This window comes from Pigmentiphaga sp. GD03639, assembly GCF_029845405.1.
Lineage (GTDB): Bacteria > Pseudomonadota > Gammaproteobacteria > Burkholderiales > Burkholderiaceae_B > Pigmentiphaga > Pigmentiphaga daeguensis.
On the sequence record NZ_JAOCLR010000003.1, the window covers coordinates 168,698 to 345,215 of the forward strand.

Consider the following 176,518-nt stretch of genomic DNA (forward strand, 5'->3'; position numbering starts at 1 on the left):
TCCAGGCCCAGACGATGTTGCCCGCCAGCCCCCAGCGCACGGCGTTGAACTTGCGGCTGGAGCCGACGCCGACGATGGCGCCGGTGATGGTGTGGGTGGTCGAGACGGGAATACCCAGGATGGCCGCCAGGAACAGCGTCATCGCGCCGCCGGTCTCGGCGCAGAAGCCCCCCACGGGCTTGAGCTTGGTGATGCGCTGCCCCATGGTCTTGACGATGCGCCAGCCGCCAAACATGGTGCCCAGCGCGATCGCCACGTAGCAGCTGACCACCACCCAGATCGGGACGTGATCCTTGGCCCCCGGGACATTGGCCGCGATCAGCAGCAGCCAGATGATGCCGATGGTCTTCTGCGCGTCGTTGCCGCCGTGTCCCAGGCTGTAGAGCCCGGCCGAAAGCAGTTGCAGGCGGCGAAACCAGCCGTCCACCCGCAGCGGCCGCGTCCGGCGGAACAGCCAGGACACCAGCAGCATCAGGAAGCCGCCCAGCACGAAGCCCAACACCGGGGAAACCACGATGAAGGCGACGATGTAGAGGATTTCCCGGACCATCAGGACGCTGGGGCCGGAGCTGGCCAGGCCCGCGCCCACGATGCCGCCGATGAGCGCGTGCGACGACGAGGACGGAATGCCGAAGAACCAGGTGATCACGTTCCAGGCGATGGCGCCGACCAGCGCCCCGAAGACGACGTAGTGGTCCACCACGCTCGGGTCGATGATGCCTTTGCCGACGGTGGCCGCCACCTTCAGGTGGAAGACGAAAATCGCGACGAAATTAAAAAACGCGGCGAAAACGACCGCGTGATGAGGCTTGAGCACCCCCGTGGAAACCACGGTGGCGATGGAGTTGGCGGCGTCGTGGAACCCATTCATGAAATCGAAAATGAGTGCCAGGACGACCAGGAAGGCAAGCGTGGCGAAGCTGATCTGAAGCGTATCCATGAAATCCTTCCGACTAGGCGTTTTCCAGGACGATGCCTTCGATCAGGTTCGCGACGTCCTCGCACTTGTCGGTGATTTCTTCCAGCAGTTCGTAGATGGCTTTCATCTTGATGAGTTGACGGGTGTCGGCTTCGTCGCGGAACAGGCGGCCCATGCCGCGGCGCATCACCCGGTCGGCATCCGATTCCAGCCGGTCGATCTCTTCGCAGATCTTCATGATGCTGGCCGTATCGTTCAGGTTGTGCAGCAGGCTCACGACCATGTGCAGCCGGTCGCAGCACTGGACCCCGATGTCGGCCAGCGCCCGGGCATCCGGCGTGACGGCGCGGATGTCATAGAGGTTGATGCACTGGGCCGCGTCTTCCATCAGGTCTAGGATGTCGTCCATGGTCGTGATGAGGTTGTGGATCTGGTCCCGGTCCAGCGGCGTGATGAAGGTCTTGTGCAGCAGATCGATCGTATCGTGGGTGACCTTGTCGGCCTTCTTCTCCAGCGTCTCGATGTTCTTGACCCGCTCCTCGGCCTGGCCCAGATCGGCCATCAGGGCGGCCAGCTCCCGGCTGCCCTGGCGCGACAGATCGGCATGCGCCGTGAACAGATCGAAAAAGCGGCCCTCTTTGGGCATCAAGCGTCCAAACATCACGTCCTCGCAGTACGCCACGTGACAGTTACATGACGTGTTTAAAAAACCGCGCGAAGTTTAGCACCCCCCTACGCCCTTCGGGCGCCCCCCAGGGGGCGATGCGGGTGGACCGGCGGAGCCGGATCCACCGCATCCCGGAGTAACAGCGGGCTGGCGGGGGGCGCCGATACGGTAAGGCGGTTTCTTGAAAACGTAGAGCTGGCGCGGCTTGGCGAGGAATGGATCCATTGCCGGGGACCCGGTAAGGTCAAAGCAGAAGGCGAAAAAAACGCCAGGCGGCGCCAAGAAAAAAAATCGTCCCACAAAAAACCACCCCCTAACAGCCGTTGAGTTTCCCGGGCACCGTGGATCCGGCTCCGCCGGTCCACCAGTGCCGCCCCTGGGGGCGCGCGCAAGCGCGTGGGGGGGCCGATACGGGGGGACCTAATAATCAGAATCGACGAACGCGTTGCCCGAGAAGTTGGCGAACTTCGTGTACATCCCTTGCCAGGTCAGCCGGACAGTGCCGATCGGGCCGTTACGTTGCTTGCCGATGATGATCTCGGCCGTGCCCTTGTCGGGCGTGTCAGGGTTGTAGACCTCGTCGCGGTACAGGAAGATGATCACGTCCGCGTCCTGCTCGATGGCGCCGGATTCCCGCAGGTCGCTCATCACCGGGCGTTTGTTGGGGCGCTGTTCCAGGCCCCGGTTCAGCTGGGAAAGCGCGATCAGGGGGCAGTTCAGTTCCTTGGCCAGGCCCTTCATCGAGCGGCTGATTTCCGACAGCTCCGACGCCCGGTTCTCGCTGCCGCCACCGCCGTTGCCCGACATCAGCTGCAGGTAGTCGATGATGATCAGGCCCAGCTGGCCGCACTGCCGGGCCAGGCGGCGGGCGCGCGAGCGCAGTTCCATGGGGCTGAGCGCGGGAGTTTCGTCGATGTAGAGCTGGGTATCCTGCATCTTCTGGATGGCGTGCGTCAGCTTGGGCCAGTCCTCGTCCAGCAGCTTGCCCGTGCGCAGGCGCTGCTGGTCCAGGCGGCCGATCGAGCCCAGCACACGCATGGCCAGCTGCGAGGCGCCCATTTCCATGGAGAAGACCGCCACCGGCAAGCCCTCTTCCACCGCCACGTGCTCGCCGATGTTGACCGAGAACGCGGTCTTGCCCATGGAGGGGCGGCCGGCCACGACGATCATGTCGCCCGGCTGCAGCCCCGAGGTCATCTTGTCCAGGTCGGTGAACCCCGTGGGCACGCCGGTGACGTCCGAGGTGCTGTCACGGTGGTAGAGTTCGTCGATGCGCTCGACCACCTGGGTCAACAGCGGCTGCAGCGACAGGAAGCCCGCGCTTCCGCGCGCGCCCTCTTCCGCGATCTTGAAGATCTTGGACTCGGCCTCGTCCAGCAGTTGCCGCGTGTCCTTGCCCTGGGGGTTGAAGGCCGCGGCCGAGATCTCGTCGGCCACGGTGACCAGCCGCCGCAGCACCGCGCGGTCGCGCACGATTTCCGCATAGCGGCGGATGTTGGCCGCGGACGGCGTATTCTGCGCCAGCGAATTCAGGTAGGCCAGGCCGCCCGCCTCTTCCGCCTTGCCGGCCGTCTGGAGCGACTCGTGGGTCGTCACCACGTCGGCGGGACGCGCCAGCCCGATCAGCTTGGCCATCTGCTGCCAGATCAGCCTATGGTCGTAGCGATAGAAGTCGTCTTCCTTGAGGATGTCCGCGATGCGGTCCCAGGCGGCGTTGTCCAGCAGCAGGCCGCCCAGCACCGATTGCTCCGCCTCGACCGAGTGAGGCGGGACGCGCAGGGACTCGAGCTGGGGATCGACGGGCGAATTCATAGAGCGGAAAACCTGGTGTTCGAGCATGGGCGGCGGGAATGCCGGCCCACGACAGTTTAGCCCGGCTGGACGGAAGAGGAATCCATCCGCCTGCCCCGGGGGCGACCCCGAAAAAAGAACCCCCCATTCTGTGAAGAAATGGAGGGTTCCTGTGCCGGCGCCATCCAGGAAGGATGCGCTGGCGGTGGACGTCCGGCCGGCTCGGAGAAGCGCGGCCGGAGAAGCGTCAGGCGGTTTCGCCGACCACGACCACCGTGATGTTGGCCACGACATCGGTATGCAGGCCGACTTCCAGCGGGAATTCGCCGATGGTCTTGAGCGGGCCGTTGGGCAGGCGGACCATGCCCTTTTCGACCGACTCGAAGCCCGCCTGCTTCAGCGCGGAAGCGACGTCGAAGTTGGTGACCGAGCCGAACAGGCGGCCGTCCACACCCGCCTTCTGGGTGATGGACACCGAGTAGCCTTCCAGCCGCTGGGCCACGGCCTGCGCGGCGGCCAGCTTGTCGGCCTGGATCTTTTCGAGTTCGGCGCGGCGCGCCTCGAACTCTTTCAGCGCGGCGTCGGTGGCGCGCTTGGCCATCTTCTGGGGAATCAGGAAGTTACGGGCATAGCCGTTCTTCACGCGGACGACGTCACCCAGGTTGCCGAGGTTGACGACTTTTTCGAGCAAGATGATTTGCATGATGGTCTCTCCCGGCAATCAATTGTGGTTGTCGGTGTAGGCCAAGAGCGCCAGGAAGCGGGCGCGCTTGATAGCCGTGTCGAGCTGGCGCTGGTAGTGCGCCTTGGTGCCGGTCAGGCGGGCAGGAATGATCTTGCCGTTTTCCTGGATGAAGTCACGGAGGACTTCGATGTCCTTGTAATCGATCTGGTCAACGCCGGCTGCCGTGAAGCGGCAGAACTTGCGGCGCTTGAACAGCGGATTCTGTTGACCGAACTTCTTCTTTTCCTTGCGTTTGCCGAATGCGGCCATGATGTACCTCTTGGGTATTCAATCCGTTTCACACCTGGGGCTGTCCTGCCGGCCCGCCCTCCTCGCCCTGCCGGACGATGGCGGCCTGCTGGATGTGCAGCCTCAGTCTGCTTGAACCTTTCCGGGTCGGTGCCAGGAACCCTTCGATCCGGATCGACCGGCCCAGCGCCTCGCGCTCGAGCCTGCCGGCCAGATCGCCGACGACGACTGCGTTGACGAGCATCTCGACCCGGCGGGGTCTCCCGCCTTCGATCAGCTCGGATTCGTGGGCAAGCGCCAGTTCCAGCACCGGGATTCCGGCGGGGGTATACCTGAGCGGCTTGCACTCGACCACCTGGGCAGTCAGATGAACCTTGTTCAACGCCGTGTCGTCCGTGGCATCGACGGGCTCCCGCTACGGCGGGCCTGCGATGCGGGCGGTCGGCAACGACCTGTCATGCCAGTCCAGCCGGGGCTCAGGCCTCGGCGGGGGCGGCTTCGGTGGACACCTTGCGGGCCTCCTCGCGCTCGACGATCTTCATCATCGGCGACGGGGCGGTCTCGGCCTTCTTCATCTTGACGACGAGATGGCGCAGCACGGCATCGTTGTAGCGGAAAGCGTGCTCGAGTTCGTCCAGCGTGGGTTGGCCGCACTCGATGTTCATGCACACGTAGTGAGCCTTGACGAGCTTCTGGATCGGGTACGCCAGCTGGCGGCGGCCCCAGTCTTCCAGACGGTGGATCGTGCCGCCCTGGCTGGTGATCAGCGACTTGTAACGGTCGACCATGGCCGGAACCTGCTCGCTCTGGTCCGGGTGAACGATGAAAACTACTTCATAGTGACGCATCGAAGCTCCTTATGGATGGTCCCGCGGGCGTCCGGATGGGCCCGCCGTAGGCGCAAGTCCGCTCAAGCGTCTAGAGTCGGACAAGGGATCAATCTGGCGAAAAAATGGCTTCCGCCAAAAATCAAGCCCTTTATTATCGCCCGCGGAAGGGCAAAAAGCAAGCCAAAGGCCCGAGAACCGCCGTGCGGCGTGGTTTCGGGGCCCATTTCCGGGCATGGATGCACCGCCGCGGTTGCGGGCTGGCCGGCCTCGCACGGGCGGATCAATACGTGTCGAAGGCGCCCTGGATGTCGTCCATGCCCGCGCCCAGCGCCAGCATCAGCAGCACGCGCGCCTTCCACGGCGACAGCGTACCGGCGCCGGGCAGCCCGCCCGAGGCCGCGACGCAGCCGCTGCCCGTGCGGGTCGCGCGGACCACGGCCACGCCGCCGCGCTCCAGTCCGTCCAGCGCCTCTTGCGCGTCGGCGCTGGCCGAACCGTTGCCGGTCCCGGCCCAGACCAGGCCGCGCGCCCCGGTGGATCCCACCGCCCGGATCAGGGCGGCCGAGCCGCCGGCATAGCCGGCCAGCACCTCGACCGGAGGCAGCGGCGTGGCGGCCGTGAAAGGCGTGGCGCTGGTGTGCGGACGTTCCGGCCGCCCCATCCAGGCGACCCGGCCGTCCTGGACCCAGCCCAGGGCGCCCGCGTTGGGCGAAGCAAAGGCATCGGGCCGGTTGGCATTGGTCTTGGACGCGTCGCGCGCGCCCAGGATCTGGTGGTTGAGCACGACCAGCACGCCGCGCCCGGCGGCCTGCGGATGGGCGGCCACCGTGGCCGCGTCCAGCAGGTTCAGCGGGCCGTCGGAAGACAGCGCGGTCGCCGGGCGCATCGCGCCCACCAGAACCACCGGCCTGTCGGTCTTGAGCACCAGGTGGAGGTAATACGCGCTTTCCTCGAGCGTGTCCGTACCGTGGGTGACGATCACGCCGTCGGCGCCTGCGTCGAGCAGTGACTGCACCCGCCCGGCCAGCGACTGCCAGAAGGCGGGCGTGGCGTTCTTGCTGTCGATGGCCGCGAACTGCTCGGCCCGGATGTCGGCCACTTCGTCCAGGCCTGGCACGCTGGCGCACAGCTCGGCCACGTCCAGCGCGCCGGCGGCATAGGCCATCGTGGCCTGGGGGCGGGCGCCGGCCCCGGCGATGGTGCCACCGGTGGCGACGATGCAAAGACGTGGCAGGGACATGGCGGACGCAGGCACGGAAGGACGAGAGCCCGATGATACCCGCGGCCGGATTGGCGTTCCCGCGACACTTGCGTTTTCCGCTTGCGTCGCGCATCGATACTGTATAAAAATACAGTTACTGGATAAAACCACAGAAGCTCGACACGCGCCGTCGCCACCCGGTGGCGGGCGCCCCGCCACGGAGCCCGAGATGTCCAAGCTGACCGCACGCCAACAAGAAATCCTGGATCTCATTCGCCAGGCCATCGTCAAGACCGGCTTTCCGCCCACCCGGGCCGAAATCGCCCAGGCGCTGGGCTTTCGCTCGCCCAACGCGGCCGAGGAACACCTGAAGGCGCTGGCGCGCAAGGGCGTACTGGAATTGTCCGCGGGCACCTCCCGCGGGATACGGCTGAAAGACCCGGTCGCAGCCGAACCGCCGCTCCAGCTCACGCACCCCGTGCTGGCGCAACTGGTGCTGCCGCTGGTGGGCCGGGTCGCCGCCGGCAGCCCCATCCTGGCCACCGAGCACATCGACAAGGAAATCGGCGTGGACGAGGCCCTGTTCTCGCAGCGGCCCGACTACCTGCTCAAGGTACGCGGCAACAGCATGCGCGACGCCGGCATCCTCGACGGCGACCTGCTGGCGGTCAAGAAGGCCGCCCAGGCCCGCGACGGGCAGATCATCGTGGCCCGCCTGGGCGACGACGTCACCGTCAAGGAACTGCGCTACACCGAAACCGGCCTGAGCCTGCTGCCGGCCAATCCCGACTTCCAACCCATCGAAGTCGATCGCGAGCGCGACGATTTCGCGCTCGAGGGCATCGCCGTCGGCCTGATCCGGGCCGGCCTGGTGCATTGAAGACCCAGACGGACGACCATCATGAAACACTGCACGCCCAGCTCCAGTCTTTCCAGCGGCTTTCCCGCGCTCGACGCCGCCCTGCCCCAGGCCGGATGGCCCGTCGGCGCACTTACCGAAATCCTGGTCCCGCGCGTCGGGCATGGCGAATTGAACCTGCTCGGCCCGCTGCTGAGCCGGCTCACCAAGGCCGGCCGCACGGTGGCCTTGCTGGTGCCGCCGTACTTGTCCTACGCCCCCGCGCTGATCCAGCACGGCGTTTCGCTGGAATGCGTCAAGCTCGTGCGCACCGACCACCCCCTGGATGGCCTGGACCAGCTGGAATCCGGCGTGCGGGCGGGCGAGTTCGCGGCGCTGGTCGCCATCCTGCCCCCTGACCAGGCGGCCGCGCAATCCGAAAGCACGGTGCGCCGCCTGTACATGGCCGCGCGGCTGGCCGCCTGCCCCGCCTTCCTGTTCCATACCTGCAGCACGCCCGCCACGACCTCGGCATCCCAATTGCGGCTGCTGGCGGACATGAGCCAGGCCGGCCAGATCCGGCTCCAGCGCATCGCACCGGCTGCCCAGGGCGGCGAAGGCGCGGTCACGCTGGACATCGGCCAGCAAACGGTGCGTGCGGGGTTCAAGCCGGGGTTCAAACGTGCGGCCGGGCTCGCCGCGGCGGGAACGCACACGCGCACCGCCGAGGAAACGGACACGCATGGCACGGATGCGGATACGCTGCCGGCGCAACGGCCCATCATCCCGCGAACCGGGCAACATGGGCCGCATGCCAAACCGACTCCCGCGAATCGCAGCCCGTGGCCCTTCAAGCAACGTCGCGGCGCAAGCAGCAGCCGAAGCTATCCTTCCGCACTGGCGCTGCTGTTTTCTCGAGGCTGGAACGCCTGAGTCTCCCTACGGCACTCGCAGCAGGATAAGACTGCTGCGGAGCCTGTGCTCCGATGCTCCATTGCCCACGAATTTTTGAAATTCGTGGGCTTTTTTACGTCTCACCGGCGGATCTACGCACTTGCGGAAGTTGTTGTAAGCCAGCAATCCCCCCCCATTTGGAGTATGTATTTTTTCGTACTCATTGCTAGGCTGGTTGCTCCACTCCCCTCGCTGCGCCAATCCCGGAAGAGGCCATCATGCAAGCGAAATCCCACGTCCTCCACGCCCTTGCGGTACTTGCCACGGCTGCGGCCGCATCCGTCTGGTGTGCCAGCGCGGCTGCCCAAGGCGTCTCGATCGGAGGCTCGGGTTCAAGCTCGGGTTCGGACGGCCCCCGTGCCGTCGAGGAACAGTCCGCAGCCATCAGCTACAGCTCTCGCGCGGCGGCCTGCGCACGGGCCAAGTCCCGCGCCTCGGAGTTCGCCCAGCGCAAGAGCAACTTCAAGGACATCAGTCTGGGCGCCTGCGACTGCTCCTCCACCAAGACCAAGCCGTGGCAGCCAGCATTGCAGGCTCAATACGCGATGGAAACAGGCATGCCCCCTCCCACAGGTCCTGTCGACACCCACGAATGCACGGTCACCGCCCGTATTTCGCTCAAATAGCCGCCAGAGACGAGCCATGAAGAAACGCGGGAAAACCAGGGGCCGATCAATGGCGGCAATGGCCGGTCTGATCGCATGGGCGGCATGCTGGCCGGCTTATGCCTTTAGCGAGTCAGATCCACTAGACAATGGCTATGGAACCCCCGGCGACTACTCCCAAGACTACGAAGTCCTGTCCGAGAGAATCGTTTTCCACAGCAGGCTGATCAGCAACAAAAGAATGTACACCGGAGGGGAAATCAATAGAAAAACCGGCCGAATAAGCATTGAAACCACGGAGATGGCTAACAACTTCAGCGGCGTATGCAGCGTGGGAAGCTATGTCCCGGACACCAAGTTTTGAGCGCCGCCCTGACAGGATCAGCGGCAGATTGAACACTCCGCTTGCCAGCGGCCAGTGCAGGAAAATCGAGGCGTCCGAGAAACTGTTCTGACGCCTCCCGGCCGTTCTACTTCGCCGCCCGCTGCCTGAGCGTCTCGTACATGCAGACCGCCGACGCCACGCTGACGTTCAGGCTTTCCACGGACCCTTGCATGGGGATCCGGACCAGTTGATCGCAGGTGTCGCGGGTCAGGCGGCGCATGCCCTCGCCTTCGGCGCCCATGACCCAGGCGATGGGCTGGCGAGCGTCCACGTCGTACATGGTCTCGGTGGCTTCGTCGTCGGTCCCGACCACCCAGACGCCGCGCTCCTTCAGGCTGCGCATGGTCCGAGCCAGATTGGTCACGGTCAGGTAGGGAACGCTGTCTGCGGCCCCGCAGGCCACGCGCTGGACGGTCGTGTTCAGGCCCACGGCCCGGTCGCGGGGCGCGATCACCGCATGGACGCCGGCCCCGTCCGCGGTTCTCAGGCAGGCACCCAGGTTGTGCGGATCGGTGACGCCGTCCAGCACCAGCAGGAAGGCCGGGCCCTCGGCATCGTCCAGCACTTCATCCACGTCCATCGCCAATTCCAGCGACTCCGCCAGCGCGACCACGCCCTGGTGGCGCTGCCCCTTGGCCAGCCCGTCCAGGCGCGTCTGCGCCACGGGATGCACCTTGCATCCGGCGGCCTGGGCTTGTTCGACCAGCGTCAGCATGCGCCGGTCGCGGCGTGCCTCCTCGACGTAGATATCCTTGATCGACGCCGGCGCATGGCGCAGCCGTGCGGCCACCGCGTGGAATCCGACCAAAACCTGGCTTGCTGCCATCTTTCACCCCGACATGAATACCTGCCGCGACGCGGCGGCAAAAACGACGCGGCGCTGCCCCAGGCAGCGCCGCAATGCCGTTATTAGACCAGAGATTCAGTGCCGCTTGCCGCGGCCATGCTTGGCCGCCGCGCGCTTGCCGCTGCGCGCGCTGGCGGGTTTCTCCGGAGCGGCGTGCTTCTTTGCCGCGGCCTTCTTGCCCTTGGGCATCTTCGACATGTCGGTCAGCAGCACGGCCTTGGGCTTGGCCGGCTTGCGCTCGGGCGCGGGCGCGCTGTCGCGCTTGATGGCCTTGCGCAGTCCCTCGTAGGTCACGCCCTTGACCAGCTTGAATTCGATGCGGCGTGCCTCGAGGTCGACGCGGGCCACCTGCACCTGCATCTTGTCGGTCAGGCGATAGCGCATGCCCGTACGTTCGCCGCGCAGCTCGTGCAGGCCGTCGTTGAACTGGAAGTACTCTGCGCCCAGTTCGGACACGTGGACCAACCCTTCGACGTGGAGTTCGTCCAGCGTGACGAACACGCCGAAAGGCGCGACGCCGGTGACCGTACCGCTGAAGACGTCGCCCACGCGTTCGCGCATGTACCAGCACTTGAGCCAGGCCTCGACGTCGCGCGAGGCATCGTCGGCGCGCCGTTCATTGGCCGAGCAGAACAGGCCCAGTTTTTCCCACAGGGCGTGCTCCTGCTCCTTGGCGGTGCCAGGCATGACCGGCATGTCTTCCAGCGCGTTGGGGACATAGCGCTTGCCGTGCAGCAGCGCCTTGATCACGCGATGGGTAAGCAGGTCGGGATAGCGCCGGATCGGCGAGGTGAAGTGGGCATAGGCCGGATAGGCCAGGCCGAAGTGGCCGACGTTGTCCGGGCTGTACATCGCCTGCTGCATGGACCGCAGTGCCATGGTCTGCAGCAGCGGCGCGTCGGGCCGGTTCTTGGCGCTGGCCAGCAGCGCCGAGTAATCGGCCGCGGCCGGTTTGTCGCCGCCGCCCAGCGACAGGCCGAGCGTTTTCAGGAAGTCGCGCAGGGCCTGCAGTTTTTCCGGGGTGGGCCCTTCATGGATGCGGTAGAGCCCCGGATGCTTGCTGCGCTCCATGAAGTCCGCCGCGCAGGTGTTGGCGGCCAGCATGCATTCCTCGATCAGTTTGTGGGCATCGTTGCGCACATAGGGAACGATGCTGTGGATGCGGCCCAGTTCATTGCAGACGATCTTGGTCTCGACCGTGTCGAAGTCGATCGCGCCCCGCTTCTCGCGGGCCTGCGCCAGCAACTGGTACAACGCATAGAGGTCCTGGATCTGCGGCAGGACGTCCGCATGCTTGCGCGCGGCCGGCCCGTCGGGCTGCTGCAGCGCCGCCCAGACCTCGGTATAGGTGGTGCGCGCATGCGAATGCATGACGGCGTTGTAGAACTGGTAGGCCTGGACCGTCCCGCCCTTGGCGCCGGTGGCGGGAATCACCATGTCGCACACCAGCACCAGCCGGTCGACGTTGGGATTCAGCGAGCACAGGCCGTTGGAGAGTTTTTCCGGCAGCATGGGAATGACCTTGCGCGGAAAATACACGCTGGTGCTGCGCTCGAGCGCATCGGCGTCCAGCGCGTCGCCGGGCGTGACGTAGTGCGCCACGTCGGCGATGGCGACGATCAGCCGCCACCCTGCCCGCTTGCGGGCCCCCGTGCCCAGTTCCACGCGTTCGCAGTAGACGGCGTCGTCGAAGTCGCGGGCATCCTCGCCGTCTATGGTGATCAGCGGAACGTCGCGCAGGTCGTAGCGTCCGGCCAGGTCGCCCTTGACCACCTCGGCGGGCAGGCGCTCGGCGCGCGCCAGCGCCTTGGCCGAGAACTCATGCGGCACGTCGAACTTGCGGACGGCGATCTCGATCTCCATCCCGGGATCGTCGATCTCGCCCAGGATCTCGACCACGCGGCCCAGCGGCTGCGTATGCCGCGTGGGCTGCTCGATGATCTCGACCGTGACGACCTGGCCGTGCTGCGCCTGGGCGGTTTCGCCGGGCGGCACGAGGATGTCGTGCTTGATCCGCTGGTCCTCGGGCACCACGATCGAGAGGCCCCGCTCGTTCAGGAAACGCCCCACCAGCTTGTTGGTGCGCCGCTCCAGCACCTCGACGATGGTGCCTTCGGGCTTGCCGCGGTAGTCGCTGCCGGCCGGCCGCACCAGCACGCGGTCGCCGTGCAGGACCTTCAGCATTTCCTTGGGCGGCAGGAAAAGGTCGGTCTGGCCGTCGTCGCGGATCAGGAAGCCGAAACCGTCGCGGTGCCCCTGTACGCGGCCGGCGATGAAGTCGAGCTTGGTCGACAGCAGCAGCGCGCCCTTGCGGTTCTGCATCAACTGGCCGTCGCGCTCCATGGCGGCGAGCCGGCGCTCGAAGCCCACGCTGCCCGGGTCCACACCCAGTCGACGCGCCAGTTCCGCCGGAGCGATGGGGGCATTCGCCTCCCGCAGCAATCCTAGGATTTGCTCGCGAGTGGGCACGTCGGGATCGAAGTCCGCGGGCGTAGAGGGAAGATTGTTATGGGATCGAGTTGTCAAAGTTTCAGGTTCTCTTTATAATGCGCAGCTTCTGTTGCTACTGCCCCGCATGCAACGGTACACGCAAGGAATAACTTGAGTTTACCGCAGCAAATGTTAGGCCGTTGCGACAATGCCCAGATGGCGGAATTGGTAGACGCACTAGTTTCAGGTACTAGCGCTTAGCGGCGTGGAGGTTCGAGTCCTCTTCTGGGCACCAATTCTTTGGCAGGCGCAAGCCTTCCAGGTAGTTGGAAATCCGAGTTGGAATACCCGCTCGAAGGGTGGTTTTGGTTGTACGGCAGTGCCCAGGTGGCGGAATTGGTAGACGCACTAGTTTCAGGTACTAGCGCTTAACGGCGTGGAGGTTCGAGTCCTCTCCTGGGCACCAACTGATGGCAGTTCCGGATCCGGCAGGATCCGCAGGCAAGACCCCGCAGCTTCGGTTGGCGGGGTTTTTTGTTGCCTGCGCGCATCAGGACATCAATCGATGCGGATGTTGGCCGCCTTCACCACGTCGGCGTACTTGCGCAGATCGGCCTCGATCTGGCCGCGGAACTCCGCCGGCGTATTGCCCGATGCGACGATGCCCAGCCCCGCCAGACGCTCCTTTACCTCGGGCTGGAACACCACGGCCCGGATCTCCCGCTGCAGGCGGTCGACGATCGCGGACGGCGTGCCCGCTGGCGCCAGGATACCTATCCACGACGTCACTTCGAACCCCGGCACCGTCTCGGCCACGGTAGGCACGTCCGGCAACGACGCCAGGCGCTGCGCGCTGGACACCGCCACGGCGCGCATCTGGCCGCGCTGGATGAAGGGGTACGCCCCCGCCACGGCCGTATACAGCATGGGCAGCGTCCCGCCGACCACGTCGGCCATGGCCTGGCCGCCGCCCTTGTAGGGAATGTGGACGAAATTGGCGCCCGTGCGCACCCGCAGCAACTCACCCGCCAGGTGCGGCGTGCTGCCGGTGCCGGCGCTGCCATACGAGACGCCGGCCGGGTTGCGCTTGGAGTAGGCGACCAGTGACGCGAAATCGGTCACCGGCAGCGCGGGGTTGGTCACGATGACCAGCGCGGCATCGCCGATCTTGCTGACGGGGGCAAGGTCGCGCAAGGTGTCGAACGGTACCTTGGCATAGACGTGGGGATTGATGACCAGGGTGCCATCGAAACCCACCACCAGCGTGTAGCCATCCGGCGCGGCCGTGGCCGCGAGCTGCGTGCCGATGTTGCCTGAAGCGCCGGGTTTGTTCTCCACCACCACCTGCTGGCCCAGCCGGTGGCCGAGGTGCTCGGCCACGATGCGGGCGCCGGTGTCGGTCACACCGCCGGGTGCAAACGGCACGATCAGCCGGATCGGCTTGGCCGGGTACGTCTCGGCGCGGACGCTTCCGGCCGCCAGGCAAAGCGCGGCCAGCAAGGGCGCGGAAAATGCGGATAGCCATCGTATCGCCATGTTGTCTCCTCCTCGTGTTGGTCTTGTCGTCAGCCGATTACGCCTTGCCCGCGCAGGCTGGCCAGCCGGTCCGGGGCATAGCCCAGCCAGTCGCCCAGCACGGCGTCGGTCTGGGCACCCAGCCGCGGCGGCGCGCCGAAGGTCGCCGCCGCCGAGCCCGAGAGCTTGACCGGATTGCCCGGCATGCGCAGGGACGTTCCATCCGGCAGCGGCACCTCGGCCACCATGCCGCGCGCCACCACCTGCGGGTCGGCCAGCGCCTGCGCGAAGTCGTTGACCGGGCCGCAGGGAATGCGGGCGGCCTCCAGCCGCGCGAGCCAATGCGCGGTGGGCTGCTTGCGCAGCTCGGCCGAGATGATCTCGTCGATGCGAGCCTTGTCGGCGAAGCGCACCGGCTGCTGGCGATACTCCGGTCGCCGCAGCTCGGGCACGTCGATGAACTCCACGAAGCGCTCGAAGAAGGCGTCGCCGATGCAGGCGATGATGATGTGGCCGTCCGCGGTCGGATAGCAGTTGTAGGGCACGTGTACGAAATGGCCGTTGCCGATGCCCTCGGGAATCTGGCCGGACATGAAGTACATCGTGGCCATGTAGTTCAGCAGCGAAATCTGCACGTCCAGCATGGCGATGTCGACGTGCTGCCCTCTGCCCGTCCGCTCGCGCTCGACCAGGGCCGCCAGCACGCCTATCGCGCCGAAGGTGCCCCCGCCCAGGTCGCCGATGGGGATGCCGCTGCGCATCGGCCCGGTGGCCGGCGTGCCGGTGATCGACATGCCGCCGCCCATGGCCTGCACCACCTGGTCGAACGCCGGACGCTGCGTGGCCGGCCCGGTCTGCCCGAATCCCGTCACCGAGCAGGTGACGATGCGTGGATTGACCTTGGCCAGCGACGCATGATCGATACCCAGCCTTTCGGTCACTCCCACGCTGAAATTGTCGAACACCACGTCGGCGCGCCGCACCAGGTCCAGGAAGATCTCGCGGCCCGCCGGCTGCTTCAGGTCGACGCAGACGCTTTCCTTGTTCCGGTTCAGCGTGACGTAGTAGGCGCCCATGCCGTCGCGCGAATGCTGCGGGTCGTTCTCGAGCAGCCGGCGCGTGCCTTCGCCTCGCCCGGGAGGTTCGACCTTGATCGTGCGGGCGCCCAGGTCCGCCAGCAGCATGGTGCCGTAGGGCCCGGAAAGCATGTGGGTCAGATCCAGCACGGTAATGTGTTCGAGGGCCAATCCGGTATCTCCTTGAAGACGATGCCGGGACACTGCAATCCCCGTGCCATCCGAGGTTTGCGCGCCAAGCCCTTGATCCATCGGCGTTTTCCCGGAATGGCAACTTTGTCCGGACGTTTCATGGAACAATCATGAGACGAACCGTACGTCTTACCAAGACATGACCATGCCTCCCCTTTCCTCGCCTCCGTCCGGCCTGCCGCGCCTGTGCTTCGTCAGCTACCGGCACATCCGCGAACTGGCCATGCCCGTGGTCGCCGAATATGCGCAGCGGGCGCGCATCGAGGTGGTCGACGCCACGTTCGGCGATGCCCTTGCCGTGGCGCAGGACCGGGTCGAGCGCGGCATGGCCGATGCCTTCGTCAGCGCGGGTTCGAACGCCGCCACCCTGCGGGCCGGCCTGCAGGCGCCGGTGGCCACCATCCACCTGGGCGGTTTCGACCTGCTGCAGGCGCTGATCCGGGCGCGCCGGGTCGCCGATCGCGTCGGCGTGGTGATGTACGGCCAGACCATCCCCGAGTTCGACGACGTCAAGGACCTGCTGAACATCGGCATCAGCCAGCACGCCTACCGGACACCGGACGACGCCCGGCGTCGCTTCGAGACGCTGCGCAAGGAGGGATACGAGGTCATCGTCGGTTCCAGCCTGGTGGTGGAACTGGCCGAGCAGGCCGGGCTGCGGGGACTGCTGGCCTATTCCCTGGCCAGCATCCGCAAGGGATTCGACGACGCCCTGGAACTGGCCAGGGTGGCGCGCCTGGAGGCAGGCCGCTACGAGCAGTTGCACAGCGTCCTGCACAACCTGCAGGAAGCCGTGGTGGCGGTCGACCGCGAAGACCGCATCATCGCCATCAACCCGCCCATGCGCCAATTGCTGGGCAAGCCGGACGCGCTCCTGCGGAGGCAGACGCTGGGCGATCTCGAACCAGCGCTTTCCCTGCGCGCCACGCTGGCCAGCGGACGCCAGGAACGGGCCATCGCGCTGCGCTTCGGGCAGCGCGACTGGGTGGTCGACCGCACCCTGATACGGGAACATGGGGACATCGTCGGCGCGGCGCTGACGCTGCATGACGCAAGCGCCATCCAGGCGGCCGACGCCAGCCTGCGCATATTGCAGCGGCGCCAGCAACATACGGCCCGCCATACCTTCGCCAGCCTGGCCGGCCGCAGCCAGGCCATGCGCACCGCCGTCGCCACCGCCCATCGCTACGCGCGCACGGACCTGGGCGTGCTGATCACCGGCGAAAGCGGCGTCGGCAAGGAACTGTTCGCCCAGGCCATCCACAACGAAAGCCGGCGGGCGGGACGCCCCTTCGTGGCCGTGAATTGCGCGTCTTTTCCGGAGTCGCTGCTGGAAAGCGAACTGTTCGGCTACGAGGAAGGCGCCTTCACCGGATCGCGGCGCGGGGGCAAATGCGGCCTGTTCGAGGCGGCCCATACCGGGACGCTGTTCCTGGACGAGATCGGCGACATGCCCATGCCCCTGCAGACCCGGCTGTTGCGGGTGCTGCAGGAACGGGAAATCATGCGCCTGGGCGCGACCGCGCCGCTGCCCATCGACGTGCGGGTAATCGCCGCCACGCACCAGCCGTTGGAGTCATTGATCGAACAGGGCCGGTTCCGGCGCGACCTGTACTACCGCCTCAACATCCTGCGGCTGGCCCTGCCCGCGCTGCGCGAACGCCGGGACGACATCCCGGCGCTCATTCTTCCCATGGCCGACCGTTGCCTGAAACGCCTGGGGTCATCCCTGGACGCGGCCACTGCGCTGGGCCCGTGGATGGATGCGCTGCGCAGCTACCACTGGCCGGGCAACGTGCGCGAGTTGGAGAATCTGGCCGAGCGGATCGCCGTGACGCTGGCGCAGTATGCCGATGCGCGTGACATCCCCCTCGACGCGCTGGTCCATGACTGCCCTGAACTGTTCAATGCAGGCGGGGCCGGTCCGGCCGCCGGGCGCCCGCTGGAGCAGCGCGTGCGCGCGGCATTGGCGCAAGCGGGAGGCCGGCGCGCCGAAGCCGCGCGCCTGCTGGGCGTCAGCCGCTCGACGTTGTGGCGATGGCTGGCCGAGCTCGATCCTGGCGCCGCTCAGGCGCACCCGCATCACGGCTTCCTCCAGGGCCAGGCCGGGCGCGGCGCCGCCATCAACGGGAACGAGTAGCTTCCGGCACACGCGGGCATGGCTGGCGTTGGCTTCGCCATCCCACCAGCCGTTCCGGATCACTGGCAGCAAAAAAGCCCGGCAGGGATGGCTCCCACCGGGCTTTCGCGCACGACGCAGGCGACGATCAGTCGCTCTTGCCCTTGCGCACCCAGGCTTCGAGCTGATAGGGCCGGATGCTGTCGTAGTCCTCGAACGGCTGGTGGATCCAAGGATTGGTGGGCAGCTTCTGCACGTAATAGTCGGGCACCACCTTCGAGTGCCCCTTGAACCACAGCACGGCCGTGCGCATTTCCGTGATCGCCGTGAACTGCTGCAGCAGATGCTGGTGCACACGATCGAAGGTCACGCCCGTGTCGACCATGTCGTCGACCAGCAGCACCTTGCCTTCCAGCGTGCCGCGCGTGATCGTGATGAACTGCGCGATGTCCAGGCGGCCCTGCTCCGTGCCGGCCGCCTCGCGGTAGCTGCTGGTGGCCAGGATGCCCAGGGGCACGTCGTAGATGCGCGAGAGCACGTCGCCCACGCGCATGCCGCCGCGGGCCAGGCAGACGATCTGGTCGAACTTCCAGCCCGACTGGTGGACTTGCAGGGCCAGTTGTTCGATGAGCTGGTTGTAGCGGTCCCAGCTGATCCAGAGATCTTTGTCGGTATCTTGCTGCATGGTGTGCGGATGTTGCAAAAAAGCCCCGGATCAACCGGGGCGCCAGGATGGATTCGGGTCCGATCAGGCCTTGAAGGGATGCCTCAGCACGATGGTCTCGGTGCGGTCCGGACCGGTCGACACCAGGTCGATCGGCACGCCGCAGACTTCGGCCATCCGCTCCAGGTAGCGTCGGGCATTGACCGGGAGTTTATCGTATTCGGTCACGCCGACGGTGGATTCGGTCCAGCCGGGCATTTCCTCCAGGACCGGCTCGCTGCTGGCCACGGCCGCCGCCCCATAGGGCAGCACGTCGCGGAACTCGCCGTTGACGCGATAGCCCACGCCCAGCTTGATGGTTTCCAGGCCGTCCAGCACGTCCAGCTTGGTGATGCACAGGCCGGAGATGCCGTTCAGGCGGATCGAGCGCTTGAGCGCGGCGCCGTCGAACCAGCCGCAGCGGCGCGGCCGGCCGGTGACCGAACCGAATTCCTTGCCCACCGACGCCAGGCGCGCGCCGATGTCGTCTTCCAGCTCGGTCGGGAACGGGCCCGAGCCCACGCGCGTGGCATAGGCCTTGGTGATGCCCAGCACGTACTCGAGCTTCTGCGGTCCGACGCCCGATCCCGCCGAGGCGGCCCCGGCCACGCAGTTGCTGCTGGTGACGTAGGGATAGGTACCATGGTCCACGTCCAGCAGCGCGCCCTGCGCGCCTTCGAACAGCAGCTTCTGGCCGCCGGCCGAGGCTTCGTACAGCGCGTTGGCGACGTCGGCCACCATGGGCTTGAGCACCGGAGCCAGCGCCATGGCCTGGTCGCGCACCTGCGCGGCATCCACGGCCTGGGCGCCCAGGTACTGGGTCAGCACGAAGTTGTGGTAGTCCAGCGCCTCTTCCAGCTTGGCATCGAAGGAAGCCGGATCGTACAGGTCCTGGACGCGGATGGCGCGGCGCGCGACCTTGTCCTCGTAGGCGGGGCCGATGCCGCGGCCGGTCGTGCCGATCTTGCCGGCGCCCTTGCGGGCTTCGCGCGCCTGGTCGACGGCGACGTGATACGGCAGGATCAGCGGGCAGGCCTCGGACACGCGCAGGCGCGCCCGCACCTCGACGCCGGCGGCTTCGAGCTCTTCGATTTCGCGCAGCAGCGCCTCGGGCGACAGCACCACGCCGTTGCCGATGTAGCAGGTCATGCCGGGATGCATGATGCCCGAGGGGATCAGGCGCAGGATGGTCTTCTTGCCAGCGATCCACAGGGTGTGGCCGGCATTGTGGCCGCCCTGGAAGCGGACCACCCCTTGGGCGGACTCCGCCAGCCAATCGACGATCTTGCCTTTGCCTTCGTCACCCCACTGGGTGCCGATAACCACGACGTTATTAGCCATGTTGCTTCTGCTTCTCTAAAATCCGCCCGCGACGGGCGTCAGATTGCGGTGGATGGGGATGGCCGGGCGGCGGTCTCGGCGCTGGCCAGGGGTTCGACCCGCCAGGCGCCGTCGCGCAGCACCAGCTCGCGATCGCAGACGAATTCCTGCTGATCGTGTTCATGTCCGGGCAGGATCTGGACCACGATCTGGCCGGCGGCGCGCAGCGCGCGCACGGCTTCCACCAGACCGGGCTCGAGGCCCCACGGGGCGCGCACCGCCGGACTGGCGGTGGCGGGCGCCAGCAGCCCGGCCAATTCGCGCAGATCCAGGCTGAAGCCCGTGGCCGGACGCGCACGCCCGAATACCCTGCCGACGTCGTCGTAGCGGCCGCCGCGCACGACCGCATTGGGCCAGCCGCCGCAATAGACCGCGAAGACCACGCCGGTGTGATAGTTGAAGCTGCGCACGTCGGCCAGGTCGATGCCGATGTCCACGCCCGGCAGCGCCTTGGCCAGCGAGGCCAGCATGTCCAGCGCCTGGCTGATGCGGGGCAGCGCGGGCAGCGCCGCGCGGGCCTTCTCCAGCACGTCCAGTTCGCCGTACAGCGTCGGCAGCACCTGGAGCGCCTGGGCGGTGGCCGGCGCCAGCCCGGGGCTCAGCGCCGCCAGGCCGGGGATGTCCTTTTCGCGCAGCAGGCCGAAGATCTCGTCGGCGCGGGCCGCCGCGGCCGGATCGGTTTCCAGCAGCGCCCGCACCACGTCCAGGTGGCTGAGGTCGATCCGGTAATCGGCCACGCCGGCGCGGCGGACACTTTCCAGCGCCAGTTGCAGGATTTCGATGTCGGCCTCGGGGCCGGCATGGCCATACAGCTCGGCGCCGATCTGCAGCGGCTCGCGCGTGGCCCAGAGACCGCGCGGCAAGGTGTGCAGCACGCTTCCGCAATAGCACAGGCGGGTGGTGCCGGCCCGGTTGAGCAGGTGCGCGTCGATGCGCGTCACCTGGGGCGTCATGTCGGCCCGGATGCCGAGCGAGCGGCCCGACATCTGGTCCACCAGTTTGAAGGTGTGCAGGTCCATGTCGCCTCCGCTGGCCGACAGCAGCGAGTCGAGGTACTCCACCAGCGGCGGCATGACGAGCTCATAGCCATAGGTGCGGTACAGGTCCAGCAACAAGCGGCGCAATTCTTCTATGCGCCGGGCCTCGGCCGGCAGGATGTCTGCCAGGCTTTCGGGCAACAGCCATTTGCCCATGCGGGGATCTCGCAAACGATTCAATGAAAACGATGGACGAAAAAAAAGCGGCTGCGGGTATGCACACGTGCAAGCCCATCAACCGCTTCTTCCAAGCTTGGGTCGCCCGAATCGCACCAAGTTGGTGCAATGATGAATTCGGACATACCTCTTGGCTTACACGCTATTGTCCGCTCGAATCACGACAAAATCAAGCTTGCGTGGTGCGGGGCCGACGCATTGTTCACGTTCTTCTATCACGTCATTCAAATGTTTTGCTTACGCCCCACGGTGGGGTGCATTTAAATAACGCGGCAGCCCGGACCGATGGGCGGCGCCGCGACGGCGGCGGCCCGGAGGTCCTCTTTCCCGAACCAGCCCCCGGAGACCGCCGTGCCTTCGCCTTCCCCCGCCCTGCCCGACCTGGACGCCTTCCGTCTCAGGCGCTTCCTGGAATCCCTGGACGAGGGTGCCCTGGTGCGCGAGCCCGAAGCGGCCTTGCGCGACGTCGCCGCCATCCTGGAGCGCAGTCCCAAGGCGGTCCTCATCGAACGCCCGGGCGGCGCCGACACGCCGCTGTGCGGCAACGCCGCGGGCAGCCGCGAACGGCTCGCCCTGGCATTCGGCACGACGCCGGCCGAACTGCCCGCCGAAGTGACCCGGCGGCTGCGCAACCGGCCCGAGTTCGTGGAGATCCCGGCGTCCCGGGCCCCCGTCCAGCAGATCGTCCTGCAAGGCGATGACTGCGACCTTACCCGGTTGCCCGTCCACCTGCAGCACGGACTGGACGGAGCGCCCTATATTTCCGCCTCCATCGATTTCACGCGGGACCCCGACACCGGCTGGACCAACGTGGGCGTGCGCCGCCTCATGCTGCGCGGCCGCCGCACGGCCGGGATAGACCTGGTCGCGCCGTCGGACCTGCGCGCCCTGTACCTGAAGCAGGCGGGCCGCGGCCAGCGGGTACCCATCGCCTTCGCGGTGGGCTCGAACCCCATCGACCACATCGCCGCCACCATGCGCATTCCCGGCGACGAGCTGGGCCTGCTTTCCAGCCTGCGGGCCGCCCCGCTGCCCGTGGTCAAGTGCGTGACCAACGACCTGCTGGTGCCGGCCGACGCGGAATTCATCATCGAAGGCTATCTGGACGAGGCCGGCCACGTCGAGCCCGAGGGCCCCTACGGCGAGTTCCTGGGCTACTACGGCGTGGTCAAGAAGAATCCGCTGTTCCACGTGACGGCCATCACGCGCCGGCGCGACGCCGTGTTCCAGACCGCCACCATCAGCGGCCCCAACATGGCCTGGACCGATACCGCGCAGCTGAACGCGCTGCGCACCGAAGTGATGATCTGGCGCGCGCTCGAGACCGCGGTGCGGGAAGTGCGCGGCGTCTTCGCCGCGCCGGCCAACGGCGGCATGTTCAACGTGCGCATCGCCTTGCAGCAGCGCGTGCCGGGCGAGGCCCGCAACGCCATCGCCGCGGTGTTCGGCTCGCTCTCGAACGTCAAGCACGTATTCGTGGTCGATCCCGACATCGACATCTTCTCGGATGCGCAGATGGACTGGGCCCTGGGCACCCGATTCCAGGCCGATCGCGACCTGGTGATCCAGACCGGCATGCGCGCCATGCCGCTGGACCCCTCGCTGAACGGCGCCCGCACCGGGGCCAAGGCGGGTTTCGACCTGACCCTGCCCCTGCTCGCCCCGGGCACGCAACGTCCCCTGGAATACCGGGTTCCCGCCGCCCCGCGCTACGAGGGCGCCCGCTTCGCCTCCCTCGAGGAAGCGCTGGAGGACGGCCCCAAGTACTTCGAGGAGCTGATGGCCGCGACCGGCAGCGACGACGGCCGCGAGATCGTGCGCTGGCTGGAGGATACCGCCGGCAAGCGTCCCCTGGCCCGGGATGAAGAAGGCCGCTACCACTTCCGTTGATTTTCCACGGCAAACGACGGGGCGGCGGCACGGCCGACCAGCCCCGCACAGGAGACACGCCATGACCCAACCGCTGAGCCGGCGCCCCGCCGGCCTGGATACCCATCGCCGTACCCTGCTCGCGGCGCTTGCCGCCACGGGGCTGTTCGCCTGCCAGCCGGCGTCCGCCCAGGATGCCGCGACCGATTTCCCGACCAAGCCGATCCGGATCATCTCCCCCCACTCGGCCGGCGGGCTGGGCGATACCTTCGCCCGCTACATCGCTCAGCAACTGTCGGCGACCTTCAACCAGCCCGTGATCGTGGAAAACCGCCCCGGCGCCAGCCAGACCATCGCCGCCGAGACCGTGGCCAAGGCACCGCCCGACGGCTATACGCTGCTGATCGCCACGCAAAGCGCCATGGTGTTCAATCCCCTGCTGCGCAAGCAGCTGCCCTACGATTCGCAGCGGGACTTCACCCCCATCTCCATGCTGTTCGACACGCCCACCTACCTGGTGGTCAACAAGGCCCTGCCCATGCGCACCGTGGCCGACCTCATCGCCGCCGCCAAAGCCTCGCCCGGCAAGTACACCTATGCCTCGCTGGGCTCCGGCAGCTCGCACCATCTGCTGGCGGAAATGTTCAAGAAACAGGCCGGCGTGGACATCCTGCACGTGCCCTACAAGGGCAGCTCCAATGCCAGCACGGACCTGATCGCCGGCCAGGTCGACATGATGTTCGAAGGCGGCGCCTCGTCCCTGCCCCACGTCCGCGCCGGCAAGCTCACGGCGCTGGCCACTTCGGGTGAAAAGCGCACCGAGATCATGCCCGACCTGCCCACGATCAACGAAACGCTGCCAGGCTTCAGCGCCAACGTCTGGTTCGCCCTGTCCGGCCCCGCCGGCATGCCGGCCCCCGTCGTCGCCAAACTGAACCGCGAAGTCGTCCGTATCCTGAAGCAACCCGCCACGCACGACAAATTCGTCGACCTGGGCGTGGAACTGCTGCCCAGCACCCCCCAGGAAATGGCCGACCGCATCCGCACGGAAATCCCCGAATGGCGCGCCGTCGTCAAAGCCGCTGGCATTACTCCTGAGTAGAAACCCCCCCCTACGCGCTGACGCGCGCCCCCCAGGGGGCGGCACTGGCGGACCGGCGGAGCCGGATCCGCTGTGCCCTGGGTCTGGAGACGCTCAGGAAAGAAAAACGGCCTTGCTTGCGTGCAAGGCCGTTTTTATTTTCAACCGAACCGGATGCTAGGCAATATCGCCAGTCCCCGCCAGCCCTTTGGTACCCCAGGATGCGGTGGATCCGGCTTTGCCGGTCCACCCGCATCGCCCCCTGGGGGGCGCCCGGAGGGCGTAGGGGGGGGTCAATTCGCAGCTGGTGATTTCATGAAGCGGAAGAACTCCGAACTCGGGTCCACCACCAGCATGTCGGACTTGGAGCCGAACGAGCTGCGGTAGGCTTCCAGGCTCTTGTAGAAGCGATAGAAGTCGCGGTCCTGGCCGAAGGCCTGCGCGTAGACGGCGGAGGCCTTGGCGTCGCCCTCGCCCTTGATTTCCTGGGCCTTGCGGTAGGCTTCGGCCAGGATGACCTCGCGCTGGCGGTCGGCATCGGCACGGATCTTCTCGCCCTCGGCGGCGCCGATGGAACGCTGCTCGTTGGCCACGCGCTTGCGCTCGGCTTCCATCCGGCGATAGACCGACTCGGAGATCTCGGGCACGAAATCCACGCGCTTGAGACGCACGTCGACGATCTCGACCCCCAGGAGCTTGGCCGCCGCTTCGGTGTTGGTGCGGATCTCCTGCATGATCTTGTCACGCTCCTTGGAGGTGACGTCGTTCACGGTGCGGCGGTTGATCGAGGCATTCAGCGCATCGCGGATCAGCGCCAGCAGGCGCTCCTGCGCCGCACGCTCGTTACCGCCGAAGGTGACGTAGTAGGTGCGCGGATTGGAGATGCGCCACTTCACGAAAGCGTCGATCAGCAGGTTCTTCTTTTCCGAGGTCTGCACCCGCTCGCTGTCGGCGGAGTCGATGGTCAGGATGCGCTTGTCGAACTGCTGCACGTTCTGGAACGGCGGCGGCAGCTTGAAATACAGGCCAGGTTCGTCGATGACTTCCTTGATTTCACCCAGGGCGAAGACGACGGCATAGTTGCGTTCGTTGACGACGAACACGCACGACGACAATACGGCCACCCCCACGAGTAGACCGATTACCGCAGGAATCAAACGGTCCATGCTATTCCTTCTCGATTATCTGTTGCGGTCCCGCGAGCGCAGCGCGTCGCGTCCAGCTTCCGGCAGCACGCTGCCGGCCAGCGGCGGCGGCACGTTCACGGACGAGGAGCCGCTCGCGGCGGACGACGAGCGCGCCCCGGCCGCGGACTCGTGCGACACCTGCTGCATCAGCTTGTCCAGCGGCAGGTACAGCAGGTTGCTGCCGTTGCGCGTGTCCACCAGCACCTTCGAGGTGTTGGTGAAGACCTGCTGCATGGTCTCGAGATAGAGGCGGTCCCGCGTGACCTGCGGCGCCTTCTTGTACTCGGTCAGCACCTGGGAGAAGCGCGCGGCGTCGCCCTCGGCGCTCTCGACGATGCGCTGGCGGTAGGCCTCGGCTTCCTGGATCAGGCGCGACGCGGCGCCCGAGGCGCGGGGAACCACGTCGTTGGCATAGGCCTGGCCTTCGTTGATCTGGCGCTCGCGGTCCTGCCCGGCCTTGACCGCGTCGTCGAACGCGGCCTGCACCTGCTCGGGCGGCTGGGCGTTCTGGATCGCCACGGTGCTGACCAGGACGCCGGTACGGTACAGATCCATGATCTGCTGCATCAGCGCCGCGACTTCCGTGGCCACTTCGGTACGCCCCTCGTACAGCACGAAGTCCATCTTCTTCTTGCCGACGATCTCGCGCATGGCGGTCTCGGCGGCCTGCTTGACCGCTTCGTCGGGACCACGGTTGTTGAAGAGGTAATCGCGCGCGCCCGTTTCCTTCAACCGGTACTGGACCACGAACTGCATGTCGACGATGTTCTCGTCGTCGGTCAGCATCAGGGACTCCTGCAACACCTTGCTGCGCGAGGTATTGCGGAAGCCCACCTCGATGGTGCGCAATTGCGAGAGATTGACGGTCTCGTGGCTCTGGATGGGATACGGCAGGCGCCATTGGAAACCCGCCCGCGTGGTTTCCTTGTACTTGCCGAACTGCGTGATGACGGCGACCTGCCCTTCCTGGACGATGAAGAAGCCCGAGGCGAGCCACAGCAGGGCCACCACGACCACGACGACCAGCAGGCCGACGCCGGTACCCCGCGAGGACGGCGAAAAACGGCCACCGCCGTTGTTGCCGCCGCCGGGAGGCCCCGAGGGCTTGCGGCCGAACAGGCCGCTGAGCCTGCGGTTGAAATCGCGCCACAACTCGTCGAGATCCGGCGGTCCGCCGTTATTGTTGTCCCGTCCGTCGTTCTGTGGACGCCGGGGAGGCTCGTTGCCGGAGCCACCGCCGCTTCCGCGGCCCCAGTTCGAGTCGTTCAGATTGAATATTCGAATTATCGCAGGCAGACGCATCTTTGTAGTAAGCGAAGCGGACGGGCCGAACCCGTCGCCTAGGATCGGGCGTCGGCCGTGGGGCCGACGGACGAAGACAGCGTACGAAAGCGTGGGTCGCTACTATTATTACCTGTGACCACGGGATCTGCCTGTCCGGCCTCGACGATGGCACCCCGCAGTGCATCCAGGCCGGTACGTTCGATCGCGCTGACGAACACTCGCGAGATCGTACCATGCTCGTCGCGCTCGACTCCCGCCTCGTGGCTGCTGCGGTCGATCTTGTTGTAGACCAGGATGCGGGGAATGTCCGCCGCCCCGATCTCCTCCAGGACCTTGTCGACCTCGGCGATCTGTTCGTCGCGCTGGGGGCTGGACGCGTCCACGACATGCAGCAGCAGGTCGGCATGGACGGTTTCCTCGAGCGTGGCCTTGAACGCCGCGATGAGCGTATGCGGCAACTCGCGGATGAAGCCGACGGTGTCGGACACGACCACCGAACCGGCACCCTCGATCCAGATGCGCCGGGTGGTGGTGTCCAGGGTGGCGAAGAGCTGGTCGGCCGCATAGACGTCGGCCCGGGTCAGCGCGTTGAACAGCGTGGACTTGCCGGCGTTGGTATAGCCCACCAGCGAGACCGAGAGCGCCCCGCCCCGCGCGCGCGAACGGCGCTGGGTCTGCCGCTGTCGTTCGAGCTTGTCCAGGCGCTCGCGCAGGTACCGGACCTTGTCGCCGATCATGCGGCGGTCCATTTCCAGCTGGGATTCACCCGGGCCCCGCATGCCTATGCCGCCGCGCTGGCGTTCCAGGTGGGACCACATCCGGGTCAGGCGCGTGGCCAGGTGCTGCAACTGGGCCAGCTCGACCTGGAGCTTGCCTTCGTGGCTATGGGCGCGCAACGCGAAGATGTCCAGGATGAGTGCGACCCGGTCCACCACCCGTATCTTCAGGGCGCGTTCCAGGTTGCGCTGCTGGGCAGGCGTCAGGTTGTGGTTGAACAGGATGATCTCGGCCTGGCCGGCCGCAGCCGCCAGGGCGATTTCTTCCGCCTTGCCCGACCCCACGAAGAGCGCTGCATCAGGACGCGCCCGTCGGGCAATGATGGTGTCGACGATCTGCGCGCCGGCCCCCTTGGCCAGCATGATGAATTCGTCGGTCTGGGCCTGGAACTCGGGCTCGCCGAAGTCCACGCTGACGATCAGCGCGCGCATCAGCGGCCCGTGGTTCTGCCCGGTAGGAGTTGGATTAGTCTGCAGCGGCTTCAACCTGGAAATTGACCGGGCGCGAGGGCACGACGGTCGAAATGGCGTGTTTGTAGACCATTTGTGTCACGGTATTGCGCAGCAGGACCACGTACTGATCGAAGGATTCGATCTGGCCTTGCAGCTTGATGCCGTTGACGAGGTAAATGGAGACGGGTACGTGCTCTTTACGCAGCACGTTAAGGAAGGGGTCTTGTAGCAATTGCCCTTTATTGCTCATTAGTGGGCTCCTGGATGTGTTTTTCTTGGCGGATGCCAACTCTGTTACTGTACCGGGTTTTCCCCAGGGAAACTAGCGAATCTCAAAACTGAGAAGAAGACCGCTTTTTTCCCCAATCCCATGTGGGGACGCGGTTGCGTTCCCACAAGAGCACGTCCCGGAAGATACTCGGCTACCCCGCCTTGTCGAGATAAGGATTCCTCGAGTTTCTGAACTCGATTCTCAATGGAGTGCCTTCGAGCCGGAAAGTTTCCCGGAACCGGGTTTCGAGGAACCTGCGATACGAATCGGGGATTTCGTCCAGGGCGCTGCCATGGACCACGATCAGCGGCGGATTCTGGCCACCCTGGTGGGCGTAGCGCAGCTTGGGCCGGAAGATTCCCTTGCGCGGCGGTTGCTGCTGCTCGACCGCGGCCTGCAGCGTGCGGGTCAGCTTGGGCGTGGAAAGCTTGGCGAAGGCCGCCGCATGGGCCGACTCGATGGACTTGAGCAGCGGCCCGATGCCGGCGCCGCGCAGCGCCGATACCGTATGCATCTTGGCGAACGACAGGAAGCGCAGCTTGCGTTCGAACTCGCGCTTGATCTCGTCGCGGCGCTCGCTGTCGGCGCGGTCCCACTTGTTGATCGCCACCACCAGCGCGCGCCCGGTCTCCAGCACGAAACCGGCGATGTGGGCGTCCTGCTCGGAGATTTCCGCGCTGGCGTCCAGCATCAGCAGCACGACGTTGCTGGCCTCGATCGCCTGCAGCGTCTTGATGACGGAGAATTTCTCGATCGCCTCGAACACCTTGCCGCGCTTGCGCAGTCCGGCGGTGTCGATCAGGGTGTAGCGGCGCCCGCCCCGCTCGAACTCGATCTCGATGGCGTCGCGGGTGGTGCCCGGCTGGTCGAAGGCGATGACCCGCTCCTCGCCCAGCAGCGTATTCACGAGCGTGGACTTGCCGACGTTCGGACGCCCGACGATGGCGAGCTTGATGCGGTGGTCGATGGCGTCGACCGGCGAGAAGGCTTCCTCGTCCGTTTGCCGGGCCATTTCGGCGGCTTCGTCGTCGTCCACCTCGGGCGCCGTCTCGACCAGGCCTTGCAGCGCCTCCTCGATCATGTCCACCACGCCGTCGCCATGGGCGGACGAAATCGCGTGCGGCTCGCCCAGCCCCAGTTCGTAGAACTCGGCCGCGGCGGCGGCGCGCGACATGCCTTCCACCTTGTTGACCGCCAGCAGCACCTTGCGCCCGGAACGGCGCAGGCGCTCGGCGATCTCGCGGTCATGGCCGGTCAGGCCCACGCGTCCGTCGGTCAGGAACACGATGGCGTCGGCCTCGTCCACCGCCTGCACGGTCTGCTTGGCCATCTCGGCCATGATGCCGTTCTTGGCCACCGGCTCGAAACCACCGGTGTCCACGACGATGAAGGGATGATCCCCCACCCTGCCCTCGCCATAGTGGCGATCGCGCGTGAGCCCGGGGAAATCGGCCACGAGCGCGTCGCGCGAGCGGGTCAGCCGGTTGAACAACGTGGATTTGCCCACGTTGGGCCGTCCCACCAGGACGACCACCGGTTTGAAGACAGCGGGTTTCATCGTCGAAAAGCCTTGCTCATTGACCGACATTGATCAGGGTCAGATTACCCTTGGAAGTCTGCACCAGCACCCCGCGGTCGGTCGCCACGGGCTGGGAAAGAATGGCGCTGCCGTCGGTGGCGATGCGCGCCAGCAGGGTGCCGTCCTCGCGTTGCAGGAAATGCACGTAGCCCTGGTAGTCGCCCAGGGCGATGGCGCGGCCCACCGAGGCCGGCGCGGTCAGGCCGCGGTTCTGCAGCACGTCCTGTTTCCAAATGTTCGCGCCGCTGTCCAGGGCGAAGCCGAAGACCACGCTGCGGTCGTTCGCCGCATAGGCGAAGCGCACGTCGGCGGTCAGGCCGGTCACGCTGGAGAACTCGCGGGACCAGGTCGAATTGCCCGACCCCACGTCGAAGCAGTTGATGCGGCCCTGGTAGGTGACGGCGCACAGTTGGCGGCCCGAGATGACGGGCGCGCCGACCACGTCGGCCACGCGCTCGAGTTCGCTCGCGCCGCTGGGGTTGGCGACCGTGCCTTCCCAGCGCACCGCGCCGCTGTTCGTGGCGATGGCGATCAGCTTGCCGCCCGGCAGGCCGGTAAAGATATAGCCGCCGGAGAGCAGCATTTCGCCCGGCGCGCGCAGGGCCAGGGCCGGGCCCGGACGCTGGACGCTCCAGCGGCGCTTGCCGCTCTCGGCGTCGTATGCCTGGATGCGGTAGTCGCCGCTGCGCACCACCACCAGGCCCTCGCCCACCAGGGGCGGAATGGTGATCTCGCTGGATGCCTGGGCGCGCCATTTGATCGCGCCGGTATCGTCGAAGGCGATCACTTCGCCGCGCGGCGTCGCGACCGCCGTCACCCGGCCGTCGCTGCCCACGCCCGCGGACAAATCGGTCTTGGCCGAGGAGCGCCAGATCTCGGCACCGGTGGCCAGCGCGTATTTGCCGACCGAACCGTTGCCCGTGGCGGCGTAGACCGCGTCGCCGACGACCACGGGCACGAAGCCCACGCCGCCCTTGCTGCCCACCGACACCGACCAGCCGCTGCTGACCGGCAGCGTTGCGTTGAAGTTGGTGAGCGGAGCCGGCGGATAACGCGGCTTCTCGCTCGAGAACAGGGAACATCCGGCCAGGGCCAGCACTGCCGCCAGCGCGGCGGCGCGGCGCAGGTGGCGCCAGCCCAGGCGCTCGCCGGTAAAGCCGTTATGCAACGTCATCAAGCGCCTCCCAGGGCATCGAGTTTCAGTTGGATGGACGAGCGCAGGTCGGTCGACGCGTCGAGCTTGGCCAGCGCCTCTTCATAGGCCTTGCGCGCCTCGTCCCGCTTGCCCTGCCCGGCCAGCACGTCGCCCCGGCGGTCGGCGTACAGCGCGGCAAAGGATGCGGGCGGCTGCGGCGCCAGCACACCCAGCGCCTCGTCGTAGCTCTTCTCGTCCAGCAGCAGGCCCGCCAGCCGCAGGCGGGCCACGGCGGCCAGGGCCTCGTCGCCGCTGCGATCGGCCACCCATTGCAACTGGGCGCGGGCCGAGCGGGCGTCGCCGGCTTTTTCATAGGCATGGGCGGCCAGCAGCGCGGCGCGCGGGGCGTAGCCCGTGCCGGAATACTGTTCCAGGATGGTGCCGGCGGCATCCTTGACGCGAGTCAGGTCGCCCGCCTCGGCTGCTTTCTCCAGGGCCTCGAACTGCGCCAGGGCGTTCGCGGCCTGGTTGCGCTGGTACCACTGCCAGCCGTTCCAGGCGGCCGCGGCCAGCAGCACGATGGTCGCCACGGCAAGGATGAAGTTACCGTACTTCGCCCACCATGCCTTGAGGGATTCCAGTTGTTCCTGTTCTTCGATGTCGTAGGCCATTTATGCCCCGGTTGATGTGGTGATCGCAAGAGTAGTGGCGGGCCGGCCGGCGGCCCGTGCGGACTCCGAGAGCCGCAAGATTAACGGATTCGGCGCCGATTCGTATCCGGGCCCGCGCGCACGGCTATTCAGGGCCGCCCGCCCGGACCAGTTCCTCTACCAGGAAAGCCGGCAGCTCGGCCATGGCGACGCGGCGCTGGGCCACGCCCTCGGCCCGCAGCGCCTTGACGCTGGCCGCGCCTTCGGCCATTTCGTCCTCGCCCAGGATGACGGCGTATTCCGCCCCGCTGCCGTCGGCGCGCTTCATCTGCGACTTGAAGCTGCCGCCGCCGCAGTGCAGGACGACGTCCAGGCCCGCATCGCGCAGGTCCTCGGCCAGCCGCATCGCCGCGCGCGCCGCGGGCTCGCCCTGGTGCAACACATAGACGTCGCACTCGGGCTGCGGTTCCGCGGGCTGCGCCTGGGACCACAGGTCCAGCAGGCGCTCGACGCCGATGGCGAAGCCCACGGCCGGCGTCGGCTTGCCGCCCAGCAGCGAAACCAGGCCGTCGTAGCGGCCACCGCCGCACACCGTGCCCTGGGCGCCCAGGCGATCGGTCACCCACTCGAACACGGTCAGGTTGTAGTAGTCCAGGCCCCGCACCAGCCGGGGGTTCACCCGGTAGGCGATGCCCGCATCCTCGAGCCGCTGGCGCACGCCGTCGAAATGGGCCCGCGAGGCCTCGCCCAGGTAGTCCAGCAGGCGCGGCGCGTTGTCGGCCATCTCCTGCAAGGCCGGATTCTTGGTATCCAGGACGCGCAGCGGATTCGTGTACAGCCGGCGCTGGCCGTCCTCGTCCAGCTGGTCCTTGAACCCTTCCAGGTAGGTGATCAAGGCCTGCCGGTGCGCCAGGCGCTCCTCGGCCGAGCCCAGCGAATTGATCTCCAGCCGGATGTCCGTCAGGCCCAGGATCTTCCAGAGCCGCGCCAGCATCAGGATCAGCTCGACGTCGACGTCCGGCCCGGCAAAACCCAGGGCTTCCACGTCGATCTGGTGGAACTGGCGGTAGCGGCCGCGCTGCGGGCGTTCATGGCGGAATACCGGCCCGATCGCGAACACCCGCTGGGGCCGGTCGTAGGTCAGGTTGTGCTCGATGGTGGCGCGCACCATGCCCGCGGTGAACTCGGGACGCATCGTCAGCGACTCGCCGTTCAGCGAATCGGTGAAGCTGTACATCTCTTTCTCGACGATGTCGGTGACTTCGCCGATCCCGCGCGTGAAAAGCCGCGTCTGTTCGAGCACGGGGGTGCGCAGGTTGCGGTAGCCGTAGCTGCGCAGCCACTCGCGCACCAGCGACTCCAGCCGCTCCCACTGGCCCGAATCGGCCGGCAGGATGTCGTTCATGCCGCGGATCGCGGTCACTTTCTTGAAACTATTCATGTAGGTCCCCCCCCTACGCGCTTCGCGCGCCCCCCCGGGGGGCGGCACTGGCGGACCGGCGGAGCCGGATCCGCTGTGCCCTGGATTGCCGTCCAGGGGCTGCTAGGGGTGTAAAGGTTATCTCTTGCTGTAGCGATTCTCGACGTAGCTTTCCACCAATGCCTGGAACTCCCGGGCGATGTGTTCGCCCTTGAGCGTGACCGAGCGCTGGCCGTCGATGAAGACCGGCGCGACCGGCTGCTCGCCCGTGCCCGGCAGGCTGATGCCGATGTCCGCGAACTTGCTCTCGCCCGGGCCGTTGACCACGCAACCCATGACCGCGACGTGCAGGTTCTCGGCACCCGGGTATTTCAGGCGCCACACGGGCATCTGCGCGCGCAGGTAGCTCTGGATGTCGGCGGCCAGTTCCTGGAACACCGTGCTGCTGGTCCGGCCGCAGCCCGGACAGGCGACGACCACCGGCGCGAAGGCGCGCAGGCCCAGGCTTTGCAGGATCTCCTGGGCCACCACGACCTCGCGGGCACGGTCGCCGTTGGGCTCCGGCGTCAGCGATACGCGGATCGTATCGCCTATACCCTCCTGCAGCAGGATGCCCATCGCCGCGGTCGAGGCCACGATGCCCTTGCTGCCCATGCCCGCCTCGGTCAATCCCAGGTGCAGCGGGTAGTCGCAGCGGCGCGAGATGTCGCGGTAGACCGCGATCAGGTCCTGGGCGTTGCTGACCTTGCACGACAGGATGATGCGGTCGCCCGGCAGGCCCAGTTCCTCGGCGCGCCGGGCATTGTCGATCGCGGATACCACCAGCGCGTCGCGCATCACGGACTGGGCATCCCAGGGCCGCGCCCGGCGGCCGTTCTCGTCCATCATGCGGGCCAGCAGGTCCTGGTCCAGGCTGCCCCAGTTCACGCCTATGCGCACCGGTTTCTCGTGGCGGCAGGCCACCTCGATCATCTGCGCGAAATTGTCGTCGCGCTTCTTCCCCGCGCCCATGTTCCCGGGGTTGATGCGGTACTTGGACAGCGCCTGCGCGCACTCCGGATACTGGGTCAGCAGCTTGTGGCCGTTGTAGTGGAAATCGCCCACCAGCGGCACATCCACGCCCATGCGGTCGAGCTGCTCGCGTATCGCGGGCACCTCGCGGGCCGCCTCGGCGGTATTCACGGTGATACGCACCACCTCGGAGCCGGCCAGGGCCAGCTCCTTGACCTGGATCGCGGTGGCGATGGCGTCGGCCGTGTCCGTGTTGGTCATGGACTGCACCATGACCGGCGCATCGCCGCCGACGGCGACCGACTTGCCTTCCCAGGAGATGCGGACCTGGCGCGTGGGCCGGCGGGCCGCCGGGCCGGCGGGGAACGGCTCGGCCTCGGCGTTGGCGGTCGTGGACGGACTAGGATTCATGATGCGGCTACTGGAGGGTGAGCCGGGCGACGTTGTCCCGGCGATACGGCGCGAGGTCGACGGGCGCGCCGCGCCAGGTCAAGTCTACCCCGTTGACATTGCCGATCACGACACGATACGGGGCGCCCGCCACGTCCAGCTCATACGGTTCGCCGGCGGGAATGATCCGCGACACCGCCACGGTGCCGTCGGCGCGCCGGACTTCCACCCAGCTTGCCTGCTTCAGGGTCAGGGAAAGGCCGGGCGCCGGAGCTGGCGCCGCTGCGGCGGGGGCCGGTTCGGGCGCAGGCGTGGGTAGGGGCGCGGGTGCGACCGGAGCGGTGGACGCCGGCGCGGCCTCCGCCGGCGTGGCCGGCGCCGGTTCAGCCGTCGTGGCCAGCGGCGTTTCAGTCTGGACCGAGGTCATGCCTGCCGCGGGCGTCTCCAGGCCGGCCGTGGAAGCCTGCCCGAACGAAAGCTTGCCTTGCTGGCTGAGCGCGTAGCCCAGCAGGACCAGCGCCAGCACCGCCATCACGCCGCCCACCAGCCAAGGGGCCAGCCTCCTGCGGCTGGCGGCCACCGGCCAGGCGCGGCCCGACGAATGCGCCAGCGGGCTGGACAACGACGACGCCTGCTCGAGCGACACCGGATCGGCCACCTGCAGCTGCGGCGACAGCGCCTGCAGCAAAGGCGCCGGATCCTGGTCCAGCAGCCGTGCGTAATTGCGCACGAAGCCCCGCAGCGGCATGCCTTGCGGCAGCTCGCTCCACTGTTCGTTCTCGAGCGCGCGGATCTGGCGCACGGCGAACTTCAGGCGATCGGACACATACTCCTGCGACCAGCCACGCGCCTCGCGCAGGCGTGCCAGCTCCCGCCCTACCGACGACGAAGACGGCGAGCCGGCGGCGGGCGCCTGGCCCTCCTGCCTTCCGGCGGCACCGGTTTCGTGGGGTTCAGACATCGACGACTCCTTGTCCGGCCCTGCCGCAACGGCCGGACCGGCACCGCGGTTGCATCATTCGCGCACCTCCACGATGCGGCCGAAGCGGGTCTCGCCCGCCAGGCGTTCCTTGAGGCGGGTGCGATCCTTGACCTCGCCGGCCAACTGCCCGCAGGCCGCGTCGATGTCGTCGCCGCGCGTCTTGCGCACGGTGGTGACGATGCCGGCGTCCATCAGGCGCTGCGCGAACAGCCTGACACGGGCCGTGGGCGAGCGCTTGAGCCCGGACTGCGGGAAGGGATTGAACGGAATGAGGTTGAACTTGCACGACACCTGCCGCGCAATGTCTATCAATTGCTTGGCATGCTCGTCGCCATCGTTGATGCCGTCGAGCATGACGTATTCGAAAGTGATGAAGTCGCGCGGGGCGAACTCGAGGTAGCGCTGGCACGCCGCGATCAGCTCCCGCAGCGGATACTTGCGGTTCAGCGGCACGAGGTCGTCGCGCAACGCGTCGTTGGGCGCGTGCAGCGACACCGCCAGCGCGACCGGGCAGTCGCGCGAGAGACGGTCCATCATCGGCACCACGCCCGACGTCGACACCGTGACCCGGCGGCGCGACAACCCATAGGCATTGTCGTCCAGCATCAGGCGCAGCGCCGATACCGTGTTGTCGTAGTTGAGCAGGGGTTCGCCCATGCCCATCATGACGACGTTGCTGATGACCCGGTCGTCCTGCGTGGCCAGCGGCGCGGGCATGCCGCCCGACAGGCGCGCGCCGTCGCGGTCGGCCTCGACCGTGCGGCGCGCCAGCCACAGCTGGCCGATGATCTCGTCGACCCCCAGGTTGCGGTTGAAGCCCTGGTGGCCGGTGGAACAGAAACGGCAGGCGACGGTGCAGCCGGCCTGCGTCGATATGCACAGCGTGCCGCGGTCGTCCTCGGGAATGAAGACGGTTTCGATGGCATTGCCGTTGCCGACGTCCAGCAGCCACTTGCGCGTGCCGTCGGCCGACTTGTGGGCGGTGACGACCTCGGGCAGCCGTACCTCGCAATGCCGCGCGAGCTTTTCGCGGAAGGACTTGGCCAGATCCGACATCTGCTCGAAATCGTCCACGCCGCGCTGGTGCAGCCAGCGCTGCAACTGCTTGGCGCGGAACGGCTTGTCCCCCCATTTTTCCACCAGCGAGGCGAGCTCGGCCCCGTCCAGCCCCAGCAGGTTGATGCGCGGGGATTCGGAACGTGGAACCTCGGCCTGCGCGGCCTCGGCGAGCGGCGAGATAGTATTCATCCCGGCCTCCTGGGAAAAACGGACATCCGGGCTCAGCGGCTGTGGATGTTCAGTTCGGGGAAGAAGAAGGCGACTTCGACCTTGGCGGTCTCGACGGCGTCCGAGCCATGCACGGCGTTGGCGTCGATGCTGTCGGCGAAATCGGCGCGGATCGTGCCCTTCTCGGCCTTCTTCGGATCGGTCGCGCCCATCAGGTCGCGGTTCTTCTGGATGGCGTTCTCGCCTTCCAGCACTTGCACGAACACGGGACCGGAGACCATGAAGTCGACCAGGTCCTTGAAGAAGGGGCGCGCGGCATGCACGGCATAGAAGCGCTCGGCGTCGCTGCGCGAGAGTTGCATCATGCGCGCGGCGACGACCTTGAGGCCGGCAGCCTCGAAACGGGAAACGATCTGGCCGATGACGTTCTTGGAAACGGCGTCCGGCTTGATGATCGACAGGGTGCGCTCGATAGCCATCAAAAACTCCAATAAAAACAAATACTTTGAGGGGAACTTAAACGTTAAATTGTATCACGGCTCCTTGACAGGACCGCTACCCCCGCCCCCCTCGGACGGACCGTGCCGGTCCTACTGGAACCGGGCGGAACCCTGCGGCATACTTGGGGTCAGACACATCATGCCCTCGCGGGGCGAAACAGAGCAAAAAGACCACAAGGAGTCGCTCGACCATGAACGATCTACGCACTTCTCCCTTCAACAGGACCGGGACTGCGCCCGGCGAAGTCGCGCGCAATCGCGTATTGCGCAACACCTACTGGCTGCTCGCGCTGTCGCTGATCCCCACCGTGCTGGGCGCGGCGATCGGCGTGGGCACCGGTCTCGCCCAGGTCATGGGCGGCAGCCCCGGCCTGACCACCATGGTGTTCCTGATCGGCGCCTTCGGCCTCATGTTCGCCATCCAGAAGAACAAGGACAACGGACTGGGCGTCGCCCTGCTGCTGGCCTTCACCTTCTTCATGGGACTGATGCTGTCCCGCATGATCGGCTTCGTCATGGGCATGGCCAACGGGTCCACGCTCATCATGACCGCCTTCGGCGGCACCGCCGTGGTGTTCGGCACCATGGCCCTGCTGTCCACCACGATCAAGCGCGACCTGTCCGGCCTGGGCAAATGGCTGTTCGTCGGCGCCATCCTGATCCTCGTGGCGGCTCTGGCCAATATCTTCCTGCAACTGCCGGCGCTGATGCTGACCATCTCGGTCCTGGCCATCGGCATCTTCTCGGCCTTCATGCTGGTCGACCTGCAGCGCGTCGTCAACGGCGGCGAGACCAACTATGTCTCGGCCACCCTGGCGATCTACCTCGACATCTACAACGTCTTCGTCAACCTGCTGATGCTCCTTGGCATCTTCGGCGGAGAACGAGAGTAGAAGATCCCCCCTACGCGCTGACGCGCGCCCCCCAGGGGGCGGCACTGGCGGACCGGCGGAGCCGGATCCGCTGTGCCCTGGGTCTGGGGGCACTCAGGAAATAAAAACGGCCTTGCTTGCACACAAGGCCGTTTTCTTTTTCAACCGAACCGGATGCCAGGCAGCATCGCCAGTCCCCACCAGCCCGGTGGTACCCCAGGATGCGGTGGATCCGGCTTTGCCGGTCCACCCGCATCGCCCCCTTGAGGGGGCGCCCGAAGGGCGTGGGGGTGGGCTTCCCTTCCGGTCCGCTAGTGCCGCCCCCTGGGGGGCGCGCGTCAGCGCGTAGGGGGGGGCCTCATTCCAGCACAGCGATGGATTCCACGTGGGCGGTATGGGGGAACATGTTGACCACGCCTGCCGCCTTCAAGGTATAGCCGCCCTCGTGCACCAGGATGGCGGCGTCACGGGCCAGGGTGGCGGGGTTACAGGAGACGTAGACGATGCGCCGGGGGCGGTCGGCGCCCAGTGTCGTCAGGGCTTTGGCGACGGCCAGGGCGCCTTCGCGCGGGGGGTCGATCAGCATGCGGTCGAAGTGGCCCAGGCTGCGCAGCCACGCCTCGTCCACCTCGAACAGGTTCAGGGTCGAGAATGCCGTATGCGCGTCCACGCCATGCCGGCGGGCGGCTTCCAGCGCCCGGTCGGTCAGGGCCTGGCTGCCTTCCACGCCCACCACCTCGCGGCAGCGGGTCGCCAGCGCCAGCGTGAAATTGCCCAGGCCGCAGAACAGGTCGGCCACCCGATCCCCGGGCTGGGGGTCGAGCAGCGCGATTGCGCGCGACACCAGCACCCGGTTGATCGCGTGGTTGACCTGGGTGAAGTCGGTCGGCTTGAAGGGCATGCGCAGCCCGAACTCCGGCAGCGTGTAGGCCAGTCCGTCGATGTCCTCGGGCTCCAGCGGATGGACCGTGTCGGGGCCCTTGGGCTGTAGCCACCAATGGATGCCATGGCGCGCCGCGAATGCGCGCAGCACGGCCAGGTCCTCGTCCACCAGCGGGACCAGGTGGCGCAGCACTAGCACGACCTGGCTATCGCCCACGGCGACCTCGATCTGCGGCACGCGGTCCCGCGCGGGCATGGCCGCGACCATCTCGCGCAAGGGCACCAGCAGCGAAGCCACATGCGGATGCAGGACATGGCATTCGCGCATGTCGGCCACGTAGCTGCTCTTGCGCTCGCGAAAGCCCACCAGCACCCCGCCCTTCTTCACGACCACCCGCACCGACAGCCGCGCGCGGTAGCGGTATCCCCAGGCCGGGCCGTGGATGGGCGGCAGGACACGTTGCGGCACCAGCTTGCCGATGTGCCAGAGGGTGTCTTCCAGCACGCGTTGCTTGATCGCCACCTGCGCCGCCGGATCCACGTGCTGCATAGCACAGCCGCCGCACACGCCGAAATGCGCGCAGCGCGGCGCCACGCGCTGCGACGACGCCCGCACCACGCTCTCGACCTCGGCCAGTTCGTAGGAGGGCTTGCGCTTGGTCACCTTCAGCATCACGCGTTCGCCGGGCAGCGCGCCATCGACGAACACCACCTTGCCCTGGCGGCGCGCGATACCGCGCCCTTCCAGGTCCACCGATTCGATGGCCACGGAACCATCGTCGGATTCGACGGCAACAGCCGCCCCTTCCAGGCCGTCCGCGGCCGCGATTTCTGCTTCTTGACTCATGTTCGGAATATCAGTTTTCCCGCGCGGCGTGCTAGCGCGAGGCGGGCCAGTTCGCCAGGTATTCACGCCAGTGAGGCAGGTCCAGCGTTTCCAGCGTGCTGCGCACGAGGTCCACTTCGGCGTCGTACTGGCTGCGCGACAGCATGCCGCGCATCAGCCGGAAGCGGCAGTAGACCAGCCAGGTGTTGACGACGTCGGTCTCGCAATAGGCGCGCACCTCTTCCTGGCGCCCGGAACTCCACGCGGGCCAGACCTGGCTACCGTCCATGCCCATCTTGCCCGGGAAGCCGCACAGCTTGGCCAATTCGTCCAGGGGCGCGTTGGCGCGTCCATTGTATTTCGCCAGCAGGTCCATCAGGTCGCAATGCCGGTTGTGGTAGCGGCTGATGTAGTTGCTGTAGCGGAAATCGCGGTCGTCCTCGCCCATGTCCCAGTAGCGCGAGGCCTGGATGCCATGGATCAGCCCGCGATAGTGCAGGACCGGCAGGTCGAAGCCCGAGCCGTTCCAGCTGATGAGCTGCGGCGTGTAGCGATCGATGGTCTTGAAGAAACCGGAGATCAGCGTGGCCTCGGGATCGTCGGCCTTGCCTATGCACTTGACGCGAAACCCGTCGTCATCGCGGAACACGCACCCCACCACCGCGATCTTCTGCAGGTGCAGCGGCAGGAAGTCGTGCCCCACGGCTTCGCGGCGGGCCGCCGTGGCACGCTCGACCACCTCGGCATCGGGGACGTCCTCGCCCCACCCGTTCAGCGCGCGCAGGCCTTCCACGTCGGGAATGGTTTCCAGGTCGAAGACCAGCATCGGTGTCATGGCGGGCCTCAGCGCGGCGGCAGGTAGCCGGCCGGATCGACGGGACGGCCCTGGCGCCTGATCTCGAAATGCACGCGCGGCGACTCGGCGTCGGTGCTGCCCAGTTCGGCGATCTTCTGCCCACGCCGCACGGCCTGCCCTTCCTTGACCAGCATGGCGCGGTTGTGTGCGTAGGCGGACAGGAAGGTGTTGTTGTGCTTGATGATGATCAGTTGCCCGTAGCCGCGCAGGCCGCTGCCGCTATAGACCACCTTGCCGTCGCCCGCGGCCAGCACGGGATCGCCCGGGGTGCCGGCGATGTCCAGGCCCTTGTTGCGGGTCTCGTGGAAGTTCTCGATGATCTTGCCGTTGGCGGGCCAGCCCCACTCCACCCGCTCGCTGGCCGGATCGTTGCGCGCGGCGGGCGGCGTGGCCGGGGTCGCCGGCGGCGCCACGGGTTCGGCCGGCGCCGGGGACGGCGTCGCGGGGGCAGGCGCCGGCGTGCCCAGCGGCCGCGAGGCCGACTGCGACGGCGCGGGTACCGGCGTGACCTGCGCCACGCTGGAATCGGCGGGCTTGGCGGTGGTCGAACCTGGACGCGTCACGCGCAGGACCTGGCCCGGCCGGATCTGGTTGGGGTCCTCGAGGCTGTTCCACTGCGCGATGTCGCGCCAGTCCTCGCCGTGGTCCAGGGCGATACGGATCAGCGTGTCGCCGCGCTTGACGATGTAGGTATCGGCATCGATCAGGCGCGAGGATTCGCGGCCCGCGGTGGCCGCGGGGCCGCTCGGCTGCTTGGCCGGCGTGGTCCGGTCGACGACCGGTACCGTCCTGGGTGCCGTGCCGCAGGCCGCGAGCACCAATGCGCAGCCCGTCCAGAGCAGCACCTGTCGTGCGGTCCTTTCGAGCGTCCCCGCGCCCAGGCGGGGTCGATTGGTTTCGTCGCGGCCCGGCTTGCGCCAATTCTGCATCCCAGATCTCCTATTCATTACAACAACACGCCGGACTGCAGGGGCACGAAGCGCACCGCCTCCAGTTCGGTTCGCACCCAGCTCTGGGCTCCGGTGCGCTCGATCATGACCAGTCGCTGCCTGGCCCCCCCTTCCGGGGCCACCAGACGGCCCCCGACCGCCAGTTGCGCCAGCAGCGCATCGGGTATCTTCAGCCCCGCGGCCGCGACGACGATGGCGTCGAACGGCGCGGCGCTCGGCACGCCCAGCATGCCGTCGCCGAACACCAGGCGCACATGGGGAAGCCGGAAAGGCCGCAGTTGATTGCGGGCCAGTTCGTGCAAGGCCTTGATGCGCTCGATGGAATACACCTCGCGCGCCACGCCCGCCAGCACGGCGGCCTGGTAGCCGCACCCTGTTCCGACCTCCAGCACCTTGCCGAGTTCGCGCCCGTTGCGGGCCGCGGCGATCATGCGCGCCACGATCCAGGGCTGCGAAATGGTCTGCCCATGGCCGATGGGCAGCGCCGCGTCCTCGTAGGCGCGGCTGGCCAGGGCCTCGTCGACAAATCGATGGCGCGGGATCGCGTGGACCGCCTCGAGCACGCGCTCGTCCGCGATGCCCTGCGCGCGCAGCCGCGCCACCAGCGCGGCGCGCATGCGCTCGGAATTGAGTCCGTGATTGGCCTCGCGCGCCGACGTGCGGACCTGGATAGGCGCCGGCACGATCAGCCTGGCGGGCGCCACCCGGGTGTTGCTGTTCGTGGCCCGCGCCTCGTCGGGGCGCAGCGGCCGCGCGGGCGTGCCGCGGGCGACCGGCGGACGCCCGGTGGTGACGCGCGTATTGCTGTTCGCCGCCGTGACCGGCGGCAACGGCGCGGCGGGCCGCCGGGCGGCCGCGGCGCGGGCTTCCGCCCCCTCCCGCCGCGGCGCCGGCGCCGGGGTCAACGGTTTGCGCCTATCCATTCCGTGGGGATCCATTCGCGCATGGGTTCGAGCTGTGCGTTGTGCGTGAGATCGAACCGCAGCGGCGTGACCGACACCGCGCCGTCGGCGCAGGCGTGGAAGTCAGTGCCGGGCGTGGCGTCGGCGGCCTTGCCCGCCGGGCCGATCCAATAGACCGGTTCGCCGTACGGGGTGGACGAACGCACCACCGGCTCCGAAGGGTGGCGCCGGCCGAGTCGGGTCACGCGGGGAGGCTTGAGTTCGGACAGGGGCAGGTTCGGGATATTGACGTTCAGCAGGCTGGGCGCGGCCAGCGGATTGGCGATGAAACGCTCGACGAAGCTGCGGGCGGCCGCCGCCGCCGCGTCCAGGTGCGTCCAGCCCTTGGATACCTGCGAAAAGGCGATCGACGGCAGGCCGAACAGATAGCCTTCGGTAGCCGCGGCGACCGTGCCGGAGTACAGCGTATCCTCGCCCATGTTCTGTCCGTCGTTGATGCCGGACACCACCAGGTCGGGGCGCCGGTCCAGGAGCCCGGTCAGCGCCACGTGCACACAATCGGACGGCGTCCCGTTGACGTACAGGAAGCCGTTGGCCGCGGTGCGTACCGACAGCGGCCGATCGAGCGTGAGCGAATTCGACGATCCGCTGCGATTGGTCTCGGGCGCGACGACGATCAGTTCGGCCAGCGGCCGCAGCGCCTCGACCAGCGCGGCCAGCCCGGGCGCGAAATAACCGTCGTCGTTGGAAATCAATATCAACATCTATCGCCCCGACCTCTTACGCAATGCGATCTCCAGTTGGCGTCACCATGGGATAAAAAAAGCCCGCACGGCGTCCCTGCGAGCTAGTGTCGTCCGGAAAACCGGCAGCCTCCCGGTCGCTTGACGGTTCCGGTCCCGCGTCCGTTTCCGGCCCGCCGAGTGCCCCCGGATTGTACATGAGCCCCCCGGCTGCCGTGGCGCTTTCCCCGGGGAAAGCCGCCTCGGGCCCTAGCCCGGGGCGGGCGACTGCCGCTCGTACGCCGCCACCAGCGCATCCAGGAAACCCCGCACCGCCGGCACCAGGCCCCGCCGCGACGGAAACACCGCCTGCACGATGCCTTCCGGCGGAGAATACCGGGCCAGCGTGACACGCAGCAGGCCAGCCTCGACGTCGGCCGCCACCATCGGCCAGGGCAGGCAGGCGATGCCCAGTCCCTGCAGCGCCGTGCTGCGCAGCGTGTTCAGGTCGTCGACCGACAGGCGCGGCACGTGCCCTACGGACACTTCCGCGCCGTCCGGGCCGACGAACCGCCAGACATGCCGCTCGGCCGCCTGCATCATGCTGAGCGTGGGCAGGCGTTCGAGGTCGCGGATATCCTGCGGTTCGCCGTGGCGCGCGAAGAAGTCCGGCGTGGCCACCAGCACCAGCCTGCTGGTGGCCAGGGGACGCACGACCAGTTCGGAGTCCTCCAGCGGCGGCGTACGCACTCGCAATGCGAGATCGAAGCCCTCCTCCACCACGTCCACCCGGCGCGAGGTGGCGTCTATCTGCACGCGCACCTGCGGATAGCGCTCCAGGTACTGCGCGACGATGGCACCGATGTCGCTATGCAACAACGTGACCGGGCAGCTGAAGCGGATCAGCCCTTGCGGCTGCGACGTCGTCCTGTCCACCGCTTCGCGGGCGGCGGCGGCCTCGGCGGCCAGCGCCGCGCAGTGCTGGTAGTAGGTCTGCCCGATCTCGGTCACCGATATCTTGCGCGTGGTGCGATGTAGCAGCCGCACGCCCAGTTCGTCCTCCAGGGCGGCGATGCGCCGGCTGATGCGCGAGACCGGGATGCCCAATGCCTGGGCGGTCGCGGTATAGCCGCCGTGTTCGACCACCTTGGCAAACAGATACATGTCGTTGAGGTCCTGCATGGTCCCCCCGGACGCTGAATTATTCCAAATATAGAAAAGTAATTCCCAGTGGCGGCAGTTTAAAAAGAATTATTGTCGCTATATCTTGTCAATGTGGCGGAAGTCATCCGCATTAACCCTAAGAATTCGACGAACTAGGAATCTTCATGAATATCCTGCACATCGACTCGAGCTCCACCGGCGCCGCCTCGGTATCCCGCGAACTGACCGCCGCGGTCGTGGAGGCCCTGCGCCACAGCGAACCGCGATCGACGGTCAAGCACCGCGATCTGGTTGCCCAGCCGCCGGCGCACCTGGACGGGGCCCTGCTGCAATCGCTGCGCCCCCAGCCCGGTGCCGTGTTCCCCGATGACGAGGGGTTCCGCAAGGAAGTCGCCTATACCGACGAGCTGCTGGCCGAATTCCTGGCCGCCGACGTGGTGGTGATCGGCGCCCCGATGTACAACTTCTCGATTCCTTCCCAGTTGAAGGCCTGGATCGACCGTGTCGCCCAGGCCGGCAAGACCTTCCGCTACACCGCCAACGGTCCCGAGGGCCTGGCCGGCGACAAGAAAGTCGTGATCGTTTCTTCGCGCGGCGGCAAGTATGCCGGCACGCCGGTCGAGACCCTGCTGGATCACCAGGAGTCCTACCTGCGGGCGGTGCTCGGCTTTTTCGGCGTGACCGACGTGAGCGTCCTGCGCGCCGAGGGTGTCGCGCTGGGCGGCGAGGCACGCGAAGCGGCCGTCAACCAGGCGCTGGAACAGGCCGGCCTGCTGGCCGAGGAGCTGGCCGCCGCGGCCTGAGGCCAGGATGCGGAACGGGTCCCGCCGCCCGGGGCTGTTCCCGCTAGGAGGAGCCTCGCGTACCGTAAAGCAGCAACAGCAGCCCCAGCACGACCAGTACCATGCCGCCGCGTTCGCGGCGGCTGGCGTGCTGGGCGAAGATCCGCCGCGAAGCGAACTGCGCGAACAGCACCTCCACCAGGCCCAGCGTGCGGACGTTGGCCGCCGAGGTCAGCGCGAAGCCGATATACCAGCACTGGGACGCGAACGCGCCCATGAAACCCGCCGGCAGCGAAGAGCGCCATTGCGCCAGCACGCCGCGCAGCACGTCGCGGCGGAACGCAGCCTGCCAGAGCACCAGCGCGCCCGTCTGCATGATCAGGCCCGCGACCAGCGTCACGCTGGCGCGCGTGGCGAACGAACCGCTGTCCAGCGCCACGATGGCGCCGCGAAAGGCCACCGCCGACAAGGCGAAGAAAGCCCCGGAAGCGATGCCCAGCAGCGCCGGCCGCCAGTTGCTGCCCGCCCCCGCGCCAGGCTTCCACGACATGGCCACCACGCCCGCCGTCGCCACCAGGACCGCGCAGGCGCCCATGAGCGAAAGCGGGTCGCCCAGCACCACCACGGCGAAGATGGCGACCAGCACCGGCTCGGTCTTCACATAGACCGTGCTGAGCGCGAAGTTGCGCAGTTGCATGGTGGCCAGCATCAGCACGGTCGCCAGGATCTGCGCCGCGGCGGCGGCCGCAGAATACAGCAGGAAACGGCTGTCCAGGTGCGGCAGGGAGTCGCCTCCCACCGCCAGCACCCCGGCCAGGAACACCAGGGCGAACGGCAGGCCGTACAGGAAGCGGACTTGCGCCGCCCCGAGCGTGCCCAGCGTTTCAGTCAGCCGGTGCTGCATGGTGTTGCGCGCCGTTTGCGCGGCGGCGGCGATGAGCGTGGCGGGAATCCAGAGCAGCGAGATGTCCAAGGGCGTGGCCTGCGATCGATCAGCCGGCGATGATACCGCGCCGCCCTACCCTTCGCCCCGGTTGCGTTCGGCCAGGTAACGGCCGGGCGGCTTGCCCATCGCCTTCCTGAACATCGTGATGAAGGCGCTGACCGACTCGTAGCCCAGGTCCATCGCCACGCGCTGCACGGTCATGCCGGCGGACAGGCGCTGCAGCGCGACGATGACGTGCAGTTGCTGGCGCCAGCGGCCGAAACTCATGCCCGTCTCCGCCTTGATCAACCGGGCCAGGCTGCGCTCGCTCATCGCCACCTGCTGCGCCCACTCGGCCACGGTGTTGCGGTTCGCAGGGTCGGACGCCAGCGCGTCGGCGATGCGGCGCAGGCGGCTGTGCGCGGGCACGGGCAGGTGCAGTTGCTCGGTGGGCATGCGCCCCAGTTGTTCCAGCAGCACGCCCACCAGGCGGTGGGTCGGCCCGTCGGGCGGATAGTCGGTGGAGTCGGCCGCCAGGTACAGGATCAGTTCGCGCAACAGCGGCGAAATCGACAGCGTGCAGCACACTTCGGGCAACGGGGCCGTGTCCGGCTCGACGAACAGCAGGCAGACCTGGCCATGCTGCGACACCCTGTTGCTGTGCGCCATGCCGGGAGGAATCCAGACCGCGCATTGCGGCGGCACCATCCACAGGCCGGTGGGCACATGGCAGGTGACCGAACCCCGCAGCGCCAGGATCAACTGGCCCTTGCGATGCCGGTGCACCGGCTGTTCGCTGCGGCGCTGCTGCGCCGTCAGGTGCACCGCCACCACGGGCGCGACCGTGGCGTCCGGATCGAACTCGGCGAAGGCGGCTTCGAATGCTGGCATGGCGAGCGTTTGGCAGATTTTGGCAATTTAATGTCATCTTATCCAAAGACAGACAGGCGCAAAATGCCTACAGTCCATGGGTATCGTTTCCGATTGCCGCCCCATGCCTCCGCTTTCCGCTTCGCATTCCGTGTCTCGCCAAGCCTGGCTCATCGCCGGCATCCTGCTGATCGCCTCCAACCTGCGCGCGCCGGTCACCGGCGTGGCGCCCGTGCTGGACATGATACGGACCAGCCTGGACCTGACCGCCGCCCAGGCGGGCCTGCTCACCACCCTGCCCCTGCTGGCCTTCGCCGCCGGATCGCCCATCGCGGCCCTGGCTGCCCGCCGGTACGGCCTGGAACGCACGCTGATGGCGGCGCTGCTGACCCTGGTGGCGGGCCTGTGCCTGCGGTCCTCCGGCGCGGTCTGGGCCCTGTTCGCCGGGACCCTGCTGATCGGCGGTGCCATCGCCTTCGGCAACGTGCTGCTGCCCAGCCTGCTCAAGCGCGATTTCCCCGGACGCATCGCCAGCCTGACCTCCGCCTATGCGCTGACGATGGGCGTGGCCTCGGGCCTCGCCTCGATGATCGCGGTGCCGCTGGCGCTCTGGTCCGCCGGCCCGGGGTGGCCGCTGGCCCTGCTCGCCCCCATCGTGATCGCCATCGCCAGCGCCCTCGTCTGGCTGCCTCAACTGCGCACCCCGGCTCCGGTCGCGGCGCCCGCCGGTCCCACCCAGGCCCGCCCCCGGCCGGTGTGGAAATCGGCGCTGGCGTGGCAGATCACGCTGTTCCTCGGCCTGAACTCGCTGGTGTATTACATCGTTTCCAGCTGGCTGCCCTCCATGCTGCACGACGCCGGCTACCCGCCGGGCTCGACCGGATCGGTCCATGGCATGTTGCAGATCGCCTCGGCCGTCGTCGGCCTGCCGCTGCTCGCGCTGGTGCGCCGCGTGCGCGACCAGCGCTGGCTGGCGGTCGGCTGCACGGGACTGTCCATCGCGGCCCTGCTGGGCCTGCTGGTCGCTCCATCGTGGGCCGCGGCATGGGCCATCCTGTATGGCTGCGGCGGCGGCGCGTCCATCATCCTGGGGCTGGCATTCGTCAGCCTGCGTGTCGGCAACGCACAGCAGGCGGCCGCGCTGTCCGGCATGGCCCAGGCCGTGGGCTATTTGCTGGCCGCGGGCGGTCCCACCGCCATCGGCGCGGTACACGACCTCACGGGCGGATGGACGGTCGCGCTGCTGATCTGCCTGGTCTTTGCCTGCGTACAGGCCGTGTTCGGCCTGTACGCCGGACGGCACCGCCAACTGGCCTAGGGCCTGTGCCCGAGACACATAACAGCTTTGATGGCCCGGCGATAGGCGGGCCCGGCTCCTCCTTCTAAAGTGTGGCGTGAAAAGAACCACAACAGAGGAGATGTCCATGGGTTTTCATCGACGACGCGCCTGCCTGGCGCTGACGCAGGCGGCGCTCCTGCTGGCCGTGGCCGGCGGCGCGGGGGCGGCCGGGTTTCCAGATCGCGCGCTGCGGCTCGTCGTTCCGTTTCCCGCCGGAGGCGCCGCCGACATCATGGCACGCGGCCTGGCCCAGCAACTGACGGAGCAACTGGGCCAGCAGGTGGTGATCGAAAACCGCGGCGGCGCGGGCGGCACGACCGCTGCCGAGGCCGTCGCCCACGCGGCCCCGGACGGCTACACGCTGTTCTTCGCCACCATGGGCACGCAGGCCATCAACCCCTCGCTGTACCCCAAGCTGCGCTACGACCCCATCAAGGATTTCGAATACGTCAGCCTGACCCACACCACGCCGCGCGTGCTGGTCGTCCATCCCTCGGTGCCGGCGAAGACCGTGGAAGAACTGATCGCGCTGGCGAAGGCGCAGCCTGGCGCGCTGACCTACGGCTCGGCCGGCAACGGCAGCTCCAGCCACCTGTCGGGCGCGTTGTTCGCATCGATGGCGGATGTGCGGCTGCTGCACGTTCCCTACAAGGGCAGCGCTCCGCTGCTGAACGACGTGCTGGCGGGACGGGTGTCCATGACCTTCGATTCGTACGCGGTGTATGCCGAGCACATACGCAGCGGCAAGGTACGCGCGCTGGGCGTCACCAGCCTCAAGCGCATGAGCGCGCTGCCCGACGTGCCGGCGATCGCCGAAGCCGGCCTGCCCGGCTACGACGTCTCGAACTGGCTCGGGCTGCTGGCCCCCCGGGGCACGCCGGCAGCGGTAGTGGACCGGTTGCATGGCGCCGTGGTCCGCGGCATGGCGGACGAGTCCGCGCGGCGCCGGCTGGCGGGCATGGGAATAGAAGCGACCTCCAGTACGCCGGCCGAATTCGTCGACATGGTCAGGGCCGAGATCCCCAAGTGGGAAGCCGTGGTGAAGAAATCCGGCGCGACGGTCGACTAGGGGCTGCCCAGCGGCTCAGGCGCCCCAGCCCACCGCGCGCATCGTCACGCCCATGTCCGCGGTGGCGCCCGGCGCGATTTCCAGCACGTCGTCCCAGACCCGGGCCGTCTCGATGCACAACATGTCGCGCCAGGCATCGGGACGGAACTGCGACAGGCGCAGCGATTTGTCCACCCAGGGGTTCCAGACCACGGCCGAACGCGAGCCCGCCGCGTGGATCTGGATGCTGCGCCGCCAGCCCGGATCGCGGATCTGTATCGGTCCGGACAGGCCGCTATAGATGCGGTCGGTTTCCCCCCGGATGGCCAGCGGCCCCTCCTGCACCTGCGAGCTCCAGCCCCTCAAGGTATCGACGTAGGCCGCGCCGTCCAACCCTTCGATCGCCACGTCGCGTGCGTCGCTCACGGCGAAATAGGTATGCAGCGCCTGGCTCAGGGCCAAGGTGTCCGGACCCAGGTTGCGGGTGGACAGGGTCAGCGTGAGCGCATCGCCCAGGCGGATATCCAGCGCCACGGCGGCCGGGTGGTTCCAGCCGCCGTGGCCGGCCGGCAGGTCCAGCCGCAGCCGCAGGCACGCGGCGTCGCCATCGACCCGCGCCCCGTCTTCCTGCCAGTCCAGCGCGCGTACGAAACCATGCGCCGGCGCGTCGGCGCCGGGCGCCAGCATCGCGCGGACCGCCTCGGGATTGCGGTCGAACTGGCCGAACCACGGCCAGCAGACGGGAATCCCGCCACGCAGCGACGAGCCGGTCCGGAATTCGGCCTGGTCGCTCAGCCATACCACCGGCGGCTGTCCGGTGGGCGCGTAGTACAGGACCTGCGCGCCCTGGCGCGCCACCAGCGCCTCGCCATGGGGAGAAACCAGGCGCCAGCACGGCAGGCTCTTGACGGTCGTGGCGACGACGGCCGCCGGACGGTGTGCGCTCATGCCTTCAATCCTCGTGCTTGTCGTGGGTGGCCGCGGCGCCCAGCTTCCAGTAGCCGGCCGCCTTGATCCATTCCTTGGGTAGCTGCCAGTTCTCGACCAAGACCTGGCGCACCCGCTTGGCCACGCCGGACTCGGCCGCGACCCAGGCGTACCAGTCGCCCTGCGGCTTGCCCAGCCCCGCCACGGCCTGCGCCAGCAGCTCGGGGCTGCCGGGCGCCACGCCGTCGCGATGGACCCAGCGGACGTCCACGTCGGCCCGCGTGTCGAACGACTGTTCCTCGGCTGCGTCGGCCACTTCGGCCACGACCACGGCGCGCGCGCCCGCGGGCAGTTCTTCCAGCCGGCGGGCGATGGCCGGCAGCGCGGTTTCGTCGCCCACCAGCAGATAGCCGTCGAACTCCCCTTCCATCACGAAGGAGCCGCGCGGACCGCCCACGCCCAGGTACTGCCCGGCTTCGGCGCGTGCCGCCCATTCGGCGGCGGGGCCGTCGCCATGCAGCGCGAACTCGATGTCGAGCTCGCCCGCCTGGGCGTCGTAGCGGCGCGGCGTGTAGTCGCGCGCCGCCGGACGGGGCTGGCCCTCGGGAAACACCATGCCGTTGGGCCCCGGCGTGGGCACCACCGGCCGCTGCTGGCCGGGCGCGGGAAAGAACAGCTTGACGTGATCGTCGTGCGCGGCGCTGGAGAAGCCGGCCAGGTCGTCGCCCTCCAGCGTCACCCGCAACAGGCGCGGCGTGACCTTGCGCACCGCGCGCACGCGCAGCAGGCGGAACTTCAGTTCGTGACGGACGCGGCGCACCGCGCGTTCGGTTTTTTCCATGATGGATCTTTCCAGAATGAGGTTGGAGGAGCGCCTACTTGCCCAGGATCTCGGCGGTGGCGCGTCTCAGGATGGCGGCGATGCGGATGGCCTCGCCGCCCTCACAGGCGCCTGCCTGGAGCAGCGCCTGCTTCAGGCCGTAGCGCGCCAGCATGAGGTCCTCGGGCGTGCCCGGCGCGATGGTGTCCAGGCCGTCCTCGCCTTCGAACACGCGGCGCACCTGCGCCATGCGGGCGCCCACCTTGGCGAGCTCGGCCAGGATGCGCTCGGCCTGCCCGCGATGGCGCGCCAGATGGGCGCTGCCTTCCTCGGTCAGGCGATAGCGCTTCTTCGTGCCTTCCACGGAGACCACCGCGTGGCCCACGTCCTCGAGGTAGGCCAACGCCGGATACACCATGCCCGAACTGGGGTTGTAGAAACCCGACGAGCGCTCGGCCAGTTGCTTGATCAGTTCGTAGCCGTGGCTGGGCTGCTCTTCCAGCAGCGCCAGCAGGATGAGCTGCAGGTCTTCGGCGGCGAGCTTGCGCCCCATGCGCATGCCCATGCCGCGTCCGCCAGGAGAAATCTCATTGCGTTGCATGACCGCCTCCAGCCCATTGCGGGCGGAATAGAATATCTAAAAACATATCTTTCGACATATCTTAAGACATAAAAAACAGGATGCCAAGACGGGAAACGCAGCTTGTGGGCTTAGCCACCACTTCTGTGGACAAGCTTGGGGATAGCATGACGGGAGCGCGGCCGGAACCGCGTGGCGACAGGCTTGGAAACACTTGGCACAAAAGGCGGGCACCGGGCGCCCGCCTGGCCCAAAGGACATCATGCAGATAGACATCGTCAACGCGGAGGCCACCGTCTTCTCGGGCGAAGGCAACTACGTGCAGCTTCCCGGCAAGGACGGATCGCTGGGGATCCTGCCCGGCCACATCCCCCTGCTGACACTGCTCAAGGAAGGAATGATCACCATCCGGCGCGCCGAAGGCGATGAATACGTCTACGTGTCGGGCGGCCTGGCCGAAGTCATGCCTCGCGGCATCACGGTCCTGGCCGACACCGCCGTGCGCACCACGGGGCTGGACGATGCGCGGGCCGAGCAGGCGCGCGCCGCGGCGCGCGAGCGCATGCACGACCGCCTGGACGCCATGCGCTATGCCGCCGCGCGCGCCGAGCTCGTGACCAGCCTGGAATTGAAACGCGGCCGCTGAGCCGCCTCAGTCGGAAATGCTGGGCGCCCAGAAAACCTGGGCGATGGCGGGATTGCGGCCCAGCTTCTCGGTGACGCGGTCCAGGTCGCTGCCGTGGATGGAGGTGGCCATCAGCGTGGCCTTGATCTCGATCTCCTCGTCGCCGAAGGGCACGACCTCCAGGTCGGCCAGCGGATAGTTCGCCTCTTCCAGTTCGGCCTCCAGCGCCGTCAACGCGGCGCTGCGATGGGCCGTGCCGGTGATCACGTGGATGATGCTCGTCACCTCGGAGGACAGCACGTCCACCGGCTGACGATTGAAGGTATTGACCACCGGCCGCAGCAGCGTGTTGGCGGCCAGCACGAAGATCGTGGCCAGCACGGCCTCGGCGATGAGATCCGCACCCGCGCAGGCGCCGATCGCGGCCGATCCCCAGAGCGTGGCGGCGGTGTTCAGGCCGCGCACGTTGCCCTCTTCCCGCATGATGACCCCGGCCCCCAGGAACCCGACGCCCGAGACCACGTACGAGGCCACCCGCGCCGCGCCGTCCGAGCCCGCGATGCGCATGGCCATGTCGACGAAGATGGCGGCGCCCAGAGCCACCAGCACGTTGGTCCGCAATCCGGCGGTACGCTGCCGGTACTGTCGCTCCAGCCCGACCAGGGCCCCCAGGATGAACGCGCTCGTCAGGCTGACGAGCGTGTCGAGCAGATCCAGCGTCTGGATGTTGGCGATTGCCTTCATGGGACCTCGTGGGTTGTTCTTGTCGTCGACCGGAACGGGCCGGTGCCGCGCGTCCGGCCTTCGCAGGATAGCGCGGCCCCGCCGGCGTTTTTATTGCAGTTGTTCGTAATGCACACGCTGGATGTCGGGATGGCGTCCCAGGCCCAGGGCCACCGAGTTCAACGCGCCGCGCAGGTGCGGCGCGCATTGCAGCGTGACCGACATCCGGTGGATGTCGTCGCCGGACGCGGCGCTGGCCACGCGCATCTGCGAGATGCGCAGGTCGCGGGCCGACAATTCGGCGTGCAGGTGCTGGCGCAGCCTGTCCAGCCGCGGGCTGGCGCTGAACACCGTCAGGCGATAGGACTGGAGCTGCTTGCGCGGGGCGCGCGCGGCCTTGCCGCCCCATGCGCTCAGGATATGGGCGAAACGCATGTTGACCTCCTGGCAGACAGGAAGACGGACCATGCCGCTCGGCATACGCGGGGAAGCTGCCCGGAGGCAGGAAAAAAGATGGGAACCCTGGCAAAGGGACGACCGCATCCTGGCTTGGCAGGACGCGGCAGACAAATCTGCGGACCTGCTAAGCGGCGTTTGCCGGAACGGCGGAACTACTGCCGTCGTTATCCACGACTTGCCTCAAGAAAGATTGGAATCCTTCGATTTTAGCCCAGTCGCGGCCTAGGGACAACCCTAGGCGTCAAACGCTTCGCCTGCTTCAACCGCCTTCGGCATGCCGCGGAAACTGTTGGTAGACCATGCGTACCCAGTCCTGGATGTAGCGTTCGTAGTGCGCCGCGTCGTGTTGCCAGAGATTGTTCAGGGCCATGCCGCGCACCAGATTCAAGGACAGGTTCAGCGCCAGTTGCGCCTGCTCGCCGGAAAAACCCGCCTTCCGGAACACCTCCAGCCAAAGCGTGTTGGTCGAGGAGCGGTAGCGCTCCATCACGGGCAGGATCTTGCTCATCAGGTCCGGGTCGGTCCGCGCCACCATGATGACCTCGATCGCGGCGATGAACGGCCAGTCGAAGTAGACGCTCCAGCAGTCCTTGATGAAGCCCTCGATGGGGCGCTCGATCGCCTCGGGCGTATGGGCCTCGCGCTGGCCGCGGCGTATGGATTCCTCGTAGATCTCGGCCGTCGCGGCCACCACCAGTTCGGCCTTGGTCGCGTAGTGGTGCATCAGGGCGCCGTTGGACATGCCGGCGCAACGCGCCACTTCCTTGGTGGTCAGGCCGTTGTAGCCCGAGCGCATCAACACCTCTATCGTCGCCGCCAGCAGGCGCTCGCGCGCGTCGCGGCTGCGGTTTGCCTGCGTGCGCCGCGGGCGCGCGCGCGCCGGTTCGGTCTCGGGCGTGGGGGACATCGTCTGTGGGCGGTTGGGTGGCATCGCTCCCGGGCATCCTCGATACGGCCAAGGCCGCATCTTAGCCTCCCCTGCCGGCCGCGAGGCAGGCCTAGGGTTTTCCGCCACTTACAAACCGATCACTCTGTTTGTATAAATCTCCCCACGAAGCCATTCAAGACGAACGCAAAAGGAGACACCCATGTCCTTCGTGAAGAACGCCTGGTACGTGGCCTGTTGGAGCGACGAGGTCAAGGCCGGTGAACTGTTCACCCGCACCCTGCTGGACGAGCGGGTCGTGTTCTACCGCCGGCCGGACGGCACGCCGGTGGCGCTGCGCGACCGCTGCCCCCATCGCTTCATCCCGCTCAGCATGGGTAGGCTCCGTGACGACGTGGTCGAGTGCGCCTACCACGGCCTGCAATTCGACAGCAGCGGCGCCTGCGTCAGGAATCCTCACGGCGACGGCAGGATCCCCGCCGCGGCCCGCGTGCAGGCCTACACGGTGCACGACCGCCACGGCATGCTGTGGATCTGGATGGGCGAGGCCGCCGCCGACCCCGCGCTGATCCCCGACTACGGCATGCTGGACGAAGGCTCGGGCTATCGCACCAGCCGCGGCCGGCTGCACATCAACGCCAACTACGAACTGATGGGCGAGAACCTGCTCGACCTGAGCCACATCAGCTTCCTGCACGAAGGCCTGCTGGGCAGCCCCGAGCAGGTCCATGCCAAGCAGGAAGTCGTCCAGGACGGCGACCGCCTGCAATGCAACCGCTGGATGCCCAACGTATCGGTGCCCGGCGTCTTCGACATGCTGTTCCGCCGCGACGGCCAGCCGGTGGACATGTGGACCAACATGCGCTGGGATCCGCCCGGCTGCTTCCTGCTGGACACCGGCGTGCACGCGCCGGGGGAGTCGCGCGAACGCGGCGCCTGGTACTACGGCATCCACATCCTGACCCCGGAGACCGCCCGCACCACGCACTATCACTTCGCCGCCGCTCGCCCGCCCGGCCCCGAGCTGGATCCCGAGACCAACGCCCGGCTGGCGGAAATGCGCCGCATCGCGTTCGAGGACCAGGACAAGCCCATCATCGACGCGCAGCAGGATGCCCTGGGCGAGAACGATTTCTGGGACATGAAGCCCGTGCTGCTGAACGTGGACCTCGGGCCGGTGCGCATGCGCCATACGCTCGAACGCCTGCGCAAGGCCGAAGCCGCGGCCGCCCAGGCGCGCTGACCCGTTTTTTGCCGGCCGCGGCGACGTATCGCGGCCGCCTTCCCCGGCAGGCCCGCCCTGCCCCACCACCAGGAGACAGACATCATGCACCACCGCTTGCGCAGCGTGGCGGCCGCGGCCGCCCTGATCACGGCCTGTGGCGCCGCCCACGCCCAGGCGCCGATCAAGATCGGCTTCATGGGGGAACTGACCGGCCCGCAGGCCGCCGTGGGGCAGGACCAGCTCGACGGCTTCATGCTGCTGGTCGAACGCAACGGCGGCAAGCTGGGCGGCCATCCGGTCGAGATCCTGCGCGAGGACACCCAGCTCAAGCCCGACGTGGCCAACCAGGCCGCGCGGCGCCTGGTGGAGCGCGAGAAGGTGTCCATCGTCACCGGCATCTCGTTCTCGAACGTCATGCTGGCCGTGCACAAGTACCTGACCGACCGCGAGGTCTTCGTGATCGGCTCGAACGCGGGCCCCTCGCAGATCGCCGGGCCGCGGTGCTCGCCCTACCAGTTCATCACCTCCTGGCAAGGCGACCAGGCGTCCGAAGCGGTGGGCCAGTACGCTGCCGACAAGGGCTACAAACGCGTCGTCGTCCTGGCCCCCAACTACCAGGCCGGGAAGGACACGGTGGCCGGCTTCAAGCGCTACTACAAGGCGCCGCTGGCCGACGAGGTCTATACCTCCTTGCAGCAGCTCGACTTCTCCACCGAACTGGCTCAGGCCGCCGCCCGCCAGCCCGATGCGGTATTCGCGTTCTTCCCCGGCGGCCTGGGCGTCAGCTTCGCCAAGCAGTATGCGCAGTCCGGCCTGCAGAAGACGCCGCTGCTGTCGACCTTCACCATCGACGCCATCTCGCTGCCGGTGCTGGGCGAATCCGCGCAGGGCATGATCAGCGGCGGCTTCTGGGCGCCCGATTTCGACAATGTCTCGAGCCGCCGTTTCGTCCAGGCGTTCGAGCAGCGCTACAAGCGCATCCCCTCGAACTACGCGGCCCAGAGCTATGATGCGGCGCTGCTGCTGGACGCTGCCATCGCCCGGGTCCAGGGCCGGGTAAGCGACAAGCCCGCCTTCATGGCGGCCTTGAAGCAAGCCGATTTTCCTTCGGTGCGAGGCGAGTTCCGCTTCAACAACAACCACTTCCCCTTGCAGGACATGCACGTGCTGCAGGCGGTCAAGGACGAACAGGGACGCATGACCCTCAAGACGCTGGCCACTCCCTTCCACAAGCAGCCCGACGCCTACCACCGGCAGTGCCCGTTGTCCTGACGCCCGGCGGCCGGCGTCCCGGGGATGTCGCGGCAAACCAACATTCACCCAAAAACGACAGCAACGGCAAGCCCGGCCGCCTAGACTATGCGAACTCTGGCGGCCGTCCCCCGGCCGCGGGCTGCCCGCGGGCCCGCATCGGCGCCCAGCGGCGTTGTAGAACCTGCGGGATCCGACATTGAAATCTCAGCTTTTTGCCCGCCTGGCCGGCGCCCTCGGCCTGTGCGCGGTGTTTGCCGCCTCCGCGGCACCTCCCCCCGTGATCGTCCTGAACTCGCTGGATGCCTCGGTCAGCATCCTCGATCCCTCGACCTACGCGGAGTTGCGGCGCGTTCCCACCGGCAAGGAACCCCACCACCTGTACCTGACGCCTGACGAGAAATCGCTGCTGGTGGCCAATGCCGGCAGCGACTCGCTCACTTTCTTCGATCCCGCCACCGGCAACGTGCAGCGCACGCTGACCGGCATCGTCGACCCCTACCAGCTCCGTTTCTCGCCCGACATGAAGTGGTTCGTGACCGCGGCGAACCGGCTCGACCACATCGACATCTACCAGTGGAACGGACAGGCCGGATCGGCCGACCCCAAGCTGGTCAAGCGCATCCCCGCCGGCCGTACGCCCAGCCACCTGACGATAGACAGCAAGAGCCGCAACCTGTACGTGTCGCTGCAGGACAGCGACCAGTTGATCGCCATCGACCTGGCCACGCAGACGCCGCTGTGGACCATTCCTGTGGGCAAGACGCCCGCCGACGTCTACATCACCAGCGACGACCGCTACCTGCTGGTCGCCCTGACGGGCGACAGCTACGTCGAGGTCTATGACCTGGCGGCCTCGCCCGCCAAGCTCGTCAAGCGCATCCCCACGGCGGCCGGCGCGCACGCCTTCCGGGCCCAGGGCGACGGACGGCACCTGTTCGTCAGCAACCGCGTGGCCAATACCATCAGCCGCATCGACCTGCAGACCCTGGCGGTGGTCGACGCCTATCCCGCCCCCGGCGGCCCGGACTGCATGGAAGTGCTTGCCGACGGCAAGACCCTGCTGGTCACCTCGCGTTGGGCCAAGAAGCTCACCGTCATCGACACGGCCACCCGCAAGGTCGTGCACCAGACCAAGGTGGGCCGCTCGCCCCATGGCGTCTGGACCCTGTCCCATGCGCCGCGCCAGTAGCCTGGCGCGCGCGGGCGCGGCCGCCCTGCTGCTGGCTGCCGCTGGCGCCCAGGCCGCGGAATGCGCCCGCCCGGTCTACCTGACCTTCGACACCGGACACATGGGCGTCGCCCCGCTGGTGGCCGAGGTGCTCGACCGCCAGCAGGTCAAGGCCAGCTTCTTCCTGGCCAACGAAAAGACCCGCGACGGCGGCACCAGCCTGGACGACCGCTGGGCGCCCTGGTGGAAGGCCATGGCGGCGCGCGGACACGTCTTCGGCTCGCACACCTACGACCATGTGTACTGGCTCGCCAACCTGCCGGGCGGCGGCTTTCGCGTCAAGCCGACCTTCGGCCCGCAGGCCGGACGGGTCCAGGCCATGAGCGTCGAGGCCTATTGCGCCGAACTGGACCGCAGCGCCGCGCGGTTCAAGGAAATGACCGGACAGTCCATGCTGCCGCTGTTCCGCGCCCCCGGCGGCAAGACCTCGGCCGCCCTGCTCCGGGCCGCCGAAGACCGCTGCGGCTATCGCCACGTGGGCTGGGCCGACGCCGGCTTCCTGGGCGACGAGCTGCCCAGCGACAAATACCCCAACGCCGCGCTGCTGGCGCGCGCCTTGCGCAACATCCGTCCCGGCGATATCTTGATGGCGCACCTGGGCATCTGGTCCCGTCAGGAGCCCTGGGCGCCGGCCGTGCTGGAACCGCTCATCACCGGGCTCAGGCAGCAGGGTTACTGCTTCGCCACGCTGGCCGACCATCCGCAATACCGGGCCTGGCTGGCCACGCATCACGTCCATGGAACTCCTTAGCGATCTTTTTTCCGGCATGCAGCAGTGGCTGTTCGAGACGCTCGTCCAGCCCCTGCTCTTTCACCTCGGTCTCGGCAGCATCCTCGAGGACGCCTACGACGGCACCATGTGGCTGCTGCTCGGCGTCGTGCAACTGATCATCATGCTGGCCGTGTTCGGTCCCCTGCAACGCTGGCGTCCCGTCGAAAAAATCGTCGACCGGACCTCGGTGCGGCTGGACATCCTGTACACCGCCATCCACTCGCTGGGCCTGTTCCGGCTGGTGCTGTTCTTCACGACCCAGCCGCTGGCCGACCACGTGTTCGGCCAGCTGCACGTGCTGGGATTCTCGCCCTTCCATCTCGACGAGATCTGGCCCGGGGTGACCGACCGCGCCTGGGTCAGCCTGATCCTGTACCTGCTGATCTTCGATTTCGTCGACTACGCCTTCCACCGCGCCGAGCATCGCTTCCAGTGGTTGTGGGCGCTGCACGCCGTCCACCACAGCCAGCGCCAGATGACCATGTGGTCCGACAATCGCAACCACCTGCTCAGCGACCTGCTGCGCGACGCGGTGGTCGTGCTGGTCTCGCACCTGGTGGGCGTGCCGCCCGGACAATTCGTCATGGTCGTGATCATCACCCGGCTGGTCGAGAGCCTCTCGCACGCCAACCTGCGGACCGGCTTCGGCCGCATCGGCCAATATCTGGTAGTGGGGCCGAAATTCCACCGGCACCACCACGCCATCGAACCTCCGTCCCTGCCCGGCCGGCCCGAGGCCAACTACAACTTCGGCGTCCTGTTCCCGATCTGGGACATCCTGCTGCGCACCGCGCGCTTCGACGGCAACTACGGGCCGACCGGCATCAGCGACCAGCTTCCCGAACACGGCGGCCGCGACTACGGCCGCGGCTTCCTGGCCCAGCAATGGCTGGGGCTCAAGCGGCTGCTGGGCGGCGCGCCCGGCCGGAGCTGAACGGGCCGACGATATAATCCCGGTTTCCAACGAGGACTTCCTAATGCTTGAACAGAACGCCTTCTCCCGTGAAGACCTGCTGCGCTGCGCGCGCGGCGAATTGTTCGGGAAAGGCAATGCGCAACTGCCGGCCCCCAACATGCTGATGATGGACCGCATCACGCACATCTCGGACCAGGGCGGCAAGTACGGCAAGGGCCAGGTGATCGCCGAACTGGACATCCATCCCGACCTCTGGTTCTTCGCCTGCCATTTCGAGGGCGACCCGGTCATGCCGGGATGCCTGGGCCTGGACGCCATGTGGCAACTGGTGGGCTTCTTCCTGGGCTGGCAGGGCAACCCCGGCCGGGGCCGCGCACTGGGCTCGGGCGAAGTGAAGTTCGTCGGGCAGGTGCTGCCGACCGCCAAGAAGGTGACCTACACCATCGACATCAAGCGCACCATCAATCGCACGCTGGTGCTGGGCATCGCCGACGGCACCATGAGCGTGGACGGCCGCGAAATCTACACCGCCGAGGGACTGCGCGTAGGCCTGTTCACTTCCACCGATTCGTTCTGACCGCACGGCCCGGAGCGCACCTGCGCTCGCGCCGGCATTCCCCGGGGAGACTTTCCATGCTGTACGACGTTCGCACCTACACGTGCCGGCCCGGCACGATCAAGAAACAGCTCGAGCTCTACCAGGAACTGGGCTTCGAGGCGCAGCGCAAGCACCTGGGCGACCCGGTGCTGTACCTGCAGACCGAGACCGGCAACGTCAACAGCTTCACCCACATCTGGGCCTACCGCGACGCCGCCGACCGCATGGCGCGCCGCGCCGCGCTGCAACAGGATCCGGACTGGCAGGTCTACCTGAAGAAAAGCGTGGAGATGGGCAACCTGGTCTCGCAAGAGAACCACTTGATGGTGCCCACCCCTTTCTTCAAACCGTAGAGCTAGAGCCCCCCCCTACGCCCTTCGGGCGCCCCCCAGGGGGCGGCACTGGCGGACCGGCAAAGCCGGATCCGCTGTGCCCTGGGTCTGGGACGACAGCGAATACAAAACGGCCTTGCATCAGATGCGAGGCCGTTCTCGTTTGCGCTGACAAGAGGCAAGAACGCCAGTCCCCGCCAGCCCGTTGGTACCCCAGGATGCGGTGGATCCGGCTCCGCCGGTCCACCCGCATCGCCCCCTGGGGGGCGCCCGAAGGGCGTAGGGGGGGACCTCTACCCCGATCGCTCGCGGAAGGTTTTTACGCTGCCTTCCGCGTCGACCTCTTCCAGGCGGACCTTGAATCCCCATAGCCGGGCCAGGTGCTTCATCACCTGGTCGGCATCCTCGGCCTGCAAGGGCCTCCCCCGCATCGTCACGTGGCGCAGGACCAGGGACCGGTCGGAATCCCGGTTGTAGCGCACCACCTGGATGTCCGGCACCTGCATGTCGCGGTTGTGCTGGTCCGCCAGCAGCCGGCGCACCCGCCGGTAGCCGTCGTCATCGTGGATGGCCTCGACTTCCAGCTTGGGGTTGGACTCGTGGTCAGCGATGGCGAAGAAGCGGAACTCGCGGATCAGGCGCGGCGACAGGAACTGCGCGATGAAAGACTCGTCCTTGAAGTTGCGCATCGCGAAGTCCAGCGTCTTCAGCCAATCGCTCCCGGCGATGTCGGGGAACCACTTCCTGTCCTCGGGCGTGGGATTCTCGCAAATGCGGCGGATGTCCTGCATCATCGCGAAGCCCAGGGCATACGGGTTGATGCCGCCGTAGCCGCGCTGGTCGAAGCCGCGCTGCGCCACCACGTTGGTGTGGCTTTGCAGGAACTCGATCATGAAGCCGTCGTTGACCAGCCCCTTCTCGTGCATGCGGTTCAGCAGCGTGTAGTGCCAGAAGGTCGCCCATCCCTCGTTCATGACCTTGGTCTGGGTCTGCGGATAGAAGTACTGGGACAGCTTGCGGACGATGCGCACCAGTTCCTTCTGCCAGGGCTCCAGCGAAGGCGAGTATTTCTCGATGAAATACAGGATGTTCTCTTCCGGCTCCGGCGGGAACACCGCCGGCTTGCCCTCGCGCTCGACGTGGTCGCGCGTGGGCACGGTGCGCCACAGGTCGTTGTACTGCTGGCGCGCATACTCCTCGCGCTCGGCCTGGCGCTGCATCTCTTCCCGGTAGGAAATGGGATGCGGCCGCCGGTAGCGGTCCACGCCGTGGGCCATCAGCGCGTGGCAGGAGTCCAGCGTGGCCTCGACGGCGCTGATGCCGTATTTTTCCTCGCAGTCCATGACGTACTTGCGGGCGAACACCAGGTAGTCCAGCACGCCGTCGGCCTCGGTCCACTGCCGGAACAGGTAGTTGCCCTTGAAGAAGGAATTGTGGCCGTAGCAGGCGTGCGCGATCACCAGCGCCTGCATGGCCATGGAATTCTCTTCCATCAGGTAGGCGATGCAAGGGTTCGAGTTGATGACGATCTCGTAGGCCAGCCCCTGCACGCCACGCCGGTAGGCCTGCTCGTTGCGGATGAACTCCTTGCCGTAGGACCAGTGGGGATATCCGATAGGCAGGCCGACCGAGGCGTACGCGTCCAGCATCTGCTCGGAAGTGATGACCTCGATCTGGCTCGGATAGGTGTCCAGCCCGAACTCCCGCGCCACCTCGCCGATGGCTTCGTCATAGCGCTGGATCAGCTCGAAGGTCCATTCCGAGGTGGTCGAGATGGGCTGGACCGCCCGGGCGGGCGGCGCTTCGCGCGGCGGATGGACGGCGCTCATGCGGTCTCCTTCCTGAACAGGTCGTGCAGCACGCCGAATATCTCGCGCCGCTCGCGTATGCGCCGCATCGCGAAGTGCGGCGCCGTCTCGCGCTCGTACTCGGCCCACAGGCTGCTCTTGCGCATCTCGTCCACGTCGGGAATCTCGATATAGGCGTAGTAGCGCGTGAGCGGCAGCAGGTGTTCGGACAGGAAGCGGGCGCTCTTGGCCGCGTCCGCGCCGAAGGAATCGCCGTCGGTGGCCTGCGCCGCGTAGACGTTCCAGGTGGCGGGCGAGTAGCGCTCGGTCACGATCTCGTGCATCAGCTCCAGGGCCGAGAGCACCACCGTGCCCCCGCTCTTGGGATCGTGGAAGAAGGTCTGCTCGTCCACCTCTTCCGCGTTGTCCGTGTGGCGCACGAACACCAGGTCGACGCGTTCGTACTTGCGCGACAGGAACAGGTACAGCAGCGTGAAGAAGCGCTTGGCGAGGTCCTTCTTGTTCTCGTCCATGGACCCCGAGACGTCCATCAGGCAGAACATCACCGCGCGCGCCACCGGCGATGGTTCGACCACGCGATGCCGGTAGCGCAGGTCCAGCGAATCGAGGAACGGCACGCGCGCCAGCCGGGACCGGTGCACGTCGATCTCGGCGCGCAGGGCATCGAGCTCGTCTTCCGGGGCCCCCGCCTCTTCCGACTCCTCCAGCTTCTGCTGCGCCTCCTGCAGCCCCAGCCGCGACCCGCCGCTGAGCGCGATGCGCCGCGACAGCGAGGTCTTGAGCGTGCGGCCCACGCTCAGCGTGCTGGGCGACCCCGTGGTGGTGTAGCCCGCGCGCCGCCACTTCTGCTGGTTGATCTCGCCTAGCTGGGTACGGACCAGGTGGGGAAGCTCCATGTCCTCGAAGAAGAGGTTCAGGAACTCCTCCCGCGACAGGCTGAACGTGAACGGATCCACCGAGTCGCCCTCGCCCGGCTCGGAAGGATCGCCATCGTCGCCGCCCCGGGGCCGGTCGATCTTGTCGCCCTTGGCGAACTCCCGGTTGCCGGGATGGACGATCTCGCGATCCCCGCCCCTGCCGTAGCGGAAGCTGGGTTCGGAGATGTCCTTGGCCGGGAGGTTGATTTCGCCGCCCTGGTCCATCTCTTCGATGGACCGTTCCTGGACCAGTTCGCGTACTGCCTTGCGTATCTGGTCCTTGTACCGCCTGATGAAGCGCTCCCGGTTGACAGCGCTCTTGTTACGGCCGTTGAGCCGCCGATCGATGAGTGAATTCATATTCACCTAGCTCACGAAGACTTCCTCACCCGCAAGTACCACTCGCACAGCAAGCGTACTTGCTTTTCGGTATAGCCTTTCTCGACCATCCGTTCGACAAAGCTCTCGTGCTTGCGCTTGTCCTCGACCGAGGCCTTGGCGTTGAACGAAATGACCGGGAGCAGATCCTCGGTGTTGGAGAACATCTTCTTCTCGATCACCTCGCGCAGCTTCTCGTAGCTGGTCCACGCGGGATTGCGGCCGCCGTTGTTGGCGCGGGCGCGCAGCACGAAGTTCACGATCTCGTTGCGGAAATCCTTGGGATTCGCGATGCCCGCCGGTTTCTCGATCTTCTCGAGTTCGGCGTTGAGCGCCGCGCGGTCGAAGCTCTCGCCCGTTTCCGGGTCGCGGAACTCCTCGTCCTGGATCCAGCAGTCGGCGAACGTGACGTAGCGGTCGAAGATGTTCTGTCCGTACTCCGAATACGACTCCAGGTACGCCGTCTGGATTTCCTTGCCGATGAATTCCGCGTAGCGCGGCGCCAGGTAGCCCTTGATGTGCTCCAGGTAGCGCCGGCGGATCTCGTCGGGATAGTCCTCGCGGCCGATGCGCTGCTCCAGCACGTACATCAGGTGCACCGGATTGGCGGCGATCTCGGTCTGGTCGTAGTTGAAGACGCTGGACAGTATCTTGTAGGCGAAGCGCGTCGAGACGCCCGTCATGCCCTCGTCGGTGCCGGCGTAGTCCTTGTATTCCTGCAGGACCTTGGCCTTGGGATCGACGTCCTTCAGGCTCTCGCCGTCATAGACCCGCAGCTTCGAATAGATGCTGGAGTTCTCGGGTTCCTTCAGCCGGGTCAGCACCGAGAACTGCGCCATCATGTCCAGCGTGCCCGGCGCGCATGGCGCCTCGGCCAGCGAACTGTTCTGCAGCAGCTTGCGGTAGATCTTGACCTCTTCCGACACCTGCAGGCAGTACGGCACCTTGACGATGTAGATACGGTCCAGGAACGCCTCGTTGTGCTTGTTGTTGCGGAAGGTCTGCCATTCGGACTCGTTGGAATGCGCAAGGATGATCCCGTTGAACGGGATGGCCGAAAACCCTTCGGTGCCCTTGAAGTTGCCTTCCTGGGTCGCCGTCAGCAAGGGATGCAGCATCTTGATGGGTGCCTTGAACATTTCAACGAATTCGAGCATGCCCTGGTTGGCCAGGCACAGCCCTCCCGAATAGCTGTAGGCATCGGGATCGTCTTGCGAGTAGCGGTCCAGCTTGCGGATATCCACCTTGCCGACCAGCGAGGAGATGTCCTGGTTGTTCTCGTCGCCCGGCTCGGTCTTGGCGATGGCGAGTTGCCGCAGCACCGAAGGCTGGAGCCGGACCACGCGGAACTGCGAGATGTCGCCGTCGAATTCGCGCAGCCGCTTGATGGCCCAAGGCGACATGATGCCGGTCAGGTAGCGGCGGGGTATGCCGTATTCCTTCTCGAGCTGGTCGCCGAAGCGGTCGGGGTGGAACAGGCCCAGCGGCGACTCGTTGACGGGCGAGCCCTTGAGCGCGTAGATGGGGTGCGCTTCCATCAGCGCCTTCAGGCGCTCGGCGATAGACGACTTGCCGCCGCCGACCGGTCCCAGCAGATAGAGGATTTGCTTGCGTTCTTCCAGCCCCTGGGCCGCGTGCTTGAAGAACGCCACGATCTGGTCGATCACGTCCTCCATCCCGAAGAATTCCTTGAAGGCGGGATAGCGCCGGATCATGCGATTGGAAAACAGGCGCGACAACCGCGGATCGTTGCGCGTATCGACCAGCTCGGGCTCGCCTATCGCGGCAAGCATGCGCTCGGCCGCACTGGCGTAGACCATGGGATCCCGGCGGGCGAGGTCCAGGTACTCCTCGAGAGAAAGTTCGGTTTCCTGCGTCTTGGCGTATTGAGACTTGAACCCTTCGACGATGTTCAGCACGGACAACCTCCAACAGCGAGTGAATGAGAACTGCCTACACGACTCTGTTGTTGTTAGTGCCGGTCGAGCCGGCTTCCGGTTCTTTCCTGCCGGATGAACTTCCTGCCATGCCCGGGGCCGATCGAAACCAGCAACTCCCGATCCTGCCTCGACATGTCCGATCTATTGCGAAACGCTCCTTGGGCGACCTCCTTGCAAACATCATACGGCGCATCCACACGGACGACTCGCTTTCTGTTGCGCACGCACGATATTTTTTTGACGCATCTCCTAGGGGTATACACTCCTAAGGCTGTGAACCAATGGGCAGAGTTCCGCAAACTGCGCGCCACGTTTCATCCCTTTCGATCGTCGCAACCCTATGCAAAATAAAATGCGGCGCACCTTTCCTACACCCTCGAAAATTTGCTATACTTTTTTTCTTTCGGGGCGTAGCGCAGCCTGGTAGCGCACTTGCATGGGGTGCAAGGGGTCGCGAGTTCGAATCCCGCCGCCCCGACCATATACAAGTTCTTGACCTGTATTTGTCGGAACCGAAGAAAAAAAGCCCGGTGGCCACAAGCTGCCGGGCTTTTTGTTTTGCTGATTTGTTTCCAGTCAATGCGAACGGAATCGCCCAGGAAAACGTGAAACTGCCGTGATCCTGCATGGCATCCGACATTGCATTATCTTTTACAAAAACAATCAATAATTCCCGGGCGATTCGTCCGACCAATAACCCTCCTTTTGTCAGGGCCACGTCCGCCAGGCCGTCGCCCACGGCGTTGTAGTGCCCACTAGGGACATCCGCGCCCGGAGGCGGCGCTAGCGCGCGCCCGCCGCCCGCAGCGGCAACGCGGTCTTGTAGCGCACCTGCTTGAGCGCGAAGCTGGAGCGGATCTTCTCGACCTGGGCGATGGGCGACAACTGCTCCAGGATGAAGCTCTCGAGCGCCTGGATGTCCGGCACGGCCACCCGCAGCAGGTAGTCGGCATCCCCCGTCATCAGGTAGCACTCCATGACTTCCTCGCGGGCGCAGATGGCATCCTCGAATACCTGCAGCGCCTTGCGGTTCTGCTGCTTCAGGCTGATCGAGATGAACACGTTCAGGTGCAGCCCCAGTTGCTGCGGGTCGAGCAAGGCGACGTACTGGCGGATCAGGCCGGCGGCCTCCAGCGCCTTGACCCGGGTCAGGCACGGGGATGGCGACAGATGCACCCGGCGCGCCAGTTCCACGTTGGAGATGCTGGCATCGGCCTGGAGCTCGGCCAGGATGCGCCGGTCGATGTCATCGAGATCAATCATGCTTGATTTCTTCCCCTTGAAAGAATTTTCTGCCGCTTATCCCGCTTATTCAAAGAATTTTCGGGGAAAAATTCCGGACCTTCAAGCGTAGAATTTTTCATGAAAAGACGAGGAGAGGCAGGCATGTACGACGAATCCCGGCACCTGGCGCGGCTGGACGGCCCGCGAGCCGACCCCGACCCCATGGAGACCGCCGAATGGCGGGACGCCCTGCTGTCGCTGCTGGAGACGAACGGACCTGAACGCGTACGGCAGATCCTCGACATGCTGGCGCAGGCGGCTGGCGATTCGGCGGTCGGGTGGCGACCGCCGCGCCATACCCCTTACGTCAACACCATCCCCGTCGAGGCACAGCCCCCCTTCCCCGGCGATCTCGCCACCGAAGAGCGGCTGGCCGCGCTGATGCGCTGGAACGCGCTGGCCATGGTGGTCCGCGCCAACCTCGCCCATGGCGAACTGGGCGGGCATATCGCCAGCTATGCCAGTGCCGCCGATCTGTTCGAGGTCGGCTTCAACCACTTCTTCCGCGGCGGCCCGGCCGGCCAGGCGGACCTGGTGTTCTGCCAGCCCCATTCGGCGCCGGGCATCTATGCCCGGGCCTTCCTGGAAGGCCGGCTGCAGGAAGCCGACCTGGCGCACTACCGGCAGGAGATCACCGCGCGGGCGCACGGGGCGCTCGGCCTGTCCAGCTACCCGCACCCCTGGCTCATGCCCGATTTCTGGCAGTTTCCCACCGGCTCCATGGGCATCGGCCCCATCAACGCCATCTACCAGGCGCGTTTCATGCGCTACCTTGCTCACCGCGGCCTGCTGGACACCGCCGGCCGGAAGGTCTGGGGCATCTTCGGCGACGGCGAGATGGACGAGCCCGAGAGCATGTCGGCGCTGACGCTGGCGGCGCGCGAGGGGCTCGACAATCTCGTCTGGGTGGTGAACTGCAATCTCCAGCGGCTGGACGGTCCGGTGCGCGGCAACGGCCGCATCGTCGACGAGCTGGAATCCCTGTTCGCGGGCGCCGGCTGGAACGTGATCAAGCTGCTATGGGGGTCGGACTGGGATGGCCTGTTCGCGCGCGACACCGGCGGCGCCCTGCGGCGGGTCTTCTCGCAGACGGTGGACGGGCAATTGCAGACTTTCGCCGCCAAGGACGGCCGCTTCAACCGCGACCATTTCTTCGGCCAGGACCCGCAACTGGCCCGGCTGGCGCAGGGCCTGACGGACGAGGAGATCGACCGCCTGCGGCGCGGTGGCCACGATCTGGTGAAGATCCATGCCGCCTATCACGCGGCCGCGCGCAGCACGGGGCGCCCCACCGTCATCCTGGCGCAGACCAAGAAAGGCTACGGCATGGGCGAGGCAGGCCAGGGCAAGATGACCACTCACCAGCAAAAAAAGCTGGACCGCGACGCCCTGATCGCCTTCCGCGACCGATTCTCGCTGCCACTGAGCGACGATCAGGCCGCATCGCTGGACTTCCTGCACCCCGGCGAAGACAGCGCCGAGATCCGCTATCTGCATGCCCGGCGCGGCGAACTCGGCGGCCCCGTGCCGGCCCGATCGCCGCAGGCCGATCCGGTGCCGGTGCCCCCGCTGGAACGCTACGCCGGTTTTGCCCTTCAGGCGGACGGCAAGGAAATGTCCACCACAATGGCATTCGTGCGCCTGTTGTCCAGCCTGCTCAAGGACAGCCGGCTGGGCCCGCGCGTCGTGCCCATCGTCGCCGACGAAGCGCGCACCTTCGGCATGGCGGCGCTGTTCCGGCAGATCGGCATCTACTCCAGCGTCGGCCAGCGCTACGAACCCGAGGACATCGGTTCGGTACTGAGCTATCGCGAGGCGCTGGACGGCCAGATCCTGGAGGAAGGCATCAGCGAGGCCGGCGCGATCAGTTCCTGGACGGCGGCCGCCACCAGCTATGCCGTGCACGGCACGGCGATGCTGCCCTTCTACATCTACTACTCGATGTTCGGCTTCCAGCGCGTGGGCGACCTGATCTGGGCCGCCGCCGACCAGCGTGCCCGCGGCTTCCTGCTGGGCGCCACGGCCGGCCGCACCACGCTGGGCGGCGAAGGGCTGCAGCACCAGGACGGCTCCAGCCTGGTCGCGGCGGCCGCCGTCCCCAACTGCCGCGCCTACGATCCCGCGTCCGCCGCCGAAGTCGCTGTCATCATCGACCACGGCATGCGGGCCATGCTCGAAACACAGGAAGACGTCTTCTACTACCTGACGCTGGGCAACGAGAACGCTCCCCAGCCCAGCCTGCCGGCCGAGGCCCGCGAGGGCGTGATCAAGGGGCTTTATCGGTACGGCGTGCACGGCCGGGGCGAGCCCGCCGTGCGTCTCTTGGGGTCGGGCGCCATCCTGCGCGAAGCCATCGCCGCCGGCGAGCTGTTGGCCGGCGACTGGGGCATCGCCAGCGAGACCTGGAGCGCGACCAGCTACGCGGAACTGGCACGGGACGCGCGCGCGGCCGAGCGCTGGAACCGCCTGCATCCCGAGCAGCCCGCGCGCCGCAGCCACGTCGAACACTGCCTGGCGGGGAGCGCCCCCGTGGTGGCAGCGAGCGACTACGTGCGCGCCTGGCCGTCGCTGATCGCGCCCCATTGCCCCGCGCGCATGACGGTGCTCGGAACGGACGGCTTCGGCCGCAGCGATACCCGCGGCGCCCTGCGCCAGTTCTTCGAGGTCGATCGTTTCCACATCGTCCTGGCCGCGCTGCATGCGCTGGCCGACGCCGGCTCATGCCCTCGCGAACGGTGCGCGCAGGCCATCGCACGCTACCCGATACGGACCGATCCGCGTCCGGCGTGGGAGGCCTGACGCGCCGGAGACACACCGGCCCAAGCCGGACCGCGCCATTGTTTGCCTCGCCGTTCGCCGCCGTAATATTCTTTGCGGACGATGGAGCGGTCGCAAGAACGAGAATGGAAAAACTGGCCCTTAGCATTGCCCACGACCTGTACGGCGGCGTCCTTGGGCAAGAGGGATGGCATGCGGCGCTCAAGCGTATCCGGGACCTGACGGGAGCCGAATCGGCCTGCACGGTCATCCTGGACCGGCGCGCCCCGGCCGCCGCGGTCGGCGACCACAGCGGCGGGGACGAGCGGGCGTTCGACGAGTACACCAATCGCTACAGCCGCTACGACCCGGCGGAAAACGTGCGCCATCGGCTGCAACTGGGCAACTGGTACATCGACTGGCAGTGGTTCACCCGCCACGCCCTCGACCGTGATCCCTTCTATCAGGAATTCATGCGGCCGTATGGGCTGCGCTCCGTGCATGCCCTTCCCATCCTGAAGAACGGCGTGGCCGAATGCTGCCTTTCACTGCAATTCCCTTTGTCGCAGCCCGACACCGATGAGCCGTCCAAATCCCCGCTGCTGCGCCTGCTCGCTCCACACCTGCAACAGGCCGCGACGTTGCGCCATGAATTCCTGAACTTGCAGCAACGGGCCGAGCTGGCGCAGCAACTGCTCGACGATTTCAGCTTCCCGCTGCTGGCCACCGACGCGCAGGGCCGCGTGTATCTTTCCAACCGGGCCGGCGCGACCTGGCTTTCCCTGCCCGGCAATCCTTTCGGCGCCTCGGGCCTGAAGCCATCGCGGGCCGGGGCGGGTTCCCGGCTTGCCGAGGCGCTCGTGGCTGCCTGTACCCGGCGGACCCGGCTGGCCACCGGCGCCCATGTCGAGTTCGGCACGCCACCGATCCGCTACGCGGTAGTGGCCATGCCGCTGCCAGAACCGATGTCGTTCCCGCTGTCCACGTACGAGCCCCTGGCACTGGTAAAGGTCCATACCCACGATGCCACCCCCATCAGCGCGCATCGCCTGCTGCATGCGCTGTTCGGCATCCCGCCCGCGGAATACCGGCTGTTGCTGTTGTTGATGCAGGGACACCACGTCAAGGAGTGCGCGCAGCAGTTGGGCGTCTCCCAGGAGACGACCAGGACCCAGCTCAAGTCGCTGTTCCGCCGGACCCAGACCTCGCGCCAGAGCCAGCTCATCGACCTGGTGCGCAAGCTGACCTACGGCCACATGGACTGAAACGCGTTATCGCGCCAGGCTGGTCTCGCGGGCGGACTGCAACAGGCTGGCGATGTCGGCCAGCTCGGCCCGGATGGCCTGCAGCTCGGGCTCCTCGATGGACACCAGCGCCACCTGGGGCGCCTCGTCCACGTGTCCGCGCGACTCGTCCAGGCGGTTGCGGGCGCCGCTGATGGTGAAGCCCTGCTCGTACAACAGTTCGCGGATGCGGCGGATCAGCAGCACTTCGTGGTGCTGGTAGTAACGGCGGTTGCCCCGTCGCTTGATGGGCTTGAGCTGGGTGAATTCCTGTTCCCAGTAGCGCAGCACGTGAGGCTTGACGCCACAGAGTTCGCTGACCTCGCCTATCGTGAAATAGCGCTTGGCGGGAATGGGCGGAAGAACGACGGGTGGCTCGATGCGCGCCATAGGACCTCTCAGGACGGATTCTGTTCGCGCAGCGCGACCTGTTCGACCATGCTCTTGAGCTTCTGGCTCGCATGGAAGGTGACGACGCGACGGGCGGCGATGGGGATTTCCTCGCCCGTCTTGGGATTGCGTCCGGGCCGCTGCGGCTTGTTGCGCACCTGGAAGTTGCCGAAACCCGATAGCTTGACCATGTCGCCGCGTTCGAGCGCGTCGCGGATTTCCTCGAAGAAGGTCTCGACCATGTCCTTGGCTTCACGCTTGTTCAGGCCGACCCGCTCGAACAGCAGGTCGGCCAGTTCGGCCTTGGTCAGGGTACGCGTATCGAGCCCGCCCTGCGGCAGGTCGGACTCGGGATCGGCGTCGAGGGAGTCCGGGGAAGCGTAGCTATCGGAAACGAGAGAATGCATAGACACGGATGGGAAGCGGTATCAAACCCTCAGCCGCGCACCGTGCTCGGACTCGAGCGCGGCGCGGATACGGGCCAGGCACGCCTCGACTCGGGCGTCGTCCAGGGTTACCGAAGTATCCTGTAGCCAGAACCGGAAGGCAAGGCTTTTTTCCTTTTCTAACAAGGACTTATCCCGCCAAACGTCGAAAATCCGTGCATCCTGGACGACCGCCAGTTCGGGCTCCCTGGCCACCAGATGGCGCACCGTATCCAGCATCTGCTGTGCCGTCACCGCCTCGGCCACCCACAGCGCCAGATCGCGGGTCACCACCGGCTGGCGCGAGATCTCTCGCAGCGACGGCAGCGGACGGACGGCGATGCGGTCGGCGTCCAGTTCGAACACCACCGGGGCGTGCGGCAGTTCCGCGCGTTGCAGCCAGCGCGGGTGCAGCTCGCCTATCCAGCCCACCGTCTCGCCGTCGATGACGATACGGGCGCTGCGGCCGGGATGCAGGGCCGGATGCGCATCGGGCACGAAGCGCGGCGCCTGGGTGGAACCGCCGGCCAGCAGGGCCTCCACGTCGGCCTTCACGTCGTAGAAATCGACCTGCCTGGTCTGCGTCCCCCACTGCTCTTCCACCGCCGGCCCGTAGGCCAGGCCGGCAAGGCGCATGGGCTGGTTCACGCCAGCCACCGCCAGCGGACCGTCGGCCACGGCCGCGTCGCGCCAGAAGACCCGGCCCAGTTCGAACACCCGCACACGGCTGGTCTTGCGGTTCACGTTGTATTGGGCGTTGGCCACCAGGCCGCCGATCAGGCTGCTGCGCATGACCGACAACTGGCTCGCGATCGGATTGAGCAGGCGGACGGGGTCCGTGTTGCCCGCGTAGTCGCGCTCCCAATCGGCCTCCACGAAGCTGAAGTTGATCACCTCCTGGTAGTCCAGGTCGGCCATCGTGTGGCGCAGCGCGTGGAAGGTGTGGCGCTCTTCCGGCACGGCGCGTACCGCGGCCCGCGCCAGCGGCGGCAGGTCGGGAATGCGCTCGAAGCCGTGGACGCGCGCGACTTCCTCGATCAGGTCTTCCTCGATCTCGATGTCGAAGCGGAACGACGGCGGCGTCACGACGAAGGCGCCGGGCTCGCGCACGAAGGGCAGCCCCAGGCGGGTGAAGATGCCGGCGATCTCGTCTTCCGGCACGTCCACGCCCAGGACCTTGTGGCAACGCGCCACGCGCAGGCGCACGGGCTTGCGCTCGGGCAGGTTGACCACCTGGTCGTCGACCGGGCCGGCCTGGCCGCCGCACACCTGCACGATCAGGCTGGTCAGGTATTCCAGGTCGGCGGGAATGTTGGCGTAGTCCACGCCGCGCTCGAAGCGATGGCTGGCGTCGGTGCTGAAGTTGTAGCGGCGCGCGCGGCCGGCGATGCTGGCGGGCCACCAGAAGGCGGCCTCGAGATAGATGTCGCGGGTCTGGGTGGACACCGAGGTGGCCTCGCCGCCCATGATCCCGGCCAGGCACTCGGGGCCGTTGTCGTCGGCGATCACGCCGACCTGCCCGTCCACCTCGACGGTCTGGCCATTCAGCAGCAGCACCTGCTCGCCCGGCTGCCCCCACCGCACGTGCAGGCCGCCGCGCACCTTGGCCAGGTCGAACACGTGGCTGGGACGGCCCAGTTCCAGCATGACATAGTTGGAAATGTCGACCAGCGCGGAAATCGAGCGCTGGCCGGCGCGCTCGAGGCGCCGCTTGATCCACTCCGGCGTGGGAACGGACGCATCCACGCCGCGGATGACCCGCCCTACGTAGCGCCCGCACAGATCCGGGGCATGCACGGTCACCGGCACGCGGTCGTCGATGGCGACCGCCACCGGATCCAGCTTCGGCGCGGCCAGCGGCGCGCCGGTCAGGGCCGAGACCTCGCGCGCCACGCCCAGCACCGACAGGCAATCGGCCTTGTTGGGAGTGAGCTTGAGCGTGAAGACCGTGTCGTCCAATTGCAGCCATTCGCGCACGGACATGCCGACCGTGGCATCCGCGCCCAGGTCCAGCAGGCCCGCGTGGTCCTGCGACAGGCCCAGTTCGCGCGCCGAGCACAGCATGCCCGAGGACTCCACGCCACGCATCTTGGCCACGCCTATCTTGATGTCGCCGGGCAGACGGGCGCCCACGGTGGCCAGCGGCACCTTCATGCCGACCGCCACATTGGGTGCGCCGCACACGATCTGCAAGGGCTCGCCCTGCCCCGCGTCGACCTTGCACACGCGCAGCTTGTCGGCGTTCGGATGCGGCTCGAGCGCCAGCACCTGCGCCACCACCACGCCGCTGAAGGCGGGCGCCACCGGCTCGGCTTCCTCGACCTCGAGACCGGCCATGGTCAATTGATGAGCCAGCTCGTCGGTCGAAATGGCGGGATTCGTCAGGGCCCGCAACCAGGATTCGGGAAATTGCATGTCTGTAAGTTCCCCCCTGCGCGCTTCGCGCGCCTCCCAGGGGCGCGCGCCAGCGCGCAGGGGGGCACCTCCCTTAATTGAATTGTCTGAGGAAACGCAGGTCGCCTTCGAAGAACTGGCGCAGGTCGTTCACGCCGTAGCGCAGCATCGTCAGCCGTTCCAGCCCGGAGCCGAAGGCAAAGCCGATGTAGCGTTCCGGATCCAGGCCGAAGTTGCGCACCACGGCAGGATGCACCTGGCCCGATCCGGAGATCTCCAGCCAGCGGCCCTTGTTGGGGCCGGAAGTGAACATCATGTCGATCTCGGCCGACGGTTCCGTGAACGGGAAGAACGACGGGCGGAAGCGCAGCACCAGGTCATCGGTCTCGAAGAAGGCGCGCAGGAAATCGGTGTAGACGCCCTTCAGGTCGGCGAACGAGATGTTCTCGTCTATCCACAGGCCCTCCACCTGGTGGAACATGGGCGAATGCGTGGCGTCGCTGTCCACGCGGTAGGTCCGCCCGGGGGCGATCACCTTGATGGGCGGCTGGTGGGCGCGCGCGTAGCGCACCTGCATCGGGCTGGTGTGCGTGCGCAGCAGCAGCGGCAGGCCCTTGTCGTCCTTCATGTCGACGTAGAACGTATCCTGCATCGACCGGGCCGGGTGGTTCTCGGGATTGTTCAGCGCCGTGAAGTTGGTCCAATCGTTCTCGATTTCCGGGCCGTCGGCCACGTCGAAGCCGATGGAGCGGAAGATCTGCTCGATCCGTTCCCAGGTGCGGATCACCGGGTGGATGCCGCCCCGGCCCCGGCCGCGGCCGGGCAGCGTGACATCGATGGTTTCCTCCGCCAGGCGCGCATTCAGCCTGGCATCGGCCAAGGCCTGCCGGCGCTCGTTCAGCAGCCCCTCGATCCGGCCCTTGGCTTCGTTGATGCGCGCCCCCTCGGTGCGCTTCTGTTCCGGCGTCAGGCTGGCCAATCCCTTGAGCAGCGCCGTCAAGGCGCCCTGCTTACCCAGGAACCGGGCCTTTTCGTTCTCCAGCGCGTTGGGGTCGGACGCGGCCGCGAAGGCCTCCCCGGCTTGGCGTATCAGATCGTCCAGATTCTGGGACATGGCGGATTCGTATCAATAAGGGAAAAAATGGGTCGCCACAAACACGAACGGGGCTTCAAGAGAAGCCCCGTTCGGGTGTTGCACTCGTGGCTCGCGACGCGCGCCCGGACATGGCCGGCGTTCCGGCCACGCCCCGCGTACGTCGCTAGCGAGCTCAGGCGGCCAGGGCGTTCTTGACTTGCTGCACGATCGCGGCAAAGCCAGCCTTGTCGCGCACAGCCAGGTCGGCCAGCACCTTGCGGTCGAGGTCGATCGCGGCCTTCTTCAGGCCGGCGATGAACACGCTGTACGACACGCCATGCTCGCGCACGGCGGCATTGATACGCGTGATCCACAGCGCGCGGAAGGTGCGCTTCTTGGCGCGGCGGTCGCGATAGGCGTACTGGCCGGCGCGCATGACCGCCTGCTTGGCGACGCGGAAGACGTTGCCGCGGCGGCCACGGTATCCCTTGGCGGCGCTGATGACTTTCTTGTGACGGGCCCGGGCGGTTACCCCACGTTTGACTCTAGGCATTTGAAAACTCCAATATCAGCGGGTTGGGATCAGGCAAACGGCATCATTGCCCGCACGGATTTCACATCGGCCTCGTGGACCGCGGTGGAACCGCGCAACTGACGCTTGTTCTTGGTGGTTTTCTTCGTGAGGATGTGGCGCTTGAACGCCTGGCCCCGCTTGATGGAACCGCTACCGCGGACCTTAAAGCGCTTGGCGGCGCTTTTCTTGGTCTTCATCTTAGGCATGACTGCTTCCTGTACGTTTACATGCTCACGGGTGCCGGCGATATCCTGCCGGACTTGACGACCCGCATTCACTTGTTTTACCTGCTCCGGGTCCCTGCGGCGCACCGCCGGCGCGGGTTCTACCCCGCCTGGCGGATTTGAAGGCGTCGCTAGGAGGCCGGATTGCCCGGTGCCAGGAATTTCGCACCGGGATTCGCCGGGATGCCTCCACGAAGGGTACGGCCATCCCGGAAAACCAATGATTATACCGCGTTATTCGCCGGCTGCGCCCTTGCCCGCCGGCAGGGCCTTTTTCTTGGGGGCCAGCACCATCACCATCTGGCGGCCTTCCAGCTTGGGCATCGCCTCGACGGCGCTGATCTCCACCAGGTCGTCGCGCACGCGCTCCAGCACGCGCATCCCCAATTCCTGGTGAGCCATCTCGCGGCCACGGAAGCGCAGCGTGACCTTGGCCTTGTCGCCCTCTTCCAGGAACCGGCGCAGATTACGCAGCTTGACCTGGTAATCGCCTTCGTCGGTGCCGGGACGGAACTTGACTTCCTTGACCTGGATGATCTTCTGCTTGAGCTTGGCTTCGTGCTGCCGCTTTTGCTCCTGGTACTTGAACTTGCCGTAGTCCATCAGGCGGCAGACCGGGGGCTGCGCGTTCGGGGCAATTTCTACCAGGTCAACATCATTCTGTTCGGAAAGCCTAACTGCTTCGGCCAGCTTGACGATGCCAAGCTGTTCGCCGTCGACCCCAATCAGGCGCACCTCAGGTGCGGTAATTTCACCATTGATGCGATTCGGCTTGTCGGTAGCGATGTCTAAAACTCCTGAATTTGATTGAAACGGCCGCGTGCGGCGGGTTGCCCCGCCGCCAGCACGAGCCGTGCCCGGCCCCCGGAACGGCCAACCACGCGATCAGGACGGATTGGCCGGGGCTTCCGGGTTGCGGCGCTCGGCCACGTCGGCAGCGAGCCGCGACGAGAACACATCGATCGGGAGAACCCCCAGGTCGATGCCGCCGCGGGCGCGTACGGCCACCGATGCAGCTTGCCGTTCTTTTTCCCCCACCACGAGGATATAGGGAATTTTTTGCAAGCTGTGCTCACGGATTTTATAGGTGATCTTTTCACCACGCAAATCCGATTCCACTCTAAACCCTTGTTTTTTCAGGGTTTGCGCGACACTTTGGGCGTATTCGGCCGTGGATTCCGAAATATTGCAGACGACGGCCTGGACCGGCGCCAGCCAGGGCGGCATGGCGCCGCCGAAATTCTCGATCAGCATGCCGATGAAGCGCTCCATCGAGCCCAGGATGGCCCGGTGCAGCATGACGGGCGTCACGCGCTGGTCGTGCTGGTCCACGTACTCGGCGCCCAGGCGGCCGGGCATGGAGAAGTCCACCTGGATCGTGCCGCACTGCCAGTGGCGGCCGATGGCGTCCTTCAGCGTGTATTCGATCTTCGGGCCGTAGAAGGCGCCGTCGCCCGGGCTGATCTCGTACTCGCAGCCGGAGCGGCGCAGGCTTTCGATCAGCGCCTGCTCGGCCTTGTCCCACACCTCGTCCGACCCGATCCGGCTTTCCGGCCGCGTGGCGATCTTGTACAGGATGTCGGTGAAGCCGAAGTCGCGGTAGACGCGCTGCAGCTGCGCCGTGAAGGCCACGCACTCGTCCAGGATCTGGTCCTCGGTACAGAAGATGTGGCCGTCATCCTGCGTGAAGCCGCGCACGCGCATCATCCCGTGCAGCGCTCCCGAAGGTTCGTTGCGGTGGCACTGGCCGAATTCGCCGTAGCGCAGCGGCAGGTCGCGATAGGAATGCAGGTTGGCGCGGAAGATCTGCACGTGGCCCGGGCAGTTCATGGGCTTGAGCGCGTAGTAGCGGTTCTCGGACTCCGTCGTGAACATGTTGTCGCGATAATTGTCCCAGTGTCCCGTCTTTTCCCACAGCGAACGGTCCAGGATCTGCGGCGCCTTGACCTCCTGGTAGCCGCTGTCGCGGTAGACGCCGCGCACGTATTGCTCGACCTGCTGCCAGATCGTCCAGCCCTTGGGGTGCCAGAACACCAGGCCCGGCGCCTCGTCCTGGAAGTGGAACAGGTCCAGCTCGCGGCCCAGCTTGCGGTGGTCGCGCTTCTCGGCCTCTTCCAGCATCGTCAGGTAGGCGTCCTGGTCTTCCTTCTTCGCCCAGGCCGTGCCGTAGATGCGCTGGAGCATCTCGTTCTTGCTGTCGCCGCGCCAATAGGCGCCGGCCACCTTCATCAGCTTGAACACCTTGAGCTTGCCGGTGGACGGCACGTGCGGGCCGCGGCACAGGTCGATGAAATCGCCCTCGCGGTACAGCGAGATCGTCTGGTTGTCCGGGATGGAGGCGATGATCTCGGCCTTGTACTTCTCGCCTATCGAATTGAAGAACGCCACCGCGTCGTCGCGTTTCCATTCCTCGCGGGTGACGACCTCGTCCTTCTTGGCCAGCTCCAGCATCTTGTTCTCGATGGCGGCCAGGTCCTCGGGCGTGAACGGCCGCGAGTACGAGAAATCGTAGTAGAAGCCGTTGTCGATGACCGGGCCGATCGTGACCTGGGCCTCGGGGAACAGCGACTTGACCGCGTAGGCCAGCAGGTGCGCCGTCGAATGGCGGATCAGGTCCAGCCCGTCGGCGTCCTTGCCCGTGACGATGGCCAGGCGGGCATCGCGGTCTATCGTGTGGCTGGTGTCGACCAGGGTGGGCTCGCTGCCTTCGTAGGTGATCCGGCCGGCCAGGGCGGCCTTGGCCAGCCCGGCACCGATGGACGCGGCGACGTCCGCCACCGTGACGGGGGCCGGGAACTCACGCTGGGAACCATCGGGCAGCGTTACCTTGATCATTGAAGCGACCTCGTAAGAGATGAAGAAAAACCCTTGGGCGAACCTGAAACAAAAAAAACGCGGCACCGGGCCGCGTTTCTTGCTTTCTGCAGGATCCCGGGCCCAGGGGGCCCGGCGGAACGGACGATGCGATCCAGGAAACCAACGCGGCTAGCCGGCGATGTTCCCCGAGGTAGTTCGATCGAGCATGGAAGCGATGCGCATGCCGTTGTCCGTTCGTGTTGCAGCAAGGGTCTACGTTGCCTGGGATTTTAGCACAGCGCCCCCTTGCGGCCCAGCGTGGAACTGCCCGCGCGGACGCAGGAAGAAGCCGTTGAGGCGCTGTTCCAGCACATGGGCGATCCAGCCCGAGGTCCGGCCCATGGCCCACAGCGCGCTGGCGGCGCCGGGCGGCAAGTCCCAGGCCGCGCAGGCCGCCACCAGGCCGAGCTCGATCCGAGGCGGCACGCCCACCCTGGCGTGGACCTCGTCCAGGAAGCGCAGCAGCGTCGCGGCGCGGCGGCCGGGGCGCGGGTGTTCGCGCGCCATGCGGATCAGCAGTGCCGCGCGCGGATCCCCCTGGGGATAGGATTCGATGCCGAAGGCCGACGAGCGCGCGCGGTCGCGCACCACTCGCGCCACCCAGGCATCGAGCTGGCCGCGCGTCCGCACGCCCGCCAGCGTGTCCTCGATGCGGTCGCAGCCGCCGGCCAGGCCCGTGCCGGACAGGGCCGCCAGCGCCGCCCCCACGCAGGCGTGGAGCTCCGCGCCGACCGAGGCCGCGATGCGCGCGCTGAACGTAGGCGGCGATAGCTCGTGATCCGCGCTCAGGATCAGCATCGCGTTCAGCGCCCGCAGCAGATCCGCAGCAGGCTCCTTCCCCATCGCCTCGGCCAGGTGCTGGGCCAGCGGCTTGGCCCCGGCCGGCGTCCGGCAGCGGCGCGGGTCCGAGAGCAGGCCGCAGCAGCCGGCGAACGCCAGCACGAGCTGCCGCGCCGCCGGGACCACCCCGCCGCCGCGCACCTCCTCGTCCACCGAGCCGCCACCCAGGGCCAGCGCCGCCGCCTGGAACACCCGGACCATGCGCGGCGTCTCGCCGGCCTGCGGCGCCAATGCCTCCAGCGCGCGGCGGGCTCCATCCGGCAGCGGCTGGGCCGGCCAGATACTGGCCCCCTCGGGCAGCACCCCCGTCCAAAGCAGCTCGGCCACGTTCTCGAACGCCCCGGGATATTCGACCAGCTCGGCCGCCAGGCGCCCCCTGTAGCGCGGCCCGGCCGGCGTGATTTCGGTGATGCCGGTATCGATCACCGGCTGCCCCCAGCGCAGCGCCGTCGCCGCCACCGCGCCGTGGCCCATCCTTGCCTGGCTGCGCGTGCGCAGCCCCTCGACCTCGTCGCGCAGGTAAAGGCGGGTCTTGCGGCCGGGCTGCGCGACCGGATGCAGCAGGCCGCGGCTGACATAGGTGTACAGCGTGGCGGCCTTGACCTGCAGCAGGCGGCACGCTTCCTTGGAATCGACGAAACCGCCGACCTGCCAGGGCTGTCCGGCCGCGCCGTTCTCTGATGGATCCATGGTGGTGAGGGGAGCTTCGGACACCCGTCGAATCGGTAATACATCGATTATGCAATCGAGATTGATTCGACGTAAATCGATCCATACACTCCGCTGCACATACCATTGCCGGCGGCACGCCAGCGCCGGCGCAGACAGGAGACTCACCATGACCCCGCGCATGCCCCGCCCCCGCCGGGCCTTCCTGGCCTTCGCCCTGGCAGCGGCCCTGGCCGCGTCGGCCCACGCCCAGCCCGGCGCCTATCCGTCCCGTCCCATCACCATCGTCGTGCCGTTCCAGGCCGGAGGCGGCGCCGACACCGTGGCCCGCCTGCTGGCCACGCACATCGCCGGCCAGTTCAACGGACAAAGCGTCATCGTCGACAACCGCGCCGGCGCCTCGGGCAACATCGGCGCCAACTACGTCGCGCGCGCCGCCGCCGACGGCTACACGCTGCTGCTGACCAACAGCACCATCACGATCAACGCCGCGCTGAACTTCACCCAGGGCTACGACGTCAGGAAGGACCTGCGGCCCATCGCCCAGCTCGTGTCCTCACCGGTCGCGGTCGGGGTCAATAGCAGCTATCCCGCCCGCACCGTGGCGGAACTCGTCAGCCACCTGCGCGCGAACCCCGGCAAGGCCAACTACTCGTCCTGCGGCAACGGCTCACCCCAGCACTTCGCCGGCGAGGCCTTCAACCAGGGCGCCAAGGTCGACATGGTGCACGTGCCCTACAACGGCTGCGCCCCGGCCGTCAGCGACGCGCTGGGCAACCAGGTACCCATCCTGTTCAGCACCATCCCCAACATGGCGCCCCATGCCAAGACCGGCAAGCTGCGCATGCTGGGCGTCGCCTCGGCCAAGCGCCTGTCGTTCATGCCCGACGTGCCGGCCATCGCGGAAACCCCGGAGTTCAAGGACCTGGACATCAGCGTCTGGTTCGGACTGTTCGCGCCCGCGGCCACGCCGGCCGACGTGCGCGGCCGCATCGAGCAGGCGGTGATGGCCACGCTCAAGGACCCCAAGCTGCGCCAGGACTTCCAGTCGCGCTACTACGAAGTCGACGCCCTGGGCGCCGACGGCATGGCCCGGCAGGTGGACAAGGACCTGTCCATGTACGGGCAACTGGCCAGGCGGGCCAACATCAAGCTGGAATAGCCGCGCCGCCGCCCCTCTTCTCTTTTACGTCTCTCGTCAGGTATCGCCATGTCCACCCCTACCCCGACCGCCGGCTCGCTGCAGCAAGTGATCGACGATCTCGTCGTCGCCAACCGCGTACTGGCCAAGTACAACGTGCTGGACGGCTTCGGCCACGTCAGCGTCCGCCATCCCGAACGGCCTGGCCATTTCCTGCTGTCGCGCTCGCTCGCGCCGGAACTGGTCACCGCCGCCGACATCATGGAATTCAACGCCGAATCCGAGCCCGTGGCCGGCGAAACACGCACGCCCTATCTCGAACGCTACATCCATGGCGAGATCTATCGCGCCCGGCCCGACGTGAACGCGGTGGTCCACAGCCATTCGCCTTCGGTCATCCCCTTCGCCAGTTCGTCGGTGCGGCTGCGGCCCATCTATCACATGGCCGGCTTCCTGTCGGGCGGCGCGCCGGTGTTCGACATCCGCTGCTGTTTCGGCGCGACCGACCTGCTGGTGCGTAACCGCGAACACGGCAAGGAGCTGGCCAAGACCCTGGGCCGGCAGAACATCTCGCTGATGCGCGGCCACGGCTTCGTCACCGTCGGCAGCGACGTGCGCATCGCGGTCTATCGCGCGATGTACACCGAAAGCAACGCGGCCCTGCAACAGAAGGCCATCGGGCTGGGCGGCGAGATCACCTACCTGGACGAAGAGGAAGCCTTGAAGGCCGACACCATGATGGCCGGCGTGATGTTCCGCCCCTGGGAGCTGTGGAAGAAAAAGGCGATGGAAGGCTGAGTCCCGGCCGGGCGGCGCATACCGCCCGACCGGAATCCCTTCGCCTAGGCCAGCGTCGGGAACGGCAGGCTGCGCAGCCGCTTGCCGCTCAGCCTGGCCACCGCGTTGGCCACCGCCGGAGCCACCGGCGGCAAGCCCACCTCGCCCATGCCGCCCGGCGCATTGTCGGTCGGCATCACCTTCACCTGCACCGCAGGCGCCTGGTTGGCCCGCAGGAGCGTGTAGGTATCGAGGTTGTGCTGCTGCACCTGTCCGCCCTTGTAGACCAGACGCTCGCCCAGCGCCGCCGACAGGCCGAACAGCGCCGCGCCTTCGACCTGGGCCCGGATGTTGGCCGGACTGATCGCATGGCCGCAATCGACCGCGGCCCAGATGCGATGCACCACCGGGCGGCCTTCTTGCAGCGACACCTCGGCCACCATCGCGATGAAGGTGTTCCAGGCATCCGAGAAAGCCAGGCCCAGCGCGCGGCCGGCCTCCCGATCGCGGCCCCAGCCGGCCATCGTGGCGGCCTCGCGCAGCACCGCCTGCGAGCGCGGCTGGCCGGCGGTCAGGTCCAGCCTGTACTGCAGCGGATCCTTGCCCGAGGCCGTGGCGATCTCGTCGATCAGGGACTCCATGGAGAACTTCGTGTAGCCGGCTCCCACCGCCCGCCAGAAGCTGACGTCCACGCCGCGCTGTTCGCGGCCGTGCTCGATCAACTGATCGGCGATACCGTAGACGCCGTCGGCGCCTTCCATGACGGGCGAATCCCGCCCACCCGACTTTTCGTAGGCGGCGGCCGCCGTCCGCGCCATGATGCTCTCGGACACCAGGCGATGGCGCCAGCCGATGATGCGCCCCTGCGCGTCGACGCCCGCCACCAGGTGCTGGGCCGTCATCGGGCGCGGCCGGGCCCGCAGGAAATCGTCCTCGCGGGTCCAGATGACCTGGATGGGCACGCCGGGCATGGCCTTGGCCAGCAGCGCCGCATGCAGGCTGTAGTCGGCCTCGGCGCGCCGGCCGTAGCCGCCGCCCAGCAGCGTGATGTGGACCGTGATGTTCTCGGGTTTGTAGCCCGCGCCCGCGGCCACGATGCCGATTACACCCGACGGCGACTGCGACGGCACCCAGATCTCGATGGCGTCGCCTTGCGCGCGCGCCGTGCAGTTCATGGGTTCCAAGGTCACGTGGGCGACATGGTCGGTCGTATAGGTGGCGCGGAAGACACGCGCCGCCCCGGCGATCTTCGCCGCCGCGTCGCCGTGCTTGTGCCAGACCGCGCCCGCTTCGTCCAGGCGTTCGGCGCGCGCGACGAATTCCGCCAGCGCGGCCTCGCTATCGTAGGACCGGCCCTTGGCCTGCTCGCTCCACTTCACCTCCAGCAGCTCGCGCGCCTTCCGGGCCGTGGCGAACGAGTCCGCCACCACCGCCACCCCGCCCGGCAGGCGGACCACTTTCCGGACCCCGGGCACCGCCAGCGCAGCCGCATCCTTGACCTCCAGCGGCTGCTCGCCCTGCACCGGCGTATGCAGCACCGCGGCCCACAGCATGCCGGGCAGGCGCACGTCGATGCCGAAGCGGGCACCGCCGCCGGACTTGTCCGGCACGTCCACCCGCGGCAGCTCCTTGCCTATCAGGGTGAAGGCGGACATGGGCTTGAGCATGCTCTTGTCCACCTTGGGCAGCGTCTGCGGCGCGCGCGCCCCCTCGACCAGTTGGCCGTAGGTCATGCGGCGGCCGCTGGGGCCGTGGACCAGGGTGCTGCGCTCGGCGCGGATCTCGGCGGCGGGCACGCCCCATTTGTCGGCGGCCGCCTGCGCCAGCACCAGCCGGGCCTGCAGGCCGGCCAGGCGCAGCGCCTCGTAATAGCCCTTCACCGTGCGCGAGGAGCCCGTCACCATCGCACCGCCGAAACCGGGATTGCCGAACCGCCGGGGATCGGCGGGCGCCTGCTCGACCCGGACGGTGCTCCAGTCCAGCTCCATTTCCTCGGCCAGGATCAGCGGAATCGCCGTCATCGTGCCCTGCCCCATTTCCGAGGCGGGCGAATAGACCACGGCGCTATTGTCCGGCGACAGCGCGACCCATGCCACCGGGCTGAAACGGGCGGTGGCGGCTGCCGCCTCGGGCAGCAGGCCAGCCAGGCCGCCGCGCGCGGCGCCCCAGCCTCCCAGCACGATACCGACCGCGGCGGCGCCCGAGCCGGCGATGAAGGCGCGGCGCGTGAGCTTGTTCGTTTCCATGGCGCCTCCTATGCCGCGGGTTTCTGGGCGACGCTGACCACCGCGTCGGCGATCTGGTTGTAGGTGCCGCAGCGGCACAGATTGCCCGCCATGCCTTCCAGCACCTGTTCGCGCGACATCGGCCCGTCCGCGCCCGCCAGCATGCCGGCGGCGGTCATCATCTGTCCCGACTGGCAGTAGCCGCACTGGGGCACCTGGTGCGCGATCCACGCCTGGCGCAGCGCCTGGCCGGCACGGGTCTCCATCACCCCCTCGATCGTGGTGACCGACGCGCCCTTCACGGCCGCCGCCGGCAGCACGCAGGAACGCGTGGCCTGGCCGTTGAAATGCACGGTACAGGCGCCGCATTGCGCCATGCCGCAGCCAAACTTGGTACCGGTCAGCTGGAAATCTTCCCGCAGCACCCACAGCAGGGGCTTGTCGTCGGCGACGTCGGCCGACACCTGCTTGCCATTGAGCATGAATTCGATCACGGACTCCTCCTTGGATGTTCCTGGCTACGCTGGGCCAGGCGGCGCGGCCGGGTTTCTGCGAGCGGCCGCTTCGGTCCCATGCTAGCGGATAGGTGGCGTAAATTCCACGATTTTTGAACGTGCTCATCTTCATCAATAGCGCGGCCGCTATGACCCGTCGCTCGATCATCGACGTGAATCTCCGACGTCAATGCCTCTATTCAAAAATACAAAATTTTGTATAATTCATGCATGGTAAATCCCAAATCCGTCGAGTTCCGAGGCAGTGCCCTTGACGACCTCCGCGCGTTTCCGCTTGGACCTAGACGCGAGGCCGGCCATCAACTTGATCAGGTACAGAATGGCCAGGAGCCGGACGACTGGAAACCCATGCCCACCGTGGGCCAAGGTGTAAGGGAGATCCGGATTCGTGACGCAGCAGGAGCGTTCCGGATCATATACATTGCCAAGTTCGCTGATGCCGTTTATGTCCTTCACTGCTTCCAGAAGAAGACAGAAAAAACCAGCAAGGCGGACTTGGAATTGGCGTCCAAGCGTTACCGCGATTTGTTGAAGGAACTAAGGCTATGAGCAATCAACGCTTTACCAGCGTCTGGGATGCGATCGAGGACACCCCGGAAGAAGCGGAGAACATGAAGTTGCGCTCGGTCCTCATGACAGCGCTGAAGAACCACATCGCCCGCACCGAGATGAGCCAGCAGCAGGCCGCGAAGCTCTTCGGTGTAACCCAGCCGCGGGTCTCTGATCTGATGCGTGGCAAGATCAACCTGTTTGGCCTCGATGCTCTGGTGAACATGGCGACGGCCGCCGGGCTGCACATCGAGATGCGGATCCTGGAATCCACCTGACCCCAAAACAGAAAGGCCCGGCACGAAAATTCGTACCGGGCCCCTGGAATCTGGTAGGCGCGATTGGATTCGAACCAACGACCCCCACCATGTCAAGGTGGTGCTCTAACCAACTGAGCTACGCGCCTGCTGTTTGTGCAGCGAAGAATTAAATTCTACATGGTTTTTTTCACGAGTGTCAAACAGTGTTCGCCTCACGCGCTGCCGCACAACAGCCGGGTCAACGTACGCGACTCTTGCGACACCAGCGCAGCGATTTCATCGACCTGTTCTTTCCCCAGGCGGGCGCTGGGACCGAAAACCACGATCGCCCCAGCGACCTTGCCCGGTTTATCGAAAAAGGGAGCGGCGATCGACACCGCGCCGCGTAGCAGTTCTTCCTTGCTGACGGCATAACCATGGCTGCGAACGAACTCCAGCTCCGCGCGATAGGCATCGAAGTCCACGTCCACCCCTGCCAGATAGTCCTTCAGCTCCTGCGGCGTCATCTCCATATGCGCCAGGATCGCATGGCCGCTCGCGCCGAAAACCAGGCGTTCCCGGTGTCCGATCCCGCGCTTGAAACTCAGCGCGTGTGCACTCGGAAACTCGGCGATGCACAGGCGGTAGTCGCCCTGCCGCACGAATAACGCCACCGTCTCGCCCGTCAGCTTCCAGACGTTGCGCAGTACCGGCTCGGCCAACTCGGCCAGATTCAGCGACGCCGTCCAGACATGGGACAAGTGCGCAACGGCGGGGCCCAGGTTGAACTTCTGCGGATCGCCCGAGGAGACCAGAAAACCGCTGTCTTCGAGCGTGTAGAGCAGGCGGTAAAGCGTTGGCCGGCTCAGGTCGACCCGGTCGAGCAATTCGGTTGCCGTCAGCTCCGGATCCTGCACGGTGAAGGCCTTCAGGATGTCCAGCGCTCGGCTGACCGCGCGGACACTTTCGTTCTGGCTCGTGGATGCCGGTTTTCTTTTTATTCCCATTATTCGATGTTCCCCCGCTCGTTCGCGGATACTTGTTTTGTCCTCTGTACGGACAATTATCTCAGAAATTGACAGTTCCAATAATTGTCCATAAGATAAATATTGAGTCCGTTATATGGACAAAAAGGAGACGAAATGAGTAGATTGGAAGGACGGGTAGCCATCGTCACCGGCGGCGGACACGGCATCGGCAAGGCCTATGCCCACCGCCTGGCGCAGGAGGGCGCGGCGATCGTCGTTGCCGAACTGGATGGCGAGGCAGGTTCGGCCGTCGCTCAGGAATTGGTCGCCGGCGGCCACCGAGCCCTGGCGATCCAGACCGACGTTTCCAACCCGGACAGCGTGAAGCGCATGGCCGCCTCGGCGGTCGAGCATTTCGGCAAGATCGACATCCTGGTCAACAACGCGGCCATCTTCGCCACGGTGCCGATGTCGCGCGCGGCCTTCGACCAGATCAGCATCGAAGAATGGGACCGCATGATGAGCGTCAACCTGAAAGGCGCCTGGCTCGCCAGTCTCGCGGTCATCCCCCACATGCGGGAACGGAGCTACGGCAAGATCATCAACATCAGCTCCAGCACCGCCATCAAGGGTTCGCCCGGCCGCATCCACTACGTGGCATCGAAAGCCGGCGTCCTGGGTTTCACCAAGACGCTCGCCAACGAAGTCGGCGCCCACAACATCTGCGTCAACTGCGTGGCTCCGGGCAGCACGCTCTCGGAAGAAAGTCCCGACGCGGGCACGCTCAAGATGCGCAACGACGCCGCCTCCGTACGCGCCCTGAAACGGGTCCAGGCCCCCCAGGACCTGACCGGCGCCGTCGTGTTCTTCGCCTCACCGGACAGCGACTTCATCACCGGCCAGACCCTGGTCGTCGATGGCGGCAACTGCCTGCACTGAACCCGCGCAGACGGGGCCCCGGCGGGCCGGTCTTCGCGCAGCACCCGCCGACTCGACCACGGAAAGGAGACAAACGTGAAGAAATTGCTTGGTTTCATCCTGCATGCCGCGCTGCTATCGGCGCTGGTTCCCTCGCACGCCCAGGAACCCCCCTCGAAAATCCTTACCATCGTCGTGCCCACCACACCGGGCACGGGCAGCGACATCGCCGCACGGCTGATGGCGCCCAAGCTGTCGCAAGCCCTCGGCCAGGCGGTCGTCGTCGAGAACCGCACCGGCGCCAGCGGCACGATAGGCATCGGCGCGGTCGCCAAGGCGGCACCAGACGGCAACACCATCCTGTTCGTGCCGAACACGATGGCCATGATCAGCTCGCTCTACACCAACCTGACCTGGGATCCGGTCCACGATTTCGCGCCGGTGGTCCGCATCGGCAAGATGCTGGTCGCGGCCGTGGTCAACCCGGCCCTGCCGGTGGAAACGATCGGCGATTTCGTCGCGCTCGCCAAGAAGAAACCCGGCCAGCTCAACTACGGCACTCCCGGGACCGGCACTCCCCATCACTTGCGCACCGAACAGCTCCGGCAGATCACCGACATGGACGTCGTGCACATTCCTTACAAAGGCTCCGCGGGCGCTGTCACCGACCTGATCGGCGGCCAGGTCCAGTTCTCCCTGTTCCCCCTGCATTCCGTCCTGTCGATGACCGCCTCGGGCAAGCTCAAGATGCTCGCAACGACGGGAGACACACGTTCGCAGTGGACTCCCAACGTCCCCACCTTCCGCGAAAGCGGCATCGCCGGCCTCAACAATTACGACTGGCTCGGCGTATTCGTCCCCCGCGCGACGCCCCAGAAAACCGTGGACCGGCTCAGCCGGAAACTGCTCGCACTGCTCGACGATCCCGACATCAGGAAGGAACTGCTCGCGCGGGGCATCATCCCGACGCCTGGCGGGCCGAGCGAGCTTGCAACGCTGCTCTCGTCGGAGCTCGACGAATGGCGGCACGTCATCAAGACGGCCCACATCTCCGCCGAGTAACGGCAATGCACAGCGATCATCCGCGGCCCCGCCGCGATTCCAAAGGAGCTTAGACATGAGCGCCACACAGCGTCTCCCATCATCATCGTCCGCCGGTCCCGAGATACACCCGCTCTCGCCGGCGCTGGGCGCCCGGGTCCAAGGCGTCGACGCCTCCCGCCCCCTGCCGGCCGCAACGCTGAAGCGGCTGCTCGAGGCCTGGCACGCCCACGGGGTGCTCTACCTGCCCAACCAATCGCTCGACGAACTCGAGCAGGTCCGGTTCGGCGAAAACTTCGGCGAACTGGCCACGACGCAGGGGGAATACGCGATCAGCAAGGGCCATCCCGCCATCATGTACATCACCAACGAGAAACAGGACGGCCAGTACATCGGCGCCCTGCCCGACGGCGAAATGTTCTTCCACTCCGACATGTGCTACGTCGAGAAGCCGTCGATGGCGACCATGCTGTATGCCATGTCCATCCCGAAAACAGGCGGCAACACGCTGTTCGCCAACATGTACAAGGCGTTCGATGCGCTTCCCGCCGCCACCCGCCAGCACCTGGCCGGGCTCAAGGCCGTCAACAGCTACGAGCCGGGGACCAGCGCGCCGACGGCAGCAATGCGCCTGAGCAGTTCGCGGGCGTCGGACCAGGTCCGCTCCTATGCCCAGCCCGTCGTGTGCACGCACCCCGTCACGGGCCGGAAGGCGCTTTACGTCAACCGCCTCATGACCGAATACATCGTCGGCATGCCCCGGGAGGAAAGCGACGCGCTGCTCGAGTCGCTGTTCGACCACCAGGAACAACCCGAATTCATCTACGAACATACCTGGACGCCGGGCGACCTGCTGATCTGGGACAACCGCTGCATGCTGCACGCCCGCGGCGACTTCGACGCCAGCGAACTGCGCAAGCTGCGCCGCATCACAGTCAAGGGCGAGAGGATTTCCTGATGACCCAAGCACTTACCGCCCCTCCCCTGCCCAAGCGGCTCGCGCTCTACTATGGGGGCAAGTGGCACGAACCGGCCGGCGGTTATCGTCCCACGTTCAATCCCGCGACCGGAGAAATCCTGGCCCAGGCGCCGGAAGCCAACGCCGAGGACATCGCCGCCGCCGCCGAGGCCGCCCACCAGGGTTTCCTCGCCTGGTCCCGGCTGCCGGCGGCCGAGCGCGGCGCGCGGCTGCGCGAAATCGCGCGGCGGGTCCGCGACCACGCGGACGAACTCGCCCATCTCGATGCCGCCAATTGCGGTAACCCGATCCAGCGCATGCGGCCGGACGCCCTGAACGCCGCGGCGCAGATCGACTATTACGCCGGCCTGGTCCACGAGCTCAAGGGCGAGACCATACCGACCGCGGATCGGGGACTGAACTACAGCATGCGCGAACCGCTGGGCGTGGTGGCGCGCATCGTCGCCTACAACCACCCCCTGATGTTTCTTGCCGGCAAGATGGCGCCCGTCCTGGCGGCGGGAAACAGCGTGATCATGAAAGCGCCGGATCAAGCGCCGCTATCGGCCCTGCGCTTTGCCGAGATCATCGACGGCATCCTGCCGCCGGGGACCTTGAACATCGTCACCGGCGGCAGCGACTGCGGCGAAGCCCTGGTGCTTCATCCGACGGTCAGGAAGGTTGCGCTGATCGGCTCGGCCGGCACCGGTGCCGCCATCCTGCGCAATGCCGCCGACAAGATCATGCCGGTCACGCTCGAGCTCGGCGGCAAGAACCCCCTGGTCGTCTGCCCCGACGCCGATCTGGAAACCGCCGTGCAGGGCGCGATCAACGGCATGAATTTCACCTGGGCGGGCCAGTCGTGCGGCTCCACCTCGCGGCTGTTCGTCCACGACTCCCTGTACGACGCCGTCCTCGAGCGCCTCTGCGCGCAGCTTCCCAAGCTGCATCGCTGCGGCCTGCCGACCGACCCCGCCACCACCATGGGCTGCCTGATTTCCGAGGCCCAGTTCGACAAAGTCATGTCCTACATACAGCTGGGCATTTCCGAAGATGCCCGCCTCGTCGCCGGCGGCAAGCGGCCGGACGACCCGGCGCTGGCCAAGGGCTGGTTCATCGAACCAACCGTTTTCGCCGACGTCACGCCGGCCATGCGGATCTTCCGCGAAGAAATCTTCGGGCCGGTGTTGTCGGTCATCAGATGGAGCGACGAAGACCAGCTCATCGCCGACGTCAACAGCGTCGACTACGGCTTGAGCGCATCGATCTACACCCGGGACCTGGCTCGCGCGCACCGCCTGGCGCAGCGCATCGAAGCGGGCTACATCTGGATCAACACCAGCAGCGCCCACTATCTGGGCGCCAACTTCGGCGGCTACAAGAAATCGGGGCTGGGGCGCGAAGAAGGCCTGGAGGAACTATTGTCCTACACCCAGGTCAAGAACGTGCACGTTGCCCTGTAGCACGCCGGGGCGCGCGCCCCGGCACCGCGTCACTCTTTGATGTTCGCATCCTTGACGATGCGCTGGTAGCGCGCCTGCTCTTTCTTGACGAAGTCGCCGAACTGCGCCGCGCTGCCGGTTCCCGGCGCCACGGACTGTTCGGCGAACTTGGTCTTGACCTCGGGCAATTGCAGCACCTGGTTCAATTCCGAATTCAACCTGGCCACCACGCTCGCCGGCGTGCGCGCAGGCGCGAACAGGCCGATCCAGGCCGTCATCGCCATGCCCTTCAGGGCCGGCAGCTCGCCGATGGCAGGCACGTCGGGCAGCGTGGGCAGGCGCTGAGCGGTGGTCACGGCCAGGCCCTTCACCTTCTTCGCAGCCACCAGCGGCACCGCCGAGCCCGAGGCCAGGATGGCCAGGTCGACCTGGTTGCCCAGCAGGTCGGTGGTGGCCTGGGCCCCGCCGCGGTACGGCACGTGGCGCAGGCGCACCTGGGCCTGCTGCTGGATGATCTCCATGGCAAGGTGCAGCACCGTGCCTATGCCCGATGTGGCGTAGGTCAGCGTGTCGGGCTGGGCCCTGGCCATCTCCAGCACCTTGGCGAAGGAATCCGCCGGCAGGCCCGGACGGCCCATGACGACCATGGGCTGGGTCGCGATCAGCCCGATGGCGACCAGGTCGCGCGCGGTGTCGTACTTGACCGACTGGGGATTGACGTACTGCGCGATGGCCGCCGGGCTGTCCACGCCCAGCAGCAGGGTGTAGCCGTCCGGTTCGGCCTGGGCGGCCCGATAGGTGCCTATGGTCCCTCCCCCGCCGCCGACGTTGTCGACGATGACCGACTGCCCCAGGCGCTCGCCCAGCTTCTGCGCCACCAGGCGCGCGATGCCGTCGGTGCTGCCTCCGGCCGTGAATGGCACGATCAGGCGGATGGGCTTGGCATGGGGCCAGACGGACTGGGCCTGCGCGGTGGCGGCGCATCCGAGCGCCAGGGCCGAAACGAGAAATGCGCGTCGAAGCGTGGCGGTCATGGTCGTCAGCAAGCAGAGTGGGAGGGGTTGGCCGGAGTGCCGAAAAGCTGCCGGTGCAAGTGGTCGAAGCGGCGGTTCCAGTCGGCGCTCCAGGCCTTGCGCTGGCCCGCGTCCACCCAGGCGCCGGCCAGGCCGTTCAGCATGAAGTCGCGCAGGTCGGCGACGGGGAACTCGAAGTCCTCGACCATCATGGTCCAGGCCTTGGTCTGGGTGATGTTGTGCAGGGTGGGATCGTCGCTGTTGGGGTGGATGCGCAGGCCCATCGCGCGCATCTTGCGAATGGGATGGTCCAGCGCCCACCGGTCCGGCGGCAGCGTGCGCAGGTAGTACGAATTGGCGGGCACGACCGCGAACACGATGCCCGATTCGACGCAGCGTCGCGCCAGTTCCGGCTGGTCGACGACCGTGTAGCCGTGGTCGATGCGATCGACCTTGAGCACGTCCAGCGCGGTCTGCACGTTGGTCCACGGCAGGCCGTACTCGCCGGCGTGGGCGGTGGTCTTGAGGCCCGCGCGGCGAGCGTCGGCGTAAGCCTGTTCGAACCACTCCGGCGGGCCGAGCGCCTCGCGGTAGTCGATGCCTATGCCCGGCACCTCGTCGCGCCGGGCCGCCACCATCCATTCGACCATTTCCACCGCGGCGGCGGGCGGTGCCTCGCGGTCGATGGCCGGCACCAGGCGCCCGACGATGCCCAGGTCGCGCTCGGCGTCGTGGATGGCGCGCACCATCGCGTCCTGGATGGCGGCATAGGAAAGGCCCGAGCCGCGCACCGAGCCCGTGGGATTCCAGAAGAACTCCGCGTACAGCACGTTGTGCGCGCGGGCATCCTCCAGGTATTCGCGGGTCACGCGGTAGAAATCGTCCAGCGTGCGCAGGCCGTAGTCCTCCAGCGCGCGCAGGCCGGGGATCGCGCCCTGGCGCTTCTCGCCGTGGGCATACAGGCCGTCGATCTGCTCGCTGGACAGCCCGCCCTTGCCGCCCGCCAGTTCGTGGAAGGTGGAACGGCGCAGCGCGCCCAGCAGGTGGCAGTGCAGCTCGGCCTTGGGCAGCTCGTGACAGAAGGCGCGCACGGCCTCGGTGGAAACTCGGGGTTCGGTCATGTCCGGCAACTCCATCCAGGCAGGGTCAGTCCCCCGCGTACAGATCCTTGTACAGGAAGGGATCGGGCTTGCGCGCCAGCATCGCGACCACGGTCGCGGCGATGCCCTCCTTGCGCCCCAGGAAGCCCAGGGCCTCGTTGGTCTTGGCCTTGATGTTGACGCAGGCAGCGGGCACGCCCAGGTCCTGGGCGATGTTGGCGGCCATGGCGGGCGCGTGGGGGCCGATCTTGGGCGCCTGGGCGTGGACCGTCGCGTCGACGTTGATGACCTGCCAGCCCGCCTCGCGCACCCGCTGCATCGCGGTGCGCAGCAGCAGCCGGCTGTCGGCGCCGGCATAGGCGGGATCGGTATCGGGAAAGTGGCGGCCGATGTCGCCCAGCCCAGCCGCGCCCAGGATGGCGTCGGTGACCGCGTGCAGCAGCACGTCGGCGTCGGAATGGCCCAGGAGGCCATGCGTATGCTCGATCCGGACCCCGCCTATGATCAGCGGCCGCCCTTCGACCAGGGCGTGCACGTCGTAGCCCTGTCCGATGCGGTAGGGATAGGTGGTGGGATCGATGTCCTTGTCTTTGTTCATGATGCGTCCAGCAGTTTTTCCATCAAGGCGAAATCCTGGGGCCAGGTCACCTTGAAATTCGACAGCGTGCCCGCCACCAGGCGGGGTGCCAGCCCCAGCGCCTCGACCGCGCTTGCCTCGTCCGTCACGGCCAGCCCGCGCACCGCGGCATGGGCCAGCGCGCGGCGCAACAGGCCGGCTCGGAACATCTGGGGCGTCTGGGCCTGCCACAGCCCTTCGCGCGGCACGGTGCCCGCCACGCGGGGCACGGCGCCGCCGCCCTGGGTCTTGATGGTATCGGCCACCGGCATGGCCACCAGCCCGCCGACCTCGTCGTCCAGGCAGGCGTCGATCAGCGCCCGCAACACCTCCGCCGGCAGGCCCGGACGCGCGGCATCGTGCACCAGGACCCAGTCGTCGGCCTCGGCCCCGCAGCGCGCCAGCGCATTGGTGACGGTCTCGGCGCGGGTGGCGCCGCCACACGGCAGGCAGGCCACGCGTGGCAATCCCTCCAGCGCGGCGCCCGCCAGGGTGTCGTCCGGGCCGACGGCCACCACCACCTGCCCGATGCGGTCGTCGCGCAACAGTGCCTGGACGGCATGGCGCAGCATGGGCCGGCCGCCCAGGAGCCGGTATTGCTTGGGCCGCACCGGCGCGGCGGCCGCCGGATCCGGCGCGGGATCGGCGGCGCGCGCCCCCACGCCGCCGGCCGGCACGATGGCGATCAAACGGGAAATCGGTCTCATGGCTTCTATAATACGGAATTGCCGCCACGCCCGCGCCGGCCCCTGGGCGACGCTCTTTCCGCGAAACCGATGTCCCTCCCAGCCAGTACAGCCTCCACGTCTTCCCCTTCCGCCAGCACGCCCGCCGCCTGCCTGCCCTCGGCGTTGACGCAAGCCGTGGTGGCCGCGCTCAGGCCCGGCGAACGCTATGCCCAGCCCCGCCCGCCGGGAGCCGGCGATGCCTGGCTGCTGGCCGACCTGGCACGCCGCGCCGGCAAGCCGCTGGCGGTGCTGACGGCCGACCCGCTCGACGCCCAGCGCCTGGCCGAGGAAATCCGCCTGTTCTCGCCCGGCCTGCGGGTGCACCAGTTTCCCGACTGGGAAACCCTGCCCTACGACGCGTTTTCGCCCCACGAAGACCTGATCTCCGAGCGCCTGAAGGCCTTGCACGCCCTGCTGCGCCAGGACGTGGACGTCCTGACGATACCGGTCACGACCGCGCTGTACCGGGTGGCCCCGCCCGCGTTCCTGGCGGCCTACACGTTCTCGTTCAAGCAGGGCGACCGGCTGGACGAAGCCGCGCTGCGGGCGCAGCTGACGCTGGCCAACTACACGCACGTCACCCAGGTGACCGCGCCCGGCGAATTCTGCATCCGCGGCAGCCTGATCGATCTCTTCCCCATGGGCTCGGCCCTGCCCTACCGGCTGGACCTGTTCGACGACACCATCGAGTCCATCCGCAGCTTCGACATCGACACCCAGCGCAGCCTGTATCCCGTCAAGGAGATCCAGATGCTGCCGGGGCGCGAGTTCCCGATGGACGAGGCCGCGCGCAACGAATTCCGCGCGCGCTTCCGCGAGGAATTCGAGGGCGACCCGTCGCGCGCCACGCCCTACAAGGACATCGGCAACGGCATCGCCTTCCCGGGCGTCGAATACTACCTGCCGCTGTTCTTCGACGAGACCGCGACGCTGTTCGACTACCTGGGCGAGCAGACCATCGCGGTCACGCTGGGCGACGCCGAGGACACCATCCGGCGCTTCCTGCAGGACACCTCCAGCCGCTATGAATTCCTCAAGAGCGACCGCGAGCGTCCCATCCTGCCCCCGTCCCGGATCTTCCTGGATACCGATGGCCTGTTCGGCCACCTGAAACGCTTCGCCCGCCTGGCCCTGGCGGGCGACCGCCCGCACCCCGCCTTCACCGCGCCGCCCGAGGTCGCCGTGCAACGCAAGGCCGAGGACCCGGTGGCGCGCCTGCGCGCGCTGGTGGCCCGGCAGGACCAGCGGGTGCTGCTGTGCGCCGAGTCCGCGGGCCGCCGCGAGACCATCGCCCAGATGCTGGCCGAGTTCGGGCTGGATCCCGAGCCGGTCGAATCCGTGCAGGACTTCCTGGGCCGCGCATCGTCCTTCGCCATCGGCATCGCGCCGCTGTCCTCGGGCTTCGGCCTGGCCGACCCCAAGCTGCTGTTCCTGACCGAGAGCGACCTGTTCCCGGGCCACGCCGTCCGCCGCGGCAAGCGCGGGCAGGAGCGCGCCAGCAACGTCGAATCGATGGTGCGCGACCTGTCCGAGCTGCGGGTGGGCGACCCTGTCGTCCACGTCCAGCACGGCATCGGCCGCTACCAGGGCCTGGTCAGCATGGACATCGGCGAAGGGGAAATGGAATTCCTGCACCTGGAGTACGCCGGCGGCAGCACGCTGTACGTGCCGGTGTCGCAGCTGCACGTCATCGCCCGCTACAGCGGCGCCGATCCCGAGACCGCGCCGCTGCACCAGCTGGGCTCCGGCCAATGGGAAAAAGCCCGCCGCAAGGCCGCCGGCCAGGCCCGCGACGCCGCCGCCGAGCTGCTGAACCTCTATGCCCGCCGCGCGCTGCGCCAGGGCCATATGTTCAAGCTGCCCATGTCGGACTACGAGGCCTTCGCCGAATCCTTCGGCTTCGAGGAAACGCCGGACCAGGCCGCCGCCATCCAGGCCGTGATCCAGGACATGACCTCGGGCAAGCCCATGGACCGGCTGGTGTGCGGCGACGTGGGCTTCGGCAAGACCGAGGTGGCGCTGCGCGCCGCCTTCATCGCCGTGGCCAACAGCAAGCAGGTCGCGCTGCTGTGCCCGACCACCCTGCTGGCCGAGCAGCACGCCCAGAACTTCGCCGACCGCTTCGCCGACTGGCCGGTCCGGGTGGTCGAGCTGTCCCGCTTCAAGTCGGCCAAGGACATCAGCGCCTCCATCGAGCAGATCAACGACGGCCGGGTCGACATCGTCATCGGCACGCACAAGCTGCTCTCGGACAAGGTCAGGTTCAAGAACCTCGGCCTGGTCATCATCGACGAGGAGCATCGCTTCGGCGTGCGCCAGAAGGAAGCGCTCAAGGCGCTGCGCGCCGAGGTCGACGTGCTGACGCTGACCGCCACGCCCATTCCCCGTACGCTGGGCATGTCGCTGGAAGGCATACGCGACTTCTCGGTCATCGCCACCGCGCCGCAGAAGCGGCTGGCGATCAAGACCTTCGTGCGGCGCGAGGACGGCAGCACCATACGCGAAGCCCTGCTGCGCGAACTCAAGCGCGGCGGACAGGTGTACTTCCTGCACAACGAGGTCGAGACCATCCACAACCGCCGCGCCAAGCTCGAGGAACTGGTGCCCGAGGCGCGCATCGCGGTCGCGCACGGGCAGATGCCCGAGCGCGAGCTGGAGCAGGTCATGAAGGCCTTCTACCAGCAGAAATACAACGTGCTGCTTTGCACCACCATCATCGAGACCGGCATCGACGTGCCCACGGCCAACACCATCGTGCTGCATCGCGCCGACCGCTTCGGCCTGGCCCAGCTGCACCAGTTGCGCGGCCGCGTGGGGCGTTCCCATCACCAGGCCTACGCCTACCTGCTGACGCCCGGCGAGGACGCCATCACCAGCAACGCCAGGAAGCGCCTGGAGGCCATCCAGGCCATGGAGGAACTGGGCTCGGGCTTCTACCTGGCCATGCACGACCTGGAGATACGGGGCGTGGGCGAGGTGCTGGGCGAATCGCAATCGGGCAACATCCAGGAAGTCGGCTTCCAGATGTACACCGACATGCTGAACGAGGCGGTACGCGCCCTGAAGAACGGCCGCGAACCCGACCTGAACGCCCCCCTGTCGGCCACTACCGAGATCAACCTGCACGTGCCCGCCCTGCTGCCGCAGGACTATTGCGGCGACGTGCACGCGCGCCTGGCGATCTACAAGCGCCTGGCCAACTGCGAGGACGCCGCCGACATCGACACGATCCAGGAAGAGCTGATCGACCGTTTCGGCAAGCTGCCCGAGGCGGCGCGCGCCCTGATCGAGATCCACCGGCTGCGCCTGGCGGCCAAGTCGGTGGGCGTGATCAAGATCGACGCCAGCGAATCGGCCGCCGTGCTGCAATTCGAGCCCAATCCTCCCATCGATCCGATGCGCGTCATCGGCCTGGTCCAGAAGAACCGCCACATGCGGCTGTCGGGCCAGGACAAGCTGCGCATCGAGATCAAGGGCGCCGACCTGAAGGCACGCGTGGACGCCGTGCGCACGGTACTGCGCTCGCTGGTCTGAACCCGTTTCCCCTTCCCATCCCCTGCCCATGACCCATCTCGTTATCCAGGCCCCCGACCTTGCCCAGACGGCCATCGAACACGTCTCGGCCCTGGCCCGCGCCCGGCGGATCGTCGAGCTCGCTCCCGGCGCCGTCCGCCTGACCGAGGCCGACGACACGCCCGCGGCGCGCGCCCAGGTCGCCGCCTACTGCCAGGAAGCCCGCGTGGACTGGGCCTACGTCGAGCCCGGCGCCCGGCTGGCCGACTGGAAGGTGCTGGCCATGGACATGGACTCGACCCTGATCAACATCGAGTGCATCGACGAGATCGCCGACATGGCCGGCCTCAAGCCGCAGGTGGCGGCCATCACCGAGGCTGCCATGCGGGGCGAGATCGCCGACTTCAGCGAAAGCCTGACCCGCCGCGTGGCGCTGCTCCAGGGACTGCCGCTGGAGGCGCTGGAACAGGTCTATGTGGAACGGCTGCGGCTGAACCCGGGCGCCGAGCGCCTGCTGCTGGCGGCGCAGCGGGTGGGCATCAAGACCCTGCTCGTGTCGGGAGGCTTCACCTGGTTCACCAGCCGGCTGCAGCAGCGGCTGCAGTTGAACGAGGCGCACGCCAACACGCTGGAAGTGGAGAACGGCCGGCTCACCGGCAAGGTGCAGGGCGCCATCCTGGACGCCGACGGCAAGGCCCGCCACCTGCGCGAATTCGCCCAGCGCCACGGCGCCCCGCTGTCGCGCGCGATCGCCGTGGGCGACGGCGCCAACGACCTGAAGATGCTGGGACTGGCCGGCCTGAGCGTGGCCTACCACGCCAAGCCGGTGGTGCGCGAGCAGACCAGCCGCGCGCTGAACGTCTGCGGACTGGACGGCATCCTGAACTGGTTCGAGGATACCCTGGGCTGATCCGCGGCCGCTTCTGTTGTAGTGTTACGGTCCAGCCCCATTTTCAGGATTTGCCCGCCATGTCACCACGCCCAGCCAAGGCCTCGGCGGATGCGCCCCGCACCCGCGATGCCGAGCGCACGCGCCAGATCATCCTGGAGGCCGCGACCGCCGAGTTCGCGTCGCTGGGCCTGGGCGGGGCCCGCATGGACCGCATCGCCGAACGCGCCAAGGTCGACAAGCGGCTGATCTACTACTACTTCAACAACAAGGACGACCTGTTCCTGGCCGTGATGGAACGCGCCTATGCCGCGATCCGCCAGGCCGAACGGGAATTGCACCTGGAGGCGCTCAACCCTCCCGACGCGGTGCGCAGGCTGGTCGAATTCACTTGGCACTACTACCTGGAAAACCCGGAGTTCCTGTGCCTGCTCAACAACGAGAACCTGCACCAGGCCACGCACCTGAAGCGTTCGTCCCAGGTGCGGGACATGCACTCGCCCTTCGTGCAGTGGCTGGCCGACATCCTGGAACGCGGCCAGGCGCAAGGCCTGTTCCGCGCCGGCGTCGATCCGGTGCAGCTCTATATCTCCATCGCCAGCGTGGCCTATTTCTATCTGTCCAACCAGTACACGCTGTCGGAGATCTTCGGCCGCGACCTGATGGCGCCCGCCGCGCTGGACGAGCGGCTGGCCCACATGGTCGATGTCATCCTGGGCTACCTGCGCCCCTGATTCCCCTGCCCTTCACCAGCGGCGTCCCGGTGGCCGCATAGACGTGCCGTACCACGTCCTGGGCGCCGTCGTCGAAGCGGCGCCGCGCGGGACGGTCGAAGAAGGCCGCCAGGGCCGGCTCCGCCGCCTGCTCCGGCGCGGCGAAATCGAAAATCTCCAGGTAGCGCCCGGGGTCGCGGACCTGGCGAAACAGCCGGTATCCGGTGCAGCCCGGAATCTCCGCGCTGGCCCGCCCCTGCTCCAGCCCGTCGGCCTCGGCCAGGGGACGCGGCGCACGGAAGGCACGCAGCAGCACGGCGCCAGGATCCGGATGCCCGCCATGCGCCACCGACGCCAGGCGGGCCAGGTTCTGCCGGATGCGGTCCTTGCCGAAGAAAGTCCATATCCGGCCCGACCACGGCGTCGGATGCGTCACCACGTGCTGGAAACCGGGACTGTCCTCCACGCTTTCATCCCGCGTCTCATAAAGCGCCAGGAACTTGGGGAACGCGTCGTCGCAATAGTAGCGGCGCCCGCTGACGAACCCGTCCAGCCCGACCACCTGGGGTATGTGCTCCAGTTCGTACCACGCATGGAACTCTTCCTCGCGATGCGGCGGCACGTGTAGCCAGACCGCGATCAAGCCGGTTGCCTGCATGATCATTCCATCCTGATGTTGGCATGGGTGATGACGCGCTGCCATCTCTGCAATTCGGTATCGACCAGCCTGGAGAAGGCCTCGGGACCGTCATTGGAGGGGTCGGCGCCCGCCGACGCCAGCTGGGCCCGGACCTCGGGCAGCGCCAGCGCCTTGCGCAGTTCCGCGTTCAGCCGCTCGATTACCGGGCGCGGCGTGCCCGCCGGCGCGATCAGGCCGTACCAGGCCACGACCTCGGCCCCCGGCAGTCCGGCCTGCGCCACGGTGGGTACTCCCGGCAGCGCCGGCGAGGGTTCGGGCCCCGCCACCGCCAGCGCGCGCAACTGGCCCGACTTGATGAACGACAGCACCGGCGGCACGCCGCTGAACAGGATCTGCACGCGCTGGGCCAGCAGGTCGGTCAGCGCGTCCTGGTTCCCCTTGTAGGGCACGTGCACGATCTCGACCTGCGCCAGCGATTTGAACAGCTCTCCGGCCATGTGGTTGGTGCTCCCCACGCCCGACGACGCGAAATTCAGGCCGCCCGGGTGCGCGCGGGCATAGGCGACCAGTTCCTGCAGGCTGCGCGCCGGCACCGAGGGATGCACCAGCAGCACGTTGGGACTGCTGGCGATCACGCCCACCATGGCCAGGTCCTTGCGGGTGTCGAACGGCATCTTCGACCCGTACAGCGCCGGGTTCACCGTCATCGGCCCCGTCGTCCCTATCCCTATCGTATAGCCGTCCTTGGGCGCCTTGGCGACCATGTCCACGCCTATGTTGCCACCCGCGCCGCCCTTGTTCTCGACCACCACCGGTTGGCCCAGCTGCCGCGACAAGGGCTGCGCCAGCGCACGTGCCAGGATGTCCACCGAGCTGCCCGCCGCGAACGGCGCGATCAGGCGTATCGGGCGGGTCGGGTAGTCCTGTGCGTGCGCGGCGCCCAGCGCGCCGGTCATGATGGTCAGCGCAAGCGCGGTGTGTTTCATCGGGTCTCCTCGTTGTCTTTCTTCATGTGTGTGCGTATGGCGGCAGGCCGGGTTCGGGCAGCCGGGCGGCCAGGATCACGCCCTGCTCCGCTTCGGTCACGTATAGCGTGCGCCGGTCGGGCCCGCCATAGGCGACGTTCGTGGTGCGGCGGCCCGCGCACGAACGGATGCGCAGCAGCGGCTCGCCCATGGCGCTGAACAGCCACACCGATCCGAGCCCCGCGTGGACCACGGCCAGATTGCCTTGGGCGTCCGTCGCCAGGCCGTCCGGGCCGGTGGGACTGCCGGACAGCTGGATGAAACGCCCCACCTTGCCGACCCGCCCCGCCTCGTCCAGCGGCACGCTGTAGATGGCGTTGTCGCGGGTCACGGCCAGGTAAAGCAGGCGTTCGCCCGGCGCGAAGGCTAGCCCGTTCGGGCCTGCCAGGCCATCCACCAGGGTCTCGACGTGGCCGGCGTCGCGCCGCAGCCGGCACAGCCGGCCCGTGGGCCGGTTCAGCGCGCTGTCGCCCTGGTCGGTGAAATACAGGTCGCCGTTGGCGGCGAACAGCAGGTCGTTGACGCCCTGGAGCCCACAGGCCTCGTCCGGCGCGAGCAGGGCCCGCGGACGGCTGTCCCGGGGAAACATGGTCATGATGCCGTGGCGCCGGTCGGCGATGTAGAGACGACCATCGCGATGCAGCTTGAGCCCGTTGGGCTCGCCGTCGTAGCGGCATGCCAGCGCGAACCGTCCCGCCGGATCGACGCGGAAGATCCTGCCATGGGCCAGGTCGGTGCAATACAGCGTACCGTCGCGGTCGAAGGCCGGCCCTTCCAGGAAGGAATGCAGGGGTCCGGCTCCCCGCGCCTTCACCCAGGGCGACATGGATCTCACCAGGTGCAGGGATGGCGGCAACGCGGCGTGGATCTCGGTGGCCAGGTCGGGAGGAGCGGCGTACATGGGACCGGAACGGATGGAACAGCCACCTATAATGGCAGTCGTTCCCCCAGCCCGGGTAACGGTTTTTTCAGATGCCCCCATCTGGATCCGCGATGGCCCCGGGCCACGCCCGACATGGACCTGCGACGCCTGCGTTATTTCGTCACGATATTGGAAACCGGCAGCTTCTCGCAGGCGGCCGAACGCCTTCACGTCGTGCAAAGCGCGCTCAGCGCGCAGATCCAGAAGCTGGAGGACTCCCTGGGCACGCGCCTGTTCGTGCGCGATGCCCATGGCGTGCAGCCCACGCCGTCCGGCCGCAAGCTGCTCGGCCATGCGCGGCGCATCCTGGACATGGTGGCGGCCGCCGAACACGACTTGCGGCAGGACGCGGAATCGCCGCGCGGCATCGTGCGCATCGGCATTCCCAGCAGCATCAGCCGCATGATGACGGTGCCCCTGCTGCAGGCGGTCGAAGAGGCCCATCCCGAGGTCACGCTGCACGTGGTCGAGGCGATGACCGACGAACTCGAGGCGCTGTTGAAGCAGAACCGGCTCGAGATGGCCATCCTGTTCACCGTGGGGGAAACCGGCAGTCCCCACCTCATCGACACCCTGCGCGACGAACCCTTGTACCTGGTGTCGCCCGCGGACGGCTCCCCGCCCTCCCATGCGGTCCCCTTCGCCGAACTGGCCCGCATGGACCTCGTGCTGCCCACGCTGCGCCACCGCGTGCGCCAGATGCTGTCGCGCGAGGCCGAGCAGCGCGGCCTGGCGCTCAGGATCAAGCACGAGCTGGACTCCATGGCACAGACCGTGCAGTTGATCGCCGCCGGCAACGGCAGCTCGGTCATGATCGTCTCGTCCTTCATCGAGGAATGGCAGGCCGGGCGCGTACAGGCCACGCCGGTTTCCGACCTGCGCACCACCGCGCAGGTGGTGCTGGCCACCTCGCACGGCGCATCGCACAGCGCCGTGGCCGGCATCCGGGACCTGGTCGTCGCCACCGCGGCCCGCCTGGCGCGCGACGGCACCTGGCCCGACCGTCCGCCACGGGAAGCCGCCCGCCTCCGCTAGGGCCCGCGCGATTTATCCCCAGGCGATGTGGAAAACCCTGGGGAAAGCACGGGCACAACTTCACCCGGCCTAGATTCCATGCGGGTCTGCGGGCGGTGACGCGAAAATGGGCAGGCTCCTCATCCGCTGCGCAACTTTTGCGCTGCCACCGCAATTTCCTGCGCTTGGCCCGCGGCCGGCGGCGCTATGTTCGGCCTTCCACCCACCCCACGGAGGCCTCTCGCATGCCCTCTTCCCTTTCCCTTGATCCCGCCAAGGCCGTCCTGCTGGTCGTCGACATGCAGAACGACTTCGTCCTGCCGGACGCGCCCATGGAGGTCGCCGCCGCCCGCCAGCGCGTCCCCGCCATGGCCGCGCTGGTCGCCCGCGCGCGCGAGGCCGGTGTCCCGGTCATCTACACCCAGCACGTGCTGTACGACGGATTCGACGTCTCGCCGCTGGAGACGACCCAGTTGCCGCACTTGAAGACGGCCGGCATGCGCGCGGGCACGCCCGGGGTCGAGATCATCGCCGAGCTGGCCCCCCTGCCCGGCGAAGTCGTCATACCCAAGCATCGCTACGACGCGTTCTACAACACCCGCCTCGAGACCGTCATCCGCAACATCCGGGGCCGCAACGTCGCCGACAGCGTGATCATCACGGGTACGGTCACCAGCGTCTGCTGCGAGTCGACCGCGCGCAGCGCCTTCATGCGCGACCTGCGGGTCTTTTTCGTGGACGACGCCACCGGCGGATTCGACGACGCATCGCATCGCGCCACGCTCGCCACCATCGACCGGGTGTTCGGCAAGGTCGTCTCCACGCGCCAGGTGCTGGACGCGCTGGGCGGAGCATGACCATGACCCCGCCGCTCGTGCACGATACCGCCTACGAATGGAAGGCCGTCACCATCCTCGCCCTGGGCTTCGGCCTGATGGGCCTGGACCGCTGGCTGCTCGCCCCCATGTTCCCTTTCATGATGAAGGACCTGGATCTGTCCTACCAGGACCTCGGCCTGCTCATCGGGGTGCTGGGCCTGGCCTGGGGCGTGTTCTCCATCACCATGGGCCGGGTCTCGGACCGCGTCGGCCGACGCAAGGTCCTGATCCCCGCCGCCATCGCGTTCTCCTGCCTGTCCGGATTGTCGGGGCTGGCCACGGGCCTGATCAGCCTGATGCTGATCCGCACGGTCATGGGCGTCGCCGAGGGCTCCTTCTGCCCCACCAGCGTGGCCGCGGCCGGCGAGGCCTCGCATCCGCGGCGCCGCGGCCTGAACCAGGGACTGCAGCAGAGCGCCTTTCCGCTGTTCGGACTGGGGCTCGCACCCATCATCGCCACCCAGCTGATGGACGTACTGCCCTCCTGGCACTATGTGTTCTTCCTGTCGGCGGTGCCTGGCCTGATCCTCGCCTGGTTCATGTACAAGGTCATCCGCGAACCCGGCACCGGTGTCCAGGGCGGGCTGCCCGCCGCGCCGGCTGCCGGGGCCACGCTGTCCTGGAAGGAACTGCTGCGCCGGCGCAACCTGCTGCTCGCGGTCGCCTCCATCCTGTGCGCGATGACCGGCATCTTCGTGGTCGGCGCCATGGTGCCCAACTACCTGACCGACTACCTCAAGCTGACACCGCAGCAAATGGGACTGGTGGTCTCGGCCATCGGCATCGGCGGGTTCTTCGGTGAATTCGGCGTGCCCGGCATCTCGGACTTCATCGGCCGCCGCGCCGCCGCCTTCCTGGCCTTCGTCGGCGCCGCGCTGGCCCTGTATGCCTTCATCCGCACCGATGCCTCGCCCTGGGCGCTGTTCGGGGTGCTGCTGGTGGTGTCGTTCTTCTGCTTCGGACTGCTGGCCCTGATGACCGGGCCCATCGCCACCGAGGCGGCGCCTCCCGGCATGGTGGCCTCAGCCATCGGCACGGTCAGCGGCCTGGGCGAGATCTTCGGCGGCGGGGTCGCGCCCGTGGTGGCCGGCTACATCGCCCAGCACCATGGCATCCAGTACACGCTGTACCTGGCGCTGGGCGGCATCGCGATCGGCCTCGCCGTGTCGCTGTTCCTGAAGGAGACGGCCCCGCGCAAGGTCGAGGCCGGCGTTCGGGCTCAGGCGTCGTAGTGGCCGGCCGTGGCGCGGTAGGCCGAGGCCGAACTGCCCAGGGCCTTCTTCAAGGCCCGGCCCATCGCGCCCGCCGACGCGAAGCCGCAGACGCTGGCGACGTACGAGACGGGCTGGCCCGTCGTCGCCAGCAGGTGGCGGGCCCGCTCCACCCGCATCGCGGTCAGGTGGCGGTATGGGGACACGCCCTGCGCGGCCTTGAAGCAGCGCAGGAAATGGTATCGGCTCAAGCCACACAAGGCGGCCAGCTCGGCCAGGGAAATGTCCTCGGCCAGGTGTTCGTCCATGTAGCGGGTGACCTTGCGCAACGCCTGGGGACTCAGGCGCGGCGCCGTCGCGGCCGCCGGCTCCGCCCGCCACTTCTTGCCCAGTTCGTTCAACACCAGCGCGCCGAAGCTGTCGGACAGCAGGCGCGAGACCTGGCCGGCCCCCAGGTCCCGGACGAATGCTCCCAGGGCCGTGTAGACCAGCGGACTCACGAAGCCGCGCTGGGCCAGCGACCACATGCCATCCACCGGCCGCTCGCACCCCAGTTCCTCGAACATCTCCAGCGCAGCCTGCTGGTCGAACGTCAGCAGCGACACCCGGGCGGGCCCGTCCTTGACCCAGCGGAAAGCGGTGCCGGGCGGAATCAGGTGCAGCGGATTGGCGAAATTGACGAAATGGTCGCGGTAGCCCCAGCCCAGGTCGAATCTGGCCGACCTCAGCCGGTACTCGTGCGAGACGAGCAGGAGCATGTGGGGCAGCGCCGGGCAGGACAACTCATGGGCATCGAAGCTGCAATGCACCACGCTGCCGGCCAGCCGGCCTCCGTAGTCGAACGACTGGTGCAGGCTGTAGGCGCCGGTATCCATCAATACCTGGCGCAACCGGGCGGCGGTCGGGGAAGGGTCGGTGTTCACGGGATCTCCCGGAAGGCGGGAACGGCTCACCCCATATACTACCCGGCAGCCGGACTTATCCCCACCCGCTGTGAACAACCCTGGGGAAAGGCTGCGGACAAATCATCCGGCGCCAGCAACCATGCGGGTTTGCGGACCATGGCGCGAAAACGGGCAGCCACCGGCTAATCCGGGGTCGGTCCCTCGATCAGGCGCTTCTTGATGATCTTGCCGGCCGAATTGCGCTCGAACTCGTCGACGAAGCGGAAATGGCGCGGCACCTTGTAGGGCGCCAGCCGTTCCCTGCACCAGGCGGACAGGGCCGCCGCGTCGCGATCGCCACGCATCATCACGAAGGCGGCCACGTCTTCGTCGAACTCCTTCGAGGGCAGGCCCACCACCGCCGCTTCCTGCACGTCGGGGTGCGTCATGAGGATGGACTCGATCTCCAGCGGATAGATGTTCACGCCGCCGCGGATGATCATGTCCTTGGCCCGGCCGCACAGGAACAGGTAGCCTTCTTCGTTCAGGTAGCCCAGATCGCCCGGGTAGAAGAAGCCGTCGCGGAAGGCCTCCCTGCTCGCCTCCTCGTCGCGGTGGAAGCCCTGCGCCACCGTGGCGCCCTCGTAACGGATACGCCCGACTTCGCCGGGCGGCAATGGGTGGTCCTGTTCGTCGACGACCTGCAAGCGCACGCCGAACACCGGCCGGCCGACGGAGGCGGGCTGCGCCTCCAGTTCCTGGTTGGACAGCACGGTCACGCCGCCGCCCTCGGTGGAACTGTAGTACTCGATGAAATTTGGACAGACCTCGTTGCGGATGCGGCGCCGCTCCTCGGCCGTCAGCGGCGAGCCCGACGAGATCAGCGTGCGCAGGCCGCGCAGCGGCGCCACGTCGCGCGGCTCGGCCTGCAACACGCGCCGCAGCAGCGTGGGTACCAGGAAGGTGATCGTGGCGCCCGTGCGCGCCACATCGGCGGCCAGTTCCTCGACCTTGTAGGGCGGCGGGCACAGCACCGTCGTGGCCCCCACGTACAGCGACGAGACCGAGAACGCGCGCCCGCCGCCGAAGTACAGCGGCGTGGCGTTGATGTAGGTCTCGCGGCTGCCGAACCCCAGGTCGGCGTAGTGCGTGAAGAAGCGGCTCATGAACTGCGCATGCGACAGCAGCGGCCCCTTGGGGCGTCCCGTGGTCCCCGACGACAGCGACAGGCAGAAGCCGCGGTCCTCCTCGGCGTAACGGTCGCGCACCACGACCTGCTCCGCGCGGGCCAGCCAGGCCTCGTCGGCCGCCACGCACAGGCCTGGCGCGAAGTCGTCTCCAGGCTCGACCAGCACGCAGCGCGCGCCGAAATGCCGCGCCACCCTGAGTTTCTCGCCGGCTTGCCAGCGGCAGTCCACCGGCAGGATCACCGCCCCGGCGCGCGCCACGGCGTAGAGCATGACCAGGTGCTCGGGCGTGTCCTTCAGCGCCACGCCCACCACGTCACCCGGCTGCACGCCCATCTCCAGCAACAGCGAAGCCCGTTGTCGCACCAGCAGGTCGAGCCGGCGATAGTCGATGACCCGGTCGCGATGGATGATGGCGGGCTTGGTGGGCCGCTGGCTCGCGTGCAGGGTCAGCTGGTCCGCGATGTTCGGGCCGCGCATCGGCATTCCCGTGCTCATCGGTCCAGTCCGTAGACACGCAGCACGTTGCCGCGCAACAGCTTTTCCCGGGGGCCGGGCCGCAGGCCCAGGGCCTCGATCTCGTCTCGCGCGCGCTTGAAATCCAGGATGGGAAAATCGGTGCCGAACATCACCTTGTCCTGGCCGTAGCTGTCGATGTACTTCACGAAGGCCTCGGGCCAGTACCTGGGGCTGTGGGCGTCCGTGCCGATGTAGACGTTGGGATGCTTCCACGCCATGGCGATCATCTCCTCGGTCCAGGGTATGCCCACATGTATCCCGATGATCTTGAGCTCCGGAAAATCGCAGGCCACCGCGTCCAGGCAGATGGGGCGGCCCACGCTGCGCAGCCGGTGCGAAGGGTCGTAGATCATGGACTGCCCCACCTGGAGCTGCACCGGCACGTCCAGTTCCGCGCACTTGGCGTAGAAGGGATACCACTTCGCGTGATCGGGCGCGAGCTCGAACCAATGGGGATAGAAATGCGCGCCGATGAAGCCGTATTCCCGCACGGCCTTCTCCAGCTCCCGCACGCCTCGCATGCCTTCCGTGGGGTCGAGTCCGGCCAGGCCGTGGAAGCGGTCGGGATGGCGATTGACCGCCTCGGCCACCGCCTCGTAGGGCACGTGGTAGCTGGCGCGATGCTGCCAGGGCCCTACCTTGGCGGCGATCAGGAAGGCCTGTTCGATGCCGGCGGCGTCCATGCGGCGCAGCATGTCCTCGTGCGACAACCCTTGCATGATGGCCGTATCGACGTTCATCTTGCCGCTGTAGAAGGCATCGCGCTTGGGCCGTTGCGCCAGCAGCTCGGGCGTCCAGATATTGACCACGGCGTCGATCGCCGGGATGTCGTAGCTGTGGGAGGTCATCTCGCTTCCTCGATTACGGCGTCAGGTTGGCGTTGGCGACCGCCTGCTTCCAGGCCGCCAGGTCCTGCTCGATCTTCCTGGCGAACTCGGCCGGGCCGGTCGGATGCGGGTCCAGGCCGCTGGCCAGCAGCCGGTTCCTGATGTCGGGCATCGCCATCGCTTCCTTCAGCGCATCGGCCAGGGCCTGCACCACGTCCCTGGGCGTGCCTGCGGGCGCCATCAGCCCGTACCAGACATTGAAGTCGAAGCCCGGCACGGTCTCGGACACGGCCGGCACGTCGGGCAGCACCGACGAGCGCGACTGGGTGCTGACCGCGATCGCCTTGAGCTTGCCCGCGCGGATCAGTTCCAGCGCGCCACCCAGGCTCACGAAGGCGGACTGGATCTGGCCGGACATGATGTCGACCTGGATCTGCGAAGACCCCCGGTAAGGCGCGTGGACCATCTGGATGCCGGCCATCTTGGCCAGCGTGGCGCCCGCCACGTGCGTGCTGCTTCCTATGCCCACCGACCCGTAGGTGATCTTGCCGGGATGCTTCTTCGCGTAGTCGATGAATTCGCGCATGTTCGAGGCCGGGAACGATGGCGCCACCACCAGCACCGTGGAGCCCGACACGATCTGGTCGATGGGCTGGAAGTCCTTGATCGAATCGTAGCTGGGCTTGTCGGGCAGCCAGGGACTGATGGCGATCGGCCCGACGTTGGCGAACAGCAGCGTATAGCCGTCGTTCCTGGACCGCGCCACGTAGCTGGTGCCTATGCTGCCGTTGGCGCCGCTGCGGTTCTCCAGCACGAAGGGCTGGCCGAACTTCTGCGAGAACTTTTCCAGCAGCGGCCGGATGATGGCGTCGGACGGGCCGCCGGGCGCCCAGGTGTTGACCATCATGACCGGGCGCGACGGATAGTCCTGCGCACGGACCGCGGCCGGCACGCCGGCCGCCAGCGCGGCGCACAGGATGGCCAGGTACTCACGAAGCTTGATGCGGGATCTCATTTCGCCTACCTCATCGTCTACGGGACTGCATCGCATGCCGGGCGGGCCATCCCGCCCGGATCAAACCGGTTTCAGGATCAGATTGCCGTGGTCGTCCGTCGTGGCCGAGAAGCCCGGCTCCAGCCATACGGTGGTATCGGGCTGCTCCAGGATGGCCGGCCCCTCGACTCGCGTGCCCACGGGCAGCTCCAGGCGCGCATGGCGCGGCACGTCCATCCACGCGCCGTTCACGTGCACGCGTTGCGTGTCGGCCGGCCTGGGCCGCGCATCGGCCGGAGGTGCCAGCAGGCGCAGGTCGAATTTGGGCCGCACGCCGATCCGCGCGTAGCGCAGGTTCATGATGCGCACGGCAATGCCCGGCAACAGCCGCCCGAACTCGGTGCGATACGCGGCCTCGAACGCGGCGGCCACGGCCCCGGCGTGCAGGTGGTCGGCCTGGACCGGCACCATCACGGTATGGGTCTGGCCCTGGTAGAGCATGTCCAGGAAGAGTTCCTCGCGCACCGAGGCGATGGCCACGCCGGCCGAGGCCAGGTGCACGTCGCAGCGCTCGCGGAACTCCCCGACCAGCGCGCGCAGGGTCTCGAAATCCACCTCGTGCAGGCCGCGGTTGATGGTCCGCACCGCATCGTGGCGCAGGTCGGCCATCACGCAGCCCAGCGCCGAGGTCACGCCGGGATAGCGCGGCACGATGCCCGTCTCCACGCCCGTCTCGCGCATCATCGCGCACACGTGCAGCCCGCCTCCTCCGCCGAAGGGCATGTAGGCGAACCGGCGCGGGTCGTGTCCCTTCTCGATGGACACCAGGCGCAAGGCGCCCGCCATCTTGGCATTGGCCACGGTCAGGATGGCCTCGGCCGCCTCCAGCACGTCCAGGCCCAGCGGCTCGGCGACGTGGGCGCGGATGGCGGCGCGCGCCAGTTCCGCGTCCAGCGTGCCCAGGAGGCCTCCGCCCAGCGGCCGCGCGGCGTCGATGCGGCCCAGCAGCAGGTTGGCGTCGGTGACCGTGGGATAGGGATTGCCGTGCCCGTAGCAGGCCGGCCCGGGCCGGCTGCCCGCCGACTCGGGTCCCACCTGCAGCATGCCGCCGGCATCCACCTTGGCGATCGACCCGCCGCCGGCGCCTATGGTCTCGATCTGTATCATGGGCGAGCGCACGACCATGCCGAAGGCGATGCTGGTCTGCTCGGCCAGCGCCACCCGCCCGTCCACCACCAGCGAGACGTCGAACGAGGTTCCGCCCATGTCCCCGGTCATCACGTCAGGATGGCCGGCCGCGCGCGCGATCGCGGCGCAGGCGATGACCCCCGCCGCGGGGCCCGACAGCGTCGTGCGCACGGGCAGCTCGCAGGCGGTCTGCCGCGACATCACTCCGCCGTTGCTTTGCACGATCATCAGTTGCCCGCCGAAGCCGCGTTCGCGCAGGTCGCCTTCCAGCCGCCGCAGGTAGCCGCCCACGACGGGTTGCAATGCCGCGTTGAGGCTGGCCGTGGAGACACGCTCGAACTCGCGGATCTCGGGCAGGACCTCGGCCGACGAGGTCACGCAGTCGTTGGGCCACAGTTCGCGCACGCGCGCCACCGCCGCCGCCTCGTTGGCCGGGTTGGCATAGGTGTTGATGAAGAAGACGCAGACCGCCTCGCAACCCTGCGCCAGCAGTTCGCGCACGCAGGCCTCGACCTGGCCCAGGTCCACTGCGGTGTGGATGGAACCGTCGGCCAGCACGCGCTCGTCCACTTCCTTGCGCAGGTCGCGCGAGATGGGAGGCAGGTATTCTCCGCGCAGCCCCCAGGTATGCGGCCGGTCGCGCCGCCGCATCTCGAGCACGTCGGCGAAGCCGCGCGTGGTGATCAAACCCGTGCGCGCGGCCTTGCGCTCGAGCAGCGCATTGGTGCCCACGGTGGTGCCATGGATGATGGTGGCGATGCCGGCCGCGCCGCCGGCGGCATCGTCCAGCCGCGCGATGCCGTTCATGAAGCCGACCGCTTCCTCGCCTCGCGTGGAGGGGACCTTGACCACCGCCACCGACTGGTCCGCCTCGTCCAGCACGAACAGGTCGGTGAATGTTCCGCCCACGTCGACGCCGACGACCCGCTGCTGCCCGCTCACTGCCCACCCTCCGTCACATAGCCCATGGCCCGGTCGCGCTCCACGGCGGCGCCGCTGCGCCGCGCGGGATCGCCATAGCCGCCCCCGCCCGGGGTCTCCAGCCTGACCCTGTCCCCGCGCGAGAGCGGTATCCCCATCATCTTCGACACCATGGGCGGGGTCCGCCACTGGCCGTCCACGCAATAGCTGAACCGGTTCAACGCGCCGTCGCCGCCGCCCGCGATGCCCTTGGGCGCGGACTTGCCGCGCTCGCCGAAGATGAAAGCCTGCGCCGACTGCTCCAGCAGTTCGATCTCGTAGACCGCGCCCAGGCCGCCCCGGTGCGTGCCGGCCCCGCCCGAATCGGGCCGCAGCGACCACTGCGTGAAGCGCACCGGATACGCGGCCTCGATGATCTCCAGCGGCGGTATCGTGGCCGTGGAAATGGGCGCGTTGCCGTGGCTCAGGCCATCGCCGCCGGCATGGCCGCCGTGGCCGCCGCCGAAGAAGCTGAACATCACCCAGCGCTGGCCCCGGCGCCCTTCGTCGCTGCGCAGCCCCGCTATGGACAGCGCGTTGATCGTGCCGTAGGCCTGCGCCACGGCGCGCGCCGGATCGGCCTGCGCCGCCGCGCTGAAGACCACGTCTATCATGCGCAGGATGGTCTCGGTGTAGCCGCCGACCGGCCGCGGCCGCTGCGCCGTGATCAACAGGCCCTCGGGCATCACGAACTCGACCGCATCCAGCACGCCGGCATTGGCCGGCACGTCGGGAAAGAGGTGCTTGAGCGCGACATAGCAGGCCGCTACCGCGGTGGCGCGCGAAATGTTGACCGCCCCCGCGCAGGGGCCCGAGGTGCGCGAGAAATCCAGCACCAGCCGCTCGCCTTCCACCGTCATGTCCAGCGCGACGCGCAGCATGTCGTCGCGGATGCCGTCGTTGTCCAGATAATCCTCGAATGCATAGCGGCCATCGGGCAGCGACGCGATGTGCGCCCGCATCAGCCTGCGCGCCCGTTCGCGCAGCGCGCCCATGGCGCCCGTCACCCGCGCCTCGCCATAGGCCGCGAACAGCTCGGCCAGGCGCCGCTCGCCCAGTTCCAGCGCCGCGAGCTGCCCGTTCAGGTCGCCCCACAGGCTGTCGGGCATGCGCGTATTGGCGCGCAGGATGGCCAGCACGTCGGGATTCACTTCCCCTTGCTGCACGATGCGCACCGGCGGGATCTGGACCGCCTCTTGCCAGCACTCGGTAGCCGCCGGGTTGTAGTTGCCGGGAACGTTGCCGCCCACGTCGTGCCAATGCGCGGCCGAGGCCAGGAAACAGACCAGCCGGCCTTCCAGGAAGAAGGGCTTGACCAGCTTGAAATCATTGGCGTGCGTGCCGCCTTCGTAGGGATCGTTGAACAGCCAGACCTCGCCTTCGCGCATGCCGCCCAGCGGCTGCGCCGCCTGGACCGCCGCCCGCACCGCGAACGCCATCGCCCCGACGAACACCGGCAGCCCCGATTTGCCCTGTACCAGGGTATCGCCGGTCGCACCGTCGTAGATCCCGTGGCAGGCATCGTGGGCCTCGGCAATGATGGGATTGAACGCACTGCGGTAGAGCGTGGCGTCCATCTCATCGGCGATCTGCTCCAGCCGGCCTTTCAGGACGGCCAGGGTGACCGGGTCCAGCTTGACTTCCGACATGCTGCCCTCTTGCATTCAGGATACTCCGGGGGACTTTATTTATGATCTATTGTTCTGTCAATAGGACAATTAGGAAAACGGCATCCCGCACCCCAGCCCTCGCCTACCCGCTCAAGTCCGCCACCGCCCTCGCCTCCAGCCACAACGCGCGGGCCTGGCCATCGTCCAGCACGGTGCCCGCCAACTGGAGGAACTTGCGTTCCACTCCCGTCCTGTCCAACGGCGGCATGTGCGTGCCGCCGGGCGAATAAGGACCGTGCTCGGACGGCGTGCCGTACTCCATCATGCAGGTGCCCGCGCGGCGGCCGCCTCCGCGCAGCGCGATCTCGACCCGCGCCGGCAGGTAGCGCGGATACAGCGCCGCGTACGATTCGTCGACATGCAGGTGGATGCGCGGATACAGGCCGAGCACGCCCGGTTCGACGGCGGGCCGGCGCACGTTCGACAAGTCGTACCGGCCATGGCACAGCGCGCTGGCCACGGTCCACACCACGCTCATCAGCCGATCGTAGAGCTCGTGCGCCGCGCCCGGGGCCTGCCCGAAGCGCAGCGCCACCGGATAGGTATGCACGTCCACGCGTTCGATCTCGTGAGCAGCCACCGGCCCGTCGCTCCAGATGGACTGGATGGCGTCGATGGCCGGCTGGGCGTGGCGGCAGGCGGGCATGGGCTTGAAGTACACGCCGTCCAGCGTCTCGCCCCGCCAGGTTGCCGGATCCTGCGCGAGCCCCCGGCTGCGCAGAACGTCCAGGACGCCCGGATCGGCGCCGCCCTCGAAGATGCGGCCGCCCGACCCCAGGCCGGCGCGCGCCAGCTTCACCGACTCGATGGCGCAGCGCGCCGCCAGGCCGCCATGCAGCGGCACCGCCGAGCCGTGTTCGGTCAGGCCGCGCAGCGCCGCCGCGGGAAACGAGAAGGCGGCGTTGCCGAGCGCGCGCGCCAGGGTGTCTTCGTCCAGCTCCAGCAGGCGTCCCAGGGCGGCGGTCGCGCCGATCGCGCCCGTACACGAGGTCGGCGCCAGCCCGGCCAGCGTCAGGGCCGGATGCGCGCTGGCCGCCAGCCGGTTCGCGACTTCGTAGCCGACCGCGATGGCCATGTGGACCGCTTCCATGGTCCGGCCCTCGCGCATGGACCAGACGGCCGGGATGATGGTGTTGCACGGATGGTTGCCGCCATTGCCGTAGCCGTCGTGCCATTGCAGCAGCGAACCCATGGCGCTCATCGCGATGGCCGCCGATTCCGGGCTCAGGCCCGCCGGCGCGCCGGGAATCCGCACCGCGCCGGGCTGCGCCAGCACGAAAGCCGAACCGGCCTCGGGCAAACTGGATCCGGCCAGCACGCACCCCAGGAAATCCGCCAGGATCAACGCGACCTTCTCGCGCCGCGCCGGCGACAGGTCCGCGCGCCGCAATCCCAGCGCGAATGCCGCCAGGCGCCGCGCCAACGGCCGGCTGCCCTGATCGGTGTCCGGCGGGCGGGCCCTCATTTCAGCAGGGCCCGGGCGATCAGCATGCGCTGGATCTCGGACGCGCCTTCGCCGATGCGGTAGTGCCGCACGTCGCGATAGAAGCGCTCGACCGGCACGCCGCGGATCAGCCCCGAGCCGCCCAGTATCTGCACCGTGCGGTCGGCAACGCGTCCCACCATCTCGGAACAGAACAGCTTGACCATGCTGGTGGCCGTGCCCGCGTCCTGGCCGGCATCGATACGCCGCATGGTGTCGTAGGCCAGCGATCGCGCCAGCGCCAGCTCGGTGGCCGAATCCGCCAGCATCCACTGGATGGCCTGCCGGTCGGCCAGCGGCTGGCCGAAAGTGACGCGGCCCTTGGCGTAGGCCACCGCTTCCTCCAGCAGCCGATCGGCCGTGCCTATGCACGCGGCCGATACGCCCATGCGGCCGCTGGCCAGCGACCCCATGGCGATGCGGAATCCGCCGCCCACCTCGCCCAGCACCGCCTCGTCCGGCACGAAGCAATCGTCGAAGCGGATCTCGGCCAGCTCGATGGGGTCGGAGCCGATGGTCTTGTCCACCCGCGCGATGCACATGCCCGGCGTGCCCCGGTCCACCAGGAAGGCCGTGATGCCGCCCCGCGCGCGCCGCGCCGTATCGGTCACGGCCAGGACCATGACCACCTGTGCGCGGTGCGCGGCGCTGATGAACTGCTTCAGCCCGTTGATCACCCAGCCCCCCGCCCTTTTTTCCGCCGTGGTGCGCAAGGCGGCCGCGTCCGACCCCGCTTCGGGCTCGGTCAGCGCGAAGCTGCCCAGCCATTCGCCGCTGGCCAGCCGCGCGACATACTTGTCGCGCTGCTGGGGCGTCCCATGGCGCGCGATGGCGATCGGGGTCAGGCCGCTGGTGCAATCGAGCATGACCGTGAAAACGCGGTGTGAACGCGCCACTTCCTCCATGACCAGGCAATAGGTGGCCAAGTCGAATCCGCCCCCGCCGTATTCGACCGGCAAGCGCATGCCCAGATAGCCTTGCTGGCGCATTTCGGCCAATGCCGACGGCGCCAATTGGCCGTCCTGGTCCATCTGGCGGGCCAGGGGCTCGAGCCGCTCGCCGACGAAGCGGCGGATGGCCGGCCGCATTTCGGCCAGTTCCGGCGTGCAATCTTGCTGCATGGCACTTGAATAATTCATTATATGAATTGATAATTCGTTTTATGAATTTATTCTGGGCTTCACCTCGAAGGGTGTCAAGGCCCGCTCGCGCCATGAAAGCAACCGATCCGCTGTTCGTCACCGCCCTGGCCCGGGGCCTGGAAGTCCTGCGCTGCTTCACGCCCGCGCGCGGCGAACTGGGCACCACGGAAATCGCCCGGCTGACCGGACTGCCGCAGCCCACCGTCTGGCGGCTGTGCAAGACGCTCGCGGCTCTGGGCTACCTGGTGCCCACGGCCAACGACAAGCTGCGCGTGGGCGCGGCCGCCCTGCTGCTGGGTTACGCCGTGGTCGCGCAGACCGGGATCAATGACTATGCCGTGCCGCTGATGAAGGCCGCCGCCGATGCCCTGGGCACCACGGTGCTGCTGGCCGAGCGGCACGAGGCCAGCATGGTGGTCATCCAGCGCTGCGAACCCGCCCAGGTGCGGCGCGTGATGCTGCACATAGGCTCGACCGTGGGCCTGACCGATTCATCGCTGGGACTGGCCTACCTGGCGGCCCAGCCGCCGGCCGAACGCGAACGCATCATCGCCGGGCTGCAGGCGGAAGGACGATGGGATGCCGGCGGAGGTCCCGGCCGGCTGCGGGCGGCGCTGGACGACTACCAGCGGCATGGCGCCGTGTTCATGCGCTATCCGCAGGAGAACTTCACCGCCATCGGCGTCCCGGTCCAGCCCGCCGACCGTCACCGTACGCTGGTGCTGACCTGCGGCGCGTCGGACGCCCTGTTCACCGACGCCCACGTCGCCGCCACCGTCGCTCCCACCCTGAAGCGCCTGGCCGCCGAATTAGCGCCACTGCTGATAAGGAGATGAACCGGGGCTACCCTATGTTTCCCCAGAGATCGTGATCGTCGGAACGGGCGATGCGCACGGAAATGATGTCCCCGACCTTGTAGCGTTTCCAGGGCTTGTCGACCGGCGCCACGTAGACCTTGCCGTCGATGTCGGGCGCATCGCCCATGGAACGGGCGACGCCGCCCTCGGGGCCCACCTCGTCGACGATGCACTTGATGACCTTGCCGACCCGGCGCGCCAGGCGCTTGCGGGAAACGGCCTCCTGGACCTGCATGAAGCGGGCCTGGCGTTCCTGCCGGACTTCGTCGGGCACGGGATCGGGCAGCTCGTTGGCGGCCGCGCCCTCGACCGGTGAATAGGCGAAACAGCCCACGCGGTCCAGCTCGGCCTCGCGCAGGAAGTCCAGCATTTCCTCGAACTCGGCCTCGGTCTCGCCGGGGAAGCCGGCGATGAAGGTGCTGCGTATCGTCAGGTCCGGACAGACCGCGCGCCAGGCCCGGATGCGGTCGAGGTTGCGTTCGGACGAAGCCGGACGCTTCATCAGCTTCAGGATGCGCTGGCTGGCATGCTGGAACGGCACGTCCAGGTACGGCAGCACGCGACCGCCGTTCTCGTGGACTTCGTTCATCAGCGGCAGGACCTCGTCCACGTGCGGATAGGGATACACGTAGTGCAGGCGGATCCAGGCGCCCAGCCTGGACAGCTCGCGCACCAGTTCGGTCATGCGGGTGCGCACCGCCCGGCCGTCGACGAAGCCCGTGCGGTACTTCACGTCCACGCCGTAGGCGCTGGTGTCCTGCGAAATGACCAGGATTTCCTTGACGCCGGCCTTGACCAGGTTCTCGGCCTCGCGCATGACCTCGTGGATGGGCCGCGACACCAGGTCGCCGCGCATGGACGGGATGATGCAGAAGCTGCACCGGTGGTTGCAGCCCTCGGATATCTTCAGGTAGGCGTAGTGCTTGGGCGTCAGGCGCACGCCCTGCGGCGGCACCAGGTCGCTGAAGGGATCGTGGGGCTTGGGCAGGTGCAGGTGCACCGCCTGCATGACCTCGTGGGTGGCGTGCGGCCCGGTCACGGCCAGGACCTTGGGATGCATCTTCTGCACCACGCCTTCGCCATCGGCCTCCTTCTTGGCGCCCAGGCAGCCGGTCACAATGACCTTGCCGTTGGCCTGCAGGGCCTCGCCTATGGTGTCCAGGCTTTCCTTGACCGCGTCGTCGATGAAGCCACAGGTGTTGACGATGACCAGGTCCGCGTCCTCGTAGGTCTTGGACGTCTCGTAGCCTTCGGCACGCAGCTGGGTCAGGATCTGCTCGGAATCCGAGGCTGCCTTCGGACAGCCCAGGCTGGCGAAGGCCACGCGGGGAATGGCGGTGTTGGTCGGGGAATCGGACGAATGGATGGACATCGGGCGCACCGCGAGCGCGACTCGCGGCCGGAATTAGCGGAATGGGGGCATTTTACCGGGTTACGGCGCGCCCGCCCCCGCGCTACTTGCGCTCGTCGTCCTTGGACGCGGGGGTAAAGGGAAACGTGGTGAACATGGACCGGGTCTGGTTCTGCATCTGGTCCTGCATCTGCACGAACAGGTTCTTGCTCTGCTCGATGTAGTTGCTCATCATGCTCTGGATCATCGGCGTCTGGACGTTCATGAACTGCGCCCACGCCTCGGGGCCGAACTGGCCGCCGTACAGGCCCTTGGACTGCTCGCCCAGCTTGTTCTGGATCTCCATGAAGGCCTGGATGTTCTTCTCCAGGTACGAACCCATGATGCCCTGCATCGCATGGCCGTAGAAACGGATGATCTGGGCCAGCATGGTGGACGTGAACATGGGCGCGCCGGCGGTTTCCTCTTCCAGGATGATCTGCAGCAGGATGCTGCGGGTCAGGTCCTCGCCGGACTTGGCATCGACGACCTCGAACGTCTCGTTGTCCAGCACGAGCTGCTTGACGTCGGCCAAGGTGATGTAGGTGCTGGTCTGCGTATCGTATAACCGGCGATTGGGATATTTTTTTATCAACCGCAACGCGTTGCCGGCTCCGGCTTGCTGCGCCATGCTTGCCCCCAACTTAGATTTGTATGAAACCGGTGCGGTCCGCCGACCGCACCAGCCATCAAGTTTAGTCCAACCCGGCGTGGAACGCGTCGGGCCGGATCGGGGCTTACCCCATGTGCAGGCCGCCGTTCAGCGAGAAATCCGCGCCGGTGGCGAATCCCGCGTCGTCCGAAGCCAGCCAAGCCACGATGGAGCCGATCTCGTCCGGCGTGCCCAGGCGCTTCACCGGGATGGTGTCGACGATGCTCTGGAGCACGTCGGGGCGGATGGCACGCACCATGTCGGTACCGATGTAGCCGGGCGAAACCGTGTTGACCGTCACGCCCTTCGATGCGACTTCCTGCGCCAGCGCCATCGTGAAGCCGTGGATGCCGGCCTTGGCGGTCGAGTAGTTGGTCTGGCCGAACTGCCCTTTCTGGCCGTTGACCGAACTGATGTTGATGATGCGCCCCCACTTGCGCTCGGTCATGTCGCCGATGACCTGCTTGGTGACGTTGAACAGGCTGTTGAGGTTGGTGTCGATGACGGCGCGCCAGTCTTCCAGCGTCATCTTGCGGAAGAGGCCGTCGCGGGTGATGCCCGCGTTGTTGACCAGCACGTCGACCGGCCCGAACTCCTCTCGCACCTTGGCGAACGCGGCCACGGTCGAATCCCAGTCCGCCACGTTGCCCACGGAGGCGTGGAACGTATAACCGAGCGCCGATTGTTCGTTCAGCCACTGCTGAGAGTCGCGATTGGGCCCGCAGCCGGCGATGACGGTGAACCCGTCCTTGGCCAGCCGCTGGCAGATGACGGTGCCTATGCCGCCCATGCCGCCCGTCACGTACGCTATCTTTCCGCTCATGATGCCTCCTTATGAAACGGCGGAACCCACCGCCGCTTGACCCGCAGAATACGCATGTCTCTTGTCATGCCGCCCTGACCCGCACGTACTTGCCCGGCGCGGGTTCGATGACGGGATGGTCGGCGCTGCCCAGCGCGCCCGGCGCCTTGCCCTGGCGCCCTCCGTGCTCCTTGATCCAGGTTGCCCAGTCGTTCCACCAGCTGCCCGGCACTTCGCGCGCCTCGCCCATCCAGGCGGCGGCGTCGGCCGGCAGCTTGTCGTCCTCGCGCACCCAGTAGCTGCGCCGGTTGCGCGAAGCCGGATTGATGACCCCGGCGATATGGCCCGAGGCCCCCAGCACGAAACGCATCGGCCCGCGCAGGAGCGCGGTCGAGGCGTACGCCGAGGTCCAGGGCACGATGTGGTCCTCGCGAGAACCGTACACATAGGCCGGCATGTCGAGGGAACTCAGGTCGAGCCCCACGCCGCACGCGCGCACCTTGCCGGGCACCCGCAGGTTGTTCTCGAGATAGGTATTGCGCAGGTACCAGGCATAGAACGGTCCCGGCAGGTTGGTGCTGTCGGCGTTCCAGTACAGAAGGTCGAAGGCCGACGGCGCCTGCCCCTTCAGGTAGTTGTTGACGACGTAGTTCCAGACCAGGTCGTTCGGACGCAGGAAGGCGAAGGTGGTCGCCAGTTCGCGCGCCGCCAGCACGCCGCCCGCGGCGAACTGCTGTTCGCGCAGCAGCACCTGGGCTTCGTCGATGAAGACGTCCAGCACGCCGGTGTCGGCGAAATCCAGCAGCGTCGTGAGCAGCGTGAGCGAGGCCACCGGATCCTGGCCGCGTACCTTCGCCACCGCCAGCGCCGACGACAGCAGCGTGCCGCCCACGCAGAATCCCAGCGCGTTGACCTGCGGCTGCCGCGAGATGGACGAGACGACGCCGATCGCCTCGAGCACGCCTTCCTGCAGGTAGGCATCCCAGTCCGCATGCTGCACGCCATCCGCGTCGACGGCCAGCGGGTTGCGCCACGACACCATGAAGACCTGCATGCCCTGTTCGAGCGCGAAACGCACGAAGGAATTGTGCGGCTGCAGGTCCAGGATGTAGAACTTGTTGATGCAGGGCGGCACGATCAGCAGCGGACGCGCGTAGGCCCGGGGCCCGAGAGGCTTGTACTGGATCAGTTGGAACAGCCGGTTCTCGAACACCACCGACCCCTCGGTGGTGGCAAGATTGCGCCCGACCTCGAACGACGATTCGTCCGTATGGGAAATGCGCCCCTTCTGCAGGTCCGACACCAGGTTGGCGATGCCCTGCTGCAGGCTTTCGCCGCCGGACTCGAGCAGGCGGCGCTGCGCGTCGGGGTTGAGCGCGAGGAAGTTCGAGGGCGATATGGCCTCGACCCATTGCATGGTGGCGAAGCGCAGCCGGTTCAGGACATGTTCGGGCGCCTGGACGCTGTCGGCCATCTTGAGCATGGTGCGCGCGGACAGCAGGTAGGCATGCGCCAGGAATGCATGCCCGGGGCTGGCGCTCCAGGCTTCACCGGCGAAGCGCTGATCGGTCAGTGGTTCGAGTTCGCCCGCGCCGGCGGCTCGCCAGAGATCGGCCCATTCCTGCGCGAACTCCTGCTGGATCTCCAGCAGCTTCTCGGGGGCCATGGCGTGCCCGCCCGACAGGATGCGACTCGAAGGCGCCGACGACCCAGGCATGTCGGCCTTCTGATTCAACATCTGCTGCCATGCTTCCAGCCACGCCAAGGGGTTCGTAGAATCCTGCCTGGACTGACTCACTAGAACACCTTGCTGATTCGATTACGCTAGATGCCATAGTGCATAGCGCGCCTGCGGCTGTCAAATCGCGCAAGACCCGCGCCAATGCCTGCGCGGCGCGCCGGTCGGACCGGCGTTTCACTCATATTTCATCTTCGCCGACCCATGCATTTTTCCTTCCTCGTCGCCATCGGCTGGCTTTACGTGACACTGCTGATGTCCCTGGCACAGCCCACGGTTCTGGCGGGTATCGCGACCCTGCTTTTCTACGGATTGCTGCCGGTCGCGATCCTGCTGTACATCTTCACCGCGCCCATGCGCAAGCGGCTGCGCCGTGCGCGCGAAGCGGCGTGCGACACCCCGGAAAACCCTGATCAAGAGAAACCCTGATGGCGCCGGCGACCAAGCGTCGCCCCGAGCGCCTGGCGGTCACGGAACGAGCCAGGCCAGCGTCGCGAAGCGTCCGGTGACGCCCTCCTTGCGGTAGGAGTAGAAGCGGTCGTTGCCGGCCACCGTGCAGAGATTGCTGCGCACGACCGTGGCCACGCCCGCGGCACGCAGCCGCTGCTCGGCCAGGGCCGGCAGGTCGGCCAGCCACTTGGGGGCGCCCGCCGCGTCGTGGCCGCCGGTCGGGACGAAGGCGCCCGCAGGCGGTTCGGCCGCGCGCGCGAAAGCCCCCCGCACCTCGTCTCCGACCTCGAAGGCCAGGGGACCGATGGCCGGCCCTATCCACGCCCTCAGGCCTGCGTCCGGCGGCACGCCCATCGCCGCGACGGCATTCTCGAGCACGCCGCCCGCCAGTCCGCGCCAGCCGGCATGGGCCACGGCCAGGACGCGGGCCTCGGGCGCCGCGATCACGACAGGCAGGCAGTCGGCCGTCATGATGGCCAGCACCCGGCCCTGGACGCGCGTGACGGCGGCATCGGCCGGCGCGGGATCCGCTTCGTGGTCGGCGTCGGCCACCCGCGTGCCATGGACCTGGTCCAGCCACAGCGGATCGGACGGCAACAACGCGCGCAGGCGCGCGCGGTTTGCGGCCACCGCCCCGGGGGCGTCGCCCACGTGCGCGCCCAGGTTGAACGAAGCATACGGCGCCGCGCTGACGCCGCCGGCACGGGTGGTGGCGAAGATGCGCAGCCCGGGCCAGTCCGGGCCTTCCTGCACGAACGGCTGGGCGGCGGTCATGCGTCATCCTCCTCGTCCAGGTAGCCGTCCGCGTCCTCCTCGCCATCCTCCCAGGCGATGATGCGCACGACGGCCTGCATGTCGTCCGGCACCGGCGCATGGAAAACGCGGGGCCCGCCATGGACCGGATCGTCGAACTGCAGCCTGGCCGCGTGCAGCATCTGCCGCGCGGCGGGCGCCACCGCCTTGCCGCCGTACAGCGTGTCGGCCAGGAGCGGATGGCCGATGCTGGCCATGTGCACCCGTATCTGGTGCGTGCGGCCGGTCTCGAGGCGGCATTCGACCTCGGTCACCGGCATGCCGCCGGGCGCCCTGCCCAGGCGCAGGGGTTCGAAATGAGTGATGGCCGGCTTGGCGGCGATGGGCCGCTCCACGCTCATGCGCACCGGCACGCGCGGGTCCCGGCCGATGGGCCGATCGATGGTGCCGCCGCGCCGCACGTGGCCCGACACCAGCGCGAGATAGCGCCGCCCCACCGTGCGGGCCTGCAACTGCCGCACCAGCGAGGTTTGCGCCGTAATGGTGCGTGCCACGACCATCAGCCCCGAGGTATCCTTGTCCAGCCGGTGCACGATGCCGGCGCGCGGCACCTGGGCCAGTTCGGGATAGCGGTGCAGCAGGCCGTTGAGCAGCGTCCCGTGCCAGTTGCCCGCCCCCGGGTGCACGACCAGGCCGACGGGCTTGTCGACCACGATCCAGTCGGCGCTGTCGGCCACCACCGGAAAATCGATGGCTTCCGGCGTGAAGGCCAGCGACTCGGGCGCCGCTTCCTCCCAGACCGTGAGCTGGTCACCCGGCCCGACGACCTGCCGCACGGAGGCCGCCTTGCCGTTGACCAGCACGCCGCCGCGCTCGATCCAGCCCTGCAGGCGGCTGCGGGAATGCTCGGGCAGCAGCTGCGCCAGGACCTTGTCCAGGCGATCGGCCCGGGTGCCCGAAGGCAGGTCCAGCAAGCGCGGCTCGGCTTCCTGGCTTTCGATATCTTGGGACGGCAGCGAAGATGACATGTTTCTGGAGGGCCTGGCCGCGAAGCCCGAATATAATCACGGATAGTCTATTGGTGAGGGACACCACCATGCAGTTGAATTCCCTGGCAATGCAAGCGGCCTGCGGGCATCCGGCCCCGGCCCGGCGGCAGCGCCTCGTCGCGCGGCTGAGCCTGGCCCTGGCCTGCCTGCTGGCCTTTTTCATCCTGGCGGGCTGCGCCAATACCGGCAAGGAACCCGACCCCACGGTGGGCTGGACTGCCGAGAGATTGTACAAGGAGGCCAAGGACGAGATGGATACCGGCAACTGGACCCAGGCTGCCAAGTTGCTGGAGAAACTCGAATCGCGCTATCCCTTCGGCGTCTTCGCCCAGCAGGCGCAGATCGACATCGCCTACGTCTACTGGAAGGATGGCTCCAACGCCCAGGCGCTGGCCGCGATCGACCGCTTCGAGCGCCTGCACCCCAACCACCCCAGCCTGGACTACATGCTCTACCTGAAGGGCTTGATCAACTTCTACCAGGACAGCGCCTTCCTGGCCAGCCTGACGCGCCAGGACCCCAGCGAGCGCGACCCCAAGGGCGCGCGCGAATCGTTCGACGCCTTCAAGGCCCTGGTCGCGCGCTTCCCCGACAGCAAGTACGCGCCCGACGCCCGCCTGCGCCTGAACTATCTCGTCAACTCCATCGCGATGAACGAGGTCCACGTCGCCCGCCTGTATCTCGAGCGCGGCGCCTACGTGGCCGCCGTCAACCGCGCGCAGACCGCGGTGCGCGACTTCCAGGGTGCTCCCGCGGTCGAGGAAGCGCTCTACATCATGGTGCTGGCCTACGACAAGATGGGCATGACCGACCTGCGCGACGACGCCTCGCGCGTGCTGAGCATGAACTATCCCGACAGCAGCTTCGTCAAGAGCGGCTTCCAGAAAGACAGCGGTCCCTGGTGGAAGATCTGGTAGCGGCATCGCTTCCGTGGCCAGCGCCCTGCTGATCGACGATCACGCCATGTTCCGGGAGGGGCTGGCGCTTGCCCTGCGGCAAGCGGCCGGCCCCTCGCTGCATCTGCGCACCGCCGTCGGCGGCGCCGAGGCCCTGGCCTTGCTCAAGGACACCACGGCCGACATCGCGCTGATGGACTACTACCTGCCCGACATCGGCGGCACGGCGCTGGTGCGCCAGCTCCGGCGCGCGGGCGCCGGCCTGCGGGTCATGGTGCTGTCGGCCTCCGAGGACCACGAGGATGCCGAGGCGGCCCTGGCCGCGGGGGCCCACGGCTTCCTGCACAAGTCCGCCGACGTCGGGCAGTTGCTGGATGCCATGCAGCGCGTGCTGGCCGGTCAGGTCGTCCGGCCGCCGGAAAACCTTCCGGCATCGCTGGCCGTCCTGTCCGAGCAGCCCCCCGGCCGCCTGACGCCTCGCCAGACCGAGGTCCTGTGCCTGCTGTGCGAGGGGCTGCGCAACAGTGAAATCGCCAAACGCCTGGCCACGACCGAGAAGACCGTCAAGGCCCACATCTCGGCCATCTTCGCCGCGCTGGGCGTGGTCAACCGCACCCAGGCGGTGCTGGCTGCGCGCCGCGCCGGCCTGTTCGGCAAGCCCAGGTAGACCGGGAATGGGCCCTAGCCCAGCATCCGTACCAGGACCTCCCGCAACTCGGCGGGCTCGACCGGCTTGTGCATCAGCGGCCAGGTGCGCGCCGCCGCTTCCGCCAGCCGCTGCGGATCGGTATCTCCGCTGATCAGCATGGCCGGGATGTTCTCGTCGTTGAACTCTTCGTGCAGCGCGTCGATCACCTCGATTCCCGTCTCGTGGTTGCGCAGCCGGTAGTCGCTGATGATCAGGTCCGGCCGCTCGTTGCGCCGGGCGGCGGCCTGGACGATCTCTTCGCCGCTGCCGCCGGCCACGACCCGGCACCCCCAGGCCTCCAGCAGCAGTTGCAGTCCCTGCCGGTTCTCGATGTCGTCGTCGACCACGAATACCAGCCGGCCCTTCAACGCTCCGGCGGAATGACCGGGCGGCGGCGCCTCCGGCTGGCCGGCATGCTGTTCGGCCATGCGGGGCACGGTAATGGCGAAGACGCTGCCGCGCCCCGGCCGCGAGCGCAGGCCCACGGCATGCCCCAGCAGCTTGGCCGTGCGCCGCACGATGGCCAGCCCCAGGCCCAGCCCCTTGCCCCGGTCGCGCTCGGGATTGTTCAACTGGTGGAACTCCCAGAACACTTTGTCCTGCTCGGCGGCCGGAATGCCCGCCCCGGTGTCCCAGACCTCGATGCGCCAGGCGCCCCGCCTGGGCCGGCACGCCAGCAGCACTCCGCCCCGCTGCGTGTTGCGGATGGCGTTGTCCACCAGGTTGCGCAGGATCCGGTCGAGCAGCGCCAGATCGGTATAGACCACCGCCCGCGTGGGCCGCACGCGCAGGACCAGCGACTTGGCATCGGCCTGGGGCGTGAATTCCAGCAGCAATTGGTCGAACAGCGCCGTCAGCGCGAAAGTCCGCCGGTTGACGCGCACCACGCCCGCATCCAGGCGCGAGATGTTCAGCAGCGCCTCGAACAGCGTTCCCAGCGCGGATGCGGCCCGCCCCACGCTGTCGACCAGGCGCCGGCTCTCGTCGGGCAAGGGCTGCTCCTTCAGCACGCCAATGAACAGGCTGAGCGCGTGAACCGGTTGGCGCAGGTCGTGGCTGGCGGCGGCCAGGAAGCGCGACTTGGCCAGGTCGCTGCGCTCGGCCGCCTCTTTCTCGCGTTGCAGGCTCTCGACCAGGGACAGGTTCTCGAAGCGCAGGCGCAGCGAGTCGATCTGCGTGCGCGACATGCGCTGCGCGAACACCAGGGTGACGGCCAGGTACAGCGCCGCCGCCAGCGCCAGCACCGTATGCATGGTGCCCGGAATGGTCAGGATGGCAATGAAAGGTAGCGAAAAATACGGCACCTGGAAGGCGTAGAGCAGCGGCAGGTCGATGCAATAGGCGTAGATCGCACCCGTGCCCAGCGTCAGCAGCGCGACGATCAGGAACATCTGGTGCGGCAGGTCCACGTGCAGCATCCAGTAGGCGAAGGGAATTCCCCACAGCAATCCGGCCACCCCGGTCGTGGCGATGGCGGTCCGGCGCCAGCGCGCCACGCCGCCCGCGTCGCCCGCGCCCCGCCGGTACCTCGACACGCCCCAGGCGCGGACCAGGGTCCAGGCTGCTTGCGCCAGGAACCAGGCCAGCATCTGCCAGGCGGGCACCGCCTCGCGCATCGCCGCCCACACCAGGCCGACCGTCAGCAGCGCCCCGCACAGCGAGAACGGCAGGTTGCGGCGCAGAATCGCCGCCTGTTCGGCCTGGAGCTGCTCGGCAAGGGGCGTGCTGGGTGCGGACATCGGGCTCGTGTTCCAGGAATTGGCACAACGCTATCACGGAGTGGATCGCCAGGCATTGGACCTTGGACCAATGCGCGCGGCAAGACCTTCCGCTACGCTGGCGGCCACGTTTCCCACCCGACAGGTATCGCCCATGCCCCCACGACTCCGCGCCCGGCTCCTGCGCGTGCTGTCGCTGCTATCCATCCTGGCCGTGGCCGCCTGCGGCGGAGGGGAAGAAGCCGCCGGGCCGGCGCCACCTGCGCCCGAGACCGGCCCGCGACTGGCCGTCGATTGCGGCGGGCCGCACTGCGGCGCCATCGACGCCCATCGCTATGCCGGCTCCGGCGTGGGCGTCTGGCAGTACACCAACGATACCGACGACCGCGTGGAAGTGTCCGTCCGGATCGACGGCATACCGGGCAAGGACGTCCATCTTTCCTACGTGAACCACTCGGACACGCGGCAGAAGCTGCCGCCGCTGGAGCTGTTCCTGCGCTCGCCCTACACCGGCACGGCCGCCCTGCTGCGCGCGGCGGCACCCGCTCCGGCCCGGGCGGGTCTTCCGCGGCCCCATGCGCCCTACGACCTGCGCGCCTTGCCCCGCCCGCGTGCGAAGACCGCCTCCGGCCCGGCCCTGGCCCGGATGGCGGCCTCCGCATCCCACCGGGTGGGCGACACCCGGGAATGGTGGGTGAACGATTTTTCCGGCGGTGACAACGCCAGGGCCCCGCGCCCGACCACGCTGCGCCGGCGCTCCAGCCTCGACGGCGCCGATCCCCGGGCGCTGAACATCTGGGTGGAGGACGCGGTCACGGCTGCTGGCGTCATTACCGACGAAGCGCTGGATCAATTGCAGGAGCGTATCCGGTCCACCTACGACCGGATAACGAGGATCGCGGGACCGATCTGGGCGGAAATCCCCTACGAGAACATCATCGGCGCCCATGAAGACCTGAACGTGGTGATCGTGGAACCGCTCGAGGTCCTGGGCTATGTCAACTTCACGGACGCCTACGTGCGGCACTACTACCCGGACTTCCCGAACATCCAGCAGTCCAACGAGGCGCTGGCGGTCTACATGCACGCCCGGAGCATTTACGCCCCCGACGACGTCTACACCGATGCCATCCAGACTTTCTCGCACGAACTCACCCATCTCATATTCTGGTTCTATCGAGGCATCCTCGCAGGCGATGACGACCAGCTCGACTCCTGGCTGAACGAAACCGTCGCGGAAGCAATGAAGGAGCTGGCCTACCATCCCGACGACGCGGCGCCCTCCGATACCGAGGCGCGGTTCCAGAGCTGGTTGTCCTGGGGACAACGCGGTGGCTTCAATTGCGACCTGCGAGACATGTATCCGATCCCGTTGCCGAACCGGGCCTGCTATGGCTACAGCACGGTCAATGCACTGGCCGCCTTCCTGATGCGCCACTACGGTGCCGATCTACTGGTTTCGCTGCTGCACGACTTCAGTTCGAGCGACTCGTTCGAAATCCTCGACCATTCCCTCCGGCAGGCCGGCGGCGACGGTTTCCCGGCCCTCCTGCGGCGCTTCGGGACCAGCGCGGCGCTGTTTCCCGCGGCGGCATCGCCCCCAGGCTTCGGCTATCCCGCGCGGCACGGGCAGGACGTCTTCCTTATCCCGCTCGATGGCGCGCGCTATGCCGACATCAACACCTTACCCGGCCGCGTGCCGCTCTACCTGGAACCCTACGGCTTCTTTCCGTTCGTACGTCCCCTTGTCCAGGGCAGCTACCGCGAAACGCTGCTGGTTCCCCCACGCTCCAGCCTGAGCCTCGTCATCCGATAGCAAGGAATCGCCATGATCACAGTCTCTTCACGTCCATGCCTTCCCATCAGACGCCTGGCCATCCATGGCGTATGGCTGCTGCTGGCCGCCTGCGGCGGAGACGGCGCCGTGGCGCCGGATACGCCCGAACCGCCTGCTCCGGCCGAGGCGCAACTGACGGTCGATTGCAGCGGACCTCATTGCGGCGCGGTCGATGCCCATCGCTACCTGGGTTCGGGCGTCGGCATCTGGCAATACACCAATACGACCGACGATCGGCAGACAGTGGCGATCGACATCTCGGGCCTGGCAGGCAAGGACGTGCAGCTGATCATCACCAACCACGGCGGCACCCCGCAGAAGATGCCCGGCATCGAATTGTTCGAGCGCTCGCCGTATCCGCCGGGCGCGCCCGCCGCCGCGCGGCGCGCTCCCGCCCTTTCCCCCGCCGTGCCGCCCGTCGCGCAACGAGTCGACGCCAGGCAGACCGTCAGCCGACGAGCCCCCGCTGCCACCGCCGCCGTGGGTTCCACACGCACCTGGTGGGTCGATACGTGGACAGAGGGGCGGGTAGAACGCTCATTCAACCTGCTTCGCCAGGGGCAGGCCCAGGGCCCCGATGGCCCGCGCCGGGTCAACATCTGGCTGGAGGACGATCAATACGGCGACGAACTGGTCAACGACGCGATGCTGGATACCCTGTTGCGACGAGTCATCTCGGGTCCGGACTCCATCTACACGCGGGCCACGGACCTCGCCGGCGAACCCTGGGGACAGCACGAGACGGCCGGGGCGATCCCGCCGGCGCAAGACCTGAACATCGTACTGGGCAAGGAGCTGGCCTATGTGGCCTATCCCGGCGCCCGCGACCTTCGCATCCGCCGACAGACGGGCAATCCCGACTTCGACGAATACGTCCGCACCAGCAACGAAGCGCTGGCGGTATATCTGACCTCGGAGCGCTTCTATCAGCCGGACGACTACTACGCGTACGGCGAACCGGCCGCGGCCATGGCGTTGCTGCTGACCCAGATGTCCAACATCTATCATCGCTCGGCACTGCCCGAGACCGACCAGTCCTTCGAACCATGGCTCGACATCATGACGAGCTTCATGATGCAGGACATCCTCTACCTGCCTGGCGTCGATACCTATCAGCTTGCAGGCGACATCTACCGCTGGTATTGGCTGTCGCTGGGCGCCACGGGCAACTTCAACTGCGACCTGACAACGTCACTGGACGCCGACGGATCGGCCTGCTATTCCGACGCGGTGCGGGCAACGTTCGGCGCCTACCTGTTGCGGCAATACGGTATCGGCTTCTATCGCCAATTGCTGCGCAATACCAGTTCGCCGGATTCCTGGGCCATCCTGGACGACGCCATCAAGCAGGCGGGCGGAGAAGGCGCAGATACCGCGTTGCGCCGCTTCGCCACGAACATCGCCCTGCTGCCCGCAGCCGCGTCGCCCAGGGGCTACGGACTGCCTGAACGGACGGACGGCGCCTACACGCTGGCCGCCATCGATGGCGGCACCTACGCCAGCGAATTCACGCTGCCGACCGACACGATCATGACCCTGATGCCGCGCGCGTTCTTCCCCTTCGCCCGGCCGGCCGTGCGGGACAACTACCGGGAGAACATCGTCGTCCCCCCGCATGCCAGCCTGTCGGTCGTCGTACGCTAGGAGCCGACATGAGACCCGCCTCCCCCACGCTTGCCCTGCTTGCCGCCGCCACCCTGATGCTGCTGTCGGGATGCGGGGGCGACGCCGAACCCATCGCCCCGACGGAACCGCCGCCTTCCACCGCGCAGCTCGAGGTCGATTGCAGCGGCCCCCGCTGCGGCGCCATCGATGCCCACCGCTACGCGGGCTCGGGTATCGGCGTTTGGCAGTACACCAATACCGGCGACGAACGGACCGCCCTGCCCATCCGGCTGGCTGGCGTGGCCGGCAAGGATGTGCAGTTGATCTACACCAACCACGGGGATACGCCGCAGCGCCTGCCCGCGCTGGAGCTGTATCTGCGTTCGCCCTATCCGCTCGCTGCGCCCGCCGCCAGGCTGGCGTTCCCGGCCGGCGCGGACGCGGCGGATGTCGCAAGTCCGCGCCGCCCGCGGCACCCCGACCTGCCGCCGATGCAGGCCGATCCGATGCAGAGGCTGAAGAGCCGCAAACCCTCGCCCGCGCACAGAATCGTGGGGCCGAGCCGCACCGCCCACGCGCCCCGGCTCGGGGACGTGCGCACCTGGCGGGTATCCGGCTACGGGATGGGCACGGAAGAAGACGCGTTCCGCCGGTCGACCCTGGTCCGCCAGACCGTGGCCCGCGACGGGCGCGGCATCCATGTATGGATCGACGCGGAGACCCAGGCAGCCGGCAGTGTCACGGATGCAATGCTCGACGGCTTCATCCGCGACGTCGCCCAAAGAGAGGACGCGGTCTACGACAGGACCGTGGCACTCGTCGGTCCGCCCTGGGGCCCGTATCCGGAAGGCGAATTGCCGGCCATCCCTCCCGACGCGGACCTGCACGTCGCCTTCATCCGCGACATGATGGCGGCCGGAATGGTGCATTGGAACGACGTCGGGCTGAACGATCCAGCCGGCCCTCCCGAGGACAATCTCAGCAACGAAGCGCTGGTCCTCTTCATGTCAGACGACAACTTCTACAACCCCGTCCTGGACGAACTGGCCTCCTTCGCCCATGAGCTGACTCACCTTTCCACACGCTACCTGCAGGTCATCTCCAAGGAGCCAGGCCAGGAGTACTTCCATCAATCCTGGTTCATCGAACTGATCGCGCTGATGGCCGAGGATGCCCTTTACCTTCCCGGCCTGAATCGCCACCATGAAAACCGTGATTTCTTCGTCCGCTACTGGCTGCGCGACCAGAACTTCAACTGCGACATCCTGTCGATCGCCATCCTGGACTGGGGCGCCTGCGACAGCTACAACATCAACTCGACCATAGGCGCCTACCTGCTGCGTCATTACGGCATGGACTTCTATCGAAGGTTGCTGAACGAGACCGGCGCGCCGGACTCCTGGCGCATCCTGGACAAGGTCATCCGCGACGTGGGCGGCCCGGGCATCCAGACGACGATGCGCCGCATCGGCACGACCAGCGCACTGTTGCCGGCGGCATCGCCGCCGAACTTCGGCCTGGGGGCGAGAAGCGACTCCGGCTACGACCTCGTGCCGATGGACGGTGCGCTGTACGCGGACTACGGGCTGCCAACGAGCGTACCGATGTATCTGCAGCCGCGGGGATTCTTCCCGTTCGTGCGGCCGGCTGTGCGGGACGTCTACGAGGAGGTCATCACCGTGCCGCCCCGGACCAGCGTGTCGGTGGTGATTCGCTAGGGCCTGCTGGCCCTGGCCGGTGCGGGGTTCCGGCAGCGCACCGCTCAGGCCGCTGGCGACAGCGTCTCGGCGCGCTCGGCGTAGAACGCCTCGACGTCCGCCACGTTGCGGGTACGCGTGAACGGCGGCAGGCCGCGCCACAACAGCTTGCCGTAGGGCTTCTCGACCAGCCGGCGGTCGGCCACCATCAGCACGCCCCAGTCGGTCTCGGTGCGGATCAGCCGTCCCGCGCCCTGCTTGAGCGCGATAGCGGCCTCGGGCAACTGGTATTCGAAGAAGGGATTGCCGCCCCTTTCGCGGCAGGCGCGGATGCGGGCATCCAGCACCGGATCGTCCGGCGGCGCGAACGGCAGCTTGTCGATGGCCACCAGCGTCAGCGCGTCGCCCGGCACGTCTATGCCTTCCCAGAAACTCGCGCTGCCCACCAGGACCGCGTGCGCGCTGGTCCGGAAGCGCTCCAGCAGTTCCCGGCGGGAACGGTCGCCCTGCCTGAACAGAGGCCATTCCCAGCCACGTTCGCGGAAGGCTTCCTGCAGCAGCTCGGCCACCTTGTCCACCGCCCGCAGCGTCGTGCACAGCACCAGCGCCGAACCGCGGCTGGCCGCCAGCACGGGCAGCAAGGCCTCGACGAAGCCTTCGGTGAAGCGCGGATCCTGCGGCGCGGGAATGCCATGCGGCACGAACAGTCGGCCATTGGTCCCGTAGTCGAACGGCGACTCCCAACGGCCGGTCGTGGCTTCGTACAGGCCGAGCTGGCGCGTGAAATGCGAGAAATCCTCGCGCACCGACAAGGTGGCCGAGGTAAGGATCCAGGCCTGCCCCGCCGGCCGGTACTGCGAAAACGCCTGTGCGACGGACAAGGGCGCGGTATGCAGGCGGATGTGGCTGGTGCCGGTTTCCACCCAGCGCACCCAGCCGTCGTCTGCCCGTTGCGGGGGCTGCTCGGTTGGTTGGTCGGCAACGGATTCCGGCCAGGCGGATTCGGCCGGTTTGCCGGTCTGCCCGGCATGGGCCGGCGGCACGCCGTGGGCCTCGGTCCAGCGCGCCAGCCGCGCGATCAGGTCGGGACCGCGCTTGGCCACCATGTCCAGATCGGGGTGGCGCTCACCCACGGCCATCAGGATGCGGCCCAGGGTGTGGACCGCATCGATCACCTGTTGCACCGCCTTGCCGAAGTCCTGGGGATTGGGCAGCGTGTCGAAGGTGCTGCGCTGGCCCGGCATTTTCTCGACCGCCGCGCACGACAGCCGCAGCTCGCGGGTGGCTTGCTCGACGGCCTGTCCCAGCACCGGCCAGTCCGCGCTTTCGCGCGCATGGGACAGGCCGGCGACCGTGGCGTCGCGCGCGAAGTCCAGCAGCTGGTGCGACGACACCGACTCGCCCAGGAAGCGCGTGGCGGCGGCCGGCAACTGGTGGGCCTCGTCGAACACCACCGTATCGGCGGCCGGCAGCAGATCGGTGATGCCTTCGTCCTTGAGCGCGAGGTCGGCCAGGAACAACGCATGGTTCACCACCACCACGTCGGCCTCGATGGCGCGCTTGCGGGCCTGCATGACGAAGCACTCGCGAAAGGCCGGACAGTCCGATCCCAGGCAATTGTCGCGGGTGGACGTCACCTTGTGCCAGATGTCCGCGTTCTCGGGCACCTCGGCCAGTTCGGCCTTGTCGCCGCTGCGGGTGTGCTTGGCGAACACCTCGATCTTGCGCAGCTGGGCGACCTCCGCCCGCGAAGCCAGGCGGCCGTCGCCCACGGTGCGCTCGAGATGGTAGTGGCACAGGTAGTTGGACCGCCCCTTCAGCAGCGCGATGACGACGGGCAGCCCCAGCGCGTCCCGCACGGCCGGCAGGTCGCGGGCGAACAACTGGTCCTGCAGCGTCTTGGTGCCGGTCGAGACCAGCACCTTGCCGCCGTGCATCAGCACCGGCACGAGATAGGCGAAGGTCTTGCCGGTCCCGGTGCCGGCCTCGGCCACGAGCGTGCCGCGATCGCCGATGGCCCGCGCGATGGCCTGGGCCAGCTCGATCTGCTGGATCCGCGGCCGGTAGCCCTTGAGCTTGCGCGCCAGGGGGCCGTCGGCCGCGAACACGGCGGCCACGTCGGCGCCGATGTCCATGATCGAAGCGGTCATGCAGGAATGTCCGGTATGAGCTGCATCTGCAGGGCCACGATGTGGTCCTTGAGCTGGAGCTTGCGCTTCTTCATGCGCTTCAGGCGCAGTTCGTCCACTGCGGCGTCGAGGGCCAGCCTCTCGATCGCGGCGTCGAGGTCGCGGTGCTCGAGCTGCAGCTCGACGATGCGCGCGGTCAGCGCCTGGATCCTGTCGTCCATCACGGCTTCCCGGCAGGCGCCGGCGCGCCCTCTTCCTGCTGCTGCGCCTTCAGGCGCCCGGCCTCTTCCTCGCGCTCGGCCCGGCGCCGGGCACGCTTGGCCTCGGCTTCCTGCCGATCGCGGGCCTGCTTCTCGGCGTACTCGCGCGCCTCGGCCTGCTTGCGTTCGAATTCGGCCCGGTTGCGGGCGCGAACGGCAGGATCGTCCACGGCGCGCGGCGGCCGCGGCGCCGGCGCGGCGGCGGGGGCCGACGGGCGCGGCGGGGGGGCCGGCTCGGCCTTGGGCGGCGGGCGGCTGGCCGCTTCCTCGGCCTTGCGGGCGGCGCGGTCGGCGGCCTTGGCGTCGCGCTCGGCATTGTCGCGGTCGCGCTTCTCGTGCCGCTCGCGGGCTTCTTCGCGCCGGATATAGAGCTCGGCTGCGCGCCGTTCCCCGTCGGCGCGCGTCACGCCCGCATTGCGCTCGAGCCTGGCCTTCTCGGCACAGCTGTTGGCGAAGAACTTGTGCATGCACTCGGCCGCGTCGATGTCGTATTGCCGCTTGATGCGGTCGGACTCGGCCTTGGCGGCGTCGGCGGCCGCCTGGGCCGCCTCCTTCGAGGCGTAGGTCTGCGCGGGGGCGGGCTGCCCGTCCCCCTCGGCCGCCCATGCGGGCGACGCGCAGACGGCCACGGCCACGACCGTGGGCAGCAGCCAGCGCGCCAGCCGGGCGGCCCAGCCGCCCGTGGCGGGCAGGCGGTCGACACATTGCGTAACGCCCGGGCAGAAAGCAATTAAGGACATATTCTCAGACTGTGGCAAAATCCGCGGCTTCATTTTCCAAGGTAGGACGGACTCGATGGCTATGGTCACCGACCGGGGCGAGGCACTCGACACCCAGGCCCAATCCCGCATTATCGCCCAGCTTGCCGAAGAACTCGGCGCACGCCCGGCACAGGTCTCGGCCGCGGTGGAACTCCTGGATGACGGCGCGACCGTGCCGTTCATCGCCCGCTACCGGAAGGAAGTGACCGGCGGCCTGGACGATACCGTCCTGCGCAACCTGGAAATACGGCTGGAATACCTGCGCGACATGGAAAGCCGCCGCGCGGCCATCCTGGCCTCGATCGAGCAGCAGGGCAAGCTGACGCCCGAGCTCAAGGACGCGCTGACCACCGCCGACACCAAGCAGCGCCTGGAAGACCTTTACGCACCGTACAAGCCCAAGCGCCGGACCCGTGCCCAGATCGCCCGTGAAGCCGGCCTCGAGCCCCTGGCCGACGCCATTCTCGCCGATCCGGCCATCGATCCGCAAACCGCCGCCGCGGACTACGTCAACGCCGAGGCCGGCGTGGCCGACGTCAAGGCCGCCCTGGACGGCGCCCGCGACATCCTGACCGAGCGCTTCTCCGAAAACGCCGAGGTGCTGGAGAACCTGCGCGGCTACCTGTGGAATACCGGCCTGGTCTATTCCAAGGTGGCCGAGGGCAAGGAAGCCGAAGGCGCCAATTTCCGCGACTGGTTCGATTTCAGCGAGCCGCTGCGCACCCTGCCCTCGCACCGCGTGCTGGCCATGCTGCGCGGACGCCAGCAGGGCGTGCTGGAACTGCGCCTGGGCCTGGAGCCCGAACTGGAAGAACAGCTTCCCCACCCCTGCGTGGCGCGCGTCGCCAAGCTGGTCGGCCTGGACGGCGTCTTCGGGCTGGACGTCAGCCCGCGCCAGAAATGGCTGGGCGAGGTTTGCCGCTGGACCTGGCGCGTGAAGCTGCTGCCCTCGTTCGAGACCGAGAACCTGGCCCGCCTGCGCGAAGAAGCGGAAACCGAGGCCATTCGCGTCTTCGCCCTGAACCTGAAAGACCTGCTGCTGGCGGCGCCCGCCGGCCCGAAAGCCGTGCTCGGCCTGGACCCCGGCATCCGCACCGGCGTCAAGGTCGCGGCCATCGACCGCACCGGCAAGCTGCTGGAAACCGCGACGGTCTACCCGCACGAACCCCGCCGCGACTGGGACGGCTCGATCGAGGCCCTGGCCCGCATCGCCCGCCGCCACCAGATCGAGCTCATCGCCATCGGCAACGGCACCGCCTCGCGCGAGACCGAGAAGCTGGCCGCCGACCTGATGAAGCGCTACCCGGACCTGAACCTGACCCGCATCGTCGTCTCCGAGGCCGGGGCTTCCGTCTATTCGGCCTCGGAACTGGCCGCCGCCGAGTTCCCCGAGCTCGACGTCAGCCTGCGCGGCGCCGTCTCCATCGCCCGCCGCCTGCAGGATCCGCTGGCCGAACTGGTCAAGATCGACCCCAAATCCATCGGCGTCGGCCAGTACCAGCACGACGTCAACCAGCGCGAACTGGCGCGCATGCTCGACAGCGTGGTGGAAGACTGCGTGAACGCCGTGGGCGTGGACGTGAACACCGCCTCGGTGCCGTTGCTGACCCGCGTCTCGGGCCTGAACGCCGCACTGGCCAAGAACATCGTTTCCTGGCGCGACCAGAACGGCGCCTTTCCCTCGCGCGCCAAGCTCATGGACGTGCCGCGCTTCGGCGACAAGGCCTTCGAACAGGCCGCCGGCTTCCTGCGCGTGGCCAACGGCGACAATCCGCTGGACTGCTCGTCCGTCCACCCGGAAGCCTATCCCGTGGTCGAACGCATCCTGGCCAAGCTCCAGACCGACATCCGCCAGGTCATCGGCAACCGCGCCGCGCTCAAGGGCGTCTCGCCCGCCCAGTTCACCGATGAACGCTTCGGCCTGCCCACCGTCCAGGACATCTTCAGCGAACTCGAGAAGCCCGGCCGCGATCCCCGCCCCGAGTTCAAGACCGCCACCTTCCAGGACGGCGTCGAGACGCTGAACGACCTGCGCCAGGGCATGATCCTGGAAGGCGTGGTCACCAACGTCGCCAACTTCGGCGCCTTCGTCGACATCGGCGTCCACCAGGACGGCCTGGTCCACATCTCGGCGCTGTCCGAGAAATTCGTCAAGGACCCGCGCGACGTGGTGCGCGTGGGCCAGACGGTGAAGGTCAAGGTGCAGGAAGTCGACCTGCAGCGCCAGCGCATCGCGCTGACCATGCGCCTGAACGACGACTCGGTCCCCGCGCGCCGCGGCGACGGCGGCAGCGCCGGCACGGGCCGCCCGGGGGGCGGCGGTCGCGGGCGCGATCGCGGCATGAGCTCGCCGCCGCCGGGAGAAAGCGCGATGGCCGCGGCCTTCGCGAAGCTGAAGCGGTAGGCGGCAACGCCGGACGGCCCGGCGGCAAAAAGCACCCCCTCGGGGGGCAGCGCCGCCGCGTAGCGGCATTTTTCGTCATGATCACGAATAAGTGCGGCCGTCTCCCACCGGCCAGATCGCCGCAAGCCGGGCCACCGTCTCCTTGACCCGCGGGGCGATGTCCTCCAGCGCCTGACGGTTCATCCGGGCGCACGGCGCCGCCAGCGTCACCACGCCCACGCATTCCTTGTGGTCGCCGAACCGGCGCACCATCACGGGCACGCCGATCGCGCCCACGCCCAGGGAATGTTCCTCGTAGGAAATCGAATAGCCCCGCTGGGCGGACAGCTTCAGGTCGTCCAGGATCGCCTCGACCGTGGCGAGCGAATGTTCCGTGGCGGGCTCCAGGCCCCGCTGCAGCACGAGGCCCAGCGCGCGCTCGCTGCTCATCGTGGACAGCCAGGCCTTGCCGGCGGCATGCAGGTGCAGCCGCACCTCGAAGCCATAGCTGGGATTGAGCTGCAGCAGCCGGCTTTGCGCCAGGATGGAGGAGACCCAGGTGATGCTGTCGCCTTCGGCCACGGCCAGCCGGATCAGCTCCCCCGTGGCATCCGCCAGCTCGCGCAGGATGGAATTGCTCTGGTCCAGTAACAGCGATCGGGACATCTTGCGCAGCCCCAGGTTGCTGAGCTTGAACGTCAGGCAATACCGCCCGGACGCCGGGTCGCGGAAGACGTAGCGGCAGGCGACGAGCGTGTTGAGCAGCTTGAAGGCAATGGCCTTGTTCACCGCCAGCAGGCTGACGATGTCCGTGAATGACAATCCGTCCTTGGCGTCCGCCAGGGCCTCCACGACCTCGAACGCGCGCTGCACGGCGGCGATCTGCTCGACCTTGGCCGACTCGCCGGCGTCCGCCGCGTCGCTCAGGGCCGGCGCTTTATGGGGGTCATCCATGGTTCGCAACCATCCGAATTTTCATGAAAACCATAGTTACTCTCCATTAAGTTTTTGATTTTAATGGAATTAATTTTTTATATCCATCCCTTTGACGATTAAAGGTAACCTAGGTTACCTTATAAAAAAAGACGACGGATTTATCACGAGGGTTGGATTTCATGAGAACAGGCAGCAGGCTGGCCGCGGACATCGGAGGCACCTTCACCGACGTGGCCTATTTCGACGCGGGGACCGGCAATTTGTCGCTGGGCAAGTCCCTGAGCACACCCGACCATCTGGTCGAAGGCATCGCCAGCGGCGTCGCCCAGGCGGACACCCGCTTCGAGGATGCCGAGATATTCCTCCATGGCTCGACGGTCGCCATCAACGCCCTGCTCGAGCGCAAGGGCGCGCGCACGGCGCTGCTGATCACCGAAGGCTTCCGCGACATCTACGAGATCGGCCGCATCAACCGGCCCGACGCCTATAACCTTTTCTTCTCCAAGCACGTCCCGCTGGTCGAACGCGCGCTGCGCTTCGAGGTGGCCGAGCGGATGACGGCCGACGGCACCGTCCACGCCGCGCTGGACGAAGCCCAGGTGCATCGCATCTGCGACGAACTCATCGCCCGGGGCGTCGAGGCCGTTGCCATCCTGCTGCTGCATTGCTACGCCAATCCGGACCACGAGGCCCGGGTCAAGGCCATCGTGCAGTCCCGCCTGCCCCACGCCTTCGTCACCGCCTCGCACGAACTGTCGCAGGAATACCGCGAGTTCGAACGCTGCTCGACGGCCGTGGCCAACGCCTACGTCGGCCCCACCGTCAGCCGCTACATCGGCGAAATCGAAGGCCACCTGCAAGAGCAGGGATTCGCCGGCTCGTTCCTGCTGGTCCAGTCGACCGGCGGCTTGTATGTGCCGGACCAGGCCAGGCAGCAATGCGTGCGCATGCTGGAATCGGGCCCTGCCGCCGGCGTCGTCGGCACCCACGCGCTGTGCGCCCGCCTGGGCATCGCCAATGCCGTGGCCTTCGACATGGGCGGCACCACCGCCAAGGCCGGCGTCATCCTGGACGGCCGCATCCTGACCGGCAACCTCGCACTGGTGGGCGGCTACAACGAAGGCCTGCCCGTGCAAATCCCGCTGGTGGACGTCTTCGAGGTCGGCACGGGCGGCGGCAGCATCGCCGAACTCGACCACGGCGGCGCCCTGCGCGTCGGCCCCCGCAGCGCCGGCGCCGCACCGGGGCCGGCCTGCTACGGCCGCGGCGGCGAAGCCCCCACCGTCACCGACGCCAACCTGGTCCTAGGCCGCCTGGGCGCCGACCGCTTCCTGGGCGGGCAGATGCCGCTGGACATCGAAGCGGCCCGCCGGGCAATCGACACCCACGTCGCGTTCCCCCTGGGCCTGGACGTGCAGCAGGCGGCCGAAGGCATCCTGCGCATCGCGGCGACGAAAATGTCCTACGCGGTCAAGGGCGTATCGACGGAACGCGGCCTGGACGCCGCCTCGTTCACGCTGGTCGCCTACGGTGGCGCCGGCCCCCTGCACGCCGCCGCGGTGGCGCGCGAGATTGGCATGCGCCATGTGATCATCCCCCGCGCGCCGGGCCATTTCTGCGCCTTCGGCATGCTGCACTCCGACCTGCGCTACGACTACGTCCGCACCAGCTTCGCGAAGCTGGCCGACGTCGGCCTGGACGACGTCATGGACCAGCTCGACCAGCTCGCCGGCCAGGGCCGCGCGGCCCTGGAAAGCAGCACCGTCCGGCCCCGATCGACCACCGTCGCCTATTCCGCCGACATGCGCTATGTCGGGCAGGAGCATTCCGTGACGGTCGATCTGGACGAAACCGCGCTGCGATCCGGCGACAAGCCCGCCATCAAGGCCCAGTTCGATCTCGTCCACCAGCAGCGGTACGGCACCTGCGCGCCTGGCGAGCCGGTCGAGATCGTGACGCTGCGCGCCGCCACCACCGGCGTCATGCCCAAGCCGCCCATGGAGGAGCTTTCCCCCTCTGCGGAACGATCGGTCGAGGCCGCCCGCGCGGGACACCGCCGCGTCTATTTCTCGGCCCGGGACCGCGACGTCGAGACCCCCGTGTTCCGGCGCGACGCCCTGCCCGCCGGCACCGCCATCGACGGCCCCGCCCTGATCGAAGAACACGCCTCGACCACGGTCGTGTTTCCCGGCGACCGCCTTGCCGTGGACGCCTACGGCAACCTGCACATCGAACTTGGAGCCTGCTGACCATGCCCGCCCCTTCCGCGCTGCCCGACCTGGATACCCCGCGCCCGGACGCCGTCCTGACCGAGATCGTCCGCAACGGCGTCCTGGCCGTGACCGAGGAAATGAAGACCAACCTCATGCGCACGGCCTACAACATGATCATCTACGAGGCGCTGGACTTCACCGTGGGCCTGTTCACCGCCGACGGGCAGACCGTCTCCATCGGCATCGGCCTGCCCAGCTTCATCCGCGGCATGGCCAACACCATCAAGGCCAACCTGGACCGGTACGGCAGCGACGGCATCGAGCCCGGCGACATCCTGGTGACCAACGACGCCTACATCACCGGCAGCCATCTCAACCACTTCACCTTCAGCCAGCCCATCTTCTTCGACGGCCGGCTCACGGCCTGGGCCTGCTGCATGGCGCACTGGCCCGACGTCGGCGGCGCGCTGGGCGGCGTGACCTCGGACATCTATGCCGAAGGGATACAGATCCCGGTGCTCAAATACCAGCGGGCCGGCGTGGTCAACGAGGATCTGGTCGAGATCATCCGCAGCAACGTCCGCCTGCCCGAACGGGCGATGGGCGACCTGCGCGCGCAGATCGTCGCGGTCACCACCGGCGCGCGGCGGTTCTCCGAACTGCTGGAGCGATACGGCCGCGGGCCCGTGCTCGGCGCCATCATGAACATCATGGACCAGTCCGAGGCCGCGGCCCGCCAGCGGACGCTGTCGATTCCCGACGGCGTGTACGAGGCGGAATCCTTCATGGACGACGACGGCCTGGACATCGGCAAGCGCGTGCCCATCAAGGTGCGCGTGATCAAGCAAGGCGACGAATTGACCGTCGATCTGTCCGACATCAGCCCCCAGGTGCGCGGCTTTTTCAATTCGGGTCCCAGCACCGGTTATTCCTGCGCGCAGGTCGCCTACAAGTGCCTGACCTCGCCCACGGACTACCCCATCAACGAGGGCAGCTTCCGGCCGCTGAAAGTGATCGTGCCGCAGGGAACGGTGGTCAGCGCCATCAAGCCCGCGGCCATGCGCAAATGGATGACCTTCCCCATGACCGTGGTCGACACCATCTTCAAGGCGCTGGCAAGCGCGATTCCCGACCGCACCATCGCCGCGCACCACGCCGATCTCGTGATCGCCATGTTCCATGGCATCGCGCCGGCGGACGGCCAGTTCTTCATCGGCTTCATCGGCCCGACCGGCGGCGGCTGGGGCGCCAAGCAGTCGGCCGACGGCATGAGCGGCGTGGTCTGTTCCAACGACGGCGACACCCACAACAGTCCTTGCGAACAGCTCGAATCCAAGTACCCCATCCTGATCGAACGCCACGCCCTGCGCCCCGATTCCGGCGGCGCCGGCAAGTACCGGGGCGGGCTGGGCACCGAGGTCGTCGTCCAGGCGCGCTCGACCCTGTCGGTCGACGTCCAGGCCGACCGCATGCAATGCGCGCCCTGGGGACTGCACGGCGGCCACGCCGGCCTGCCCAACGAGGTCATCGTGACCCGCCACGGCTCGGGCCGGCCCGAGACGGTGGCCGGCAAGATACGCAACGAACGCCTCAAGACCGGCGACACGCTGCACCTGCGCGCGGGCGGCGGGGGCGGCTTCGGCCCGCCCGCCGAAAGGGATCCCGAGTCCGTGCTCGACGACGTGCGGCAGGGCTACGTCAGCGCCGGCAACGCGCGCGACATCTATCAGGTCGTGATCGACGACGACAGAATCGACGTCACGGCAACACGGCGGCTCAGGCAAGACGCCCGCCGCTGATCGTTCCACCCCAGAGGAGACACCATGACGTCCGAAAGACTCGATTCGTTGCAAGCGGTCCGCATGGCCGCGATAGGCGCCGCGGCCTGCGCCGCCCTGGCTGCCGGCCCGGCCGTGGCCGCCGACCCATTCCCCTCGCGGCCGGTCATCCTGGTCGTTCCCTACGCCCCGGGCGGCGGCGCCGACATCCTCGCCCGCACCGTCGCCAAATACCTGGGCCGCGAATGGAACCAGCCCGTCGTGGTCGAATCGCGCGCGGGCGGCGGCACCACGATAGGCGCGAGCTACGTCGCGCGGGCCAGGGCCGACGGCTACACGCTCCTGGTCAGCGTGACCCAGCACGCCATCGCGCCGTCGCTGTTCAAGCAACTACCCTACGACTATCTCAAGGACCTGGCGCCGGTGGCACTGCTGTCCGACAGTCCTTTCATCCTGACCGTGCCCGAACGCTCGCCCTACGCGAACCTGTCCGACCTGCTGACGGCGCTCCAGCACAAGGGCAGTTCCATGAATTTCGGCTCGTCGGGCCCAGCCAGCGTGCCCCACCTGGCCGGCGAGATGCTGAACCAGGCCACGGGCGCCAAGGCCACGCACATCCCCTTCCCCGGTACGGCGCCGGCGTTCACCGCGCTGCTGGGGGAACAGATCGACTACCTGTTCGGCGACACCTCGGTGCTGCCTAGCGTGCTGGCCGGCAAGGTCAAGGCCCTGGCCGTCACGACCCGCGATCGCAGCCCGGCGCTGCCCAACGTGCCCGCCATGTCCGAGACCATTCCGGGTTTCGCGCTGTCGTCATGGGTGGGACTGGAAGCGCCGGCGGGTACGCCCCCGGCCATCGTCACGGCGATCAACGCCACGGTGCAGAAGATCCTGAAGGATCCGGACCTGCTCAAGTCCTTCGCGGAAACCGCAAAGGTGCCGCTGCCCTCGACCCCGGCCGAATACGGCGACTTCCGCAAAGCCGAGGTCGAGAAATTCCGCGCCCTGACGCAGAAGATCGGAGTCAAGCTCGAGTGAGCACGCCGCGCGCCACTTCCTCACGGCTCAAGGCCGTTGCGCTGGCCGGCCGCTGGCAGGGCCTGGTGCAGCGCCACCTGCCGCTGCGCGGCGGGCCGTGCTCATGCGTCATGGGCATCGGCAACATCACCGTTGCCGATTTCGAGATCGACCTGCTCGATTTCCTGCGCAGGAAATATGCGGGCGATGGATCGCTCGATCCGAATTTCGCGCACGCCGGCCATGAAGAAGCCAACGCGGGCAGCCTGCTCCTGCTGTTGCAGTCGCTGGCCCGCGACCCGGCGCTTCCCGAAAGCGCCGCCGACCTGCTCGACGGGCTCGAAGCCTCGCTGGGATCGCTGGAAGCCGGCCACTGATCGAACCGCCCCCCGGGGCGGCTACAAGACCACCGTTTCCCGCCGCTCGGCATCCAGGTATTCCCTGGACTGCATCTCCAGTATCCGCGACACCGTCCGGTGGAATTCGTTGGCCAGCGCCCCTTCGGTATAAAGCTCCTCGGGTTCGCAGGCGGCCGACATGATCAGCTTGATCTTGTGGTCGTAGAACACATCCACCAGCCAGGTGAAGCGCCGGGCCTCGGACGCCTGCCGCGGCCCCATGGCGGGCACGTCCGACAGGATCACCGCGTGGAAGCGGCTGGCCAGTTCCAGGTAATCGTTCTGCGAGCGCGGCCCGCCGCACAGCGTCGCGAAGTCGAACCACACCACCGTCCCGCTCAGCCTGCGGGCCTTGACCTGGCGATTCTCGATCGACAGCACCGGCGGCTCGATGGGCGGGGTGTCGGCCAGCGCGGCAAAGGCCTTCTCCAGCGCTTCGTCCGCCTCCGGGCCCAGCGGGCTGTGGTAGATCTCGACCTGTTCCAGCGCCCGCCGGCGATAGTCCACGCCGGAATCGACGTTCATCACGTCCATCTTTTCCTGGATCAGCGCGATGGCCGGCAGGATGCGGTCGCGGTGCAGGCCTTCCGGATACAGGGTCGAGGGCTCGTAGTTGGACGTCATCACGAACGAGGTCCCGTTGGCGAACAGCGCCAGCAGCAGCCGGTACAGGATCATGGCATCGGCCACGTCCGAGACGTGGAACTCGTCGAAGCAGATCAGCCGGTAGCGACGCGAGATGCGGCGCGCCACCTCGTCCAGCGGGTCGGCCATGCCCTTGACCTCGTCCAGCTCCCGGTGCACGCCACGCATGAATTCGTGGAAATGCAGCCGCGTCTTGCGCTGTACCGGCACCGTGGCGTAGAAGGCGTCCATCAGGAAGCTCTTGCCCCGGCCCACGCCGCCCCACATGTAGACGCCGCGCGGCACGCCCGGGCGGTTCAACAGGCGCTTCAGGGCATTGGAACGCAGCGACTTGAACTCGACCCAGTCATCGTAGTAGCGCTGCAGGCGCTCGATGGCGGCACGCTGGGCCGCATCCGGGGTGAACCCGCGCTCGGCCAGGGCTTGCTCGTAGTATTCGCGGACGTTCATTACGGTCGGGCAAAAGACGAAAGTATACGTCCAGCAAGCGGCCGCCCCTCCCGCGTGCCCTGGCCCGCGATAACACTCTGCTACCAGTTCGCCAGGATTTTCACCGCCTCTGGCCCCAGCCTCGGATATGCTGGACGTGACGATTCCGCTACACAAGGGGGAACGGCCATGGCCACCACGGCACGCACACTCTGGAAAGGCGCCATCAGCTTCGGTCTGGTCCACATTCCGGTGGCGCTGTACACCGCCACCCAGGAAAGCGAACTGGATTTCGACTGGCTGGACAAGCGCAGCATGGACCCGGTGGGCTACAAGCGCATCAACAAGCGCACTGGCCGCGAAATCACGCGCGAGAACATCGTCAAGGGCATCGCCTACGAAGATGGCCGCTACGTCGTGCTGTCCGACGACGAGATCCGCGCCGCCTATCCCGAATCCACGCAGACGATAGAGATCGAGACCTTCGTGGCGGCCGACTCCATCCCCTTCATCTATCTCGAACGGCCTTACTACCTGGCCCCCCTGGGCAAGGGCGCCAAGGTCTACGCCCTGCTGCGCGAGGCCCTGTTCAAGACCGGGCGGATAGGCGTGGCACGCGTGGTGATCCAGACCAAGCAGCACCTGGCGGCGCTGATTCCCGCCGGGCCCGGCCTGGTCCTGAACCTGCTGCGCTGGGGCGACGAGATCCGCTCGTGGGAGAACCTGGACCTGCCCGAGGAAGGCAGCCATGCCGAGGGCATCTCGGCGCGCGAGATGAAGATGGCCGTCCAGCTGATCGAGGACATGGCGGGCGAATGGGATCCGCAGCAGTTCCACGACGAGTTCAAGGAGAAGATCCTGCAACTGGTGCAGACCAAGATCGAAGCGGAGGAAACCCAGGCCGTCCATCCCATCGAATCCCTGGAGGAAGCCCGGCCCACGGCCGACATCGTGGACCTGACGGAACTGCTCAAGCGCAGCCTGGAAAAACACAAGGGCAGCGGTGGCTCCAGCGGCAAGGGGCATGCCCGAGGCGGCAAGACCCGGCGCAGCGCCTGACCGCGGCCACCGGAGCCTCGCATGGCCAGGAACGACGCCCTCCGCACCTATCGCGCCAAGCGCGATTTCGCCCACACGCCCGAACCCGCCGCGGGCGGCAAGCCCGGCACGCACGCCCTGTCCTTCGTCGTCCAGCGCCATGCGGCGCGGCGCCTGCACTACGACTTCCGGCTGGAGCTGGACGGCACGCTCAAGAGCTGGGCCGTGCCCAAGGGCCCGAGCCTGGATCCGGGCGTCAAGCGCATGGCGGTCCAGGTCGAGGACCATCCGCTGTCCTACGGCAGCTTCGAGGGCCGCATTCCCGAGGGCCACTATGGCGCCGGCGACGTCGCCATCTGGGACGCCGGGACCTGGATTCCGCTGGAGGATCCGCGCAAGGGCTACCGCGCGGGCAAGCTCAAGTTCGAGCTGCGCGGCGCCAAGCTGCACGGCCAGTGGGCGCTGGTGCGGATGCGCAAGGCCGAGAAGCAGCCAGCCTGGCTGTTGATCAAGGAAAAAGACGACTACGCGGTCACCGGTCCCGAGGCCGATGCCGAGGAAGCCTCCGCTCCCGCGCCGGCCTACGCGAAGCTGCCCGCCACGCTCGAACCGCAACTGGCGACGCTGGTGAACGCGCCGCCGCCGGATCCCGAGCATTGGCAATACGAACTGAAGTTCGACGGCTACCGGATCCTGGCCCGCATCGAAGGCGGCCAGGTTCGCCTCTACACCCGCACCGGCAAGGACTGGACGCACAAGCTGGAAGAACTGCGCGCCGCGATCGAAGCAATGAAGTTGGCCGATGCCTGGCTGGACGGCGAGATCATCGTGCCCGACGAACACGGCATCCCCGACTTCCAGTCGCTGCAGAATGCGTTCGAGACCGGCTCCGCGCGCGGCGCCGTCTACTACCTGTTCGACCTCCCCTTCTACGCCGGCCGCGACCTGCGCCGCCTGCCGCTTGCCGAGCGGCGCACGACGCTGCGCAGCCTGCTGGAGGACGCCGATCCGGCGCGCCTGCGCTTCAGCGACGCGTTCGAGGCCGCGCCGCGCGACCTGGTCGCCTCGGCATGCCGCCTGGGCTTCGAGGGGGTCATCGGCAAGCGCAAGGACGGCGGCTATCGCTCGGGCCGCTCCGCCGACTGGATCAAGCTCAAGTGCCAGAACCGCCAGGAATTCGTCATCGGCGGCTATACCGACCCCCAGGGGACGCGCTCGGGACTGGGTTCGCTGCTGCTGGGCGTGCACGACGAAGAGGGACGGCTGCGCTACGCGGGCAACGTCGGCTCGGGATTCGACCAGCGTACCTTGCTATCCCTGAAGAAGCGCCTGGACGAGCTGGCCGCGCCGCGCTCCCCGTTCGAAACCAACACGAAGGGCCTGGGCCGGGCCCACTGGGTCCGGCCGGAGCTTCTGGCCGAGGTCTCGTTCGCCGAATGGACCGGCGGCGGCCACATCCGCCAGGGCGTCTTCCGCGGCTTGCGCGCCGACAAGCCCGCCAGCGCCGTCACCCGCGAACAGGCGGCCGCGCCGCCCAAGGAATCCGAGACCATGCAAAGCAACGGCCTGCCCGCCTCCTTCCGCGTGACGCACCCGGGACGGGTGATCGACAAGCAGAGCGGCATCACCAAGCTGCAACTGGTCCAGTGCTACGCGGCCATGGCCCCGCTGCTGCTGCCGCACCTGAAGAACCGGCCCGTGGCCCTGGTGCGAGCGCCGGACGGCGTGGGCGGCGAACTCTTCTTCCAGAAGCACGCCGACCGCGCGGCGCTGCCCGGCGTGGTCAGGCTGCCCCAGGAGATCGACCCGGGCCATCCACCGCTGATGAAGATCGACGACCTGCAGGGCCTTTTGTCCGCGGCGCAGATGAACACCATCGAACTGCACACCTGGAACGGCACGGACGACGCGATCGGCACGCCCGACCGCATGACCTTCGACCTGGACCCCGGCGAAGGCGTGGGCTGGCCGCGCATCCGCGAAGGCACCCAGCTCGTGCACGCCTTCCTGCGCGAACTGGGCCTGCCCGCCTTCCTGAAGACCAGCGGCGGCAAGGGCATGCACGTCATCGTGCCGCTGCGGCCGCAATACGACTGGGATACCGTCAAGGCCTTCTCGCGCGCCATCGTCCAGCACCTGGCGCAGACCCTGCCCAGCCATTTCGTGGCCAAGAGCGGGCCCCGGAACCGGGTGGGCAAGATCTTCATCGACTACCTGCGCAACGGCTTCGGCGCCACCACGGTGGCGGCCTGGTCGGTACGCGCGCGGCCGGGGCTGGCCGTGTCGGTGCCCGTGGCCTGGGAGGAACTGGACGGCCTGTCGAGCTCCGCCCACTGGACGCTGCACACGCTGGGCGACCGGCTGGCCACCGGCAACACGCCCTGGGCCGACTACGAGCGGTCGCGGATCTCGCTGGCGGACGCGATGCGGCGCATGGACTTCGATCCGGGCGAGGACGGCTGAAGCATGTCCCGGCCTCCTGGCATCAGGGCGGCCGCGGCGGCGCAATCCTGGAAAGACCAGCGCATCATCCAGCCCATGGATACCGACTATCCAGCAAACCGGCTGGCCGGGCCGTCTCATCCGCTCGTAGAGTGCCGGGATGACTTCCCCGCTGGAAGGCCCTGCCCGTGCTTAACTCCAAGCTGCTTACCTGCTTCCTGGCCGTAGTGACGCATCGCACGCTCACGGCGGCCGCCGACGAGTTGTGCATCACCCAGCCGGCGCTGTCCAAGAGCCTGCGCAAGCTCGAGGAACAACTGGGCGTACCTTTGTTCAAGCGCACCGCCGCCGGCATGGTGCCAACCGCGTACGGAGCGACGCTGGCGCACCGCGCCCGCCTCATCCAGCTGGAATCGCAGCGTGCCCATGACGAAATCCTTTCGATGAAGGACGGCGGCGTGGGCATGCTGAATGTCGGCGCCGGCCCGCTCTGGTCCGTCCATCTACTGCCAGACGTCGTGGCGGAACTGGCGCAAACCCATCCCAGCCTGCGCGTACGCGTGGTGCCCGGCGTGCTGAGCACCTTGCTGCCGCAATTGCTGCGCGGCGAACTCGACATCATCTGCGCCGCGCTGGATTTTCCCGACCACGACGACATCGAGAAGGAATACCTGATCGACAGCAGCCATGTTTTCCTCGCGCATCGCAGCCATCCCCTGCACCAGGCGGGCGAGGTCTCCGACGTAGAACTCAGTCGATGCCGATTCGTCGGCCCGCACAATGACTATGCCGTGCTGGAACGCATGAAGCGATACTTCGCGCTGCGCGGGCTGGACACGCCAGGCTTCGCCGCCGAGGCCGATTCGCTCGAGATACTGCTTTCGCTTGTCGCGACCGGCCAGTTCGTGGCGACGCAATCGCACCAGGTGCTGCCGCACGCGCGCAAGCTCGGCATCGACGTCCTGCCGACAGCACAAGGCATCTGGCGCTTCCGCGGCGGCCTGGCACGGCGCAGGCACCCGGTTGCCCTGCCGCTGATCGATCTGTTCGGCGATTGCATGCGCAGGCACGTGGCGGCGCGGGAGTCTTCCGGCGGCCTATAACCCCAGGGAATGAGGCATGAAAACATGCCATTGGCCCCCGCGCCGTCCCACCGATAAGCTGACCGGACTCAACGAGACACGACAAGCCCATGCCCCACTCCAATGCACCTATCCGATTGCTGGTCCCGTACGTGAAAGACGGAGGCAGCGATCAGCGCGCCCGACTCATCGCCAGGCACCTGGGACGAAAACTCGGGCGCACCATCGATGTGGTGAATCGACCCGGCGCCGTCTCCGGCCACCAGGCCATCGCCGATGCCAGCGCGGACGGCACGGTGCTGGGCCTGATCACCGGCGAAATCGGCATGATGCACTGGCACCCCGGCCTCACCTCGCTGACTCCCTCCGACTACACGCCGCTGGCGGTGCCGTTCGTCGAGTCCTCGGCCGTCATCGTGCCGGCCGGCTCGCCGTTTCATGATCTGCGCGCTTTCCTCGAACATTGCCGCCGTCATCCGATCATCGGCTCGGGCGGGCCCAATTTCAGCGTCTGGAAATTCTCCTTGGCCGGTTTGATGCACGTCAACGGCATTCCGCTGGAGCACCTCCAATGGATAGAGACGCATAGCGGCGAACAGGGGCTGGAGCACGCGCTGGCGGGGCGCGCGCATGTCGCGCCCATCACCATGACCGACGCCCGCGGGCCGCTCCAGGCCGGCAGCGCCCGTGCGCTGGCGACCATGGAAGACCAGCGCCACCGCTCGTTTCCCGACGTTCCCACGGTGCAAGAGGCGGCGGGCGTGCCGTGGTCGGTCGCGCACTGGCGGGGCATCGTCGCTCCGCGCGGCCTCCCCGGGACGATCACCCGCGAATACGTGGAGGCGCTGGGCGCCGTGGCCGATGACCCCGATTTCCAGGCCGAAGCCCGAGCCAGTTTCTTCACGACCCGCTGGCGCCTGGGCGACGAGTTCGCGCAGTACATGCAGGAAGACGACAAACAGTTCGGAGACGTGATCAAGGCATTGGGCTTGTCGGCTGCCGGCCAGACGTCGCTGCACTGAAAACCGAGCGGCCAGGCGCCGCCATCGAGGAGACCACCATGCATTCCACCATCCGCCGCGCGGGGTTCGTCCTCGCGCTGACCGCTTGCGTCCTGTCGCCTGCCGTCCAGGCCCAGGACGACTACCCCACGCGTCCTGTCAAGCTGATCGTACCGATCGCTCCGGGCAGCGTCACCGACGTCGTGCTCCGGGCCGCCACGCCGGCGCTCGGCCAGCAATTGGGACAGCCGATCGTCGTCGAGAACCGCCCGGGCGCCAGCGGCATCGTCGGCGCCGAGGCCTGCGCGAAGGCCCCCGCCGACGGCTACACCCTTTGCGCGGTGTATCACGCCACCATGTCATTCAACCCGTTCATGTTCGAGAAGCTGCCCTACGACCCAGCCCGGGACTTCACGCCGATCAACCGCCTGTTCTACGTCACCGAAGGGCTGGTGGTGCCGGCAGCGCTTCCCGTGCGCTCGGTGGCTGAATTGCGCGCCTATGCGAAGGCGCACCCGGATGCCGTCAATTTCGGCACCCTGGGCTCCGGTTCGCTGCAGGAATTGCTCGTCGCCTGGCTCAACCGGGAATGGGGAACGCGCATGGTGGGCGTCCCGTACAAGGGCGGCGGCCCCATCGCCAACGCCGTCACGGCCGGCGAGATCCAGCTTGCGCAGATGGGCCTGGGCAACTTCATCGGCCTGATCCAGAGCGGCCAATTGCGCGCCATCGCCGTGGCGGGCGCCCAACGGTCGCCACAATTGCCAGATGTGCCGACCATGGCCGAAAGCGGCCTGGGCGGTTTCCCCAGCCGGCCGTGGTGGGGCATCGCCGCCCCCGCCGGTACGCCGTCCGGCATCGTGGCGCGCATTCATCGCGCATTCACCGCCGTGTTCCAGGATCCGAAAATGGTCGAGGTCATGCAAACCCGCTACGTGGAAAGCGCTCTTGACACGCCCGAGCAATTCGTCCGCTTTCTCGCCCAGGACCGCCAGGCCGCGGGCATGCTGGTCGAATTGGCCCGTGTTCCCAAGCAACCCTGACGCACGATCATGGCCCGCCTGGACCGCACCTTTGCCCTCGATGATTTCGAAGCGCTGGCCAAGCGGCGCCTACCCGGGCCGATCTTCGATTTCTACGCCGGCGGGGCGGACGACGAACACACCCTGGCGCTCAACCGCAATGCCTTTCGGCAGGTGGGATGGTCTCCCCGTGCGCTGGCCGGCGGCGCCTCGCCCGACGCGTCCACGCTTCTGCTGGGGCGTGCCGTCGCCATGCCGGTGGCCGTGGCGCCCATGGGAGCGGTCGGGTACGGTTGCCTGGACGGCGACCGGGCCATCGCGCGCGCGGCGGCCCAGGCGGGCATCCCCTACATCTTGTCGACCACCGCCACGACCACGATCGAAGCCATCGGCGAGGCATCGGCCGGCGCCAAGTGGTTCCAGCTCTACCCGCTTCGCCAGCGGGACCATATGTGGCGCCTGCTCGCACGCGCGCTTGCCGCCGGCTTCGAAGCCCTGGTCGTGACCGTGGACGTGCCGGTAGGCGGCAAGCGGGAACGGGACCTGCGCAATGACTGCGCCATGCCTTTCCGGTTTACCGCTCGCAATGTCGCCGCGTTCGCGGCCCGGCCGCGATGGGCTCTGGGCATGCTGCGCCATGGCGTACCCGCCATGGCCAATCTCGCTGGCCTCGACCCGGCCGGCGCGCGCGGCTCCACGCTTGCACCGTCGGTAGGCGCCGAATTCGATCCCGCGTTCGATTGGAGCGGCCTGGCCGAGATCCGCCGGCGCTGGCCCGGCCCCCTGCTGGTGAAGGGCGTGCTGCGCCCAGACGACGCGCTGCGGGCACTAAGGGCGGGATGCGACGGCCTGGTGGTCTCCAACCATGGCGGAAGGCAACTCGAGACCGGCGTCCCCGCCCTGGCCGCGCTGGCCGCAGTCCTGAGGGCGGTCGGTGACAAGGCGCAGGTATTCCTGGATGGCGGCGTGCGCCGCGGCGCCGACGTGGCCAAGGCGCGATGCCTGGGCGCTGCCGGAGTCCTGGTCGGACGCCCGTTGCTGTTCGGCGCCTGCGTGGCCGGCCAGGCGGGCGCAGCGCGCGTGCTGGACATCCTGCACGACGAGCTCATACGGACGATGCGCCTGTGCGGTGCCGCCAACGCAGCCGCCTTGACCTCCGAATTGCTCTGGCACGCTGGCATCCCGGCCGCCCCGCCCAACGGCCAATCGCCGCCGACTTGACGATTCGCGACCAACTGGTAGCATGCGGCTGCCGCGCCCTGTCTTCCCGGGGCGCGCCGCAATCCGCCCACAGGGTTGCAACTGCCCGGAAACAACCATGCCTGCTTGCCCCGCCGTGTCCTGCCAGCGGTGGCCCGCCCTGACGGGGCCCCGCCTGTGGCGTCTTGCGCCAGGCCCGGCGGTGCACGGCGATTTCGCGCCCTACAGTTTCCCCCATGCCCTGCGGAAGCGTTTCCTGGACGCCCAGGAAGCAGCGGCCCGTTCGGCCTACGCCCGGTCCAAGCCCGGCTAACGAGCATCCAGTCCCGCATCCGTTCCGGCGTCCGCCTCCGGCCGCCCGGAACGACTGTTTTCGCCCGCGTGCAGCCTTGCTCCACGCGGGTGCTCTTGCTCATCGCCAGCGCCAGGCACCATGGAACTCACCAAGCAATTCGTCAAAGCCAAGAACCCCTGCACCGGCGGCTACCGCTGGTTCATCCGAGACCACAACGGACACGGAGACTATCAAGCCATCCTCGATGCCCTGGTGGCCGATGGCCGGGTCGACGACGCCTGCTGGCTGCTGGACCAGTTCGGACCGGTGGACACCGTCTTGCGACTGGACACGGTCGACGCCCACGCCATCGTGTTCGCGGGCACGCTCGAAGTCCGCAGCGGCATCAATGTCGACACGCTGGTGCGCGCCGGCCGCCATCTGTGCACGGGCGGCGGCATACGCGCCGGCACCGCCATCGTGGCCGGCAGCGACATCGAGGCCGCGGGCAACCTGGCCAGCGGCGGCCATATCCGCGCCGGCGGCGACATCTCGGCCGGATGGGGCATCGAGGCAGCCACCCTGCTCGACGCGGGCGGGCATTGCCGCGCCAAGTGGGACATCCAGGCCGGCGGCGACATCGTGGCCGGGCTGATGCTCCAGGCCGACGGCAGCATCCAGGCCGGCCACGCGCTGCGCAGCGGCCGCGGCATCAAGGCAGGCGCCGACATCGGCGCCGGGCACGACCTGGTGGCCGTCCAGGGCATCCTGGCCGGCGGCAACGTCACGGCCGGCAATCACATCGAATCGGCATGGGGCATCAAGGCCCTGGGCGACATCCTGGCCCAGGGCTCGATCCGGGCCGGCGAAGGGGTCGAGGCGGGCGGCGAGATCGGCTGCGGCGCGGGCTACGGCATCTATGCCGGCCTGCAGGTCCGGCGCGACGCCTGGGCGGACAGCGCCCGCGTCCAGGCCCGGCAACGGCCGGACGGCCTGGTCAGCGGCCATTGGGCCGGCAGCGCGTGCTGAAAGCCGCTGGCGGGAGCGTCAGGGCCGCCAGGCGCTGGCCACGTGGGACAAACCATGGTCCGGCCCGCCGGACAGGCCCTCGGACAACTCCCGGGCGGCCAGGAGCACGCGCTCGGAGAACTCGCGCAAGCGGCGCGGCTTGAATCTCGCATCGGGTCCGGAGACGCCGATGGCCGCGATGACGTGGCCCATGCCGTCTCGTATCGGCGCCGCCACGCCGCTGACCGCCTCGCGCCACTCGCAGCGATTGACGGCGTAGCCCCGCTTGCGGATCTGCGCCATCTCGGCCGCGAAGGCGGCCGGATCGACGATGGTGTGAGGGGTATATGCCACCAGCTCCTGCGACATCGCCTGCAGCCACTGCGCAGTGCGAAAGGCGATCATCGCCTTGCCGGTGGCCACGCAATGGGCGGCCGCGCGTCCGCCTATCTGCGAATAGGCCCGGACCGGATTCAGGCTTTCGACCTTATGGACGTAGACGACCTCCTTCTGGTCGAGGACCGACAGGTGCACGGACTCGCCCGTGGCGTCCATGAGGGCATCCATGACGCCTTCCGCGTGGCGGCGCAGGTCGAACCCCGACAAGGCGGCCGAGCCCAGCTCCCAGAGCTTGATCGAAATGCTGTACGAACCGCCGTCGTGGCGGATCACGTAGCGCTGCCCGGCCAGCGCCTGCAACAGCCGGTGCGCGTTGCTCTTCGGCAGGCCCAGCGCCCGGGCGATGTCCGTGACGCCCATGGCGCCCTGGCTGCGCGCCAGCAACTCGATGACGGCCAGCCCCTTGAGCAAGGTGTTGTTCATGGTGATGCCTCGCTAGATCGTTCCATATTCTAGAACAGTTGTACCTCTTCTGAGAACGCTCATAAGCTCTCTCCAATTCGACAAGGAGACATAGCCCCCATGAGCGACATCGAACCCCGCGAACTGCCGTTGGCCGGCATCACCGTCATCGAGTTCTGCTCGATCGCGGCCGGCCCGTTCTGCGGCATGCTGCTGGCCGACCTGGGTGCCGAGGTCGTCAAGGTGGAGGCGCCCGGGGGCGACGCCATGCGCGCCTGGCCGCCGCTCAGCGAGGGATACAGCGAGAACTTCGCCTCGTTGAACCGCAACAAGCGCTCGGTGGTGCTGGACCTGAAGAACCCCGCGGACGCCGCTACCGCGCGCGCGCTGGTGGACAAGGCCGACGTCCTCATCGAGAACAACCGCCCCGGCGTCATGGACCGCCTGGGACTGGGCTACGCGGCGCTGTCGGCGCGCAATCCCGCCCTGGTCTATTGCTCGATCTCCGCCTACGGGCAGAGCGGCCCGCGCGCCCAGGAAGGCGGCTTCGACCTGACCATGCAGGCAGCCGCCGGCGTGATGAGCGTGACCGGCGATTCGGACGCGCCGGTCAAATGCGGCGTCCCGATCTCCGATTTCTCGTCGGGCCTGTACGCGGCCTTCACCGTGGCTTCATCGCTGCTGAAAGCGGTACGGACCGGCCGTGGCGCGCACCTCGACATTCCCATGTTCGGTTGCACGCTCGCCATCGGCGCGCTGCAGACCAGCGAATACTTCGGCACGGGCGTGAACCCGCGCAAGCTGGGCTCGGCCCACCCCCGCAACGCCCCCTACCAGGCCTATCGCGCCGCGGACGGCCATTTCGCGATCGCCGCCGGCAACGACAACCTGTGGCGCGCGGTCGTGCGCGCCGTCGAACTTCCCGAGCTGGCGCACGACCCGCGCTTCGGCAGCATCCTGGACCGGGCGCGCAACCAGGAGGCGCTGAAGGACATCCTGGAGACCCGCTTCGCGCTGCACGGGGTGGACTATTGGATCGATGTCTTCCGGCAGGCCGGCGTGCCCCATGCCCGCATCAACGACTACGCGTCGGCGCTGGCCGACCCCCAGGTCGAGCACATGGACTGGGTACGGGGACTGCGCCTGCCCGGCGGACGCGAAACGCGCACCTTCGCTTCGCCGGTCCGCCTGGACGGACGATCGCCGCCGATACGGCGTACCCCGCCCGCGCTGGGCGAACACGACGACGAAATCCGCAACGCCTTGAACCGGGAGCCCCAGGCATGACCGCCACGATCCCCCTACCCGGCCGGTTGGCCGCCTTCGTCCGCGGCATGGACGCCGCCCTCGGCACCGCGCCGGACGAGCCTCATGCCGTCGAGGCCTGCGCGGCGTTGCTACGCGAGCTCGTGGCTCACGACGACTGGCTGCCCGGGGACTGCTCGCGTCCGCACCCGGTCCATTATCAGCAATACCTGCTGCACCGGGATCCCGCCGGCCGCTATTCGGTGGTCAGCTTCGTCTGGGGCCCGGGACAGCGCACGCCCATACACGACCATTGCACCTGGGGCGTGATCGGCATGCTGCGCGGCGCCGAATACTCGCGCGCCTATGCCCGCGAAAACGGACGCCTGGTTCCCGCTGCCATCGAAGAGCGCATCGAGCCCGGGCAAACCACTTGCGTGTCCCCGTCCATCGGCGACATCCACCTCGTGCGCAATGCCTACGACGATCGGGTCTCGATCAGCATCCACGTCTACGGTACGGACATCGGCAAGCAGTCCCGCCATGTCTACGACGCCGAGACCGGCGCCGCCAAGTCCTTCGTCTCCGGATACGCCAATGCCTGAAGCCTTGCTCCAGATCGAGACCGATGCCGGCTCGGGCGTGCGCCGCCTCGTGCTCGACCGGCCGGCCTGCGGCAACGCCCTGTCGGCCGCCCTCGTCGCCGCGCTGTCCGAGGCCGTAAACGCCTGCGTCCGGGACGATGTGCGCTGCCTCGTGATCGAGGGCGCGGGCCGTCACTTCTGCACCGGCGTGGACCTGTCGGCCCTGGACCGGGAAACCGACGACTCCCTGCTTGCACGTTTCATCCGCATCGAACTGCTGCTGCAGGCCGTGCACCGGGCTCCCTTCGAAACGGTCGCCGTCGCCCACGGCCGGGTCGCCGGCGCCGGTGCCGACCTCTTCGCCGCCTGCCGGCGCCGGATCATACGCGACGACGCTTCGTTCGCCTTCCCGGGCGCCGCCGGCTTCGGCCTGGTGCTCGGCACGCGCCGCCTGGCTGCGCTGGTGGGCGGCGACACGGCCCAGGACTGGATACGCTCCGGTCGCTGGATCGACGCCGACGAGGCCTTGGCGGCCGGCCTTGCCCAGGCACGCATCGATGCGGCGCGGAACCTGGATGCGCCTGCCGCGCACGCCCCGGACGCCGGCACCCAGGCCCTGCTGGACCAGGCGATGCGGACGGCGCGGGCCGACGATCCCGACCTTGCGCTGCTGGCCCGCTCGGCCGCCCGGCCAGGGCTCAAGCAACGCATCCAGGAGTACGCCGCGCGCGTGCGCGCGGCCAGGCAGCAGTAATCCCTTCCACCACAAGCGCCCTCGCAGAGGCGCCCGACAGGAGACATCCATGCTTCATCGTCTTGCCGCAGGCGCGGCACTGGTATTGCTGAGCCCGTTGTCCCAGGCGGCTTCCGATACCGCGTCCTTCCCGACCCGCGCGGTCAAGATCGTGGTCGGCTATACGCCCGGCGGCGGCACCGACATGACGGCCCGCCTGCTCGCGCAGCAGCTCGGGGAAAAACTCGGTCAATCCGTGATCGTCGAGAACCGGCCCGGCGCGGGCCAGAACATCGGCGCCACCTACGTTTCCCGGGCCGACCCCGACGGCTACACCCTGTTCTTGAGCTCGTCGGCGCTGGCGATCAACGTCAGCCTGTTCCCCAAGCTCGACTACGACCCCGTCAAGAGCTTCGCGCCCATCGCCGTATTCGGCCAGAGCCCCAACCTGCTCGTGGTCTCCAGCAAGCTGCCGGTCAAGGACGTCAAGCAGCTCGTCGCCTATGGCAAGCAGCATCCGGGGGCGTTGAACTTCTCCTCGTCCGGACACGGCAGCACCCAGCACCTGTCCGCCGAGCTCTTCAAGCTGCGGACAGGCATCTCGGCCACGCACGTTCCCTACAAGGGGTCGGGGCCGTCCATCAACGGCGTGCAGACCGGCGAGGTCCAGTTCACCTTCATCAACATCCCGTCCATGTCCGCGCTGATGGGTAGCGACAAGGTCAAAGTGCTCGGGCTGACCAGCTCGAAGCGGTCCGCCGCCGTGCCCGACATTCCCACGCTGGCGGAGGCCGGCGTGGACGGCATGGACGTGGCCGCCTGGTACGGCCTGCTGGCGCCGGCCGGCACCCCGCCGGCCATCGTCAGGCGCCTGAACCAGGCGGTGAACGACGCGCTGGCGGACGAGAAATTCCGCAACCAGCTGATGCAGGCCGGGGTCGAGCCCATGAACAGCACACCGGAATTCTTCGCCTCTTTCCTTGCCGACGACATCGCCCTCTGGAAGAAGGTGATCAGTGCCGCCGGCACCAAGGTCGATTGACACGTCCCCATCCCCATAGACAGGAGCAACACATGTTCGAGAACTGGAAGGAACTGCTGGGCACCCTGCGCCAGTCGTCCAACAAGCTGGGCAACACCAACCCCAAGGTACTGGAGGCCTACCGGGGCCTGAATGCCGCGCTGGGCACCAACGGCGCGCTGGATGCCAAGACGCGCGAGCTGATCGCACTGGCCGTGGCCGTCACCACCCGCTGCGACGGCTGCATTTCCTCGCATGCTGCGGCGGCGGTCAAGGCCGGCGCCACCGAAGCCGAAGTCAGCGACGCGCTGGGAACGGCCATCGCGCTGAATGCCGGCGCGGCCTACGTCTATTCGCTGCATGCCATGGAAGCCTTCCAGCAGAACGCCTCCGCGTGAAAGCGGATTGCGCCCGGCATCGCCCATTCACGCCCATCGACAGGAGACAAACCCCATGAGCGCCTACGTCATCGACAGCGCGCTGTTCCGAGACCAGTTCAGCACCGCCGCCACCCGGGCCATTTTCAGCGACGAACAGACCGTCCAGAAATGGCTGGACGTGGAAGCCGCCCTTGCTCGCGTGCAAGCCCGCATGGACATCATTCCCCGGCACGCCGCCGACGAGATCCAGGCCAAGGCCAGGGTGGAGCTCATCGACCTGGCGGAACTGAAGCAGGAAATGGATCGCACCAGCCACCCCATCGTTCCGCTGCTGCGGGCCATGAAGAAAGTGTGCGACGGCGACACCGGGGAATTCATCCACTGGGGCGCGACGACGCAGGACATCGTCGACACCGGCACCATCCTGCAGGTCAAGGAAGCGCTGGAACAGATCGAGGGCAACTACCGCCGGGCGCATGCCCATGTCATCGCGCTGGCCGAGCGGCATCGCGACCAGACCATGGCGGGACGCAGCCACGGCCAGCAGGCCTTGCCCATCACCTTCGGCTTCAAGGCCGCGGTATGGGCGGCCGAGATCGGCCGCAACCTGGAGCGCCTGCGGCAGATGAAGGAACGGGTGCTGGTCGGCCAGTTCTCGGGCGCGGTCGGGACGCTGGCCGCCCTGGGCGACCGCGGCATCGAGGTCCAGGAGGCCCTGTTCAAGGAACTGGGCCTGGCCTGCCCCGAGATCTGCTGGCACGTGGCGCGCGACGGCATCGCCGAACTGGCCTGCGTGCTGGCGATCTGCACCAGCACCGCCGGCAAGATCGCCCACGAGATCTACAGCCTGCAGAAGACCGAGACCGCCGAACTCGAAGAGCCCTTCACCCTGGGCAAGGTGGGCAGCAGCACCATGCCCCACAAGCGCAACCCGCCCGCCTGCGAGGGCATCGTGGCGATCTCGCGCGTCGTCCGCAGCACCGTGGCGCTGGGGCTGGAAGGCATGATGGCCGAGCACGAGCGCGACAAGATCGTGCTCCAGACCGAACGCGAGTTCGTCACCCGCCTGTGCTGCATGGCCGACGCGGCCTTCGCCAAGCTGGCCTACGTCACCGCCGGCCTGACCGTCCGGGGCAACAACATGGAACGCAATCTGTTCGTGCAGAAAGGCCTGCTGCTGTCCGAAGCCGTCATGATGAAGCTGGGCGACCACCTGGGCCGGCAGGAAGCCCACGAGCTGGTCTACGAGATCTGCATGGACGTATTCGAGCGCGGCGGCACGTTCAAGGACGGCCTGCTGGCCAACCCGACCATCGCCCGCCACCTCAAGCCCGAGGACATCGACCGCATGCTGGATCCCCAAGCCTACACCGGCGCCGCCGGCGCCTTCGTCGACCGCGTCGTGGCCGCCCACCGCGGCGCCACGGCCTGACCACCCTTCAAGGCAAAAAAAACGGCCTCACGGCCGTTTTTTCTCAGCATCCCGACTCCAGGGCACAGCGGATCCGGCTCCGCCGGTCCGCCAGTACCGCCCCCTTGAGGGGGCGCCCGAAGGGCGTAGGGGGTGGGCTTCCCTTGTCAGAAATTCAAAGAGCGCTTGTCCACCGCCAGCGCGGCTTCCTTGACCGCCTCGGACAGCGACGGGTGCGCATGGCAGATGCGGGCGATGTCTTCCGACGCCGCGCGGAACTCCATGGCCACCACGCATTCCGAGATCAGTTCGGAGGCCTGCGGGCCGATGATGTGCACGCCCAGGATCTCGTCCGTCTTGGCGTCGGCGATGACCTTGACCATGCCGGTCGTGTCGCCCAGCGCGCGGGCGCGGCCGTTGGCCAGGAACGGGAAGGTTCCGGCCTTGTAGGCGCGGCCTTCGGTCTTGAGCGCCTGCTCGGTCTGGCCCACCCACGAGATCTCGGGCGAGGTGTAGATGACCGACGGGATCGTGTTGAAGTTGACGTGCCCATGCTGGCCGGCGATGCGCTCGGCCACGGCAACGCCCTCTTCCTCGGCCTTGTGCGCCAGCATGGGTCCGCGCACGACGTCGCCGATGGCCCAGACGTTGGGCAGGCCGGTGCGGCAGTCCTCGTCGACCACGACGAAGCCCCGCTCGTCCAGCTTCAGTCCCACGCCTTCGGCGTTCAGGCCCTGGGTATTGGGCACCCGGCCGATGGACACGATCAGCTTGTCGACGACCAGCGACTGCTCGGCGCCGGCGGCGTCGGTGTACTTGACCGTGACGTTCTTGGCGGACGACTTCACGTCGGAGATCTTCACGCCCAGGTTGATCTTCAGGCCCTGCTTGGTCAGGACCTTCAGCGCTTCCTTGGCGATCTGCTCGTCGGCGGCGGGCAGGAAGGTCGGCATGGCTTCCAGGATGGTCACCTCCGAACCCAGGCGGCGCCACACGCTTCCCAGCTCCAGGCCGATCACGCCGGCGCCGATCACGCCCAGGCGCTTGGGCACGGCACCGATGGCCAGCGCGCCGTCGTTGGACAGCACCTGCTTTTCATCGAACGGCAGGTCGGGCAGCGCGCGCGGGCTGGAACCGGTCGCCACGATCACGTGCTTGGCGACGAGCTCTTCCTCGGCCGGGCCGGAAACCTTGATGGACCAGCCGCCGTCGACCTGGCCCGAGAACGCGCCCGTGCCGTGGAAGAAAGTGACCTTGTTCTTCTTGAACAGGAACAGGATGCCGTCGTTGTTCTGCTTGACGACGGTGTCCTTGCGGCTGATCAGCTTGTCCAGGTCCAGGCCCAGGCCCTTGACCTCGATGCCGTGATCGGCAAAGTGATGGCCGGCATGCTCGTAGTACTCGGACGATTGCAGCAGCGCCTTCGAGGGAATGCAGCCCACGTTGGTGCAGGTGCCCCCCGGGGCCGGACCGCCCTTGGCGTTGCTCCAGGCGTCGATGCAGGCCACCGACATGCCCAGTTGTGCGGCGCGGATCGCGGCGATGTACCCGCCAGGACCGGCACCGATGACGACGACGTCGAATTGCTTACTCATTTCATTTTTCCAGTTAGAAGGACCCAACTACCCCAAGTGCCAACGCGGGTCTCAACCCAGGGCACCGCCGATCCGGCTCCGCCGGTCGGCCAGTGCCGCCCCCCTGGGGGGCGCGCGTAAGCGCGTAGGGGGGATTAAATGTCTAGCAGCAGGCGCTGCGGGTCTTCCAGGGCTTCCTTCATCGCGACCAGGCCCAGCACGGCCTCGCGGCCGTCGATGATGCGGTGGTCGTAGGACATCGCCAGGTAGTTCATCGGGCGGATGACGATCTGGCCGTTCTCCACCACGGCGCGGTCCTTGGTGGCGTGCACGCCCAGGATGGCCGATTGCGGCGGGTTGATGATGGGGGTCGACAGCATCGAGCCGAAGGTGCCGCCATTCGAGATCGAGAACGTGCCGCCGGTCAGGTCGTCCAGGCTGAGCTTGCCTTCCTTGGCCTTCTGGCCGAATTCGGCGATCTTCTTCTCGATGTCGGCCAGGCTGAGCTGGTCGGCGTTGCGCAGGATGGGCACCACCAGGCCGCGCGGGCTGCCGACGGCGATGCCGATGTCGAAGTAGCCGTGGTAGACGATGTCCTTGCCGTCGACCGAGGCGTTGATGATGGGATAGCGCTTGAGCGCGGCCACGGCGGCCTTCACGAAGAAGGACATGAAGCCCAGCTTGACGCCGTGTTCCTTCTCGAACTTGTCCTTGTACTTGGCGCGCAGGTCCATCACGGCCTGCATGTTGACCTCGTTGAACGTGGTCAGGATGGCGTTTTCCGCTTGCGATTGCAGCAGGCGCTCGGCCACGCGGGCGCGCAGCCGGCTCATCGGCACGCGCTGCTCGGGACGGCCGTTGACCAGGGTCGCGGCTTCGTTGACGATGGGCGCGGCGGCGGGCTTGGCGGCCGGGGCGGAGGCGGCACCCAGGGCGTCGCCCTTGGTGATGCGGCCACCGCGGCCCGTGCCTTGCACGGACTCGGGGGCGATGCCCTGCTCGGCCAGCAGCTTGGCGGCGGCGGGCGACGGGATCGAGGTGGCAGGCGCGGCAGCCGGGGCAGCGGCAGGAGCCGCTGCGGGAGCCGGCGCGGCGGCGGCCGGAGCGGGCGCAGCGGCGGCGGGCGCGGCCGCGGCACCGGCCTTGCCTTCCGTGTCGATCTTGGCGATCACTTCTTCCGAGGTGACGGTGCTGCCGTCGGCCTTGACGATCTCGGCCAGCACGCCGTCGGCGGGGGCCGGCACTTCCAGCACGACCTTGTCGGTCTCGATCTCGATCACGATTTCATCGCGCGAGATGGCTTCGCCCGGCTTCTTCTTCCAGGTCAGCAGCGTGCCTTCCGACACCGATTCAGAAAATTGGGGGACTTTTACGTCGACTATAGCCATGTCAGTTATTCCGCAAGTATGGGGAGTTCTTTCTTGGTCCGGCGCCACGCGGCCGGGAGCCGGGGCCGCCTGCAAGCGGCGGTCCCGGACGTAAGGATCACTTGGTCAGCACGATGCCCTTGAGACGGCCGAAGGCCTGGTCGAGCAGCGCCTTGAGCTGTTCCATGTGCTTGGAGTAGTAGCCGACGGCCGGCGAGGCCGAGGCCGGGCGGCCGGCGTAGGCGAGCTTCTGGCCTTCGCCCATGTTCTCGTACAGGTGATGCTGCACGTAGAACCACGGGCCCTGGTTCTGCGGCTCGTCCTGCACCCAGATCACCTCGGTGGCGTTCGGGTACTTCTTGAGCTCGGCGGCCAGGCTCTTGTGCGGGAACGGATACAGCTGTTCGACACGGGCGATGGCCACGTCGTTGGCGCCGCGCTCCTTGCGGGAGTTGACCAGGTCGTAGTAGACCTTGCCCGAGCAGACCAGCAGGCGCTTGACCTTGGAAGCGTCGATCGTCTCGTCGACTTCGCCGATCAGCGTCTGGAACGATCCCTTGCTCAGGTCGGACAGCGGCGAGGTGGCATCCTTGTTTCGCAGCAGCGACTTGGGCGTGAAGATGACCAGCGGCTTGCGGAACTGGCGGATCATCTGGCGGCGCAGCAGATGGAAGATCTGCGCGGCGGTGGTCGGCTGCACCACTTGCATGTTGGTATCGGCGCACAGTTGCAGGAAGCGCTCGATGCGGCCCGACGAGTGTTCGGGGCCCTGCCCTTCGTAGCCGTGCGGCAGCATCAGCACCAGGCCCGACTGGCGGCCCCACTTGGCTTCGCCCGAGCTGATGAACTGGTCGATCACGACCTGGGCGCCGTTGGCGAAGTCGCCGAACTGGCCTTCCCAGATCACCAGCGAGTTGGGCTCGGCGGTCGAGTAGCCGTACTCGAAGCCCATGACGGCCTCTTCCGACAGCAGCGAATCGATGACGCGGAACGGCGCCTGCGCCTCGGACACGTTCTGCAGCGGCACGTACACGCCCGAATCCCAGCGCTCGCGCTTCTGGTCGTGCAGCACGGCATGGCGGTGGGTGAAGGTGCCCCGGCCCGAATCCTGGCCGGTCAGGCGCACCGGGTAGCCGGCGGCCACCAGGCTGGCGAAGGCCAGGTGCTCGCCCATGCCCCAGTCCAGGTTCATTTCACCGCGCGCCATGGCGCGGCGGTCGGCCAGGACCTTCTCGACGATGGGGTGGACCTTGAAGCCTTCCGGCACCGTCGTGATGCGCTCGCCCAGGCGCTTGAGCTCGGCCTGCGGCATGGCGGTGTCGGCGGCGTCCGTCCACTTGCGGCCCAGGAAGGGCGACCAGTCGACGGCGTACTTGTTCTTGTAGTCGGTCAGGACGGGATCGACCGTGTGGCGGCCTTCGTCCATGGCGGCGCGGAAGCGCTTGACGTATTCATCGCCCTCGTCCGGGCCGATCACGCCCTGCACCGCCAGCTTGTCGGCGTACAGCTTGCGGGTGCCGGGGTGCTGGCCGATGCGCTTGTACATCAGCGGCTGGGTCAGCGCGGGCGTGTCCTGCTCGTTGTGGCCCAGCTTGCGGAAGCAGACGATGTCGACCACGATGTCCTTCTGGAACTCGACGCGGAAGTCCAGGGCCAGGCGGGTGGCGAACACGACGGCTTCGGGATCGTCGCCGTTCACGTGCAGCACCGGCGCCTCGATCATCTTGACCACGTCGGTGCAATACAGCGTGGAGCGGGTGTCGCGCGGATCGGAGGTGGTGAAGCCGATCTGGTTGTTGATGACCAGGTGCACCGTGCCGCCCGTGCCGTAGCCGCGGGTCTGCGCGAGGTTCAGGGTTTCCATGACGACACCCTGGCCGATGAAGGCCGCGTCGCCGTGGACCAGCACGGGCAGCACCTGCTTGCCGCCTTCCATGCCGCGGCGCTCCTGGCGCGCACGGGCGCTGCCCTCGACCACGGGGTTGACGATTTCCAGGTGCGACGGGTTGAACGCCAGCGACACGTGGACGGGACCGCCGCGGGTCGAGATGTCGCTCGAGAAACCCTTGTGGTACTTCACGTCGCCGGCAGCCAGGCCGCCGTCGTCGTACTTGCCTTCGAATTCGGCGAACAGGTCCTTGGGCATCTTGCCCAGCGTGTTCACCAGCACGTTCAGGCGGCCGCGGTGGGCCATGCCCAGCACCACTTCCTGGATGCCGCATTCGCCGGCATGCTGGATCAGCTCGTCGATGGCCGCGATGAAGCTTTCGCCGCCTTCCAGCGAGAAGCGCTTCTGGCCGACGTACTTGGTGTGCAGGTAGCGTTCCAGGCCTTCGGCGGCGGTCAGGCGGTCCAGCACGTGCTTCTTCTGCTCGGCCGTCAGGCTGGGCGTGGCTTGCGTGCTTTCCAGGCGCTGCTGGATCCAGCGCTTGATGACCGGGTCGGACACGTGCATGAACTCGACGCCGATGCTGCGGCAGTACGTGTCGCGCAGCGCCTTCACGATCTCGCGCAGCGTCATGTGCTCGGCGGTCGTGAAGTAGGTGTTGGTGGCGGAGTAGACCTTGTCCATGTCCGCTTCGGTCAGGCCGTAGAAGCTCGGCTCCAGCTCGGGGATGGCCGGGCGCTCCTGGCGCTGCAGCGGGTCGAGATCGGCCCAGCGCGCGCCGAGATAGCGGTAGGCGGCGATGATGGACTGGACGTGGACCTGCTTGCCCGCGACCGACAGGTCGCTTTCGGCGGTACGCGGCAGGAAGGCATTGGCGCGCGCGCGCTGGGCAAAGGATTCGATGACCGGCGCATGGGCCTGGTCGCGGGTGGATTCCTGGCCGTCAACCGCCGGCGTGTGCTGCAACTGGTCGAAATAATTGCGCCAGTTGTCGGGAACGGAACCCGGATTGTCGAGGTAGGCCTCGTAGAGCTCTTCCACGTACGGCGCATTACCCCCGAACAGATACGAGGTGCTGGATTCTTGGATGCTGGACATGATTTGCGCTTCACCTTGCCGGGTGTTTCACCCGTTCGATGCAGGACGGACCTTCCGCGACACGGCTCGGCCGATTAGCGGATAGCTAGTGCAGAAGGCGGTTGATGGAACCTTTCGGTTGGAAGGAATTAAATCAATAAACCTGTAAAGCATAGCACTTAGGGACTTCCCTCGCTCGGAAAAGCCAGGCGAGTGTGGCGGTTTGAACGACAGCCACTGTACTGGATGACCCCGCGCATGTCCTTAAGTTCCGGTGCTGCAACGCAGCGCCTGTCCGCTCCCGATGCGGTGCATGCACCACACCGGGAGCCATCACGCCCTCTTCACGCTCACGCCACTTTCTGCTCGGCATGCTCCTCGAATTGCTCGGCCTCGGTCGAGCCGTGCAGCGCGGTGGTGGACGACCGCCCGCCCTCCACCGCCTGCGTCACCGCGTCGAAATAGCCGGTGCCGACCTCGCGCTGGTGCTTGACCGCAGTGAAGCCGCGCTCGGCTGCCGCGAACTCCTTCTGCTGCAGGGCAACGAACGCCGTCATCTGCTCGCGGGCATAACCGTAGGCCAGGTCGAACATGCCGTAGTTCAGCGCATGGAAACCGGCCAGCGTGATGAACTGGAACTTGTAGCCCATGGCGCCCAGTTCGCGCTGGAACCTGGCGATCGTGGCGTCGTCCAGGTTCTTCTTCCAGTTGAACGACGGCGAGCAGTTGTAGGCCAGCAGCTTGCCCGGATACCGGCTGTGAATGGCCTCGGCGAAGCGGCGCGCGTAGTCCAGGTTGGGGGTCGAGGTCTCGCACCAGATCAGGTCGGCATACGCCGCATAGGCCAATCCGCGGGAGATGGCCTGGTCGATGCCCGCCCGCGTGCGGAAGAAGCCTTCGACCGTGCGCTCGCCGGTAATGAACGGCCGGTCGTTCTCATCGACGTCGCTGGTGATCAGGTCGGCCGCGTCGGCGTCCGTGCGGGCCAGCAGCAGCGTCGGCACGCCCAGCGTGTCGGCGGCCAGGCGCGCGGCGATCAGCTTGGAGACGGCTTCGCGCGTGGGCACCAGGACCTTGCCGCCCATGTGGCCGCACTTCTTGACCGAAGCCAGCTGGTCCTCGAAATGCACGCCGGAGGCGCCCGCGTCGATCATGGCCTTCATCAGCTCGAAGGCGTTCAGGACACCCCCGAAGCCGGCCTCGGCATCGGCCACGATGGGTGCGAAATAATCGATGTAATCCGGGGTGCCCGGCCGGCCGCCCTCCATCCACTGGACCTGGTCGCAGCGCTGCAAGGCATTGTTGATACGGCGCACGACCGACGGGACGGAGTTGGCCGGATACAGGGACTGGTCGGGATACATCTCGCCCGCCAGATTGGCGTCGCCCGCGACCTGCCAGCCGGACAGGTAGATGGCGCGCAGCCCGGCCTTGACCTGCTGCATGGCCTGGTTGCCCGTCATCGCGCCCAGCGAGTTGACGAAGGGTTCCTCGTTCAGCATCTTCCAGAGCTTCTCGGCGCCACGGCGGGCCAGGGTGTGCTCGGGCTGCACCGAGCCCCGCAGCGCCACGACGCGTTCGGCGTCGTAGCCCCGGCGCAGGCCCTTCCAGCGCGGGTTCTCGCGCCACTCCTGCTCCAGCTTCTCGATTTCGGCGTTGCGTTGTGACATGAATGTCTCCTTCAAGGGTAGGGAACGACGGTTGGAAATCCTGGCGGCCGCGGTGCCGGGTAAGAAACAATCTATAGATATGCTGCAATGCAATCAATCTTTCTTCTCTTGTATAAGAATTATTTTTTATTTAAAAAAATCAATAACTTAAAATTTAAATTCCATGATGAGAAACAAAAAACCGGCCTATGAAAGCCGGTTTTTTTGCGAAGCAACGATCGGCTTCGCGCGATTTTGCGATGTGCGGGATCGAACCAAGATACGAGAATTGGCCATCTTGATGGACAATTTCCGCCCATTTATTTAGAATTATCTAAATTAGATTTTACTAATCAATCAAGACCATGCCCTTATCCCCGGAAGACAGGCGCTTCATGCAAGAAGGAGCCGCCCAGGCCGCGGCGCTGCTGCGCTCGGTAGGCAACGAATCCCGGCTGCTGGTGCTGTGCCTGCTGATCGAACACGGCGAGCTCACCGTGGGCGAACTGCTGGCCCAGGTGCCGCTCAGCCAGTCCGCGCTGTCCCAGCACCTGGCCAGGATGCGCGACGAAGGCCTGGTCTCGTTCCGCAGGACGTCCCAGACCCTGCACTACCGCATCGCCAACCCCGACGTGGCGCGGCTGATCGCCACGCTCAAGGCGATCTTCTGCCCCCCTTCCAAGGACAGCACATCATGACGCCCCGCCTGCTTCCCCCCCACGCCGCCTCCGCCCTGCTCGACCAGGGCGCCCTGCTGGTCGACATCCGCGATGCCGACGAACACGCGCGGGAACGCATCCCGGGCGCGCGCCACATACCGCTTGCCCGGCTGGCCGACGCCGGGCCGCTGGCCGTCCCCGGCACGTCCATCGTCTTTCACTGCCGATCCGGCAACCGCACGCGCATGCATGCGCAGGCGCTGGCCGCCCAAGCCCCTGGCGACGCCTGCATCCTGGAAGGCGGACTCGATGCCTGGAAACGCGCCGGCCTGCCCGTGGTGCGGGATCGCTCCCAGCCGCTGGAGCTCCAGCGGCAGGTCCAGATCGTTGCCGGCACGCTGGTCGTGCTGGGCGTGGTCCTGGGCGTGACGATCAGTCCCTGGTTCCACCTGTTGTCCGGGCTGGTCGGTGGCGGGCTGGTATTCGCCGGGCTGTCCGGCTTCTGCGGCCTGGCCCGTGTGCTGGCCAGGCTGCCGTGGAACCGGCGCGGCCTGGCCGCCCGAAGCCTCTGACCCGCGGCGATGCTCCCTCAAGGGGGCACTTTTTCTTCTTGGGACGGCCCGGCGATGAAAAAAACCCGCCTGCAAGCAGGCGGGTTTCGGGGAAGGACCTCGCTCGCCGGCGGCAAGCCGCCGGCCAAGGGATCAGCGCTTGCCCAGGTCCGGCACGTCGCGCGCGGGCGAACCGGTGAACAGCTGGCGGGGACGGCCGATCTTGTAGTCGGGATCGGAGATCATTTCGTCCCACTGCGCGATCCAGCCCACGGTGCGGGCCAGCGCGAAGATGGCCGTGAACAGCTGGGTCGGGATGCCGATGGCGCGCTGGACGATACCCGAGTAGAAATCGACGTTCGGGTACAGCTTGCGCTGGACGAAGTAATCGTCTTCCAGGGCGATCTTTTCCAGGGCCATGGCCAGCTTGAACAGCGGATCGTCCTGCAGGCCCAGGGCTTCGAGCACTTCGCGGCAGGTTTCCTGCATCAGCTTGGCGCGCGGATCGTAGTTCTTGTAGACGCGGTGGCCGAAGCCCATCAGGCGCACGCCCGAGTTCTTGTCCTTGACCTTGGCGACGAACTCGCCCAGCTTGTCGACGCCGCCGGCGGCCAGGAGGTCTTCCAGCATCTGCAGCGCCGCTTCGTTGGCGCCGCCGTGGGCCGGACCCCACAGGCAAGCCACGCCCGCCGCGATGGCCGCGAACGGATTGGTGCCCGACGAGCCGCACAGGCGCACGGTCGAGGTCGAGGCGTTCTGCTCGTGGTCGGCGTGCAGGATGAAGATGCGGTCGAGCGCGCGCTCGATGACCGGATTCACCTGGTATTCCTCGCACGGCGTGGCGAACATCATGCGCAGGAAGTTGCCGGTGTAGGACAGGTCGTTCTTCGGATAGACGTAGGGCTGGCCGACCGAGTACTTGTAGGCCATGGCCACCAGCGTAGGCATCTTGGCGATCAGGCGGATGGCCGAGATCTCGCGGTGCTTGGGCTGGGTGATGTCGATCGAATCGTGGTAGAACGCCGACAGCGCGCCGACAAGGCCGGTCAGCACGGCCATCGGGTGGGCGTCGCGGCGGAATCCGCGCAGGAAGAACTGCAGCTGCTCGTTGACCATGGTGTGATGGGTCACCAGATGGTCGAAGTCGGCCTTCTGCTTGGCGTTGGGCAGCTCGCCGTTCAGGATCAGGTAGCTGGTTTCCAGGAAGTCGCACTTGACCGCCAGCTGTTCGATCGGATAGCCGCGGTACAGCAGTTCACCCTTGTCGCCGTCGATGTAGGTGATGCTGGACGAGCAAGCCGCCGTCGACATGAAACCAGGGTCGAGAGTGAACATCCCGGTTTGCGCGTACAGCTTGCGGATATCCACGACCGACGGGCCGATCGTGCCTTCATAAACCGGAAACTCGGCACCCTGGCTCCCATCGGAGAAGGTCAGGATCGCTTTCTTGTCGGACAGTTTCATCGGATGTTCCTCTTCCATCAAAATCAGTTCACATGGACTCGGCCGCTCACACCGAGCGCAGCCGCTTCAGCAAGTCCTGCATGGCCGGCGTGGCAAGGTCTCCCTCGGGTTCCTTGCGAGCCAGCAGACAGTCCATCAGCTCGTTGTCGGACAGCTCGAGCAACCGGGTCAACTCCGCCACGTCGGCGTCGGTGAGCCGGGATTCGTACGCGTCCAGGAAACGCGTCAGTATCAGGTCGTTCTCGAGCAGCCCGCGCCGGGCGCGCCAGCGCAGGCGCGTCCGGTCATGCAGGGAAAACTCCGGCACCACGGCGTCAGATCGCCCGCCGGGCCATCATTTCCTTGATCTTGCCTATTGCCCGGGTGGGGTTCAGCCCCTTGGGACAGACGTCGACGCAGTTCATGATGGTGTGGCAACGGAACAAACGGTATGGATCCTCGAGGTTGTCCAAACGTTCCCCGGTCGCCTCGTCGCGGCTGTCCGCGAGGAAGCGGTAGGCCTGCAGCAGTCCGGCCGGCCCCACGAACTTGTCGGGGTTCCACCAGAACGACGGGCACGACGTCGAGCAGCAAGCACACAGAATACACTCATACAGGCCGTCCAGCTCTTCGCGGGCCTCGGGCGACTGCAGGCGCTCCTTCTCGGGCGGCGGCGTGTCGTTGATCAGGAACGGCTTGACCGAGTGGTACTGGTTGAAGAAGTGGGTCATGTCCACGATCAGGTCGCGGATGACCGGCAGGCCGGGCAGCGGCTTGAGCACGATGGGCTGCTTCAGGTCGAGCAGGTTGGTCGTGCACGACAGGCCGTTCTTGCCGTTGATGTTCATGGCGTCGGACCCGCACACGCCCTCGCGGCACGAGCGGCGGAAGGACAGGCTGTCGTCGACGTCGTTCTTGATGCGCACCAGCGCGTCAAGCAGCATCTTGTCGTTCGGGCCCAGCTCGACCTCGAGCTTCTGCATGTAGGGACGCTCGTCCTTGTCGGGGTCGTAGCGGTAGATTTCGAACTTCACAACACGTTTAGCACTCATCAGAGCACTCCAAAAAAGTTGGGGTCCTCACCCTGGGCGCCGCGGATCCGGCTTTGCCGGTCCGCCAGCGCCGCCCCCTGGGGGGCGCGCGTCAGCGCGTAGGGGGGTTAAAAAGTCCTAGCTTTGGGCGGGAAGCTGTCGACGGTCAGCGGCTTCATCGTCACGGGCTTGTAGTCCAGGCGGTTGCCTTCGGAGTACCACAGCGAGTGGCGCAGCCAGTTCTGGTCGTCGCGCTCGGGGAAGTCGCTGTGCGCATGGGCGCCGCGGCTCTCGTTGCGGGCCGCGGCCGACACGATGGTCGCCTTCGCCACTTCGATCAGGTTCTCCAGCTCCAGCGCTTCCACGCGTGCCATGTTGAAGACCTTGGAATGGTCCTGGAAGGCCACGCTCTTGGCACGCTCGGCCAGTTCCAGGATCTGCCCCACGCCCTCGTCCAGCAGCGCCTGGGTGCGGAACACGCCGCAGTGGCGCTGCATGGAGTTGCGGATGTCGTTGGCGACGTCCTGCACGCGCTCGCCCTGCTTGCGGCTTTCCATCGCGTCGACGCGGCCCAGCGTGAAGTCGGCGGCGTCGCCCGGCAGGGCCTTGTGGCTGCGGCGCTTCAGATCGGCGCCGACGATGTGGTTGCCGGCCGCGCGGCCGAACACCACCAGGTCGAGCAGCGAGTTCGTGCCCAGGCGGTTGGCACCGTGCACCGACACGCACGCGCACTCGCCGATGGCGTACAGGCCGTTGACCACGGCATTGGGATTGCCGTCCTTGGGCACGACCACCTGGCCGTGGTAGTTGGTCGGGATGCCGCCCATCTGGTAGTGGATGGTCGGAACGACCGGGATCGGTTCCTTGATGGGATCGACGTTCGCGAACTTGATCGCGATCTCGCGGATCGACGGCAGGCGCTTGTTGATGGTCTCGGCGCCCAGGTGGTCGAGCTTGAGCAGCACGTAGTCGCCGTTGGGGCCGGCACCGCGGCCTTCCTTGATTTCCTGGTCCATCGAGCGCGAGACGAAGTCGCGCGGCGCCAGGTCCTTCAGCGTGGGCGCGTAGCGCTCCATGAAGCGTTCGCCATCCTTGTTCAGCAGGATGCCGCCCTCGCCGCGCACGCCTTCGGTGATCAGCACGCCGGCACCGGCCACGCCGGTGGGATGGAATTGCCAGAACTCCATGTCTTCCAGCGGCAGGCCCGCGCGCGCCGCCATGCCCAGGCCGTCGCCGGTGTTGATGAAGGCGTTGGTCGAGGCGGCCCAGATCCGGCCCGCGCCGCCCGTGGCCAGCACGGTGGTCTTGGCTTCGAAGATGTAGATCTCGCCGGTTTCCATTTCCAGCGCGGTCACGCCCACCACGTCGCCCTCGGCGTCACGGATGAGGTCCAGCGCCATCCATTCGACGAAGAACTGGGTACGGGCGGCGACGTTGCGCTGGTAGAGGGTGTGCAGCAGCGCGTGGCCGGTCCGGTCGGCGGCGGCACAGGCGCGCTGCACCGGCTTTTCGCCGAAGTTGGCGGTATGGCCGCCGAACGGACGCTGGTAGATCGTGCCGTTGGGGTTACGGTCGAACGGCATGCCGAAGTGCTCGAGCTCGTAGACCGCGTTGGTGGCCTCGCGGCACATGAATTCGATGGCGTCCTGGTCGCCCAGCCAGTCCGACCCCTTGACGGTGTCGTACATGTGCCAGAACCAGTTGTCCTCGCTCATGTTGCCCAGCGAGGCGCCGATGCCGCCCTGCGCCGCGACGGTGTGCGAACGGGTCGGGAACACCTTGGAGAAGACGGCGACGCTCAGGCCGGCCTGGGCCAGCTGCAGCGAGCAACGCATGCCGGATCCACCGGCGCCGACGACCACCACATCGAACTGGCGGCGCGGAAGAGAAGATTTAACGGCGGCCACGACTTAGATTCTCCACAGAATTTGAGCGGCATAGACGACGGAGCCGACCAGCCACAGAACGGTCAGGACTTGCAGCGCCAGGCGGATGCCCGTCGGCTTGACGTAGTCCATCCAGATGTCACGCACGCCGATCCAGGCGTGATAGGCAAGCGACAGGAAGGCCAGCATGGCCAGCAGCTTGCCCAGGGGAAAGCTGAGCACTTCGAAATTGAACAGGCGCACCCAGTTTTCGTAGGTGAATTCCGGAGTGACCAGCGCGCCGATGCCCAGCACCAGCGTGTAGACGACCAGGATGACGGCGGTGATGCGCTGGAGGATCCAGTCCTTCACGCCGTAGTGCGCGCCGACGACCAGGCGCTTGGGACCGATATTTTGCGGGGCCGACATCAGAATACTCCGAACAGTTTCAAACCGAAGACGACGGTCAGCGCCAGGCTGACGACCAGCACGATGCCCGCGGTGCGCTGGGCGGTGTGCTTTTCCAGTCCCTTGTGCAGATCCAGCGCCAGGAACCGGATGCCCGCACAGAAATGATGCAGGTACGCCCAGATCAGGCCCAGCAGGACGATCTTGACCAGGGGATGGGAAACGAAATCGTGGAACTGCGCGAAGCCGATCTCAGAAATCAGGCTGCGCTCGAACAGCGGCAGCAGCACCAGCGGCAGCGCCAGGAACAGCGCGAAGCCGGAAACGCGGTGCAGGATCGACACCTTGCCGGCCAGCGGCAGCCGGTAGCGCGCGATCTGCGTGATATTGATGTTTCTGAACTGTGGGCGGGGTTTTGCGGCAGAGTCGGACATCACGACCTCGGGTAAAGTAAGCGAACCATGAAAAAAACCATTGTTGCGAGACTGGGCGTCAGGAGTCGTCTAGGAAAACCGGGCCGGCAGGCCAGGCTCTCGTCGGGGTTCCAGGAGCCGGCGTCGCAAAGCCGCCCGAAAGCCGCCGAGTAAGGCAAACCCTGCTATTTTCGCCCATTCAGCGCCACCGTATCAAATCGTGTCCCAAAACGGCATCAATTGAGGCTGTTCCGGTAGTGGTAGCGCGAAGTCAGATACAGCCCACGGCGCATCTCGACCGGGCGATCGCCGTAGGTGAACGAGATCCGCTCCACCTGCAGCAGAGGCGTTCCCGCCTCGATATCCAACAGCTCGGCCTCCGGCTCTCCGGCCGGGACCGCGCGGATCTTCTCGTCGGCGCGGATCATCCGCACGCCGAACTCGCTTTCGAACAGGCCGTACATCGGGCCCTTGTATTCGGCCAGGCGTTCGGCCGTCAGCCCCCTGAACAGGGAACCCGGCAGCCAGATCTCGTCGATGACGGTGGGGACCTCGCCGAATGAGAGCACACGGCGTACCAGCACCACGCTGTCGCCCGCGCGCAGCTCGAGCGCCTTGGCCACCTCGGCTGGCGCGCGCAGGCGGCGGCACTCCAGGAAGCGGCTGCGCGAGCGGGCGTGCTGCCCGTCGTCGGGCGCCAGGCGCAGGAAGCGGAACCGGACGCGGTCCTCGTGATGGGTGGCGACGAAGGTGCCCTTGCCCTGCCGGCGCAGCAGGATGTTGTCGGCGGCCAGTTCGTCGATGGCCTTGCGCACCGTGCCCTGGCTGACCTTGAAGCGGGCAGCCAGGTCCAGCTCGCTGGGGATGGCCTCGCCCGGCTTCCATTCGCCGCGATCCAGGCTTTGCAGGATCAGGCCCTTGATTTGCCTGTATAAAGGACTGAATGCCGCGCCCGGGGCACCCGGCTCCGGGGCCATGGCCGGGCCAGCCGTCGCGGGCGCGTCGGTCGAGGCGGACAGGCAGGGCGGATGGGGCTTGAACGGCATGGCCGGGATTGTGTCACAGCGTAACCCGCGATGTCCAACCAAACCCGTAAAAAATCTTATATCTTATATAAAACATAAGATATGTTTATTGACGCTCAACGGCGATTTTCCTACACTCCCACGATCATGCCGACCCACGCTTGCCGCGCCGCCCGCAGCACCCTGGCGCCCAGCCGCCCTGGCCTGGCCGTGGCCGTCGATCTCCCGTCCCCGGTTCTCCATCGTGTATCGCGCCGTGCCCTTCCCTCGCGGAGTTACACTGCGCGTCGCGTCATTCTCACTCACCCCCATCCTCTTCGGAGACTCATATGACCAAGCCCGCAATGCGCGTCGCCGTCACCGGCGCCGCCGGCCAGATCGGCTACGCCCTGTTGTTCCGCATCGCTTCCGGCGAAATGCTCGGCAAGGACCAGCCGGTCATCCTGCAACTGCTGGAAATCCCCGATGAAAAGGCGCAGAAAGCGCTCAAGGGCGTCATCATGGAGCTCGAGGACTGCGCCTTCCCGCTGCTGCAGGAAGTCACCGCCCACAGCGACCCCATGACCGCCTTCAAGGACGCCGACGTGGCCCTGCTGGTGGGCGCGCGCCCCCGCGGCCCCGGCATGGAGCGCAAGGACCTGCTGACCGTCAACGCGCAGATCTTCACGGCCCAGGGCAAGGCCCTGAACGCCGTCGCCAGCCGCAACGTCAAGGTGCTGGTCGTGGGCAACCCCGCCAACACCAACGCCTACATCGCGATGAAGTCGGCCCCGGACCTGCCCGCCCGCAACTTCACCGCCATGCTGCGCCTGGACCACAACCGCGCCCTGTCGCAACTGGCCGCCAAGGCCGGCTGCGCCGTCGGCGACATCGAGAAGCTCATCGTCTGGGGCAACCACTCGCCCACGATGTACCCCGACTACCGCTTCGCCACCCTGGCCGGCAAGCCCGCCCTGTCGGTGGTCAATGACGACGAGTGGAACCGCAACGTGTTCATCCCCACCGTCGGCAAGCGCGGCGCCGCCATCATCGACGCCCGCGGCCTGTCCTCCGCCGCCTCCGCCGCCAACGCCGCCATCGACCACGTCCGCGACTGGATCCTGGGCAGCAACGGCAAGTGGGTCACGATGGGCGTTCCCTCGGACGGCTCGTACGGCATCCCCGAAGGCATCATCTACGGCGTTCCCGTCATCACGAAGAACGGCGAATACGCGGTCGTCAAGGACCTCGAGATCGACGCCTTCTCGCGCGAGCGCATGGACCTGACGCTGAAGGAACTGACCGAAGAGCGCGACGGCGTCAAGCACCTGCTGTAAGGGAAGCCCACCCCCCTACGCCCTTCGGGCGCCCCCTCAAGGGGGCGATGCGGGTGGACCGGCAAAGCCGGATCCACCGCATCCTGGGGTAACACCGGGCTGGCGTAGAACGGCGTTCTTTTGGCCCGGCAAGGAAGCACGCGAGTACGATATCGTCTCGCGTGTTTTTTTTCGCCCCTCTGCCCCCTGCGGCGCGACAATATTCGCTGCCGCAGGCCGTGTCCGGGGCGATGGGCTGGCGGGGCGCATTCGGCGCCGCCGGTTTTGTCAGGCTTGGCGGGGAAGCAAG

At 67.4% G+C, this 176,518-nt stretch carries 160 protein-coding genes and 4 tRNA genes (1 of these 164 only partly in view); 67 read left to right on the forward strand and 97 right to left on the reverse strand.

What is annotated here, in order from left to right; translation table 11 throughout:
- From N5K27_RS04570 to N5K27_RS04605, 8 genes are all read right to left on the reverse strand, one after another.
- Positions 1 to 940, reverse strand: partial view of an inorganic phosphate transporter gene (locus tag N5K27_RS04570; protein ID WP_087840185.1) — the 5' portion only. 68 nt of this gene lie to the left of the window's left edge; only the first 940 of its 1,008 coding nucleotides appear in the window; the start codon lies at positions 938 to 940; the stop codon falls past the left edge of the window.
- Positions 941 to 953: 13 nt separating this feature from the next.
- Positions 954 to 1,580, reverse strand: coding sequence for a DUF47 family protein (locus N5K27_RS04575; protein WP_279814944.1), 627 nt, complete (start codon positions 1,578 to 1,580; stop codon positions 954 to 956).
- Positions 1,581 to 2,006: 426 nt separating this feature from the next.
- Positions 2,007 to 3,398 carry a replicative DNA helicase gene (locus tag N5K27_RS04580; RefSeq protein WP_087840187.1) on the reverse strand — a complete coding sequence of 464 codons (1,392 nt, stop codon included), beginning with the start codon at positions 3,396 to 3,398 and terminating at the stop codon, positions 2,007 to 2,009.
- A 226-nt stretch (positions 3,399 to 3,624) separates the two neighbouring features.
- On the reverse strand, positions 3,625 to 4,080 hold the full coding sequence (gene rplI, locus N5K27_RS04585; RefSeq protein ID WP_132978870.1) for a 50S ribosomal protein L9: 456 nt from the start codon (positions 4,078 to 4,080) through the stop codon (positions 3,625 to 3,627).
- A gap of 18 nt (positions 4,081 to 4,098) precedes the next feature.
- Positions 4,099 to 4,371, reverse strand: coding sequence for a 30S ribosomal protein S18 (gene rpsR, locus N5K27_RS04590; protein WP_087780204.1), 273 nt, complete (start codon positions 4,369 to 4,371; stop codon positions 4,099 to 4,101).
- A gap of 28 nt (positions 4,372 to 4,399) precedes the next feature.
- Positions 4,400 to 4,732, reverse strand: a complete 333-nt coding sequence (gene priB / locus N5K27_RS04595) for a primosomal replication protein N (RefSeq protein ID WP_087840189.1) — start codon at positions 4,730 to 4,732, stop codon at positions 4,400 to 4,402.
- A gap of 94 nt (positions 4,733 to 4,826) precedes the next feature.
- Positions 4,827 to 5,198 carry a 30S ribosomal protein S6 gene (gene rpsF, locus N5K27_RS04600; protein WP_132978871.1) on the reverse strand — a complete coding sequence of 124 codons (372 nt, stop codon included), beginning with the start codon at positions 5,196 to 5,198 and terminating at the stop codon, positions 4,827 to 4,829.
- 262 nt (positions 5,199 to 5,460) lie between these two features.
- A complete protein-coding gene (locus tag N5K27_RS04605; protein WP_132978872.1) occupies positions 5,461 to 6,420 on the reverse strand; it encodes an asparaginase in 960 nt (319 codons plus the stop codon).
- Between the two features lie 190 nt (positions 6,421 to 6,610).
- Between N5K27_RS04605 and lexA the strand changes: the two genes are divergently transcribed.
- The 4 genes from lexA (at position 6,611) to N5K27_RS04625 (ending at position 9,142) form a co-directional block, all read left to right on the forward strand.
- The gene (gene lexA, locus N5K27_RS04610) at positions 6,611 to 7,261 is read left to right on the forward strand and encodes a transcriptional repressor LexA (protein ID WP_087840192.1); all 651 of its coding nucleotides are present in this window, start codon (positions 6,611 to 6,613) and stop codon (positions 7,259 to 7,261) included.
- A gap of 21 nt (positions 7,262 to 7,282) precedes the next feature.
- Positions 7,283 to 8,152 carry a hypothetical protein gene (locus tag N5K27_RS04615; protein WP_087840193.1) on the forward strand — a complete coding sequence of 290 codons (870 nt, stop codon included), beginning with the start codon at positions 7,283 to 7,285 and terminating at the stop codon, positions 8,150 to 8,152.
- 239 nt (positions 8,153 to 8,391) lie between these two features.
- Positions 8,392 to 8,799: a hypothetical protein gene (locus tag N5K27_RS04620; protein ID WP_132978874.1), complete on the forward strand. Its 408-nt coding sequence runs from the start codon at positions 8,392 to 8,394 to the stop codon at positions 8,797 to 8,799.
- A 16-nt stretch (positions 8,800 to 8,815) separates the two neighbouring features.
- Positions 8,816 to 9,142, forward strand: a complete 327-nt coding sequence (locus N5K27_RS04625; RefSeq protein WP_140416885.1) for a hypothetical protein — start codon at positions 8,816 to 8,818, stop codon at positions 9,140 to 9,142.
- Positions 9,143 to 9,248: 106 nt separating this feature from the next.
- Here the strand turns inward: N5K27_RS04625 and rlmB are convergent, their stop codons facing one another.
- Both rlmB and rnr read right to left on the reverse strand, forming a co-directional pair.
- The gene (gene rlmB / locus N5K27_RS04630) at positions 9,249 to 9,989 is read right to left on the reverse strand and encodes a 23S rRNA (guanosine(2251)-2'-O)-methyltransferase RlmB (protein WP_087840194.1); all 741 of its coding nucleotides are present in this window, start codon (positions 9,987 to 9,989) and stop codon (positions 9,249 to 9,251) included.
- Between the two features lie 96 nt (positions 9,990 to 10,085).
- Complete coding sequence (gene rnr / locus N5K27_RS04635) at positions 10,086 to 12,536, reverse strand: ribonuclease R (protein ID WP_279814950.1); 2,451 nt, start codon at positions 12,534 to 12,536, stop codon at positions 10,086 to 10,088.
- A 114-nt stretch (positions 12,537 to 12,650) separates the two neighbouring features.
- Between rnr and N5K27_RS04640 the strand changes: the two genes are divergently transcribed.
- Both N5K27_RS04640 and N5K27_RS04645 read left to right on the forward strand, forming a co-directional pair.
- Positions 12,651 to 12,735, forward strand: a tRNA-Leu gene (locus tag N5K27_RS04640).
- An 86-nt stretch (positions 12,736 to 12,821) separates the two neighbouring features.
- A tRNA-Leu gene (locus N5K27_RS04645) sits at positions 12,822 to 12,906 on the forward strand.
- 92 nt (positions 12,907 to 12,998) lie between these two features.
- On the opposite strand, the gene N5K27_RS04650 is transcribed toward N5K27_RS04645, so the two are convergent.
- Positions 12,999 to 13,976, reverse strand: a complete 978-nt coding sequence (locus N5K27_RS04650; RefSeq protein ID WP_087840196.1) for a tripartite tricarboxylate transporter substrate binding protein — start codon at positions 13,974 to 13,976, stop codon at positions 12,999 to 13,001.
- Between the two features lie 29 nt (positions 13,977 to 14,005).
- Positions 14,006 to 15,202, reverse strand: coding sequence for a CaiB/BaiF CoA-transferase family protein (locus N5K27_RS04655; RefSeq protein ID WP_087840197.1), 1,197 nt, complete (start codon positions 15,200 to 15,202; stop codon positions 14,006 to 14,008).
- A 166-nt stretch (positions 15,203 to 15,368) separates the two neighbouring features.
- Between N5K27_RS04655 and prpR the strand changes: the two genes are divergently transcribed.
- Positions 15,369 to 17,363, forward strand: a complete 1,995-nt coding sequence (prpR, locus tag N5K27_RS04660; RefSeq protein WP_279814951.1) for a propionate catabolism operon regulatory protein PrpR — start codon at positions 15,369 to 15,371, stop codon at positions 17,361 to 17,363.
- 127 nt (positions 17,364 to 17,490) lie between these two features.
- Here prpR and N5K27_RS04665 read toward each other — a convergent pair whose 3' ends face one another.
- From N5K27_RS04665 to N5K27_RS04675, 3 genes are all read right to left on the reverse strand, one after another.
- Positions 17,491 to 18,027 (reverse strand): phosphoribosyltransferase, encoded by a 537-nt coding sequence (locus N5K27_RS04665; RefSeq protein WP_087840198.1) that lies wholly within the window; start codon positions 18,025 to 18,027, stop codon positions 17,491 to 17,493.
- A gap of 63 nt (positions 18,028 to 18,090) precedes the next feature.
- A complete protein-coding gene (locus tag N5K27_RS04670; RefSeq protein ID WP_087840199.1) occupies positions 18,091 to 19,386 on the reverse strand; it encodes an adenylosuccinate synthase in 1,296 nt (431 codons plus the stop codon).
- Positions 19,387 to 19,424: 38 nt separating this feature from the next.
- Entirely contained in the window at positions 19,425 to 20,618 is a 1,194-nt protein-coding gene (locus N5K27_RS04675) for an ATP phosphoribosyltransferase regulatory subunit (RefSeq protein WP_132978877.1), read from the reverse strand.
- A 372-nt stretch (positions 20,619 to 20,990) separates the two neighbouring features.
- Here N5K27_RS04675 and N5K27_RS04680 point away from each other — a divergent pair, with 372 nt between their 5' ends.
- Positions 20,991 to 22,529: a UbiD family decarboxylase gene (locus N5K27_RS04680; protein ID WP_254914642.1), complete on the forward strand. Its 1,539-nt coding sequence runs from the start codon at positions 20,991 to 20,993 to the stop codon at positions 22,527 to 22,529.
- 61 nt (positions 22,530 to 22,590) lie between these two features.
- Positions 22,591 to 23,610, forward strand: coding sequence for a tripartite tricarboxylate transporter substrate binding protein (locus tag N5K27_RS04685; RefSeq protein WP_165962995.1), 1,020 nt, complete (start codon positions 22,591 to 22,593; stop codon positions 23,608 to 23,610).
- A 272-nt stretch (positions 23,611 to 23,882) separates the two neighbouring features.
- Here the strand turns inward: N5K27_RS04685 and hflC are convergent, their stop codons facing one another.
- The 12 genes from hflC to ndk form a co-directional block, all read right to left on the reverse strand.
- Positions 23,883 to 24,755, reverse strand: a complete 873-nt coding sequence (hflC, locus tag N5K27_RS04690) for a protease modulator HflC (protein ID WP_087840203.1) — start codon at positions 24,753 to 24,755, stop codon at positions 23,883 to 23,885.
- A gap of 15 nt (positions 24,756 to 24,770) precedes the next feature.
- A complete protein-coding gene (hflK, locus tag N5K27_RS04695; RefSeq protein ID WP_087840293.1) occupies positions 24,771 to 26,072 on the reverse strand; it encodes an FtsH protease activity modulator HflK in 1,302 nt (433 codons plus the stop codon).
- 44 nt (positions 26,073 to 26,116) lie between these two features.
- Positions 26,117 to 27,268: a GTPase HflX gene (hflX, locus tag N5K27_RS04700; RefSeq protein ID WP_132978879.1), complete on the reverse strand. Its 1,152-nt coding sequence runs from the start codon at positions 27,266 to 27,268 to the stop codon at positions 26,117 to 26,119.
- Between the two features lie 34 nt (positions 27,269 to 27,302).
- Positions 27,303 to 27,539, reverse strand: coding sequence for an RNA chaperone Hfq (hfq, locus tag N5K27_RS04705; protein ID WP_087780232.1), 237 nt, complete (start codon positions 27,537 to 27,539; stop codon positions 27,303 to 27,305).
- A gap of 172 nt (positions 27,540 to 27,711) precedes the next feature.
- The gene (der, locus tag N5K27_RS04710; protein ID WP_279814952.1) at positions 27,712 to 29,118 is read right to left on the reverse strand and encodes a ribosome biogenesis GTPase Der; all 1,407 of its coding nucleotides are present in this window, start codon (positions 29,116 to 29,118) and stop codon (positions 27,712 to 27,714) included.
- Between the two features lie 16 nt (positions 29,119 to 29,134).
- Complete coding sequence (gene bamB / locus N5K27_RS04715; RefSeq protein WP_087840206.1) at positions 29,135 to 30,313, reverse strand: outer membrane protein assembly factor BamB; 1,179 nt, start codon at positions 30,311 to 30,313, stop codon at positions 29,135 to 29,137.
- A complete protein-coding gene (locus N5K27_RS04720) occupies positions 30,313 to 30,945 on the reverse strand; it encodes a tetratricopeptide repeat protein (RefSeq protein ID WP_087840207.1) in 633 nt (210 codons plus the stop codon). Before N5K27_RS04720 ends, bamB begins: the two co-directional genes overlap by 1 nt.
- A 124-nt stretch (positions 30,946 to 31,069) precedes the next feature.
- Positions 31,070 to 32,365: a histidine--tRNA ligase gene (gene hisS, locus N5K27_RS04725; protein WP_087840208.1), complete on the reverse strand. Its 1,296-nt coding sequence runs from the start codon at positions 32,363 to 32,365 to the stop codon at positions 31,070 to 31,072.
- 117 nt (positions 32,366 to 32,482) lie between these two features.
- Complete coding sequence (ispG, locus tag N5K27_RS04730) at positions 32,483 to 33,766, reverse strand: flavodoxin-dependent (E)-4-hydroxy-3-methylbut-2-enyl-diphosphate synthase (protein ID WP_087840209.1); 1,284 nt, start codon at positions 33,764 to 33,766, stop codon at positions 32,483 to 32,485.
- Between the two features lie 7 nt (positions 33,767 to 33,773).
- Entirely contained in the window at positions 33,774 to 34,706 is a 933-nt protein-coding gene (locus N5K27_RS04735; RefSeq protein ID WP_279814953.1) for a RodZ domain-containing protein, read from the reverse strand.
- 54 nt (positions 34,707 to 34,760) lie between these two features.
- A complete protein-coding gene (gene rlmN, locus N5K27_RS04740) occupies positions 34,761 to 35,975 on the reverse strand; it encodes a 23S rRNA (adenine(2503)-C(2))-methyltransferase RlmN (RefSeq protein ID WP_087840211.1) in 1,215 nt (404 codons plus the stop codon).
- Positions 35,976 to 36,007: 32 nt separating this feature from the next.
- Positions 36,008 to 36,433 carry a nucleoside-diphosphate kinase gene (ndk, locus tag N5K27_RS04745; protein WP_087840212.1) on the reverse strand — a complete coding sequence of 142 codons (426 nt, stop codon included), beginning with the start codon at positions 36,431 to 36,433 and terminating at the stop codon, positions 36,008 to 36,010.
- A 212-nt stretch (positions 36,434 to 36,645) separates the two neighbouring features.
- Here ndk and N5K27_RS04750 point away from each other — a divergent pair, with 212 nt between their 5' ends.
- Positions 36,646 to 37,347 (forward strand): Bax inhibitor-1/YccA family protein, encoded by a 702-nt coding sequence (locus N5K27_RS04750; protein ID WP_087840213.1) that lies wholly within the window; start codon positions 36,646 to 36,648, stop codon positions 37,345 to 37,347.
- Between the two features lie 337 nt (positions 37,348 to 37,684).
- Here the strand turns inward: N5K27_RS04750 and rlmD are convergent, their stop codons facing one another.
- The 6 genes from rlmD to N5K27_RS04780 form a co-directional block, all read right to left on the reverse strand.
- The gene (gene rlmD / locus N5K27_RS04755; protein ID WP_087840214.1) at positions 37,685 to 39,055 is read right to left on the reverse strand and encodes a 23S rRNA (uracil(1939)-C(5))-methyltransferase RlmD; all 1,371 of its coding nucleotides are present in this window, start codon (positions 39,053 to 39,055) and stop codon (positions 37,685 to 37,687) included.
- A 31-nt stretch (positions 39,056 to 39,086) separates the two neighbouring features.
- Positions 39,087 to 39,869, reverse strand: a complete 783-nt coding sequence (locus N5K27_RS04760) for a 3'-5' exonuclease (protein WP_087840215.1) — start codon at positions 39,867 to 39,869, stop codon at positions 39,087 to 39,089.
- A gap of 8 nt (positions 39,870 to 39,877) precedes the next feature.
- Positions 39,878 to 40,819 carry a peptidoglycan DD-metalloendopeptidase family protein gene (locus N5K27_RS04765; RefSeq protein ID WP_087840216.1) on the reverse strand — a complete coding sequence of 314 codons (942 nt, stop codon included), beginning with the start codon at positions 40,817 to 40,819 and terminating at the stop codon, positions 39,878 to 39,880.
- Between the two features lie 17 nt (positions 40,820 to 40,836).
- Positions 40,837 to 41,523 carry a protein-L-isoaspartate(D-aspartate) O-methyltransferase gene (locus tag N5K27_RS04770; protein ID WP_347944307.1) on the reverse strand — a complete coding sequence of 229 codons (687 nt, stop codon included), beginning with the start codon at positions 41,521 to 41,523 and terminating at the stop codon, positions 40,837 to 40,839.
- Positions 41,524 to 41,741: 218 nt separating this feature from the next.
- Positions 41,742 to 42,506: a 5'/3'-nucleotidase SurE gene (gene surE, locus N5K27_RS04775; RefSeq protein WP_087840218.1), complete on the reverse strand. Its 765-nt coding sequence runs from the start codon at positions 42,504 to 42,506 to the stop codon at positions 41,742 to 41,744.
- A 228-nt stretch (positions 42,507 to 42,734) separates the two neighbouring features.
- Positions 42,735 to 43,646, reverse strand: a complete 912-nt coding sequence (locus tag N5K27_RS04780; protein WP_087840219.1) for a LysR substrate-binding domain-containing protein — start codon at positions 43,644 to 43,646, stop codon at positions 42,735 to 42,737.
- Between the two features lie 146 nt (positions 43,647 to 43,792).
- Here N5K27_RS04780 and N5K27_RS04785 point away from each other — a divergent pair, with 146 nt between their 5' ends.
- Positions 43,793 to 44,431 (forward strand): FMN-dependent NADH-azoreductase, encoded by a 639-nt coding sequence (locus tag N5K27_RS04785; RefSeq protein ID WP_087840220.1) that lies wholly within the window; start codon positions 43,793 to 43,795, stop codon positions 44,429 to 44,431.
- Positions 44,432 to 44,474: 43 nt separating this feature from the next.
- Here the strand turns inward: N5K27_RS04785 and N5K27_RS04790 are convergent, their stop codons facing one another.
- Both N5K27_RS04790 and N5K27_RS04795 read right to left on the reverse strand, forming a co-directional pair.
- Positions 44,475 to 45,383 carry an EamA family transporter gene (locus N5K27_RS04790; RefSeq protein WP_087840221.1) on the reverse strand — a complete coding sequence of 303 codons (909 nt, stop codon included), beginning with the start codon at positions 45,381 to 45,383 and terminating at the stop codon, positions 44,475 to 44,477.
- 45 nt (positions 45,384 to 45,428) lie between these two features.
- Positions 45,429 to 46,226, reverse strand: coding sequence for a helix-turn-helix transcriptional regulator (locus tag N5K27_RS04795; RefSeq protein ID WP_279814965.1), 798 nt, complete (start codon positions 46,224 to 46,226; stop codon positions 45,429 to 45,431).
- A gap of 103 nt (positions 46,227 to 46,329) precedes the next feature.
- Between N5K27_RS04795 and N5K27_RS04800 the strand changes: the two genes are divergently transcribed.
- On the forward strand, positions 46,330 to 47,523 hold the full coding sequence (locus N5K27_RS04800) for an MFS transporter (protein ID WP_279814967.1): 1,194 nt from the start codon (positions 46,330 to 46,332) through the stop codon (positions 47,521 to 47,523).
- 106 nt (positions 47,524 to 47,629) lie between these two features.
- Positions 47,630 to 48,613, forward strand: a complete 984-nt coding sequence (locus tag N5K27_RS04805; protein ID WP_087840224.1) for a tripartite tricarboxylate transporter substrate binding protein — start codon at positions 47,630 to 47,632, stop codon at positions 48,611 to 48,613.
- A gap of 15 nt (positions 48,614 to 48,628) precedes the next feature.
- Here N5K27_RS04805 and N5K27_RS04810 read toward each other — a convergent pair whose 3' ends face one another.
- The 3 genes from N5K27_RS04810 to N5K27_RS04820 are packed head-to-tail and all read right to left on the reverse strand — an operon-like array spanning position 48,629 to position 50,940.
- Entirely contained in the window at positions 48,629 to 49,540 is a 912-nt protein-coding gene (locus N5K27_RS04810; protein WP_279814969.1) for a D-hexose-6-phosphate mutarotase, read from the reverse strand.
- 4 nt (positions 49,541 to 49,544) lie between these two features.
- Positions 49,545 to 50,360 carry a siderophore-interacting protein gene (locus N5K27_RS04815; RefSeq protein WP_087840226.1) on the reverse strand — a complete coding sequence of 272 codons (816 nt, stop codon included), beginning with the start codon at positions 50,358 to 50,360 and terminating at the stop codon, positions 49,545 to 49,547.
- A 34-nt stretch (positions 50,361 to 50,394) separates the two neighbouring features.
- A complete protein-coding gene (locus N5K27_RS04820) occupies positions 50,395 to 50,940 on the reverse strand; it encodes a PadR family transcriptional regulator (RefSeq protein ID WP_087840227.1) in 546 nt (181 codons plus the stop codon).
- Between the two features lie 241 nt (positions 50,941 to 51,181).
- Between N5K27_RS04820 and atpC the strand changes: the two genes are divergently transcribed.
- On the forward strand, positions 51,182 to 51,565 hold the full coding sequence (gene atpC / locus N5K27_RS04825; protein ID WP_087840228.1) for an ATP synthase F1 subunit epsilon: 384 nt from the start codon (positions 51,182 to 51,184) through the stop codon (positions 51,563 to 51,565).
- Between the two features lie 6 nt (positions 51,566 to 51,571).
- On the opposite strand, the gene N5K27_RS04830 is transcribed toward atpC, so the two are convergent.
- The 3 genes from N5K27_RS04830 to N5K27_RS04840 all read right to left on the reverse strand — a co-directional run bounded on the left by N5K27_RS04830 (position 51,572) and on the right by N5K27_RS04840 (position 53,657).
- The gene (locus N5K27_RS04830; RefSeq protein WP_087840229.1) at positions 51,572 to 52,288 is read right to left on the reverse strand and encodes an MgtC/SapB family protein; all 717 of its coding nucleotides are present in this window, start codon (positions 52,286 to 52,288) and stop codon (positions 51,572 to 51,574) included.
- 90 nt (positions 52,289 to 52,378) lie between these two features.
- Positions 52,379 to 52,702 carry a hypothetical protein gene (locus N5K27_RS04835; protein WP_087840230.1) on the reverse strand — a complete coding sequence of 108 codons (324 nt, stop codon included), beginning with the start codon at positions 52,700 to 52,702 and terminating at the stop codon, positions 52,379 to 52,381.
- 283 nt (positions 52,703 to 52,985) lie between these two features.
- Positions 52,986 to 53,657 carry a TetR/AcrR family transcriptional regulator gene (locus N5K27_RS04840; protein ID WP_087840231.1) on the reverse strand — a complete coding sequence of 224 codons (672 nt, stop codon included), beginning with the start codon at positions 53,655 to 53,657 and terminating at the stop codon, positions 52,986 to 52,988.
- Between the two features lie 157 nt (positions 53,658 to 53,814).
- Between N5K27_RS04840 and N5K27_RS04845 the strand changes: the two genes are divergently transcribed.
- The 7 genes from N5K27_RS04845 (at position 53,815) to N5K27_RS04875 (ending at position 59,958) form a co-directional block, all read left to right on the forward strand.
- Entirely contained in the window at positions 53,815 to 54,855 is a 1,041-nt protein-coding gene (locus tag N5K27_RS04845; protein ID WP_279814972.1) for an aromatic ring-hydroxylating dioxygenase subunit alpha, read from the forward strand.
- Positions 54,856 to 54,939: 84 nt separating this feature from the next.
- On the forward strand, positions 54,940 to 56,109 hold the full coding sequence (locus N5K27_RS04850; RefSeq protein ID WP_087840233.1) for an ABC transporter substrate-binding protein: 1,170 nt from the start codon (positions 54,940 to 54,942) through the stop codon (positions 56,107 to 56,109).
- A 202-nt stretch (positions 56,110 to 56,311) separates the two neighbouring features.
- Positions 56,312 to 57,280, forward strand: a complete 969-nt coding sequence (locus N5K27_RS04855; protein ID WP_279815089.1) for a YncE family protein — start codon at positions 56,312 to 56,314, stop codon at positions 57,278 to 57,280.
- The gene (locus N5K27_RS04860; protein ID WP_279814974.1) at positions 57,264 to 58,070 is read left to right on the forward strand and encodes a polysaccharide deacetylase family protein; all 807 of its coding nucleotides are present in this window, start codon (positions 57,264 to 57,266) and stop codon (positions 58,068 to 58,070) included. Before N5K27_RS04855 ends, N5K27_RS04860 begins: the two co-directional genes overlap by 17 nt.
- Entirely contained in the window at positions 58,057 to 59,025 is a 969-nt protein-coding gene (locus tag N5K27_RS04865) for a sterol desaturase family protein (protein ID WP_279814976.1), read from the forward strand. Before N5K27_RS04860 ends, N5K27_RS04865 begins: the two co-directional genes overlap by 14 nt.
- Before the next feature lie 43 nt (positions 59,026 to 59,068).
- Positions 59,069 to 59,584, forward strand: coding sequence for a 3-hydroxyacyl-[acyl-carrier-protein] dehydratase FabA (gene fabA, locus N5K27_RS04870; RefSeq protein WP_087840236.1), 516 nt, complete (start codon positions 59,069 to 59,071; stop codon positions 59,582 to 59,584).
- A 56-nt stretch (positions 59,585 to 59,640) separates the two neighbouring features.
- On the forward strand, positions 59,641 to 59,958 hold the full coding sequence (locus tag N5K27_RS04875; RefSeq protein WP_087840237.1) for an NIPSNAP family protein: 318 nt from the start codon (positions 59,641 to 59,643) through the stop codon (positions 59,956 to 59,958).
- A 272-nt stretch (positions 59,959 to 60,230) separates the two neighbouring features.
- On the opposite strand, the gene N5K27_RS04880 is transcribed toward N5K27_RS04875, so the two are convergent.
- From N5K27_RS04880 to N5K27_RS04890, 3 genes are read right to left on the reverse strand one after another with little or no spacing between them, the layout of a single operon-like run.
- Positions 60,231 to 61,766, reverse strand: coding sequence for a SpoVR family protein (locus N5K27_RS04880; protein WP_087840238.1), 1,536 nt, complete (start codon positions 61,764 to 61,766; stop codon positions 60,231 to 60,233).
- Complete coding sequence (locus N5K27_RS04885) at positions 61,763 to 63,022, reverse strand: YeaH/YhbH family protein (protein ID WP_087840239.1); 1,260 nt, start codon at positions 63,020 to 63,022, stop codon at positions 61,763 to 61,765. Before N5K27_RS04885 ends, N5K27_RS04880 begins: the two co-directional genes overlap by 4 nt.
- A gap of 11 nt (positions 63,023 to 63,033) precedes the next feature.
- Entirely contained in the window at positions 63,034 to 64,956 is a 1,923-nt protein-coding gene (locus N5K27_RS04890) for a PrkA family serine protein kinase (protein ID WP_279815091.1), read from the reverse strand.
- A 428-nt stretch (positions 64,957 to 65,384) separates the two neighbouring features.
- On the opposite strand from N5K27_RS04890, the gene N5K27_RS04895 reads away from it, so the two are divergent.
- A tRNA-Pro gene (locus N5K27_RS04895) sits at positions 65,385 to 65,461 on the forward strand.
- A 302-nt stretch (positions 65,462 to 65,763) separates the two neighbouring features.
- On the opposite strand, the gene N5K27_RS04900 is transcribed toward N5K27_RS04895, so the two are convergent.
- Positions 65,764 to 66,240, reverse strand: a complete 477-nt coding sequence (locus N5K27_RS04900; protein WP_087840296.1) for an Lrp/AsnC family transcriptional regulator — start codon at positions 66,238 to 66,240, stop codon at positions 65,764 to 65,766.
- A 126-nt stretch (positions 66,241 to 66,366) separates the two neighbouring features.
- Here N5K27_RS04900 and mdeB point away from each other — a divergent pair, with 126 nt between their 5' ends.
- Positions 66,367 to 69,063, forward strand: coding sequence for an alpha-ketoglutarate dehydrogenase (mdeB, locus tag N5K27_RS04905; RefSeq protein WP_279814979.1), 2,697 nt, complete (start codon positions 66,367 to 66,369; stop codon positions 69,061 to 69,063).
- A 104-nt stretch (positions 69,064 to 69,167) separates the two neighbouring features.
- Positions 69,168 to 70,286, forward strand: coding sequence for a hypothetical protein (locus N5K27_RS04910; protein WP_279814981.1), 1,119 nt, complete (start codon positions 69,168 to 69,170; stop codon positions 70,284 to 70,286).
- A 6-nt stretch (positions 70,287 to 70,292) separates the two neighbouring features.
- Here the strand turns inward: N5K27_RS04910 and N5K27_RS04915 are convergent, their stop codons facing one another.
- The 9 genes from N5K27_RS04915 to N5K27_RS04955 all read right to left on the reverse strand — a co-directional run bounded on the left by N5K27_RS04915 (position 70,293) and on the right by N5K27_RS04955 (position 79,772).
- The gene (locus N5K27_RS04915) at positions 70,293 to 70,694 is read right to left on the reverse strand and encodes a MerR family transcriptional regulator (RefSeq protein ID WP_087840242.1); all 402 of its coding nucleotides are present in this window, start codon (positions 70,692 to 70,694) and stop codon (positions 70,293 to 70,295) included.
- Positions 70,695 to 70,702: 8 nt separating this feature from the next.
- Positions 70,703 to 71,107, reverse strand: a complete 405-nt coding sequence (locus N5K27_RS04920) for an integration host factor subunit alpha (protein ID WP_303395837.1) — start codon at positions 71,105 to 71,107, stop codon at positions 70,703 to 70,705.
- Positions 71,108 to 71,122: 15 nt separating this feature from the next.
- Entirely contained in the window at positions 71,123 to 73,534 is a 2,412-nt protein-coding gene (pheT, locus tag N5K27_RS04925) for a phenylalanine--tRNA ligase subunit beta (protein ID WP_279814983.1), read from the reverse strand.
- Between the two features lie 73 nt (positions 73,535 to 73,607).
- A complete protein-coding gene (gene pheS / locus N5K27_RS04930) occupies positions 73,608 to 74,627 on the reverse strand; it encodes a phenylalanine--tRNA ligase subunit alpha (RefSeq protein WP_087840244.1) in 1,020 nt (339 codons plus the stop codon).
- Positions 74,628 to 74,781: 154 nt separating this feature from the next.
- Positions 74,782 to 75,141, reverse strand: coding sequence for a 50S ribosomal protein L20 (gene rplT, locus N5K27_RS04935; RefSeq protein ID WP_087779861.1), 360 nt, complete (start codon positions 75,139 to 75,141; stop codon positions 74,782 to 74,784).
- A gap of 29 nt (positions 75,142 to 75,170) precedes the next feature.
- A complete protein-coding gene (rpmI, locus tag N5K27_RS04940) occupies positions 75,171 to 75,368 on the reverse strand; it encodes a 50S ribosomal protein L35 (RefSeq protein WP_087840245.1) in 198 nt (65 codons plus the stop codon).
- Positions 75,369 to 75,620: 252 nt separating this feature from the next.
- The gene (gene infC / locus N5K27_RS04945) at positions 75,621 to 76,172 is read right to left on the reverse strand and encodes a translation initiation factor IF-3 (RefSeq protein ID WP_087840246.1); all 552 of its coding nucleotides are present in this window, start codon (positions 76,170 to 76,172) and stop codon (positions 75,621 to 75,623) included.
- Positions 76,173 to 76,271: 99 nt separating this feature from the next.
- On the reverse strand, positions 76,272 to 78,221 hold the full coding sequence (gene thrS, locus N5K27_RS04950) for a threonine--tRNA ligase (protein WP_279814988.1): 1,950 nt from the start codon (positions 78,219 to 78,221) through the stop codon (positions 76,272 to 76,274).
- Between the two features lie 234 nt (positions 78,222 to 78,455).
- Positions 78,456 to 79,772: a citrate synthase gene (locus N5K27_RS04955; protein ID WP_279814990.1), complete on the reverse strand. Its 1,317-nt coding sequence runs from the start codon at positions 79,770 to 79,772 to the stop codon at positions 78,456 to 78,458.
- A gap of 148 nt (positions 79,773 to 79,920) precedes the next feature.
- On the opposite strand from N5K27_RS04955, the gene N5K27_RS04960 reads away from it, so the two are divergent.
- Entirely contained in the window at positions 79,921 to 80,913 is a 993-nt protein-coding gene (locus tag N5K27_RS04960) for a tripartite tricarboxylate transporter substrate binding protein (protein WP_243724354.1), read from the forward strand.
- A gap of 48 nt (positions 80,914 to 80,961) precedes the next feature.
- Positions 80,962 to 81,690: a class II aldolase/adducin family protein gene (locus tag N5K27_RS04965; protein WP_132978890.1), complete on the forward strand. Its 729-nt coding sequence runs from the start codon at positions 80,962 to 80,964 to the stop codon at positions 81,688 to 81,690.
- A 44-nt stretch (positions 81,691 to 81,734) separates the two neighbouring features.
- Here the strand turns inward: N5K27_RS04965 and N5K27_RS04970 are convergent, their stop codons facing one another.
- Both N5K27_RS04970 and N5K27_RS04975 read right to left on the reverse strand, forming a co-directional pair.
- The gene (locus N5K27_RS04970) at positions 81,735 to 83,915 is read right to left on the reverse strand and encodes a molybdopterin cofactor-binding domain-containing protein (protein ID WP_279814992.1); all 2,181 of its coding nucleotides are present in this window, start codon (positions 83,913 to 83,915) and stop codon (positions 81,735 to 81,737) included.
- An 8-nt stretch (positions 83,916 to 83,923) separates the two neighbouring features.
- Positions 83,924 to 84,376: a (2Fe-2S)-binding protein gene (locus N5K27_RS04975; RefSeq protein ID WP_176400802.1), complete on the reverse strand. Its 453-nt coding sequence runs from the start codon at positions 84,374 to 84,376 to the stop codon at positions 83,924 to 83,926.
- Positions 84,377 to 84,604: 228 nt separating this feature from the next.
- Between N5K27_RS04975 and N5K27_RS04980 the strand changes: the two genes are divergently transcribed.
- Together N5K27_RS04980 and N5K27_RS04985 are read left to right on the forward strand one after the other, a co-directional pair.
- Positions 84,605 to 84,958 (forward strand): type II toxin-antitoxin system RelE/ParE family toxin, encoded by a 354-nt coding sequence (locus tag N5K27_RS04980; protein ID WP_243724355.1) that lies wholly within the window; start codon positions 84,605 to 84,607, stop codon positions 84,956 to 84,958.
- Positions 84,955 to 85,236, forward strand: coding sequence for a helix-turn-helix domain-containing protein (locus N5K27_RS04985; RefSeq protein ID WP_087840253.1), 282 nt, complete (start codon positions 84,955 to 84,957; stop codon positions 85,234 to 85,236). Before N5K27_RS04980 ends, N5K27_RS04985 begins: the two co-directional genes overlap by 4 nt.
- 51 nt (positions 85,237 to 85,287) lie before the next feature.
- Here the strand turns inward: N5K27_RS04985 and N5K27_RS04990 are convergent.
- Both N5K27_RS04990 and N5K27_RS04995 read right to left on the reverse strand, forming a co-directional pair.
- Positions 85,288 to 85,364, reverse strand: a tRNA-Val gene (locus N5K27_RS04990).
- A 66-nt stretch (positions 85,365 to 85,430) separates the two neighbouring features.
- The gene (locus N5K27_RS04995) at positions 85,431 to 86,204 is read right to left on the reverse strand and encodes an IclR family transcriptional regulator (protein ID WP_087840254.1); all 774 of its coding nucleotides are present in this window, start codon (positions 86,202 to 86,204) and stop codon (positions 85,431 to 85,433) included.
- 135 nt (positions 86,205 to 86,339) lie between these two features.
- Here N5K27_RS04995 and N5K27_RS05000 point away from each other — a divergent pair, with 135 nt between their 5' ends.
- The 4 genes from N5K27_RS05000 to N5K27_RS05015 all read left to right on the forward strand — a co-directional run bounded on the left by N5K27_RS05000 (position 86,340) and on the right by N5K27_RS05015 (position 90,545).
- Positions 86,340 to 87,104, forward strand: coding sequence for a 3-oxoacyl-ACP reductase family protein (locus N5K27_RS05000; protein WP_132978892.1), 765 nt, complete (start codon positions 86,340 to 86,342; stop codon positions 87,102 to 87,104).
- Positions 87,105 to 87,179: 75 nt separating this feature from the next.
- Positions 87,180 to 88,145 carry a tripartite tricarboxylate transporter substrate binding protein gene (locus N5K27_RS05005; protein WP_279814996.1) on the forward strand — a complete coding sequence of 322 codons (966 nt, stop codon included), beginning with the start codon at positions 87,180 to 87,182 and terminating at the stop codon, positions 88,143 to 88,145.
- Positions 88,146 to 88,200: 55 nt separating this feature from the next.
- Entirely contained in the window at positions 88,201 to 89,082 is an 882-nt protein-coding gene (locus tag N5K27_RS05010) for a TauD/TfdA family dioxygenase (RefSeq protein WP_132978894.1), read from the forward strand.
- The gene (locus N5K27_RS05015; RefSeq protein ID WP_132978895.1) at positions 89,082 to 90,545 is read left to right on the forward strand and encodes an aldehyde dehydrogenase family protein; all 1,464 of its coding nucleotides are present in this window, start codon (positions 89,082 to 89,084) and stop codon (positions 90,543 to 90,545) included. Before N5K27_RS05010 ends, N5K27_RS05015 begins: the two co-directional genes overlap by 1 nt.
- Before the next feature lie 29 nt (positions 90,546 to 90,574).
- Here the strand turns inward: N5K27_RS05015 and N5K27_RS05020 are convergent, their stop codons facing one another.
- From N5K27_RS05020 to ispD, 4 genes are read right to left on the reverse strand one after another with little or no spacing between them, the layout of a single operon-like run.
- Positions 90,575 to 91,558: a tripartite tricarboxylate transporter substrate binding protein gene (locus N5K27_RS05020; RefSeq protein ID WP_279815000.1), complete on the reverse strand. Its 984-nt coding sequence runs from the start codon at positions 91,556 to 91,558 to the stop codon at positions 90,575 to 90,577.
- Positions 91,559 to 91,563: 5 nt separating this feature from the next.
- On the reverse strand, positions 91,564 to 92,658 hold the full coding sequence (locus N5K27_RS05025; protein ID WP_279815002.1) for an adenosine deaminase: 1,095 nt from the start codon (positions 92,656 to 92,658) through the stop codon (positions 91,564 to 91,566).
- A gap of 25 nt (positions 92,659 to 92,683) precedes the next feature.
- Positions 92,684 to 93,235 (reverse strand): 2-C-methyl-D-erythritol 2,4-cyclodiphosphate synthase, encoded by a 552-nt coding sequence (gene ispF / locus N5K27_RS05030; protein ID WP_279815003.1) that lies wholly within the window; start codon positions 93,233 to 93,235, stop codon positions 92,684 to 92,686.
- Entirely contained in the window at positions 93,232 to 93,960 is a 729-nt protein-coding gene (ispD, locus tag N5K27_RS05035; RefSeq protein WP_279815005.1) for a 2-C-methyl-D-erythritol 4-phosphate cytidylyltransferase, read from the reverse strand. The genes ispF and ispD overlap by 4 nt, the downstream gene beginning before the upstream one ends.
- Before the next feature lie 69 nt (positions 93,961 to 94,029).
- Here ispD and mfd point away from each other — a divergent pair, with 69 nt between their 5' ends.
- Genes mfd through N5K27_RS05050 form a run of 3 tightly spaced genes read left to right on the forward strand, consistent with a single transcriptional unit; the run spans position 94,030 to position 99,117 of the window.
- The gene (mfd, locus tag N5K27_RS05040) at positions 94,030 to 97,515 is read left to right on the forward strand and encodes a transcription-repair coupling factor (RefSeq protein ID WP_279815007.1); all 3,486 of its coding nucleotides are present in this window, start codon (positions 94,030 to 94,032) and stop codon (positions 97,513 to 97,515) included.
- Between the two features lie 22 nt (positions 97,516 to 97,537).
- Positions 97,538 to 98,404, forward strand: coding sequence for a phosphoserine phosphatase SerB (gene serB, locus N5K27_RS05045; RefSeq protein ID WP_279815094.1), 867 nt, complete (start codon positions 97,538 to 97,540; stop codon positions 98,402 to 98,404).
- 59 nt (positions 98,405 to 98,463) lie between these two features.
- Positions 98,464 to 99,117, forward strand: coding sequence for a TetR/AcrR family transcriptional regulator (locus N5K27_RS05050; protein WP_087840971.1), 654 nt, complete (start codon positions 98,464 to 98,466; stop codon positions 99,115 to 99,117).
- Here N5K27_RS05050 and N5K27_RS05055 read toward each other — a convergent pair.
- The 3 genes from N5K27_RS05055 to N5K27_RS05065 are packed head-to-tail and all read right to left on the reverse strand — an operon-like array spanning position 99,092 to position 101,662.
- Positions 99,092 to 99,754: a DUF4286 family protein gene (locus tag N5K27_RS05055; protein WP_279815009.1), complete on the reverse strand. Its 663-nt coding sequence runs from the start codon at positions 99,752 to 99,754 to the stop codon at positions 99,092 to 99,094. The two genes, N5K27_RS05050 and N5K27_RS05055, sit on opposite strands and share 26 nt — an antisense overlap.
- Before the next feature lie 2 nt (positions 99,755 to 99,756).
- Positions 99,757 to 100,722: a tripartite tricarboxylate transporter substrate binding protein gene (locus tag N5K27_RS05060; RefSeq protein ID WP_279815010.1), complete on the reverse strand. Its 966-nt coding sequence runs from the start codon at positions 100,720 to 100,722 to the stop codon at positions 99,757 to 99,759.
- A gap of 22 nt (positions 100,723 to 100,744) precedes the next feature.
- Positions 100,745 to 101,662 (reverse strand): SMP-30/gluconolactonase/LRE family protein, encoded by a 918-nt coding sequence (locus N5K27_RS05065; protein WP_279815011.1) that lies wholly within the window; start codon positions 101,660 to 101,662, stop codon positions 100,745 to 100,747.
- 114 nt (positions 101,663 to 101,776) lie between these two features.
- On the opposite strand from N5K27_RS05065, the gene N5K27_RS05070 reads away from it, so the two are divergent.
- The 3 genes from N5K27_RS05070 (at position 101,777) to N5K27_RS05080 (ending at position 104,807) form a co-directional block, all read left to right on the forward strand.
- Positions 101,777 to 102,718, forward strand: coding sequence for a LysR substrate-binding domain-containing protein (locus N5K27_RS05070; RefSeq protein ID WP_279815013.1), 942 nt, complete (start codon positions 101,777 to 101,779; stop codon positions 102,716 to 102,718).
- Between the two features lie 224 nt (positions 102,719 to 102,942).
- Complete coding sequence (locus tag N5K27_RS05075; protein WP_087841146.1) at positions 102,943 to 103,554, forward strand: isochorismatase family cysteine hydrolase; 612 nt, start codon at positions 102,943 to 102,945, stop codon at positions 103,552 to 103,554.
- A 2-nt stretch (positions 103,555 to 103,556) separates the two neighbouring features.
- Positions 103,557 to 104,807 (forward strand): MFS transporter, encoded by a 1,251-nt coding sequence (locus N5K27_RS05080; protein ID WP_130358687.1) that lies wholly within the window; start codon positions 103,557 to 103,559, stop codon positions 104,805 to 104,807.
- On the opposite strand, the gene N5K27_RS05085 is transcribed toward N5K27_RS05080, so the two are convergent.
- The 8 genes from N5K27_RS05085 to N5K27_RS05120 all read right to left on the reverse strand — a co-directional run bounded on the left by N5K27_RS05085 (position 104,795) and on the right by N5K27_RS05120 (position 115,619).
- Positions 104,795 to 105,709 (reverse strand): AraC family transcriptional regulator, encoded by a 915-nt coding sequence (locus N5K27_RS05085; RefSeq protein WP_279815016.1) that lies wholly within the window; start codon positions 105,707 to 105,709, stop codon positions 104,795 to 104,797. The genes N5K27_RS05080 and N5K27_RS05085 overlap by 13 nt on opposite strands.
- Before the next feature lie 164 nt (positions 105,710 to 105,873).
- Entirely contained in the window at positions 105,874 to 107,355 is a 1,482-nt protein-coding gene (locus N5K27_RS05090; RefSeq protein ID WP_279815017.1) for a class I adenylate-forming enzyme family protein, read from the reverse strand.
- Positions 107,352 to 108,224: an amidohydrolase family protein gene (locus N5K27_RS05095; RefSeq protein WP_279815019.1), complete on the reverse strand. Its 873-nt coding sequence runs from the start codon at positions 108,222 to 108,224 to the stop codon at positions 107,352 to 107,354. The genes N5K27_RS05090 and N5K27_RS05095 overlap by 4 nt, the downstream gene beginning before the upstream one ends.
- Positions 108,225 to 108,237: 13 nt before the next feature.
- Positions 108,238 to 109,218: a tripartite tricarboxylate transporter substrate binding protein gene (locus tag N5K27_RS05100; RefSeq protein ID WP_279815020.1), complete on the reverse strand. Its 981-nt coding sequence runs from the start codon at positions 109,216 to 109,218 to the stop codon at positions 108,238 to 108,240.
- A 60-nt stretch (positions 109,219 to 109,278) separates the two neighbouring features.
- Complete coding sequence (locus tag N5K27_RS05105; RefSeq protein ID WP_279815022.1) at positions 109,279 to 111,327, reverse strand: hydantoinase/oxoprolinase family protein; 2,049 nt, start codon at positions 111,325 to 111,327, stop codon at positions 109,279 to 109,281.
- A complete protein-coding gene (locus tag N5K27_RS05110) occupies positions 111,324 to 112,994 on the reverse strand; it encodes a hydantoinase B/oxoprolinase family protein (RefSeq protein WP_279815023.1) in 1,671 nt (556 codons plus the stop codon). The genes N5K27_RS05105 and N5K27_RS05110 overlap by 4 nt, the downstream gene beginning before the upstream one ends.
- Positions 112,995 to 113,097: 103 nt before the next feature.
- Entirely contained in the window at positions 113,098 to 114,480 is a 1,383-nt protein-coding gene (locus tag N5K27_RS05115; RefSeq protein WP_279815025.1) for an MmgE/PrpD family protein, read from the reverse strand.
- On the reverse strand, positions 114,477 to 115,619 hold the full coding sequence (locus N5K27_RS05120) for an acyl-CoA dehydrogenase family protein (RefSeq protein ID WP_165963381.1): 1,143 nt from the start codon (positions 115,617 to 115,619) through the stop codon (positions 114,477 to 114,479). The genes N5K27_RS05115 and N5K27_RS05120 overlap by 4 nt, the downstream gene beginning before the upstream one ends.
- Positions 115,620 to 115,711: 92 nt before the next feature.
- Here N5K27_RS05120 and N5K27_RS05125 point away from each other — a divergent pair, with 92 nt between their 5' ends.
- A complete protein-coding gene (locus N5K27_RS05125; protein ID WP_176400836.1) occupies positions 115,712 to 116,476 on the forward strand; it encodes a helix-turn-helix domain-containing protein in 765 nt (254 codons plus the stop codon).
- Positions 116,477 to 116,483: 7 nt separating this feature from the next.
- Here the strand turns inward: N5K27_RS05125 and rimO are convergent, their stop codons facing one another.
- From rimO to phaC, 4 genes are all read right to left on the reverse strand, one after another.
- Positions 116,484 to 117,869 carry a 30S ribosomal protein S12 methylthiotransferase RimO gene (gene rimO, locus N5K27_RS05130; RefSeq protein WP_087841136.1) on the reverse strand — a complete coding sequence of 462 codons (1,386 nt, stop codon included), beginning with the start codon at positions 117,867 to 117,869 and terminating at the stop codon, positions 116,484 to 116,486.
- Positions 117,870 to 117,951: 82 nt separating this feature from the next.
- On the reverse strand, positions 117,952 to 118,518 hold the full coding sequence (gene phaR / locus N5K27_RS05135) for a polyhydroxyalkanoate synthesis repressor PhaR (protein WP_132980746.1): 567 nt from the start codon (positions 118,516 to 118,518) through the stop codon (positions 117,952 to 117,954).
- A gap of 106 nt (positions 118,519 to 118,624) precedes the next feature.
- Positions 118,625 to 119,362 carry an acetoacetyl-CoA reductase gene (phbB, locus tag N5K27_RS05140; protein ID WP_087841134.1) on the reverse strand — a complete coding sequence of 246 codons (738 nt, stop codon included), beginning with the start codon at positions 119,360 to 119,362 and terminating at the stop codon, positions 118,625 to 118,627.
- Between the two features lie 64 nt (positions 119,363 to 119,426).
- Positions 119,427 to 121,058: a class I poly(R)-hydroxyalkanoic acid synthase gene (gene phaC, locus N5K27_RS05145; RefSeq protein ID WP_279815029.1), complete on the reverse strand. Its 1,632-nt coding sequence runs from the start codon at positions 121,056 to 121,058 to the stop codon at positions 119,427 to 119,429.
- 225 nt (positions 121,059 to 121,283) lie between these two features.
- On the opposite strand from phaC, the gene N5K27_RS05150 reads away from it, so the two are divergent.
- Positions 121,284 to 121,508, forward strand: coding sequence for a hypothetical protein (locus N5K27_RS05150; RefSeq protein WP_087841133.1), 225 nt, complete (start codon positions 121,284 to 121,286; stop codon positions 121,506 to 121,508).
- A 39-nt stretch (positions 121,509 to 121,547) separates the two neighbouring features.
- Here the strand turns inward: N5K27_RS05150 and pgeF are convergent, their stop codons facing one another.
- Positions 121,548 to 122,303 (reverse strand): peptidoglycan editing factor PgeF, encoded by a 756-nt coding sequence (gene pgeF, locus N5K27_RS05155; RefSeq protein WP_087841132.1) that lies wholly within the window; start codon positions 122,301 to 122,303, stop codon positions 121,548 to 121,550.
- Entirely contained in the window at positions 122,300 to 123,310 is a 1,011-nt protein-coding gene (locus N5K27_RS05160) for an RluA family pseudouridine synthase (RefSeq protein WP_087841131.1), read from the reverse strand. Before N5K27_RS05160 ends, pgeF begins: the two co-directional genes overlap by 4 nt.
- A gap of 89 nt (positions 123,311 to 123,399) precedes the next feature.
- On the opposite strand from N5K27_RS05160, the gene N5K27_RS05165 reads away from it, so the two are divergent.
- Together N5K27_RS05165 and N5K27_RS05170 are read left to right on the forward strand one after the other, a co-directional pair.
- Positions 123,400 to 124,248: an outer membrane protein assembly factor BamD gene (locus tag N5K27_RS05165; protein WP_087841130.1), complete on the forward strand. Its 849-nt coding sequence runs from the start codon at positions 123,400 to 123,402 to the stop codon at positions 124,246 to 124,248.
- A 13-nt stretch (positions 124,249 to 124,261) separates the two neighbouring features.
- On the forward strand, positions 124,262 to 124,894 hold the full coding sequence (locus N5K27_RS05170; protein WP_279815031.1) for a response regulator transcription factor: 633 nt from the start codon (positions 124,262 to 124,264) through the stop codon (positions 124,892 to 124,894).
- 14 nt (positions 124,895 to 124,908) lie between these two features.
- Here N5K27_RS05170 and N5K27_RS05175 read toward each other — a convergent pair whose 3' ends face one another.
- On the reverse strand, positions 124,909 to 126,654 hold the full coding sequence (locus tag N5K27_RS05175) for a hybrid sensor histidine kinase/response regulator (RefSeq protein ID WP_132980741.1): 1,746 nt from the start codon (positions 126,652 to 126,654) through the stop codon (positions 124,909 to 124,911).
- Between the two features lie 133 nt (positions 126,655 to 126,787).
- Between N5K27_RS05175 and N5K27_RS05180 the strand changes: the two genes are divergently transcribed.
- Genes N5K27_RS05180 through N5K27_RS05190 form a run of 3 tightly spaced genes read left to right on the forward strand, consistent with a single transcriptional unit; the run spans position 126,788 to position 131,793 of the window.
- Positions 126,788 to 128,449, forward strand: a complete 1,662-nt coding sequence (locus N5K27_RS05180; RefSeq protein WP_279815032.1) for a hypothetical protein — start codon at positions 126,788 to 126,790, stop codon at positions 128,447 to 128,449.
- Positions 128,450 to 128,461: 12 nt separating this feature from the next.
- A complete protein-coding gene (locus N5K27_RS05185) occupies positions 128,462 to 130,114 on the forward strand; it encodes a hypothetical protein (RefSeq protein ID WP_087841126.1) in 1,653 nt (550 codons plus the stop codon).
- A gap of 8 nt (positions 130,115 to 130,122) precedes the next feature.
- Complete coding sequence (locus tag N5K27_RS05190; RefSeq protein ID WP_279815035.1) at positions 130,123 to 131,793, forward strand: hypothetical protein; 1,671 nt, start codon at positions 130,123 to 130,125, stop codon at positions 131,791 to 131,793.
- Between the two features lie 44 nt (positions 131,794 to 131,837).
- Here N5K27_RS05190 and N5K27_RS05195 read toward each other — a convergent pair whose 3' ends face one another.
- Genes N5K27_RS05195 through N5K27_RS05205 form a run of 3 tightly spaced genes read right to left on the reverse strand, consistent with a single transcriptional unit; the run spans position 131,838 to position 134,901 of the window.
- Complete coding sequence (locus tag N5K27_RS05195) at positions 131,838 to 133,910, reverse strand: ATP-dependent DNA helicase (protein ID WP_279815097.1); 2,073 nt, start codon at positions 133,908 to 133,910, stop codon at positions 131,838 to 131,840.
- 8 nt (positions 133,911 to 133,918) lie between these two features.
- Positions 133,919 to 134,122: a YdcH family protein gene (locus N5K27_RS05200; protein WP_087841124.1), complete on the reverse strand. Its 204-nt coding sequence runs from the start codon at positions 134,120 to 134,122 to the stop codon at positions 133,919 to 133,921.
- Positions 134,122 to 134,901 (reverse strand): hypothetical protein, encoded by a 780-nt coding sequence (locus tag N5K27_RS05205; protein ID WP_279815036.1) that lies wholly within the window; start codon positions 134,899 to 134,901, stop codon positions 134,122 to 134,124. Before N5K27_RS05205 ends, N5K27_RS05200 begins: the two co-directional genes overlap by 1 nt.
- Before the next feature lie 55 nt (positions 134,902 to 134,956).
- Between N5K27_RS05205 and N5K27_RS05210 the strand changes: the two genes are divergently transcribed.
- Complete coding sequence (locus N5K27_RS05210; RefSeq protein WP_279815038.1) at positions 134,957 to 137,326, forward strand: Tex family protein; 2,370 nt, start codon at positions 134,957 to 134,959, stop codon at positions 137,324 to 137,326.
- Between the two features lie 81 nt (positions 137,327 to 137,407).
- On the opposite strand, the gene N5K27_RS05215 is transcribed toward N5K27_RS05210, so the two are convergent.
- Entirely contained in the window at positions 137,408 to 138,259 is an 852-nt protein-coding gene (locus N5K27_RS05215) for an IclR family transcriptional regulator (protein ID WP_279815039.1), read from the reverse strand.
- 161 nt (positions 138,260 to 138,420) lie between these two features.
- Here N5K27_RS05215 and N5K27_RS05220 point away from each other — a divergent pair, with 161 nt between their 5' ends.
- The 4 genes from N5K27_RS05220 to N5K27_RS05235 are packed head-to-tail and all read left to right on the forward strand — an operon-like array spanning position 138,421 to position 143,626.
- Positions 138,421 to 140,490, forward strand: coding sequence for a hydantoinase/oxoprolinase family protein (locus tag N5K27_RS05220; RefSeq protein WP_279815041.1), 2,070 nt, complete (start codon positions 138,421 to 138,423; stop codon positions 140,488 to 140,490).
- Positions 140,491 to 140,492: 2 nt separating this feature from the next.
- Entirely contained in the window at positions 140,493 to 142,253 is a 1,761-nt protein-coding gene (locus N5K27_RS05225; protein WP_279815043.1) for a hydantoinase B/oxoprolinase family protein, read from the forward strand.
- 24 nt (positions 142,254 to 142,277) lie between these two features.
- Positions 142,278 to 143,270, forward strand: coding sequence for a tripartite tricarboxylate transporter substrate binding protein (locus N5K27_RS05230; protein WP_279815046.1), 993 nt, complete (start codon positions 142,278 to 142,280; stop codon positions 143,268 to 143,270).
- Positions 143,267 to 143,626 (forward strand): hypothetical protein, encoded by a 360-nt coding sequence (locus N5K27_RS05235; RefSeq protein WP_279815048.1) that lies wholly within the window; start codon positions 143,267 to 143,269, stop codon positions 143,624 to 143,626. The genes N5K27_RS05230 and N5K27_RS05235 overlap by 4 nt, the downstream gene beginning before the upstream one ends.
- Before the next feature lie 21 nt (positions 143,627 to 143,647).
- On the opposite strand, the gene zapE is transcribed toward N5K27_RS05235, so the two are convergent.
- Entirely contained in the window at positions 143,648 to 144,742 is a 1,095-nt protein-coding gene (zapE, locus tag N5K27_RS05240; protein WP_279815051.1) for a cell division protein ZapE, read from the reverse strand.
- A gap of 168 nt (positions 144,743 to 144,910) precedes the next feature.
- Here zapE and N5K27_RS05245 point away from each other — a divergent pair, with 168 nt between their 5' ends.
- The 8 genes from N5K27_RS05245 (at position 144,911) to N5K27_RS05280 (ending at position 153,809) form a co-directional block, all read left to right on the forward strand.
- Positions 144,911 to 145,780: a Ku protein gene (locus N5K27_RS05245; protein ID WP_132980273.1), complete on the forward strand. Its 870-nt coding sequence runs from the start codon at positions 144,911 to 144,913 to the stop codon at positions 145,778 to 145,780.
- Between the two features lie 21 nt (positions 145,781 to 145,801).
- The gene (ligD, locus tag N5K27_RS05250; protein WP_279815052.1) at positions 145,802 to 148,222 is read left to right on the forward strand and encodes a DNA ligase D; all 2,421 of its coding nucleotides are present in this window, start codon (positions 145,802 to 145,804) and stop codon (positions 148,220 to 148,222) included.
- Positions 148,223 to 148,389: 167 nt separating this feature from the next.
- On the forward strand, positions 148,390 to 149,304 hold the full coding sequence (locus tag N5K27_RS05255; RefSeq protein WP_279815054.1) for a LysR family transcriptional regulator: 915 nt from the start codon (positions 148,390 to 148,392) through the stop codon (positions 149,302 to 149,304).
- 89 nt (positions 149,305 to 149,393) lie between these two features.
- Positions 149,394 to 150,305 (forward strand): tripartite tricarboxylate transporter substrate binding protein, encoded by a 912-nt coding sequence (locus tag N5K27_RS05260; RefSeq protein WP_279815057.1) that lies wholly within the window; start codon positions 149,394 to 149,396, stop codon positions 150,303 to 150,305.
- A gap of 38 nt (positions 150,306 to 150,343) precedes the next feature.
- Positions 150,344 to 151,327, forward strand: a complete 984-nt coding sequence (locus N5K27_RS05265) for a tripartite tricarboxylate transporter substrate binding protein (RefSeq protein ID WP_279815059.1) — start codon at positions 150,344 to 150,346, stop codon at positions 151,325 to 151,327.
- A 9-nt stretch (positions 151,328 to 151,336) separates the two neighbouring features.
- On the forward strand, positions 151,337 to 152,527 hold the full coding sequence (locus N5K27_RS05270; RefSeq protein WP_279815061.1) for an alpha-hydroxy acid oxidase: 1,191 nt from the start codon (positions 151,337 to 151,339) through the stop codon (positions 152,525 to 152,527).
- Between the two features lie 97 nt (positions 152,528 to 152,624).
- Positions 152,625 to 152,819, forward strand: a complete 195-nt coding sequence (locus N5K27_RS05275) for a hypothetical protein (RefSeq protein ID WP_132980278.1) — start codon at positions 152,625 to 152,627, stop codon at positions 152,817 to 152,819.
- 120 nt (positions 152,820 to 152,939) lie between these two features.
- Positions 152,940 to 153,809, forward strand: a complete 870-nt coding sequence (locus N5K27_RS05280; protein ID WP_132980279.1) for a hypothetical protein — start codon at positions 152,940 to 152,942, stop codon at positions 153,807 to 153,809.
- Between the two features lie 18 nt (positions 153,810 to 153,827).
- Here N5K27_RS05280 and N5K27_RS05285 read toward each other — a convergent pair whose 3' ends face one another.
- Positions 153,828 to 154,610 (reverse strand): IclR family transcriptional regulator, encoded by a 783-nt coding sequence (locus N5K27_RS05285; protein ID WP_087841109.1) that lies wholly within the window; start codon positions 154,608 to 154,610, stop codon positions 153,828 to 153,830.
- A gap of 99 nt (positions 154,611 to 154,709) precedes the next feature.
- On the opposite strand from N5K27_RS05285, the gene N5K27_RS05290 reads away from it, so the two are divergent.
- The 6 genes from N5K27_RS05290 to purB are packed head-to-tail and all read left to right on the forward strand — an operon-like array spanning position 154,710 to position 159,984.
- Complete coding sequence (locus tag N5K27_RS05290; protein ID WP_087841108.1) at positions 154,710 to 155,876, forward strand: CoA transferase; 1,167 nt, start codon at positions 154,710 to 154,712, stop codon at positions 155,874 to 155,876.
- A 47-nt stretch (positions 155,877 to 155,923) separates the two neighbouring features.
- Positions 155,924 to 156,439 carry a cysteine dioxygenase gene (locus N5K27_RS05295; protein WP_279815099.1) on the forward strand — a complete coding sequence of 172 codons (516 nt, stop codon included), beginning with the start codon at positions 155,924 to 155,926 and terminating at the stop codon, positions 156,437 to 156,439.
- Positions 156,432 to 157,172 carry an enoyl-CoA hydratase/isomerase family protein gene (locus N5K27_RS05300; protein WP_279815065.1) on the forward strand — a complete coding sequence of 247 codons (741 nt, stop codon included), beginning with the start codon at positions 156,432 to 156,434 and terminating at the stop codon, positions 157,170 to 157,172. Before N5K27_RS05295 ends, N5K27_RS05300 begins: the two co-directional genes overlap by 8 nt.
- Before the next feature lie 49 nt (positions 157,173 to 157,221).
- A complete protein-coding gene (locus N5K27_RS05305) occupies positions 157,222 to 158,193 on the forward strand; it encodes a tripartite tricarboxylate transporter substrate binding protein (protein ID WP_087841105.1) in 972 nt (323 codons plus the stop codon).
- A 32-nt stretch (positions 158,194 to 158,225) separates the two neighbouring features.
- The gene (locus tag N5K27_RS05310) at positions 158,226 to 158,570 is read left to right on the forward strand and encodes a carboxymuconolactone decarboxylase family protein (protein ID WP_087841104.1); all 345 of its coding nucleotides are present in this window, start codon (positions 158,226 to 158,228) and stop codon (positions 158,568 to 158,570) included.
- Positions 158,571 to 158,625: 55 nt separating this feature from the next.
- Positions 158,626 to 159,984, forward strand: a complete 1,359-nt coding sequence (purB, locus tag N5K27_RS05315) for an adenylosuccinate lyase (protein WP_132980283.1) — start codon at positions 158,626 to 158,628, stop codon at positions 159,982 to 159,984.
- 146 nt (positions 159,985 to 160,130) lie between these two features.
- Here purB and lpdA read toward each other — a convergent pair whose 3' ends face one another.
- From lpdA to aceA, 4 genes are all read right to left on the reverse strand, one after another.
- Positions 160,131 to 161,558 carry a dihydrolipoyl dehydrogenase gene (gene lpdA, locus N5K27_RS05320; protein ID WP_279815071.1) on the reverse strand — a complete coding sequence of 476 codons (1,428 nt, stop codon included), beginning with the start codon at positions 161,556 to 161,558 and terminating at the stop codon, positions 160,131 to 160,133.
- Positions 161,559 to 161,692: 134 nt separating this feature from the next.
- Positions 161,693 to 162,925, reverse strand: a complete 1,233-nt coding sequence (gene odhB / locus N5K27_RS05325; RefSeq protein WP_279815072.1) for a 2-oxoglutarate dehydrogenase complex dihydrolipoyllysine-residue succinyltransferase — start codon at positions 162,923 to 162,925, stop codon at positions 161,693 to 161,695.
- A 97-nt stretch (positions 162,926 to 163,022) separates the two neighbouring features.
- Positions 163,023 to 165,890 carry a 2-oxoglutarate dehydrogenase E1 component gene (locus N5K27_RS05330; protein WP_087841100.1) on the reverse strand — a complete coding sequence of 956 codons (2,868 nt, stop codon included), beginning with the start codon at positions 165,888 to 165,890 and terminating at the stop codon, positions 163,023 to 163,025.
- Between the two features lie 329 nt (positions 165,891 to 166,219).
- A complete protein-coding gene (gene aceA, locus N5K27_RS05335) occupies positions 166,220 to 167,539 on the reverse strand; it encodes an isocitrate lyase (RefSeq protein WP_087841099.1) in 1,320 nt (439 codons plus the stop codon).
- A gap of 344 nt (positions 167,540 to 167,883) precedes the next feature.
- On the opposite strand from aceA, the gene N5K27_RS05340 reads away from it, so the two are divergent.
- Both N5K27_RS05340 and N5K27_RS05345 read left to right on the forward strand, forming a co-directional pair.
- A complete protein-coding gene (locus tag N5K27_RS05340; RefSeq protein ID WP_087841098.1) occupies positions 167,884 to 168,216 on the forward strand; it encodes a metalloregulator ArsR/SmtB family transcription factor in 333 nt (110 codons plus the stop codon).
- Positions 168,213 to 168,749, forward strand: a complete 537-nt coding sequence (locus N5K27_RS05345) for a rhodanese-like domain-containing protein (RefSeq protein ID WP_087841097.1) — start codon at positions 168,213 to 168,215, stop codon at positions 168,747 to 168,749. Before N5K27_RS05340 ends, N5K27_RS05345 begins: the two co-directional genes overlap by 4 nt.
- Before the next feature lie 132 nt (positions 168,750 to 168,881).
- Here the strand turns inward: N5K27_RS05345 and gltA are convergent, their stop codons facing one another.
- The 7 genes from gltA to N5K27_RS05380 all read right to left on the reverse strand — a co-directional run bounded on the left by gltA (position 168,882) and on the right by N5K27_RS05380 (position 174,865).
- Positions 168,882 to 170,192, reverse strand: coding sequence for a citrate synthase (gene gltA / locus N5K27_RS05350; RefSeq protein WP_087841096.1), 1,311 nt, complete (start codon positions 170,190 to 170,192; stop codon positions 168,882 to 168,884).
- Positions 170,193 to 170,238: 46 nt separating this feature from the next.
- The gene (locus N5K27_RS05355) at positions 170,239 to 170,499 is read right to left on the reverse strand and encodes a succinate dehydrogenase assembly factor 2 (protein ID WP_279815078.1); all 261 of its coding nucleotides are present in this window, start codon (positions 170,497 to 170,499) and stop codon (positions 170,239 to 170,241) included.
- Between the two features lie 7 nt (positions 170,500 to 170,506).
- Complete coding sequence (locus tag N5K27_RS05360; protein ID WP_087841095.1) at positions 170,507 to 171,223, reverse strand: succinate dehydrogenase iron-sulfur subunit; 717 nt, start codon at positions 171,221 to 171,223, stop codon at positions 170,507 to 170,509.
- 107 nt (positions 171,224 to 171,330) lie between these two features.
- Positions 171,331 to 173,109, reverse strand: a complete 1,779-nt coding sequence (gene sdhA, locus N5K27_RS05365; RefSeq protein ID WP_087841094.1) for a succinate dehydrogenase flavoprotein subunit — start codon at positions 173,107 to 173,109, stop codon at positions 171,331 to 171,333.
- Between the two features lie 3 nt (positions 173,110 to 173,112).
- Positions 173,113 to 173,496 carry a succinate dehydrogenase, hydrophobic membrane anchor protein gene (gene sdhD, locus N5K27_RS05370; protein ID WP_087841093.1) on the reverse strand — a complete coding sequence of 128 codons (384 nt, stop codon included), beginning with the start codon at positions 173,494 to 173,496 and terminating at the stop codon, positions 173,113 to 173,115.
- Positions 173,496 to 173,909, reverse strand: a complete 414-nt coding sequence (sdhC, locus tag N5K27_RS05375) for a succinate dehydrogenase, cytochrome b556 subunit (RefSeq protein ID WP_087841092.1) — start codon at positions 173,907 to 173,909, stop codon at positions 173,496 to 173,498. The genes sdhD and sdhC overlap by 1 nt, the downstream gene beginning before the upstream one ends.
- A 215-nt stretch (positions 173,910 to 174,124) precedes the next feature.
- A complete protein-coding gene (locus N5K27_RS05380; protein WP_207958678.1) occupies positions 174,125 to 174,865 on the reverse strand; it encodes a GntR family transcriptional regulator in 741 nt (246 codons plus the stop codon).
- A 377-nt stretch (positions 174,866 to 175,242) separates the two neighbouring features.
- Between N5K27_RS05380 and N5K27_RS05385 the strand changes: the two genes are divergently transcribed.
- The gene (locus N5K27_RS05385; protein WP_087841090.1) at positions 175,243 to 176,229 is read left to right on the forward strand and encodes a malate dehydrogenase; all 987 of its coding nucleotides are present in this window, start codon (positions 175,243 to 175,245) and stop codon (positions 176,227 to 176,229) included.
- Positions 176,230 to 176,518: the final 289 nt, after the last annotated feature.

Coding starts and splice junctions, on each gene's coding strand:
- N5K27_RS04575 (WP_279814944.1), bottom strand. CDS start 1,580: ATGTTTGGACGCTTGATGCCCAAAGAGGGCCGCTTTTTCGATCTGTTC.
- N5K27_RS04580 (WP_087840187.1), bottom strand. CDS start 3,398: ATGAATTCGCCCGTCGATCCCCAGCTCGAGTCCCTGCGCGTCCCGCCT.
- rplI (WP_132978870.1), bottom strand. CDS start 4,080: ATGCAAATCATCTTGCTCGAAAAAGTCGTCAACCTCGGCAACCTGGGT.
- rpsR (WP_087780204.1), bottom strand. CDS start 4,371: ATGGCCGCATTCGGCAAACGCAAGGAAAAGAAGAAGTTCGGTCAACAG.
- rpsF (WP_132978871.1), bottom strand. CDS start 5,198: ATGCGTCACTATGAAGTAGTTTTCATCGTTCACCCGGACCAGAGCGAG.
- N5K27_RS04605 (WP_132978872.1), bottom strand. CDS start 6,420: ATGTCCCTGCCACGTCTTTGCATCGTCGCCACCGGTGGCACCATCGCC.
- lexA (WP_087840192.1), top strand. CDS start 6,611: ATGTCCAAGCTGACCGCACGCCAACAAGAAATCCTGGATCTCATTCGC.
- N5K27_RS04615 (WP_087840193.1), top strand. CDS start 7,283: ATGAAACACTGCACGCCCAGCTCCAGTCTTTCCAGCGGCTTTCCCGCG.
- N5K27_RS04620 (WP_132978874.1), top strand. CDS start 8,392: ATGCAAGCGAAATCCCACGTCCTCCACGCCCTTGCGGTACTTGCCACG.
- N5K27_RS04625 (WP_140416885.1), top strand. CDS start 8,816: ATGAAGAAACGCGGGAAAACCAGGGGCCGATCAATGGCGGCAATGGCC.
- rlmB (WP_087840194.1), bottom strand. CDS start 9,989: ATGGCAGCAAGCCAGGTTTTGGTCGGATTCCACGCGGTGGCCGCACGG.
- N5K27_RS04650 (WP_087840196.1), bottom strand. CDS start 13,976: ATGGCGATACGATGGCTATCCGCATTTTCCGCGCCCTTGCTGGCCGCG.
- prpR (WP_279814951.1), top strand. CDS start 15,369: ATGCCTCCCCTTTCCTCGCCTCCGTCCGGCCTGCCGCGCCTGTGCTTC.
- N5K27_RS04665 (WP_087840198.1), bottom strand. CDS start 18,027: ATGCAGCAAGATACCGACAAAGATCTCTGGATCAGCTGGGACCGCTAC.
- N5K27_RS04670 (WP_087840199.1), bottom strand. CDS start 19,386: ATGGCTAATAACGTCGTGGTTATCGGCACCCAGTGGGGTGACGAAGGC.
- N5K27_RS04675 (WP_132978877.1), bottom strand. CDS start 20,618: ATGGGCAAATGGCTGTTGCCCGAAAGCCTGGCAGACATCCTGCCGGCC.
- N5K27_RS04685 (WP_165962995.1), top strand. CDS start 22,591: ATGACCCAACCGCTGAGCCGGCGCCCCGCCGGCCTGGATACCCATCGC.
- hflC (WP_087840203.1), bottom strand. CDS start 24,755: ATGGACCGTTTGATTCCTGCGGTAATCGGTCTACTCGTGGGGGTGGCC.
- hflX (WP_132978879.1), bottom strand. CDS start 27,268: ATGCGCGCGCTGATCGTCAGCGTGGACTTCGGCGAGCCCGAGTTCCAG.
- hfq (WP_087780232.1), bottom strand. CDS start 27,539: ATGAGCAATAAAGGGCAATTGCTACAAGACCCCTTCCTTAACGTGCTG.
- der (WP_279814952.1), bottom strand. CDS start 29,118: ATGAAACCCGCTGTCTTCAAACCGGTGGTCGTCCTGGTGGGACGGCCC.
- bamB (WP_087840206.1), bottom strand. CDS start 30,313: ATGACGTTGCATAACGGCTTTACCGGCGAGCGCCTGGGCTGGCGCCAC.
- N5K27_RS04720 (WP_087840207.1), bottom strand. CDS start 30,945: ATGGCCTACGACATCGAAGAACAGGAACAACTGGAATCCCTCAAGGCA.
- hisS (WP_087840208.1), bottom strand. CDS start 32,365: ATGAATAGTTTCAAGAAAGTGACCGCGATCCGCGGCATGAACGACATC.
- ispG (WP_087840209.1), bottom strand. CDS start 33,766: ATGAATCCTAGTCCGTCCACGACCGCCAACGCCGAGGCCGAGCCGTTC.
- N5K27_RS04735 (WP_279814953.1), bottom strand. CDS start 34,706: ATGTCTGAACCCCACGAAACCGGTGCCGCCGGAAGGCAGGAGGGCCAG.
- rlmN (WP_087840211.1), bottom strand. CDS start 35,975: ATGAATACTATCTCGCCGCTCGCCGAGGCCGCGCAGGCCGAGGTTCCA.
- ndk (WP_087840212.1), bottom strand. CDS start 36,433: ATGGCTATCGAGCGCACCCTGTCGATCATCAAGCCGGACGCCGTTTCC.
- N5K27_RS04750 (WP_087840213.1), top strand. CDS start 36,646: ATGAACGATCTACGCACTTCTCCCTTCAACAGGACCGGGACTGCGCCC.
- rlmD (WP_087840214.1), bottom strand. CDS start 39,055: ATGAGTCAAGAAGCAGAAATCGCGGCCGCGGACGGCCTGGAAGGGGCG.
- N5K27_RS04760 (WP_087840215.1), bottom strand. CDS start 39,869: ATGACACCGATGCTGGTCTTCGACCTGGAAACCATTCCCGACGTGGAA.
- N5K27_RS04765 (WP_087840216.1), bottom strand. CDS start 40,819: ATGCAGAATTGGCGCAAGCCGGGCCGCGACGAAACCAATCGACCCCGC.
- surE (WP_087840218.1), bottom strand. CDS start 42,506: ATGTTGATATTGATTTCCAACGACGACGGTTATTTCGCGCCCGGGCTG.
- N5K27_RS04780 (WP_087840219.1), bottom strand. CDS start 43,646: ATGCAGGACCTCAACGACATGTATCTGTTTGCCAAGGTGGTCGAACAC.
- N5K27_RS04785 (WP_087840220.1), top strand. CDS start 43,793: ATGAATATCCTGCACATCGACTCGAGCTCCACCGGCGCCGCCTCGGTA.
- N5K27_RS04795 (WP_279814965.1), bottom strand. CDS start 46,226: ATGCCAGCATTCGAAGCCGCCTTCGCCGAGTTCGATCCGGACGCCACG.
- N5K27_RS04800 (WP_279814967.1), top strand. CDS start 46,330: ATGCCTCCGCTTTCCGCTTCGCATTCCGTGTCTCGCCAAGCCTGGCTC.
- N5K27_RS04805 (WP_087840224.1), top strand. CDS start 47,630: ATGGGTTTTCATCGACGACGCGCCTGCCTGGCGCTGACGCAGGCGGCG.
- N5K27_RS04810 (WP_279814969.1), bottom strand. CDS start 49,540: ATGAGCGCACACCGTCCGGCGGCCGTCGTCGCCACGACCGTCAAGAGC.
- N5K27_RS04815 (WP_087840226.1), bottom strand. CDS start 50,360: ATGGAAAAAACCGAACGCGCGGTGCGCCGCGTCCGTCACGAACTGAAG.
- N5K27_RS04820 (WP_087840227.1), bottom strand. CDS start 50,940: ATGCAACGCAATGAGATTTCTCCTGGCGGACGCGGCATGGGCATGCGC.
- atpC (WP_087840228.1), top strand. CDS start 51,182: ATGCAGATAGACATCGTCAACGCGGAGGCCACCGTCTTCTCGGGCGAA.
- N5K27_RS04830 (WP_087840229.1), bottom strand. CDS start 52,288: ATGAAGGCAATCGCCAACATCCAGACGCTGGATCTGCTCGACACGCTC.
- N5K27_RS04835 (WP_087840230.1), bottom strand. CDS start 52,702: ATGCGTTTCGCCCATATCCTGAGCGCATGGGGCGGCAAGGCCGCGCGC.
- N5K27_RS04840 (WP_087840231.1), bottom strand. CDS start 53,657: ATGCCACCCAACCGCCCACAGACGATGTCCCCCACGCCCGAGACCGAA.
- N5K27_RS04845 (WP_279814972.1), top strand. CDS start 53,815: ATGTCCTTCGTGAAGAACGCCTGGTACGTGGCCTGTTGGAGCGACGAG.
- N5K27_RS04850 (WP_087840233.1), top strand. CDS start 54,940: ATGCACCACCGCTTGCGCAGCGTGGCGGCCGCGGCCGCCCTGATCACG.
- N5K27_RS04860 (WP_279814974.1), top strand. CDS start 57,264: ATGCGCCGCGCCAGTAGCCTGGCGCGCGCGGGCGCGGCCGCCCTGCTG.
- N5K27_RS04865 (WP_279814976.1), top strand. CDS start 58,057: ATGGAACTCCTTAGCGATCTTTTTTCCGGCATGCAGCAGTGGCTGTTC.
- fabA (WP_087840236.1), top strand. CDS start 59,069: ATGCTTGAACAGAACGCCTTCTCCCGTGAAGACCTGCTGCGCTGCGCG.
- N5K27_RS04875 (WP_087840237.1), top strand. CDS start 59,641: ATGCTGTACGACGTTCGCACCTACACGTGCCGGCCCGGCACGATCAAG.
- N5K27_RS04880 (WP_087840238.1), bottom strand. CDS start 61,766: ATGAGCGCCGTCCATCCGCCGCGCGAAGCGCCGCCCGCCCGGGCGGTC.
- N5K27_RS04885 (WP_087840239.1), bottom strand. CDS start 63,022: ATGAATTCACTCATCGATCGGCGGCTCAACGGCCGTAACAAGAGCGCT.
- mdeB (WP_279814979.1), top strand. CDS start 66,367: ATGTACGACGAATCCCGGCACCTGGCGCGGCTGGACGGCCCGCGAGCC.
- N5K27_RS04910 (WP_279814981.1), top strand. CDS start 69,168: ATGGAAAAACTGGCCCTTAGCATTGCCCACGACCTGTACGGCGGCGTC.
- N5K27_RS04915 (WP_087840242.1), bottom strand. CDS start 70,694: ATGGCGCGCATCGAGCCACCCGTCGTTCTTCCGCCCATTCCCGCCAAG.
- pheT (WP_279814983.1), bottom strand. CDS start 73,534: ATGCAATTTCCCGAATCCTGGTTGCGGGCCCTGACGAATCCCGCCATT.
- pheS (WP_087840244.1), bottom strand. CDS start 74,627: ATGTCCCAGAATCTGGACGATCTGATACGCCAAGCCGGGGAGGCCTTC.
- rplT (WP_087779861.1), bottom strand. CDS start 75,141: ATGCCTAGAGTCAAACGTGGGGTAACCGCCCGGGCCCGTCACAAGAAA.
- rpmI (WP_087840245.1), bottom strand. CDS start 75,368: ATGCCTAAGATGAAGACCAAGAAAAGCGCCGCCAAGCGCTTTAAGGTC.
- thrS (WP_279814988.1), bottom strand. CDS start 78,221: ATGATCAAGGTAACGCTGCCCGATGGTTCCCAGCGTGAGTTCCCGGCC.
- N5K27_RS04955 (WP_279814990.1), bottom strand. CDS start 79,772: ATGGATCCATCAGAGAACGGCGCGGCCGGACAGCCCTGGCAGGTCGGC.
- N5K27_RS04960 (WP_243724354.1), top strand. CDS start 79,921: ATGACCCCGCGCATGCCCCGCCCCCGCCGGGCCTTCCTGGCCTTCGCC.
- N5K27_RS04965 (WP_132978890.1), top strand. CDS start 80,962: ATGTCCACCCCTACCCCGACCGCCGGCTCGCTGCAGCAAGTGATCGAC.
- N5K27_RS04970 (WP_279814992.1), bottom strand. CDS start 83,915: ATGGAAACGAACAAGCTCACGCGCCGCGCCTTCATCGCCGGCTCGGGC.
- N5K27_RS04975 (WP_176400802.1), bottom strand. CDS start 84,376: ATGCTCAATGGCAAGCAGGTGTCGGCCGACGTCGCCGACGACAAGCCC.
- N5K27_RS04985 (WP_087840253.1), top strand. CDS start 84,955: ATGAGCAATCAACGCTTTACCAGCGTCTGGGATGCGATCGAGGACACC.
- N5K27_RS04995 (WP_087840254.1), bottom strand. CDS start 86,204: ATGGGAATAAAAAGAAAACCGGCATCCACGAGCCAGAACGAAAGTGTC.
- N5K27_RS05000 (WP_132978892.1), top strand. CDS start 86,340: ATGAGTAGATTGGAAGGACGGGTAGCCATCGTCACCGGCGGCGGACAC.
- N5K27_RS05010 (WP_132978894.1), top strand. CDS start 88,201: ATGAGCGCCACACAGCGTCTCCCATCATCATCGTCCGCCGGTCCCGAG.
- N5K27_RS05015 (WP_132978895.1), top strand. CDS start 89,082: ATGACCCAAGCACTTACCGCCCCTCCCCTGCCCAAGCGGCTCGCGCTC.
- N5K27_RS05020 (WP_279815000.1), bottom strand. CDS start 91,558: ATGACCGCCACGCTTCGACGCGCATTTCTCGTTTCGGCCCTGGCGCTC.
- N5K27_RS05025 (WP_279815002.1), bottom strand. CDS start 92,658: ATGACCGAACCCCGAGTTTCCACCGAGGCCGTGCGCGCCTTCTGTCAC.
- ispF (WP_279815003.1), bottom strand. CDS start 93,235: ATGAACAAAGACAAGGACATCGATCCCACCACCTATCCCTACCGCATC.
- ispD (WP_279815005.1), bottom strand. CDS start 93,960: ATGAGACCGATTTCCCGTTTGATCGCCATCGTGCCGGCCGGCGGCGTG.
- mfd (WP_279815007.1), top strand. CDS start 94,030: ATGTCCCTCCCAGCCAGTACAGCCTCCACGTCTTCCCCTTCCGCCAGC.
- N5K27_RS05050 (WP_087840971.1), top strand. CDS start 98,464: ATGTCACCACGCCCAGCCAAGGCCTCGGCGGATGCGCCCCGCACCCGC.
- N5K27_RS05055 (WP_279815009.1), bottom strand. CDS start 99,754: ATGCAGGCAACCGGCTTGATCGCGGTCTGGCTACACGTGCCGCCGCAT.
- N5K27_RS05060 (WP_279815010.1), bottom strand. CDS start 100,722: ATGAAACACACCGCGCTTGCGCTGACCATCATGACCGGCGCGCTGGGC.
- N5K27_RS05065 (WP_279815011.1), bottom strand. CDS start 101,662: ATGTACGCCGCTCCTCCCGACCTGGCCACCGAGATCCACGCCGCGTTG.
- N5K27_RS05070 (WP_279815013.1), top strand. CDS start 101,777: ATGGACCTGCGACGCCTGCGTTATTTCGTCACGATATTGGAAACCGGC.
- N5K27_RS05075 (WP_087841146.1), top strand. CDS start 102,943: ATGCCCTCTTCCCTTTCCCTTGATCCCGCCAAGGCCGTCCTGCTGGTC.
- N5K27_RS05080 (WP_130358687.1), top strand. CDS start 103,557: ATGACCCCGCCGCTCGTGCACGATACCGCCTACGAATGGAAGGCCGTC.
- N5K27_RS05090 (WP_279815017.1), bottom strand. CDS start 107,355: ATGAGCACGGGAATGCCGATGCGCGGCCCGAACATCGCGGACCAGCTG.
- N5K27_RS05095 (WP_279815019.1), bottom strand. CDS start 108,224: ATGACCTCCCACAGCTACGACATCCCGGCGATCGACGCCGTGGTCAAT.
- N5K27_RS05100 (WP_279815020.1), bottom strand. CDS start 109,218: ATGAGATCCCGCATCAAGCTTCGTGAGTACCTGGCCATCCTGTGCGCC.
- N5K27_RS05110 (WP_279815023.1), bottom strand. CDS start 112,994: ATGTCGGAAGTCAAGCTGGACCCGGTCACCCTGGCCGTCCTGAAAGGC.
- N5K27_RS05115 (WP_279815025.1), bottom strand. CDS start 114,480: ATGAGGGCCCGCCCGCCGGACACCGATCAGGGCAGCCGGCCGTTGGCG.
- N5K27_RS05120 (WP_165963381.1), bottom strand. CDS start 115,619: ATGCAGCAAGATTGCACGCCGGAACTGGCCGAAATGCGGCCGGCCATC.
- N5K27_RS05125 (WP_176400836.1), top strand. CDS start 115,712: ATGAAAGCAACCGATCCGCTGTTCGTCACCGCCCTGGCCCGGGGCCTG.
- rimO (WP_087841136.1), bottom strand. CDS start 117,869: ATGTCCATCCATTCGTCCGATTCCCCGACCAACACCGCCATTCCCCGC.
- phaR (WP_132980746.1), bottom strand. CDS start 118,518: ATGGCGCAGCAAGCCGGAGCCGGCAACGCGTTGCGGTTGATAAAAAAA.
- phbB (WP_087841134.1), bottom strand. CDS start 119,362: ATGAGCGGAAAGATAGCGTACGTGACGGGCGGCATGGGCGGCATAGGC.
- phaC (WP_279815029.1), bottom strand. CDS start 121,058: ATGCCTGGGTCGTCGGCGCCTTCGAGTCGCATCCTGTCGGGCGGGCAC.
- N5K27_RS05150 (WP_087841133.1), top strand. CDS start 121,284: ATGCATTTTTCCTTCCTCGTCGCCATCGGCTGGCTTTACGTGACACTG.
- pgeF (WP_087841132.1), bottom strand. CDS start 122,303: ATGACCGCCGCCCAGCCGTTCGTGCAGGAAGGCCCGGACTGGCCCGGG.
- N5K27_RS05160 (WP_087841131.1), bottom strand. CDS start 123,310: ATGTCATCTTCGCTGCCGTCCCAAGATATCGAAAGCCAGGAAGCCGAG.
- N5K27_RS05165 (WP_087841130.1), top strand. CDS start 123,400: ATGCAAGCGGCCTGCGGGCATCCGGCCCCGGCCCGGCGGCAGCGCCTC.
- N5K27_RS05175 (WP_132980741.1), bottom strand. CDS start 126,654: ATGTCCGCACCCAGCACGCCCCTTGCCGAGCAGCTCCAGGCCGAACAG.
- N5K27_RS05180 (WP_279815032.1), top strand. CDS start 126,788: ATGCCCCCACGACTCCGCGCCCGGCTCCTGCGCGTGCTGTCGCTGCTA.
- N5K27_RS05185 (WP_087841126.1), top strand. CDS start 128,462: ATGATCACAGTCTCTTCACGTCCATGCCTTCCCATCAGACGCCTGGCC.
- N5K27_RS05190 (WP_279815035.1), top strand. CDS start 130,123: ATGAGACCCGCCTCCCCCACGCTTGCCCTGCTTGCCGCCGCCACCCTG.
- N5K27_RS05200 (WP_087841124.1), bottom strand. CDS start 134,122: ATGGACGACAGGATCCAGGCGCTGACCGCGCGCATCGTCGAGCTGCAG.
- N5K27_RS05205 (WP_279815036.1), bottom strand. CDS start 134,901: ATGTCCTTAATTGCTTTCTGCCCGGGCGTTACGCAATGTGTCGACCGC.
- N5K27_RS05210 (WP_279815038.1), top strand. CDS start 134,957: ATGGCTATGGTCACCGACCGGGGCGAGGCACTCGACACCCAGGCCCAA.
- N5K27_RS05215 (WP_279815039.1), bottom strand. CDS start 138,259: ATGGATGACCCCCATAAAGCGCCGGCCCTGAGCGACGCGGCGGACGCC.
- N5K27_RS05220 (WP_279815041.1), top strand. CDS start 138,421: ATGAGAACAGGCAGCAGGCTGGCCGCGGACATCGGAGGCACCTTCACC.
- N5K27_RS05225 (WP_279815043.1), top strand. CDS start 140,493: ATGCCCGCCCCTTCCGCGCTGCCCGACCTGGATACCCCGCGCCCGGAC.
- N5K27_RS05230 (WP_279815046.1), top strand. CDS start 142,278: ATGACGTCCGAAAGACTCGATTCGTTGCAAGCGGTCCGCATGGCCGCG.
- zapE (WP_279815051.1), bottom strand. CDS start 144,742: ATGAACGTCCGCGAATACTACGAGCAAGCCCTGGCCGAGCGCGGGTTC.
- N5K27_RS05245 (WP_132980273.1), top strand. CDS start 144,911: ATGGCCACCACGGCACGCACACTCTGGAAAGGCGCCATCAGCTTCGGT.
- ligD (WP_279815052.1), top strand. CDS start 145,802: ATGGCCAGGAACGACGCCCTCCGCACCTATCGCGCCAAGCGCGATTTC.
- N5K27_RS05260 (WP_279815057.1), top strand. CDS start 149,394: ATGCCCCACTCCAATGCACCTATCCGATTGCTGGTCCCGTACGTGAAA.
- N5K27_RS05265 (WP_279815059.1), top strand. CDS start 150,344: ATGCATTCCACCATCCGCCGCGCGGGGTTCGTCCTCGCGCTGACCGCT.
- N5K27_RS05270 (WP_279815061.1), top strand. CDS start 151,337: ATGGCCCGCCTGGACCGCACCTTTGCCCTCGATGATTTCGAAGCGCTG.
- N5K27_RS05275 (WP_132980278.1), top strand. CDS start 152,625: ATGCCTGCTTGCCCCGCCGTGTCCTGCCAGCGGTGGCCCGCCCTGACG.
- N5K27_RS05280 (WP_132980279.1), top strand. CDS start 152,940: ATGGAACTCACCAAGCAATTCGTCAAAGCCAAGAACCCCTGCACCGGC.
- N5K27_RS05285 (WP_087841109.1), bottom strand. CDS start 154,610: ATGAACAACACCTTGCTCAAGGGGCTGGCCGTCATCGAGTTGCTGGCG.
- N5K27_RS05290 (WP_087841108.1), top strand. CDS start 154,710: ATGAGCGACATCGAACCCCGCGAACTGCCGTTGGCCGGCATCACCGTC.
- N5K27_RS05295 (WP_279815099.1), top strand. CDS start 155,924: ATGGACGCCGCCCTCGGCACCGCGCCGGACGAGCCTCATGCCGTCGAG.
- N5K27_RS05300 (WP_279815065.1), top strand. CDS start 156,432: ATGCCTGAAGCCTTGCTCCAGATCGAGACCGATGCCGGCTCGGGCGTG.
- N5K27_RS05305 (WP_087841105.1), top strand. CDS start 157,222: ATGCTTCATCGTCTTGCCGCAGGCGCGGCACTGGTATTGCTGAGCCCG.
- N5K27_RS05310 (WP_087841104.1), top strand. CDS start 158,226: ATGTTCGAGAACTGGAAGGAACTGCTGGGCACCCTGCGCCAGTCGTCC.
- purB (WP_132980283.1), top strand. CDS start 158,626: ATGAGCGCCTACGTCATCGACAGCGCGCTGTTCCGAGACCAGTTCAGC.
- lpdA (WP_279815071.1), bottom strand. CDS start 161,558: ATGAGTAAGCAATTCGACGTCGTCGTCATCGGTGCCGGTCCTGGCGGG.
- odhB (WP_279815072.1), bottom strand. CDS start 162,925: ATGGCTATAGTCGACGTAAAAGTCCCCCAATTTTCTGAATCGGTGTCG.
- N5K27_RS05330 (WP_087841100.1), bottom strand. CDS start 165,890: ATGTCCAGCATCCAAGAATCCAGCACCTCGTATCTGTTCGGGGGTAAT.
- aceA (WP_087841099.1), bottom strand. CDS start 167,539: ATGTCACAACGCAACGCCGAAATCGAGAAGCTGGAGCAGGAGTGGCGC.
- N5K27_RS05340 (WP_087841098.1), top strand. CDS start 167,884: ATGCCCTTATCCCCGGAAGACAGGCGCTTCATGCAAGAAGGAGCCGCC.
- N5K27_RS05345 (WP_087841097.1), top strand. CDS start 168,213: ATGACGCCCCGCCTGCTTCCCCCCCACGCCGCCTCCGCCCTGCTCGAC.
- gltA (WP_087841096.1), bottom strand. CDS start 170,192: ATGAAACTGTCCGACAAGAAAGCGATCCTGACCTTCTCCGATGGGAGC.
- N5K27_RS05360 (WP_087841095.1), bottom strand. CDS start 171,223: ATGAGTGCTAAACGTGTTGTGAAGTTCGAAATCTACCGCTACGACCCC.
- sdhD (WP_087841093.1), bottom strand. CDS start 173,496: ATGTCGGCCCCGCAAAATATCGGTCCCAAGCGCCTGGTCGTCGGCGCG.
- sdhC (WP_087841092.1), bottom strand. CDS start 173,909: ATGTCCGACTCTGCCGCAAAACCCCGCCCACAGTTCAGAAACATCAAT.
- N5K27_RS05380 (WP_207958678.1), bottom strand. CDS start 174,865: ATGGCCCCGGAGCCGGGTGCCCCGGGCGCGGCATTCAGTCCTTTATAC.
- N5K27_RS05385 (WP_087841090.1), top strand. CDS start 175,243: ATGACCAAGCCCGCAATGCGCGTCGCCGTCACCGGCGCCGCCGGCCAG.